Origin of the sequence: Halomonas ramblicola, assembly GCF_030409215.1 — a bacterium.
Classification (GTDB): Bacteria; Pseudomonadota; Gammaproteobacteria; order Pseudomonadales; family Halomonadaceae; genus Halomonas; species Halomonas ramblicola.
This window is the reverse complement of record NZ_JAUFPL010000034.1, coordinates 316,879-485,047: the sequence shown is the minus strand read 5'-3', so window position 1 is coordinate 485,047 and position 168,169 is coordinate 316,879. Positions and strand designations below refer to the sequence as shown.

The window sequence follows — 168,169 nt, the reverse complement described above, 5'->3', positions numbered from 1 at the left end:
GGGTCAGCAACGACAATCCGTACTCGGAGTCGCTGTTCCGTACCTGCAAGTACCGGCCCTGTTATCCGGCAGACGGCTTCGGCAGCCTCGATGCTGCCAGGCAGAGGGTGCATGGTTTCGTCCAATGGTACAACCACGAGCATCGGCACAGCGGCATTCGCCTGGTGACGCCGGCACAGCGCCATGCCGGCGACGACGCCGAGGTGCTGGCCAAGCGCCACGCCATCAATCAGGCGGCGCGTGAGGCCAACCCCGCCCGCTGGAGCGGCAAGACCCGCAACTGGAGGCCCATCGGTGCTGTCTCGCTCAACCCGGAGCGGGAACTGCATGTCACCACGCCCGAACCAGAAAAACGGGCGGCGTGAATGAACTCAGAGACGACAACTTGCTTGACAACTACCGATGGCCAAGCTGGCGGCGTTGCCGGGGCGCGGTGTGGCGGTCTCGGCGCCGGGGCGGGAATTCGACTTCGTCTCGCGCTGGTTCGGGCCCAAGGCCGGCGTCGAGGAGGACCCGGTGACGGGCTCGGCCCATACCTCGCTGGCGCCGTACTGGGCCGGGCGGCTGGGCAAGACGAAAATGACGGCCCGGCAGGGGGGCGCCCGCCAGGGGCAATTGACATGTGAATGTCTGGGCGACCGGGTCATCCTCACCGGACAGGTGGCCCCCTACCTGCGAGGGACGATCTGGCTCTGAGGAAAGCGCCCCATGACGACACCGCCTCTCACCTCCGCCCCGAAACGCCCGGCGAGGTCGATGCCATCGAGGCGGCCACCGTGGCGGCCTTCGCGGCCACGGCCTGAGCATGTGGGCTGACCGGTGAACCGCCTTGCTCTTCCGGCAACGGATGCCCTATACGAGTGGGAGCCACCACACGAGGTTTGCATGACACACCCCGACCGCACCGCCTGCCCCTGCGGCAGCGGCCGGCCGCCCGCCGCCTGCTGCGGGCGCTATCACGCCGGCGCGCCGGCGCCGACCCCCGAGGCGCTGATGCGCTCGCGCTACAGCGCCTTCGTGCTCGACCTCGCCGACTACCTGCTGGCGACCTGGCACCCGAGCACCCGGCCGTCGCGCCTGGAAGCGGACCCCGCGACCACCTGGAAGCGTCTCGAGGTGCTCGAGGGCGGCGAGGAGGGCGAGCGGGGCTGGGTGCATTTCCGCGCCACCTTCCGCGAGGGGCGGCACTGGGCGGTGCTGGAGGAGTCGTCGCGCTTCGTGCGCGAGGCGGGGCGTTGGTTCTATCTCGATGGCAACCCCGCCGTCCACCGACTCAAGCCCGGCCGCAACGCGCCCTGCCCGTGCGGCAGCGGGCGCAAGTTCAAGGCCTGCTGCGGCTAGGAGGCTGTCGGGCTTAACGCTGATCTACTGCGGAATCCGGATTTTCGGCCAATTTCATTCGATCTGATTCGTTAAAGAGCCCGCTATTCGCCTCATCAGATCGATAAACTTGTCTCGAAACCCGAATCCCTCGCTACGATCGGTCAAATCCGGCAGCCTCCTTGGCATGAAGGATCGGGACTGCGTCGACCTGCTCCAGTGGGCCCTGCCCCGCCTCCACAGGCGCTGGCGGGGCTTTCGCAAGGTCCGGCGCCAGGTGTGTCGGAAGGTGCAGCGGCGCATGGACGCGCTCGGTATCGAGGACGTCGGCCAGTATCGACTGTACCTGGATGCCCAGCCTCAGGAGTGGCAGGTGCTCGATGGCTGCCTGCCCATCACCATCTCGCGCTTCTGGCGCGACAGACGGGTCTTCGAACTGCTCGAGTGTCGCTTCCTCCCGGAGCTGGCCCGGCGGGCCCGGGAGGAGGGCGTCGCTGCCCTGACGGTGTGGAGCCTGGGGTGCGGCGCCGGGGAGGAGCCCTATACCTTCTCCATCCTCTGGCGCGAGCGCCTCCAGCCTCACTTCCCCGGACTCGACCTGGCGATCCTGGCCTCGGACGTGGACGCGCACCAGCTCGCCCGTGCCGAGCAGGCCTGCTACCCCGCCAGCGCCCTCAAGGACCTTCCTGCGCCGCTGAAAGGCGCCGCCTTCGAGCGCCGTGACGCGCACGACTGCCTCAAGCGCGAGTATCGCCGGGCCGTCGAGCTGGAGCGTCGCGACGTTCGCGGGAAGTTCCCGGCTCGGCGCTTCCACCTGATTGCCTGTCGCTACCTGGCGTTCACCTACTTCGATCGGGAGCTGCAGCGCGACATCGCCCGTCGTCTCCACCGTGCCCTGCATCCCGGGGGCCTGCTCGTGTTGGGAAACGGGGAGGCGCTGCCGGAGGAGGAGATGGAGGGGTTCGAGCTCGCCGATGAACAGATCCCGGTCTACCGGCGCCGGGAAGGCGAGGATTGACGCCGGCTTCGGCGGCTGGCCGTGTCTTGGTCTACGCGATAGAGCGTAGATCGGGCGTGATCAGAGTGGCGAACGCCTTGGCCGTGTCACTGTCGTCATCGGCCAGATAGATGTGGGTCCGGCCCAGCGGCGGCAGGCCCCAATGCTCCGGGACTTCGACGAGATCGCGGTCGGCAAGCGATCCGGGCAGGGCCGCCACTGCGAGGTCCGCGCTCAGGGCCGCTACCTGGCCCATCGAGGTGTCGCTGGAATAGGCAACCCGGTAGGACCGCCCGGCTCCCTCCAGTGCGCGGAGGGCGGCGTCGCGCCAGGCACAGCCCATCTGGGCCACGGCAAGCGGCAGAGGGTCTTGCTCTACGGCACGGCCGCCGTCCCGCATCAACCAGCGGAGTTCTTCGGAAAAGAGATCCCGCGCCGGGATCTGCGGCGTGCTTGCCTCGTTGAACAGGGCGAGATTGGCATCGCCCTCCACGAAGAGACGTTGCACCGTTTCACTGGAGTCGAGCCGGACGTCCACGCGAATCCGCGGATGCGTTTCGGCCAGGCGTCGGAGCAGCCCCGGCACAAGAGAAACACCGAGGTCATGGGGAGCGGCGAGGCGCAAGCTCCCGGACAACGGTGAGCCGTGGAACACCGCCATCGCCTCGTCGCTGATCCCGACGAGACGCCGCGCGAAGCCGAGCAGCACTTCTCCCTGGTCGGTCAGGCGGACGCGGCGCGCATCGCGATGCAGCAGCCGGACGCCGAGCTGCTCTTCCAGCTTGCCGACTTGCAGACTGACCGCCGAGGGCGAGCGGTTCACGCGCGCCGCGGCGCGCCGAAAACTCCCCGTTTCGCAAATCGCAACGAAGGTTCGGGCGGCGTCTAGATTGAGCGTCCGGGTGGCGGGATGCGGATCGCCGCTCGGCCGGTTGGTTGAGATTTCCTGATCCATTGAATGAGAACATATCGTTTTCCTCAACATTGGTCAAAGCCTAAGCTCCTACCGGAAACGAAGCCGAGAGGAGTGGCAATGTCACCGTTACCGAAAGCGCGCGTGCTCGGTCTTGTCTGGGCCGCGACTGCCATCGCCATCTGGTCCGGGTCACTGGTCATGCTGCGGCTCGGCGTGACGACGAGCCTGAATGCCTACGACCTGACCGCGCTTCGCGTCGGTGTCGCTGCGTTGGTCCTGGCGCCTGTCATCTGCCGGCGCGGCTTTGCCCTGGACCGGCTGGGCGCAAGGGGGCTCCTGGCCATGGTGGCCGGCTTCGGGGCGCCGTATATCCTGCTCATCTCGCTCGGCCTGGGGACCGCGCCGGCATCGGCAGCCGGCTCCCTCAATCCCGGGGTGATGGCGGTCGTCTCCGTGCTGCTGGGCTGGAGGCTCTTCGGCGACAGGATCGGGCCTGCACGGATCGTCGGGGTCGTGGCGATCCTGGTCGGTGCGTCTTTCTTCGCGGGTGTGCCAGGGGCTGAGACGGCGTCGATCGGGCACTTGATCCTGATCTTCACCGGCATGATGTGGGCGGGGTACGCGCTGGTCGTCCGCAGGGCCGGCATCCCGGCCCTTCACGCGACCGCCATCGTCGCCGTGGGCTCCGCCATCCTCTACCTGCCGGTCTACGTCGCGGCCCTTCCCACGCAACTGCCCGTCGCCCCGGTTCCCGATATCGTGATGCAGGCGCTATTCCAGGGCGTGCTCGTCAGCGTCGTCGCGGTTTTCGCCTTCAATCGCTCCAGCGAGTTGCTCGGGCCAGTCGTGGGCGCGACTCTCCCGGCCCTGATTCCGCTGGTGACCCTAGGCCTCGGTGTGGTCACCCTGGATGAGGCGGCGGGCGCTCGAGACCTCGCCTCGGCGACGCTGATTGGCGTGGGCGTCGCACTGACCCTCGCCGGCCACGCGCCTGGCCGTTGGCCCGGGGTGGCCCTCCTCAAGAGAGTCTTCCGTGACGCCTGATGCGGTGGCGGAGTGGCGTTCGGCTACGCTTAGGCCAGTGGAAATCGGGAGTCTTTCAGGGAGAGACCCTCATGGCCTGAGGGAATGGGACACCTGCCGGTAAGGAGGCCTATCTCGTGACGACAACACCGCATCCCACCCTCCGCCTCGAAACGCCCGGCGACGCCGAGGCCATCGAGGCCGTCACCGAGGTGGCCTTTCGCGAGGCGCCGCATAGCAGCCATACCGAACAGCATATCGTGCGGGCGCTGCGCGCGGCGGGGGCGCTGAGCGTGTCGCTGGTGGCGGAGTGCGACGCCGAGCTGGTGGGCCATGTGGCGGCCTCAAAGGTCACGCTGTCGGACGGCACACCGGACTGGTTCGGGCTGGGGCCGGTATCGGTGCTGCCGGCGTGGCAGGGCCGGGGCATCGGCTCGGCGCTGGTAATGGAATGCCTGGCCCGATTGCGGGCGCGTGGCGCCCGGGGGTGCGTGGTGCTGGGCGAGCCGGGCTACTACGCCCGCTTCGGCTTCCGGGTGGTGCCGGGGCTGATCCTGCCGGGCGTGCCGCCGGCGTATTTCATGGCCCTCGATTGGGGCGATGATCGGCCCCGGGGCGAGGTGGCCTTCCATCCGGCCTTTGCGGCCACGGCCTGAGCGTCGGAGTCGACCGTTGCGGTGCGCCCCCTCCCGGGCTTTGGCTATCTCCCGCTGCTATGGTGATGCTACCGATACCGGCACAGCTTGGGAGGTGGCCGTATGGATCAGCGCATGAGTCTGATCACCCTGGGGGTGGAGGACCTGGCGCGGGCGCGCCGCTTCTACGCGGAGGGGCTGGGCTGGCAGGTGGGCATGGCCGTGGAGAACGAGGTGGTCTTCTTCCAGCTCAATGGGATGATCCTGTCGCTCTATTCCCGCGCCGACCTGGCGAAGGATGCCGGCGTGCCCGATGCGGGCAGCGGTTTCGCCGGCGTCAGCCTGGCCCACAATGTGGGCTCGGAGGCCGAGGTCGACGCGGTGCTGGACGAGGCGCAGCGTGCCGGCGGGCGAATCGTCAAGCCGGCGGCCAAGGCGGAGTGGGGCGGCTATTCTGGCTATTTCGCCGACCCCGATGGCCATCTCTGGGAAGTGGCGCACAACCCCTATTTCCCCATCGATGACCAGGGCAACACCTGGCTCGCTTGAGCGGGGGTAACGGCAGGAAGGCCGCATGCTCGCCTTCGGCATTGGCGAATCGTTCTGCCTGGGGCCCGGCGGTACGCTCATCGCTCACGGCGGGGGCGATCACTCCCCGCCGGCGCCGGCGCTCTGGAAGCCGCGTACCAGGTAGTCGAACAGCAGGCCGTAGGCGATGCCCAGGGGGATCGCCACCACCGTGGTGGCGGCCATCAGCGACGGCCAGAAGTAGACGTCGCCGCGGATCAGCTCGGTGGGCACGCCGGCGCTGATGTTGCGCGCCGCCGATTCGCTGACGAAGGTCACCGCGTAGATGTAGTTGGACAGCGACAGCGAGAAGGCGAACACGATGCAGGCGCCGATGCCGGGCAGGGCCTGGGGCAGTACCACCTTCCAGAACGCCTCGAGGCGGGTGCAGCCATCCAGCAGCGCGGCCTCGTCCAGCTGCGGCGGTACCGAGCGGAAGAACCCCAGCAGCAGCCAGGTACAGAAGGGGATGGTGATGGTCGGCAGCACCAGCACCAGCGACCAGATGGTGTGGGCCAGCCCCAGGGCCACCACGATGCGGAACAGCGGGATGAACAGCAGGGCAAGCGGAAATGGGGGAGCGGCGCTCCTGACTTACAGGTCCGCCAGTCGACCATAATAGGGTCTGTCGCTTGCAAGGAGCCCAAGCCGTGATGACGCCACCGCACCCCACCATCCGCCCCGAAACGCCCGACGACGTCGACGCCATCGAGGCCGTCACCGTGGCGGCCTTCCGCGAGGCGCCGCAGCAGCCATACCGAGCAGCATATCGTGCGGGCGTTGCGCGAAGCGGGCGCGCTGAGTGTGTCGCTGGTGGCCGAGAGTGACGGCGAGGTGGTGGGGCATGTGGCGGCCTCGAAGGTGACGCTGTCGGACGGCACGCCGGACTGGTTCGGGCTGGGGCCGGTGTCGGTGCTGCCGGCGTGGCAGGGCAGGGGGATCGGCTCGGCGCTGGTGCAAGAGTGCCTGGCGAGGCTGCGGGAGCGTGGCGCCCGGGGCTGCGTGGTGCTGGGCGAGCCGGACTACTACCAGCGCTTCGGCTTCCGGGCGGTGCCGGGGCTGATCCTGCCGGGCGTGCCACTGGCGTACTTCATGGCCCTCGATTGGGGAGACGACCGGCCCCGGGCCGAGGTGGCCTTCCATCCGGCCTTCACCGCCACGGCCTGACCGCCTGGCTGCTGGCGCGGCGTTTGCCATCCTGGGCGGCGTGAGGTCGGAGGTGAGCGGATATTTGACCTCGAGTCAGGTTGAGGTCCTAGGTTCAGGATGACGCTGATCGATTCACCCCCGGAGGTGGCCATGCGACGCGTACAGCCCGACGTCTGGGAAACCGAGGTCGAGCATCCCTTCCCGGGGCTCTCCACCCATGCCTACCTGCTCGTGCGGGAGGCGGGCAACGTGCTCTTCTACAACACCGGCCATCGCCACGAGCTCGAGCGGATGGCGACACTGGGTGGGGTGGCCTACCAGTTCCTGAGCCATCGCGACGAGCTGGGCGAGAGCCTGAACGCCATCCACGAACGCTTCGGCGCGACCCTGGGCGGCCACCGGGCCGAGCGCGACGACTTCGCTCGGGTGCGCGAGCCGGAGCTGCTCTTCGAGCGACGCGGAGCGCTGCTCGAGGGCATCGAGGCGATTCCGGTGCCGGGCCACAGCCCCGGCAGCACCTGCTTCCAGGTGTCCTCGCCCCACGGCAAGCGCTATCTGTTCACCGGCGACACCCTCTATCGCGGCAAGGCAGGCGTCTGGCACGCCGGCTTCATCCCGGGCCACAACACACCCGAGGATCGCCGGCAGCTGATCGAGAGCCTCGGCCTGCTCGAGACCCTGGACCCGGATGTCATCTTCTCCAGCGCCTTCACCGGCGAGAGCGGCTATCAGGAACTCGCGCCGGGAGCCTGGCCCGAGCTGGTCGAGCGGGCCCTCGCCGAGCTGCGCGGTTCCTGAGTCGGCCTCCTCCCCAGGGCCGCCTGCCGGCCATAACGCTCCTCCCGCAGCTCGGCCAGCATCATGTCCAGTAGCCATCGCCACGGGCGCGGTAATGTCCCTTGGACCATCCAAAGGTTCGGACCTTCCGACCAACGGTCCGGAGCTCACCGACAAAGGACCGGAGTTTGCCGCCAAAGGGGTTGTGGTGGCGCCGCCACGACGAGTACGACGCGCGCCCGGGTTGGGCGCGAGACCGTCGAGTGGCAGGTGGCGACCGGCCGGATAGCGATGCGCTAAGCTACCTGGGCCCGTTGCCTCGGCGAACCAAGGGCGTGTCGCCTATCTCACACCGGAACCCATGATAGATCACAGAGGATGCTGCTCCCCATGAAGCTCGATCTCTACCATCTCGACGCCTTCGCCCGGCGTCCTTTCGAGGGCAATCCCGCCGCCGTGTGTCCGCTCGCCGAGTGGCCGGACGATGCCCTGTTGCAGGCCATTGCGACGGAGAACAATCTGTCCGAAACGGCCTTCTTCGTGCGAGAGGGGGAGGGGTATCGACTGCGCTGGTTCACGCCGAGCGTAGAGGTCGAGCTGTGTGGGCATGCCACCCTGGCCAGTGCCTGGGTGCTCTTCAACGCGCTGGGGGAACCGCGCGAGACGCTGCGTTTCTTCACGCGCAGCGGTGAGTTGCGGGTCAGCCGGGCGGGCGAGGCATTGGCGATGGACTTCCCGGCCAAGCATCCCGAGCCGGTGGCGGAGCCCGACGCCGTCCTGGCGGCCCTGGGGCTGGCGAGCGCGGACGTCCAGATGACAGACGATATCCTGGTGGCCGTGGATGACGAGGCCAGCGTCGTGGCGCTGGCGCCCGACCTGCGGGCGCTCGCGGCCTTGCCGGGACGTGGTGTCGTGGTCACCGCCCCCGGCCGCGAGTTCGATATCGTATCGCGGTGGTTCGGTCCCAAGGTGGGGGTCGACGAGGACCCGGTGACCGGCTCGGCCCATACCTCCCTGGCCCCCTATTGGAGCCGGCGCCTGGGCAAGCGGCGCCTCACGTCCCGCCAGGGCGGTCGCCGTCAGGGCGAGCTAGTCTGCGAGGTCGACGGGGAGCGCGTCGTCCTGACGGGCCAGGTGGTGCCTTACCTCACGGGCACGATCCACGTCTGAAAGCGCCGGGCATCCCTGCGGCGTCAAACCGCCCACCCTGGTGATGGCAGGGGCAGGACTGTCTCCTGCCCCAACCCCGCTGACGTCATGCTATTCACATGGCAGCCAGGAACTCATCCCACGGCGTCGCCAGTAGCGTTTCCGTGCTGCCGTGGCCATAGGAGCGAATGATCATGGCCGCCCGCTCCACCTCCTTGGGGTCATCGCCTTCCACTATATCGATGACGTCGAATTGTCCCAAGGTCGCGTAGCTATCCTTCCAGTGGACTCCTGGGCAGCGCTCCTTGATCTTGGCCTTCACGGTGGCCGCGATCGTCTTCAGTTCGCTGGGGTCCGATACTGCTGTGGGTTCCAGACGGGTGAGAATCAGGTACGTGGACATGGTGGGTATCTCCCCTTCCCCGATGAATGCGTCTGACAGTATAGACGCCTCGACTCCTCGCCCCTCACTCCCCGCCGGCGCCGGCGCTCTGGAAGCCGCGTACCAGGTAGTCGAACAGCAGGCCGTAGGCGATGCCGAGCGGGATCGCCACCACCGTGGTGGCGGCCATCAGCGACGGCCAGAAGTAGACGTCGCCGCGGATCAGCTCGGTGGGCACGCCGGCGCTGATGTTGCGCGCCGCCGATTCGCTGACGAAGGTCACCGCGTAGATGTAGTTGGACAGCGACAGCGAGAAGGCGAACACGATGCAGGCGCCGATGCCGGGCAGGGCCTGGGGCAGTACCACCTTCCAGAACGCCTCGAGGCGGGTGCAGCCATCCAGCAGCGCGGCCTCGTCCAGCTGCGGCGGTACCGAGCGGAAGAACCCCAGCAGCAGCCAGGTACAGAAGGGGATGGTGATGGTCGGCAGCACCAGCACCAGCGACCAGATGGTGTTGGCCAGCCCCAGGGCCACCACGATGCGGAACAGCGGGATGAACAGCAGCGTGGGGGGAATCAGGTAGACCAGGAAGATCGCCATGCCGGAGCGCTCGCCCCAGTTGCCGGTCAGCCGCGCCAGGGCGTAGGCCGCCGGCACGGCCAGCACCACGGTGATGGCCACCACCAGCAGCCCGATGATGATGGAGTTGAGGGCGAAGGTGGGAAAGGCCGTGTCGGTGAACAGGTAGATCAGGTGCTCCAGGGTCGGCGAGGTCTCGTAGATGAAGGGGTTGGAGCCGAAGCGGTAGAGCTCGCTCTCGCGCTTGAAGATGGTGAGCACCGCATAGAGCACCGGCAGGGTGGTGAACAGCACCAGCAGGGTGATGGCGGCGTAGAAGAGCGGCTTGCGTGTTGCGGTTCGCATGACGCTCCCTCCTAGTCCCTGCCCGCACGATAGGCGAAGCGCAGCGCCACGATCGCCGCCGCCAGCAGCACCGGGAACAGGAACAGGGCGATGGCCGCGCCCTGGCCCAGGTCGCCGCTGTTGATGCCCTTGAGGTAGGCCCAGAACGGCAGGATCTGGGTGCTGTGACCGGGGCCGCCGCGGGTCAGCAGGGCGATGGTCGACATCTCGCCGATCACCAGCAGGGCGGTGAACAGGATCGCCACGGTCAGCACCGGGGCCAGCGCGGGGATGATGATGCGGAACAGGATGCGGAAGAAGCCGGCGCCGTCGAGCTGCGCCTGTTCGAGGCGCTCGCGGGGAATCGACAGGCGCCCGGCCAGCACGATGATGGTCGCCAGCGGCAGGGTCCGCCACACGTCGACCAGTACGATCGAGGCGATCGCTAGGCCCTCCCGGCCTAGGTAGAAGAGGTTCCAGGAGGGGCCGAAGGTGCCGCCCGGGCCGAGCAGCCCGATCTGCACCAGCACCCAGTCGATGGGGCTGTACTGGGAATCCAGCACCCACAGCCAGGTGATCGCCGACAGCGACACCGGCATTGCCCAGGGGATCATGAACAGCACCTGGACCAGCCGCTTGCCGCGGAAGTCGCGGGCCAGCAGCTCGACGGCGGTGGTCGCCAGCACCAGCAGGATCAGCACCGTCAGGGTGGTGATCAGCAGGCTGTTGCGCAGCGCCAGGCGAAAGCCCGACTGGCTGACCACGGCGATGAAGTTGTCCAGGCCGACGAAGGTGTCGATCTGCGGGTCGCCGACCGTGGCATCGCTCATGCTCAGGGCGATGGCGATGAAGAAGGGTACGGCCACGAAGGCCACCACATAGAGCACCGCCGGGGCGAGCATCAGCGCGCCCAGCACCCGGGGGCGCTCGAGGGCCAGCGCCAGGCGGGCCAGGGCGCCATCGGGCCGGGTGGGGGCGGCCCGGTCGGAACCAGTGGGCCCGGCGTTCATGCCACCGCCACCTTGGCCTGCGAGAGCCGCTGGCCCGTCTCGGGGTCGAAGAAGCAGGCATCGCGGCGGGTCACCACGAAGTGATGGGTCTCGCCGGTGGAAAGCGTCGGCACGGCGGCCTGGCGCAGGCGGCCGATGACCCGCGGCGGGCGCCGCTGCTCGGTCACCCCGCGGCGTACCACGCCGTAGATCAACCACTCCGCCCCCAGGAACTCGAGGTGCTCGACCTCGATGTCGAGTTCCAGGGCGATCTCCTCGCCCGGCGCCTCGGCGGCGAGATGGAAGTGCTCCGGGCGCACGCCGATGATGCGCCCGTCGAGGGGCAGCAGGTTCATCGGCGGGTCGCCGATGAAGCCGGCGACGAAGGTGTCGGCGGGGTCGTAGTAGAGCTGCTGGGGCGTGCCGATCTGGTGGACGGTTCCCTTCTCCATGACCATGATGCGATCGGCCAGCCCCAGCGCCTCGGTCTGGTCGTGGGTCACGTAGAGGGTGGTGATACCGGTACGGTCGTGGAGTTCGCGCAGCTCGCCACGGGCCTGGCTACGGATCTGCGCGTCCAGCGAGCTCAGCGGCTCGTCGAACAGGAAGAGGTCGGGGGTGCGCACCATGGCCCGGGCCAGCGCCACGCGCTGGCTCTGGCCGCCCGACAGCCGGGTGGGGCGGCGGTCGAGCAGGTCGGTGATCTCGAGGATGCCGGCCACCCAGTCCAGCTGGCGGCGCTGCTCGTCCGGCGGCATCTTGCGCGCGCGCAGCGGAAACAGGATGTTGTCGCGCACCGTCATGTTGGGGTAGAGCGCGTAGTTCTGGAACACCATGGCGATGTTGCGGCTGCGCGGCGGGACGCCGACGATGGAGCGCCCGTCGATGAACAGCTCGCCGGCGCTGGGCTCCTCCAGGCCGGCGACCAGCCGCATCAGGGTGGTCTTGCCCGAGCCGGAGGGGCCGAGCACGGCGAGCAGCTCGCCGTCGCGGGTCTCCATGTCGACCCCGTCGACGGCGATGATGCGGCCGTAGTGCTTCTTGAGTGCCCGCGTCGTCAGTATCGCCATAAGGGTTCGTCAGTCGCCACCGCTACCGATCATCCCGCGGTCACGCCACTTGGCGAAGATCTCCTCGATCTCGGCGTTGGTGTCGGCGATCGCCTCTTCCGGCGTCTTCTCGCCGCGGGCGACGTCGGCCATCATGCTGGACAGCAGGTGGGACTCGTACACCTCGCTGATCGCCGGGTTGGCGTAGCCGGGGTAGCCGAGCCAGGCGGTCCACTCCTCGGCGGTCCTGAGCAGGCCCAGCTTGTCCGGCGGCTCGGCGCCCCAGGGGTCGTCGCTCAGCCAGCCGTCCTCGGCGAACAGCTGCTCGCTGCGCGACGGGAAGGCCGGGAAGTTGTAGAACTTCGAGTAGTAGGAGGCGCTGGCGTAGTTGTTCTCCAGGTCGAGCATGAACTTCTTGGCCGCGGCCAGCTCGTCGGGGTCCGTCACGTAGCTGGGGATCACGTCGATGAACCACACGTGGGAGGGCATCTTCACCTCGCCGCCGGGGCCTTGCAGGCCGGGGCGGAATCCGGTGTCCGCGGCGATCTCCGGGGCCGACTCCTGGGCGCTGCGATAGAAGGAGATGGAGTTCTGGATATAGGAGGCGCGGCCGCCGATGAAGGTCTGGTTATTGGAGGCCGCGTTCCAGGAAAAGACCTCCGGCGTCATGGCGTTCTCGAACAGCTCCTTCTGGAAGCGCACCGCCTCGAGCACCTCGGGCGAGTCGAAGGTCACGTTGCCGTCCTCGTCCTGGATCGAGCCGCCGTAGGACCAGATCAGCGCACGGGCATAGAACTCGGAGTCGATCTCCGGCGACATGCCTACCGCCACCGGGAGGCCGTTGTCCTCGAAGATCTTCGCGCCACCCTCGAGCAGGTCCTGGTAGGTTACGGGGCCCTCGGGGAAGCCGGCGTCGTCCCACAGCGAGCGACGATAGTCGCCGGGGTCCGGCACCCAGCCGTGGCAGAAGCCGTACCAGGTGTCGGTGGCGGGCAGGTAGCTGGAGCGCTCGCAGGTGCCGGAGCGCTCGCCGAAGGCTTCCGCCGCGGCCTGGTTGACGTCCGCCAGCGATTGCAGGCCATCGATGAACGCCGTGGGTGGGGCGACCATCTCGAACACCGTCGCCCCCTCCTCGGCGGCGATGGAGGCCGAGAGCGTTGACGTCAGGTCGGCCAGGTTGATCATGTTCACCGTGACCTCGACGTTGTGCGCCTCGCCCCACTGCTGGGCGTACTCCTGGAACCACTCGTCGTAGCGTGGCACGAAGTGGCTCCATTGGGTGAGGCTGATGGCGGTGCCGTCGGGGAACTGCTCGGGGAAGGTCATCTCCCCGTAGCTGGTGCGGAATTCGGGATCGGGGGGCTCGTTCTGTGCGAGGGCGGTCGTGGGCGCAAGGACCAGAACGAACGCGGCCCCTAGGCCAAGGCTCGCCCCGCGCAGGACAAGGAGACGGTCCCGTATGCTGTGGTACAACATACTGACACCTCTCGATGAGTTGTTTCCCTATGCAGTCTAGGTGGTGGCGGGGGGCTGTCAAAGCGACCTTCAGGATGCCTCTATCGCCGGCGCGGGGCAGCGGTGGGCGTCGCCGCCCGCATCTCCCTACCGGGGGCGGCGCACGGCTCGCAGCGTCCCACTGTTGCCGCCGCCGCAGAAGAAGCGATCGCCGCCATCGGACTCGAGCCCCGACACGCCCATCCCCGCCGGCATCTCGAGACACGCCAGGACTTCGCCCGTGCGCGGATCGATGCGCCGCAAGTCGCTGGCGTCCTCTTCCCAGGTGCCGTGCCAGAGCTCGCCGTCGACCCAGGTGACCCCGGTGACGAAGCGGGTGGCCTCGATGGTGCGAAGCACCGCCCCGGTCTGCGGATCGACCTGCTGGATCCGGCGGTCCCGGTACTGCCCTACCCAGAGCGAGCCCTCGGCCCAGGCGAGCCCCGAGTTGCCGCCGCCGGGGGGCGCCGGGATCGAGGCGAGCACGCGGCCGGTCTGCGGGTCGAGCTTCTGGATGCGGTCCTCGGTGATCTGGAACAGGTGCTCCCCGTCGAAGGCCGTGCCCGCATGGGCGGCGACGTCGAGCGAGCGCAGCGTCTCGCCGCTGGCCGGATCGAGGGCGGTCAGGGTATCGCCGGTGGCGAGCCAGACGCGCCGGCCGTCATAGGAAACCCCATGCACGGCGTCGACGCCGGGAAAGGGGCCATACTCGTGGAGGATGTCGGTGGTTGAGCGATTCATTGTCTTTCCCTCATCATTTGGACTTCAGGCTTCCAGCCTAGTCACCGGGGAATGGGCCGGGGAGTAACAAGGTTGTCGTGAATCCCGGCACGGGCGGGGTCATCCAGCGGCGCGCTCGCCCGCGGCCGAGGGACTGCACCTGGCCCGCCGCCGCCAGCGAATCGAGGGCGCGCTGCACGGTGCGCTGGCTGGTGCCGAGCGCCAGTGCCAGGGCCGAGCTCGCCCACGGCTCGCCGTCGGCCAGCAGGGCGAGCACCGCGGCATGCCTCTCCTCGATCGGCCGCGCCAGCACCACGACCTCGTCGGCACCGTGCGGCACCAGCTGGAAGCCGCGCCGCGTCGCGCGCACGTCGGCCAACGGCCCCAGCGCCGTGCGCAGTCGTCCGACCTCGACACGCAGTCGCGCGCGATGCGAGTCGTCGGCGAACTTCGTCCGGAAGGCGCGGGCGATGAGCGTGTCCCGCGGCACATCGCCGGGCCAGGCCTCGCCCAGCAAGCGGGCGAGCGCGAACAGCACCGGGCGCCGGGCGAGCGAGATCACCGTGCGGGCGTCACGCACGACATGGCGGCAGGCGTCCACGATAAGCGCTGGCGACGCCAGTAGCGCCTCGACCTCCTCGAGCCGCAGCAGCCGTTCTTCGCCTTGCGCTATCCGACGCGCCGCGGGGGTGTCCAGGACGCGGACGGCGCCTTCGACCTCCGCCGTCAGCGCCGGGATCCCGGCCTGGTGCGCGGTGAGCTCGGCCCGTGCGAGCGCCGCGCGGGCCGCCTCGGTGCGCAGGCGGCGCATGGCGATCCCCGCCGCCACCAGGGCGTGGACCGTCCGCAAGGCGGGCGGGAAGGGCGCGGGATCGAGCCCGGCGAGGGCATGCTCCGCCTCGTCCAGGCGGCCGATCAGCAGCAGGCGCCGGGCCCCGAGATAGCGCGCATGGGCGGCGTTCGCCCGGTCGCCGTGCGCCTCGAGGGTCGCCCGCGCCGTGTCGAGTGCCTTCGCGGGCCAGCCGAGATCGCGCGAGGCGAGGGCGATCTCGGCCTCGGCGACGACGCACCGGGCCCGGGCCATGGCCTCTCGTGGGCCGAAGGCACGCGCCGCACGTTGCAGGAGCCCCCTCGCCCGTTCGAGATCGCCGAGCTGCGCCATCGCGATCCCGCGCAGTGCGAGCGCCGGGGCATCGTCGCGCAGGGCGACCCGGTTCAGGGCGTCGAGGGGATCACCCGCGGTGAGCGCACGGCCTGCGGCCGTGATCAGTGAGTCCATGGGAATCCCGCCACACTTGTTACTCCCAGCGTTCGATCATCCGGCACACACTATATCCCATGACCACGCAGCCCCGGTGCCACAGGGCGCGGGACGAATCGGAACGGCCGACGACGGGAGGGCAGGACGATGACGACACACCAGACCGGAACACGCGAAGAGTGGCTGGCGGCACGGCTCGAGCTGCTCGAGGCCGAGAAGGAACTCACGCGGCGCAGCGACGAGCTGGCGCGGCGGCGCCAGGCGCTGCCGTGGGTGCGGGTCGACAAGACATACCGGTTCGAGACCGGGGACGGCAGCGCCTCGCTGGCGGACCTCTTCCAGGGACGCTCGCAGCTCCTCGTCTATCATTTCATGTTCGGCTACGGATACCGGCTCACCGACGAGCGCCGGGGCTGCACCGGATGCTCCTTGATTGCCGATCACTTCGACGGTGTCATCCCCCACTTGAATGGCCGCGACGTTACCCTCGTTTGTGAGTCGATCGCCCCTTTGACGGAGCTCCAGGACTACAAGCGGCAGATGCGCTGGCAATTTCCCTGGGTTTCGTCGCTGGGGAGCGATTTCAGGTACGACTTCGGCGCCGCCTTCACCGAGGAGCAGCAGAGACATGGCACCGACTACAACTACCAGCATGTCGACCAGCCCGAGCCGCAGAAGGAAGGCATGAGCGTGTTCGCGCTCCAGGACGGTGCGGTCTACCACGCGTACTCCACCTACGCCCGTGGCACCGAGGCCTTGATGGGCGTTTACCGTTTCTTCGACCTCGCCCCATGGGGCAGGAACGAGGACGGGCTCGAAGAACCATGGTGGCGCCGCCACGACGAGTACGACGCGCGCTGAAGCCAGTCGTGGGGGCGCTCTCCCATCGGCATCCCGATAGCGGCTGCGGGGTCGTCAGCGGCGCGCTTCGAGAATCAGGTTGAAGGGCGTTTCGGCTGCGCGCCGGAAGTGGGCGAAGCCCGCCTTGCGGAACACCTCGCCCAGGCGGGCTTCGCCGGCCTGGGCGCCGAGGACGAGTTGGCCGCCTTCCGAGATGGCGTGGGCGCAGCAGATGGTGGTGGAGGCGGCGTAGTACAGGCGCGAGACGGTCGAGAGGTTGTTCTCGACCTGGTCCTGGGCGTAGGGCTCGACCAGCATCACCGTGCCGTTGGGGGCCAGTACCCGATCGGCGTAGCGGGCGGCGGCGACGGGGTCGCCCAAGTCGTGCAGGCAGTCGAAGAAGCAGATGAGCCCGTACTGCTTGTCGGGGTAGTTCACCGCCTGGGCGAGTTCGAAGCTTACGCGGTCGGCAACGCCTGCCGCCGCTGCGTTGCGCCTGGCCGCGTCGATCGAGGCCGCATGGGCATCGAAGCCGTGGAAACGCGAGCGGGGAAACGCCTGGGCCATCAACACGGTGGAGTGGCCGTGGCCGCAACCCACATCGGCGACGTCGATGCCGGCCTCGAGCTGCTCGACGACGCCCTCCAGGGCGGGCAGCCATTCCGGCACCAGGCTGGCGCGATAGCCGTTGCGGTAGAACGCCGCCACGCCACACTGCAGGCGGCTGTCGTGGTCGCCCCAGGCCACGCCCTTGCCGGTGCGAAACGCCTCGAGGGTGCGCTCCTCGTCGAACCACATCGATGCCGGCACCTGCCAGGCGTGGGGGATGAACACCGGGCTCTCCTCGTCGGCCAGCACCATCGCCTGCTCTGGGGACAGCTCGTAGGTGTCGCTGACGGCGTGGTAGCCCACGTAGCCACCCGCGGCTTGGGCGTTCAGCCATTCGCGCACATAGCGCTCGGCGCAACTCGTGCGGGCGGCGAGCTCCCCCGCGCTGAGCGGGCCGGCGCCCGCCATGGCCTGGTACAGCCCCAGCTTGCTGCCCAGGCTGACCATCACCCCGCCGTAGGCGGAGGAGAGGTCGCCAACGGCCTGGGCGACAAAGGCTTCAAGCTTGGTCTGATCGATCGCGGCAGTATTCATGGTGTGCGGCTCCGTTCTTGTAATGTTGGGGGATTCCAACGTCCCGCTCATCATCACCGCGCGGCTCGTCCCGCTGAAGAGCTTGAATCACCCGCAATCGGTCCGTTCGTGCCACACTGAATCTTCCTCACCTGCGAAGAGTCAGGCGTCCATGACCGGACCTGCCATCCTTGCCGGGGCGCGCCCCCGACACGTCAGCCTCGTGGCGCTGCCCGACGTCGTGGTCTCCACCCTCGCCGGTATCTTCGACGTGATGAACGGGGTGGCCCTCATGGGCCTGGTGGCGCCAAACGCTCCGGCCCCCTTTCATATCGAGATCGTGGGGGAGGCGGTGGGGGCACTGAAGCTGGCAAGCGGCGTGCCGATCGATGTGCAACGGGCCATCGACACCATCGAGACGAGCGACATCGTCATCGTCCCGTCGGTGCTGCTGCGCCCCCAGGGCTGGGAGAAGGGCCGCTATCCCCACCTGGTCGAATGGCTGCACGCCATGCATGAGCGAGGCGCCGTGCTGTGCTCGGCGTGCTCGGGTGTCTTCCTGCTGGCCGAAACCGGGCTGTTCGACGACAAGGAGGCAACGGTTCACTTCGGCTATGCGCAAGCGTTCATGGCCAGCTACCCAGCCGTGTCGACTCACCCGGAACGCGTGCTGGTGATTGCCGGTCAGCGCGAGGACCTGGTGAGCTCCGGCGCCTCGATGAGCTGGCACGACTTGGCGCTCTATCTCATCGCGCGCTATGCCGGGGCGACCACGGCGCAGGAAATCGCCCGACTGTTCGCGCTGCAGTGGCATCAGGATGGCCTCACGCCTTACCTGGTGTTCGAGGGTAAGTTCGATCATGGCGATGGGGAGATCCAGAGCGCGCAGCAGTGGTTGAACGAGCACTTTGCGCTCGCCCACCCGGTGGAGGCGATGATCGAACGTTCGGCGCTGGCCGAGCGTACCTTCAAGCGGCGCTTCGTGAACGCCACCGGCCTGAACCCGATCGCCTATGTTCAGCGCCTGCGCATCGAAGACGCCAAGCGTCGGCTCGAACGCACCGAGGCTTCGATCGAAGAGATCAGCTGGCGGGTCGGCTACGAGGACTCGGCGTTCTTCCGGCGGCTGTTCAAGCGCACCACCGGTCTCAACCCGAGCGCCTATCGCCGGCGCTTTCGCATCCCCGACTTCGCTCGGTCGTCGCACTGAACAGGAGCGTGCTGGCGCCGTGGGGCAGCCATACAACGCAACAGGGCCCGCCGAGGCGGGCCCTGTTTCACGAACCGGGAGGTTCGTGAGCGCTCGTGATCCTGGGGATCAGGCGAGCGGCTTGATGTTCGAAGCCTGGAGGCCTTTCTTGCCCTGGGTCACGTCGAAGGAGACGCTTTGACCTTCCTGCAGGGATTTGAAGCCTTCGGCCTGAATTTCGGAGAAGTGGGCAAAGACATCATCGCTGCCATCGGCAGGAGAAATGAAGCCGAAACCCTTGGAATCGTTGAACCACTTGACGGTACCAGTAGTCATGAAAAATCCTCTCGCGCTTAGCGCCTTGCAAAGTTCCTGGTGTCACCCAGATGAGTAGCGGGTAAAACAAGAATTATAATTTACAGGCGGTCGAAAGAATTCGAATGCTACTGAAACCATGCTGCTTGCCAACCAACTGGCGCCACAGTGTCACGTCCGGCGGCCTGGGTCAAAGGCTTTCGTCGTTTATTTTTCCCGACGCCCCCGGCCGATAGGGGCCGGGAGCGGGCGGTGCCGGGGCTCAGGCGGTGCGTCTTTTCTCTAGGGCGGTGGTGGTGGCCCGCCGCAGGAAGTCCCGGTTGAGGGGGCTGTGTGGCTTGAGCGCCAGGCGCTCGTGGGCCAGGGCTTCGGCCAGGTCGCGATGGCCGCCGTGCAGGGCGGCCTCGGTCAGCGTCCAGTCGATGATGTCGCGCTGGGCATGGCTGCCGCCGAAGCCGTTGGCGATGAAGCGCGCCGGATGCAGGCGCTCGACCGCGGTGGCATGGTCGCCGCGCCAGAAGGCCACGAAGCCTTCCACCAGGGGCAGGCCGATGCGCCGGGCCCAGGCCGCGGTTTCCGCGCTGCCGTCGGTGTCGCGCAGCGCCGCCAGCAGTGCCTCCACCCGGTCGTCGCGTCCGGCGCCCAGGTAGGCCATGACCGCGTGCCAGTCGTTGAAGGGGTAGAGCCGGCCGTCGGCATGCTGGTCCCAGGCGTCCGCCAGCTCCTGCCAACGCGCGCCGACGTCCTGGCCGACGAGAGTCAGCCGCCACAGCAGGGCCGAGGCGTCGATCATGTCCAGCGCCACGCCGCTGCGGTCCTGGCGGATCGGCCCGTCGTAGAGGGCCAGGGCGTCGCGGGTCTGGCCGAGGTCGAGATGACAGAGGGCGCGGTGCCACCAGTTGTGCACCTTGAACAGGTTGTCGTCGCCGGACCAGTAGGGCTCGCGCGCCGTCATCCAGCCGATGCCGTCCTCGGCGCGGCCCTGCATCTCCATGACGTGGGCCACGGCGTGATGCGCCCAGCAGTCCAGGGGCTGGAGGTCCAGCGCCTGCCGCCCGGCCGCCTCGGCGCGGGCGTAGTCGGCGGTCTCCTCCAGGCCGAAGGCGTACATGCCCAGCGCGATCGAATAGGCCGGCATGTCGGGCGACCAGCGGGGCAGCACGCGGGCGAGGCGGTCGCGCAGGTTGCGGGCGTTGGCCCGGTAGAAGTCGATCAGGTGGCCGGCCTGCAGGGCCAGCAGGTCGTGGGGGTAGCGCATGTTGTGGCGATCCAGGGCGACGCCGGCCGCGCTCCATTCCCCGGCCAGCAGGCGGTCGAGGGCGGCGAGGTGCGAGGCCTCCCGGTCGTTCGGGCGTGAGGCCTTGGCGGTGAGCACGTCGGCCCGGGCCGCCTCGGCGGCAGCGGGCTCGGTGGCCAGCGCGAACAGGGTGGCCCTGGCGATGCGCGCCATGGTGAAGTCGGGGGCCGCCTCGATGGCCCGATCCAGTGGCGTGACGGGGTCGCCACGGTAGATGTTGAAGGCGTCGATGGCGCGGTTGTACAGCGCCAGGGTTTCCGGCGTGGCGCCGGGCAGGGCGTTGCCTTGGCGGTCGGTCAGCATGGCAGGGCTCCAGGTCATCGTTGGGGTGGTTGGCGGCGACGGGGTGTCGTCCGCCCGGCGGCGGCCGGGCCGCTCACCATGCTGCTAGACTACTCGGAGGCGCGGGGGGCAATAATGGCCGAGGCGCCGGCGTTGTTGTTCGATCCGCCGCGAGGGAGGCCGCGACCGATGGATGCTGCGCTCGAGGTGCTGCGCACTATCCGTTTTACCGGGGGCATCTTTCTCGATGCCGAGTTCTCTGCGCCCTGGTGTGTGGCGGCACAGGTCACGCCGGAGGATTGTCGGCCGTTCACGCCGGTGCCCCGGGGCATCCTGGCCTACCACTACGTCAGCGCCGGCCGGCTGCTGCTGCAGGTGGGCCAGGGGGAACCGGTGGCGGTCGCGGCGGGGCACATCGTGCTCCTGCCGCGTAACGATCCGCATGTCCTCGGCAGCGAGCTGGGCTGCCCGCCGGTCAGCGTCGAGCATCTGATGCAGCCCATGATCGAGGGGGGACCGGCGCGGATCGTCTACGGTGGCGGCGGCGACACCACGCGGCTGCTGTGCGGCTTCCTGCATAGCGAGATGCCCTGCGATGCCCTGATCGGCATCCTGCCGGGGGTGATGACGCTGGACGTGGCGGAGGGCGCGGCCGGGTCGTGGATCGAGAGCTCCTTCCGCTTCGCCGCCAGCGAACTGGCCGCCGGGACGGTGCGCTCGCCGGAGCTTCTTGCCCGACTCGCCGAACTGCTGTTCATCGAGGCCGTGCAGCGCTATCTCGCCGGCCTGCCGCCCGAGCAGCGTGCCTGGCTGGGCGGCCTGCGCGATGCGTTCGTCAGCCGTGCGCTGGCCCAACTGCACGACCAGCCGCAGCGCCACTGGACGACGGAGGCGCTGGCGCGCCGGGTCGGCCTGTCCCGCTCGGCCTTCGCCGAGCGTTTCACCGAGCTGGTGGGCGTGCCGCCGATGCGCTACCTGGGTCGGCTGCGCATGCAGATCGCCGCACGTCGCCTGCGCGACTCGCCGACCCCCATCTCGCGCATTGCGCTGGAGGCGGGGTACGAGTCGGAAGCCTCCTTCAACAAGGCCTTCAAGCGCGAGTTCGGCGCGCCGCCGGCGACATGGCGCCGGGAGCAGCGTAACCCCCCGCAACCCGCCGCGGCCGACTGAGGCACGTCGTCCCGTCACCCTTTGCCACGCGTCGAAGGGGCTGGCCGCCGACGCACGATCCAGACTCGCAGGCGTTCGGCGACCAGGCCGGCGAGCAGCCCCGCCAGCGCCCCCCAGAACAGCGTGGCCACGGCCGCGGCAGCGATCACTGGCCGGCAGTCGGGGCGGGCGTCGAACAGCCGCCGGCTGAGCATCAGTTCCACGGCGGCGTAGGCGAGCAGGGAGCCCACCACCGGGGCGGGAATGGCCGCCAGCCAGGCGATTACCGCCGGGCCCTGCAGGGCGGCCAGGGCGCAGGCGCCGGCCATCACCAGCGGCGCCGCCGGGCCGCGGGCGCCGAAGCGGTAGTGGGCGGCGACGCCGCCGGCCCCGTGGCACATGGGCATGGCGCCCAGCGGGGCCAGGGCCAGGTTGAGCAGCCCGCTGGAGGCGGCCAGTCGACGTTCCCCGACCCGGCCGGCCGCCTCGGGGAAGAGCGAGCGGGCCACGGCGGCGGTGACCACCACGGCATTGAGCAGGGTGAGCGGCAACTGGGCCACCACGCCGGTGACGACGGCCCGGGCCGAGAGGCCCTCGCCATCCGCGGGGGGCGCCTGGGCGAGCGGCTCGGCCACCGGGCCGAGCAGCAGGGCGAGGGCGACCACCAGCAGGGCCCAGGGCCCGCGCGGCCAGGCCCAGGAGAGCCCCAGCACAGCCAGCGCCGGCAGGGCGAGGGCCCAGCCCTCGGCCATCATGCCCAGCGCCAGGACGCCGAGCATCAGCCCCAGGCCGGCCTGCAGGCCGGTGACCACGGACTGCGGCAGGGCGCGGGCAGCCCGGGACAGGCGTGGGGTGGCGGCCAGTACCAGCAGCACCAGGCCGATGATCGTACCCGCCCAGGCCGTCTCGGCGGCGGTGAGGCCGCCGGTGAGGATCACCGCCCCCAGCGCCTTCATCGGCTGGACGGCGATCGGCAACCGGTAGAGCAGGGCGACCAGCAGGTAGCCGGCGGCGAAGCCCAGGAACACCGGCGTGGGGGCGAGCACGCCCAGGGTGACCGCCGCGATCACATAGGGCAGCAGGGTGCCGAGGTCGCCGAACGCCCCGGAGGCCTCGCCAGTCAGGTCCGTCAGCCGGTTCACGGGAGTCGCGCTCCGCCGCTGGTCTCATTGCTACTCTAGACGCCGGTGCACGGGGCGTCGCTTGGCGATTGGTCGGTGGCGGTGTGCCCGGGGGAGATCGGGGCGGCCGGCGGCCAGACACGAGAAACCGCCCATCAGGGGGCCTGATGGGCGGAGCGCAGTGGCTGGGGGAGGGCGTGTCGTCAGTTCATCTCGCCGGAGACGGCGGCGGAGCCTTCGGCCTCGGCGCCGCCTTCCACGGCGCTGGTGCCTTCCTCGACCCACTCCTCGCCGGTCTCCTGGCCGGATTCGAGGGTGTCGCTCACGCCATCCAGGGTCGACTGGGCGCGTTCGCTGGCCTCGGCCGAGGTCTCGTTACCGGCAGCGGTCACCGAGTCCTGGGCCGTGTCGACGCCGGCCTGCCCTTCCTGGTCGATGCGGATTCCGGCCTCCGCCTGGTCGTCGCCCCGGGCCTCGGCACCGAGTTCGCCTTGCTGGCCGGCCGCGCCGGCGGTATCGGCCTGGGCGGAGCCGCTGACTCCGGCTTCCACGCCTGCTCCGGCACTGGTGCCTGCGCCGGCTTCCGCTCCGGTGCCGGCGCCCACGCCGGCCTCTGCGCCGGTGTCGAGGGCCAGCAGGCTGCCGTCGGCCCGGGCATCGGTCGATACGTCGGCGCTGAGATCGGCATGGACGGGGGAGATGGCGAGTCCTGCGATGGCCAGCGTCATGCCGGCGGCGAATGTCCTGAATGTCATGGTGCCTCCTTTCTCGCTCGCCCCGATGGGTCGGGGCCGGCTGGATTCGGGTGACTCATCCTTGAGTCGCTCGTCGTAACGAGTGGCTTCCCGTCTGGCTAGTTGCCAAAGGCGTGCCACCTCATCACATATGCATTGTCGATCAGTGAGTTATGGGTGTCCGGTGTTTTCCGGCGGTGCTCGCTGCCCGGCCGGGGGCACGAAAACCGTCGCCAGGAGCCAACGCGATGGAGGCGGCCTCCGGGAGGCCCGCTTCTAGAGGGGGAGGCGAGCGTCTCTCTTTGGCGACGGTGGCCGGATGCGGCGGCCTCCTGGGCGGGAGCGGGTCGCGGATGAAAACTTAACAGGCTATCTTTTGTCGCACTGTGTACGAGGCCGATCCGTCTCCCTCTGGGACGGGACGCCAAGTCATCATCCGGTCAGGAGAATTCATGAGCCAAGATACCGCCTACACCCCGCCGAGGGTCTGGACCTGGGAGAAACCGAGTGGCGGCACCTTCGCCAGCATCAACCGGCCGGTGGCCGGCGCCACCCACGAGAAGGCGTTGCCGGTGGGCAAGCATCCCTTCCAGCTCTACTCGATGGGCACGCCCAACGGCGTGAAGGTCACGGTGATGTTCGAGGAGCTGCTGGCGCTGGGCTACAGGGACGCCGAGTACGACGCCTGGCTGATTCGCATCGGCGAGGGCGACCAGTTCGGCAGCGGCTTCGTCGAGATCAACCCCAACTCCAAGATCCCGGCGCTGATGGACCACGGCACCAAGCCGCCCACCCGGGTGTTCGAGTCCGGCGCCATCCTGCTCTATCTGGCCGAGCGCTTCGGCGAGTTCCTGCCAGGCAGCCTGGCCGGGCGCACCGAGACCCTGAACTGGCTGTTCTGGCAGATGGGCAGCGCGCCCTTCCTGGGCGGCGGCTTCGGCCACTTCTACGCCTACGCGCCCGAGAAGCTGGAGTACCCGATCGACCGCTACGCCATGGAGGCCAAGCGCCAACTCGACGTGCTCGACCGGCGCCTGGCCGAGACCCGCTTCCTGGCCGGTGACGCCTACACCATCGCCGACATCGCTAACTGGCCCTGGTACGGCCAGCTGGCGCTGGGGCGGCTCTACGACGCTGGCGAGTTCCTGCAGGTGCAGGAGTACGCGAACGTGCAGCGCTGGGCCCGCGAGATCGACGCCCGCCCGGCGGTGAGGCGCGGGCGCATGGTCAACCGCACCTTCGGGGATCCGGCGATGCAGCTCCACGAGCGCCACGACGCCAGCGACTTCGAGACGCAGACCCAGGACCGGCTCGAGGCTTAGTGGATGCCTTTTGACCTCGACAGGGTAGCGTGCTATCCAGAAAGGTCCACGGCTGCTGTCAATGTATCGCGGATCCTGCATTTAAATAGATGCTAATGGAATGCCTCTTAAGGTGAGCAGGGTGGCGATCTGCGAGCAGCACTCGCGAGACAAGGGAAGCGCCCGATATGCACGTCGCCACGCCATCGCCATGCCAGCTCCATGACCATGTCGCGCAGTTCTACGAGGACGAGGCCGCCCTGGCGGATCGGGTGACCGCCTTCCTCACCGCCGGGATCACGGCCGGCGAGCGGCTGTTGATGCTGTTGACGCCGGCGCGTCGCCGCGACGTCCTGGACCGGCTCGAGGCCTGGGGGCTGGACACGGCGGCGGCGGAGGCCAGCGGGCAGCTCGTGGTGCACGACGCCGAGACGCTGCTCGAGGCGATCATGGATGGCGACATGCCGGACGAGGCGCGCTTCAACCGCCACGTGCTTGCCGAGGTCGAGGCGGCCACGCCACGGCCCACCCGGGCCTTTGGCGAGCTGGTCGATGTGCTGTGCGCACGCGGGCAGTCGCGGGCGGCCGTGCGCCTGGAGGCCCTGTGGCATGCGGCCTGTGGGCGCCTGCCGCTGACGCTGCTGTGTGGCTATGCGCTGCACCACTTCCGCAAACCCGGCGGCAGCGAGGCCTTCGCCGCCGTCTGCGAGCTCCACTCATGGGTGGTGCCTGTGGGGGAGTTCAGCGCCCTGCCCCCCGCCTGCCAGCTGCGCGAGGTCGCTCGCCTGCAGCAGGAGGTGGTGCACCTGCGCCAGGAGCGCGAGCGCACCGAGCAGACCCTGGAGGCAGTACAGTCGCTGTGTAGCGAGGTGCTGGCGGAACTGGTCGACCGGACCCAGCACGACGGCCCGACCAATCACCGGTACGCCCAGCAGCGGCTGGTCGAGCAGCTCGACGATGAACCCGATCGCCTGGCGCTGCGGGCGGCCCTCTGCGAGGCGCTCCCGCGCGGCGAGTTCGAGCTCTACTTCCGGCCACGGATCTGTGCGGTCCGCGGTCAGGTGGTGGCGGTCTCGGCCCAGCCGCGCTGGTATTCGGCGTGCTTCGGGGTGATGGAGCCGTCACACTGGATGGCGGCCGTCGAGGCGGCCGGCCAGGTCGGGGCGATCAGCCGGTGGGTGCTCGATGGCGCCTGCGAGCACGCCCAGGCGTGGCTCGAGGCGGGAGTCGAGCTGCGTGTGGCGGTGCAGGTCGTCACCGCCGACCTGCTGGATGGCGAGTTCGCCGAGCGTGTCGCCGCCGCCCTGACGACGGGCGGCCTGCCCGGCGAGATGCTCGAACTCGAGCTGACCGAGGACGTGCTGATGCATGCTCCGGCGCGAGCGGAAACGACGCTCGCGCGGCTCAAGACGCTGGGCGTGCACCTGAGTGTCGCCGAGTTCGGCCGTGGCCACTCGATCCTCGGTCACCTCGACCGCTTCCCGGTGGATGCCATCAAGCTCCCCGCGTCCTTCGTCGAGGGCTGCCTCGACAGCCCCCACCACCAGGCGATCATCCGCTCGGTGGTGATGTTGGCCCACAGACTGGGCATCCGCGTCATCGCCAGCGGTGTGGCGACGCGCGGGCAGGCCGACTACCTGCGCGAGCAGGGCTGCGACTGCCTGGAGGGCCCACTGTGGTCGCGCATGGAGTACCGCGGGACCGCCGCCGACGAGGCGCGTGGTTCGCCGCCATGACGACACCCGATCCCCGGCAGTCATCCTCTGCATCTCGCCGACGGGGTGAGACGCCCGCACCGGAGAAGTGGCGGAAACCCTTCGGTGAACCGCCGCATCGGCAGTTCCTGATGTTCCTGTGGTTCGCGGTGGGCATCCTGCTGATCTTCCATTACCTCGATGCCACCGACCGCGAGGTGCAGGCCGATCTCACCTACTCCGAGTTCCTGGAGGCCGTGGACGCCGACCAGGTCGCGTCGGTCACACTGCGCGGCCAGTCGGTGGAGGGGCGCTTCAGCGAGGCGGGGCGCGAGGCCCGTGACGACAGCGAGGCCGAGACCTTTACGACCACGCGCCCCGACGTCGAGGGTGAGCGGCTGCTGGAGCGCCTGGAGGGCCAGGGCATCGAGATCATCGCCGAGCCGGTGGACCCGCCCTGGTGGCAGCGTGTGCTGATCGGGGCCCTGCCGTGGATCCTCATCCTCGGCCTGCTGTTCTGGTTCTGGAACCGCATGCAGCAGCGCATGATGTCGGGCGGCGGGCCGCTGGGCATGGGCAAGTCCCAGGCGCGCCAGATCACCAGCGAGCAGAGCCGGACGCGCCTCACCGACGTGGCCGGCTCCGAGAACGCCAAGCGCGAGGTCACCGAGGTGGTCGAGTTCCTCAAGGAGCCGGAACGCTTCCGCGCCCTGGGGGCGAAGATCCCCCGCGGCGTGCTGATGATGGGCCCGCCCGGCACCGGCAAGACGCTGATGGCCAGGGCGGTGGCCGGCGAGGCCGAGGTGCCCTTCTTCAGCATCAGCGGCTCGGAGTTCATCGAGATGTTCGTCGGGGTCGGTGCCTCGCGGGTGCGGGACCTCTTCAAGCAGGCCAAGGAGCAGGCGCCGGCGGTAATCTTCATCGACGAGGTCGACTCCATCGGCCGCGCCCGCGGCGCCGGCATGGGCGGCGGCCACGACGAGCGCGAGCAGACGCTCAACCAGATCCTCGCCGAACTGGATGGCTTCGAGGAGCACGAGTCGGTGGTGGTGCTGGCCGCCACCAACCGCCCCGACGTGCTCGACCCGGCGCTGCTGCGTCCGGGGCGCTTCGACCGCAAGGTGACCCTGGAGAACCCCCATCGCCAGGCGCGGTGCGACATCCTCGGGGTGCACACCCGCGAGATGCCGCTGGCCGACGACGTCGACCTGATGCGCCTGGCCGAGATCACCACCGGCTTCTCCGGCGCCGATCTCGCCAACCTCGCCAACGAGGCGGCGCTGCTGGCCGGGCGGCGCAGCCAGGAGCGCGTCGACTGGGCCTGCTTCTCCGATGCCCGTGATCGGCTGCTGCTCGGCGAGGCCAAGGACGTGGGGCTCTCGGAGAGCGAGCGCCACATCGTCGCCTACCACGAGTCGGGCCATGCGCTGCTCGCCTACCTGCTGCCCCACGCCGATCCGTTGGAGAAGGTGACGGTGCTGCCGCGCGGCCGTGCCCTGGGAGTGACCGCCCAGGTGCCGGACGAGGATCGCGTCAACTACGGCGAGTCCTACCTGCGCGATCGCATCACCGTGATGTATGGCGGCCGGCTGGCCGAGTCCCTGGTCTTCGGCGAGGTGTCGAGCGGCGCCGAGAACGACCTGGAACAGGCCACCAAGCTGGCGCGGCGCATGGTGGGGCGCTGGGGCATGAACCGCCGCATCGGCCCGGTGATGGCCTCCCACAGCCAGGAGCATGTCTTCCTCGGCCGCGAGATGGCCCAGCCGCGTGACTACAGTGAGAGCCTGGCCAGCCTCGTCGACGAGGAGGTCCGCCAGCTGCTCACCGACCTGGAGAGCCGCGGCCGCGAGCTGCTCGAACAACACCGCGAGGCGCTCGACGCCCTGGCCGCGGCGCTCGAGGCGCACGAGACGCTGGAGATCGAGGAGATCCGCGAGCTGCTCGACGGCCACGTCTCGACGCCGGCCTCCTCCCCATCGCGCCAATGACCTGGGCTGAATGCATGGTCTTGCCGTGTCGTCACCGCGGATTCCGCCTGCCCGGAAGCGACCGCGCCGGTCCCGCCTGCGGGTGATCTGCCTATACTGGGGGCACAGCGATAGCAACCGGGAGGTGTGCTATGGGCACTCGCCTGGCAAGAGGGATGTTGGCCGGCTTCGTGGCCACCCTGGTCATCTCGATGATCCTGATTCTGCGCCTGTCGGCGGGGATCATGCCTTGGTACAACCCCATCGAGATCATGAACCTGGCCGCCCAGGACCTGCTCGGCACGCCGGATGCCCGGCTGCTCGGCTGGGCGATCCATTTCGTGGTGGGTACCCTCGTCTGGGGGCTGCTCTTCGCGCTGCTGGTCGACCACCTGCCGGGTAGCAGTGACATGCGGCGTGGGCTGCTGTTCGGCCTGGTCGCCTGGCTGGTGGTGATGGTCACGGTCTTTCCCATGGCCGGCTCCGGCATGTTCGGCATGGGCTTCGGTCTGGTGGCGCCCCTGTCCACCCTGCTCGCGCACGTCGTGTTCGGGCTGGTGATCGGCGCCATGTACGGCCGGCTGCGACGCGTGTTCTAGCCGGAGGGACCAGCCGATGCACCTGGCAGCAACTCGCAGCGTCTGCGGCGCCATCGTGCTGCTGGTGGCCCTGGTCGTCGGGACCTCGGCCGCGGCGCAGGACGCCAGGGTACTGCTGGAGGGTGAGCGCGGGGACGCCACGCCGCCGCGCCCGGCCTTCGACGACGCCGAACATGCCGAGCGCCGTGCGAGGATGGTGCATGAGCAGATCGCCGACCGCGGGGTGAGCGACGAGGCGGTGCTCGAGGCCATGCGGCGGGTGCCGCGCCACCGCTTCGTGCCCGGGGTGTCGCCGGCGCGTGCCTATCGCGACTCGCCCCAGCCCATCGGCCACGGCCAGACGATCTCCCAGCCCTACATCGTCGCCTACATGACCGAGCGGTTGGCCCTGGAGGCCGACGATCGCGTGCTGGAGGTGGGCACCGGCTCCGCCTACCAGGCCGCCATCCTCGCCCAACTGGTCGACGAGGTGGTGAGCGTCGAGATCATCGAGGCGCTGGCGGAGAGTGCCGCCGGGCGCCTCGAGGCCTTGGGCTACCGCAACGTCAGCGTGCTGCACGGCGACGGCTACTATGGCCACGAGGCACGCGCCCCCTATGACGCCATCATCGTCACCGCCGCGGCGGGGCATGTGCCGCCGCCGCTGGTGGCGCAGCTGCGGTCCGGCGGCCGCATGGTGATCCCGGTGGGGCGCAGCGGCTGGACCCAGAACCTGCTGCTGGTGGAGAAGGACGCCGAGGGCGAGGTGAGCAGCCGCAACCTCGCCTCGGTGCGCTTCGTGCCGCTCACCGGGGACCACGGCACGCCATGAGGGCGGCGCCGGACCGGCTCGACCTGCTGGCCCTGGGCGGGGTGGCCGCGGCCCTGCTGGCGATGGAGGTGCTGCTGCTGCGGCTCTTCGAGTTCAGCCACTGGTACCACTTCGCGGGCCTGGCCATCTCGCTGGCGCTGCTTGGCCTGGGGGCGGCCGGCACCACCCTGGCGCTCGCCGGCCGCTACCGCTGCAGTCGCGGCGACGGCTGGTTCCTGGCGGGCCTGGGCATCACCGCCGCGGGCTTCCTGCTGGTGCTCGCCGTGCAGTCGCGCATCGCGCTGCGCCCACTGTTCGCCGGCTGGGACGGCGGCGAGCTGGCGCGCCTGCTGCTGGTGGACTTCGTCGCCTTCGTGCCCTTCTACGGCGCCGGCCTGGCGATCGGCCAGGTGTTCCTGCGCTGGCCCACGCAGACCCGGGCGCTGTATGCCGCCAACCTGCTGGGCAGCGGCGCGGGCAGCCTCGCCGCCGCGGCCCTGCTGGCGGTGGCACCGGCCACCACGGCCCTGGCGCTGGTCGCCGCCCTGCTCTTCGCCCTGGGCGGCGGGCTGGGGCTGGCCCGCCGCCGGCGAGGCGCGGCCGTCCTGAGCCTGGCGGGGCTGCTGCTGGCGCTGGGCACGGCCGTGCGCCCCCCCGAGCTGGCCGTGTCGGACTTCAAGGCGCTGGCCGAACTGCGCGAGCGCCCCGGGGTCGAGACCCTGGTCGTCGAGGCCGGCCTGGCCGGGCGGCTCACCCTGCTGCGCGCCGACAGCCTGCGCTTCGCCCCGGGGCTGAGCCTGGGCTGGACCGGGGCGGTGCCGGCGGTGGATGCGGCGGTGGTCGGCAGCGACCGGGTGGTGCCCCTGGCGCGCCGCTGGCCGGCCGGGGGGGAGCATGCCGAGGCCTCCCTGGCCGGATTGCCCCTGCGGCTGCGTCCCCAGGGCCGGGTGCTGGTGCTGGGCAGCGGCGCCTGGCAGACCCCGTCGCTCGCCGGGACGCGCCCGCTCACCTGGGTGGAGCCCGATGGCCGGCTCCTCGACCTCGCCCGGGCGCGCGGCGCCGGCGAGGAGGACATGACCCTGGTCGAGGAGGGCGCCTGGCGCTACCTGGTGCGGGCCCCGGACGCCCCCTATGCGCTGATCGCCGTCGACCTGGCCTGGGAGCCGGGCGATGCCGCCAGCGAGGCCTATGCGCTCACTGTGGAGGGGCTGGAGCTGGCCCTGTCGCGCCTGGAGAGCGACGGCCTACTGGCCCTGCCGCTGCCGCTCGACTATCCGCCGCGGCACTATCCGCGGCTGATGGCCACCCTGGAGCGCGCCCTGGCGCGGCAGGGCGAGGCGGCGCCGGGCGAGCGGGTGGCCGTGCTGCGTGGCCTTCAGGCGCTGCTGATCCTGGCCTCGCCGCAACCGCTGGGCGAGGCGGAGCGTGCCGCACTGCGCGACTTCGCCGGGCAGTGGCGCTTCGACCTCGCCTGGCTGCCGGGCCTCGAGCGCGCGGAGACCAATCGCTATCACCGCCTCGAGACGCCACTCTTCCACGACATCGCCCGGGCGCGCTTCGCCGGGGAGCCGCCGCCTCCGGCGGCACGCCTCTTCCACGCCGCTCCCGCCACCCTCGACCGTCCCTATGTGTGGCGCTCGCTGGCCTGGGGCGAGGCGCCGGGGCTGGTCCGCGAGCTGGGCGCGCGCGGCTGGAGCTACCTCGACTGGACGCTGCTCCTCGCCGCGGTGACCAGCATCGCCGTCGCCGTGCTGGCGTTCGTGCTGATCCTGCTGCCGCTGGGGCGGCTGCCGGCCATCGGTCGGCCCTTCGGCCGGCTCTCGGTGGCCGGCTACTTCACCGCCCTGGGCCTGGGCTACATCATCGTGGAGCTGGTGTTCTTCCAGCGCCTGATCCTCTACCTGGGCGAGCCGGTGAGCGCCGCGGCGCTGGTCTTCGCCACCTTCCTGGTCGGCTCCGGCCTGGGCAGCGCCATGACCCCGACCACCGCCAGCCGGGCGAGCCTGGTGCGGGTCTATGCCGCCGTGGCCGTCGGGCTGGCGCTGGCCCTGGTGCCCTTCCTGGCCGTGCGTTCGCTGAGCCTGCCCGATGCCGCGCCGCGTGCGGCGCTGCTGGTGGCGCTGCTGTTGCCGCTGGCCTGGGCCATGGGGCGCCCCTTCCCCTGGGCGTTGCGCCAGCTCGCCGGCGAGGATCGCTGGATCCCCTGGGCCTGGGGCATCAACGGCTTCGCCTCGGTGCTGGGCGCTTCGCTGGCGCCGCTGCTCGCCGTCCACCTGGGCCAGGGCGCCACCCTGGCGGCGGGCGCGCTCTGCTATACCGTGGCCTTCACCATCGCCGCTCACTGGCTGGCGCGTCGGGGGTGAGCTGCGCCTCCATCCGGTCGATGATGTCGCGGCTCAGCCGCTGCAGCAGAGGCCCGGCGGCCTGGCGCACCGTCTTCTCGGCCAAGCGGTTGGCCAGGTGGTACTCCAACCAGAGGTGGATGCGGGTGCCACCGGGGATGGGCGTCAGCCGGTACTCGCCGCGATTGGGCACGCCGCCGACCGAGCGCCAGGCGAAGCGCTCGGGTGGCTCGAACGCGGTGATCGCGATGTCGAACGTCAGCCGCAGGCCGGCGACGCGCACCCGCCAGCGGTAGCGACCGTCGTCCAGGCGTTCTATGGTGTCTATGACCTCGCTGTAGTCGGCGAACCTTTCGACCCGGCTCACCAGGGCGAACACCGCGTCGCGGCGGGCCGCGATCTCGGCCTCGTGTTCGATGACAGGCATGTGGGCCTCGCTTGCGCCGACACCTTCGACGACAGGGTTCAGGATGCACGCCATCTGGGGTGACGCTTCATACACTGGCCGCAGGCCGGGCGATGCAGCCGCGGTGCGGCCTCCCTTGACCCTAGCATCTCCCCCTGCCGCTCGGCAGGGGAGGGCCGGCGGGGACCGCGCCCCGTGAAGGTGCTGGTGATCCTCGGCCATCCCCGTGCCGACAGCCTGTGCGGCGCCCTGGCGGACGCCTTCGCCGAGGGGGCCCGCGCGGCCGGTGTGCAGCTGCGCCGACTCGACCTCGCGAGCCTCGATTTCGACCCGCACGTGCACCTGCCCTCGCCCAACGACCAACCGCTCGAGGCGGACCTGTGCCGCGCACGGGAGCTGATCCTGTGGGCGGATCACCTGGTGTTCGTCTATCCCACCTGGTGGGGCACGACGCCCGCGCTGCTCAAGGGGTTCCTCGATCGTCTCCTGGCGCCGGGCTTCGCGTTCCGTACCTGCGAGGGTGGCATCGGCTATGAGGGGCTGCTGGGCGGTCGCTCGGCCCAGCTCATCACCACCATGGACACCCCGCCGCTGATCCATCGGCTGCTCTACCGCCAGCCGGGTCGCAACGCCATGGCCCGGGCGACCCTGGGCTTCTGTGGCATTCGCCCGGTGCGCGCCCTGGCGTTCGGTTCGGTCAGGTCGGCCGATGCCCCTCGCCGCGAGACCTGGCTGGCACGCGCCCGCCGCCAGGGGCGGCAATTGGCGCGTGGCCGGGTCACCCCGGCGGAGCGTCTCTCGGACAAGGCCGGGGCCTGGCTGCGTGCGCTGCGCCTGCAGTTCTACCCCATGACCTGGGTAGCCTATGCGGTCGGGGCGCTTGCCGCCGCGGCGGACGGCCGCGTGTTCGGCAACCCGGTGTTCTGGATCGGTTATCTCGGCCTGTTCCTGCTGGAAGTGGCCACGGTGCTGGTCAACGAGGTGGTCGACCAGGGCAGCGACCGCCGCAACCGCTTCTTCAGTACCTTCACCGGCGGTTCGCGGGTGCTGGTGGAGGGCCGGCTCGGTCGGCGCGAGGTCGAGGCGGGGATCGTCCTGGTCCTGCTGGGCTTCTGCGCCACCACGGCCTGGTTGCTGGGCATGGTGCCGGCGGCGCTGCCGGCATTCGCCGTGCTCGTGGTGCTGGCGATCCTCGCCCTCGGCTACACCTCCCCGCCCCTGATGCTCAGCTATCGCGGCCTGGGCGAAGTCGACGTTGCCCTCACCCACAGCATCGGGGTAATGCTCTGTGGCTTCGTGTTCCTCGGCGGCAGCTGGCGCGACCCGTTGCCCTGGGCGCTGAGCCTGCCGCTGCTGCTGGCGATCCTGCCGTCCATCACGCTGTCGGGCATTCCCGACCGCGAGGCCGACGCCGCCGTGGGCAAGCGCACCCTGGCGGTGCGCCTGGGCACGCGGGGAGCACTCGGGGTGGCGCTGCTCTTCACGCTGTTGTCCGCCGCCACCGCGGTGGCCTGGGGACTCGCGGGGCTGGCGGTGGGGGCCTTCGCCGGCATCGGCTGGGTGGTCGTGCCCCATGCGGCGTGGCTGGCGTGGCGGTTGATCGGCCGACTGCGCGCGGATCACTCGCCTGCACGCATCGATGGCCTGATGGCGGTGTCGCTCGGCTATGTGCTGTGGTTCGGGCTGTGGCCGCTCTTCCGCCTGGCCGCCAGTTAGCGACGTGGCCATAGTCGCGCCGCCACGGCGACCGTGACGGCGAGCAGCGGCGGCCAGGCGGCCGGGCTGTCGAGCAGGTAGAGCGTGGCGGCACTGACCAGGCACCACAGGGCGGGGAGCGCCAGCAGCGCCCAGCCGAGCCGCGCCGGACGCAGCAGCGTCGCCACGCCCAGGGTGGCGATGGCCAGCGGATCGGGCGTCAGGCCGACCACCTCGGCGCCGGCCAGGCCGCGGCCGTGCAGCAGGGCGGTGAGGGGATGCAGCAGGACGGCATAGGCGACGAGCGCCAGGCCCGGCAGGTGCCGTGCACGCCGGCGCGACGCCAGCACGGGCGCGCCCCGCCACAGGCCCAGGGCGAGCAGCCCCAGCGCCTGGAGGGCGAACGGCGGCACCAGGTAGCGGATGCCCCAGTTGATGGGCGCGTAGCGTTGCCACAGGAAGGCCCAGGCGACGCAGGCCCAGCCCGCGGCGAGCAGCACCAGCACGCCGCGCAGCCGTGCCGGCCGCGGCCACAGCAGCGCCACCAGGGCGGCGGCACCCAGCGCCAGGGCGAGCAGTTGGGCCGGCCACAGCGCCTGGTTGTGCAGCACGAACAGCCGCTCGTAGACGCGCAGCGAGAACATCAGGAAGTCCTCGGGCCGGTAGCTCCACCACTCGCTCATCGCTCGTCCCGCTAGAGGTTGCGTACGTAATCGGCCATGCGCCGGCGCAGCTCGGCGTCGGGCAGCGGCTCGCGGGCCGCGGCCAGGTTCTCGCGCACGTGCTCGACCCGGGTGGTGGCGGGGATGGCGCAGCTCACGTCCGGGTGGGAGATGATGAACTTGAGGATGAACTGCGCCCAGTTGCCGGCACCGATCTCGGCGGCCCAGTCGGGCAGCGGCTCGCCCTCCAGGCGTCGGATCAGGCGCTTCTGCTGGAAGGGGCGGTTGGCGATCACCCCGATGCCGCGCTCCCGGGCCAGCGGCAGCAGGCGCGCCTCGGCCTCGCGGTCGACGATGTTGTAGGTGAGCTGCACGAAGTCGATGTTGGCCTCGCGCATGATGCGTTCGATGGCGTCGTGGCGCCGGCCGTGGGAGGTGGTGATGCCGACGTGGCGCACCTCGCCGGCGGCCTTCATCGCCTGCAGGGTTTCCAGGTTCTCCTCCCAGGCCACCAGGTTGTGCACCTGCAGCAGGTCGAAGCGTGGCAGGCCCCAGTCGCGTCGCGAGGCCGCGGCCTGTGCCGGGCCCTCGGCGGGGCTCGAGGTCCAGATCTTGTCCGCGGCGTAGACTTGCTCGGCGGCGTCCAGCTCGGCGAGCCCGTGGCCGATGGTCGCCTGGGAGGAGCCGTACATCGGCGAGGAGTCGATCATCCGCCCGCCGCCGGCGAAGAAGGCTTCCATTACCGCCGTGCACTCCTCGAGCAGCACGGGGTCATCGCCGACATTGAAGGTGATCCAGCTGCCCAGCCCCACCAGCGGCAGGGTTTCGCTGGTGGCGGGCACCATGCGGGTCAGGATGCCGTCGGCCGCGCCGCGCGCGGCGAACGGCGGCAGGGTGGCGCCGGCGGCCAGGGCCAGCAGGCCGCCGAGCAGGCTGCGGCGCGACAGGGGACGGGGTTGCGGGAACATGGGCGCTCCTGAGCGGCTTGCTGTGAGCAGTGTAGACGCCCCGCGCCACGCCCATGGCGTCGTACCGGGCGGGTGGCGATGTCCGCGGAAGGCCGTACCCGGCTGGCGGCCGGATCAGCGCAGCGTCACTTCGGCCAGCGCGGCGGTGAGGCGCTCGAGCAGCTGGCCGCTGTGGCGCCAGAAGTGCCAGTAGAGCGGCACCTCCAGGGCCTGACCGGGGGCGATGCTGGCCAGCTCACCGGCCGCCACCCGCTCGCTGACCTGCATCAACGGCAGCATGCCGTAGCCCATGCCGGCGACGGCCAGGCGCACGAAGCCCTCGGAGGCGGGGCACAGGTGGTAGGGAAAGGGGCCGCGGTAGCCGCACTGGGCGAGGAAACGGTGCTGCAGCTGGTCGTGGGGGCCGTAGACGATGGCCGGCGCCCGGTGGAAGGCCGCGTGGCTCGGGCCGTGCGGGAAGTGGCGCTCGCGGTAGGCCGGGGTGGCCAGCGCGTGATAGGTCATGCGACCCAGCGGCAGGCAACGCGCGCCGGCGATCGGCTGGGGGCTGGCGCACAGGCAGGCGGCCACGTCACCGTCGCGCAGGCGTCTCAGGCCCACGTCCTGGTCCTCCACCACCAGGTCGAGCAGCAGGCCCTCCTCCCGACACAGCGCCCCCACGGTGTCGGCCCACCAGGTCACCAGGCTGTCGGCGTTGAGCGCGATGCGCAGCCGCGGCGAGGCGCTGTCCAGGGTGGGCAGCGCCTGGCGCAGGTCGCGTTCCAGCAGCCGCACCTGCTGGGCGTGGTTGAGCAGGCGCTGTCCGGCGGGCGTGGGGGCGAGCGTCGGGGTGCGCACCAGCACCGGCTGGCCCAGGCGGATCTCCAGGGCCTTGATGCGCTGGGAGATCGCCGACTGGGAGAGCCCCAGCGCTGCGCCGGCCCGCTCGAAGCCGCCGCACTCGATCACCGCGGCCAGCGCCTCGAGCAGCTTGTAGTCCAGCATGGCACCGGCCTCCTGCGGGAATCCGCCCCTAGGATAAGCAAAACTGATCTGACATTAACAGGATGATTTTCCTGCATGGCTGCCGCACCGCTACGCTGGCCGCCATTCCATTCAGTTTTCACAGATCGGCGTGAAACCGCTTTGTAGGAGGCCAATTCATTGGGCGATGGAGGCCGAAGGCCTTCCGGGGATGAACAGCCAAGTGGCGATATCTCTACCGGGGCGCCTGACGGCGCCAATCGCGCAGCATAGCTGCCCTCCTACCGACAAGCGTGACGCCAGAATGCGATGAACCTTCCATCCATGGCAGGAGAACGGGGACATGCTGGAGAGCTACCTGACGGGGTTGGTGGTGTGCGGGGGCATCATCGTGGCGATCGGGGCGCAGAACGCCTACGTGCTGGGCCAGGCGACGCGGCGCGAGCACCACTGGTGGTCCGCCGGGCTGTGCATGCTCGGCGACCTGCTGCTGATCGGCGCCGGGATGTTCGGCATCAGTGCGCTGCTGCTGGCCGTGCCGGCCATGCTCGAGGCGCTGCGCTGGGCAGGGGTGGCCTTCCTCGGCTGGCTGGCGCTGCAGGGGCTGCGGCGTGCGTTGACGGGGCAGGGCGGGCTGGACGTTGTTGCCGGCGAGGGCCGTGGCCTCGGGCGGGTGCTGCTGGCCACCCTGGCGGTGACCCTGCTCAACCCCCAGGTCTATCTGGATACCCTGCTGCTGATTCCCTCGGTGGGGGCCCAGCAGCAGAGCGCCTCCGCCTTCGTGGCGGGGGCGGTGACGGCGTCGGTGCTGTGGTTCAGCCTGCTGGCCTGGGGCGGTGCGGCCCTGTCGCCCTGGCTGTCGCGGCCGGGCGCCTGGCGGCTGATCGACGGGGCCATCGGGGTGATGATGGCCGTCATCGCGCTGCAACTGGCCACCGGCGGCATGACCGCCGAGGCCGTGGCCGGGGTCAGTTGACCTGGGTGACCATCACCGGGGCCACGCCGCGGTGGAGCATGCCCAGGTGGCGGGCGGCGCGCTTGGAGAGATCGATGATGCGGCCCTTGACGAAGGGGCCGCGGTCGTTGATCACCACCTCCACCTCCTGGCCGGTGTCGGGGCGGGTGACCAGCACGGTGGTGCCCAGTGGCAGGTGACGATGGGCGGCGGTCAGACGGTTCTGGTCGAAGGGCTGGCCACTGGCGGTGGTGCGGCCCTGGAACTTGTCGCTGTAGAAGGAGGCCATGCCCTCCTGAGTCTCGGCGCTGGTGTCGTGGGCCTGGACGCTGGCCACAGTGCCGAGGGTCAGGAAGCCTGCCATCAGGCAGGTCAGGAACAGTCGCGATCGGGTTCCCATCGGAGGTACCTCACGGTTCTCGCTGCAGCGGTTGGCGCGTGCATCGATGCAATGCGGGCCGGGGCCCAGGGGGTGGTCGGCATAGTAACCGGCTCCGCGCACGCGGGCAACCCTTCGCGAAGATCGGCGACGTTGCCTGCATGATCGTGACATTCTTATGTAAGGCCGCCCTTCAGGGGCCGATGGTGAGCCGGTTGCCCTCGATCCGTCCGGTCGCGCCGTAGCGCCAGGGGCGGTTGTGCAGGCCGTGGCCGACGGGCAGGCCGGCGTACAGCGGCAGTCCCAGCGGTGCCAGGGTCTCGGCGACGATCGCCTCCAGCGGGGTGTCGCCGTAGGGGGTACAGCCCTCGAAGGTGCCCAGGCAGACCGCGGCGGCGCGCGCCAGGGCACCGGCGTGCACCAGCTGCCAGAGGGCGCGCTCCAGGCGATAGTAGGGGTCGCCGACGTCCTCCAGGATCACCAGGGCGCCGGGCGGCGCCGTGAAGGCCGCGGGGGTGCCGACCAGACTGGCCAGGGTGGCGAGGTTGCCGCCCACCACCGGCCCCTGCAGGCGGGTCGGCGCCTCGCCGTGGGGCTCGAGGGGGTAGTCCAGCGGCGTCGGCCCCTCGATCAGCGCCAGGGTTTCCTTCAACTGGCGGCGGAGGATCGCCTGCGCCGCCGCGTCGCCGTCCAGCAGGCCGCCGGCGGCCTTGACCACCGGGCCGTGGATGGCCGGCAGGCCGTGGCGGTGGCACTGGTGGAGCAGGGCGGTGACGTCGGAGTAGCCGATCAAGGGCTTGGGGTGCCGACCCAGCCGTGCCCAGTCGATGGCGTCCACCAGCTGGGCGGCGCCGTAGCCGCCGCGTACCGCCCAGACCGCCCGGGTCTCGGGATCTGCGTAGGCGGCATGGAGCTGGGCCAGGCGCCAGTCGCGGGAGCCGGCCAGGTAGCGGTCCGGTCGCTGCAACGGCTGGGGTTGGCGCACCGTCACGCCGAGGGCTTCCAGGCCGCGGATGCCGCGCTCCACGGCATCCGGGGCGGTGAAGGAGGAAGGCGCGATCAGGCTGATGGCGAGTGGCATGCGTCACGACCCTGTGGCGAGCGGGAGCCACAAGGATGCCATGGTCGTGGGCGTGCGTCAGTCGCCGGAGACGTCCAGGCCGCGGGCGATGAGGTCGTCGGCCACGGCACGCGAAGCCTGGGTGAACTCGATGCGGGCGGCGCCCAGGGCGGCGAGGTCCCGGGAGCCGGTATCGCGCTCGAGGCGGTCGAGCCGCGCCTTGGCCCGGGCCAGGCGACGCGCGAGGCTACCGTCGAAGCCGAGACAGGCGGCGGGGAGGTGGGGAGCGGTGAGATGCTGGTCTACCAGGTCGGGGGAGGGAACAGAGCAGTCAGGCATGGCGTCCATGAGGGCAGTCTTCTCGGGCGTGGCGCTCCGACGAAATCGGGAGCAAGGCGAGACCTTCAATCATATCAATAGAACCGTATTGCCTGATGTGTCAAAGGCGATCTCGGGTAGGCCGTTGCCTTCGGCCTTTGCGGGTTATCGGCCATGTGCCGTCGGGCGGCCGGAAACGAAAACGCCCCCTGCGACGCAGTCGCAGGGGGCGTGGGCAGGGCGGATGGCGTCTCGCCCTCAGTACTTCGCGTTACCTTCTTCCTCGAACAGCTCCGCCTTGGCGTCGCGCATGATGTCCTCGCAGGCGGCCTGGTGGGCGAGTTGGGTGAGCAGGTTCTGGGTCACGGCGAAACCCTTGCCGAGACAGGTGTCCATGTCCTCCTGGCTCACCTCCGGGGTCACGTCACAGTCGATCTTCAGCGTCCTGCCGTTGCCCTCCAGCCGGTCGGCGAATTCCCGTAATCGCCAGGCGATCCGCTCCTTCCAGCCGGCCGATTCATCCGCGCCTTCGTTTACGCTAAACGTGCACCGCCATTCAGGTTTGTAGACCTTCATGCGAACCTCCGTGCTGGCTTGGATTGGATGATCGATCGTGTATTCTGCTCCTTGGTCATCGGTACCGCGCCATCAGCATACCGGATCCGCGCCGCGGCTGCAGGCGCCGCGATGGTCGTCCATTCCCCCTACCGCCAGGAGAGCCACCCATGGCAAGCATCTTCACCCGCATCATGCAGGGCGAGATCCCCGGCCACTTCGTCCACGAGGACGACCGGTGCGTCGTCATCATGACCATCCAGCCGATGAAGCCCGGCCATGTGCTGGTGATCCCCCGCGAGGAGGTCGACCACTGGGACGACCTGCCCGAGGCGCTGTGCAACCACCTGATGGCGGTCTCGCGCCGGGTGGCCAAGGCGATCAAGCGCGCCTTCCCCTGCGAGCGGGTGGGGATGCTGATCGTGGGCCTGGAGGTGCCCCACGTGCATATCCACCTGACGCCGCTGGACGCGATGCGCGACATCCAGTTGGAGAACCTGCCCATGGCCGACCCGGACGACCTGGCCGCGGCGGCGGAGTCGCTGCGCGCGGCCCTGGGCTGAGGACGCCGCCCGGGGCTTCAGGGCCTATAGTGGGGGGAGACGACGACGCCATCCGAGGAGGGATCATGCGCCTGCAGCACCTGACCTGGCCGGAGGTCGAGGCCTACCTGAACCGCTCGACGGGCATCATCCTGCCCATTGGTTCGACCGAGCAGCACGGCCCCAACGGCCTGGTCGGCACCGATGCCATCTGCCCCGAGACCATCGCCTGGACCCTGGGGGAGCGCCATGAGGTGCTGGTGGGGCCGACCCAGAACCTCGGCATGGCCCAGCACCACCTGGCGTTTCCCGGCACCATCACCCTGCGGCCCAGCACCCTGTTGGCGGTGGTGCGCGACACCGTGCTGTCGCTGGCCCGCCACGGTTTCACCCATGTGCTCTTCCTCAATGGCCATGGCGGCAACATCGCCACCGTCAACGCCGCCTTCGCCGAGCTCCAGGCCGAGCACGGCCTGGCCGTGTGGGCGGCGGGTGGCGAGGTGCCGTCGCTCGGCCTGTACAACTGGTTCGCGGGGCCGAGGGTGCGCGAGCTGGCTGGCGAGCTCTACGGCGATGCGGAGGGTGGCCACGCCACGCCCTCGGAGGTGTCGCTCTCCTGGTTCGCCACCGACACGGAGAAGCAGGCCAGCCTGTCGCCCCGGGTGGCCCCCTCGGGCAGTGCCCAGTGCACGGCCGAGGAGTTCCGGCGCCGCTTCCCCGACGGGCGCATGGGCTCGGATCCGTCGCTGGCCGGCCGCGAGCATGGCGCCCGCTTCCTGGAGGCGGGGGTGGAGGACGCCTGGGAGGCCTGGCGGGCCTTCGTCGGCGCGCGCTGAGGCCGCATGCTGCGTCTCGTCGCGCTCCTGCTGGGCGCCTATGCCCTGGTGGTGCTGCTGGCCTGGGTCTTCCAGGACCGGCTGCTCTACCTGCCCCATGTGGGGCGTGAAGTCATCGGCAGCCCGGCGGACCGGGGGCTCGCCTGGGAGGCGGTGGCGCTGGAGACCGAGGACGGCCTGACCCTGGACGCCTGGTGGGTGCCCGCCGAGGCGCCGCGCGCGGCCCTGCTGTTCCTCCATGGCAATGCCGGCAACATCTCCCATCGGCTCGATTCCATCGCCCAGTTCCATGCCCTGGACCTCTCGGTGCTGATCCTCGACTATCGCGGCTATGGCGAGAGCGAGGGACGGCCCTCGGAGGCGGGCACGGCCCTGGATGCCCGCGCCGGCTGGCATTGGTTGGTCGAGCAGCGACGGCTGGCGCCGGAGGAGGTGGTGCTGTTCGGGCGCTCGCTGGGCGCCGGCGTGGCGGCGGAACTGGCCGCCGCCCTGAGCGCGGGCGGTACCCCACCGGCGGCGGTGATCCTGGAGTCGTCCTTCCGCTCGGTGCCCAAGCTGGCCCAGCGGCTCTATCCGTTCCTGCCGGCGCGCTGGCTGGCACGCTTCGCCTACGACACCGAGCGCCGGGTCGCGGCGATCGCGGCGCCGCTGCTGGTGATCCACAGCCGCGACGACGAGATCATTCCCTTCGACGAGGGCGAGGCGGTGCATGCCGCCGCCCGCGAGCCCAAGGCACTGCTGGCCATCCGGGGTGGCCACAACACCGGCTTCCGCGACAGCGAACCGGAGTATTCGGCGGGCATCGAGGCCTTCCTGAGCGAGGAGGCAGGGCTGACGCGCCCCTGAGCGGTTACCACTGCACCGGGACGGCGGGGATCACTCGGGCAGCTCGGCGTTGTGGAAGACGCGCTGCACGTCGTCGAGGTCCTCGAGGGTGTCGATGAGCTTCTCGAACATGGCCACGTCGTCGCCTTCCACCGGGGTGGTGGTCTGGGGCACGAACTGGATCTCGTCAACCTCGAAGTCGAGCTCGCCGAAGGCGTCGAGCAGCGCTTGCTTGGCCTTGGCATACTCGGTATGCGGGGCGAAGACGGTGATCCGGCCCGCCTCGTTCTCGATGTCGGTGACGTCGACGTCGGCCTCCATCAACGCCTCCAGGGCGGCCTCCTCATCGTCGCCCGGGTAGGCGAGGATGGCGCAGTGGTCGAACATGTGGCTGACGCTGCCGGGGGTGCCGAGCTTACTCTTGGCCTTATTGAAGCAGGCGCGCACGTCGCCGAAGGTGCGGTTGGGGTTGTCGGTCAGGCAGTCGACGATGACCATGCAGTTGCCGGGACCGAAGCCCTCGTAGCGGGCCGGGGAGAAGTCCTCGCCACCCGCGCCGCTGGCCTTGTCCAGCGCCTTGTCGATCACGTGGCTGGGCACCTGGTCCTTCTTGGCGCGCTCGATCAGGCCGCGCAGGCTCAGGTTGCCGGCGGGATCGGTGCCGCCCTGCTTGGCGACCACATAGATCTCGCGACCGTACTTGCTGTACACCTTGGTCTTGGCGGCGGCCGTCTTGGCCATGGATTCCTTGCGGTTCTGGAAGGCCCTACCCATATCGTCATCCTGTTGCGTCTAACACGAGGCTGGATTCTACGAAACCGGACGGGGGGCGAACAGGCCTATTTTCCGCCGGGCATGACTACACTGCCGGGAGTCATTCCCCTGCCCGGAGGTCGCATGGATCACCTCGCCTATCGTCACGCCCTGGCCGAGCGTCTGGCCGGCAACGAGCTGCCGTTTCCCCCCGCCGAGTTCGAGGCGCGCCTGGCGCGGGTATACGCGGCCATGCAGGCGGCCGGGCTCGATGCCCTGCTGCTCACCGATCCGGCGGACATCTTCTACCTCACCGGCTACCACACCTTCGAGGTGTCGGTGCACACCGCCCTGGTAGTCTCGGCCGGGCGCCGGGTGCTGCAGGTGCCTTCCATCGAGACCGGCCCCGCCGTGGTCACCGCGGCGGTGGACGAGATCCTCGGCTATCGCTGGGAGGGCATCGACGAGGTGATCGCGCCCCTGGCCGAGACGCTCGCCCCGTACTCGGCCATCGGCCTGGACGTGTACGGGGCCGGGCTGCGCCACGGGGTGATCCGTGCGCTGCAGGCGCGGCTGGGGGCCGGGCGCTTCCGCGACGATGGCGGGGCGCTGCTCGACGCCATCCGCCTGGTCAAGACGCCCGCCGAGCTGGAGTGCCTGCGCGAGAGCGCGCGTATCACCGCGGCCGGCCTGAAGGCGGCGGAGGCGGTGGTGGCACCCGGGATCAACGACAACGCGGTGGCCGCGGAGGGCGCCCGGGCCATGCTCGCCGCGGGTAGCGAGTTCATGAGCCTGCAGCCCATCGTCACCAGCGGACACCGCTCGAGCATCATCCACGTCAACCACAAGCGCCGGGTGATCGAGGCGGGCGACCCGGTGTTCCTGGAGTTCGGCGCGGCCTTCCAGCGCTACACCGCCCCGATGATGCGCACCGTCGTGGCCGGTCGCGCCACGCCGGAGATGCGCGAGGTCCGCGACCTGTGCCGGGCGATCTGCGAGGCGCTGCTCGCCGAGATGCGGCCCGGCAATAGCTTTGATGCCGCCGCCCGCGCCGCCGAGGCGGTGCTGGCGCCCCACGCCGCGCGGCTGTTCTTCTCCGGGGTGTTCGGCTATGCGGTGGGCGCCCAGTTCCCGCCCAGCTGGGTGGAGGGCAGTGGCTACATCGCCCGCGGACAGCCGCGGGAGTTCGCGGCGGACATGGTCTTCCACCTGCCGCTCTGCCTGCGCCTGCCGGGGGAGTGGGGCATCGGGCTGAGCGATACCGTGCGGGTCACCCCGGAGGGCGGCGAGCCGCTCACCGACAACGACTGGCGGCTGGGCGAGTCGCCCGGCTGAGACTTTGGTCTACATTTTATGTATTTTTAGTATACAAGAGTTGTGTACATATTGTGCCTTGACTAGTCTGGCTCGTCGCGACCCAAGCGACGACAACAAACGCGACGAGCCTTTCGATGAGCACACCCCAACGCAACGCCTCCGTTTTCGACTTCTCTGGCCGCCCGCCGCTGACCAGGGCCCTGCCGCTCTCCCTGCAGCACATCCTGGCGATGATCATGGGCACGGTCACCGTGCCGATCATCGTGGTGGGCGCCGCCGGCGGCAGCCTGGCCGACCAGATGCTGCTGATCCAGGTCTCGCTGATCGCCTCGGCGCTGGCCACCCTGCTCCAGCTCTACGGCGTGGGGCGCTGCGGCGCCCGCCTGCCGACCATCTTCGGCGTGGGCTTCGCCTACGTGCCCACCCTGGTGGCCGTGGGCGGCCAGTACGGCCTCGGCGGCATCCTCGGCGCCCAGGTGGTGGGCGGGGTCGCCATGATCCTGGTGGGGCTCTTCATCACCCGCATCCGCCACCTCTTTCCGCCCATCGTGGCGGGCGTGGTGGTGCTGGTGATCGGCCTGTCGCTCTACGACATCGCCATCCACTACATGGCCGGCGGGGTGGGCGCCGACGACTACGGCGACCCGCGCCACTGGCTGGTGGCGCTGGTCACCCTGACGGTGGTGCTGGGCGTCTCCCAGTTCGCCCGCGGCTTCATGAAGCTGGCGGCGATCATCTGCGGTATCGCCGTGGGCTACGTGCTGGCCCTGGCGCTGGGCATGGTGGACTTCTCGCCGGTGCGCGAGGCGAGCTGGTTCAGCGCGCCGCGCCTGCTGCCCTACTCGCTGGAGTTCCATCCCGCCGCCATCCTCTCGGTGGTGATCATCTGCGTGGTCAACTCGGTGCAGACCATCGGCGACCTCTCGGCCACCTCGGTGGGCGGCATGAACCGCGAGCCCAGCACCCGCGAGCTGTTCGGCGGCCTGCTGGGCAACGGCGCCACCACGGCGCTCGGCTCCTTCTTCGGCGCCATGCCCACCTCCTCCTACAGCCAGAACGTCGGCATCGTGGCCATGACCAAGGTGATCAACCGCTTCGTGCTGGCCCTGGCGGCGATCTTCCTGCTGGTGGCGGGCCTGGTGCCCAAGTTCGGCGCGGTCATGACCACCATTCCCTACCCGGTGCTGGGCGGGGCCACCATCACGGTGTTCGGCATGATCACCATGACCGGCATCCAGCTGATCACCAAGGCCGAGCTCTCCTCACGCAACATGACCATCGCCAGCCTGGCGGTGGCGCTGAGCATGGGCGTCTACGCCGCGCCCGAGGCCATCGAGGCCTTCCCGGAGATGCTGCAGCTGGTGCTGGGCGGCTCGCCGATCGTGATCGCCGCCGCGGTGGCCTTCACCCTCAACCTGGTGCTGCCGAGCCGCAGCCTGGCCGAGGCCCCGGCCGATGCCGAGTCGCTGGAGGCGCGTACCTCCTGAGGGGATGGTGATCTGCTATCCTGACCGGCCAAGGGGTATTAGAAAACTCATACGGCGACCGCCTCCTGTGTCGCCACCCATGCGCAGGGAAGGACACTCGATGTGAGGGATGCCTCTCCCCAGGACGGTCGCGTAGAACTGGATCGCGACGGCCTGAAGCGTCACCGGCAGCGCCTCGGCCTCAGCCAGGAGGCCCTGGCGCAGCACTGTTTCGATCGCCGCCTGTGCGTCTCCATCGCCTCCATCAAGCGGGCCGAGAGCGGGCGACCGGTGCTCTATCGCACCGCCCGGCATCTCGCCGAGGTCTACGGGGTGCCGGTGGCCGAGCTGGCCGCCCCCGACGCCCCGGCACCCGATCAGGGCCAGGCGGGCGGGTCGCCCGCCGCGGCGGATCTCGACGCCCTGGCCCTGGATGACGAGTCGCCCCGCTCGCTGATCCGCCTGGTGGCGGATGGAGATGCCGCGTCGTTGCGCCGCTGGGTGACCTCTTTCGGCGGTACGCCCGCCACAGGGAGGGGCGGGCGTCGGCCTGTTCGGCCTGCCCCGTGCCTATCGCAGCGACGCCGAGCGCAGCCTGCGCTGCGGCCTGGCCCTGCTGGAGCAGGGCCACTGCCGAGGCGTACGACTCGAGGCCTTCCACTGGCCCGCCGAGACCCCGGCCGTGCCGGAACCGCCGCACTCCCCGGGGCTCTGGGTCGAGCGGGGGCTCGCCGTGCAGCTGGCCGAGCATTACGCCTTCGCCGGTGACGAGGGCGCCTTCCTGCGCTACCTGCATCCGCTGGCGGACGATCAGGGCGCGCGCTTCGACCTGGTCGGGCGCTACGTGGAGGTCGGTCAGCTGCTGTCCGTGCTGGAGAGCACCTGTGCCTACCAGGGCGGGCACCTGGTGTATGTGCGCGGCGTGGCCGGCATCGGCAAGACCCGTCTCAGCGCCGAGTTCGTCGAGATGGCTAGGCGGTGTGATCGATGCGCTGGAGGATAACCTGGTCGACCGGCGCGACCCGCAGCGTGTCCGTCATTCGCTGGCTAGCCAGCTGCGTACCGTGGTGCTGCAACGTGCCATGGGCTGGATCGACCTGAGCGATACCGACACGCTGCGCCGCGACCCGCTCTGGCAACTGGCCTGCAGCGGCGCGCGGGGCACGACGCCATTGGCCCAGGACCGACCGTCTCAAGCCACGCTGTCGCGGCTGCCGTCGTGCCTGGGCCACCACGACAATATCGATACCGTGCATGAGGGCCTGCTGCGCTGACTGACCTCGCTGAACGGCGGTGAGCGCCCCAAGCATCTGACGCTGGACATCGACGGGCTGCCGATCGAGGTCCATGGCCATCAGGGGGGCTCGGATTACCACGGCCATGTCGGCGCGCGGATCTACTCGCCGTTGATTGCCTCGCTGGCCGAGACCGGCGACATGCTGGGCGGCCTGCTGCGTGAGGGCAACGCCGGTCCGGCCGAGTGAACGCCGACACCTGGATCCCGCACTTGGTGCGGCGGCTCAACGAGAGCACCGGGGGCAAGGTTCGGGTGCGCATCGATGCCGGTTTCACCGGCAACGACACACTGGAGGCCCTGGAGGATCGCGGCATCGAGTACCTGGGCCGACTGCGCAGTCACTCGGGGCTCCAGACGTTGGCGGCGCCGTACCTGCGCCGCCCGCGGGGCCGCCCTCCCGAGCAGCCTCGGGAGTGGTGCCGCGACCTGACCCACCAGGCGGGCTCCTGGCCGTCGCCGTGTCGCGTGGTGTTGGTAGTGCAGGAACGTCCTGACGATCTGCTGCTGCACAGCTTTTTCCTGGTCACCAACCTCAGCAAGTTCGACTGGCTGCCGGAGAAGATCCTGGCGCTGTACCGCAAGCGTGGCAGCGCCGAGGCTCACATGGGCGAGGTAAAGTCGGCGCTCGACGTGCACCTTTCCTCGACGGATCGCGGCAGCTCCACGGTCCAGGACGTGATGGACCGCAACGAGATGAGTCTGCTGCTGAGCCTCTACGCCTACCAGGTGCTGCATGGCCTGGGTTGCCTGTTGGAGCGTCAAACCCAGCGCGGCTGGAGCCTGATACGGATGCGCGAGCAGGTGCTCAAGGTCGCGGCCACGCTGACAGTGCACGCCCGGCGGATCACGGTCCACCTCGGCGATGCGGCCGACAAATGGTGGCCCACCTTGCTGAAGGGGCTGCCCCGGTTGACGGCCCTGGTCTGATCCCTGGCGTCACCACGATTCACACAGAAAGCAAGGCGGCCGCCACTGAGGTCGACGGCCACGGCTGCGCCGACGGCTGATATCAATTCCTGAAAGTTATGAAAAAACAAGGATAAAGCCGATTTGGATATAGATCAACCAGCTACCAAGCAGACGGATGATGTTGACGTGGGCCGCTACCGGCAACCACTGGGTCAAAAGGCTCGCTCGGCACCCTGATGAATGAGGCGGGTAGAGCCGAGTAGGACAGCACCCCCATGCGAGTGGGTCATGACATAAGACTAAGGTCTAGTGGCATCCTGTATGTGGTATACCTAGGGTATGTGGTATACCAGAGAACATAGAAAGCTACAGGATACCGTCATGGCTACCGTGCGCTCCGTAAGTGAGCAGGTCTACGAAGAGATGGTTAGAAGAATCATCGATGGGTCACTACCGCCGAACGAGCTACTCAGCGACCGGGCCTTAGCCGATCAGTTCGGGGTAAGCCGAACTCCAATCAGGGAAGCCTTCCATCAATTAGAATCCGTAGGGCTAATCAAGCGGCGTTCCCGCATTGGTTGGGTCGTCACTGACTTCAACCGACGAGATGTCGTGGAGCTTATCGAACTTAGGGCCATCCTGGAAACGGCAGGCGTACGATGTTTGATAAATGGGAGTGATGAGGAACGGGGGCGTGTAGGCGCGCTGTTCGATGGCTTTGAATTGCCCTTCAATGCTGAATCGACAGCGGAATATTTGCGGCGCGACCACGATTTCCATAGCACCATCATCAAAGCTACGCGTAACAGCCGAATCATTGAAGTTTATCGGCGTGTTAATCTACAGATTGATCGCGTGCGTCACTTCATCTCGTACCGTGCGCAGAGTCGCGTGGAAGAGAGTCTTGAGGAGCACCGGCGGATTACGCGCGCGATAGCAGCGAAGGATGTGGGTTCCGCCATCGCCGAGCTAAATACGCATCTGCTCAACGTTCAGTACAAGTTCGTTAACCTGCTGGATACTGTTACTGTTTCCAGTGCCTATAGAGAGAAGGAGGAGCTTGATTCCATAAATGAAAGAATAAGTTAAAATCTCAATAATCGCTGAGAGAGTAGGCTAAAACAAATCCCAGAATTGTCAATTCTGAGAATAGAAAAAATAACACTCAGATTTTCTAATCCTTAAGGAGAAAAGAATGACATCATTAGTAGCAAAGTCAGGGTTCGCTGGCATTCTAGCAATCTCTATGTTCGGGTCAGTCGCTCATGGTCAGGAGGCGGTGAGACTGGCGGTTGGTGACCCGCTGGGTTCTGCTGTCGGCCTCGCTGCCCAAGACTTCGCCGAACGTGTCGACAAGGCCACGAATGGTCAAGTAGAGGTTGAAGTCTTTCCAGACGGCGTGCTCTTTGGGGGAGACCAAAATGCCGCCGTTAACATGGTGGAAAACGGCTCGCTAGATGCCACGATCTTGTCGACATCCGTGTACGCGTCTTTCAAGTCCTGTATGAACGCTATTAGCCTCCCCTATCTGTTTAGTGACTATGACGAGTTTGCGGACTATCTCGAGGGAGAGCCCGGCCAGCGGCTTCTGGCGTCTCTCGGAGACATGAATACGGAAGGCTTGGCGCTCATGATCCGTACCTTTCGGCATGTGACAAACAATGAGCGGCCCATCCAAACGCCGGACGATCTAAATGGCTTGAAACTGCGGGTGCCGAACAACGAGCTGTGGGTTGAGTTTTTCGGTCCGCTTGGTGCAGAACCCACTCCTATGAATTTCACGGAAGTTTATACGGCGCTGCAACTCGGGACCATCGACGGTCAGGAAAATCCCGTGGAGGTCCCCCTCGCCAATAATTTCTACGAAGTCCAGGACTACCTCTCACTCACCGGCCACCTTGCAGACGGCTATGTTCTTGCCTTCAATCAAGACTTGTGGGGTGAGTTTGATAAGGACACACAGGCGGCATTACGTAACGCTGCCCAGGAAGCCGCGCGCTTCAAGCTTGAAAACGATACCGCTGAAGAAGAGCGGATGGTCGCCGAGCTGGAAGAGCTGGGCATGAAGGTAAATCGTCTGAGCGAGGAACAGCGGACCGCATTCCAGAAAGAGGCTCAAGAGCTTTATCCACGCTTTGAATCCTTGGTTGGCGAGCAATGTATGGACCAGACCATGGAATACCTCGGACGGGGTTAGATATGGTTAAGATGAATGTCATGCATGATAAACCTACGTGTCGTGAAGCGCCAAGGATTGGCGCTTCCATCGAAGCCAAGGGTAATGTGGGCCCAAAAAACAGTGAAGCTGTACACTCAGAGACAGGAGGCTGCACCGGAATCCACAAGGGACCTTTGTGGCGAGGAGTAGAAATACTGCTGTTCTGCGGGGTGGTCGGCATGCTGGTAGTGGTCACCCTTCAGGTAGTGGCACGCCTCACTCCGATGTCACTACCCTGGACCGAGGAGCTCACTCGCTACCTTTTCATCTGGACGACGTTCCTTGGGCTTGCCGTGGGAACACGCTCGGTAAGTCACGCACGCATTTCGCTCGTGATCGGGCGCTTGCCACGTTTATTACAGCGAGGGGCGCTACATATGTATTTTGTTGCTAGTTGCACGTTCTTCATGGTACTGGCCTATACGGGTTGGAGGTTGGTCATGCAACAATTTCACAACGGAGAGACGTCGCCTGCTCTTGGCATCGGGATGTACTTGATTACCACATCGGTGGTGGTCAGCGCCCTACTCGCACTGTGGGCTCTCGTGGAGTCAGTTTATCTGGATCGCCGTACCCGTAGTTATCTGGAAACTGGGGAGACCATAGGATGAGTTGGGTGCTACTCGGAAGCTTCTTTGCATTGAGCCTAGTCGGCGTGCCCTTGGCAATATCGTTGGGGCTGGCAACTACACTGACATTTTTACTGTTCGACCTGCCGTTGTCACTACTCGCTCAGCGCATGTACAGCTCGATGAACAGCTTTCTTTTGGTGGCGGTGCCACTGTTCATCCTCGCCGGTAATGTCATGGGAGGAGGAGGCATCTCAGATCGCATTTTCTTCGCCGCCAATTCAGTCGTTGGCCGTTGGCGGGGCGGCCTTGGCCAAGTAAATATCATCGCCAGCATGATTTTTGGTGGTATCTCGGGCTCTTCGGTTGCCGATGTCAGCGGGCTGGGGCCCTTGGAAATCAAGGCCATGGAGGAGCGTCGTTACCCCAAGCCCTATGCCGCGGCACTGACCATGGTGACCTCAACGCTCGCTTCAGTGGTACCCCCGAGTATCCTGATGATCATCGCGGCCACTGCTGCCGGCCAGTCGGTGGGCGCCACGCTGGCGGGAGGCTTGGGCCCTGCCGTCCTGGTCGCAACGCTCTTCATGATTCTGAACTATTACCTGGCGGTACGTCGCCAGTATGGCGAGGTGCTCGCAATGGGGCTTCGCGATGCTGTTCGGAACCTGCTCGTCGCCGTACCGGCACTAGGTGCGCCGGTGATCATTATGGGGGGGATTTTCGCAGGAATCATGACACCCACCGAAGCAGCCGGCATGGCGGTGCTCTATGCGCTCGCGGTCGGAGCGCTTATTTACCGGCAGGTAAAATGGAGAGGGCTCCCGAGGATGATCATTGACACAGGCATCACTACCGGCACCATCCTGTTTATAGCCATGTGTGCTTCGGTGGCCACCTATGTCTTTACAGTCGATGGCCTGCCAATCAAGGTGTCAAACATTATCCTCTCACTCTCTGAGGACCCCTTCACAGTGATTCTTCTGATGGGAGTCGTGTTTGTGGTCATCGGCATGTTCATGGACATTATTGCCGCAATCCTGATCCTTACACCGGTGTTGATGCCGACGGCCCTTACCGTTGGTATCAATCCCATTCACTTCGTCGTTTTCATGGTGACGGCACTTGCCGTGGGGCTATCCACGCCGCCTGTCGGCATATGTTTGTTCGCTACTTCGCAGGTTTCAAACCTCAGTGTTGAGCGAATTGTACAGGCGGCAGTGCCATTCTACCTCGCCATGATTGCCGCACTCGGACTGCTAGCATTCTTCCCCGACATCATCCTGTTCCCGGTGCAGCTATTCATGTAATGGCTGGTCATCGAACATTCTTCGAAGCAAAAAGGAGCACAAACAAGTGCACAACACTCAGCAAGATAGGGCAGCCCTAATGAGCGAGACAGCTGATTTAATCTGGGCGAGTTATGTCAATGGCCGGTGGCTCCACGAGGGTGAGACGATCTCACTCGCTGATCCGGGTGACACCGGCCGTATCGCCCGGCAATACTACTTGGCATCGGCCGGGAATGTTGATGAGGCCGTTCGGGCCGCTGCGGCGGTATTTCCTGAGTGGGCGGAGACCCCCCCTGCCTCACGTGCGGCTTATGTCTACGATCTCATCGACCTGTGGCGTGATCGCGTGGATGAAATTGCTAAAGTGGTCACGCAGGAGATGGGTAAGCCATTCGGTGAAGCTCGCTCCGAAGCCGTTCGCGCAATCGACGAGATGCGCTTCTGGGCCGGGCAGGCCCTGCGCCTTGGCGATCGCACGTTTGAGAGTGCACGTCGCCATACTGAGGCCTACACTATCCGGCAGCCAATCGGGCCGGTGGCGGCTATTTCGCCCTGGAACTTCCCCATCCTTTCGCCGATCCGCAAGCTTATTCCTGGGTTGATCTGTGGCTGCCCCGTGGTGCTAAAGCCAGCGCTTCAGGCGCCCGGAGCCTCCGTGATTCTGTTCAGGCTCCTAGAGGAAGTTGGGTTGCCAGCCGGGGTTGCGAATCTACTGATCGGCTCCGGACGCGATGTGGGCGACCGGCTCGTCCGCGACCCTGGAATCGCAGGGATCACCTTCACAGGGTCCACCGACATTGGCATCCGTCTTGGCACACTGGCTGCAGAGCGTAATGTCCGCACACAACTCGAGATGGGTGGGAAGAATGCCGCTGTGGTGGCTGGCTACGCCGACATCGAACATGCTGCGAAGGAGATCGCTAACGCGGCCTTCGGTGTCTCCGGTCAACGCTGCACGGCCATCAGTCGCGTAATCGTGCCTGAGGCGGAGCGAGCCGAGCTCGAGGCGGCGCTGGTCGCACGAGTTGAGGCGCTTCGGGTGGGTTACGGCCTTGACGAAGCGACCGATATGGGACCGCTCGCCAGCAACGAGCAGGTCGAGAAAGTCCGCCACTATGTCGGCCTAGCCGAGCGGGGAGAGGGCCGAGTCCTGACCGGTGGCCACGATATCAACGGCGACGGCTACTACTATGCGCCGACGGTAATCACCGACGTGGCGCCTGGCTCGGCGCTGGCTACTGAGGAGGTCTTCGGTCCGCTCCTCGTCGTCATTCCTGTTGCTGATCGAGAGCAGGCTATCCAGGTGAACAACGAAGTGCGTTACGGACTGGCCTCGGCAGTGTTCACTGACGACATGAATTTCGCCCACGCCTTCACTCGCTCCTCCCAAGCGGGAATGGTACATGTCAACCACGGTACGAGCAGTGAAGGGCACCTTCCGTTCGGGGGGTGGAAGCAGTCTGGGCAGGGTGCATTTGGCATCGGGGACACGTCTGCGGAGTTCTATACGGCGCTTAAGGCCGTATATCGCATGCATAGTAGCTAATCCATCTACAAATACCTTTGGAGTGAACCAATGAACTATCACCGTCCTTTCAGCTTCGAGATGCCCACGAAGATCGAGTTCGGCATTGGGTTGACACGCAGGCTCGGAGAATTCGTAGAGTCGCTCGGCGGTAGCAAGGCCCTTGTGATCACAGACCCTGGCCTGATTGCGGCCGGAGTCGTCGAGCGGGTAACCAGCGCACTGTCGCAGCGCGGCATTGAGCATGTCGTGTTTTCGGAAGTAGAGTCTGAACCCGACGCCCGTGGCGTCGAGGCGAGCGTCGAGCTTTTTCGAGAGAGTAAATGCGACGTCATCGTGGCCGTTGGCGGGGGGAGTGCTCTCGATACAGGAAAAGCAGTTTCGGCGATGCTCACCAACCCCGGCCACATCCGCGACTATGCTGGACTTGGGGTAGTGAAAAAGCACGGTGCGCCATTCGTGGCTATCCCCACCACCGCCGGAACTGGCAGCGAGTCGACCATCTGGTCTGTCATCTCTGAGAAAGATAAGGGTCTGAAGTACGGGGTGGGTAGCCCTCTCATCGTTCCCGATGTAGCCCTCTGCGATCCCGAATTGACGGTTTCGTTGCCGCCAAGGATCACTGCGGTGACCGGTATCGACGCCTTGGCGCACGCGCTTGAATCCTACGTCAATAAGGCGACTCAGCCCGTCTCAGAGGCGCTCTCCGAGAAGGCCATCATGCTCATCGGTCGCTCCTTGCGCACAGCGGTATTTGCCGGCGACACGGTGACCGCGCGTGCCGATATGCTTCTCGCCTCGAGTCTGGCGGCGATGGCATTCAACCCCACCCGTCTCGGTCTGGCTCATGCGCTCGCGATGCCCGTGGGCTCTCAGGCAAAGATCCCGCATGCAGACGTCATCTCCATCCTGCTACCACCAGTGATGCGATTTAATGTGGTAGCTAACCAAGAAAAATTCGCACGCATCGCCGAACTCTTCGGGGAGCAGGTGAATCATCTTTCGCTTCATGATGCCGCCGAGATCGGTGTGCGTAGTGTCGAGCGGTTAATTCGTGACGTGGGTGCTCCTGAATCACTGAGCGATTATGGCGTCCGCGAAGAGGATCTAGAGGCACTGGCAGAAGAGGGCCTTCAATCGGGCAATGTGCCGGTTAACCCCCGAGTTACGACGGCGAAGGATCTGGTTGCCATCATGCGAGAGTGCCTGTGATGAGAAAGTTGCACTGTGCAGACGTCCTAGGCAGTCAAGGAGGATCCTGCAGATGACGGAACTTCTTATAGCACCAGACGCATTGCAGTCGCACTGCAGCATAATCCTGCAACATCACGGTCTACCGGTGGCGGATGCCGACGTGGTGTCGACATCCCTTGTCGACGCCAACCTTCGAGGCGTGGACTCCCACGGCGTAAGCCGGATGCCGATTTATATTGAGCGTCTGCGGCGAGGGCTCGTAACGACCAATCCGCAGATTCGCATCATCAGTGACCGGGGCGCCTCATTGCTGGTGGACGGAGATAATGGCATGGGCGCAGTGGTAACCACCAAAGCCTTGGAACTGGCTCAGGAGCGCCTCGGCCAGTACGGCTCGGTGAGTGTCGGGATCAGGAATAGCAGCCACTACGGCTCCGGAGCCTATTACGCAGAACAGGCAGCAGCACGCGGTGCCGCGTCATTTCTCTACTCCAACGCGCCTTCGACCATGGCCCCATGGGGCGGTGTCGATCCATACCTTGGCACGAACCCATACACTTTTGGTGTCCCAGCAGGAAAGCACGCGCCAATCATTCTTGACATGGCAACCAGCGTGGTGGCCAGAGGCAAGATTATCTTAGCGGCCGACGCTGGAAAGGAAATCCCCGAAGGGTGGGCCATCGACAGTGAAGGACGGCCCACCACCAATGCCCCAGCGGCACTCGATGGTAGTGTACTCCCATTCGGTGGTCCGAAAGGCTACGGCATTGCACTGATGATTGACATCATGGCCGGCGTCTTGACCGGCGCGGGTTTTGGTCCACGGATCGGCGATCTCTACCGGGATTTCGAGAAGCCCCAGAATGTCGGTGCCTTCCTACAGCTGACCGATGTGAGCACATTTCTTCCCATGGAGGAGTTTCGAGCAAGAATGGCGTGCATGATCGACGAGATCAAGTCGGCTCGTCGTGCAGCAGGCGTGGAGGAAATCTTCCTCCCTGGCGAGATCGAGCGACGCAAAGCCGAACAGCGTCGCGAACGTGGTATCCCTCTGCCCGAGGAAACTATCGATAATTTGAACTCCTTAGGCATGCCTGATCCTGGTTCTGTCTTGACAGGCAGCGAGATTAACTGAACATAGAATGGAGAATTGATGTGAATCGATTGACCCTTTTCAATGCAGCAGTGCGCCCTGATCAAGCACTAATAGAGCGGTTCGGGCGTCTCAATACGCCGTCTATCTCCGACAATCTGGAGCGAAACCATGGTTGTGTCGGGGTCCATGCTGTGGGTGCCTGCTTAACGGCCTTGGGGATCACGACAATCGCTGGCCCAGCGCTGACCGTTCGAACTCGACCTGGGGACAATTTGGTGGTCCATAAGGCCATGGATCTTGCACAGCCGGGAGATATACTCGTCATCGATGCTCACGGCGAAGTCACCAATGCCATACTCGGAGAAATCATGTGTCGTTATGCCCGCTCTCGAGGTATCGCAGGGATTATCGTCGATGGGGCTGTCCGCGATTGTGAAGCGATTGGGTCAGGTATTCTACCCGTCTTTGCCAGGGGCGTATCGCATCTCGGCCCTTACAAGAGCGGCCCAGGCGAGATTCACGGAGCTGTCAATATTGGTGGTATGACGGTCAACGACGGAGACATTGTGGTGGGCGACGCCGATGGTGTGGTTGTTGTGCCAGCTTGGCGGGCCGAGGAGGCGGTCCATGCCGCAGAAGCTGTGGTAGAGATGGAGCGTCAGCAAGTCAGTGACATCGATAACGGAACCCTCGATCGCATCTGGATTGACGAAGTGCTTGAGGTGAAGACCGTAGATGAAATCCAACGGTACCGCACGGCTTAAATATATAGATCGGGATTGTTAAACAGTAAAGTTGTCAGCACAACTTATTCATAAGAGGATTAAATATGTTCTTGGGCAAGCAGATTCGTATGAACCGTCTTCTCAATCCGAAATCTGGGCGCATGCTCGGCATCACAGTGGACCACCCGATCACTCGTGGCGTGTTGCCCGGCATCGAGAATATCTCTGGGGTGCTCGATCAGGTCGTCGCTGGACGTCCGGAGGCGGTAACCATGCATAAGGGCATCGCCGAGAAGGTTTTTCCGCCGCATGCGGGGAAGGTCTCCATGATCTTCAAGGCAAGCGCCTACTCCACTCAGTATCACCCCTACGACGAGGCGATCGTCGCGGAGGTGGATGAGGCTGTACGCTTCGGTGCCGATGCCATCTCGGTAGGGATGATCGTGGGTGGGCCCGAGCAGACCGCGCAACTTACCAACCTCGGACGTATATCCCGGGAGGCTGCGCTGGCCGGTATGCCACTGGTAGCTCACATTTACCCGAAGGGTTCCAAGATCAGTACACCTACGGAGTCCGATGCAGTCGCTTATGCCGTTCGCGCAGGAGCTGAGCTAGGCGTGGATCTTATTAAGACGGTGTGGACGGGCTCCGGAGATAGTTTCCTTAAAGTGGTAGAGTCCTGCCCGTCTCGAGTGGCACTCGCCGGCGGTGAGATGGGAGATAATCTCGAAGACTATCTGAAGATGACTCGAGAAGCGCTGGACGTAGGCTTAGCAGGAGTTACCTACGGACGATTTGTGTGGCAACACGAGCATCCAGCAGCAGTGATCCGCTCCATCTCAGCATTGATGCACGATGACGCCAGTGTTGAACAGGCACTCGGCATTTTCGATGAAACAGTTGCCTGTGGGCAGGAGGTAGGCTAATGCACGCTGCAATATTCCATGCTCCGAATGATATCCGCTTTGCCGAAGTCGAGACCCCCAAAGCTGACGATGGAGAATTACTACTACGTGTGCGCGCGGCCACCATTTGTGGGACGGACATGCGGATCTACAACGGTCGGAAAACCAAGGGCGTTCGCACGCCTTCCATCATTGGCCATGAGTTTGCGGGTGAAGTGGTGGATGTTGGGCGCGGGGTGAGGGGCTTCGCGGTCGGTGACGGAGTCTCGATGGATCCGGTAATCCCGTGCCTGAAATGTGAGTACTGCAAGCAAGGCCGGGAGAACGTCTGTGCCAACCGTACCGCGATGGGCTATGAGTTCGATGGTGCCTTCGCTGAATTCATCCGTATCCCGGCTACCGGCATAGCCTCAGGCAATGTCTACAAGCTGCACCCTGACACCTCCTGGGAACAGGCAGCATTAGCTGAACCCTTGGCCTGCTGTATCAATGGCCAGGAAAATGCCGAAGTGGGAATGGGAGACAGCGTTGTGGTGCTCGGTGCCGGCCCCATCGGGTTGATGCACCTTCAGCTTGCGCGTGTGGCAGGCGCTAGACAGGTGATCGTCAGCGAGCCCAATGCTAAGCGGAGAGAGATGGCTGCTTCTCTCGGTGCTGATTTGGTCGTTGACCCTACGACGGAAGATCTCTCTGCTTGCGTAAAGGCCCGGTGTGACGGGATTGGCGCAGATGTGGTCATCGTTGCCATCGGCCTACCAGCACTAGTGAATCCAGCGCTGCAACTGGTGCGCAAGAATGGCCGGGTTAACCTTTTCGCTGGCTTTACGGCAGGGGATACAGCCGTGGTGGACCCTAATCTCATCCATTACAACGAGATTAAGGTTAGCGGAGCCAGTGCCCTGACACGACGCCAGTACGAGAAGTCGCTGCGTCTGATTGAAGCAGGAGTGATCGCCGCCGGTGATCTCATTACCCACCGCCTGGCACTTGCAGATATCAATGAAGCAATGCAAATCGCGGCAAGTGGTGAAGGCGTTAAGGTGTCGGTCGTACATGAGTAAGGTGTTGCTCGGTATTGATGCGGGGACTAGCGCCGTAAAAGTCTGCGCCTTTACGCCCGAAGGACGGTTACGTGCCAAGGCGCAGCGTGCTGTGTCGTTGGTCACGAACCAACCTCGCTGGGTTGAGCTTGATCTGGAGCGGTACTGGCAGCTGGTCATCGAGGCAGTGAAAGAGGTGGCGAACCAGGTCGCTGAAGTTTCTGGTATAGGCTTTGCGACCACCTGTCCGACCTTGGTGCTGCTTGATAAGGCGCTGAACCCTGTGCGCCTAGGCGTGAGCTACTTGGACAACCGGGCATGTGACACATTGCAAGGCCTCGCCGAGCGCCTCGGCGGTGAAGATGCTGCCTTCGGGGCCACCGGTAACCGAATGAGCTCCTCCACCTTTTCTGCGGCGACTCTGAACTGGGTGATGGAGCACGAACCGGAAACTTGGGCGCGAGTGCACCATGTGGGCTTCCTGAACAGCTTCCTTGCCGCACGGCTCACCGGCGAACTTGCGACGGACCCGACCCAAGCCTCCTACTCCGGTCTCTTCTGTGCGCGTGAGCCAGGCACAAACTGGGATGCCGAGCTTATGGATGCGGCCGGGATTAGGGCCGAAAAAATGGTGCCGATTCGTCCACCGGAGGAGGCCGTCGGGGGGGTCAGCCCGGCTACCGCGCGACTCACCGAGTTGCGTGCAGGGACGCCGGTGGCCACGGGCGCAGCGGATACTGCGGCAGCGGCTTTCGCCCTCGGTATCAACCAGAGTCGGACCGCTTTTGAGTCTGCTGGCACCTCAGGCGTGGTGACGTTCTGTCTCGACGAACCTGAGTTTGATAAGGCCTTCCTTAATCGCCGTCACATCATTCCCGGGCTTTGGCTTGCTCATGGTGCCATGTCCACGGTGGGCGGTGCCTTCGGCTGGATTCTCAAGGAAGTATGGCCGGAGCTGCACAGCCTTGACAAGCTGGAGGAACTCGCCGCGGAGTCGCCGCCGGGGTCGAACGGTGTGGTTTTCCTACCCTACTTGGCGGGCGAGCGAAGCCCGCTATGGGACCCCAATGCCTCTGGAGCGTGGATCGGGTTGTGTTTGGGTAGCAGACGTGCCGACATGATACGTGCGGTGTTTGAGGGTACCGCTTACGGTTTGCTCCAAAACGTGAGGCGGGCAGAGCAGCAATGGAACTGGCGACCCCACCGCATGCTCAGTGTGGGGGGTGGGGCCAGAAGTCGGTTCTGGCTACAGATCAAGGCGGATATCCTGGGCATCGAATTCTCTCAGTCACATACCAAGGACGCTGCGGCACTTGGTGCTGCCCTACTTGGGGGAGTTGCAGGAGGAGTTTTCAATGGCGTCGAAGATCCCAGGCTCCCCACGGCTCACTCGGAATGTGGTGCGATATTGCCGAGCAGGGATGAGCGTTGCCTTGAAACCTACCGGCGAATGGCTACAATCTATGATGGGTTATATCCTGCACTCGCGGATTCGATGGGTTCGCTAGCTGGCTTTAAGTAGCTGGAGGTTATCAAATGCCACTATTGATATTTTAATTCTCATTGAAGTTGTTGGGTTGGAACACTTGGCACTTGGTTCGGCGCATGTAGCGATTAAGTGGCTGGTGAGTTTATGGACAAAAAATATCAACAACGCTTCCTTAGGATGACGATAAGGGTGATAACGGATACGAAATTATGAGTACTGTAAAAATTGTATTCCTTGACCGAGATACTCTCTCTCCAGAAGTGGTGTTGCGTGATCTAAGCTTCCCTCACCAGATGGTGGTTTACAGAAGAACTGAGCCAGATCAAGTTGGTGAGAGGATATCAGATGCTGATGTTGTCATAACAAATAAGGTGCCGATTAAAGAGGCCGATATCAGTCAGGCAAGTCAGCTAAAACTGATTGCGGTGGCCGCGACGGGTTACGATGCAATTGCCTTGGAGGCTTGCAAGGCGGCGGACGTTACCGTTTGCAATATACGTAATTATGCTATCAATTCTGTTCCGGAGCATACCTTCTCTTTGATTCTCGCGCTTCGACGTAGCCTCTTGCAATATCGACAGTCGGTTCTTGACGGGCGATGGGAAGATTCCGGTCAATTTTGCTATTTTGATTATCCAGTCGGTAATCTTTCAGGTGCAACGATAGGTGTTGTGGGAGATGGTGTCCTAGGTAAGGCCGTGGCAAAGCTGGGCGAAGCCTTCGGCATGAAAGTTCTGTTTTCATCACATAAAGGCGTTTCAGGTATGGGGTCTCTCTATACTCCATTTGAAGACGTTATAAGAAGTAGTGATGTGATAACTCTTCATTGCCCCCTCACGCCGTCCACAAGAAATATGATTTCATTTCAAGAGTTTTCTAATATGGAGCGACGGCCGTTGATTATAAATACCGCTCGCGGAGGGTTGGTTGACGAAGAGGCATTGGAGTATGCGCTCGATACCAAACAGATTAGTGGCGCTGGTTTCGATGTTGTAACAAAAGAGCCGCCGGGGAAGTCGCATATCATGAGAAGTGTGGCCAATCGGCCGAATGTTATCGTCACTCCGCACGTTGCGTGGGCGAGTCTCGAAGCAGTGCAAGGGTTAGCGGATCAACTTATTGGAAACATTGAAGAGTACTGGAAAGGATGTGCTAGGAATGTAGTTGTTTGATCCCGGCTTGTTCATCGGGTAGGTGAATTGGCCCAATTAGCGGTGTTGACCTTCCCTCGGCAGATTACGGTCAAGACGAAATCGCTTCGTCGCTCACCGATATAAATCTGAAATGTGACATTTTCTGAGTTTTTGATAACCACATAGCATTAAAGGTCGTGCTTTGGCTAAGGAGTATCTTCGACGGGGACTCATCGATGGGGCTGAGGCATCTTGTCTGCGATGCTCGCCCGTGAAGCGAGGGTGGTTAGCCGGGGGAGTCCGTGTAGCAGAGTGGGCCGCCAATAGCCAATACGCGCCACCGCTCGCCGACCTTTTTCTATAATCTCGTCGGCATACTGGGCCAGGAAGGTGGCCAGCTCGGCCTCCACGGGCTTGGCGATTAGGTCTCAAGCTCCTTAGTGCAGCAACTCGTGCAACGGGTCAGTGACCTCGGTTTCTGACTGTGAAAGAGTTCGGGGGTAGAATCGGTCATGGCGTATCCGCTTGTGTTGGTTGAGATCTTGGTCGTGATCAATCAACAGGATACGCCACCTTTCCTACCTCCTCCCGTACACCAGAAATCACTATAGCTCTTTCCGGTGTCCTTCAACTGTAGGGCACCGCAACCAGGAGGCACCCTGCTCTGGTGGGTGAAGTTCCCTCATCGCAGCGTGCATGCGCCTTATGACGGAATGTTATAATAGTTGGGCATATGGCTAGTTATGTTAGGGGCTGGTGATGCTTCCCGCACAACACATTTCACACAATATTGTGATAATAATATTCCAAATATAAGGAAGAATGAATGAGAGTTGTACTGGCGCCAGATAGCTACAAGGATGCGGTTTCAGCAGAGGAAGCGGTGCGTGCGCTGCGCCGGGGCGTGCTCAAGGCTTGCCCGGAAGCGGTGGTAGACAATTGCCCCCTTGGGGATGGGGGTGAAGGCACCTTGGATGCTCTGCTGGTCTCAATGGGGGCCGAGGAGTGCATGTCTACTGTGACCGGCCCTATGGGGAAGTCACGTATCGCGCGCTGGGGCTGGGTCGCGGATCAGAAGCTCGCAATTGTAGAGTTGGCCGAGTCCAGTGGTATTCAACTGGTTCCTTTGGCACATCGAGATGCCATGAAGGCTTCAACCTATGGGCTTGGGGAAGTCATCTTGGATGCCCTGGATCACGGGGCGGAGCGCATCATTCTGACCCTAGGAGGTAGTGCCACGAATGACGGTGGGGCGGGGATGCTGCAGGCGCTCGGAGTTCGTCTTCAAGATGATGCTGGCGCGGCCATCCAGCCCGGAGGGGAAGGCCTGACTTTTCTGGCGGAGCTTGATGTCGTTGGCATGGATAGTCGTCTTGCCGACGTCCAATTCGAGGTCGCAGTAGATGTATCCAACCCGTTGTGCGGTGAGAACGGCGCCAGCGCCATTTTCGGGCCTCAGAAAGGCGCGAATTCTGATCAGGTGGCCTTTCTGGACAAGGCGCTCTACGGGTTTGCCGAGATGGTGGAGGCCGCTCTCGGAACGAATTTTGCTGGGGCGCCTGGAGCTGGGGCTGCTGGCGGTGTCGGCTTTGCGGCAATGACGTTTCTGCAGGCCACACCTCGGCCGGGCATCGAGATCGTCATGGAGCTGGTGGGCTTCGAGGAGAAGCTTGCAGGAGCTGATCTGGTGATCACGGGAGAAGGCAGCGTTGACCGCCAAAGCCTGTCAGGCAAGACCCCGGTGGGAGTGGCAAGGGCTGCGGCTCGTACAGCGGTCCCGGTAGTGCTGCTGGCAGGACGTTTCGGTGAGGGCTGGCGCGAGGTGCATCAGAAAGGCGTCACGGCAGCCTTCCCGCTGGCGGATCAAGCCATGGGCTTGGAGGAGGCCATGGCCCGGACGTCAGAGCTCCTGGAGGACCGAGCGGAAGCCGTCATTCGGCTTTACGGGGCTTCTCGCCCATGACATTAGCCAGCCTTATTCATGAGGCAGGCTTGAAAACGGAGAAAGCTGAAGTGGTCCAATTGGACCACTTCAACCGATGCCTTAACAAGCTGCTGAAGATGGCTGAGCCATATGCGTAATCAGGTAGTGAAGTTGACCCGGTTGAACGCGGGGATCTGCACTGGCACGACCACCGCCGGTGATGAGGCGTCCTCGGGGTCGCGCACCTCGATGTTGTAGGTGCGCCCCAGGTTGCGGTCGGGCGGCAGCCGGGCCGAGGCGGTGTGGCAGACGCTGAAGCTGCGGGTATAGCGCACCTTGCCGAGGATGTGCTGCAGGCGCTGGCGGATACCGGCCTGCCCCTCGTCGAAGGCCAGCATCGGCAGGGCGTCCTCGGCGTGGGTGGCCATGACCAGCAGGTCGGCCTCGAAGCACCGGCGATCGCCGCCGCGCTCGCGCAGGGTTACCCCGCTCCAGCCGATCTTGGCCTCCACCTCGATGTCGCGCAGGATGCGTACCCGCGGGCCATGGCGGTCGGGGTCGGTGAGGTAGTCGGCCAGGGCCTCCAGCCAGTGCTGGGCGCCATGCTCGAAGTAGCGCCGGTCGGGGGGCGACCGCCCTCCTGGATGCGGTAGTACTCGAAGGGCGCCTGCAGGGGCATGCCGGCGGGACCGCGATCGTCGGCGAAGTACATGGCCGAGATGCGCGGGTAGTACAGGGTGTGCCGGATGCGCTCCAGTCGTGCCGGCAGCTCCGGGTCCTGCCAGTCGATGTCGATGCCCAGCCGCTCGGCCGCGGCGGCCAGCATCTCGGCGGGTTCGGCGACGCAGCCGTCGAAGAAGTCGCCCACCGTGTAGCGGGGCGTGACCCGCTGCGCCTCGATCAGGTCCAGGGCGCTGCGGTGCACGACCCTGGCCAGCGGGGCGAGCTGGCCGCCATCGGCCCGGCTCAGTTCATGGGCCGGGTCGGAGACGCCACGGGTCAGGTCGGCGTCGTTGGTCATGGCGATGCGGCCGTCCCGGGAGAAGTAGCTCTCGGTGTTCTGCAGCGGTTTCATGCGCTCCAGCTCGCCGATCTCGGTGAGGATCGCCTTGAGCCGGTGGTAGGTGGCGAGGTTGACGTCGTTGACCCCCAGGTCGGCCCAGCGCCGATAGGGCTCGTCGGGGCGGTCGGGCCGGCGGCGCAGGCCCAGGTCGACCCACACCGTCTCGGCATTGCCGCCCAGGGTCGCCTTGCGCTCGAAGAGGGTGACCTCGAGCTCCTGGGCCGTCTCGATGCCTTGCTGCTGCAGGTAGTAGGCGAGCGACAGGCCGGAAACGCCGCCGCCGATGATGGCGATGCGCATTGATGAATGCTCCATGGTGATAGCCCTGCGTGTGATGGTCCGGTTTCAGGGTCGGGCAAGGGCCGGGCCCTGGCAAAGGGGGAGGGGCAGCTGATACCGAACTGATCCGCTGGGGGCCGTGACGTCGGCACGACGGCGAGGAGTGATACCGAGCTGATGCTGACGGCCCCGGGGCCAGGGACTGCAATGAAGGGGCCGGCGAGCGGTCTTCAGCCGACGGCCGGCGCCATGTCCAGGACCCACCAGGAGGTAACCACCATGAATGCCCCCCAGACCATCGACAAGCAATTGATCGCCCATGACTTCCGCGTCGCCATGCACGGCAAGCTCGAACCCGGCCAGATCGAGGAGGCCTCCCAGGCGCTGATCGCCTCCCAGACGGCCTATCCCGCCAACGGCAGCGTGGCCAGCCTGATCTTCTACCTCAAGTTCCAGGTCAATATCACCGACGGTAAGACCTTCGACGGCAATGCCGGTGGCGCCTCCTCGCCCGGCGGCGGCGCCCTCTTCGGGCACGTCTATACCGACGACCTCGAGCGTCTCTATCGCGACACCGTGAGCTTCGAGTTCCAGTCCACGCCGGTCTACCTGAGCATCCTGTTCTTCGACAGCCACAGCAAGCTGCTGGGCCATTTCCAGTCGGGGGCCGTTTCCATCGTCACCGGCGTCGGTGGCGGCAAGGGAAGCTGGCACTGAGCCGAGAGCCTGCCGTCCTACCTGCCGGGGGCGCCATCGGGGTCCTCGGCATCGCCACGTCCATCGTCTCTTCCGAACGCCACTCCGTCTCCCGCCCCACCGCCCGAAACCCGAATGGCTCATGACGCTCGGTCAGGCCCGACAGGCTGCCAGCCGCCTCGAGGCGTGCTAGCGTGACGACGATCGCGTGTTCCAGACAGAGGAGGTGGCCATGAAGGTCGTGACCCTGAAGAGCCCGAGTGGGCTTGACAAGCTGCAGCTGGTCGAGCGTGAGGCGCCGGGCGAGCCCGGTCCCGGCGAGGACCGCGTGCGGCTGCACGCCAGCCCGCGGGCTACTCCCACGCCGAGGCGGCGACCCTGACCACCGCGGGCCTGACCGCCTGGCGGGCGCTGGTGGTGGACGGCGGTCTCAAGGCCGGCGATACGGTACTGGTGCTGGGCACCGGTGGGGTGTCGATCTTCGCCCTGCAGTTCGCCCGCCTGATGGGCGCCCGGGTGATCGCCACCTCCTCCTCGGAGGAGAAGCTGGCCCGCCTGCGCGAACTGGGCGCCGAGCAGGTGATCAACTACCGCGAGGATCCCCAGTGGGGCCGCACGGTGAAGTCGCTGACCGGTGGGGCCGGTGTCGACCAGGTGATCGAGGTGGGCGGCCCGGGCACCCTGCCGCAGTCCATCGAGGTGGGCGGCCTCAAACCGATCATCGATACCACCTTCCCCCTGGAGGGGATCGCCGACGCCTTCCGCCACCAGGAGGCCGGGCATCACTTCGGCAAGATCTGCCTGGAAATCTCGTGAAGGCAGCGAACTTTCCCGAGCCGGGATGTCTTATCGGTGTCTTGATTCGAATGTAAGGGAGTTGACGATGAAAAGGACCTTCGCTGCGGCCGCGCCCTCCCTGGCGGCCGTCATGCTGGCGGGATGTGCCGCCCTGGAGCCGCCAGCGGCGAGCGACGAGCCCCTGGAGAACACCTACTGGAAGCTGACCCGACTGGGTGACGGCGACGTCACGGCGGTGGCCAACCAGCGCGAGGCGCACCTGGTGCTGCATGCGGAAGAGCGGCGCGTGGCGGGCTCCGGTGGCTGCAACCGCCTGATGGGGAGCTATGACCTCGAGGGCGAGGCCCTGCGCTTCGGTCGCCTGGCCACCACCATGATGGCCTGTCCGGCCGGCATGCAGACCGAGCGCGCCTTCCTCGATGCCCTGGAGGAGGTGGCCGTCTGGGAGGTCGAGGGCATGCACCTGACCCTCTCGGATGCCGACGGCGAGCCCCTGGCCGACTTCGAGGCAGTGCATCTGTACTGATTCCCGGGGCTGGACAGCGAAGTCGGGCGGCGTCAGGGTAGGCAGACCACGGTTTCAGGAGGTGTGCCATGCGAGCCTTCATGACGCTCCTGGCCGGCCTGGCACTCTCGCTGGCGGGCCTGGCCTCGGCCGACGAGACCCAGCGCTATCCCGATGTGGTCGGGGTCGAGGTCACCGCGGCCGGGGAGAACCGTTTTCACTTCGATGCGACCCTGTCGTCGCCCTACGATTCGCCGTCGCGCTACGCGGATGCCTTCCGCGTGCTCGGGCCCGACGACGAGGAACTCGGCGTGCGCGAGCTGTTGCATGACCACGCCAACGAGCAGCCCTTTACCCGCCGGCTCTCCGACGTGGCGATTCCCGACGGGATCGAGCGGGTGACCGTGCAGGGACGCGACCGGGAGTACGGTTACGGCGGCGAGACCCGTACGGTGACACTGCCCGGGCGCTGACCTCGGCGCCCTCTCCGGGGCGATCAGCGCTCCTCCACCACTTCCTTGATGTGCCGGATGAACGGCCAGGTGGTGAAGGTGAAGTCCTGATCGGCGACCTGGCGATGGCAGGCGAAGCAGGCGTCCATGTCCTCGTCCCGGCGGCTGCCGTCGGGCTGGAACCAGGCGTATTCCCACTCGCCGTTGCGCTTCTCCTCGGCATATTCCTCGCCCCAGCCGGGCTGCTTCTCCTGCACGAAGACATTGGTGATCTCGTCCGTGGGGAGGAAGCGCCCGTCGGCGTCGAGGACTGGCTCGCCGTCATCGGTGAGGCGGGCCGCGTGATCCTCCATGACCACGACGCTGCCGTGCGGCAGCGGCTCATCCGGCCGTGCTTCCGCCAGGGCGTCGGTATTGATGTACATGAAACGCACGATGGGCGGATCACGGTCCGGCTTGTCCACCGTCGTGTAGCGCACGAAGGTACTGGCATAGTTTTCCGGGAAGTCGACGTTCTCCGGTCCCGCCACGACGCCGCCGGCCAGGAGCAGCGTGAGCGTCGCCGCGAGGACCGGCCGGGGGCGCTGCCATGGGCGTGGCATGCTGGTTCTCTCCGAAATGGGGGCAGGGGAAGAGGGGGCGCCAGGCCCCATCGGCATAGGATAGGCTTAGGTCAGGGCCTCCGAGGTGTCAATCGCCGGTCCGCATAGAGGGGGAGTCCATGCCGCTCACCGCTTTCCATCCCGCCGTCGAGGCCTGGTTCCGACACGACCTGGGGACGCCCACCGAGGTCCAGGCCCGCGCCTGGCCGGCGATCGCCGCCGGCGGCCATGTGCTGATCGCCGCGCCCACCGGCTCCGGCAAGACCCTGGCGGCCTTCCTCGCCGCCATCGACGCCCTGGTCCACCGCGGCCTGGAGGGGGCGCTGCCCGACGCGACCAGGGTACTCTACGTGTCGCCGCTGCGGGCGCTCTCCCACGACATCCAGCGCAACCTCCAGGCGCCGCTGGCCGGTATCGCCGAGGCGTTGGCGGCGCGCGATCTGCCGACGCCGGAAATCCGCGCCTGGGTGCGCACCGGCGATACCCCGGCCGCGGAACGCGAGCGGATGCGCAAGCGACCGCCGCATATCGTGGTCACCACCCCGGAATCGCTCTACCTGCTGCTGACCTCGGCCTCGGGCCGGCGGATGCTGGCCGGCGTGCGCACGGTGATCGTCGACGAGATCCATGCCGTCGCCGCCACCAAGCGCGGCGCCCACCTGGCGCTGTCGCTGGAGCGGCTGGCCGGCCTGACCGCGGCGCCGCCCCAGCGTATCGGGCTCTCGGCCACCCAGAAACCGCTGGCGGCGGTCGCCGACTTCCTCACCGGCGGGGGCACCTGCCAGGTGATCGATATCGGCCATGGGCGCGAGCGCGACCTGGCGATCCGGGTGCCCGGTTCGCCGCTGGCCGCGGTGATGGCCAATGAGGTGTGGGAGGAGATCTACGATCGCCTGGCGACGCTGGTGGCGGCCCACCGCACCACCCTGATCTTCGCCAACACCCGGCGCGTCTGCGAGCGGGTCGCACGACACCTGGCGGAGCGCCTGGGCCGGGATGCCGTCACCTCGCACCACGGCAGCCTGGCCCGCGAGCACCGGCTGGACGCCGAGCGGCGCCTCAAGGGCGGCGAGCTGCGTGCCCTGGTCGCCACCGCTTCGCTGGAGCTGGGTATCGACATCGGCGACATCGACCTGGTCTGCCAGCTCGGCTCGCCGCGCTCCCTGGGCGCCTTCCTGCAGCGGGTAGGGCGCTCCGGCCATGGCGTCGACCGCCTGCCCAAGGGCCGGCTGTTCCCGCTGACCCGCGACGACCTGCTGGAGTGCACGGCGTTGCTCGCGGCGGTGCGCGCCGGCGAGCTGGATCGCCTGCAGATCCCCGAGGGGGCGCTGGACGTGCTGGCCCAGCAGCTGGTGGCCGAGGTCGCCGGCGCCGGGGAGGTCGAGGAGGACGCGCTCTACCGGCAAATGACCGCGGCCTGGCCCTATCGGGCCCTGCCGCGGGAGCGCTTCGACGCGGTGCTGCAGATGCTCGCCGACGGCTACACCACGCGCCGCGGGCGACGCGGCGCCTACCTGCACCGCGACCGGGTCAACGGCTGGCTGCGACCGCGGCGCTCGGCCCGGCTGGTGGCGCTGACCAACGGCGGGGCCATTCCCGACCACTTCGACTACGACGTCATCCTGCAGCCGCAGGAGCTCAAGGTCGGCACGGTCAACGAGGACTTCGCCTTCGAGAGCATGCCGGGAGACGTCTTCCAGCTCGGCAACCAGGGCTACCGCATCCTCAAGGTGGCCACCGGCCGGGTGTTCGTCGAGGACGCCGGGGGCGCGCCGCCGACCCTGCCCTTCTGGTTCGGCGAGGCGCCGGGGCGCAGCGCGGAGCTCTCCGCGTCGGTGTCGCGGCTGCGCGCCGGCGCTGACGCCCGCCTGGCGGAGGGCGGGCAGGCGGCCACGCGCGACTGGCTGGCAACGGCCTATGGCCTGCCCGATGAGGCCGCCGAGCAGCTGGCGGCCTATCTCGGCGTGGCCCGGGTGGCACTGGGCGTGGTGCCGAGCCAGGACCACCTGGCGCTCGAGCGTTTCTTCGACGAGGCCGGCGACATGCACCTGGTGCTGCATGCCCCCTTCGGCTCGCGGCTCAATCGCGCCTGGGGGCTGGCGCTGCGCAAGCGCTTCTGTCGCAAGTTCAACTTCGAGCTGCAGGCGGCGGCCCTGGAGGACAGCATCGTGCTGTCGCTGGGTCCCACCCACAGTTTTCCCCTCGACGAGGTGTGGCGCTACCTGAACGCGGCGACGCTGCGCGACGTCCTCACCCAGGCGCTGCTCGACGCCCCCATGTTCGGCCTGCGCTGGCGCTGGAACGCCTCCGTCGCCCTGGCCGTGCCGCGCACCCGCAACGGCCGGCGCCGCCCGCCCCAGCTGCAGCGCCAGGACGCCGAGGACCTGCTGTCGCTGGTCTTTCCCGACCAGTTGGCCTGCGCCGAGAACCTGGCCGGGGCCCGCGAGATTCCCGACCATCCTCTGGTCGGCCAGACCCTGCACGACTGCCTGTCCGAGGCCATGGACCTGGCCGGCCTGGAGCGCCTGCTCGCGCGGCTGGCGCGCGGCGAGATCGCCGTGAGCGAACGGGAGCTCGCCGCGCCCTCGCCGCTGGCGGAGGAGGTGGTCAATGCGCGGCCCTATGCCTTCCTCGACGACGGTGCCCAGGAGGAGCGACGCACCCTCAGCGTGCGTACCGGCGGGGCGTTGGACGTGGCCGAGGCGGCGGCCACGGCGCGCTACGCCCCCGAGGTCATTCGCCGCGTGCGCGACGAGGCCTGGCCGACGCCGCGGGATGCCGACGAGCTCCACGAGGCGCTGGTGCTGTGCGGCTTCCTGACCGAGGGCGAGGGAGCCGAGTGGCGGGCCTGGTTCGCCGAGCTGACGAAGGCGCGCCGCGCCGCTGCCCTGTCTTGCCCCGGTGGCGAGACCCTGTGGGTCGCCGCCGAGCGGCTGGCCGAGGTCCTCGCGGTGCGGCCCGAGGCCGACTTGGCGCCCGCCATCGAGGCCCTGGATCCCCCCCCCGACGATGCCGACGAGGCCCTGGTGGAGCTGCTGCGCTCGCGGCTGGAGGCGCTCGGCCCGATGACCGCGGGGGGCCTGGTCGCGCCGCTGGGCCTGCCGCCGGCGCGGGGCACGGCGGCGCTGGCCCGGCTCGAGGGCGAGGGCTTCGTGCTCCAGGGCCGTTATACCGATACTGGGGACGAGGTCGAATGGTGCGCAAGGCGGCTGGTGGCGCGCCTGCATCGCTATGCAATCGAGCGCAAGCGCGCCGAGATCGCCCCGGTCAGCGTCCAGACCTACCTGCGCTTCCTGCTCGACTGGCATGGCCTCACCGAGCGGCCGCAGGGACCGGAGGCCCTGGCCGGGGCGGTGGAACGCCTGGAGGGCTTCCCGGTGGCGGCAGGGGCCTGGGAGGAGGAGGTCCTGCCGGCCCGGCTGGCGGACTATGCGCCCCACGGGCTCGACCAGCTGCTCGCCAGCGGCCGGGTAGTCTGGCTGCGCCTGGTGTCGCCGCGTGGGGCGACGGACGAGAAGCGCCAGCGCCCGGGCCCGCTGCGCAATACGCCGATCGCCCTGGTGACCCGGGAGGCGTTGGGCGACTGGCGCGCCGTGGCGCCGGCCCCGGACCCTCGGGAACTGCCGCTGTCGGGCGGTGCGCGTCGGGTCCTGGAGGCGCTGCAGGCGGGTGGAGCGATGTTCTTCGCCGACCTGCTCGGGCCCACGCGGATGCTGCGCACCCAGGTGGAGGAGGCGCTGGGCGAGCTGGCCGCCTGGGGGCTGATCACCTCGGACAGTTTCACCGGGCTGCGCGCGCTGATCGCCCCGGCCCACAAGCGGCCGCCGATCGACGCGGGTCGACGGCGGCGTCGCCGCCAGGCCCCGGGCGTGGACGCCGCCGGGCGCTGGTCCTGGCTGCCGGCAGCACCCGCCGCCGAGGCGACCGACGAGCGCCGTATCGCCACCGACCTGGCGAGTCTGGAGCATATCGCCCGGGTACTGCTCGACCGCTACGGCGTGGTGTTCCGGCAGCTCCTGGTGCGCGAGGCGGCGCTGCCGCCGTGGCGGGAGCTGCTCTACGCCTATCGGCGCCTGGAGGCGCGTGGCGAGATCCGCGGCGGACGCTTCGTGGAGCAGTTCGCCGGCGAGCAGTTCGCCCTGCCGGAGGCGGTGGGGGCGATCAAGCAGATGCGCCGGCGCGAACCGGACGGCACCCGGGTGGTGGTGGCCGCCGCCGACCCGCTCAACCTGCTGGGCGTGCTCACCCCCGGCAAGCGCCTGCCGGCGCTGACCGGCAACCGCCTGCTCTACCGCGACGGGGTGCCGGAGGCGATCCGGCTCAATGGCGAGGTGCATGCCCTGGCGGCGCTCTCCGAAACGGCGCGCTGGCAGGCCCAGGACCTGCTGCGGCGTGGCCCGGGCCAGCGTCCGGCCACCGTCGCCGAGCCCGCCGTCAGCCTCCCGCACGGCGAGTGAGAGGGGCGGTCCGGAACAGGATCTCCCTCCTGCCTGCCGACCCACGAAACATGGCCTCAGTAGAGTTGAGCGACTATGGTCAAAGAAGTACCAAGTCGCTAGGAGTTTTGTACCAGAACACGTCGGCTGGCCGATCACGGCGCGTCAGGGAGATCAAGGAGAGAGACGATGTCCTCGATGACGGATCACCCCACCTGGGACGACGAGATAGCGGCGCTATTCGCCGCACCTTACTGGTTGCCCAAAGCGGAACGTACCCCCATTGCCACGCAATGGCAGGGCTGCATGAGTGGCTACGGGATACAACTGAACGATCCTGCCAGCGTCGCGGCATGGAGCGTCACCATCTTCAACCATCTGGCCTCGCGCAGCATGCCGTTGACCGCCGACTCGCGCCAGTATTGGCCGGAGCCGGCGCTGCGGCTGCTGGCGGCGTGGATCAATGACGGCTGCCGTCGCTCGTCCAGCGATCCCATCGACTACCAGGAGCGTATTCCGCCCTGGGAGCCGCTGCCGGTGTCGCTGCGCGTCCGCCGCGACATCGTGACGCTCTCCCGGGACGAGCTCGACCGTTACCGGATGGCGCTCGACGACATCCTGCAGGTCGCGAACCCGGCGGCGGAGGCCCCCTGGCAACGACTCGCCTATCTGCACACCAACTGGTGCCTGCACTACCAGGAGGCCTTCGCCTTCTGGCACCGTGCCTACCTGATGTGGTTCGAGCGCCAGATCGGCATGCCGGTGCCGTACTGGAACTTCATGGCCGCCGGCACCAGCGTCGACGGGGAGCCCGCGGCGGGCATCCCCCAGGCCTTCAAGGACGAGACCTATATCCGTCCCGACAGTGGGGAAGAGCGACCCAATCCGCTACGCTACGCTGCCGCCCGGGATGGGCGCAGCAAGGCCTGTCAGGGGGATCGCACCGGCGGTGCCGAGGGGGGCGACTGTACCTGGGTGCACCGCGATCCGCTGCTGTACACGGTCGGCGACGATCGGCGTCAGGCGCGTATCAAGAAGTTGAAGCTGGTGCGCCTCTATCAGCAGCAGATCATGGATGCCTTGAAGTTCGATGCCTTCAGCCATCCCCAGGGCTGGCCGGGCTATCCCTGGGCGAACATTCCGTCCTTCGACCCGCCGCCTCCCAACTCCGACTACCCCTATCGCAATTGCAACTTCGACGGTCTCTACGAGCAGCCCCACGATAACTTCCACGGCTGGCTGGGACCGGACATGGCGGACAACGCCTATACCGCTTTCGACCCCATCTTCTGGTCCTATCACGCCAATATCGATCGCATGCTCGAGGTCTGGTTGCGCGCGCATCCGTCGGCTATCTACACGGCGGGTTATCCGCTTCGGCCGTTCATCGGCTCGACGGTCACCGAGATCTCGCTGACCGATCCCCACCCCTGGCGCTATACCACCATCGGCGATCTGGCGACGGATTCGCGCCGCCTGGGCTACGACTATGGCCCACCCTGCTATCCCGACTCCCGCGGGGAAACGGCGCATGCCGTGGCCGCCGCGCAGGGCGGTGCCGACGCCAAGGCCCTCTATATCCTCTTCGAAGGTGTGTCTTGCACCCAGGACAGTTACCAGATCGATGTCTTCATCGACCAGTCCGATTCCGGACCGGACGCAGCGGATCCGGACAATCCCCATTATGTCGGGCGTCTGACCCGCATCGGCATGGGGATTCGCGACGACAAGGGACGCTGCGTCAGACAGGGCGTGACCCGTGTGCTGAATGCCACCCGAGCCGCGCAGCGGCTCGGGCTGACAGCCGGCACCGAGGTCTCTATCAGCCTGGTGGTCACCGACCCCACCACCGGGGCCCTGGTGCCGGCCGAGCACTATGAGGCGCTACCGGGATTCACGCCCGAGGCGCGCTGGGGAGCGCCCTGGCCATCGCCCCAGGCCCTCCGGTCGACAGGATCTGGGTGCCCGGCCTGCCATTGAGGCTCGGACACCCGGTGGGGAGCCGCGCGGTCTCTCATCCCGAGCGGTTCCTTTCTCATCGCAAGCACACGCATCGCAATGCGCAAGGATGACCGACATGAACCAGTACGTTTTCAGCACCCCTGCCGGGCAAGGGCCCAAGGACTTCGCCGCCATCGGCCGCGAAGGCGACCTGCCGACCTTCCTGGCCGCCTGGGATGCCCACGTGACCGGCTGGACGCGGATGGGCCGCATCGGCAACCCCTGGTCCAATCAATACGATGCCCCCCGCGACTGGTATTTCGATCCGACACAGACCGGCTGGCCCACCACCCCGGCGGTCGGCATCGACTGGACCCCCTTTCCCAATCGCCTGCCGACCTTCTTCGAGAACGACCAGGTGGTGAAGGGGGGACAATTGCCCCAGGCGCTCGACGACACCCAGTTACTCGAGCTGGCCGATCATGGGCGTATCACCCTGGACGGCAAGACCTGGCGGCTCTGGGACCCCGACCCCAAGGCGCCCGATATCCTCAAGATTCCGGACACCAAGTGTCCGGCGATCGACTGGCAGGGTTCCTGGAGCGCCTTTTCGCCGCCGGGGCCGCGTGGCTGGCTGGATGAATACTGCGAATGGGCGATCACCTACGACGACCGAGAGCCGACGCAGATTCGTTCGGTGACGTTCACCTGCGAGAACCCGGCCTACTGGCTCAGCCTGTGGCGACTCGATCCCAGGATCGTCCAGGCCCTGTACCGGCGCTACATCGACCCGGCCGTGGCGCTGGAGGATCTCTATCTGCGCTATACCGCGGATACTCCCACCGGCAAGAAGGGCGACCCCGTCGTCGATCCCACCACCGGGCAGCCCGCCTACGACCCGACCAACAAGTGGAATCGCGGCACTCACCGCATTCCGGGGCGGCAGGGCGGCGCCATGCACCTGACCAGCCCGCCCAATACCCTGAGCGCGGAGATCTACCTGGCGGCGGCATCGACCATCCTGCGCCAGTCCGCGACGCCGGCCAATCCCCAGGCGCTGATCTGCTGCAGCCGCTACGGCCAGAACTTCCGTAACAGCGACCCCCATATCGGCGCCCAGGGCAATGCGGTGGTGGGGGGCCAGAAGCAGCGTATCTCGCTGGCCGACCCGGTCGGGCTCTATATCCAGACACCCAACTGGGAGCTGTTCGAGACCCCCGACGGCACCCCGGCCTCGGCCTTCTGGACGGTCACCCGGGGCACCACGGGACAGGGCGGCAGCACTCAGGACAAGGACTCGATCCTGCAGGCCGTCTTCGAGGTCCCGAAGGAGAAGGGCTATGGCATCCACGACATCAAGATCAACGGCGAGCCGATCCGCTATGCCGGCCAGATCGCCCGCACCTTCAAGATCGCCCTGCGGGTCTGCACCCTGGCGCCCGATGCCGAGACGCCGCCCAACCGGCCCCAGACCTGCGTGGTGCCCCAGACCGAGTCCCGACTGCAACCCTGGCCGGTGCAACTGGTGCCCGAGGCGCTGTTCTACGGCCTGAGCCCCTCCGACCTACCGGCCTTGCTGCGGCCAGGAACCTCGCACCGGTTCATGCTGGTGGCGCAGGGCGCGAGCCAGGATACCTGTACCGACAACGCACGGATCCAGTTCGACCGGCCGGGAGTCAGTGCCCGGGTCGTCAAATACCTGCCCGATGCCAGTGCCATTCCCGGCCAGACCGATGGAGGGGGCACCCAGGGCTACCTGCTGGAGGTGCGCGTCGAGGCCGACGCCGCACTCGGCCCGATCGGGATCCGGGCGCTCAACCCCCGGGAGGATGGCGGGGTCTCGCCCGCCGAGCACCCCTATGAGACCGGCCTCGGGATGGTGGTCGCCACGGACAGCCAATAAGGAGTGGCAGATGAAGACCTTTACGCCTGTCCGGCGCGGCCTGCTGGCGACGGTCGTGCTGGGTGCCCTGGCACCCTCGGCGGGGGCGGCCACGCCCCCCAGTGACACCCAGGCGGGCGTCACGCCCGCCTGGGGCTGTCCGGACACTGAGCGACCGGTGCTGGATCCGACCAGCCCCCGCTTTCTGGCCGGTGACCTGGGAGCCTACACCTCCAGCAGCCAGACCACGGTGAACTGCTTCGCCTGGCAGACCTTCGTGGCCCTGCAGTGGCCGGTGGACAGCCGCTGGCCACAGGACCCGGATCGAGCCGGCGAGCCCGATCGTCAGTTCCAGGCGGCCGGCTGGGGCGTTCCCGTGGATCCCCGCAGCGACGACAGCCGCCCGCGGGTATGGGAAACCTTCAAACCGGCACAGGCGATCTTTCTCCCGGGGGGCGAGACGCCCAGTGCCTGGGGGGTATTGCCGGACCCGTCGGCCGCCTGCCGCGGCGGGGCCGCGACGGCTTCCGGTCGCCGCCTGGACAGTCACGCCAAGCTGCCGGGGGCCGCCACCCTGGCACGGCTCGACGCCGCGGTGCTCAACCCCGACGAGACCGATGAGGTGGTGGGCGGCTGGCTGACCGATCAGGCCGGCGAGCTGGTGTGGTACGAGCGCCTGGTCAGTCGTGCCGAGTTTGCCTATATCGTCGACGACGACAACCGCCTCTATCGGTCGGCCCGCCAGGCCGCGGTCGCCAATAACACCGACGGCCAACACCCCCAGGGCCTGTCGTTGCCGGCGGGCCAGGCCCCGGGCGACGAGGTCCAGCCCTGGCAGCAGCGCGGGGCCATGGAGATCAAGGCCGCCTGGCGCAACCTCGACGACCATCCCGAGCTCTGGCCACGCTATCGCGTCGCCCAGGCCTGGCTCACCGACCCCGAGACGGGTGAGTGCGAGCAGGCGGTGATGGGCCTGGTGGGCTTCCACTTCATCCTCAAGAGCGAGCACTTCCCCAACTTCCTGTGGGCGACCTTCGAGCATATCGACAACGTCCCGACCCCGGGCGCCGGCTATGCCCACCCCCACGGCTACTCCTTCCATGATCCGCAGTGCGAAGCGGCCGAGCCGGCCCGCGATTGCACCCCCAACCAGCCGCGGGTGAAGTGCGATCAGTCGGGTCACTGCACGCCGCAATACCCGGAGTCGGAGCCGGTGCAGGTCACGCGTCAGTACCCGATCCCAACCAGCGATACGGCGCCGACGCTGCAGCTCAACCTCGCCATGCAGGAGATGATCGCCGAGGCGACCGGGGGACGCTCGGTGTTCCAGTACTACCAACTGGTCAATACCCTGTGGGCGCAGAGTCCGGTGCCGCCCTACACCGAACCCGGCGGTACCGTGCCGCTGAAGGTCACCAGCCTGACCAGCGGCGGCAATCAGCCGGTGGCGAACGCGACCCTGGAGACCTATGTGCAGGACAAGACCTGCACCGAGTGTCATGCCGGCGCCACCATCGCCCCAGGGAAGGGGCTGGCGTCCGACTTCAGCTTCCTCTTTTCGCTTGCCGAGGACGACTGAGGGAAGGGCGGCGACGGCGGGTGGCCATCGCCCGACCTCCCTCGTCGAGCCGCTATGCTAGGGGGGTGGGGCGCCGAGCCTCGTCAGTGCGGAACCACCGCCGGGAGGGTGTCATGAGCCAGACCGTCACCGCCGCCTACGACAGCATCCACAAGGCCAACAACGCCTTCGACGAACTGGTCGCCGAGGGCTTTCCCCGCGAGACGCTCTTCCTCGACCGGGAGGCCCGGCAGGTCAAGGTGATCGTGCCGGACCCGGTGCAGCGGGAGGTGGAATCGATCCTGCAACGCCACGAGCCGGACGAGCTCTGGGCGCGGGACTTTCCGCCGCAACCGCCGGAGCCGGGGGCCTAGAGGGTGCCCAGTTGCCGGAAGCGCCGGATCGCCTCGCCGTCCTCGAAGTCCTCCAGTTCGAACAGCTGGCGCACCTCGATCTCGGCGTCGCACCCGGGCCCGACCGGGTTGGGGAAGCGCCGGGTCCACGCCAGGGCCTCCTCCCGGGAGGCCGCACGGATCAGGGTGTAGCCGGCGAGCAGCTCCTTGCTCTCGGCGAAGGGGCCGTCGATGACCAGGCGTTCGTCGCCGCGATAGCGGACCCGCCACCCCCTGGCGCTGGGCTGCAGGCCCGAGGCGTCGATCAGGGCGCCGGCCGCGGCGATTTGCTCGTGGTAGTCAACCATGGCGGCGACCATGCTCTCTTGCGGCATGGCGCCGGCCTCGGTGTCGGCGGTGGCCTTGACGATGATCATGAAACGCATGGTGAGTGCTCTTGTAGTGAGGGTGCCTCCTGGTATCGAACCGACGTCATCCAGATCGACATCCCCGGGAGCCAGGGGCCATGAGCACGCTCTTCATCAGCCACAGCAGCACCGATAGCGAGGCGGCAAACGAGCTGGCCGGCTGGCTGCAACGGCAGGGGCATCATTCGCTGTTCCTGGACTTCGACCCCGAGTACGGCATTCCACCCGGGCGCGACTGGGAGGAGGAACTCTATCGCCAACTGAAGGCCTGCCAGGCCTTCGTCGCGCTGTGCAGTGAAGCTGCCATGGCGTCGTGCTGGTGCCTGGCGGAATTGAGTCATGCCCGTGCCCTCGGCAAGCTGATCGTCCCCGTGCGCATCGCCCCCTGCACCCTGCGTCCCCAACTGGCGGAGCTGCAGATCATCGATCTGATCAAGGAACCGGAGCTGGGCTACGAGCGATTGCGCGAGGCCCTGACCGGGGTATTCGACTGGGACCGACGCCGGCCGCCCTATCCTGGGATGATGGCCTTCGAGGAGGTGGACGCCGCCATCTTCTTCGGTCGCGATGCCGAGATCCAGCAGGCCCTGGATCGGCTTCAGCAGGTGCGGAACTTCGGTGGGCCTCGCCTGCAGCTGTTCCTGGGAGCCTCGGGAAGCGGCAAGTCATCGCTGGTGCGTGCCGGCATCATGCCGCGGTTGCGCGCTGCGCCCGACGCCTGGTCGCTGATCGGTCCCGTACGCACTCGCGACCGCCCCCTGGATGAGCTGCTGGCCCAATTGGGGCGAGAACTGCCCGCCGAGGGGGGAGTCGCCGAGGAGGTGTTGGCGCTGGCCTCCCGGGCGGAGACGGCCCCTCAACTGCTGCCCAGGGCACAGCAGGTGCTGCGGCGGCGCCCCGACCGTGCGCATGCCACCCTGGTGCTGGTCATCGACCAGCTCGAGGAGTTGCTGCTGCCCTTGGCCCAGGCCGAGGAGCTGATGCGGATCCTGCGCCCGGCCTTGCAGGATCCCGACGCCTCCGTGCTGGTCATTGCCACCTTGCGCTCCGACTTCCTCGGCTCTCTCCAGGCACACCCCGACTGGCGGGATCTCCGACCCGAGATGGTCACCGTGGCGCCCTTGTCTGTGGAGGGTTTCTCGGCGGTCATCGAGGGCCCGGCGGAGCTCGCCGGGCTCGAGCTCGAGCCCAGCATGGTGAGAGCCATGGTCGCGGATACCGCGACCCCGGATGCCTTGCCGCTGCTGGCCTTCACCCTGCGTGAGTTGTGGGAGATGGCCGGCGAGGATGGGCGTCTCACCCTGGCCGAGTATGAACGCCTCGGTGGCTTGCACGGCTCGGTGGCCAAGGCCGCCGAGGCGGTACTCGGCGCCGTCGCGCCTGGCCGGGAGCAGCGGCGGGTCTTGCGTTCCGCCCTGTTCGCCCTGGTGCGCCTCGACGAGGAGGGACGCTACACGCGCCAGGTCGTCCGCTGGGAGGACCTGCCCGCCGCCAGCCACCCCCTGCTCGAGGCGTTCATCCAGGCGCGCCTGTTGATCGTCGGCAGCCACGACGGGATACGGACCCTGGAGGTGGCCCACGAATCGCTGTTCCGGGTCTGGCAACGGCTCAATCGCTGGCTGGAGGCCAATCGCGAGGCGCTGCGGGTTCACGATGGGCTGCGGCGTGCCGCCCAGGAGTGGCAGGGCGGCGGGCGTCCCGCCGAGCTGCTGAACCATCGTGGCAGGCGCCTGAAAGCCGCCCTGTCACTGGCACGCAAGGGTCCTTTCCCGCTCGGCGACACGGAGTGGGCCTATCTAAAGGCCTGTCGCAGGCGGGACCTGAGGAAACGTCTTGGGATTATCGCCGGTGCGTTGTCCGTGGTGGCCGTGGTCATTGGTTTATTCTGGCAGGAGTTGTCGCGGCGCCAGCAGGTGCGGGATGCACAGCAGAGCGAGGCTGAGTTGCACTGGGCCAGTGGGATAAGTGCCCGCGACCGTGATGCCGATTTCCTCAAAGCAAGCCACCATTTCGTCCATGCCGCGGAGCTGGAGCTGAAACTCGACCCGGCGCGCGCGGCGAGCGCCTATTGGGCCGCGGTATGGCTGGGGAGCGGCCCGAAGGTAATGGCCGCGGCGGACCTCGACCCGGCGCCGATATCGACTGCCTTCGATACCACCGGCGATGCCGTGCGACTGTGGGATGGCGATGGCGCCAGCCAAGTCTGGCGCTGGGAAGAAGGGACCGCCCTGCCGCCCCTTGCCTCGGGAAGCCACCGCGGGCAGATCACTTCCGCGGACGGCCGGCCCTTGGCCCGGTGGATTGTGCTGCGTGATGACGATGGCGTCGTCGAGCTTCGTGACCGTCGCAGCGGTGCCCCGGGGATCACGACCCCGCCGGGGGCCATCGGTGTATGGATCGGCGATACCGACGAGGCCACGGCGGTGAGCGCGCATGTCAACGGTGACATCCGGGTCTGGGACCTGGCGAGGGGCGAGTCGCGGGGGGGATGGCATCAGGCGACCGGGGTGGCCGGCGTGGCGATTTCGCCGAACGGGAACCGGCTGCTGTTCTGGACGCCCGATGGTGCGGCGATACTCCGCGACGATAATGGCCCCAGGGAAGTGGTGCCTCCTGTTGATGACAGGGCCAACCGGATCAGGGGGGGCGCACTGGGCCGGCAGGCGGACAAGATAATGTTATGGGGGAGTGACGGCCGGATATGGTTTCCCGAGCGGCCGGGTTTCGAGCCGGCACCGGTGGCAGGGGGATTCTGTGGTCCCGGGGCCATCGGTGCTCGCTTCCTCGATGCCTTGCCCGACAGCGACCCGCTTGAAAACCAGGGTCGCCTGCTGATCTGGAACCATGGTGCCTGCGGGACCGCACGGCTGTGGGACCTCGCGACGCAGCGCCCCGTCGGCACCGTGATGCGTCATGGCCCGGAGATCACCGGTCTTGCGGTTCACAAGGAGCGCCTCCTTACCTGGAGCCAACTGGGCGGACCGGCCCGGCTCTGGCATCTTGCAACCGGCGAGGCGGTGGCGACCCTCGATACCGTGACGGAAGCCCGTTTCACGGCGGGCGACCTGTTGTTGACCTGGGACGATAGTAAAGCCCGGCTATGGTCGAGCCAAAGCGGCGAGCCGCTGGGACTACCACTGCACCATGGCGGTCCGATCCGGGAGGTGATAGCCAGCGAGGATGGCCGACACCTGCTCAGTTGGGCGGACGATGGCAGCCTGAGGCTGTGGCAGGCGCCACCCTCACCCGTTGCGATGACGCTGCGATTGCCGGCTGCAGTGCTCGATGCCGTGCTGGTGACTGGGGAGGAAACGGTCCGCGTCGTCTCGCCCGGCGGTGAGGTCTATGTCTGGTCGACGAGCGGAGATGCACCGCTGAAGTGTGACTCTGCACCGCTGACATGTGATTCGCTGGACTCTGATGCCAGGTTCGCTTCCTTCGCGCCCGGTGGTGACCGTCTGCTGACCGCGAACGTGGAAGGTGATGTCCGCCTGTGGAGCTGGGAGGCAGGTAGATTCGAGCCATTGGCCTTTCCCGGCGGCACCATCGGCAATGATCCCGTAGCCGGTGTGGCCTGGGGAGCCGGAGCAGACAGCCTGCTGTTCTGGGGCCTACAGGAGTGTACCGCCTGGCTCTGGCGAGTCGGAAAGTCTCGCGCGGTGCCACTCGAGCATGGTGACGATGGACAGGAGACATGTCGCCTGCATGGCGCGGTCCTGGCCAGCGATGGTAGTGGGCGTGCCCTGACATGGGGGGAGGATCGACGCCTGCGGCTATGGGACCTGGAGGGAGGCGATCCGGTATTGGTGGGGACAATCGCCAAGGACGTACTGGTGCGTACCGCCGAGCTCGACGGTGACCGATTGCTGGTCGCCATCGATGAGGGGGGCGTCTCCCTGTCCCAGTTGAATAACAGCGATGTCGATATGCACCTGTCGCATGCGGCGGTTCGCGGCGCACGATGGGATAGCGAGGGCGAGCGAGTCCTGAGCTGGGGCGGTGGCAGCACACGAATCTGGGAGGACGGTACTCTTCAGGCTTTCCTGGCCTCCGAGGCTGATCTTGAAGAAGCGGCCTTCATGGCGGGCGGGGAGCGTGTGCTCAGCTGGGAGAACGATGGTGGGGTGCAGGTCTGGGATGCGTTGGAGGGTCATCCCCTGACGCCTGTTTTGCGCGGGCCGGGGCCTGATGCCACGGCGCTCGACAGCGATGTCGGGGCAGGGCAGATGCGGTTACTGATCGCCGCGAGGGACAGCGTCACCCTGTGGCGCCTGCCGGCGTTTGCCACACCGCCGCCTCGGCCGACACTCCGCCAGGAGCTACTGACCGGGACCCGCCTGACGATACCCGGCGAAGTGGAAGTGCTCTCGGCCGAGGCCTGGCAGGAAATCGCCAGTTCGCTCGCCGGGACCGGAAAGTAGCGGAGTGCTCAGGGCGAGACATCGACGCGGGAGTCCGACCAGGCGGTGAGCCAGCCTGCCGTCGGAGACCAGGCGCGTACCTTGAGGCGATGCGTCCCCGTGGAGATGCGCTCGGTCGTATCGCGCCCGTCCCACTGCTGCGTATCGATGCTGCGTCCGGCGGCTACGCCACCGGCGATGGACGCCTCGTTGACGAAGAAGTGACGCTCGCCGTCATTGGCCGGTTCCACGCGCATGAATTCGGCCACGGCACTGGGAAAGTCGGAGTGCGAGAAGAAGCGGTAGGAGGCCTGTTCGCGAGCCTGGGCGCGAATCAGTCGGGGCAGGAAGGAGACCTCCTCGATGGCCACCGAGCCGATGGCGCGAGGGCCGCAGCCCAGGGCGGTGATCCGGAACGAGGGCTCCGGTCGGTCACCGCCCATTGCGGTGGCGGTCACGGCAATCGCCGCCGGGCGTTCGCTGTTACCGAACTCCGGCGGCAGCCAGAATTGCAGGCGATGCGACCCCGTCTCGTCCGCACCGAAGGGAACCTGCAATGTATAGATCTCCGGGAGTCCCCGGGCACTGAGGCGTATCCTGACCATCACCGGCCGGTCATGAGTGAAATCCAGCACGAAAGGCCAACCGCCGCGCACCATGCCGACGGCGGCGAAGGCACTGGTGTTGTATGCGGGGGCGAAGGTTGGCCCCTCTTGCTGCAACCGCTCGAGCATGTCCCGCTCCTCCGCCATGGAGTCGGTCGTAGGCTCGCGGTTGGGTGCGTGACGGTTGCGCAGCCAGTTGACCACCATCGCGGTGGCCGCGGCGCCGGCCACGATGGCTGGTACCGTCCAGTCGCTGCCGCCATTCCCTGCCGGTTCCCCAGTGGTGCCGGTGTCGTCCTGGCTGCCGTCGTAGTAGTCGACGTCGTCGTGGCTGCTGGCGTGTGTCGATGCCAGGGGAGCGGCCGTCAGCGCACCGATCAGCAGGCAGACGAGAAACCAGCTCCAGCGGTGATGTCCTGCGTCGACCCTGTTCATGAGTGCTCACCTAGACCGTGGTCCACGCCTGCTCGTCCGGCCGACGGCAGGCCGTGCCAGTCGTGTTGCGGGGGTCGCCGTCGACCAGGACCACCATCTCGAATTCCCGGCATTGCTGCTCGCCGCGTTCGTAGGTCCTCTGAGGTGTCAACGTGAAATCGTGCCCGGTCTCGGGATTGCGCCAGCGTTCTGACTCGCCGTCGGGTGTCCGGTCGAGTGCGTTGCTCATGGCCCGTTGATCGTCACGGGTCAACCGGACACCGATCTCCCTGCCGAGCCAGGCGCCCAACCCCGCACCGAGCAAGATGGCGGCGGTCCGCCCGGAACCGCTACCTACCTGAGAACCCAGCCCGGCACCGATGAGGGCACCCAGGCCAGTGCCGACTCCCTCTCCGGTGCTGGTGGTCTGACAGCCACCCAGCGTGAACAGGCTCACCAGCACGATGCATAGCAGGCGTGAGGATGATACTAACGACCTCGCCATAGTCGCCTCCTCGGTATGGCGGGGCCGTCCGTGACGCACCGCCACCAATGTTGAGGAAAGGGCAGGGAGGTCCTGCCCAAGGCAAACTTCGTTTCCCTTGGGACAGTATTGCAGGGGGGGCGCATTCTCACCATGGCGTCGGTGGGTGGCTGCTATCTTTAGCCGAACGGGGCCTCTGCCTCGGGGTGAACGCAGAGGCGATTGCCGTCGGAGGCTTGGCCATGGACGATACCGACCCCACCGCTCCCCTCGGGGCATCGGTTCACGACGAACTCTTGCCGGACGATGCCTTGCGCCAGCGTGCCGAGTGGTGCCGCCTGGAAGATCAGCTCACCTGGTATGGGGAGCGCAGCCGACACTGTCAGCGCTGGCACAAGGGCCTGCGCCTGGTCCAGGTGATCTTCGCTGCCGCCATTCCGGTGCTGTCGCTGGCAGATGCTCCACTGGCGCGTTGGATGACGGCCATCCTCGGTGCCACCATCGCGGTGCTCGAAGCCGTCGAGCAGATTAACCAGTTCGGTCCACTGTGGGTGCAGTACCGCGCCACTGCCGAGCAGTTGAAGCATGAGAAATATCTCCTGCTCGCCGCGGCCGGCCCTTATCGTGACCTGGATCGTGAAGAGGCGCTGCGGCAGCTCGCCGAGCGGGTAGAGGAGCAAGTTTCTCGTGAGCATGCCCGCTGGGTCCGTACGGCGGAGAAGAGCCTCCCCCGTCAGGAGAACCAGAAAGCGAGATGAAGGGAGAGGACCGAAACGGACCGGTGGTGTCGAAAGGCGTGAGGCTGTCACGACACGGGAGAGCGAGGGCTACTCCGGTTCCAGCAACCGGGCACCGCAGCCCTGCTCGCCCAGTTCGTCGCCGGGGTTGCGCAGCGGGCACTCCGCGAGCGACAGGCAGCCGCAGCCGATACAGTGGTCGAGCTGGTCGCGCAGCTGGCTGAGGCAGCGGATGCGCTCGTCCAGGGTCTCCCGCCAGCCGGCCGAGAGGCGCCGCCAGTCGGCGGCATTGGGGGCCCGGTGCTCGGGGAGGGTGGCGAAGGCCTCACGGAGCTCGCCGAGCGAGATGCCGGTACGCTGGGCGACCTTGATGATCGCCAGGCGGCGCAGCACCTCGCGCGCGAAGCGGCGCTGGTTGCCGGCGTTGCGGCGGCTCACGATCAGCCCCTTGGCCTCGTAGAAGTGGATGGCCGACACCGCCAGGCCGCTGCGCTGGGCGACCTCGCCGACACTGAGTTCACGCTGCAGGGGAGCGGACATGACATTCTCCTTGACCTCGACTTAACTTGAGGTTTTAACCTGCCAGCCAATCCCGGGCAAGTCGAGCCCGGGTCCACTCGACGCAACCGGACTGCCGCCATGTTTCGCTACTTCGAGACCCTGGTGGATCCCTATCCGGCGGACAACAGAGGCACGCCGCCCAAGGGGCTCTTCGCCTTCATCCTGCACTTCTCGCGGCCGGTGCTGCCGCTGCTGATCGTCATGTCGCTGCTCACCGCCCTGGTGTCGGCGGCGGAGGTGGTGTTCTTCGGCTACATGGGCGAGCTGGTGGACTGGCTGGGCGACGCCGAGCGGGAGGGCTTCCTCGCCGAGCATGGCTGGCGCCTGGTCGGCATGGCGGCGCTGGTGGTGGTCGGCCTGCCGCTGGTGACCCTGCTGCAGTCGCTGGTGACCCACCAGAGCATCTTCGGCAACTACCCGATGATCGGCCGCTGGCTGGCGCACCGCCACATGCTGGGCCAGAGCCTGGCCTTCTACCAGGACGAGTTCGCCGGCCGGGTCTCCCAGAAGGTGATGCAGACGGCCCTGGCGATCCGCGAGACGGTAATGAAGCTGATGGACCTGCTGGTCTACGTGCTCGTCTACTTCGCCGGCGCCATGCTGCTGATGGGCCAGGCCGAACCCTGGCTGATGCTGCCGCTGGTGGTATGGCTGGCCGGCTATGTGGCGATCATGTGGTATTTCGTGCCGCGCCTGCGGGCGGTGTCCATGGCCCAGGCCGACGCCCGGGCGGTGATGACCGGGCGCATCGTCGACAGCTACAGCAACATCCAGACCATCAAGCTGTTCGCCGACACCCGCCGCGAACAGGCCTACGCCCGCGACGCCATGGAGGGCTTCATGGCCACCGTGCATCGCCAGATGCGCCTGGCCACCGGCCTCACCGTGAGCCTGACCCTGCTCAATTCGCTGCTGCTGGCCGGGGTGGCGGCCATGGCCATCGGCGCCTGGTACCTGGAGGCGGTGTCGCTGGGCGTCATCGCCGTGGCCATCGCCCTGGTGATGCGCATCCGCTTCATGTCCAACTGGATCCTCTGGGAGGTGGCCGGGCTGTTCGAGAACATCGGCACGGTGCAGGACGGCATCAACACCATCGCCCGGGAGCCGGCGGTGCGGGATGCCCCCGATGCCACGGCACTGACGGTGCCGCGCGGCGAGATCCGCTTCGAGGCGCTGCGCTTCGGCTATGCGCGGCCCGACGGCGAGGCGAACCGTGTCTTCGACGGCCTGGACCTGACCATCGCCCCCGGCGAGAAGGTGGGGCTGATCGGGCGCTCCGGGGCCGGCAAGTCGACGCTCGCCAACCTGCTGCTGCGCTTCTACGACCTGGAGGGTGGGCGCATCCGGATCGACGGCCAGGACATCGCCGGGGTGACCCAGGAGTCGCTGCGCCGCAATATCGGCATGGTCACCCAGGACACCTCGCTGCTGCACCGCTCGGTGCGCGACAACATCCGCTACGGCAGCCCCGAGGCCAGCGAGGCGGCGATCGAGGAGGCGGTGCGCCGCGCCCATGCCGACGCCTTCATCGACGAGTTGGTGGACCTCAAGGGGCGCCGCGGCCTGGACGCCCATGTGGGCGAGCGGGGCGTCAAGCTCTCCGGCGGCCAGCGCCAGCGCATCGCCATCGCCCGGGTGCTGCTCAAGAACGCGCCCATCCTGGTGCTCGACGAGGCCACCTCGGCGCTCGACTCCGAGGTGGAGGCGGCGATCCAGGAGCAGCTCTATGCGCTGATGGAGGGCAAGACGGTGATCGCCATCGCCCACCGCCTCTCCACCATCGCCATGCTCGACCGCTTGGTGGTGGTCGACGAGGGGCGCATCGTCGAGAGCGGCACCCACCGCGAGCTGCTGGCCCGGGACGGCCTCTACGCCGCCCTGTGGCGCCGCCAGTCCGGCGGCTTCATCGGCGTCGATATCAACGGCGAGGCGGCCGAGCGCGAGGCCGCCGCCCGGGTCGACTAGGGACGCCGCGCCAGCAGGGTGATCTCCACCCGGCTGCCGCCGCAGAGGCGCGGCGACTCGGTACAGGTCCGCGCGGGATAGCGGTCCGCGGTGAAGAACTCGGCGTAGGCGGCGTCCATGTCCTCGATCTCCTCCAGGTCGGCCAGGTGCACGTCGGCCCGCACCACGTCGCCGAAGCCGCAGTCGACGCTGGCCAGCATGTGCCCCAACCGGCGCATCACCCAACGGGTTTCCTCGGCGATGTCGCCGAGCACCGTGTCGCCACCCTGGATGTCCGCCGCCGTCAGGCCCGAGACGAACACATAGGCGTCGTCCAGCACCAGATGGCTGCCGGGAAAGGTCGGCACGGGCAGGGTGGGATCATTGCGGTAGTCCGGCATCGTGGTGTACCCCTTGCAGGCGCACTGTCAGCCTAGCCAGGACGGTTCGAAGCCGCCAACGACCTTCGGCGGGATACGGAAGGGACGCCGCCGTTCGGTGCCGCCTGGACAAACTGCTAGTCTGTACCGCGATTCCCCGAATCCCGAAAAAGGAGAGCCGCGATGAAGGTCGTTACCCTGTGCAGCCCAGGCGGACTGGATCGGCTGGCTATCGGCGAGCAGGAGGCGCCCGGCGAGCCGGGGCCGGGCGAGGTGCGCGTCCGGGTGCATGCCAGCTCGCTCAACTTCCACGACTATGGCGTGGTATCCGGCCGCAAGCCGGTCGAGGATGGCCGCATTCCCCTGTCCGACGGTGCCGGCGTGGTCGAGGCGGTCGGCGACGGCGTCGAGGAGTTCGCGGTGGGCGATGCGGTGGTGTCCACCTTCTTCCCCTACTGGCTCGACGGGCCGGCCCGGGTCGGCGACTTCGCGACCACCCCCGGCGATGGCGTCGACGGCTACGCCCGCGAGTGGGTAATCCGCCCCGCGACCTGGTTCACCCAGGCGCCGACGGGCTACAGCCATGCCGAGGCCGCCACCCTGACCACGGCCGGGCTCACCGCCTGGCGGGCGCTGGTGGTCGACGGCAAACTCAAGGCCGGCGACACCGTGCTGACGCTAGGCACCGGCGGGGTGTCGATCTTCGCCCTCCAGTTCGCCAAGGCCATGGGCGCGCGGGTGATCGCCACTTCCTCCTCCGACGGGAAGATCGAGCAGTTGAAGCGCCTCGGTGCCGACCATACCCTCAATTACCGGGCCGAGCCGGAATGGGGCACACGGGTGAAGGCCCTGACCGACGGACGCGGGGTGGACCAGGTGATCGAGGTCGGCGGCCCCGGGACCCTGCCGCAGTCCATCGAGGCCGTGCGCATCGGAGGCCATATCTCGCTGATCGGAGTGCTGACCGGGCGTGGCGGCGAGATCCCCACCGCCAAGCTGATGGCCAAGCAGGCGCGCCTCCAGGGCTTGATCGTCGGCAGCCGCGCTCACCAGCAGGAGATGGTGCGGGGTATCGAGGCCTGCGGCATCCGGCCGGTCATCGACAGCGCCTTCCCGCTCGACGAGATCGCCGACGCCTTCCGGCACGAGGAGGCGGGCCGCCACTTCGGCAAGATCTGCCTGGCGTTCTGAATGCGCGGCCGCGAGCAACCTGAAGCCCTATTCAGAGCACCGCTTCCGGATACTCGTCGCCATCCAGGATGAACTCCCGGCCCCGCGTCTCAACGCTTAGCCCAGTATGATCGCTGTGCATCCACCAGCGCTGCCAATTGGGTGAAAAGCGTGGAATGACCCCGGCACTGGGTAGCGTCTGGCCAAGCCCCGGCAGTGCGAGCGGGGAGAGGCCAGATAGAGCAAATTATAGGGATCGACCCGGCGGACGTGGGGTGGCAATCCTGATCGGGCTCGAGCCGCGACTGCTGCCAGCTTTCCTGGGGGTGCTGCCTCATGGCCTCGGCTCCTGGTTGCTCTCGAGCCTCAGGATTACCTGAAGCCGGTCTTCGTTGGCCATAAACAAGGCTGCATTGTGCCGACTGGCTGCATCCCGCGGAGGGGCGTTCATCGCCTGGCTAAATGCGGCTTGTTTGAGTTGTGAGCGAACCCACTGGTACTCGGCCCAGTTGGCGCCTTCCTCGGAAACGGCGTCGATCTTGGCCAGCTGCATGGCGTTGGCATGCTTGGCATAGCGCGCTTCCAGGCGAGCTGCCCGTTCACTGACGCGGATGAAATCGTCGACCTGGCGTTGAGTGATACTGCCATCGGGAGGTGGCGTATATTCATGGACGGAGACGTCCCGGATGCGCTCAAGCATCGCGTCATCCAGGACGTCGCCCGCGATTGATGAAGCAGTGGAGAAGGTCAGCGAGAAAAGCAGTGATGCCAGCATCGCCACCCCTTTCAGCAAGCTGTCCCTTCGGCTCGTGATCGTGCTTGTCATGGTCATGGCTCTTGGTGGCGATGGAGGTCATGAAAGAGAAACCGATCTCCCGCCGGCTCCTCGTCTGTGCATCATGGCTCGTAGTCGGTATAGCGCTGTGGCGGTTTTATCTCTACCGTCATGAAGTGCGCCATGCCGTGGCCAAGGTTTTTGAGCACCTGATGGCCTGCCGGTATCCAGGCGATCCTCTTGTCGCCCAGGCGCAGGGTGCGAGAGCGGTCATCGCCATCGGTACGCAGGAGATCGACCCGATCGAATGCGATCAGGACCTGATTGGCTGCCAGGTGTTCGGGCAGTGAGGACTGACGTTCGAGCCGGTACTCCGTCACGCGGAAATGCGCGTTGTCCAGCCGGAGCTCGGCCCTGTCGGAAGCCAGCTCGGAGATACCGGGAGCCCGGGAGAGTTCGTGAGCAGAGGGGCCTGGTGGGTCGGGAGCGAGGGAGGTGACCCGGGAACGGACTTCGAGGAAACGGGCCACCGTGTCACCGATATTGTCAATGCGGGCAGTGCCGGCCCTCAACCACCGCAGATCCCCCGGCATGAGGTCATGCTCCCCGGCACTGCCGTCGTCTCGCGCATGGCGTGCCAAGTGACGGGACAGCGCGACAATGACACGATGCCGGCCATTCGGTTCCTCCAGCGCTGCCCCAGGAGGCAAGCGGAATTCGACGACCTCGGCATGATCATTGTACAAGTGAACGTGCACATCGCTTTCGGGTTTCATGGTGCTCCCGGCGGATGTGCTACCGATAACAGCCGTGCACAGAAGAGCGGTTAACAATGATACGCAGATGGCTTGCTGCCATCCTGTCCAGAGTGTGTCGTTCATGGAGGCGCCGTTCTTTTACTCTGTTGCAGGACTTGATCTTTCCGTTCATGGTGAATGGTGAAAACACCGCATGCAGTCCTGGTGGGCTGCATGCGGCTATTCCTTTCGATTGTGACCCGGTTTTCTACCCCGTTTCTATCGAATTATCACGGGTTTTTCCCGGCCAGGACTTCTATGAGTGGATTGCCATCGGCCCCGGATGGCGTCCGGACGTTCATGTAGTTGGTGACGGTAATTGCCAGATCGCTGACTGCCACACTCCTGTTCACGACCTGATGCGGGATATCCGGACCGGCCATCAGGATGGGGACATGCGTATCATAGGCGTAAGGGCTTCCATGCATGGCCGAGAACTGATCGGCATTGGGATACAGGTACCAGAACTGGTCCTGGATGAAGAGGACATTGCCCGACCGCTGCGGATGAAAGGCCCGTGTCAGTTTCTGCATGATGGGTGTATCCGGCACTTTGCCGTTTTCCAGGTCCGTGCGGGCGATTGCATAGCTCACTCCATCCTGGTTGAGCATGGCTTCGGCCAATGCCCGTTCGACCTCGGGATAAGCCAGATCATGACGCTCCATGACCTCGGGATTGAGGTAGAGGCTGGGATTCCAGAACGCCATGATGAGGTCGTCGTCTATGTCGAAGCGGTTACGCAAGGCGTCATTGGCGGCCTTGATGAAGGCTTCCGGGTAGTGCCGATCGGCATCAAGTCCTTGCTGGTGCTGGTATTCGGGCGTGTCATCGGCGCCATGATCGGCGGCAATGATGAGAAGCGTGCTGTCCAGTCCGACGCGGTCATCGACGAAGTCGAAGAAGTCGGCGAGCAGGGTGTCGACCTGAAGGAACATGTCCTCATATTCCAGGCTGTGTGTGCCCCAGGCATGGCCCACGTAGTCCAGGCCTGAGAGACTGATGGACAGCACGTCCGTGGCTTCCCCTTGTCCAATCGCTTCTTGCTCCATCAGTTCCCTGGCAAAGTCCAGTGTCAGCTCATCGCCCGCGGGTGAAAAGCGCAGTCCACCATAGTAGTCGTCATCGTTCGGGTTGTCGTAATCCTTGGGAAGGGTCGGGCCGAGTGCATAGTAGCCCTTTTCATGGTCGCGATCGTCATTGTGGGCAAAGGTATAGGTCTCTTCGGGATGAAGCAGCGTCCACTGTTCGTCGCGGAATCTGTCCTTGTGCCCGGCTTCGTTGAACTCGGTGACCCATTCTGGCATGTCGTCGTAATAGTAGGAGGTGGTGTAGAAGTCGCCCGATCCCGATTCATACCAGAAGGCCTTGCCCAAGCGACCTGCGGGGATGATCGCGCCACGGTCCTTGACGCTGACACCAAAGGTGCGCGACTTGCCACCGGAAGAAAGTACGATTTCATCGGAGAAGGTCGTGGCGGTCAGGTTGCGTGGTGAAGTGCCGAGCATGTCCGTGTCGACGAAAGGCTCGCTATCGGGGTCGGCCACACAGTAGATGCGCTCCCCGGTCTGCCTGTCGGCCCAGTCATTGCCCGCGAGTCCGTGCTGTGCAGCAGGAGCTCCGGTCCCGAGCACCGCATGTCCCACGGCCGTGAACGTGGTTGCATGTTGATAGTGCGCATTGGTATAGGACACGCCGTTATCCATGGCGTACCTGAGGCCACCTTCCGAGAGGCGGTCATAGTGAGCGAATGGCATTTCTCCCTTGAGCATGTCGATGGTTACGAGCAGCACCAGGTCAACGTGGCGGCTGTCTGCCATGCCTGGGGATATCAATCCCAGGGAGGCCGCGGGGGCGACCAGGAAGAGTATGGCGGCTGTCTTGATGAAACAGGGTGTTATCATGAGTCACCCCCATTCGGCGTGGAAAGCCAGCGCTGGGAAAGACTCCCGAGGTGCTTGCTTTCCGGTGTTGTGTGGGTGTCGTGGGGTTGTCCTGAGAGGACTTCTCAATTCTTGTTCTTTGGCATAGTCAGAAAAGAATAGAATCCCGGTGAGGGTGTGGCAACTAACCTTTACTATTAAAGCGCTGTCTAATAATATTTTTTGGTTGCAGGAGGGCCCGCTGGCAGTACCTGTTAATATTCGCATTCTTTTGCTTTCCGATTCTCCTGCTATGCTTTTCCATCGTGGACAGATCATCTTGAAGAGGGGAGAATCCCAGCTCGACCGATCCCCTGAGTGCATTCGCAATGCGGTGGCGCCCTGCTGATCCGACCGCCGCTGCGTCGGCTCGACGGCGATACCCTTCCGCCGCTGGGCGACTACCAGGTCGCCCTGGTGCGTCGGGATGGGCTGGGTGGCGCCGGTGAAGCCTTGGCGGAACGGGTGATCGAGGCCTTTCGCGACCTGCGCGGCTAGGTCACCATGACCCTCGACCAGCCAGCTGGAACGCGACCATGATTCGACTCCACCACTGCGTCAGCGCTCGCTCCTTCCGCCCCCTGTGGCTGTTCGAGGAGCTGGGCCTTGCCTATGAGCTGGTGATGCACCCCTTCCCGCCGCGGGTGCATGACGAGACCTTCCTCGAAATCAACCCCTTGGGCACGGTGCCCGCGCTGTTCGACGGTGAGGTGGCCATGACCGAATCCGCGGCCATCTGCCAGTACCTCGCCTCGCGTCGCCCCGAGGCGGGCCTGGAGGTGGGGGCGGACGAGCCGGCCTACGCCGACTACCTCAACTTCCTGCACTTCGGCGAGGCGACCCTGACCTTTCCCCAGACCCTGGTGCTGCGCTACGGCCATTTCGAGCCGCCCGAGCGGCGCCAGCCCCAGGTGGTGGAGGACTATGCCCGCTGGTGTCTCTCCCGGCTGCGCACCCTGGAGCCGCGCCTGGAGCGCGAGCCCTTCCTCTGCGCCGGGCGCTTCACCGCCGCCGACATCTCGGTGGGCTATGCGCTGCTGCTGGCCAGCCATATCGGACTGGACGAGCGTTTCAAGCCTGCCGTGGCCGCCTACTGGGAACGCCTGCAGCAGCGCGACGCCTTCCGACGCGCCCTCGCCGCTGAGCGCGAGGCGGCCCTGGCCCAGGGCGTCTCGCCCGAGTCGGCGATGGCGATGGGCAAGGCCCAGTAGGGGGAGCCGCAACGCTGATCGATACCCGCAATCGGCCGAGGCTGTGTGAAACCATGAATACCCGCCTCTGCTACCTGCTCTCGACGATGAAGCCACTCTCAGCAGCCAGTAAGACGCTTTTGAGCACTGCTACCATCCCCAGGTTCGCGGTTATTCAAATGAAACTTCGTCCCTAGAGACGCTCATAGGCCGCTTTCGAAGCGACAAAAATAACAGGCGCAATAAGCCCGCATCGCTTGTATCAAGCGCGAAGTGGAGGCGCTGCCTTAGAAGCGTGTTACATAGCCGACCTGCTGGCAGGCTTCCCGTGGGCGGTGCACTGCCAGGGCCCGTGGCGACACTTGGCGCCATTGCCATTCGAGACCAAACACCGAGAGGCTGATCATGCCGGTCTCGCAGTTGACCAGCACATCGATCACATGGCCGCGCTTGTCGAAGCCCTCCGGGCCGCGATCGAGCCGTCGCTAGTCGATGGGCTCCCCGGTGAAGCCGGTATATGGCGGCTCGTAGCCGCCCCGCGTCTCGTCGAAGCTGCGAATGTCAGCAATCACCCCCAGCATCAGCGCGCCGAACAGCGCCAGGACCTTGAGCGTCAGAACTTTCATGCGCTTGCCCTCCCGATCGACGGGATGTCGCCATCGACCAGCGTCGGGCCGTCACGGTGTCTCTCTCCTCCCGCCACTCGTGTCAGTTCGCTTCAACCGGTACGGCACGCCCTGCGAATGGCAGAAGTGAAGGCTCGTCTGCCGGGCCCATGACGCGACGGGTCCACCGGCGAGCGCGCTCAGGGCTCGTACTCGTCGTGGCGGCGGTTCCAGGCGTAGGGTGGCGTCTGGGGCCAGCCGGGTGGCGACTCCTCCCAGGTCTCCTGGCGGCCGTAGGGCGTCAGGTCCAGATAGCTCCACAGGCTGCCCAGGTACTCGACGCCGCGCTTGCCGGTGAAGTAGGTGCGGTAGATCCGCTCGCCGTCGCGCAGGAAGACGCTGACCCCGTGGCGCTCGCCGCGGTCGGTGTCCGGAGCGCAGCAGTCCTGGCTCGTCACGCCCATATCGCGGTTGAAGTCGCTGCCCAGGGAGGAGACCCAGGGCGGATGTTGCCAGCCCATGCGTTGCCGGTAGCGCTCGAGCTTCGCCAAGGGCGCGCGGGAGACCAGCACCAGGCTGGTGTCCCGGGCGTGCAGGTGGGCGGGGTGGGTCATGGCATCCACCACCCAGGAGCAGCCGTCGCAGCCCGCCTCCCAGTCGGGCCCGAACATGAAGTGGTAGACGATCAGCTGGCAGCGCCCCGCGAACAGGTCGAGCAGGCTCGCCGGGCCCGACGGGCCCTCGAAGCCGTAGTCGCCGCGTACCTCGACCATGGGCAGCCGGCGGCGGGCGGCGCTCAACCGGTCGCGCTCCCGGGTATGGGCCTTCTCCCTGGCGATCTGGTCCTCGAGGGCGGCTTGCCACTCCGCCTGGGAGACGACGGGGGGCAGGGGAGCGGTCATGGCGAATTCTCCTCTCGGGCCTGGCGTGGTGGGGGATCACCCTTCTAGGTAGACGCTTGGTGGCCGCTTGTCGACTTCAAGCCTTGGGTCGCGGCGCGGGCCCCACGCTGGAACAGCAGGCTGCCGACGATGACCAGCAGCGCGGCCAGGCCCAGGTTGGGCGGCGGCGCTTCGCCGAGGGCCAGCACCGCGATCAGGGTACCGACCACGGCCGCCACCGCGCCGATCTGGCTCAAGTAGACGGGGCCGGCGAGCTTCTGCAGCACGAAGTAGAAGAGGTAGAGCACTGAGAACACCGTGATCTCCACCGCGAGCAGGCGCAGCACGGCGTCGCGGGTGAACAGGATGGGCAGCTGGCCGGGTTCGAGGGCCAGTGCCAGGGGCAGCAGGGTCGCGGCCCCGCCGAACATCATCAGCGCCGCCAGGAAGACCGGCGAGCTGGCCTCGGGCCAACGCAGGGTGCGATAGAGATTGCCCAGGGCGATCACCAGCGGCATGGCCAGCACCAGCAGGGCCCAGCCCGGTGAGCCGTCGATGCCGCCGGCCTTGGCCGTGGCCAGCACCAGGCCCCCGGAGAGCCCCAGCAGCACGCCGAGCAGGCGCAGCATCCGTAAGCGTTCCAGGCTCAGCAGGACGGCCAGCAGCCAGGTGATCAGGATCGGGAAGGCGAAACTGAGCGAGATGAAGCCGGCGCCGACGTGACGTACCGCCACGAAGGCCAGGGCATTGGGCAGGGCGAACAGGGCCCCGGCCACGGCGGCATACTCCAGGGTGCGACGGTCGAAGGTCAGCGGCCGGTGGCGGGCCGCGGCGATGCCCAGCAGCACCAGGCCGGCCCCGGCCATGGCCGCCATCAGAAAGGTCAAGCGTGGGGCGCCGGCCTCGTCGGCCAACTTGCCGATCGTCAGCGACAGGGCGAGGAAGGTGCCGACCAGCAGCAGGCAACCGATCGCCTGGAGGCCGGGGCGCTTGTGCGTGGGCGTGACGTTGGTCATCATAGGCTCCTGTAGCTTGAGATTAAGTATCTCTTCGAAGAGTGACTTTCTGGGAAGTATCTTAATATCGAGATTTATATTTGGCAAGGAAGAGCGGCAATGAACCGAGTGAAACTGGCGGTGAGCCAATGGCGGCGTGAGCTGCCCGACCTCGACCTGCTGCCCATGGAGGTGGTCGGTTACCTGAAGACGAGTCAACTGATCACCAAGGGGCGGCTGGATGCCTTCTTCAAGCAGCACGGCCTGCAGGCGGGGGAGTTCGATGTGCTGGCCTCGCTGCGCCGCGCCGGTACGCCCTATGCGCTGACGCCGACCCAGTTGTTCGAGGCACTGATGATTTCCTCGGGGGGCATGACCAATCGGCTGGATCGCCTGGAGCGGGCCGGGTTGATCCGGCGCTCGCCCAATCCCGAGGACCGCCGCGGCACCCTGGTCTCGCTCACCGACCAGGGACGCGAGCTGATGGACCGGCTCATTCCGCAGCACGTGGAGAACGAGGCGCGACTACTCGAGCCCCTGAGTCGCGAGGAGCAGGAGACGCTGAGCCGGCTGCTCGGCAAGCTGCTGGATGGACTGGAAACCGCGGCGGAGGAATGACGGCCGGCACGCTACGCTCATGATGGGCGGTGGTCATGGAGCGCGTCTGCCTCGCGCTCCTGCAGGGCGTGCAGGGCGTCTACCTCGAGCGGCATTAAGATTTATTGAAAGGGTATGGCCATGACCCAGATGCCCTCCACCGGGCGCGCGCCGCTGCGTCGGCTCGATGGCGATACCCTGCCGCCGCTGGGCGACTACCAGGTCGCCCTGGTGCGTCGGGATGGGCTGGGTGGCGCCGGTGAAGCGTTGGCGGAACGGGTGATCGAGGCCTTTCGCGACCTGCGCAGCTAGTCTCTTGCCGGTGATCGGCACCGGATCAGGCCGCCGGCCCAGGTCAGCGCCTCGGGATAGTCATCGCACTCCAGGATGAACTCCTGGCCGCGCGCCGCCGCACTCAGCGCGGTGTGGTCGGCATGGCGTTGCCAGCGTCGCCGGTCGGTGTGGTAGCTCAGCGGCCGGCGCTCGCCCTGCGGATAGCACCAGGCGGGCAGCCGCCAGTCGGAGACCCGCTCCGCACCGGGTGTCGTCAGCTGTCGATTCGGCGAAAAATGCGGAAAGACGCCGGCGCCCGGCAACGCCTCATTCAGCCCATCGAGGCGTAGCCGCCGGTTCGCCAGGTAGAGCACGTTGCGGGGATCGGCCGCACGCCGGAAGTGGGGGTGATAGGCCGCCCACGCATAGTCCCCCGAGCGCGCCTCGTCCACCGGCACCATCGCCGCCACCTGCAGCCAGCCCCAGATCACATGGTGGGGACGCGAGCCGGGCGCCCAGCGCCAGGCGCCGTCGTGGGGCTCGACACGGCGGAAGAGGCCGAAGAACAGGAAGAGGTCCCCCGGGCCGACCCCGTGGTTGCGCAGATGCCCCTGGGCCTGGCCGGACTGCCCGAAGATCGGCCGCCAGCCGGCCTGGCGGGGCAGCATCCCGGCGATCAGGTCGGGATCGAGATGGGCGCCGTCGTCGGGTGCGACCTTGCCCCGGGTCAGCGGGGTGACCAGGGTGTCCAGCGAGACGCCATCATGGGCGATATCGTGGTAGCGAATCGTCGAGGTCGCGTCCGGAATGGGCAGGGCCAGCAGCCGGCCATCCGGGAAGAGGGGGCTCGGCACGCCCCCGGCGGAGGAGTCGAAGCCCTTGCGGCTGAGGATCAGTTTCATCCGGTCTCCTGGGGCCGTGAGTCGATAGGGGGAAGCCCGACATTGTCGGTGGCTATCCGGCCGATAGCGAACCCCGTGCTTTACCTGAAGCGAACTTGAGGTCGTAGCCTGCGACACGACGGTCGCCCTCGGGTGGCCAGCTCGTTCACCGCGGCAGGGCATCGCCCGACACAGGAGGGTTCGTCATGCAGGCTTCCACTATCTCTTGCCCGTCTCATGAGTCGGCCCGGTGGGAAGCGTCACCGCTCGATCTCGAGGCCTATCTGGAGCGTATCGGTTACCGAGGACCGCTGACGCCGACCCTGGGGACGCTGCGCGCCCTGCAGCGGGCGCACCTCGCCGCGGTGCCCTTCGAGAACCTCGAGATCGTCACCGGCGGCGAGATCCGCCTGGACCTGGCGAGCCTGGAGGACAAGCTGATAAGGCGCCGCCGAGGCGGCTACTGCCACGAGCAGAACCTGCTGTTCGGTACGGTACTGGACCGGCTCGGCTTCCGGGTGGCGGCCCGGGGCGCGCGGATGCTGGTGGGCGAGGAGTCCCGCCGGCTCACGGCCATGAACCATACCATGCTGGTGGCGACCGTCGAGGAGCGCGATTGGCTGGTCGATGTCGGGGTCGGCCATGTGGGGCCGCGCGAGCCGGTGCCGATCGAAGCGGGCGTCGAGGTGCGCCACGGCCGCTGGGAGTACCGCCTCGAGCGCTCCCCGGTGGGGCTCTGGCTGCTGCGGCACCGGCGCCACGACGGCTGGTTCAATATCTACCAGTTCGGCGACGCGCCCTACTACCGTGCCGATGCCGAGATCCACAACTACCATGTCTCCCATCACCCGGACTCGCCCTTCGTGCGACGCATAGTGGCCCAGCACAACGGGGCGGAGGAGCGCCTGGGCCTCGCCGACCTGGAGCTGACGGTGGTGCGTCCCGGGGCCGAGCCGGAGCGGCACGAGCTCGAGGCCGCCGAGCTGGTCGACGTGCTGCGCGAGCGCTTCGGGCTGTTGCTCGAGCCCGAGCAGGAGCGGATTTTGCGGCGGCGGGCCGAGTCGCTCGCCGCGGCAGCCGCGGACGAGCGACCCGGCAACTGAGGGCGATCAGTCGGGCCGGTAGCTGCCGACCTCGGCCGCGAAGCCGATCGCCATGCGGTTCCAGGCGTTGATGGCGCAGATCGCCAGGGTCAGGTCGACCAGCGCGGGCTCCGAGAAGTGGGCGCGGGTGGCATCGAACAACGCTTGGTCGATGCCGCGGTCGGCGATCAGGGTATGGGCCTCCGCCCAGGCCAGGGCGGCCCGCTCGCGGGGAGTGAAGAAGGGCGTCTCGCGCCAGGCGCTCAGGGCGTAGAGTCGCTGTTCGCTTTCGCCGGCCTGGCGAGCATCCTTGGTGTGCATGTCGAGGCAGTAGGCGCAGCCGTTGATCTGGGAGACGCGGGTATAGAGAAGGCCCAGCAGGCCGCCGCCGAGCTCGTCGCGGCGCCGGGCCGCCCTGGCCAGGTAGCGTTCGATGTCGACCAGGGGCTGGAGGGCGTCCGGGCTGGCGGCGAAGTAGTCCATGCGCATGATAGGGGCTCCGATGGTGAATGACAGGCATCAACCTAGCGCGGCGGGGACGGGCGAGATTGTAGATTTGCGACGCCCGGCCACCGGGCTGACGCTGCGACGGGTCGCGCCGCGCGGGCCGCTACGCGCCGTCGTGCAGTGCTACTGGTGGGCCCGGGGCGGTGCGGGGGCCGTGACGTCCCCGGTCGAGCTGCTGCATCCCGACGGCGGCATGGGGCTGATGTTCAACGTCGGCGCGCCCCTGTGGCGCGATGGGGTGCGGCACGTCGGTCCCGGTTGGGTCGATGGCCCCTCGCTGCGCAGCGCGCGGTTAGGAGTCGAGGCCGGGCTGGATCTGCTGGGCGTGCGCTTCCTGCCGGGGATGGGCGGGGCAGTGCTGGGCGAGGCGCCGGAGGCCCTGGCCGAGGCCGGGTTGATGCCGGCCGAGGCGCTGCGGCGTCGCTCCCTGGTCGAACTGCATGAGCGGCTGGCGGCGGTCGTCGGCTTCGAGGCGCGTATCGCCCTGCTGGAGCGGCATCTCCTCGCCGGGCTGAACGAGGTCGAGGCGCCGCCGCCGCTGCTGGGAGGGGCGCTGGCATGGCTGCAGCAGCGCCAGGGCCAGGGCAGCATCGCCGAGCTGGCGGAGGCGCTCTCCGTGAGCCAGCGCCGGCTGCAGCGGCTGTTCCGGGGCCACCTGGGGCTGTCGCCCAAGCAGTACGCCCGGGCGCTTCGCGTCGCCCACGGTCGGGCGCTGATCAAGCGGGCGGCGGGGCCCGGGACGCTCGTCGAGGTGGCCCATGACGCGGGCTACTTCGACCAGGCGCACTTCGTCCACGACTTCACGGCGATGACCGGCCTCACCCCCAGTGAGTACCGACGCCATGTGCAATGGCGTGAGGGGGAGCGGGGCACCGTGGCCCCGCTCGGTAGCACTCAGCCATAGGTGGGCCGCTGGGGCCAGCCCGGCGGCGAGTCCTCGAAGTCCTCCTGGCGTCCGTAGGGCGTACGGTCGAGCAGGGCATAGGCGTCGGTGAGGCTCTCGCAGCCACGGGCATAGGTGGAGTAAGTGTGGAAGACCTCCTCGCCCAGGCGGAAGAAGACGCTCAGACCGTGGCACTCCCCGCCCAGGAAGTGGGGCTCGTCGCGGCGTGCCTCGAGTTCCGCCTGGCGGCGGTAGTTGTACTCGGGCGGGGCGACCGTCGCGTCGAGGGTGACGTGGAAGTCGTAGTTGAAGTCGCTCCCGAACGATGACGCCCAGGGCCAGTGCCAGCCGCGCTCGGCCCGGTAGGCCTGGAGCCTGCCCAGTGGCGCCCGGGAGACCAGGGCGAAGCCGGTGTCGCGTTCATGCAGCAGCGAGAGATCGCCCAGGGCATCGACGAAGCCGGTGCAGCCGCTGCAGCCTTTCTCCCACTCCGGATCGAACATGAAGTGGTAGACGATCAACTGGCGTCGCCCTTCGAAGAGATCGAGCAGGCGGGTCTCGCCGTCCGGACCGTCGAAGACATAGGTCTTGTCGAGCTTCACCATCGGCAGCCGGCGGCGTTCGGCGTTCACCGCATCGTACAGGTGGGTGAGCGCTTTCTCGTGCTCGAGCAGCCGCTGGCGGGCGTCGAGCCAGGCGTCGCGCTCGACGATGGGCGGATGGGGCACCTCGCTCATGTCGGCATCTCCTTCTCGCAGTTGATCATCCAGGCCACGCCGAAGCGGTCGACCAGCATGCCGAAGGACCTGGCCCAGAAGGTCTCCTCCAGGGGCATCCGGACGGTGCCGTTGTCGGCCAGGGCCTGGAAGAGTCGCTCGGCCTCCTCGGGGGTGTCGACGCCGAGCGTGAGGGAGACGCCCTTGATGCCCTCGTAGGGGACCGGGCACTCGGAGGTGTTGTCGGAGCCCATCAGCACCTGGCCGTCCACGACCAGGCGGGCGTGCATGATCCTGTCGTGGACCGTGGCGGGCATCTCCGCTTCCGCCGGGGCCTCGCCGTAGGTGTGCATGGCGACGATCTCGCCGCCGAGGCAGCGCTGGTAGAACTCGAAGGCGGCGCGGCAGTCGCCGTCGAAGATCAGGTAGGCATTGAGCAGCATGGGGCTTCCTCCTCGGGTGAGTGATATGGGCTGACACCCTGCAGTCGAACGAGGAGGAGGTGGATCGACAGGCACCCGCAGAATAAGGGCACCTCGATCATCGAGGCGTATGGCCATGAAGCAGCGCTGTGTCGTCGTCCTCGTGGTTGTCGATAGCGCGGCTCACCGGACGATACCCGGGGGAGAGGCGGAGCCCTGGGCTCCGCCGCGTGATGACAGCGACAGGAGAAGACGCGACATGATTGCCATCGATGACGCCTGGATCGCCCGCAGGGTCGTCTCGCGCGAGGAGTGGCTGGCCGCGCGCAAGGCCCATCTACGCAACGAGAAGGCGCTGACGCGGCTGCGCGACCTGGTGGCCGCCGAGCGGCGCGAGTTGCCCTGGGTGAAGCTCGACAAGACCTATGTCTTCGACACCCTGGAGGGAAAGCGGACCCTCGCCGAGTTGTTCGGCGGCAACAGCCAGTTGATCGTCCATCACTTCATGTTCGGCCCCGACTGGGAGGCGGGCTGCCCGAGCTGCTCGATGGAGGCCGATCACGCCGAGGGGGCGGTCGTGCACCTCGAGCACCATGACGTCAGCTACGTGCGGGTGTCGCGGGCGCCGCTCGACCGGATCGAGGCCTACCGCCGACGCATGGGATGGCGGGCCCGGTGGGTGTCGTCCTGCGGCAGCGACTTCAACTACGACTTCCACGTCTCCTTCACCCCGGCGCAGCTGGCCGAGGGCAGGGTCCTCTACAACTATGCCTGGACCGAGGGGTACGAGGAGTTGCCCGGCCTCAGCGTCTTCTACCAGGACGAGCATGGCGAGGTCTATCATACCTACTCCAGCTATGCGCGGGGCAACGAGGAGGTGAACGGCGCCTTCATCTATCTCGATATCACTCCCAAGGGGCGCAACGAGACGCGGATCATGGACTGGGTCAGGCGGCATGACGAGTACGAAGGCATGCCGGCGGATGGTGGTCCTTGACCTCGACAATGCTGGAGGTCTTGTGACCACTCCTTCCATGCCGAGTGACAGGCCAAGCCGGTGGCCTGAGCGCGGTTCCTCGTCCCGATGCAGGAGGCAAGGGGCAGGGGGCGGCGTCAGCGGTCGGCGATGGCGTCGTAGCCCTCACCGAGGAACTGCACCAGGCAGAAGCCGTGGCCGAAGGGGTCGTGCAGCAGCGCCAGCCGCCCCCAGGCCTGGGTAGCGATCGGGCGTTCGAGTACGGCACCGGCGGCGGTGGCGCGTGTCACCGCCGCCTCGATGTCGTCGACCACGAAGTCGAGGTGCAGCGGTGTCCAGTGGCGCCGGTAGTCGCGGTGGCGGGTATCGCCGTCGAAGGCCTCGGTGCCCGCGGCCTTGGCCAGCAGGTAGAGCGGCGCCGGGCCACCGAGCAGTTCTACTACCGCGCTGCCGAAGCGGCGGCCGAGGGTGAAGCCGAAGGCCTCGCGATAGAAGACGACGGCGCGTTCGAGATCGTCCACATCCAGGTTGACGAGAAAGTCCATGCGCAGACTCCGGGGGCGTCCAGGGCCGCGGCCCGAGGGCGTGACCCTTGCAGCCTAGCCGATGCCGCCAGCGATCACCCGCGGTCGGGTGCCGATCCCGGTTCCTCGCGGGTGAGCCGGCACGGATATTGCGATGCAACACGCAGGGCGCCGGGAGCGTCTAGGCTAGATAGGGGAACCTTCGTGGAGGCGTGACGATGCTCAAGGCGGTTTTTCTCGATATCAGTGGCGTGCTGACCGAGGACGGCGTGGCCCTGCCCGGTGCCGTGGCGGCGGTGGCACGGTTGCAGGCCGAGGGACTGACGCTGCGTTTCGTCACCAACACCTCGCGCAAGACCACTGCCGCGGTCTGCGATGAGCTCCAGGCGTTGGGTTTCGAGGCGGCGCCGGAGCAGGTCTTCACCGCGCCGGCGGCGATCCGCAACCACCTGGTGAGTCACCGACTGCGTCCCTACCTGTTGATCCACGAGGCGCTCGAGCCCGAGTTTGCCGACCTGGACCGCGACGATCCCAACGCCGTGGTACTCGGCGATGCCGAGCGGCGCCTGGACTATGCCCACCTGAACGAGGCCTTCCAGTTGCTGCAGCGGGGCGCACCGCTGCTCGCCGTGGGCACCAACCGCTACTTCCGCCGGGCCGGGGCCCTGCACCTGGATGCGGGGCCCTTCGTGCGCGCCCTGGAGTATGCCGCCGCCGTCGAGGCGACGGTGCTCGGCAAGCCGTCGGGCGACTTCTTCCGCGCCGTGCTCGGCGATGCGGGGGTGGCGCCCGGGGAGACGTTGATGGTCGGCGACGACGTGGAGTGCGACGTCGCCGCCGCCCGGAAGGTCGGACTGCAGGCCTGCCTGGTACGCTCCGGCAAGTACCGCCCGGGGGACGAGGCCAAGGCGCCCGGTGCCCGCTGCACGGCCGACCTCGTCGAGCTGGTCGAGGAGCTGCTCGGCGGCTGACGGCGGGGGCGGCGCTCGTGACGTCGATTCGCCCGGGGCTCGATCGATGGGAGAGTGAGGCACGGCTCTGGCGGGCCGGCTACCCTTCGAGATGATTCGGGAGAGGCGACCATGCAATACATGCTGATGTGCTGTATCGAGGAGGCGCTCTGGGAGGCGTTGCCGGCGCCGGAGCGCGAGTCGGTGATGGACGACTACCACGCATTGATTCAGGAGATGGTCACCAGCGGTGCCTACCGTGGCGGGGCTCGGCTGCAGTCGACGGACACTGCCACCACCCTGCGCCGGCATGGCGACGAGCTGGTGACCCTGGACGGCCCCTTCGCCGAGAGCCGCGAGCAACTGGGCGGCTTCCATGTGGTGGAGTGCCAGGACCTGGACGAGGCGCTGGCCCTGGCGCGGCGCATCCCGCCGCTGCGGGTGGGCGGCACGGTGGAAGTGCGGCCGGTGGATCCGGCCTATCGGCTGTGAACCTCGACGCCCTCTATCGGCGCGAATACGGGCGCCTGCTCGCCGGCCTGATCCGCCGCTTCGGTGACTTCTCGCTGGCCGAGGACGCCCTGCAGGCGGCCTTCGAGGCGGCCATGCTGCAGTGGCCGGCGGAGGGAATGCCGGCGAGTCCGATCTCCTGGCTGTCGGCCACGGCGCGCCACAAGGCCCTGGATCAGTTGCGTCATCACCGGATGCGCGAGCGCAAGGCCGATGAGCTGGCGGTACACCTGGAGCTGACCCGGGCGGTGGATCCCGACGACCCCGAGCCCCTGGACAGCCTGCGGCTGATCTTCACCTGCTGCCACCCGGCGCTCTCGCGCGCCGCCCAGGTGGCGCTGACCCTGCGCACCCTGGGCGGGCTCACCACCGAGGAGATCGCCCGCGCCTTCATGGTGCCGGTGCCCACCCTGGCCCAGCGGCTGGTGCGGGCCAAGGCCAAGATCCGCGATGCCGGCATTCCCTTCGAGGTGCCCACCGACGCGGCCCTGGGCGAGCGCCTGGAGGCGGTGATGGCGGTGCTCTACCTGATCTTCAACGAGGGCTATGCGGCCAGCCAGGGAGAGCGCCTGGTGCGCGACGACCTGTGTCAGGAGGCGATCCGCCTGGGACGCCGGCTGGTGGGCTGGCTGCCCGCCGAGCGCGAGACCCGCGGATTGCTGGCACTGATGCTGCTGCACCATTCCCGCCGCGAGACGCGCACCGACGCGGCGGGGGACCTGGTGCTGCTGGAGGAGCAGGACCGCTCGCGCTGGGACCGCGAGGCCATCGAGGAGGGGATCGCCCAGGCCGCGATCGCCCTGCGTGGCGGCCCACCGGCACCCTATGCGGTGCAGGCGGCCATCGCCGCCCTGCATGCCGAGGCGCCCAGCGCGGATGCCACCGACTGGCGGCGCATCGCCTCCCTCTACAGCCTGCTCTATCGCCTGCAGCCCAGCCCGGTGGTGGCGCTCAATCGCGCCGTGGCCGTGGCCATGGCCGATGGCCTGGAGCAGGGGCTGGCGCTGCTCGAGGAGATCCACCTGCCCGGCTACCATCTGCTGCCGGCGGCCCGGGCCGACCTGTTGCGCCGGCTGGGGCGTCGCGAGGAAGCCGTCGGGTACTACCGCGAGGCGCTCGCCCTGGTGTCCCAGGCGCCGGAGCGGCGCTTCCTCGAGCGACGCCTGGCCGAGGTGGAGCGCTCCTGACCCCCGTCATCCCGCCAGCAGCATCGCCTGGGCGACCGCCGCCAGCCCGACCACCAGCGACGCCAGCATCGGCAGGGCGACCCGCCAGCCGGTATGGCGGGTGCCGAGGGCACCGGCCAGGCCCGCCTTGACCAGGTTGTTGGTGGCCGCGGCGAGGATGATGCCCAGCACGGCGGTCTGGGCCTCAATGGCGTTCAGCGACATGCGGGTCAAGGACAGGGTGATGGCACCCACGTCGGCCATGCCCGAGCTGATGGCCAGCAGATAGATGCCCGCCTCGCCGAACAGGCCGCGCAGCCATTCCCCGAGCAGCATGATCAGTGCCAGCAGGGCGCCGAAGAACAGCGCCGTGCGCAACTCCAGCGGGTTCTGTACCAGGCCGGCATTTTCCACCAGGCCGTTGCGGCGATGGCGGCGCCAGATCCATAGCGCCGGCAGATAGAGGGTCAGGGCCATCAGGCTGACGGGCAGCAGCAGCGATGGCAGCAGGCCGGGGTTGACCACTGCGGTATAGAGCAGGATGCGCGGGAACATGGTGCCGCAGGCCAGCAGGATGCCGGCCGCCAGCAGCGGCGAGAGGCTCGGGGCCAGGCGCGACTGGCGGGCGAAGTGCAGGGTCAGGGCGGTGGAGGAACTGAGGCCGGCGAACAGGCTGGTGAAGAGGATCCCCTTCTCGGGGCCGCCGACGCGCACCGCGAAGTAGCCGACGAAGGAGACCACGGCGATCAGCACCACCATCCACCACAGCTCGTAGGGGTTGAGGACGTTGCCGGGACCCATTGCGCGGTCGGGCAGCAGCGGCAGCATCACCACGCTGATCACCAGCAGCTTGAGGCCGGCATCCAGCTCGCGGGCCTGGAGGCGATTGAGCAGGCCGTGGATCTCGCGCTTGTTGTCGAGGATCACCGCGGTGGCGACCGTGCAGGCGGTCGCCACGGCCAGGTCCACGCCCACCGCCACGGCACCGAAGCAGAAGGTGAGCAGCAGCCCGATCAACCCGGTGATGCTGTAGTCGGGCGGGTCGCCGAGACGCGCCCTCCAGGCCACCAGGGCGGTGGCCGCCACCGCCACGAAGATCAGCGGGAACGCCCAGTCGCTGACCGATGCCGAGAGCAGGGCGGCGATGCCGCCGAGCAGTCCCACCAGGGCGTGGGTGCGCACCCCGGCGATGCGTTCGCCGGGACGCTGCTGGCGGGCGACCCAGCCGCGCTCGATGCCGATCAGTGCGCCCAGCAGCAGCGCCACCGCCAGACGGATCAGCGGCTGGTTGGCGTCGAGGAACTGTCGGGTGACCTCTTCCATGGCGGGGTTCTCCGTCAGGACCTGTCATCAGATTGGCCCGGCCGTCGCACGATGGCCAGGCTGGGCGGTACGGCACATCGTCGTTCATGTGGTTACACTGCGGGGAGGAATCCTCCACCGTGCAAGGAACGCCGTCTCGTGAGACGCCATGCAGACTCTTCCTTCCTGACGACTTCGAACCATCGCCGCGAATGGCGTCGCGCCATCGGGATCTACCTGGTCGCCGTGCTGCTGATCCTGGCGACCCTGGCGGCCTTGCTGGTCGAGCAGTACCGGCGCGACGTCCAGGCCGCCGACGAGCGGACCGCGGTGCGGGCCGACCTGGTGGCGGAGTGGGTAGCGAGTACCTTTGCCTCCAGCGAGGCGCTGTTGCAAGGCCTGGCGACCCTGCTCGAGCAGGACGCGCTGGCGGGGATGGCAGACTCCCCGGAACACCTGGGGGCCTGGCTGGTCTCGCTGCGCGATGGCCTGTCGTTCATCGACGAGCTGTGCCTGGTGGGGCCGGAGGGACGCATCCTGGCCTCTACCGACCCCGCCTATTCCCCCGGCCAGCAGGTCGGGGAACTGCTCGACTACCATGCCGCGCTCGGGGGAGGGGCCTCCGAGGAGCTCGTGACGCCCCTGTTTCGGCCCTCCGGTGATCGGTTCCGGGTCGTGCACGCCCGGCGCCTGTCGGGGGGCGGTATCATCAGTGCCCAGTTGGACCTCGCGTCCTTCGCCGGCGACCTGGAACGGCTGAGCATGGCCCGCGGGCAGAGCACCGCCCTCATCGATACCGACATGCGGCTGATCGCCCGCCGTCCGGCCTTCTCGGAAGAGGGCCCCCTGGAGCGCCTCGGCAAACGCATCGAGGAACCGCTGACCCGCGATTTCATCGACAGCGGGGCGGATGAGGTGCAGTTCCGTACCGCTTCGCCGCTGGATGGAGAGGAGCGCCTCTACACCCTGCAGCGGATCGGTGAGCTGCCCTTCGTGGCCGTGGTCGGCGAGGCGGTCGAGATCGTGCTGGCGGACTGGCTCCACGGCCTCTGGGGACGTTCGGCCATCGCCCTGGTCGTGATCCTGCTGGGGGGCGTGGTGTTGCGGCACTACCTCAACCGCCTGAGCCTGGAAGCCGAGGTGCGCCGGAGCGTGGTCGAGCGCGAGCAGGCCCGCCGCGAGGCCCAGTCGCGGGAGGCGCGGCTCGAGGCGCTGGTGGGGTCGATCCAGGACACGATCCTGGTGTTCGATGAACGCCGGCGTTTCGTCTACGCCCACGCCACGGATCCGGGCGAGCTGGTGGTCGACGCGGAGTCGCTGCGCGATCGGCATTACCGTGAGGTGTTGCCGGTGACGCTGGCCGACCGGCTCGATGCCGCCTTCGATGAGATGGAACGCACGGGACAGCCGGTCGAGTACGACTATCGGATGTCGTCGCAGGGCCAGCATCGCGAATACCATGCGGTGCTCAGCCCGCTGGTGAATCTCGGCCAGGACATCGGCGGGGCCCTGGCCGTGGTGCGCGACGTGACCGAAGAGCGGGCCACCGAGGCCCAGCTGCGCATCGCCGCCACCGCCTTCGAGACCCACCTGGGCATGCTGATCACCGACGCCGAGGGCAACATCCTGCGCATCAACGACACCTTCAGCCGCATCACCGGCTATCGCGAGGAGGATGTCCTGGGCAAGAACCCGCGCCTGCTGAGTTCGGGGATGCACGACGCAACCTTCTACCGCGGGTTGTGGGCCAGCGTGCTCGAGAAGGGCAACTGGCAGGGCGAGATCTGGAACCGACGCAAGAACGGCGAGGTATATCCGGAGTGGCTGACCATCAGCGCTGTGCACAACGCCGCCGGCGAGCTCACCCACTATGTGGCCACCTTCAGCGATCTCACCGAGCGCAAGGCCGCCGAGCAGGAGATCCACCAGCTGGCCTTCTACGATCCGCTCACCGGCCTGCCCAACCGGCGCCTGATGCTCGACCGGCTGGAGGGCGTGCTGCGCGACAGCTATCGCACGCGGCAGTACGGGGCGCTGGTGTACCTCGACCTGGACAATTTCAAGCAGGTCAACGACACCCAGGGCCATCATCGCGGTGACCAGCTGCTGCAGACGATCGCCGAACGGCTGGGGCGGGTGGTGCGGGAGGCCGATACCCTGGCGCGCCTGGGAGGCGACGAGTTCGCGCTGCTGTTCCATGACCTGGGCCGCGAGGTGGAAGCCGCCGGGATCGTGGTCGAACGGATTGCGCGCAAGCTGCTGGGGGTGCTGCAGCACCCCATCCTCCTGGGGGACGAGTCGGTCGCGGTGACCGGCAGCCTGGGCATCACCCTGATTCGTGACCAGGGCACCGGCGTCGACGAGATCCTCCAGCAGGCCGACATGGCCCTGTTCCAGGCCAAGGCCACGGGGCGCAACACCCTGAGCTTCTTCGATCCCGATATGCAGGTACGGCTCCAGGCCCGCGCCCGTCTCGAGGCCGACCTGCGCCAGGCCCTGCCGCGTCGGGAGTTCCGGCTCCACTACCAGCCCCAGGTGGCGGCCGGTGGAGCGGTGGTCGGCGTCGAGGCGGTGCTGCGCTGGGAGCACCCCGAACGGGGGCTGGTGTCACCCGGGGAGTTCATTCCCCTGGCCGAGGAGAACCGGCTGATCGTGGTCATCGGCTACTGGGCGCTGGATGCGGCCTGTCGCCAGCTGGCGGCCTGGGCGACGGACCCGCAGCGACGCGACCTGTCGATCTCGGTGAACGTCAGTCCCCGCCAGTTCCGGGAACTCGACTTCGTCGAGCAGGTGCTGGCGGTCCTGGCGGCGACTCGTGCCCCTGCCGAGCGTCTGAAGCTCGAGGTCACCGAGACCCTGTTCATGGAGGAACGTGACGATGCCCGGGCCAAGATGCTGCGGCTGCGCGAGCGCGGCGTGAGTTTCTCGCTGGACGACTTCGGCACCGGCTATTCCTCGCTGGCCTACCTCAAGCAGCTACCGCTGGATCAGCTGAAGATCGACCAATCCTTCGTGCGCGACCTGCTGGAGGAGGATGCCACGGCGGCCATCGTGGCCAGCACCATCGCGTTGGCCCGCAGCCTGGGCCTGGAGGTGGTGGCCGAGGGGGTGGAGACCCGGGCCCAGCACGACTGGCTGGTCGAGCATGGCTGCCGGCGCTTCCAGGGCTATCTGTTCGGCCGGCCCCTGCCACTCGAGTCGTTGAGACTCGACCCCGAGGCGAGGTAAGCGGGGCCAGGACAGGCCTCGTGGACGTACCTCCGGGAATATCGCTTTGGAGTGCTCATGGCGCCATCCTCTCAAGGTTCGGAGCCGCCGGGAATTTCGGTGCGGCATGGAGGAGGTGCCGGGGCGGTGCCATGCTTAGGGAACAGTCAAGCGACCGGTGATCGGTCCGGTAGGTGTATCATGACAGCGCTGCAACGCGGATTCCTGCTCCTCTGGCTCGTGGGTGGCCTGGCGTTCGGGATGCCAGTGCAGGGACGCGAACTCGCCGTGGAGCCCGAGGCCATGGTCGAGGTGGAGGTCGCCACCGTGGGGATCGCCGGGCTGACCAGGGTGCCGGTGGTGCTGTTGCGCGAGCCTGGGGCACGAGAGGTGATCCCGATTTTCATCGGTCCGGTGGAGGCCGGGGCCATCCTGCGTGGCCTGAGCGGCGACCGGCCGCGACGTCCGCTGACCCACGAACTGCTCGGCGACGTGCTCGACGGTGTCGAGGTGCGTCTCGAGCGCATCTACATCGATGCCTTGGTCGACGGCACCTTCCTTGGCATGCTCGAGTTGAGGGTGGCGGGGCGCGACGAGCCGATCCACATCGACAGCCGACCCAGCGACGCCATCGCCCTGGCGCTCACCGCCGGTGCCAGCATCCATGTCGCCCCGGCGGTGATGGAGGCGGCGCGGGAGATCGAGTACGAGGGCTTCCACGATCAGGTCGTGGTGGCACTGGGTATCTCGGTCACCCCGGTCGACGATGACCTGCGCGAGGCACTGGAGCTGCCGGACGAGCCGGGCGTGCTGGTCAGCGACGTGCGGGGCAAGGCGAGTGACGCCGGCATGATGCCGGGGGCGCTGCTGCTCGAGGTGAACGGCGAGGTGCCGCGCACGCCCCTGCAGTTCCTCGAGCGCGTGAGGGACACCCCGAAAGGCGAGGATGCCCAACTGCGCTACTGGCAGGAGGGCGAGGAGCACGAACTGGAGCTCTCTACCGACGTTCCCGACCCCCGGTCGCGCCGCCGTACCCCCGAGCGTCCGAGCATCGAGACCTGAACTCCGGAAACGCAAGCCGCCGCCCGGCCTCGACCGGACGGCGGCGTGGTCTGGTGCCGCAAAGTGGACTCGAACCACCGACCTACGCATTACGAGTGCGTTGCTCTACCAACTGAGCTATTGCGGCTCGGCACGCATGGTAGCGCCGCGCACCGTGGGTTGCCAGTACCCCGTCACCGGTTCCGTCCGGCTCGACGCGGGCCATGAGTCGGCTAACCTTGCAGTAGCCGGGTAATAATGAGCGCCACCAAGAGCGCCCTGGACGCTCGCGCCGACCCCTCGATACCAGAAGGGGGCGGGCGTCACGAAGCCCAACGTGGGGAAGCTGCAGGAGTCGACATGGATGTTTGGCGTTTCGATACTACCGATCCCGCCCTGGGCGCCCTGCTGGAGGGGCGGCATGATCCCGGGCTGGTCGTGCTCTCGATCTTCATCGCCTGCTTCGCCGGCCTGACCGCCCTGACGCTTTCCGACCGCATGCTGGCCTCCTTCCCTCTTCGGGCGAGGGTCGGCTGGCACCTCGGCGGGGCCGTGGCCATGGGCTGTGGCATCTGGGCCATGCATTTCACCGGCATGCTGGCGTTCTCCGTGGGTGGCCATGAGGCGATGGAACACGCCCTGGGGCTGACGGTGCTGTCGCTGCTGCCGGCCATCCTGGGCAGTGGGGCCGCGCTGCATTGCATGGGGCAGCCCAGGGTCGGCCCCCGGGAGCTGCTGCAAGGCGGCCTGCTGCTCGCGCTGGGCATCGGCGGCATGCATTACCTCGGCATGGAGGCGATGCAGATGCCGGGATTGCGCTACGATCCATGGCTCTTCCTGCTCTCCCTGTTGGTTGCCTTCCTGCTGGCGTTGGCCGCGCTCTCCATGCATTTCCGGGTGCGCCAGCCGATGGCGTCTCCGGCGTCGGGACTGGCGCTGCGGCTTCTGGCGGGCGTTTTCATGGGCTTCGCCGTCGCCGGCATGCACTACACCGCCATGGCGGCGGCACGCTTCTACGAGGTCGAGGTCCCCGGAATGCACGGCGGTCCTCGGCTCTCCCGCCTGGCGCTGGCCATGGCCGTGGCGTCCTTCGCCGGCCTGGTGCTGGGGCTGGGCCTGCTGGCGGCCTGGGTCGATCGACAGAAGTCCGTGCAGCGCATGCTGGAAGGGCTCGCCAATACCGATACCCTCACCGGGCTGCCGAACCGTCTGCACCTGCGCCGGCACCTCGAGCGGGCCCTCGCCGAGTCGCGTCACCAGGACACCCGGCTGGCGGTGTTCTTCCTCGACCTCAATGATTTCAAGGTGATCAATGACAGCATGGGGCATGCGGAGGGCGACAGGGTCCTGCGAGCCTTCGCCGATCGCCTGATGAGCGCGGTGCGTCAGGACGACACGGTGGCCCGCTTCGGTGGCGACGAGTTCGTCATCATCGTGCGCGGCCTGGCCTCGGTGGAGGCGGCGGCACATGCCGCCGAGCGGCTGCTGCACGCCATGGAGCCGCCGTTCGAATTCGGCGACTGGAAGCTGTGTGCCAGGGCCAGCATCGGCATCAGCCTCTTCCCCGATGACGGTTTCGTGTCCGATGAGCTCATTCAGCAGGCCGACGCCGCCATGTACCGGGCCAAGCAGGAGGCCCTGGGGTATCACTTCTATGACCGGACCCTGACCGACCACGCCATGCAGCGGGTGCGGCTGGGCAGCGACCTGCGCGAGGCGCTGCAGCGGGAGGGGCTGTTCCTGCACTACCAACTCCAGGTCAGCCTGAGCAGCGGGCACTGCACGGGCGTGGAGGCGCTGGTGCGCTGGGAGCACCCCCGGGAGGGCTACGTCTCGCCCGCCGTCTTCGTGCCCCTGGCGGAACGTACCGGCCTCATCCAGACCTTCGGCGAATGGGTGCTGAGGAGCGCCTGCCGCCAGGGACGGTGCTGGCTGGACGATGGCCTGGAGTTCGGCCGCATCGCGGTGAATATCGCTGCCCCTCATCTGTCCCGGGCCGACTTCGTGGTGCGCCTGCGGCAGATCCTCGACGAGACCGGCCTGCCGACCCGCTGCCTGGAGCTGGAACTCACCGAGTCCTCGTTGATGCCGCTGGAGCCCGAGACCCTCGGTCGGTTGCAGGAGATCCGGGCGCTCGGGGTCTCCCTGGCGGTGGACGATTTCGGCACCGGCTATTCCTCGCTGCGCTATCTCAAGGAGCTGCCGGTCGACAAGCTGAAGCTCGATCGGGCCTTCGTGCGGGATGCGGTCAGGGACTCGCGCGACCGGGCCATCATCCGGGCGGTGATCGCGCTGGGGGAGGAGCTGGGCTTCGACGTGCTGGTCGAGGGGCTGGAGAGTGCCGACCAGGTGGACTGCATCAGGGCCCAGGGTGGCCGGCTGGGGCAGGGCTTCCATTTCGCCCGACCCGCGGCAGCGGCCGACATCGTCGGGCACCTGAGGGGCGTGGCAGAGGCGGGCGTGGTGCGCCGTCAGTGACCCTCCTGCCGCCTAGTCGCGCAGCCGGGTGAGGCCTTCCTGGACAGTGGAGGCCACCAGGCGACCCTGGCGGTCGTAGAGGCTGCCGCGGGCGAAGCCCCGGGCGCCGCCGGCCCAGGGACTGTCCATGTCATAGAGCAGCCAGTCGTTGACCCTGACGTCGTGGTGGAACCAGAGGGCGTGGTCGAGGCTGGCGATCTGCAGTTTCGGGTCGCGGAAGTGCAGGCCGTGGGGCACCAGCGAGGTGGTCAGCAGGTTGAAGTCGGAGCTGTAGGCGAGCAGGTAGCGGTGCAGCACCGGGTCGTCGGGCAGCTCGCCGGCCAGCCGGAACCAGATCCGCTTGCGGGCGGGCTGGCCCGGTTCGGCCTCATCGCCCACGTGCAGGAACTCGATGGGATGGCTGTCGAAGCGCACCAGCTTCGCCTCGGTGTCGGCCAGTGATTCGGGGCTCGGTGCCTCGGGCATGGCGGCCTGGTGGGCAATGCCCGCCTCCTCGCCGTGGAAGGAGGCGCTGCAGAAGAAGATCGGTCGCCCCTTCTGGATGGCGGTGACCCGGCGGGTGGTGAAGCTGCCGCCGTCGCGCACGGCATCGACCTGATAGACTACCGGGCGTTCGGCGTCGCCGGGGCGCAGGAAGTAGCCGTGGAGAGAATGGGCGCGCCGCTCGGCGGGTACGGTCTGGCTGGCGGCCGACAGCGCCTGGCCCAGCACCTGGCCGCCGAACAGCTGGGGCAGGCCGAGGTCCTGGCTGCGGCCGCGGAACAGGTTTTCCTCGAGGGTTTCCAGGGCCAGCAGGCCCACCAGGTCGTTCAGGGCATCGGACATGGGAGTGGCTCTCCGGTTCGTCGGTCGCGGCCTCGGCGGCCCGTCATACGGTCGTTTCATGCCAGTCTACATGGAGTCGATGGCGTTGCGCAGCGATGAATTCTACATGCACCGGGCGCTGGACCAGGCCCGTGAGGGGCTGGCCGCCGGTGAGGTGCCGGTCGGGGCGGTGGTGGTGGACGCCGCCGGCGAGATCGTCGGTAGCGGCTACAACGCCCCGGTGGCGGGGCATGACCCCAGCGCCCACGCCGAGATCCGTGCACTGCGCGATGCCGGCGTGCGCCTGGGTAACTACCGCCTCGACGGCTGCACCCTCTACGTGACCCTGGAGCCCTGCCTGATGTGCACCGGCGCCATCATCCATGCGCGGCTGGCGCGGCTGGTCTATGGCGCCGCCGAGCCGCGCACCGGCATGGCCGAGTCGAAGGCCAACCTCTTCGCCCAGCCCTGGTACAACCACCGTGTCGAGGTGCAGGGAGGGGTGCTGGCCGCCCGCGCCACCCGGCTGCTGAAGGAATTCTTCGCCGCCCGTCGCGGGGAGGGGACCTCAGACCGTTGATTCCGCCGACCTGACCCGGTTGCGCCCCGCCGACTTGGCGGCGTAGAGGGCCTTGTCGGCGGCGCGCAGCAAGGCGTCCAGTTGCAGCGGTCCCGAGGTCAGGGTCGCGGTGCCGATGCTGATGGTGAGCGGTGAGCCGTCGGCGTGCACGAGCTCCAGGGCCTCGATGCCCCGGCGCAGCGCTGCGGCCACCCGCAGGATCCACTGGGCCTCACTGGGCACCCCCGCGGTCAGCCGCCAGAGATTGGCGAAGCGGCGCATGGCGGCGAGGTGGTCGGCTATCTCCCGGGACAGGCCGTCGGCCATCTGCCGGCCCTCCAGGCGGGCCCGGGTCTCCAGGTTCCACTCGGCGAGCGTCTTCTGCTGGTGCCAGAACAGCACGGCCAGCAGCGCGAGCAGCAGCGAAGGCCAGAGCGCACGATGCAGGCTCGTCGCGGATGCGCGCCAGCCGCCGACGACGCCCATGAGCTGGGCCAGCAGCAGGGCGGCCAGGGTCGCCTGTTCGATCGCAGCCCCTCCCAGCGGCAGCAGGCTTGCGGGATGCAGGTCTTCGAGCCGTTGGGTGGCGAGCAGCAGGCCGGCCATCGCCAGCAACAGGGCGAGCAGGCTCGTCCGTGTGGCCCAGGCGATCATGCCGGGGCCCTAGTCGTCGGTCGAGGGGGCCAGGAAGGGATCATCGTGCTCACCCGGGTCGCCGAGTCGCACGTTGAGCAGGGGGAACTGCTGCTGACTGCGATCCACGTAGCTGAGAATCTCATGATAGCGTCGGATGTTGCGCACATAGATCACCGGCTCGCCGCCGCGGGCGTAGCCGTGGCGGGTCCGGCTGTGCCATTCGCGTTCCTGCAGCAGGGGCAGGGATTCGCGCACGTCGGCCCAGCGGTCCGGGTCGTCGCCGCGTGCCTCGGTGATCTTGCGGGCGTCGTAGAGATGGCCGAGCCCCACGTTGTAGGCCGCCATGGCCATGTAGAGGCGGTCCTCGCCGGTGATCGACTCCGGCAACCGCTCCTCGAGGCTCCTCAGGTAGCGGGCGCCGCCGGCGATGCTCTGGGCCGGATCCAGGCGGTCCTCGACCTCCAGGTCCCCCGCCGTGGCCTGGGTCAGCATCATCAGGCCGCGCACCCCAGTGGGCGAGGTGGCCTGCGGGTCCCAGTGCGACTCCTGGTAGCCCAGGGCTGCCAGCAGCTTCCAGTCGAAACCGCTCTCCCGGGCGGCCTCGCGGAACAACTCGGTGTAGTCGGGGAGGCTGTGGTCGACGTGCTGCAGGAAGGTGCGTGCCCCGACGTACTCCAGGTAGTCGTCGTGACCGAAGTAGCGGGCCACCAGGGCGTCCAGCTCGCCCATTTCGCGCAGCCTGTCCAGGAAGCGGTTGGCGGCCTCCACCAACGCCAGGCCGCGGTCGGCGGGGAAGGCCCAGGCCATGGCGAGCGGCTCGCCCAGCGGGAAGCCGCGTTCCACGCCCGGAAAGAACAGGCGGTTGAGACGGAACTGGTGCTCGAAGAGCACCGCGGCGTCGAGCGTGCCGTCCTCGATCCGCCTCAGCAGCTCGGCGGTTTCCACCTCCGGCGACGCCTCCCAGCGCAGCGCGGGATACTCGGCCTGCAGTTCGCGCAGCACTCGGCCGGTGCCGGAACCCCCGATGGTCCCGATCCTCAGGCCCTCGAGGTCCGCCATCTCCGCTACCGGGGGCAGGCCCCGGCGGTAGACCAGCACCGGTTGCAGCTCGAGGATCGGCCGGCTGAAGAGCACCCCCTCGAGGTCGGGCTCCAGGGGCAGGGCGGCGGCGCCCAGGTCGCCCTCCTGGCGCACCGCGTCCAGCACGCTGGCGATGTGGTGGTCGGCCTGGATGGTCAGGCTGACGCCGAGGTGGCCGGCGAAGCGCCGCACCAGCTCGTACTCGAAGCCGGTCGGCCCCTCGCGCCCCTCGTAGTAGGTGGTGGGCGTATTGCGGGTGTGGACGCTCAAGAACTCGCGCTCCAGGATCTCCGCCAGGTGACGCCCCGCGCCGTCCCGCGGGCGCTCGGGCAGCAGGGTCAGGCACAGGGCCACCAGCAGGGCCGTGTAGCCCCGCCAGGCGTGCTTGAGGTGATCGCTGACGGCTCGAGGCATGCGGTGACGGCTTGCGAGGGCGGCCCACCACGATAACCAGCCGGGGCCGGGCTGTCATCCGCACGATTTCTCGCCACCCCCGCTTTCCAGTATCATGTGCGCTCATTGCCGCAGGCTCGCGGCCCCGATCGTGAAGATTCTCAGAGGCTCCAGGATATGCTCGAACTGCGCGGCGCGCCCGCCCTCTCCGCCTTCCGTCATGCCAAGCTGCTGGCCGCCCTGCGCGACGGCGTGGCCGACGTCGAGTCGCTGCAGGCGGAGTACGTGCACTTCGTCGACCATGACGGCGACCTGGCCGACGAGGAGCTGAGCGTCTTGGAGCGACTCCTCGACTACGGGACTCGCGAGATCGAGCCCCGCGGCACCGGCGAAGGCCATCTCTTCCTGGTGGTGCCGCGCATCGGCACCCAGTCGCCCTGGTCCTCCAAGGCCACCGACATCGCCCACAGCTGCGGCCTGGTCAGGGTGAACCGCATCGAGCGCGGCATCGCCTACCGGGTCAGGCTCAAGGGCATGCTCTCCGAGAAGGCCTACACGCGGATCCGCGAGGCACTCCACGACCGCATGACCGAGACGGTGCTCACCGACGCCAGCGATGCGGCGAAGCTCTTCGCCCACCATGAGCCGGCCCCGCTGGGCAGCGTGGACCTCCTCGAGGGCGGGCGTGCGGCGCTGGAGGCGGCCAACGGCGAGCTGGGCCTGGCGCTGGCCGAGGACGAGATCGACTACCTGCACGACGCCTTCCGCAACCTGGGACGCAACCCCACGGACGTCGAGCTGATGATGTTCGCCCAGGCCAACTCCGAGCACTGCCGCCACAAGATCTTCAACGCCGACTGGGTGATCGACGGCGAGGCACAGAGCCACTCGCTGTTCAAGATGATCAAGAACACCTACCAGGAGTCGCCGGAGAACATCCTCTCCGCCTACAGCGACAACGCCGCGGTGATCCGGGGCAGCGAGGCGCCGCGCTTCTTCCCGGCGCCGCTCACCGGCCAGGCCGGCGAGCGCGCCGCCTACACCGGCCAGCATGAGCCGATCCAGATCCTGATGAAGGTGGAGACCCACAACCACCCCACCGCCATCGCCCCGCACCCCGGCGCGGCCACCGGTGCCGGCGGCGAGATCCGCGACGAGGGGGCCACCGGCATCGGCGGCAAGCCCAAGGCGGGGCTCACCGGCTTCACCGTCTCCAACCTGCGCATCCCCGAGTTCGTGCAACCCTGGGAGGCCTTCGACTACGGCAAGCCGGAGCGCATCGTCTCGGCCCTTTCGATCATGCTGGAGGGGCCCATCGGCGGTGCCGCCTTCAACAACGAATTCGGACGCCCCAACCTCGCCGGCTACTTCCGCACCTACGAGCAGGACGTCCTGGGCGCCAACGGCATCGAGTGTCGCGGCTACCACAAGCCGATCATGCTGGCCGGCGGCTACGGCAATATCCGCGACGGGCATGTCGAGAAGGGCGAGATCCCGGTAGGCGGCAAGCTGATCGTGATGGGCGGCCCGGCCATGCTGATCGGCCTGGGCGGCGGGGCGGCCTCCTCCATGGCCTCCGGCACCTCCAGCGCCGACCTGGACTTCGCCTCGGTGCAGCGCGACAACCCCGAGATCGAGCGCCGCGTCCAGGAGGTGATCGACCGCTGCTGGGCACTGGGCGAGGGCAACCCCATCCGTTTCATCCACGACGTGGGCGCCGGCGGCCTCTCCAACGCCCTGCCCGAGCTGGTCAAGGACGGCGAGCGGGGCGGCCTCTTCGACCTGCGCGCCGTGCCCAATGCCGAGCCGGGCATGAGCCCGCTGGAGATCTGGTGCAACGAGGCCCAGGAGCGCTACGTGCTGGCGGTGGCGCCCGAGGACCTCGACACCTTCGACGCCCTGTGCCGGCGCGAGCGCTGCCCCTACGCCGTGGTGGGCGAGGCCATCGAGGCCCACCACCTGGAGGTGCGCGACGGCCACTTCGAGACCCAGCCGGTCGATCTCCCCATGAGCGTGCTGTTCGGCAAGCCTCCGAAGATGACCCGGGAGTTCAGCCGCGAAGCGAACGAACTGCCCGGGGTGATGCTCGACAACCTCGACCTGCGCGAGGCCATGGACCGCGTGCTGCGCCTGCCCACCGTGGCCTCCAAGAGCTTTCTGATCACCATCGGCGACCGCTCCATCACCGGCCAGGTGGCCCGCGACCAGATGGTCGGTCCCTGGCAGGTACCGGTGGCCGACGTCGCCGTGACCACGGCCAGCTTCGACACCCACGCCGGCGAGGCCATGGCCCTGGGCGAGCGGCCCCCGGTGGCGCTGATCGACCCGGCGGCCAGTGCCCGCCTGGCGGTGGCAGAAGCCATCACCAACCTGGCCGCCGCGCCCATCGACCGGCTCTCCGATATCAAGCTCTCCGCCAACTGGATGAGTGCCGCCGACCACCCCGGCGAGAACCAGGCGCTGTATGACGCCGTGCACGCCGTGGGCATGGAGCTGTGCCCGGCACTGGGCATCGCCATCCCGGTGGGCAAGGACTCCATGTCCATGCGCACCGCCTGGCAGGCCGAGAACGACAAGGGCGGGGTCGAGGAGAAGAGCGTCACCTCGCCGCTGTCGCTGGTGGTCACCGGCTTCGCCCCGGTGCGTGACGCCATGGCCACCCTGACCCCGCAGATCAACCTGGAGCAGGACGAGTCCGACCTGCTCCTGATCGACCTGGGCGGCGGCCGGAATCGCCTGGGTGGCTCGGCCCTGGCCCAGGTCTACGGCCAGGTGGGCGACGCGTGTCCCGACCTGGACGACCCGGAGGACCTCCAGGCGTTCTTCGCGGTGATCCAGGGCCTCAACGCCGAGGGCAAGCTGCTTGCCTACCACGACCGCAGCGACGGCGGCCTGCTGGTGACCCTGCTGGAGATGGCCTTCGCCGCCCACTCCGGCCTGGAGATCAAGCTCGACTGGCTGGTCGACGAGCCGGTGGAGGCCTTCAACGCCCTGTTCGCCGAGGAGCTGGGCGCGGTGATCCAGGTCAACCGCGAGCATACCGAGGAGGTGCTGACCCAGTTCGCCGCGGCCGGCATCGAGACCTGCGGGGTCATCGCCCGGCCGCGCTACGACGACCAGGTCCGCGTGACGCTGTTCGAGGAGCCGCTGCTCGAGACCACCCGACTGCGCGCCCAGCGCACCTGGACCGAGACCAGCTATCGGATGCAGGCGCTGCGCGACAACCCGGACTGCGCCAAGAACGAGTTCGACAACCTGCTCGACGACCGCGACCCGGGCCTCTCGGCTCAGCCGAGCTTCGATGTCGAGGAGGACATCGCCGCGCCCTTCGTGAATGTGGCGAGGCCGCCGGTGGCGGTGCTGCGCGAGCAGGGCGTCAATGGCCAGGTGGAGATGGCCTGGGCCTTCGACCGCGCCGGCTTCGAGGCCGTCGACGTGCACATGAGCGACATCCTCGAGGGGCGCGTGTCGCTGGAGGCGTTCAAGGGCCTGGTGGCCTGCGGCGGCTTCTCCTACGGCGACGTCCTGGGCGCCGGCGGCGGCTGGGCGAAATCGGTGCTCTTCAACCCCCGTGCCCGCGATCAGTTCGCGGCCTTCTTCGACCGCGACGACAGCTTCACCCTGGGGGTGTGCAACGGCTGCCAGATGCTCGCCCAGCTGCGCGAACTGATCCCCGGCGCCGAGGCCTGGCCGCGCTTCGTGCGCAACGAGTCCGAGCAGTTCGAGGCGCGCGTGGCCATGGTCCAGGTGGAGAAGAGCCCGTCGATCCTGCTGGCCGGCATGGAGGGCTCGCGGCTGCCGATCGCCGTGGCCCACGGCGAGGGACGCAGCGAGTTCCGCGACAGCGCCCACCTGCGCAGGATGCAGGGCAGCGGCCAGGTGGCCCTGCGCTACGTGGACAACTACGGTCAGGTGACCACCCGCTACCCGGCCAACCCCAATGGCTCGCCCTCCGGCATCACCGGCCTGACCACCCCCGACGGCCGGGTCACCGTGATGATGCCGCACCCCGAGCGGGTGGTCCGCGCCGTGACCAACTCCTGGCGCCCGGCGGAGTGGACCCGGGACGGCGCCTGGCTGCGGCTGTTCCGCAACGCTCGGGTGTGGGCCGGCTGAGGCGCCCATGCCGACCCGGCAACCCGCAGCGAAGGCGGCCTCCGGGCCGCCTTCGGTGTCTTCACCCCCGGCCCTGCGTCCCTACCAGCGGGAGGCCGTGCGCCGGGTCGTCGAGCACTTCCGCGCCAGCAGCGAGCCGGCGGTGGTGGTGCTGCCCACCGGCAGCGGCAAGTCGCTGGTGATCGCCGAGCTGGCGCGCCTGGCCCGGGGGCGGGTGCTGGTGCTGGCCCATGTGCGCGAGCTGGTCGAGCAGAACCACGCCAAGTACCAGGCCTATGGCCTCGCGGCGGACATCTTCAGCGCCGGGCTGGGGCGCAAGGAGAGCGGCCGCCAGGTGGTGTTCGGCTCGGTGCAGTCGGTGGTGCGCCGCCTCGAGAGTTTCGACGACGGCGATTTCACCCTGCTGGTGATCGACGAGTGCCACCGGGTCTCGCCCGACGAGGACGCCAGCTACCGCAAGGTGATCGACCGCCTGCGCACCGCCAACCCGAGGCTCAAGGTGCTGGGATTGACGGCGACCCCCTATCGGCTGGGGCAGGGCTTCATCTATCACCGCCACCATCACGGCATGGTGCGCGGCGAGGAGAGCTGCTTCTTCCGCGACTGCGTCTTCGAGCAGCCGCTGCGGCTGATGGTCCGGCAGGGCTACCTGGCCGAGCCCAAGCGGGTGGACGCGGCCATCGAAGGCTACGACTTCTCGCGACTCGCGCCATCGGCAAGCGGGCTGTTCCGCGAGGCGGAGCTGGACCGGGTGGTGGCGGGCCATCGCGCCACCCCGGGCATCGTCGCCGAGGTGGTCGAGCGTGCCGCCGACCGCCGGGGCGTGATGCTGTTCGCCGCCAGCGTGGCCCACGCCGAGGAGGTCCTCGGCTACCTGCCGGTCGGCCAGGCCGCCCTGGTCACCGGCGAGACGCCGTCCGCCGAGCGCGAGCGGTTCATCGCCGCCTTCAAGGCCCGCGAACTCAAGTACCTGGTCAATGTGGCGGTGCTCACCACCGGCTTCGATGCGCCCCACGTGGACCTGATCGCCATCCTCAGGCCCACCGAGTCGGTGAGCCTCTACCAGCAGATCATCGGCCGCGGCCTGCGCCTCTCGCCCGGCAAGGCGGACTGCCTGGTGCTCGACTATGCCGGCAACCCCTGGGACCTCTACGCCCCCGAGGTAGGCGCGCCCCGACCGGCCTCCGATACCCAGCCGGTGCAGGTCGAGTGCCCTGCCTGCGGCCACGCCAACCTGTTCTGGGGGCGGCACGACGGCGAGCTGGTGATCGAACACTTCGGCCGTCGTTGCCAGGGGCTGGTGGACGCCGCAAGCGGCGAGCCCGCACTGCCCGAGGAGGGGCGGCGGACGCGCCAGTGCGACTTCCGCTACCGCTTCAAGACCTGCGACGAGTGCGGCGCCGAGAACGATATCGCCGCGCGGCGCTGCCACGGGTGCCAGCGGCTGCTGGTGGACGCCGATGACAAGCTCCGGGAGGCGCTGCGCCTGCGTGACGCCCGGGTGCTGCGGGTCAGCGGCATGCGGCTCGAAGTCACCGTCAACGGTCGTGGACTGCCGCGGCTCAGGGTGACCTATCACGACGAGGACGGTGCCACGCTCGCGGAGTGGTTCGCCCTGGAGACCCCGGCCCAGCGGGCCGCCTTCGCCGCGGCCTTCCTGCGCGACCACCTGCGTGCCCCCGGCATGCCCTTTCGGCCCACCACCCCCGAGGAGGTGATCGCCGAGCGACGGCGCCTGCGCCACCCCGACTTCGTGGTGGGCCGCAAGGTGGGGCGCCACTGGCAGGTGCGCGAGAAGCTCTTCGATTACACCGGGCGCTATCGCCGCGCCGAGGCGGCGGAGTAGGGTGCGATGCTGTCTCCCGCGGCACCATCTTGCTAGACTGGCGCGTTGATCCCGCGTCCCCGGAGAGGCACGCCGCGTGAGCGCCACCCCCGATACCGCCAGCCCCGAGCAGACAGCCGTCGCGGCCCAGCAGGCCGAGGTGCTGGGGCGGCTGTTCGACGAGCCGATCACCGAGCTGCCGGAGGACCTCTACATTCCACCGGAGGCGCTGCGGGTGTTCCTCGAGGCCTTCGAGGGGCCGCTCGATCTGCTGCTCTACCTGATCCGGCGCCAGAACCTGGATATCCTGGCCATCGACGTGGCCGCCATCACCCGCCAGTACATCGAGTACGTGGAACTGATGAAGGCGATGGAGATCGAGCTGGCCGGGGAGTACCTGCTGATGGCGGCGATGCTCGCCGAGATCAAGTCGCGGACCCTGTTGCCGCGGCCGCCGAAGGAGGGCGGCGGCGACGAGGAGGAGGACCCGCGGGCCGAGCTGATCCGTCGCCTGCAGGAGTACGAGCGGCTCAAGAACGCCGCCGAGGAACTCGCCGAGCTGCCGCGCCTGGGTCGCGACTGGTTCCCGGCCAAGGCGGCGCTGCCGCCGCTGGAGTCGCGGGTGATCCACCCCGACGTGGGACTGGACGAGCTGCTCGGCGCCCTGGCCGGCATCCTGCGTCGCGCCGAGCTCAACCAGACCCACCAGATCAGCCGCGAGGTGCTCTCCACCCGAGAGCGCATGCTGTCGATCATGGAGCGACTCGGCGGCGGGCACTTCACGCCCTTCGAGGCGCTGTTCACCCTCGAGGAGGGGCGGCCCGGGGTGGTGGTGACCTTCATGGCGATCCTCGAGCTCGCCAAGGAAGCGATGATCGAGATCGTGCAGAACGCGCCGCTCTCGCCGATCCATGTGCGGGCCCGGGCGGCGCTGGCCGAGGGCGAGGACGGCGAGCTGGACGACCTGGAGGTCGAGGGCGAGAGTGCCTTCGAGGAGGACGACGGCGAAGGGGAGGAGCGGCCATGACCGCCATGGAGTTTCCCGAGGCCCTGGACGAGATCCTGGAGGCGGCGTTGCTGGCCGCCGGCGAGCCGCTCTCCCTGGAGCGGCTGGCGGGGCTGTTCGACGACCACGAGCGTCCGCCCCGGCGCGCCCTGAGCGAGGCGCTGGAGCGCCTGGCACTGCGCCACGAGCGCGGCGCCATGGAGCTGCTCGAGACCGCCTCGGGCTACCAGCTGCGCATCCGGCCGCGCCTCTCGCCCTGGGTGTCGCGGCTGTGGGACGAGCGTCCCCAGCGCTACTCCCGGGCGCTGCTCGAGACCCTGGCGCTGATCGCCTACCGCCAGCCGGTAACCCGCAGCGACATCGAGGAGGTGCGCGGCGTCACGGTGAGCGGCTCGATCATGCGTACCCTGCTCGAGCGCGGCTGGATCCGCGTGGTGGGCCATCGCGACGTGCCGGGGCGGCCGGCGGTCTATGCCACCACCCGCAGCTTCCTCGACGACTTCGGCCTCAAGACCCTCGACGAGCTGCCGCCCATGCACGAGCTCAAGGAGTTCGAGGCGCCGCGCTTCGAGGAGGACGCGCCACCGCCGGCCCAGGCCGAGATCCTCGCCCAGGCCGATGCCCCCGAGGGCGCCGCCGCCGGGGCGCCGCAAGATTCCGAACACCCGGAGGCGGCGGCCGAAGCCGCCGGCACCTCCGACACGACGGCCGGGACGGCCGACGACGACCACGCCGGGACGGCGTCCGAGCGGACCGGGCTGAGCTTCGCCGACCTCGAGGCCCGCCTGTCCGAACGCGCCCTGGGCCGCGTCGACGATGACGCTGCCCCGGGGGCGGAATCCACATCCAGTGAGAACGACGACTCATGAGCAACACCAGCGAAAAACTGCAGAAGGTCCTGGCCCGTGCCGGGCTGGGTTCGCGCCGCGAGATGGAGGCCGCCATCGCCGACGGTCGGGTCAGGGTCAACGGCCAGGTGGCGACCCTGGGCGACCGCATCGAGACGCGCGACAAGGTGCTACTCGACAACCGCCCGGTGACCCTGCGCGGTGCCGAGGAGGTGCCGCGGCGGGTGATCATGTACAACAAGCCGGAGGGCGAGCTGTGCACCCGCAAGGACCCGGAGGGGCGGCGCACCGTCTTCGACCGCCTGCCGCGCCTCAAGGGCGAGCGCTGGATCGCCATCGGCCGCCTCGACATCAACACCAGCGGCCTGCTGCTCTTCACCACCGACGGCGAGCTGGCCAACCGCCTGATGCATCCCTCCACCCAGGTGGAGCGCGAGTACGCCGTGCGGGTCATGGGCGAGGTCAAGAAGGAGCAGGTGGTGGCCATGGTCGAGGGGGTGATGCTCGACGACGGCCCGGCGCGCTTCACCGACGTCCAGGAGTTCGGCGGGGAGGGCATCAACACCTGGTTCCACGTGGTGATCATGGAGGGACGCAACCGCGAGGTGCGCCGCCTGTGGGAGTCCCAGGGGCTCACCGTCAGCCGCCTCAAGCGGGTTCGCTACGGCAACATCTTCCTCGACAAGCGGGCCAAGGCCAGCGAGTGGGTGGAGCTTAGCCAGGAGGAGATCGACGACCTGGCCGAGACCGCCGGACTGCCGCCGCGCAAGGTGCCGGAACTCACCCCGGACGAGCGCAACCGCTGGAGTCGCGACAAGCACAAGCGCAAGCCGGTGCAGGCGATGCGCAAGCCGCGGAGCCGCTGAGGCAGGAGCCCCGCGACGCCACGGCGTATAAGACAAAAGGCAAAAAATCCTTGCCAGTGGCGGGGTGGATCAGTATTATCTGCCCCCGTTCGGACGGGTCGTTAGCTCAGTTGGTAGAGCAGTTGGCTTTTAACCAATTGGTCGTAGGTTCGAATCCTACACGACCCACCATCCGAGCCTGTATGCTTGTTCGCAAGCACCGGGTCGTTAGCTCAGTTGGTAGAGCAGTTGGCTTTTAACCAATTGGTCGTAGGTTCGAATCCTACACGACCCACCAGTCATAGGTTTCATAGCTTCTCACGAAGTATCTGAAACCGCACAAGAAAGCGCCTCCGGGCGCTTTTTTGTTGTCTGCGCATATCGCACCTTCTCTTGACTTATCAGCTTACGAGGGGGCATCTATGGGGGCAGAATCATGCCCCTGCCAGGAGGTGCCCCCATGGCGACGACCAACAAGCTGACGGCGACCGCCGTTCGCAATGCCCAGCCCAGAGACAAGACCTACCGCCTGTCCGATGGTGGGGGCATGTACCTGGAAGTCACGCCAAGTGGGGGCATGTACTGGCGGTTGAAGTACCGGCACCACGGCAAGGAGAAGCGCCTGGCCATCGGTGTCTATGGTGAGGGCGCCGGCAAGGTGTCGCTCGCCCAGGCCCGCAAGGCCCGCGACGAGGCCAAGGAGATGCTGGCGCAGGGGCTGGACCCCAGCACCGCCAAGCGGCTTGCCAAGGAGCAGGGCAGGGCGGCCGCCGACAACACCTTCAAGGCCGTGGCCACCGAGTGGCTGGAGCACATCCACAAGCACGAGGTGGTTCCGGCTCACTTTGAGCGCAACAAGCGCCGCCTCGAGCGCGACATCTTCCCCACCCTGGGCCACCGGCCGGTCGGCGAGATCTCTCCTCCCGAGCTGCTGGACTGCCTGCGCAAGGTCGAGAAGCGGGGGCATCTGGAGACCGCCTCGAGGATCAAGACTGTGTGCGGCCAGGTCTTCCGCTACGCCATTTCAACCGGCAAGGGCCGCCGAGATCCGACAGCCGACCTCCGGGGCAGCCTGCGCCGGGCGAAGACCAAGCACTTTGCGGCCATCACCGATCCCAAGGAGATTCCCGCGCTGCTGCGAGCCTTGGATGGCTACGGGGGGACGCCGGTCGTCGTGGCCGCCATCAACCTGGCCCCGCTGGTATTCGTGCGCCCTGGTGAGCTGCGCACCGCGCAGTGGTCGGACTTCGACCTCGAGGCCGCTACCTGGTCATTCCAGCCCAGCAAGAACGCTGATCCGCTGATCGTCCCGCTGCCGCGTCAGGCGGTGCAGATCCTGCGAGACCTGTATGGCCTCACCGGCCCCGATGGCTATGTCTTCCCCAACGCCCGCAGCCGCACCCGCCCGATGAGTGACAGCACCATCGGCGCCGCCCTGGACTATCTCGGCTTCAAAAACAGGATGACCGCCCACGGCTTCCGCGCCATGGCCCGTACCATCCTGGCTGAGCGTCTGAACTACTCACCCGAGCACATCGAGCAGCAGCTTGCCCACAAGGTCCGCGATGCCAATGGCCGCGCCTACAACCGGACGCAGTTCCTCGAGCAGCGCCGGGAGATGTTGCAGAGCTGGGCTGACTACTTGGACGCATTGCGTGCTGGCGCCGGCAACGTCGTGCCGATCAGGGGGCAAGTATGAGCGATTACGGAATGTTGGCGCCGGCGATCGCCCAACTGGAAAGCTGGACGTTAGAGGATGCCATCCATGCTTACTCAGAGTGGGCCGCGACTGGCGGAGACACTGACGCCGCTCTTGCTAGCCCACTCATACAGTGGCAGTCGTGGCATCAAGATCTACCAAGGTTTCACCAAAGGTATGAACAAGGCGACTCTGCTGCCCTGCTAAAGGCGGTAGAACGGTGTGCCTTGGTCGGGCTACCTTTACCGACCTGGTGCCGACAGGCCTATGTGAAATCATGGCGGAAGGCATCGCATTACGAATGCCGGACATTGGATGAGGCATTTGATTACGACGACTTGAAGGGCATCAATCTTGCGAGAGCAAGAGAGCGTTTCCTTAACTCTGTGCACGTCGTCAGTGAAGTGAAGCGAATGATCCACGCAGGCATTACAGTGGAGAAGGCATTCCAGCTTGCAGCTGAGAGACACGGCGTTTCATTTTCACGAGCTCGAGACTGGTATTACGAACTTCGTTATGACCCGAGCACTGCTCGCTTTCTTCCAGAAAAATAAAAATCTCCCGGAAAGACTAGCCGCCCTCCATCTTCCATCCTAGCCATGTCGAACGATCAAGAGGAATCACGGCATGGCTGTACTTCTCAGACTACCCGAAGTTCGCAAGCGCGTTGGTCTAAGCACCCCTACCATCTATCGCCTGATGAAGAAAGGCGAGTTCCCCAGATCAGTGAAGCTCACACCCAACGGCAGAGCGGTAGCCTGGAAAGAATCCGACGTTGACGCCTGGTCCGAGAGCCGCCCAGGGCGCGGGGAGGTGGCCTGATGTTGACGACCACCACTGCGACCGCTACTGTTACGTCAGTTGCAGTAAATCCTGCAACCGACCTTGGCGGGTCGAAACCCGAATGGCGCACAAGCGCCGCATTCGTGTCAGGCGCTATTTTTGTGTCTGCCACGAGCTATGGCGGCTGTGCGTGGAAGCCCTCCGGGGCTGCCGGTGTCCATTCGGGCCGGTCCGCCAATCCGCGTACAGTCGCCCCCATCCGTTGCTTGGCGGCAGCCGGGGGTGACTCCAAACCGAATGGAGTCCTACCTATGGCTAAGCTGCGCCTATTCCCCTCCCGCAATCCGTCTGCACGCGCCGCCGCGCATCGTGCAATGGCAAGAGCCGCCCTGTTCAGCGATAGCAGCGCCAGCACCCGCCTTCGCAGATACAATCACCACATCAACAAGGCCCGCGCCTTTGAAGAGCAGGCCGGCCTGCCCGTGTTCGAGGTCTACCTGGCCCGCAGTGGCGCCCGCCTGGAGATCCGGGCATCGAGCTGGGGCGAGGCCCTGCGCCGTACCGGTCGCCACGACGCCTGCATCGTCGAGCGCCTCGGTGATCGCCACTTCGAAGCGACCTTCAAGCCCGACGCCCCAGTCTCCATCGATGTTCGACTGCACTACGGCACCGATGCCGATGCCCTACGCGGGACGCTAGCGAACGTCGCCCACCAGGTAGCCCGTGCCAGCGAGCAAGGGGGTGAAGCATGAGCCCCATCCCCCACATCAACAGCAAGGCCGAGGACGTCCAGGAAATCGCCGAGGCCATCAATACCATCGCTCGCCTGGTGAATGACGACCTGGTGCGGAAAGCGTCCGAGGGCATTGATCCATTCCTGAGTGATGCCGAGCTCGGCGGGCTGATGCTCGCGGTCGAACACCTTTCCACCAGGGCAGGGGACCTCGCCGAGGATCTCTATGATGACGAGCAGCGCCTGGCTAAGCTCGCAACCCAGCACAATGACGGGGAGGGCAAGTCATGACCCCGACCGACATCGTGATGGACATTGGCGCCACCGGCCTGGTGGATGCCATCGAGCGCACCCGCTACGCCCTGGCCAAGCAGGCGTTCAGTGCCGATGAGGTGACCACCAACTACGGGCCGCTGGTGCTCACTGACCGAGAGAGGGCCGAGCTTCGTGCGTACCTGGCTAGGATACTCGTCCGCCGACTGGAGATCCTGGAGGCGCAGCTATGACGACCGACATGAAACGGCCCGACCTTGAGGGAGGCCGGGCCGATAGGAGTGCAGATTCCCCGTGCTGCAAGATCAATCCTAGCACCCAGTGCGGCATGGTGCTATCGGCGCTCCGGCGCCGGCCTATGAGCGCCGCCGAACTGCAATGGGAGCTGCCCATCGCCGACGCCCGCGCGGTGGTGCGCGACCTGATCGCCAAGGGCTACCGCATCGAGAAGCACGACCACCCGAACCCTGACCTGACTGCGAGGTGCCGCAAGATCCGGCGCTATCACCTGGTTGAGTCGAAGTGATCGCCGGGGGTGGGGCGAAACGCCCCGCCCCTCTCGGGAGGACGCCATGGCGAAGAAGAAACCCAAGGTCGATTGGGGGCCAATGGGTGCCTTTTCGATACCCAAGCGAGTGATGGACCTCGAAGACTTCCGCACTCTCTCTCCGTCAGCAAAGACGGTGCTGCTGGCGCTTGGCTTCCAGTACAACGGCAAGAACAACGGCAACTTGTCGGCGACCCACAATACCATGCAGGAATGGGGCGGGATGGCGAAGGCCACGCTCGCCAAGTCGCTCCGCGAGCTCCAGGACCGCAACTTGATCATGAAGACGCGGCAGAACCAGCATGGTCGAGAAGGGGCGCGCTGTGCCCTGTATGCGTTCACTTGGGCGCCGATAGACGACTGCCCAGGAAAGATGCTCGACGTCACTCCGACCATAACGGCACCGCGCAAGTTGTCCGGCTGATCTCGATTTTTACCGCGTTCAATTTTTGAACTCGAAGGGTTCAGAAAATGAACCCTTAACCAGGAATCTCTCAGCTGCGCACAAATAAGGGTTCAATATTTGAACCCTTATGGAGGGTTTCGGCGAGTTTCTGAGTTCAAAAATTGGACTCCCTTATAATTTACCACCCCATACCGGCTTTATGAGACTTGTCGAAGTTGTTTCTTCCAACAGTATCGGCTATGCTGTCCGTAAGTACAGCATGTACATAAAGCCAGTCCCAAGCCCCCTTCCCACGAGTGCAGACCAATGGCCGAACCCCAGCCCCTGAACATCCGACTCGACGCCGGCACCGTTCGTCGCCTCGAGCAGCTACAGCGCCAGATCAACGCCGAGTTGCCCGAGGGAGTAATGCCCCCTTTCAGCCTGGCCGCGCTGGCGCGTCATTCCATCCGCAAGTGGTGCGACCAGCAGTTCAAGCCCATGCCGAATCCCTGTCTGACCGAGGAGCAGCAGCGTGAAGAGGAGCGGAAGCTGGCGCAGGAACGCGAAGAGCTCAAGAAGGGGGGGCGGTGATATGGATCTGCACGTTTACGACGTGATCGATGCCCTGCTCGCCCAGCAGGTGCGCAGCGGCCTGAGCGGTGGCAAGCCGGTGACCGTTCACATCAACAGCCCGGGTGGCTCAGTGACCGATGCGCTGGCGATCTATGACGCACTGCGCAGCCACAAGGGCAACGTGACCGCCCGAGTGGATGGGCTGGCAGCGAGCGCGGCGACGCTGATCATGCTGGCCGCGGACGAGGTGGTCATGGCGAAGCACTCGCTGGTGATGGTGCACAACCCCTGGACTGCTGCCTTGGGCGATGCCGGCGAGATGCGCAAGGTCGCGGAGAGCCTGGACAAGCACGCCGCCGAGATGGTTGAGCTCTACAGCGAGCGCACCGGGAAGGAGTCGGCCGAGATCGAGGCGATCATGGCCCAGGAGACCTGGTTCAATGCGGAGGAGGCGGTGGCCGCTGGCTTCGCGCACCGCATCGATGACACCGACGACAGCAAGCCACGACTGAGCGCTGCGGCGATGGCCTACCTGACGGACATCACCGAGCGGGCCGAGGCCCTGGAGGCACGGCGAGAGGCCCAGGTCGCCGCCCTGTTCGAGCACCTGCCCGACACCCACGAGATCCGGGCCCTGAAAGAGGATTCCACCATCATGAGTCAGTCACTCGAGAAGGTCCGCGAGGAGGCGCTGGCCGCTCTGGGCCGTAACACCACCCCGTCCGCCGCCCCGCGGCGTGATGCTGGCGCCTTCGCCGACAACGGCAACCTGGTCGGCGACTGTATGCGTGACGCCTTGCAGGCCCGCCTCGGGCTCGCCCAACTGCAAGAGGCGCTGAACCCTTACCGGCATCACTCGCTCTTCGAGATGGCCCGTGCGGCCCTCGTCGACCGCGGCGAGAGCGTGGCCACGATGGGCACCAAGCTTCAGGTGGTCGGCGCCGCCTTCACGCACACGACCAGCGACTTCGGTAACCTGCTGGCGGACACGGCAAGCAAGTCGATGCTCCGGGGCTGGGAGTACAGCGGCGAGAGCTTCCAGCGGTGGTGCAAGCGCGGCTCGCTGACCAATTTCCACACCGCGCATCGGGTCGGGATGGGCGGTTTCGCTCCGCTGCCCGAGGTGAAGGAGGGCGCCGAGTACAAGTACGTCAGCACCGACGACCGCGGCGCCCCGATCGCGCTGGCGACCTACGGTGGCCTGTTCAGCATCACCCGGCAGGCAATCATCAACGACGACCTGAGCGCCTTCGATGAGCTCCCGGCCCGCCTGGGCAAGGCGGCCTCGCGGACCATCGGCGACCTGGTCTACTCGACCCTGACCACGAACCCCACCTTCCAGGGTATGGCCCTCTTCCACGCTAACCGCAACAACATCGGCACCACCGGAGCACTGTCACCGGGGATGCTGAGCGAGGCACGCCACGCGATGCGGACCCAGAAGGATACCCAGGGCAACCCGCTGAACATCTCGCCTGCCTTCGTGATCGTGCCGGCCCAGCTGGAGGGCGCCATGATGCAGGTTCTGCGCTCCACCAGCGTGCCGGGCGCTGAGACCAACAGCGGCATCATGAACCCGGTTGCCAACATGGGCGAACTGGTGGTCGAGTCCCGCCTGGATCAGTCCAACCCCGATCAGTGGTTCGTGGCCGCCTCCCAAGGCAGCGACACGATCGAAGTCGCCTACCTGGATGGGCAGGAGCAGCCGTACCTCGAGCAGCAGGAGGGCTGGACGGTCGATGGGGTGAGCTTCAAGGTCCGCATCGATGCGGGCGTGGCGCCGCTGGACCATCGCGGGCTCTTCCGCGGGCAGGTCAACGAGTAACCGAGCGTAGTGGCCAGTCGCGTATTGCGGGCGCGACTGTTCGGGCGAGGTGGCGTAATGCAGTTCCACGGCATGGCTGCAGACTCCTTCACCACCAAGCCCACGCGGTGCCGCGAACTTCAGGGCGCGGCATCACTCTGGCGGGTCTCGCCGGCTGTGTCTCTTGCTTGGGCACGCAGTTGGCGGTGACCCGCCTTTTTTGTAGGAGCTGACCATGGCAGACCTGGAGAAGACCGTCGCCATCATCTTCGAGGGCGTCGACCAGATGGGGACGGGCGTCACCTCGGCGACCCGCCAGCTCGACAGCTTGTCGGGGGCGGTCCAGCAGGCCGCCCAGCCCCTGGCCGATCTTACCGTGGGTGTGCTCAAGTTCGAGACGGCCCTCCTGGCGGCCGGGGCGGCCGTTACCGGCGTGGCGGTGAAGGTAGCCGGTGATTTCGATGCTGGCTTCCGTGAGATCACCACCCTGGTGGATATGCCGGCCGAAGCGCTGGAGCAGTTCCGCGGCGACATCCTCGACTATGCCTCGACCTCGACCCAGGCGATCGGGACCGTGAACAGCGGGCTCTATTCTCTGATCTCGGCTGGCGCGGACACGGAGGAGTCGCTGCGGCTGCTGGCAGCAGCCGAGCAGCTCGCCGTCGGCGGCAAGACGGACTTGTCGACTGCGTCGAAAGGCCTCTCGGGGGTGCTGAACGCCTACGGGGCGGAGGCAGACCAGGCAACGCAGTACACCGATACCTACTTCGTGGCCATGAAGAACGGCATGACCACGGTGGATGAGCTGGCCAGCAGCCTGCCGCAGATCACCAGCCTGGCGGCCCAACTGGGTGTCGACTTTGACACCGCGGCCTCGGCGGTCTCCGCACTGACCACCACCGGCCTCTCGACCAGCCAGGCGGTAACGCAGCTGGGCGCCGCCTTCACCTCGGTGCTGGGCCCCTCGCAGCAGGCCAAGGATCTCGCCGACGAGCTGGGCGTGGAGTTCAACACCACTGCGCTACGCACCAAGGGCCTCGAGGGCTTCCTGGGTGACCTGGCGGAGGCGACCGGCGGCAGCGAAGAGCAGATGCGTACCCTGTTCGGCTCCACCGAGGCCACCCGAGCGGTGCTGGCGCTGGTGGGGCCCGTCGCCGACCAGTTCGCCACCAACCTGGAGGACATGGACGCAAAGGCCGGCGCCACCGCCGAGGCCTTCGACAAGATGTCGGGCACCGTCGAACAGGGAACGCAGAAGATCAAGAACGCGATCGAGACCACCCTGATCGGTATCGGCGCCCCGGTCCTCGACGAGTTCTCGGGGATTCAGGAGGCGATCGCCGCCATCTTCAACGCCATCGGCGCCTCGCTCGACGACGGCCAGCTGAGCCAATTCACCGCCCAGTTGGAGAGCGTCTTCCAGGACGTGGAGGCCACCCTGCAGGAGGTCGCCCGGAATCTGCCCGAGGCGCTGGAGATGGCCGATTGGTCGGGCTTCCTCAACGGTATCGAGGCGATCCGCGGGGCCGTCTCGGAGCTGTTCGACGGCGCCGACCTGACCACCGCCGAGGGGCTGGCGCAGGTGATCACCAAGCTGGGCACCGGCTTCGAGCTGCTCAGCGAGTACACCGCCGGGGCGATCACCGCCATCGGGCCCTTCATCGAGCAACTGGCGGACCTGGCCGGTTGGATCATGGAGATCGACCCGGCCTGGGTCGAGATGATCGGCAAGATCGGCGGCAGCGCGCTGGTGCTGACCACGGTGCTCTCCGCCTTCAGCTCCTTCCTGAGCATCGCCAATAGTCTGGCGGGCAAAAAGGGGGCCATCCCGGCGATGACCGCCGCTGCCGGCAAGCTGACCGGGGCGTTGGGCACCTCCAGCACTGCGGGGCTGTGGGGGGCCGGCCTGGGCGCCGCCTTCGCCATCAAGCAGTTGTATGACCGGGTCCAGGAGTTCAATGAATTCAAGCTGACCTTCTCCGACGAGCTCGAGGAGGAGTTGGACAAGACCGAGGGCGCCCAGCGCAAGGCGACCGAGTTCTCGCTGTTCGCCACGCAGAAGATCGCCGAGGCCTACGTCGGGTTGAGCGATCATTTCGGCTGGGGCGATGCGGCCGCCGCCGACCTCGAGACGGTGAGCCAGGAGGCGGTCAACGCGGCGATCGCGGTGGCCACCGCCGCCGAGGGCATGGGCACCGACGGCGAGGCCGCGGCCAAGCAGCTCAGCCAGGCCGCCATCGATGCCGCCCTGGAGGTGGCCAATGTCGGCGAGGCGCTGGGCGAGGCCGGCGGCCAGGCCGAGGGCACCGGGCAGACGTTCGACGAGGCCTTCCGCGACATGGCCAAGGACGCCCTGGAGGCCACCACCTCCTGGGAGAACCTGGGGGATGGCGTCTACGGGGCCCGGCAGAACTTCGAGGCGGTCGATCAGGCCCTGGAGAGCCTGCGCGCCGGCTTCCGTGACGGCCTGATCAGCGAGGACGTGTTCAAGCAGCTGGAGGGTAAGCTGCTGGACGTGAAGAACGGCGGCGAAGGCGCGGCGGGGGCCATCGAGATCCTGGGCGGCTCGGCCAAGGAGACCAGCGGCGAGTTCGAGGAGGGGTCCAAGGAACTCGAGAAGTTCCAGAAGACCGCCATGGAGCTGGCCTCCAACGAGACGATCAAGGCCATGGAGTTCTCCGCCGACATCCGCGTGGCCGAGATCGAGGCGGAGGCGAAGAAAGTCGAGGCGGTGATGTCGTCGCTGGCCACCACGGTCGACAGCACCGGGCAGGTGTTGGGCGGCCTGTTCGATGACCGCTTCGGCAATGATGACCTGAGCCGCTGGAATGAGGTCAGCCTCGACAGCGCCATCCGCAAGGAGCAGGAGAGCCGCGAAGCCGCGATCAAGACCCAGAACGAATACGTCAAGGCACAGACCGAGAACCTCAAGGCCCGCACCGAGGCCCTGCGCAACGGCGAGGGGCTGATCAAGATCGACTCCACCGGCCTGGAGCCGGCGCTGGAGATGATCCTGTGGGAGATCCTCGAGAAGATCCAGCTACGCGCCAATGCCGAGGGCGCGGAATTCCTGCTCGGCCTCAACAGCGGAGGAGCATGACATGCCTGACAAAATGAACCCCCCGGGGGGTAGCCAGGGCGGCGCCGACCTGGATCTTGCCCAGCAGTACGCTGAGCAGGTGATTCGCCTGGCTGGCGCTCAACGGATGCAGAAGAGAGTTCACGACGACCGGGTGAAGACATGGAACACCCTCACTTCGATGCTGGCCAACCTGAAAGGGCTGTCCTGCCCTCACGTGAAGGCAGCTGCGTTGGCGTTTTCAGAAGCCCCCCGGGGGGAGGGTGTCAGGGCATATGACAGGCTCACGCAGGCGCTGATCGAGTATAGGGACGAAGCGCTTCGCAAAGGCGAGGGGCAGATGTTGGTCAACCTCGAAAAGGCCCTGGCCCTTCTGATCGAGGCGCACGCCTCGTTGGTGAAGCAGGAGCTAGCGCTGCAGAAAGAGGCGGAGCAGCACCAGGCCGAGGCCTTGCGGCTGAAGACCCTGCAGCAGCGCGGACCCAGGGGGATTCAGTGAGTGCACGGCAAGGGGTACGCAAATTGCTCACGCCTCGGCCGTTGGCGCGCAGACCAAAGTGAGCCAGCCTCACTTCGGTCTTGTGGTCGCCATGCGCGGCTGAAAGGCGGCGCCCCTGTGGTCAATATCATAGGGTCCTCCTGGCCATCCCCCGGGCCTGCGGGGACGCAGAGTCCCGGGATTTCGCTATTTGTCAGACATTTTCAGGCCTCCGGTTCCGGTTCCTACCCCTCTGAAACCCGCATTCTAGAGCGGTTTGGCCTTGTCGGGATGCGGAACTGGTGCGACGAAGGGGGCAAAATACCGTCGGAATCGCAATTCCGGACCCCTGTTTTGAACAAAAACGCTGGCGCTGGGTGGTCATTTTATTAACCGCCGATTAGCACCGTGCCACTCGGTTGACTGAGGGGGCATGTATGGGGGCACAGGCAGGCGGTAAAGGTGTAAGAATACCGCTATAGCAAGGATGGGCGGTTCATTCTGGTGGATACACGACCCACCAGATTGCCAAACAAAGCGCCCTCGCTTCCAGAAAGCGAGGGCGCTTTGTCGATATGGGGCCCTCTCGGCCCTAATGCTCCAGCCGTACCCGGCGGAGGTTGTAATCGCCGCCATGATTCACCAGCGTGAAGCCCTGGAAGCCTTGGCGCAGGCGCCGATCCTGTGCCTGCAGCACACGCCGGCCATCCACCCCGACTTGCATGTTCCCGCTCTCGTCGCGGGTCCAGCTCAGCGTATGGAAGCGGCCATCCTCGAGGTCGAGCGTGCCCTCACTGCTGGCGATCACCTCGCCCCCATCGGCCGTCAGCCGTACCAGGCTGAGTCCCGGCCGTGAGCCGGGATTGTAGACCAGGCGGTAGCCGCCACCGGGCTGGTTGCCCTGGAACAACCCCGCTTCCAGGCTGCCCGGGCGCTGGTAGGAGGCCAGTTCCAACTCCAGTCTGAAGGCGTTGTCGACCGGTGCATGGACGAAGATCCGGGCGGCTTCCTCGAACTCGACTTCCGCCGCCACCGGCGGTGCCGCCTCTGGCGCCCGCCCACCCGCCTGTTCGAGGATCAACTGGAGCATCGCCAGGCCGATCTCCTCCGGTCGCTCCGGGCGGAGCGTCGGTGAGGCAGGCGTGACCACCTGCGGTTTCTCGACGATGCTGCGTAATCCACCATCATCGATGTCGAAGCGTCCGCTGAGCACGGTCCAGGGTGGGTTGCGCCGGAAATCGCCGTCACCGAAGGCATCGTCCAGGACGACCCGTCTTGCCGGTGTCGGCTCCGGCTCGGATGGCGCCGTGGCCGCCGGCTCTTGGCCCGTCTGCCGTAATCGCGCCAGCAGTGCCGTCGTCGGTTGACCGTCCTGGGCCAGGCCCACCGTGCCCTGGTAATCGCGAATCGCATTACGGCTGCGAGTTCCCATGAGACCGTCCACCGGGCCGGCCTCGTAGCCGAGCCGGTTGAGTTCACGCTGGATTTCGGCCACCAGCTGTTGGCCGGACAGGCTCTCGACGGGAGGCAAGGAGTCGGGCGCTATGCGTGACGGTGTCGCCCTTGGCTGCCAGGCGCGGGCTGTCTGCTGGGCCTCGCTGATCTGTTGCGTGGTCATCCGCGCCGCCACTGCATCGCGCGCTGCAGCGGCATGGCGGTGGCCGCGAGCCGCGGCCAGGTTGTACCACTTGTGTGCCTCCACGAAGTCCTGGGCGTCCCTTGGCCGGCCTCGTGCATTTGCCCCAGCATGTACTGGGCCTCGGCGTCGCCAGTGGTGGCAAGCCGGTCGAACATCTGCAATGCCTGGTGGTACTCCTGACGCTCGTAGGTCCTCAGGGCGTCGGTGTAGCCGTCATCGGCACTGGCCAGCGCGATGTGGCCGAACAGAACGAGCAGGACCACGAATCCCTTGATGATGGTCACGGGGTGTCTCCAGTGAGAGGGGGCTCGGCTTGCAGCTTCCCGGCTTCACCGAGCTGTCTTGCCACTCGATTCGCTCTTCGCCTGTCTCAACGAAGACCGAGAACGGAGAGAATCACCATCACGATGACGACTGCGCCGACGATATAGACGATGTTGTTCATGAAGCTTTCCTCTGCGGGGCATTTTCCTGTTTCAGGATGCTGCGGGATGGTTCGTGTCATGATGGCGTCGCAGTCCGTGCGACGCGTGGCGCAACTCCCTGTACAGGCTGTTCCCTTGCCACACCCATGTTGAGGGTATGGCATGGGTGGCCTCCCATCTGTGCGCTGGCGTACATGGCGCCTCACTTCCTGAGGAGGCCTGGTGGAACGATCTTCGGCTAGAAGTCGAAAACGAATTGCGACGGCTGGCGGGGCCGGTGCAGACTCGGGTCGATCCGCCTTCGTTGGATGGGCAGGGTATTCATCTCGGCCGTGAAGCACTGATGCCCATTTCGGCCATTTCGCTTGGTGTGGTACATGGCCATGTCGGCGTTGTGCATGAGGGTATCGACATCGTCGGCATCATCCGGGTAGAGGCTGATGCCGATGCTGAGCGTGATGAGGAGTGCATGACCATGGATACGGTATGGCCTGCTCAGGACGGCGAGCAGTTTCTCCGCGACCCTGGTGGCATCTTCGGGTTGCCTGATCTCGGCAAGCAGGATCACGAATTCGTCGCCCCCCTGACGGCAGACGGTATCGATGTCGCGCATGCAGTCCTGAAGGCGGCCCGCAACCGCCTTTAGCAGGCTGTCGCCCAAGGCATGGCCGAGCGAGTCATTGATGGGCTTGAAGGCATCAAGGTCAAGATAGAGCAGGGCGACCAGGTGTCGGTGTCGTCGGGCCAGGCCAATGGCTCGGGAGAGCCGTTCCGTCAGCAGGGCACGATTGGGCAGGCCGGTGAGCGCATCATGCTGCGCCAGGTAGGCCATCCTCTCCCACATGACCTGTGACCGAGTGGCGTCGTGGAACACGATCACGGCGCCGGTGACTCGACCTTCCCGGTCATGGATGGGCGCCGCTGAATCCTCGATCTCGAGCTTGCTGCCATCCTGGCGGACCAGCACGCAATCCAGGGCGAGGCCTACCGTGTTGTTCTCCTCGATGGCGCGTTGCCCAGGGGGGGGTAGTCGTTTGATGTGTCTTGCCATCGACACGGTGGAACACGCGGGAAAGTGGCTTGCCGATCGCCTCCGGCTCCGACCAGCCTGTCAGGGTTTCAGCCACTCGGTTCATGTAGGTGACCGTGCCGTGAAGGTCGATGGTCAGGACGGCATCGCCAATGGCGTCGAGGGCCACCCGAGTCCATGCCATCTCGGCATCCAGGGCGGCCGCGACGTCCCGTCTCGAGGCGTGGATCTGGGGGTGATCTTGCCGCACCGGCTCCTCGCTGCCTAAGGAGGCGGAAGGAAGCGGCGTCCAGGCGCTGCCCTGAAGCATCGGGTCGTCTTTCATGCACTCGGCCCGGGAAGGCGCATGAGCCATGGGCCGCGCGCCCAGAGGTGAGACAAGAGCGGCGTGGCCCGGTACGACGCTCGAGGCTGTGAGACCGGAGACATGACCATCAGAAACATTGGGACTACCATGAGCCGGTTTCCTGTTCTGCCTGTGGGACGGCATCGCCTGACCCGAGCCCTGGAGCGCTTGGCTGGTATCCAGCGAGCGTAGTGGCGTGACGGCGTCGCTTCCGTGCGCTAGCGTACACAGCATGTGCTTCGGTCCTGCGCCTGTGTCGGTGGGTGGGGGCGTGCAGCGAGAACCCCCGGATGAGTCCGCTCTTCGTACCCTGTGGTCGGGGGTGGCTTGCTCGATACGGGAGTGTCAGTCATGGCCCTGCAACATGATCCTCGTCAGAATCACTTGCTGGCGGCCCTGTCGAGGGATGAATACCAGCGCTTGGCGCCCCACCTCGAGTGGGCCGAGCTGACGCTGGGGGAGTCGCTGGGCGAGTCGGGAAAGGTGATGCACCATGTCTATTTCCCGACGGATTCCATCGTATCGCTACTGTGCGTCATGGAGGATGGCGACTCGACGGAAATTGCCGTCGTCGGTGCCGAGGGTATCGTCGGCATCTCGCTGTTCATGGGCGGTGAAACCACGCCGAGCCGTGCCGTCGTGCAGAGCGCTGGCAGCGCCTATCGCCTCAAGGGGCAACTGCTGAGGGACGAATTCGATCGCGCGGGAGCGCTTCAGCATCTGCTATTGCGTTACACCCAGGCCCTGATCACCCAGATGGCTCAGACGGCGGTATGCAACCGCCATCACAGCCTGGATCAGCAGCTGTGTCGCTGGCTGTTGCTGAGCCTCGACCGCTTGCCGACCAACGAGCTGGTCATGACCCAGGAACTGATCGCCAATATGCTTGGCGTTCGTCGAGAGGGCGTCACCGAGTCGGCCGGCAAGCTGCAGAGGGCCGGGCTGATTTCCTACCATCGCGGGCATATCAGCATCCTGGACAGGCCTGGCCTGGAAGCGCGAGTCTGTGAATGTTATGCGGTCGTCAAGAAGGAGTATGATCGCCTGCTGCGCTATCATCGCCCCGGGTGAAGGGACCATTCCCTCGCGGACCGGTAGGGTGCTCGAGCTGGGCGTGTCCTGCGTGTGTATCCTGGCGCACCGACGGCACGAGGATGGACATGCCAGTGTTCGCTCAGCGGCTTGTCGATGATGGCTTGATCACACCCTGGCTGCTGTCGGCGTCGGAGCCTAGTGATTTCTTGCCATGTGCCGATTGCCGGTTATTCAACCAGGAGCGTGCACATGCAGCCTTCGACTCTCAGTCCGGTGACCAACCACCTTATCGACAGCTTGCCGCGTCAGGTCAGGGGATCTTTCCTCGCCGACTGCGAAGCCATCGACCTGGCGTTCGGTGAGGTGCTCGCCGAGCCCGGCGAGCGGATCTCGCATGTCTATTTTCCCCTCAACAGCTTCATTTCCCTGATCGCCAGCCTGAGTGACGGGGACCGGCTGGAAGTGGCTATGATCGGCAGTGAAGGCATGTTCGGGATGCCCTTGATCCTGGGGGTCGAGGAGTCGCCCTGGCACGCCCTGGTGCAGGGCGCCGGGCCGGCACTGCGCATACCGGCGGCTGTCTTTGGCCGTCACCTGGCGCGGAGCCCCGCGCTTCAGGCGCTGTTGAAGCGCTATTTCTATGTGCTGATGGACCAGCTGTCCCGGGTGGCAGCATGTACCCACTTTCATCAGGTCGAGGGCCGCCTGGCTCGCTGGTTGTTGATGACACAGGATCGTGCGCACTCGGATCAGCTGCATCTCACCCACGAGTTCCTGGCCATGATGCTGGGGGTGCGTCGTGCCGGCATCACCCTGGCCGCCACGGTGCTTCAGACGCGCCGATTGATCCGCTATCACCGTGGGGCCATCACGGTGCTGGACCGGGCGGGTCTGATCGAGGCCTCTTGTGGCTGCTATGCCGCCGATCGACGCATCTACCGCCAGGTCATCATCGAAGCGTAGGTACCATGAAATCGGCTGGTGCACCCTGGGAAGGCCGCGCCAGCCGGGATGTCATGATGGCACCTCGGGGACGATCACGTTGATATCCTGGCTCATCAGGTCATCGTCACCTTCCGCGGCGTGCCTGGCAGGCTCATCGAGCCCCTCGTCGGGAAGTGTCGCAAGTGGTGCTCCGGGCAAGCGTTGCGGCTTGAAGGGGGGGCCGTATTGCTGTTCGCCTGGCTCGCGGTCGGGCAGGCGCGTGAAGTTCTTGAATGCCGTCGTGGAAGGGGTGGTGTGCTGGATGGGGGATGGCATGGCGACCTCGTGTCACTGTCCGGCCTTCACGATGTCGTGAAGCATCGGTAGCACGATTATGGCGGACCGGTAGGTCGCCGTCGGTGCGCTAACACACCGACGCCCTCGAGTGCCCCTCGATCCCGCCGGGCGGCCCCGATGCCATTCGCATGACGCTTTTCTGGCCGAGGGTGGTCAATACCCCAGTGTTCTGGTCTAGAATAAGGGTCCGGGTCGACCGTCGCGAAAGACGCAAGCGGCGGCCCTCTGGCGTATCGCCCCGTGCGGAGCGCGCGAGCGGCGGTACCTGGTAAACCGCAGGGGGAGCCCCTGCCAGTCACAGTGGTAGACACGATGACGATCATGACTTCCCGTGCCGAGGTGCGCGAGCACCTGGCCCGTACCTACTGCCCCACCCGCATCCCCGCCGAGGACGAGGCGCGCATCGTGGAGATCAAGCGACTCCTCGAGGCCCGCAACGCCGTCCTGGTGGCCCACTACTACACCGACGATGCCATCCAGCAGCTGGCCGAGGAGACCGGGGGCTGCGTGGCCGACTCCCTGGAGATGGCTCGCTTCGGCGCCCGTCATCCGGCCGATACCCTGGTGGTGGCCGGCGTGCGCTTCATGGGCGAGACCGCCAAGATCCTCTCGCCGGAGAAACGCGTGCTGATGCCCACCCTGGAGGCGACCTGCTCGCTGGACCTGGGCTGTCCGGCCGACGCGTTCGGTGCCTTCTGCGACCAGCACCCCGACCGCACCGTGGTGGTCTATGCCAATACCTCGGCGGCGGTGAAGGCGCGTGCCGACTGGGTGGTGACCTCGTCCATCGCCGTGGACGTGATCGAGCACCTCCAGGCCCGCGGCGAGAAGATCCTCTGGGCCCCGGACAAGCACCTGGGTGGCTACATCCAGAAGCAGACCGGCGCCGACATGCTGCTGTGGGACGGTGCCTGCATCGTCCACGAGGAGTTCAAGGCCAAGGGCGTCGAGGATCTCAAGGCGCTCTACCCGGAGGCGGCGGTGCTGGTGCATCCGGAGTCGCCGGCCCCGGTGGTGGAACTGGCCGACGTGGCGGGCTCCACCTCGCAGCTGATCAAGGCGGCCAAGGAGCTGCCCAACGACAAGCTGATCGTGGCCACCGACCGTGGCATCTTCTTCAAGATGCAGCAGGCGGTCCCGGACAAGACGCTGTTCGAGGCGCCCACCGCCGGCAACGGCGCCACCTGCAAGAGCTGCGCCCACTGCCCCTGGATGGCCATGAACGCCCTGGACAACCTGGCCGGGGCCCTGCGCCACGGCTCCGGCGAGATTCACGTCGACGCCGAACTGCGCCAGGCCGCCCTCAAGCCGCTGGAGCGGATGCTGAACTTCCAGAAATAAGCGGCTGGCGCCGGGCGCCCGGCGCTAGAACTTCTCCAGCGTCTCCCGATAACCGATGAAGGCCTCGCGGCGCTGCTCGATGCGGGCGGCGGCCGCGGTGTCGCCCTCGCGCTCGGCCACCTGGCGTGCCACCCCGAGCTGGCGGATCGCCTCGGTGATCCGGCCGTTGAGCTGCAGCTGCTCGGCGCGGGCCAGGTGCCCCCAGGCCTCGCGGCCGCTGTGTCCGGCGGCCTCGGCCAGCAGGGTGAAGACCTGCGGGTCCTCGGGGCGGCGTTCGGCGAGGTCGCGCAACACCCGCCACGCCTCGTCGGGATCGCGTTGCAACAGCGCCTCGCCCAGCACCAGGGAGGAGGGCAGGTGGCCCGGCACCAGCCGCAGCACGCGCCGGCTGCGCGCGATGGCGTCGTCGTAGCGACCGGCATCGAAGGCTACCTGGGCCGCCGAGGCGGGTAGCAGGGTGAGGTCGGGGGATTCGCGGGCCAGGGCGTCGAGGCGCTGCAGGGCCGTATCGACCTCGCCCCGTCGGGCCTCGATCAGGGCGTCGAGGTAGCGGCGCGCCTGGGCCGGCGGCTGGTCCTGGGCCAGCCGGGTCACCGCCTGGCTGGGGTCGCGGTCGTGGATGCTGAGCAGTGCCCGGGCGCGGATCAGGTGGTACTGCAGGTCTTCCTCGCGGGGCGAGGGCACCGTGACCTGGCCGGCGCGGCTCTGGATGTCGCTGAGGCGCGATTCGGTGAGCGGGTGGGTGAGCAGGAACTCCGGCGGGCTGCCGCCCTGCAGGCTGGCCATGCGCTGCATGGCGCGGAACATCCGCACCATGGCGTCGGGGTCGTAGCCGGCCTGGGCCATCGCCCTCAGGCCCAGGCGGTCGGCCTCCTGCTCGTAGCGTCGCGAGTAGGCCAACTGATCCTGGATGAAGGCGGCCTGGGAGCCCATCGCCACCCCGATGCCGGCGTCGCCACCGCCGGCGGCGGCGATCAGCATGCCGGCCAGCATGGCCGCCATGGTGGGCAACTGGGTCTGCTCGGCCCGGGCCTGGCCGCGGGCGTAGTGACGCTGGGCGAGGTGGCCCAGCTCGTGGGCCAGCACCGAGACCAGTCCGGCCTCCTCACCGGCGAAGGCGAACAGCCCGGCGTTGATGCCCACCACCCCGCCGGGTACCGCGAAGGCATTGAGCCGCTGGCTGTCGACCAGGGTCACGATGAGGTCACGGCCGCCGAGGCCGCTGTGCGGCTGCAGGCGGGCGAGCAGCGATTCCACGTAGGCCTGGGCGATGGGGTCCTGCCACTGGGGCGCGCGAGCGCGGAACTGGCGCAGCCAGGCACGCCCCAGGCGGAACTCCTCGCCGGCGGCGGCACGGCTGTCATGGCTGGACAGGCTGGGCAGTCCGGCATCGCTCTCCCAACCGGGTTCGGTCCACTGGCCGGCGGCGGGCAGGACCAGGGCGAGGCTCAGGGCGCCGGCGGCCAGTCGGGAGGTGATGCGACGCGGCATGCTCGAGTTCTCCTTGGTGCGGGGCGATGGCCTTGCTGTGACATTGATTCGCCCCGCAAAGTGCCTTTAAATCCCAAGGGGCTTCCATCGCCAGGCGGCTGTCGCCGGCGATGCCCCTCTGCATTCTTCCGGGAGACATCATGGCTCTGCAACCCGACGACGTGCTCGACGCCCGCGGCCTGCCCTGCCCGCTGCCGCTGCTCAAGGCGAAACAGGCGCTGGCGCGGCTGGAGGCCGGCCAGCTGCTCGAGGTGCTGGCCACCGACGCCGGCTCCTGGCAGGACTTCGCCACCTTCATCGAGCAGAGCGTCCACGAGATGCCGGCCAGGGAAGAGCGCGGCGACGTCTACCATTACTGGATCCGCAAGGGTGGAGAGCTCACCTCATGACACTGCGCGCGGTACTGAGGCGCTGGGTCGATCGCTACCTCTCCGATGAGGAAGCGGTGATCCTGCTGGTGGTGCTGGTGCTGGGCTTCGCCGTGGTGATCTTCTTCGGGCGGATGCTGGCCCCCTTCCTCTTCGCCCTGGTGATCGCCTTCCTGCTGCAGGGGCCGGTGGGCTGGCTCGAGCGCCATCGGGTGCCGCATCTGCTGGCGGTGATCCTGGTGACCCTGGGCTTCGTCGGCATCATGCTGGCGCTGGCCTTCATCCTGATGCCGATGATCTGGAACCAGTTGGTGGGGCTGGTCCAGGAGGCCCCGCGCATGTTCGCCAGCGGCCAGCAGCTGCTCGACGTGCTGCAGGAGCGCTATCCGCAACTGGTCACCCCCGACCAGATACAGAACTGGATCGACGTGGCCGGCCGCGAGATGACCCAGATGGGCCAGCGGGCCCTGACCCTCTCGCTGGCCTCGCTGGGCAACGTGCTGACGCTGATCGTCTACCTGATCCTGGTGCCGATCCTGGTATTCTTCATGCTCAAGGATCGCGACAGGCTGGTCGACTTCACCCTCTCGCTGCTGCCCCAGAAGCGCACCCTGATGACCCGGATCTGGCAGGAGATGGACGACCAGATCGCCAACTACGTGCGCGGGAAGTCCCTCGAGATCATCATCGTCGGCACCGTGGCCTTCTTCACCTTCGCCTACTTCGGCCTGCCCTACTCGGCGCTGCTGTCGGTGGTGGTCGGGCTGTCGGTGCTGGTGCCCTACATCGGCGCGGCGGTGACCACCCTGCCGGTGGCGGCGGTGGCCGGCTTCCACTTCGGCATGACCGACGAGTTCCTCTACGTGCTGGTCGCCTACGGCGTGCTGCAGGCCCTGGACGGTAACGTCCTGTCGCCGATCCTGTTCTCCGAGGCGGTCAATATCCACCCGGTGTCGATCATCCTGGCGATCCTCTTCTTCGGCGGGATCTGGGGCTTCTGGGGGGTGTTCTTCGCCATTCCCCTGGCGACCCTGCTCAAGGCGCTGGTCTATGCCTGGCCGCGGGGCATCAGGCGCCATCGCCTGGACGAGGCCGGCGAGGCGGTGGCCGAGGAGTGAGGGCCGCCGCGGCGGCCCGGTCGATGATCTCAGTCGGCATGCAGGGCCTGGGCGGCCTCGAGGACCTCGTCCACGTGGCCCTTGACCTTGACGCCGCGCCATTCGCGGGCCGGCCTGCCCTCGGCGTCGATCAGGAAGGTGCTGCGCTCGATGCCGAGATGCTCCTTGCCGTACAGTTTCTTGAGCTTGATGACGTCGAACAGGCGGCACACCGCCTCGTCCTTGTCGGAGACGAGGTCGAAGTTGAAGTCCTGCTTGGCCTTGAAGTTCTCCTGGGCGCGGATGCCGTCCCGGGAAACGCCGAGGATCACGGTGTTGGCGGCATCGAAGGCCGCCTTGCGATCGCGGAAGTCGCCGCCCTCGGTGGTACAGCCCGGGGTGCTGGCCTTGGGATAGAAGTAGATGACCACCTGCTTGCCCTTCAACGCGGAAAGGGTCACGGAGTTGTCGCCGGTGGCGGTGGCCGTGAAGTCGGGGACGGGTTGGCCGACGCTGATGCTCATGGGTCCTCCTTGAGTGGGGTATGGCCGGGCGGTCGATTACACGCAACCGCCGCCTGGCTGTCAAAGGGAGGAGAGGGGGAAAGTGGCACCGCTGCTGTACAGGTCCTGGCCGCCTGAGTACCATTTGGCCTTTGCGGGCCAGCGTCCTGCCACCGTTCGTTCCGGCGCGCCGGGGCGAGGCGCAGCAGTCGAACCGAGAGGATAGAGAGGATGATCACTGGAAGCATCGTCGCCCTGGCGACGCCGATGAAGGTCAATGGCGACATCGATTGGGAGGCGCTGCGTCGCCTGGTGAACTTCCACCTCGACAATGGCACCGACGGCATCGTGGCCGCCGGCACCACGGGCGAGCCCACCACCATGTCCTTCGCCGAGCACTTCGACGTGATCCGGGCGGTGGTGGAGGAGGTCGACGGCCGCATCCCGGTGATCGCCGGTACCGGCGCCAACGCCACCTCCGAGGCGGTGGAGCTGGCGCGCTACGCCAGCGAGGTGGGGGCCGACTACTGCCTGTCGGTCTGCCCCTACTACAACAAGCCCACCCAGGAGGGGCTCTACCGCCACTTCAAGGCGGTGGCCGAGGGCAGCAAGCTGCCGGTGATCCTCTACAACGTGCCGGGGCGCACCTGCTCCGACCTCTACAACGAGACGGTGCTGCGGTTGGCCGAGGTGGACAACATCGTCGGCCTCAAGGACGCCACCGGTAACCTGGAACGCGCCGAGGACCTGGTCGCGCGGCTCGCGGGCAGCGGTTTCATGCTCTACTCCGGCGACGACGGCACCGCCTGCGATTTCATGCTGATGGGCGGCCACGGCGATATCTCGGTGACCGCCAACGTGGCGCCCCGGGCCATGCACGACCTGTGTGCCGCCGCCGTGGCGGGCGACGCCGACCGCGCCCACCAGATCAACACCCGCCTGATGCCGCTGCACACCAACCTCGGCATCGAGGCCAACCCGATTCCCGTCAAGTGGGCACTCCACCGCATGGGCCTGATCGAGCCGGGCATTCGCCTGCCGCTCACCTGGCTCTCGGAGAAGTACCACTCCACCATCAGCGAGGCCCTGCAGCTGGCCGGACTGATCGACGACTGATCGGCGCCGCGCCGGAACCTGGAGAACTGGATGCAAGGTGGACGCATGAACTCTGCGCTGAAATGGCTTCCGCTGGTGGCGGCTGTCGCCCTGGCGGGCTGTGCCCGCGACGACGGCTACTACCACGATCGCAACATCGACTACGCCGAGGCCCGCACGGCGCCCCCGCTGGTGCTGCCCGAGACGCGGAACCCGCAGCGCTACGAGGATGCCATGCCGGTGCCCGAGGTGGCCGACGACTTCCAGGCCGCGGACGACGGCTTCGAGGCGCCGGCGCCTCAGCCGCTGGCCGCCGGCCGCGTCGAGCGCGACTATGTCGAGCGTCGCGCCGTCGACGAGGACGCCTGGCTGGTGGTCGCGGCCGCGCCGGACAGCGTCTGGCCCCAGTTGGAGGCCTTCGCCCGCACCCGCGGCCTGGGCGTGGTGGCCAGCGACTCCTCCCGCGGGGTGATCGAGACGCAGCGGGCCCGACTCAGCATCAGCCAGGGACTGCGCGCCGGCGACAGCGAGGTGCGCTGCGACCAGGGGGGCGTGCCCGTGGGCGCCTGCCTGGACGCCCTGGAGGAGTACTTCGGCGCACGCAGTGCCTCGGCTTCCAGCGCCTCCTCCCTGCAGGCCCAGCGTCTGGCCGGCGAGGAGCGCCTGAGCCTGACCCAGCAGGGCGAGGAGTGGGTCGTCGAGGTGCCCCTGGACATCGACCGCACCTGGGCCGAGCTGGACCACCAGCTGGAGCGGGACTTTACCGTCGAGGATCAACGCGAGCTGCTGGAGAGCGACCCCCAAGGCCATGAGTTCCTGATCAGCTACATGACCGAGAGCGAGCGCAATCGCAATCCGCTGCAGGTCGTGTTCAGCGCCGACGTGCGCCAGATGCACCAGCAGATCCGCCTGGTGCTGGAGTCCACCGGCCCCGAGCAGACCCTGCTGCGGGCGGTGAACGCCAGCGATCGCGGCTTCAGCCCCGAGGACCAGCGCGAGCTGCTGGAGCGGGTGGCGAGCCTGCTGCGCTGATGGCGGTGCCGCCTGACGCCGCGGCGCCTCGCCCGGGGCGGCTGCAGTTCGCCTCCCTGGGCAGCGGCAGCAAGGGCAATGCCACCCTGGTCAGCGACGGCGAGACCCACCTGCTGGTGGATTGCGGCTTCGCCCTGCGCGACGCCGAGCGCCGCCTGGCCCGGCTCGGGTTGCATCCCCGCCAGCTCGACGCCGTGCTGGTTTCCCACGAGCACGGCGATCATATCCGTGGCGTGGGGCCCCTGGCGCGCCGCCACGGCGTGCCGGTCTACCTGACCCCCGGCACTTGGGCCAGCGGTCGGCTGGGCGAGCTGCCCGAGCGCCACTGGATCACCCCCCAGGCGCGCTTCGCCGTGAGGGGGCTCGCCGTCGACCCGGTGACCGTGCCCCACGACGCCCGCGAGCCGGTGCAGTTCCGTTTCCAGGGCGGCGGCGAGCGCCACCTCGGCGTGCTCACCGACCTCGGCCACCCCACCGACCATGTGGCCGAGGCCTTCGCCGGCTGCGACGCCCTGGTGCTGGAGTGCAACCACGATGTGCGGATGCTCGCCGAGGGGCCTTACCCGCCGCGCCTCAAGCGCCGGGTGGGCGGCGACTGGGGCCACCTGGCCAATGCCCAGGCGGCGACCCTGCTGGCGCGGCTCGGCCTCGATCGGTTGCAGCGCATCGTCTGCTCGCACCTCTCCGAACACAACAACCGTCCCGAGCTGGCCCTGGCGGCCCTGGTGCCGCTGCTCGACGGCGACGAATCGCGGCTGATGGTGGCCTGTCAGGATGCTGGCCTGGCGTGGCAGGCCATCGGTTGAGCCTGCATACTTTCACCTGATCGCAGCCCCTGGAGGCTCCCATGGAAAAGCGTCAAGAACTCTACGCCGGCAAGGCCAAGTCGGTCTTCGCCACCGACGATCCGGATTACCTGGTCCTGCACTTCCGCGACGACACCAGTGCCTTCGATGGCGAGCGCATGGAGTCGCTGGCGCGCAAGGGCATGGTCAACAACCGCTTCAACGCCTTCATCATGGAGAAGCTGGCCGAGGCGGGCATTCCCACCCACTTCGAGAAGCGCCTCTCCGACACCGAGAGCCTGGTCAAGCGGCTCGAGATGATCCCGGTGGAGTGCGTGGTGCGCAACGTCGCCGCCGGGAGCCTGGTCAAGCGCCTGGGCGTCACCGAGGGTCAGTCGCTCACGCCGCCCACCTTCGAGCTGTTCCTCAAGAACGACGCCCAGCACGACCCGATGATCAACGAGTCCCTGGCCGAGACCTTCGGCTGGGCCACCCCCGAGCAGCTCGCCGAGATGAAGACGCTGACCTTCAGGGTCAACGAGGTCCTCAAGCGGCTGTTCGCCGAGGGTGGCCTGCTGCTGGTCGACTACAAGCTGGAGTTCGGCCTGTTCAAGGGCGAGATCGTGCTGGGCGACGAGTTCTCCCCGGACGGTTGCCGGCTGTGGGACGCCGAGACCCGCGAGAAGCTCGACAAGGACCGCTTCCGCCAGGGCCTGGGCGGCGTCATCGAGGCCTACGAGGAAGTCGGCCGGCGCATCGGCATCGGCTTCGATTAAATTCGCGAGTTCGCGAAGCGGTAACAGGAAGGCGGCCCGAGGGCCGCCTTCCTGCGTTCTAACGGCGTCTGCGCGGCCGGCTTCAGCCTCTTATCCTTTGGTCGCAAATCGGACTCTCGGGTAAATAATCCGATCCCCGGGCCAAACTCCATCCCCTGGGACAAGGTCGGCCTCCTCCTGCCTCCTTAGACTCCTTCCCAGATGGCACGCCATTTCCCATGGCCATCGTGGAGGAGTAAATGAACAGGTTAGAGCCAGTCCGGCAGCCAGGGCAGGGGGGGATGATCGGCCGACGGCAGCCGCGCAGCGAGGACGACGCCCTGCTGCGGGGTCGTGGCCGCTATGCAGACGATCTCGCGATCCCGCCGGGCACCCTGCATGCCGCCGTGCTGCGCTCGTCCCATGCCCATGCCCGGCTGGTCGGCCTGGACGCCTCGCCGGCGCTTGCCATGGCCGGCGTGCATGCCGTCCTCACCGGCGAGGACGTCCGGCGCTGGGCGCAGCCCTTCCCGGTCGGTGTGCGCCAGCCCATGGAGCACTGGTGCCTGGCGGTCGACAAGGTCCGCTATGTCGGCGAACCGCTCGCCGTGGTGATGGCCGAGAGCCGCTACCTCGCCGAGGACGCCCTCGACGCCATCCGCGTCGACTACGAGACGCTGCCCGTCGCCGTGGATACCGAGGCGGCCATCGCAGCCGACTCCCCGCTGCTTCATGAGGCAGTCGGTAGCAACGTGGTCAGCGAGCGCCACTTTCGCTATGGCGACCCCGAGCAGGCCTTCGCCGAGGCCGAGCGTCGCGTCGCACTCAAGGTACGCGTGCCGCGCAGCTCCTGTACGCCGATGGAGTGCTATGTGGTCATCGCCGACTACGACGCCTCCAGCGACAGCTACGACGTGCTTTCCAACTTCCAGGGGCCCTATGCGCTGCACTCGGTGATGACTCGCGCCTTGAAGGTCCCCGGCAACCGCCTGCGCCTGCGTACCCCGCCGGAATCCGGTGGCAGCTTCGGCATCAAGCAGGGGGTGTTTCCCTATGTGGTGATGATGGGGCTGGCCGCGCGCAAGGCCGGCGCCCCGGTCAAGTGGGTGGAGGATCGCCTCGAGCACTTGCAGGGGGCCTCTTCGGCCACCAATCGGGTGACCGAGATCGAGGCCGCGGTGACCCATGACGGCCGTGTCACCGCGCTCCGCTGGGACCAGGTCGATGACTGCGGCGCCTACCTGCGTGCCCCCGAACCGGCCACCTTCTACCGCATGCACGGCAACCTCACCGGCGCCTACGCCATCGAGCATCTCGCCGTGCGCAACCGTGTCGCGCTGACCAACAAGACGCCCACGGGGCTCAACCGTGGCTTCGGCGGCCCCCAGGTGTATTTCGCCCTCGAACGGCTGATGCAGCGCATCGCCGTGGAGCTCGAGCTGGACCCTCTCGAGGTGATCCGCCGCAACCTGGTGCCGTCCGGGAGCTTCCCCTACCGTGCCGCGGCCGGGGCGTTGCTCGACTCAGGCGACTATCCCGCCTCGGTAGAGCAAGGGGTTCGTGACGGCGGACTGGACGAGCTGCTGGCGCGCCGCGCGGCGGCACGCCGCGAGGGGCGGCTGTATGGCATCGGCTACACCGTGGCGGTGGAGCCGTCGATCTCCAACATGGGCTACATCACCACTGCCATGACCCCGGAGGAGCGGCGCAAGGCCGGTCCCAAGAACGGGGCGGTGAGCACCGCCACGATCAGCGTCGGTCCGCTGGGTGACGTCAGCGCCCATGTCTCCTCGACACCCCAGGGGCAGGGGCATCGCACGGTGGTCGCCCAGGTGATCGCCGAGGTGCTCGGGGTGCCGCTGGCGTCGATCAGCGTCAATGTCGAGCTCGATACCGGCAAGGACGCCTGGTCGATCGCCTCGGGCAACTACTCCAGCCGTTTCTCCGGCGCCGTGGCCGGGGCGGTCTACCTGGCGGCAGAGAAGGTGCGCGATCGCCTGACCGGCATCGCCGCCGCCCAGTGGCAGGTGGAGGCCGCCCGCATCCGCTTCGCCGAGGGGCAGGTGAGGGTGGACGGTAGCGAGCTCACGATGCCCTTTGGCCGCCTGGCCGGCGCCACGCACTGGGCGCCGGGCACTCTGCCCGACGGGGAGCCTGGCGGGTTGCGCGAGACGGCTTTCTGGTCGCCGCCCCAGCTCGAGGCACCGGACGACGACGATCGTATCAACAGCTCGCTCTGCTACGGCTTCATCTTCGATTACTGCGGCGTGGAGGTCGACCGCATCACCGGCAAGGTGAGACTCGACCGCTATGTCACCCTGCATGACGCCGGTCGCCTGCTCAATCCGGACCTGGTCGATGGCCAGGTGCGCGGGGCCTTCGCTCAGGGGCTTGGGGCGGCGCTGATGGAGGAGTTTGCCTACGGCGACGATGGCAGCTTCCAGTCCGGCACCTTCGCCGACTACCTGGTCCCGACCAGCGTCGAGGCGCCTGAACCACTGATCCTGCACAGGGAGACGCCGTCGCCGTTCACCCCGCTGGGTGCCAAGGGGGTCGGTGAGGGTAACAACATGAGCACCCCGGTGTGCATCGCCAATGCCGTAGCCGACGCGCTGGGCATCGCGGACATCGAGCTGCCGCTGACGCCGTCCAAGGTGCGCACCCTGATCGGCATCGAGGAGCCTCCGCGGCCCCAGGGAGTGGGCGAGGATCAGACGGCTCCCGCAGCCGGTGGCGGCTCGCGGCTCACCGCCAGCGACTCGGTGACGCTGCCGGGCAGCCCTCAGGCGGTCTTCGACACCCTGCTCGATCCCGAGACCCTGCAGGCGATCATTCCTGGCTGCCATGCCCTGGAACTCACCGGCGAGAACGCCTACCGCGCCGATGTCACCGTCGGCGTGGGGATGATCCGAGCGCGCTTCGATGCGCGGGTGGCGCTCTCCGACCTCGACCCTCCGCACGGTCTGCGGCTCTCCGGGGCCGGCACCAGCGCCATGGGCTCGGCGGAGGGCAGTGCGCGGATTCGGCTGACCGAGATCGAGGGCGGCCAGACGCGACTCGACTACGACTACGACGCCGCCGTGGGCGGCAAGGTCGCCTCGGTGGGCGGGCGCATGCTGCAAAGCGCCTCGAGGATGATCATCGGCCAGATCTTCGCGCGCCTGGCCCAGCGCATGGGCGGCGCCGCACCACGGCTGTCGCTGTGGCAGCGCCTCAAGACCCTGTTCACCGGCCGGGGAGGTCGCTCATGAAACCCGCTGCTTTCGATTATCTGCGCCCGTCGAGCCGCCGCGAGGCCTGCGAACGACTGCATGAGGCCGGCGATGATGCTCGGCTGATCGCCGGGGGGCAGTCGCTGATGGCGGTGCTCAACATGCGCCTGGCCCAGCCCAAGTGGCTGATCGATATCGCGGGTATCGAGGACCTGCACTATGTCGAGTGTCGCGAAGACCATCTGGCGGTGGGTGCCGGGGTGACCCAGGCCGAACTGCTCGAGTACCCCGGTCTCGCCGAAGCGGTCCCGTTGCTGGCGCAGGCGATGCCCTGGATCGGCCATTGGCAGACCCGTAACCGCGGCACGGTATGCGGCTCGATCGCCCACGCCGATCCCAGCGCCGAGCTGCCGCTGTGTCTGGCCACCCTGGGTGGGGAGGTGGTGCTCGAGAACCGACGCGGCAAGTCGCGCCGGGTCCTGGCGAAAGACTTCTTCCAGGGGGTACTGACCACCGACCGCCACCCCGACGAGCTGATCACCGAGGTGCGCTTCCCCCTGGCGAGGCCGGGCGCGGAGTACCGCTTCCATGAAGTGGCCATGCGCCATGGCGACTTCGCCATTGTCGCGCTGGCGGCGGTGATCGACAACGATCGAGTCACTCTCGGCGTGGGCGGCGTCGCCGACCGCCCAGTGAGTCGCGAATTCGCCCTCCAGGATGACCCGAGCGAGGCCCTCAACACCCTCGCCTGGTCCTTGGGCGCCGAGGACGACGCCCATGCCACGGCGGCCTATCGCCGCCAGTTGATCCGTGAGCTCGGCCGGCAGTTGATCGCCGGTGGGCCAAGTGACGAGGAGATCACCCATGCACGCCAAGGCTGATCAGCGCATACGCGTGACCCTGACCCTCAATGGCCGCGAGCGCAGCGGCTACGCCGAGCCCCGTACCCAGCTGTGTGACTTCCTGCGCCACGAACTGGGGGCCACCGGCACGCACGTGGGTTGCGAGCACGGCGTGTGCGGGGCCTGCACGGTGCGTGTCGACGGTCGTGCCAGCCGCAGCTGCCTGATGCTCGCGGTACAGGCCGCGGGTCGGCGGCTCGACACCGTCGAGTCGCTGGCAGGAGAGGAGGGCCTTTCCGATCTGCAACAGGCCTTCCGGCGTCATCACGCCCTGCAGTGCGGCTTCTGCACCGCAGGCATTCTGATGTCCTGCGAGGAGTTCCTGGACCGTGTGGCCGACCCCAGCGAGGCCCAGGTGCGCGACATGCTGTCGGGTCATCTGTGCCGTTGCACCGGCTATACCGGCATGGTCCAGGCGGTACTCGAAGTGGCTCGGACGCGCCGCGAGGCGGCCGTGCCTGACAGTCAACTGGAGAACAACGATGTTTGATCTGGGTCGCAGTTTTCTTGCCTCGGTGGAGCGTCGCCCCCGGGCGATCGCCATTTCCGATGGCGAGCTACGCAAGTCCTATGCCGAGTGGTTCGCCGATATCCAGAGCGTGGCCAGGAGCCTCGAGGCGCTGGGCCTGGCCAAGGGGGATCGTCTGCTGGTGGTGATGCAGAATCGCTGGCAGATGGCGACCCTGCACTGGGCCTGCCAATTCGCCGGGATCGTGGTCACTCCCCTCAACTGGCGATCCACGGCCCGGGATCTGAGTTACTGCATCGAGGATGCCGAGGTCAAGGCAGTCGCCTATGACGCTTCGGTGGCCGAAGCGGTGAACGGCTGTCCCGAGGCGCAGCGGCTGCCGCGCATCACTGCCGGAGAGGTCGAGGACACCGGTGCCCATGACTTCGACGCCCTGCTCGGTGTGGATGGTGAGCTGGTGCTACGTGCCGGCGCCGAGGATGTCTCGCTGATGCTCTACACCTCGGGCACCAGCGGCAAGCCCAAGGGCGTGCCACGCCTGCATCGCGCCGAGCGGACCGCAGCGCTGGCTCATGTGGCCCAGAACCTCTATCGCCATGACGAGTGCACCCTCGGCGTGATGCCGCTCTATCACACCATGGGCGTGCGCTCGCTGCTGTCGATGGCACTGATCGACGGCCACTTCGTCTGCGTGCCGAAGTTCGACCCTGCGGCGACGCTGGATTCCATCGAGCGTCAAGGCGTGACCAACCTCTACCTGGTGCCGACCCTCTACCACATGCTCATCGAGCACCCCGAGTTCTCACCGTCACGGGTGGCCAGCGTCGACAAGCTGGGCTTCGCCGGCGCGCCGATGAGTGCGGGGCTGATGGCCCGGGTTCAGGGGGCCTTCCAGCCCAGCCTGTTCGTCAACCACTACGGCAGTTCCGAGATCTATACCTTCACCATCGATCAGCGAGCCTGTGACAAGCCGGGCTCATCGGGTCGGCCTGCGCTCAACCAGCGCATCCGGGTGGTCAGGGTGGGCGCCGAGTCGCCGGACGAGATCCTGGGCGTGGGAGAAGAGGGCGAGATCATCGCCGACATGGCCGGCGACGAGGCCTTCCAGGGGTATTGGCATCGCCCCGATGCCGATCACAAGGCGCTCAAGGAAGGCTGGTACTTCACCAGCGACACCGGCTACTTCGACGCCGACGGCGACCTGTTCGTCACCGGCCGGGTCGACGACCTGATCATCACCGGCGGCGAGAACGTCAGCCCGGTGGAGATCGAGAATGTGCTCTCGGTGCACCCCCAGGTGGAAGAGGTGGTGGTGGTGGGGTTGGCCGACGAGCAGTGGGGGGAAGTGGTCACCGCCTTCGTCAAGGCCCGACAGACCATCGACGAAAGCGAACTCGACCGGCATTGCGTGGATTCCGGCCTGGCCCGCTTCAAGCGCCCGCGGCGCTACGTCTTCGTCGACGAGATTCCCAAGTCCCCCGTGGGCAAGATCCTGCGCCGCGTGCTGCGTGATCATGATGCCCCCACTCCATAACCGCACTGATCAACTGATAACTGACAAGGAACCAAGACATGACTCCCAATGACGTGAACACCTTTCTGGCCAGCGACTTCGACGGCTTCAGGGTCCAGGTCGACGTCGAGGCCGAGCGCGCCGACATCATCCTCGGCCGTCCACCGCTCAACGTGATCTCGATGCCCCAGCGCGATGAGTTGCGCCGCGTGTTCGAGGCACTGGATGCCCATGAGGATGTGCGCGTGATCGTGCTGCGCGCCGAGGGCGAACATTTCTCCAGTGGTGGCGACATCAAGGGGTTCCTCGAGGCCTCTCCCGAACATGTCTCGAAACTCGCCGACAACGTGGCCGCCCCGGCGCGCTGCTCGAAGCCGGTGATCGCCGCCAACCGTGGCTACACCTTCGGCGTCGGCCTCGAGCTGTCGCTGGCCTGCGATTTCCGCATCGCCTCCGAGACGACCCTCTATGCCCTGCCGGAGCAGAAACTGGGGCAGATTCCAGGTTCCGGAGGCTCTGCCCGCCTGCAGAAAACGATCGGCATCACCCGGACCAAGCACATGGTAATGCGCGCCAAGCGGGTGTCCGGCGAGCAGGCCCTGGACTGGGGCTTCGTGACCGAGTGCGTGCCCGACGCCGAGCTGGAAAGTGCCACCGACGCCCTGGTGGAGGAACTGCGCAATTTCTCGCCGCTCGCCCAGCGCACCGCCAAGCGCCTGATCAACGACAACGAGGATGCGACGCTGTCGGTGGCGATCGAGATGGAAGGCCACTGCTACAGCCGGCTGCGCTCCTCCCGCGACTTCCGCGAGGGTGTCGAGGCCTTCCATGGCAAGCGCCGGGCCATCTTCACCGGTGAATGATCGGTATTCCACCACACAACAACAAAGCCAGGAGAACCCCATGCAAGCACACGACCACAAGGGGGCGAGCCCCACACCGAGCGCAGACGTGGACGCCAAGCGTTCGCTGCTCAAGGACCTGCCCCGGGTCTTCACGGCCAAGTCGATCAGTGCCGGCATCGTCGCGGCGCTGTTCGGTTGCTCGGGGCCGGCGCTGATCGTGATCAGTGCCGCCGAGGCCGGCAACCTGAGCAATGGCCAGACCGTGGCCTGGCTGTTCGCCATCTACTTCCTGGGTGGCCTGATCAGCCTGATCATGGCCTCGCGCTATCGTCAGCCGATCACCGGCGCCTACTCGATTCCCGGGGCGGCGATCATGATCACCGCCCTGGCGACGATTCCCTTCAACGAGGCGGTCGGCGCCTTCATCATGAGCGGGGCGATCGTGCTGGCGCTGGGGGTCAGCGGGGTGGTCGGGCGCATCATGCGCTGGCTGCCGATGCCCATCGTCATGGCGATGATCGGCGGCGCCTTGATCCGCTTCGGTATCGGCGCGGTCGATTCGGTGGGCGCCGCCCCCTGGATCGCCGGCACGGCGGTGGTGGCCTTCTTCCTCAGCTCGCGCTTCATCAAGGCGGTGCCACCGGTGCTGGTGGCGGCGGTGGTCGGCCTCGGCGTCGCTCTGGCGATGGGCGCCGTCCAGCCCGCCGACGTGGATATCGCCTTCGTCGCGCCGCAGTTCACCGCACCGAGCTTCACCCTGGGGGCCTTCCTGGCCATCTCCGTGCCGCTCGCGGCACTGGTGATCGGGGCCGAGAACGCCCAGGCCACCGGGGTGCTGCTGGCCGAGGAGTACCGTCCCCCGGTCAATGCCATGACCATCATCAGCGGCATCGGTGGCATGCTCGCCGGTCTCCTCGGCGGCCATAACGCCAATATCGCCGGGCCGATGACCGCCATCTGCTCCTCGGAGCAGGCCGGTGACGACAAGAGCACCCGCTATGGTGCCACCCTGGTGAACGGCGTGCTGTTCTGCGCCTTCGGCCTGTTCGCCGGTGCGGCGGTGCCCTTCATCCTGGCGTTGCCCAGCGCCCTGATCGGCAGCGTGGCCGGCCTGGCGATGATCGGGGTGCTGCTGGCCGCCTTCCAGCATGCCTTCTCCCGGCATCGCGGCCATCAGATCGGTGCCTTCGTGGCGCTGGTGGTGGCGATGAGCAACATCAGCCTGTTGGGGATCAGTGCCCCCTTCTGGGCGCTGGTCTGCGGTATTGCGGTCTCCTTGCTGCTGGGCGAGAAGACGCTCGATCCCGAGGCAGAGAAGACTCAGGTCGAAGGCTGAGCGCGGCGGAGCAGGAGGGGAGAGTGATGCACGACCTCGATCATCAGGTGATCACCCAGGCACTCGCCTGGGTCCGCGACGGCCACCCCATCTGGCTGTGCACCGTGCTGGCGACCTACGGCTCGTCGCCCCGGGCGCCGGGCGCCATGCTCGTCGCTCGGCGCGATGGTCACCATGTCGGCTCGCTATCCGGCGGCTGTGTCGAGGAGGCCTTCCTCGAGGAACTCATCGCCGGCGACTTCGACCGGATGGTGACCCTGCGTCGCTACGGCGAAAGTCGCGAGGAGAGCCGACGCCTCGCCCTGCCCTGTGGCGGCGTGCTCGAGGTACTGATCGAGCACCGTGGCCCCGACGCCACCTGGCTGGCGCACCTCGAGGCGCTGTACCAGGCCCTGCAGGGGCAGCGCCGACTGGTGCGGCGTGTCGATATCGAGGCCGGCGCCTTTCAGGCTCGCGATGATGACGTTGCCGAGGGGCCATGCGTGGTGCGCCGGTTCGCGTCCGTCGACATCCGTATCGGGCCCGTGCTGCGCCTGCTGCTGGCCGGTCTCTCGCCGGTGGCCGAGGCCTGTGCTCGCTTCGCCAAGACGTTGGGTCAGGAGGTCATCGTCTGCGACCCCCGCCCGGAGGCCCGCCAGGGGTTCCACGTCGAGGGCGTGACGGTTGTACCGCAATTGCCTTCGGCCTACATCGCGGCGGGGGGATGCCATGCTGCGACGGCCGTGGTGGCCTTGACCCATGACCCGCGCATCGACGATCTGGCGATGATCGAGGCGGTACATACCGAAGCGTTCTATATCGGCGTGATGGGCTCGCGGCGGACCTCGGATGCCCGCGCCACACGGTTATTGCGTTCCGGAGGGCTGTCCCAGGCCGAGATCGAGCGCATCCATATGCCGATCGGCCTCGATATCGGCAGCAAGACCCCGGCCGAGATCGCCCTGGCCGTGGTGGCCGATATCGTGCGGGTTTACCACGGAAGAGCGCGAGATGCCCTCTAACGACGTCATCGCCTTGGTACTGGCGGCAGGACGAGGCCGTCGATTCGGCAATGACAAGCGACTGGCCGGTCTGCCTGGCCGTGGGACGCTGCTGGCTGCTACGTTAGCCACCCTCCGTCCGCATTTTGCCGATATTCGAGTGGTGCTGAGAAATGAAGACGATCCCGCCCATCTTGGCATTGCCACGAGTATCACAACCCTTGCTGCCAAGCGGGCAGATCAAGGTATGGGGGAAAGCCTCGCCGCTGGTATCCGTGCGCTGAGTGCTGATAGTCAGGCCCATTCAGTGGCGGTGATGCTGGGTGATATGCCCTGGTTGAGTGAACATCTCTTCTCTTTGCTGTGCTCAAGGGCTAGTGATAGGACGATTGTGCGCCCCCTCTATCGGGGGAAGGGAGGGCACCCGGTGTTGTTCGGGCGACGTTTCTGGGGATCGCTCGAGCAGTTGACCGGCGACGAGGGAGCTCGCAGTGTGGTGCGGCAGTACCGGGATGCCTGTATCGAGATCGAGGTGCAGGACCCTGGCGTCGTGCGGGATGTGGACCGGCCAGCGGATCTGGTCTGGGCAGGGTGTAGTGGTCGCTGAGTGACTCGCCATGCGACTTTGGTCTGGCTGTAGCCCGGTGCGCGTATGAGAGGTGGTACGCTCTGCACCAGCATACCCTTACAATTCCACTGACGAGGACGTCATGTCGAGTGCCCACCGCATCTTGCATGGCGGGTTTGGTCGCGTTGCCCTGCTGGACATGGACGAGTCGCTGGTGCCCCACGCCCATTCCGAATGCCATGTGCTGCTCAAGGTCTCCGGGGAGGATACCTACTTCTCGGTCCGCGATCGTCGGTTGCCGCTGACCGATCGGACGGCGGTGCTCATCAACGCCTGGGAGCCGCACTTCTACGACCATCAGCATGGTGCCGCCGATACCCTGATCCTGGCGCTCTATATCGAGCCGAGTTGGCTTGCGGCATTGCAGAACAGTCTGGCACTTAGCGGCCGGCCTGACTTCTTCTCCAACCCTTGCATCGAGCTCACTCCTCGCCTTCGGCACCTCGTCGATCAATTGATCGCGGCCCTGCTCTCCTTCGGACTGGTGCCCCAAGACAAGCTCGAGGCGTTATTGTTCGACCTGTTGATCGAGATTACCGAGAAGCATTCCGACCTGCACCATCTGTCCAGGCTGCGGGTGGGAGTGGCCAGTGATTTCTACGACGCGCGTGTTCGCCGTGCGAGTCAACTCATCCTGGAGCATCCTCAGGGGGAGGTGGACATGGCGGCCATCGCCCAGCAGTGCGGCCTGTCGAGGGCGCACTTCTTCTCACTGTTCAAGAAGAACACCGGGATGACCCCGCAGATGTATGCGAACATCGGGAAGATGCAGATGGCGTTCCGCCGCCTTTCAGACAATCGCTATGGCACCCTGGGCAACTTGTCGGAATCCCTGGGGTTCTCAGAGCAGGGCCACTTCACGCGCTTCTTCCGCCGCCATATCGGGGCCTCGCCCAGTCAGTACCAGAAGGCGATCGATGACTATTCTGCCCGTGCATCATGAAGCGAGCGCGAGTGGTAGAAAATGACGACGCCCTGGGGCCTTATACGCAGGGGGCCACCATGAGCACTCGCAGCTGCACGACGCCACTTTCTTCGGCCACGGCGCAGAAGCGCACGTCCACGTCGCGCAGCCTGACGCCGTAGATCCGCGCCTCGGCGCCGTTGCGATAGGCGGGGCGCGGATCCTGTCCCAGCACCTGGCGGATCAGCGCGCGTAGCGAGTCGGCATCGGTGCGCGCCGCCAGGACGCTCTCCGCCTCCGGGGCGAAGCTCACCGGCAGGCGGGGCGGTGGCTCGGGGGCGAAGCCGGCGCGGGCCTCGGGTTTCGCCTCGGCCCAGGGCAGGTAGGGCTTGATGTCCAGCACCGGGGTACCGTCCACCAGGTCGCTGCCCGCCAGGATCAGACGCACGCCGCGGCGCGTCTCGATCCCCACCAGTTCCACCAGCGACAGCCCCAGGCGGTTGGGGCGGTGGGTGCTGCGGCTGGCGAAGACGCCGATCCTGCGGTTGCCGCCGAGCCGCGGCGGGCGTACCAGCGGCGTCCAGCGCTCGGGACTGCGGTGGAAGAGGAAGGTCAGCCAGAGGTGGCTGAAGGCGTCCAGTCCGCGCACCGCCAGCGGATCGTCGTAGGGCGGGCGCAGCACCAGGGTGGCGCGGGCCGCGTCGGCCAGGCCCGGCTGGCGCGGGACGCCGAACTTGTCGGGATAGTCGCTCTCGATGACACCGATGGGCGACAGGCTGACGTCGGAGTGGGAGGCGGATGTGTGCATGGGGCGATTATGCCCGCCCCGTGCCGCCCGGGCGAGGGGATTGGCCGGACGCGCGGGCTTGTGTAGGCTTCCGGCAACATTCACCCAGCCACGGGATCGCCATGAACCAGACCGTCGAGGCAGCGGGCGAGGGCAAGCGTCGCCCCGCGGGGCCGCGGATCCTCTACCGCCAGGCACGCGCCAGGGACGCCGCCGACCAGGCCGAGGTCTTCCATCACGCGGTGATGCAGGGCGCCATGACCCACTACACCCCGGCCCAGCGCGAGGCCTGGGACACCGCCCTGCCGCGGGACGCCAGCGCCTGGGCGGCGCGCCAGACGCTCTACACGACCCTGGTGGCCAGCTGCGACGGGCGCTGCGTGGGTTTCCTGGAGCTCGACCTGGAGAGGGGGCGCATCGTGACCCTCTACGTCTGGCCGTCGCTGGCCCGGCGCGGCATCGGCTCGACCCTGCTGATCCACGCCGAGCGGTTGCTGACCGAACACGGCCATGCCCGGGCCAGCATCGAGGCGAGCCTGACGCTCACCGAGGGCCTGATCCGCCGGGGCTGGCGGGACCTGGGGGAGGAGTGGGTGGAGCGCGGTGGCGAGCGCCTGTGTCGCCATCGCCTGGAGAAGCGCCTGGGCGCGGTGGAGACCTGAATACCGTGGGGGCACGGCGTCTTTCCCGGGGCCTGCCCAGCTACCCAGACATCCGGAGGTCGACGGCGATGGACCGGTTCAGTCCACCAGGCGCATCGACAGGTCGATCGCCTTGAGATCCTTGGTCAGGGCACCGCTGGAGATGCAGTCGACGCCGGTCTCGGCGATGGCGCGCAGGGTGGACTCGTCGACATTGCCCGAGGCCTCGAGCGTCGCCCGGCCGGCGGTGCGGCGTACCGCCTCGCGCATGTCGGCGAGCGAGAAGTTGTCCAGCATGACCACGTCGGCGCCCGCCGCCAGCGCCTGATCCAGCTCGGCGAAGGTCTCCACCTCCACCTCCACCGACAGGTCGCGAGCGATGCTGCGGGCCTCCTTCACCGCGGCCGCGATGCCGCCGCAGGCGGTGATGTGGTTCTCCTTGATCAGGAAGGCGTCGTAGAGGCCGATGCGGTGGTTGTGGCCGCCGCCGCAGGTCACCGCATACTTCTGGGCCAGGCGCAGGCCGGGCAGGGTCTTGCGGGTGTCCAGCAGGCGCACCCCGGTATCGGCGATCAGGTCCACGTAGTGGCGGGTGCGGGTGGCGGTGGCCGAGAGGGTCTGCAGCAGGTTGAGGGCGGGACGCTCCCCGGTGAGCAGGCTGCGCGCCGAGCCCTCCAGTTCCAGGAACGTCTGGCCGGCCTCCAGGCGGTCGCCGTCGGCGGCGTGCCAGTGCAGCGCCACCGTGGCATCCAGGCGGCGGAATACCTCGTCGACCCAGGCCATGCCGCACAGCACGCAGGCCTCGCGGGTGATGACCCGGGCCCGGGCGCGCTGCTCGGCGGGTATCAGCCGGGCGGTGATGTCGCCGGGGCCGATGTCCTCGGCCAGCAGGCGGGCGGTGGCTTCGCGGATCTCTTCGACAAGGGCGTCCTGATAGTCCATGCGGGTCACTCTCGAGGTTGCAGCCGGCGCCGATGAGCCGGGGTGGTCGGGGGCGTCAGGGGCGTCCATTATAGGCAATCCAGCGAGGCGACGTCAGGGTGAGCGCATGCCGATCGAACAGGGGTGGTTGTCCGGGGCGCGGCGGGTGCCGTCGCCCAACTGCGATGCGCGGCCGGCCGGCGAGGTGTCGCTGCTGGTGTTGCATTCCATCAGCCTGCCGCCCGGGATCTTCGGCGGCGAGCATATCGAGCGGCTGTTCACCAATCGACTGGATCCCGTGGCACACCCCTTCTTCGCCGCCATCGCGGGCCTGCGCGTCTCGGCCCACCTGCTGATCCGCCGCGACGGCGAGCTCGTGCAGTTCGTCCCCTTTCACCGCCGCGCCTGGCACGCCGGGCGCTCGTGCTGGCGGGACGGCCCGCGGTGGCGTACGGCGCTCAACGACTTCTCGGTGGGCATCGAACTGGAGGGCGACGAGGTCGGCCCCTACACCGGGGCCCAGTACGAGGCGCTGTCGGTGGCCTGCCGCGAGTTGCTGGCGACCTATCCGGCACTCGGCGTGGCGCGTATCACCGGCCATGCCCATGTGGCTCCGTTGCGCAAGACGGACCCCGGGCCGGCCTTCGACTGGGCCTACTTCCGGCAGCGGGTGGCGGCGTTACGGCGCGGTGCGTAGAAAAATCACTCACAGATGATCTTAATCGATTAAGTCTATCGTTCGATAGCTTCATACGGTAGTTTACTTACAACTCCTTGACCTTGGTCGCATTATGCTTAGGGGGAGGGGCATAATCCCTTGTGCTGCGGCGCAATATCTATAATTTGGAAAATATTTTCATATTCTCTTGAATTGGCAGGGAGGGGCGTATACGGTATCTTGCCACGCAGTTGCGGCAGAGCGATCCTGCCGCCATGTAAAAAAACTACATACCCCGACATGCGGCATGCATGCCTCCATGAGAGGGCCCCATGCTTCCCGCTCAACGGGGCACGATAGACCCCATCGTCATTCGGAGAGACGTCTATGAGTCTGGATGCAAGAGAAGATCACGATCCGATCGAGACCACGGAGTGGCTGGAATCCCTCGAGTCGGTCCTGGATCGCGAGGGCGAGGAACGCGCCCGGTACCTGCTGACCCGCCTGGCGGATCGCCTGCGCCGCGACGGGACCCAGGCTCCCTTCTCGGCGACGACCCCGCACCGCAATACCATTCCGGTGCACCGCGAGGCCCCGATGCCGGGGGATCTCTTCATGGAGCGCCGCATCCGCTCCCTGATTCGTTACAACGCCATCGCCCAGGTCATCCGCAACAATCGCGCGAAGCCGGGACTGGGCGGCCACATCGCCAGCTTCATGTCGTCGGCGACCCTCTATGACGTAGGCTTCAACCACTTCTTCCGCGCCCCCAACGGCGATTTCGAGGGCGACCTCGTCTACATCCAGGGTCACGTGGCCCCGGGCGTCTACGCCCGTGCCTTCCTGGAGGGGCGTCTCTCCGATGAGCAGATGGACAAGTTCCGCCAGGAGGCCGACGGCGGTGGCCTGTCGTCCTACCCGCACCCCTGGCTGATGCCCGACTTCTGGCAGTTCCCCACCGTCTCCATGGGTCTCGGCCCCATCCAGGCCATCTACCAGGCCCACGTGATGAAGTATCTCGACTCCCGCGAGATGCGCGACATGCACGACCGCAAGGTCTGGTGCTTCATGGGCGACGGCGAGTGCGACGAGCCCGAATCCCTGGGCGCCATCCACCTGGCCAGCCGCGAGAAGCTCGACAACCTGATCTTCGTCATCAACTGCAACCTGCAGCGTCTCGACGGGCCGGTGCGCGGCAACTCGCGCATCATGGACGAGCTCGAGGGCGTGTTCCACGGCGCCGGCTGGAACGTCCTCAAGGTGGTCTGGGGTCGGCTATGGGACCCGCTGTTCGAGAAGGACAAGAAGGGCATCCTGCAAAAGCGCATGGACGAGGCGGTCGACGGCGAGTACCAGAACTACAAGGCCAACGGCGGTGCCTATACCCGCGAGCACTTCTTCGGCAAGTACCCGGAGACCGCCGAGCTGGTCAAGGACATGTCCGACGAGGACATCTGGAAGCTCAACCGCGGTGGCCATGACCCGTTCAAGGTCTATGCGGCCTACCACGAGGCGGTGAACAACTCTAACGGCCGTCCCACCGTGATCCTGGCGCATACCGTCAAGGGCTACGGCATGGGCAGCGGCGACGGCGAGGCCGCCAACGAGGCCCACCAGGTCAAGAGCATGGAGTACGAGGCGCTGCGCACCTTCCGCGATCGCTTCGGTATCCCGATCAGCGACGATCAGCTCAAGGACGTGCCCTACTACAAGCCCGAGGACGACTCCCCGGAGATGAAGTACATGCATCTCCAGCGCGAGCGCCTGGGCGGCTATCTGCCGGCGCGCCGCCACGACTTCGAGGCGCTGCCGATCCCGGCCCTCGAGGACAAGACCTTCGCCTCCCAGATGGGCGGCTCCAAGGGTCGCGAGATCTCCAGCACCATGGCCTTCGTGCGGATCCTCAACGGCCTGGTCAAGGACAAGCAGATCGGCAAGCAGGTGGTACCGATCATCCCCGACGAGGCACGCACCTTCGGCATGGAGGGGATGTTCCGCCAGCTCGGCATCTACACCTCCGAGGGGCAGAAGTACGAGCCCGTCGACAAGGGCCAGATCATGTTCTACCGCGAGGATCAGAAGGGCCAGATCCTCGAGGAAGGCATCACCGAGGCCGGCGCCATGTCGGCGTGGATCGCCGCCGCCACCTCCTACAGCAACCACAACCTGCCGCTGCTGCCGTTCTACGTCTACTATTCGATGTTCGGCTTCCAGCGTATCGGCGACCTGGCCTGGGCCGCCGGCGACCTGCAGGCGCGTGGCTTCCTGATCGGCGGCACTGCCGGGCGTACCACCCTCAACGGCGAGGGCCTGCAGCACCAGGATGGCCACAGCCACCTGCAGGCGGCCATGATCCCCAATTGCCGCACCTACGATCCGACCTACGCCCACGAGGTGGCGGTGATCGTCCAGGACGGCCTGAAGCGCATGTTCTCCGACAAGGAAAGCTGCTTCTACTACCTGACGGTGATGAACGAGAACTACGAGCATCCCGAGCTCGAGGACGTTCCCGCCGAGGACATTGTCAAGGGCATGTACCTGCTGCGCGAGACCCAGGGCGACAAGGGGCACGTGCAGTTGCTGGGCTCCGGCACCATCCTGCGCGAGGTCGAGGCGGCCGCCGAGCTGCTCAAGGACGACTGGGGCGTGGGCGCCGACACCTGGAGCGTCACCAGCTTCAGCGAGTTGCGCCGCGAGGCGCTGGGCCTGGAGCGCGAGACCTTCCTGAACCCGGATGCCGAGCCGGCCAAGCCGCACGTCACCCGCTGCCTGGAGGGTCGCGAGGGCCCGGCCATCGCCTCCACCGACTACATGCGGCTGTTCGCCGACCAGGTGCGTGCCTGGGTGCCCACCGACTACAGCGTGCTGGGGACCGACGGTTTCGGGCGCTCCGACACCCGCGAGAAGCTGCGCTACTTCTTCGAGGTCGACCGCTACTTCGTCACCGTGGCGGCGCTCAAGGCGCTGGCCGAACGGGGTGAGCTGGATCGCAAGGTGGTCGGCGAGGCCCTGAAGAAGTACGGCATCGACCCGTCCAAGCCCAATCCGCTGACCGACTGATCCGGCGACCGGCGAGCCTGGCGGCTCGCCGGTTTCAGGCACGAGTTTGAAGGAGCGCGACCTTGAGTAGCGAAATCATCAAAGTTCCCGACATCGGTGGTGATACCGATGTGGAAATCATCGAGATCGCGGTGTCCGAAGGCGACGTCATCGAGGCCGAGGACACCCTGATCACGCTGGAATCCGACAAGGCCAGCATGGACGTGCCGTCGCCCAAGGGCGGCAAGGTGGTCAAGGTGCTGGTGAAGGAGGGCGACACCGTCTCCGAGGGCGACGACATCGTCGAACTGGAGATGGAAGGCGGCGGCGAGGCCGAGTCCGCCGGAGAGCCGGCCGCGCCGGCGCCCGAGAAAGCCCCCGAGCCCGAGAAGCCCGCGGCCAAGCCCGCCGGCGGTGGCGGCAAGCGCACCGTCGAGGTCAAGGTGCCGGACCTGGGTGGCTCCAGCGACGTGGAGATCATCGAGGTGGCCGTCGCCGAGGGCGATTCGGTCGACGAAGAGGCGACCCTGATCACCCTGGAGTCCGACAAGGCCTCCATGGACGTGCCCAGCCCCCATGCCGGCAAGCTCGTCAGCCTGGCGGTCAAGGAGGGCGATACCGTTTCCGAGGGCGACGTCATCGGCACCATGGAGATCGCCGGGGATGGCGACGACGCGGCCCCGGCCGAGGCGCCGGCCGCTGCCGAGCCCGAGGCGGCCGAGCCCGCGCCCCGGGAGGAGGCCGCGGCCTCCGGTGAGCCCGAGCGCAAGGAGGTCCGCGTGCCCGACCTCTCCGGCTCCAGCGACGTGCCGATCATCGAGATCGCCGTGGCCGCCGGCGACGAGGTCGACGAGGAAGACCCGCTGATCACCCTGGAGTCCGACAAGGCCTCCATGGACGTGCCCAGCCCCTTCAAGGGCAAGCTGGTCGAGCTCACCGTCAAGGAAGGCGACACCGTCTCCGAGGGCGACCTGATCGGCTATATCGAAGTGGCGGGTGCCAAGCCGGCACCGAAGCCGGCCGAGCGCAAGGCCGAGGCGCCGAAGACCGACAAGCCGGCCCCGACCCCGCCCGGCACGCCGAGTCCCGAGGCGCAGATGGCCACCCACAAGCCGCGCGACGGCAAGCTGGTCCATGCCGGCCCGGCGGTGCGCATGCTGGCCCGCGAGCTGGGCGTCGACCTGGGCCTGGTCAAGCCCAGCGGCCCC

Annotated in this window: 162 protein-coding genes, 3 tRNA genes and 4 pseudogenes; 111 read left to right on the top strand and 58 right to left on the bottom strand. The window is 67.3% G+C overall.

Annotated elements, in window-relative coordinates; translation table 11 throughout:
• From QWY80_RS19360 to QWY80_RS19345, 4 genes are all read left to right on the top strand, one after another.
• Nucleotides 1-365, top strand: a 365-nt coding sequence (locus QWY80_RS19360) for an integrase core domain-containing protein (RefSeq protein ID WP_290235480.1), incomplete at its 5' end; no start/stop codon positions are given.
• Nucleotides 366-402: 37 nt separating this feature from the next.
• On the top strand, nucleotides 403-696 hold the full coding sequence (locus QWY80_RS19355; RefSeq protein WP_290235478.1) for a PhzF family phenazine biosynthesis protein: 294 nt from the start codon (nucleotides 403-405) through the stop codon (nucleotides 694-696).
• 189 nt (nucleotides 697-885) lie between these two features.
• Entirely contained in the window at nucleotides 886-1,341 is a 456-nt protein-coding gene (locus QWY80_RS19350) for a YchJ family protein (protein WP_290235475.1), read from the top strand.
• Between the two features lie 166 nt (nucleotides 1,342-1,507).
• On the top strand, nucleotides 1,508-2,338 hold the full coding sequence (locus QWY80_RS19345; RefSeq protein WP_290235472.1) for a CheR family methyltransferase: 831 nt from the start codon (nucleotides 1,508-1,510) through the stop codon (nucleotides 2,336-2,338).
• A gap of 31 nt (nucleotides 2,339-2,369) precedes the next feature.
• On the opposite strand, the gene QWY80_RS19340 is transcribed toward QWY80_RS19345, so the two are convergent.
• A complete protein-coding gene (locus QWY80_RS19340; protein ID WP_290235469.1) occupies nucleotides 2,370-3,272 on the bottom strand; it encodes a LysR family transcriptional regulator in 903 nt (300 codons plus the stop codon).
• Nucleotides 3,273-3,350: 78 nt separating this feature from the next.
• Between QWY80_RS19340 and QWY80_RS19335 the strand changes: the two genes are divergently transcribed.
• From QWY80_RS19335 to QWY80_RS19325, 3 genes are all read left to right on the top strand, one after another.
• Nucleotides 3,351-4,277: a DMT family transporter gene (locus QWY80_RS19335; protein WP_290235466.1), complete on the top strand. Its 927-nt coding sequence runs from the start codon at nucleotides 3,351-3,353 to the stop codon at nucleotides 4,275-4,277.
• Between the two features lie 116 nt (nucleotides 4,278-4,393).
• Nucleotides 4,394-4,912: a GNAT family N-acetyltransferase gene (locus QWY80_RS19330; RefSeq protein ID WP_290235463.1), complete on the top strand. Its 519-nt coding sequence runs from the start codon at nucleotides 4,394-4,396 to the stop codon at nucleotides 4,910-4,912.
• 114 nt (nucleotides 4,913-5,026) lie between these two features.
• Nucleotides 5,027-5,440 (top strand): VOC family protein, encoded by a 414-nt coding sequence (locus QWY80_RS19325; protein ID WP_290235459.1) that lies wholly within the window; start codon nucleotides 5,027-5,029, stop codon nucleotides 5,438-5,440.
• A 99-nt stretch (nucleotides 5,441-5,539) separates the two neighbouring features.
• On the opposite strand, the pseudogene QWY80_RS19320 reads toward QWY80_RS19325, so the two are convergent.
• Nucleotides 5,540-6,031 (bottom strand): annotated as a pseudogene (locus QWY80_RS19320) (carbohydrate ABC transporter permease); the annotation flags it as partial.
• Between the two features lie 198 nt (nucleotides 6,032-6,229).
• Between QWY80_RS19320 and QWY80_RS19315 the strand changes: the two are divergent.
• The 3 genes from QWY80_RS19315 (at nucleotide 6,230) to QWY80_RS19305 (ending at nucleotide 8,554) form a co-directional block, all read left to right on the top strand.
• A complete protein-coding gene (locus tag QWY80_RS19315) occupies nucleotides 6,230-6,625 on the top strand; it encodes a GNAT family N-acetyltransferase (RefSeq protein ID WP_290235457.1) in 396 nt (131 codons plus the stop codon).
• A 132-nt stretch (nucleotides 6,626-6,757) separates the two neighbouring features.
• A complete protein-coding gene (locus QWY80_RS19310; RefSeq protein ID WP_290235454.1) occupies nucleotides 6,758-7,405 on the top strand; it encodes an MBL fold metallo-hydrolase in 648 nt (215 codons plus the stop codon).
• Between the two features lie 369 nt (nucleotides 7,406-7,774).
• Nucleotides 7,775-8,554: a PhzF family phenazine biosynthesis protein gene (locus tag QWY80_RS19305; protein ID WP_290235453.1), complete on the top strand. Its 780-nt coding sequence runs from the start codon at nucleotides 7,775-7,777 to the stop codon at nucleotides 8,552-8,554.
• A 94-nt stretch (nucleotides 8,555-8,648) separates the two neighbouring features.
• Here QWY80_RS19305 and QWY80_RS19300 read toward each other — a convergent pair whose 3' ends face one another.
• The 7 genes from QWY80_RS19300 to QWY80_RS19270 all read right to left on the bottom strand — a co-directional run bounded on the left by QWY80_RS19300 (nucleotide 8,649) and on the right by QWY80_RS19270 (nucleotide 15,350).
• Complete coding sequence (locus QWY80_RS19300; RefSeq protein WP_290235450.1) at nucleotides 8,649-8,936, bottom strand: GYD domain-containing protein; 288 nt, start codon at nucleotides 8,934-8,936, stop codon at nucleotides 8,649-8,651.
• A 64-nt stretch (nucleotides 8,937-9,000) separates the two neighbouring features.
• Nucleotides 9,001-9,840 carry a carbohydrate ABC transporter permease gene (locus QWY80_RS19295; protein ID WP_290235447.1) on the bottom strand — a complete coding sequence of 280 codons (840 nt, stop codon included), beginning with the start codon at nucleotides 9,838-9,840 and terminating at the stop codon, nucleotides 9,001-9,003.
• Between the two features lie 11 nt (nucleotides 9,841-9,851).
• Nucleotides 9,852-10,829 (bottom strand): carbohydrate ABC transporter permease, encoded by a 978-nt coding sequence (locus QWY80_RS19290; RefSeq protein WP_290235444.1) that lies wholly within the window; start codon nucleotides 10,827-10,829, stop codon nucleotides 9,852-9,854.
• Complete coding sequence (locus QWY80_RS19285; RefSeq protein ID WP_290235441.1) at nucleotides 10,826-11,878, bottom strand: ABC transporter ATP-binding protein; 1,053 nt, start codon at nucleotides 11,876-11,878, stop codon at nucleotides 10,826-10,828. Before QWY80_RS19285 ends, QWY80_RS19290 begins: the two co-directional genes overlap by 4 nt.
• A 9-nt stretch (nucleotides 11,879-11,887) precedes the next feature.
• Nucleotides 11,888-13,183: an ABC transporter substrate-binding protein gene (locus QWY80_RS19280; RefSeq protein WP_290235438.1), complete on the bottom strand. Its 1,296-nt coding sequence runs from the start codon at nucleotides 13,181-13,183 to the stop codon at nucleotides 11,888-11,890.
• A 276-nt stretch (nucleotides 13,184-13,459) separates the two neighbouring features.
• Nucleotides 13,460-14,092, bottom strand: coding sequence for a Vgb family protein (locus QWY80_RS19275; RefSeq protein WP_290235435.1), 633 nt, complete (start codon nucleotides 14,090-14,092; stop codon nucleotides 13,460-13,462).
• A gap of 37 nt (nucleotides 14,093-14,129) precedes the next feature.
• A complete protein-coding gene (locus QWY80_RS19270) occupies nucleotides 14,130-15,350 on the bottom strand; it encodes a helix-turn-helix domain-containing protein (protein ID WP_290235433.1) in 1,221 nt (406 codons plus the stop codon).
• A 129-nt stretch (nucleotides 15,351-15,479) separates the two neighbouring features.
• Between QWY80_RS19270 and QWY80_RS19265 the strand changes: the two genes are divergently transcribed.
• Nucleotides 15,480-16,193 (top strand): DUF899 domain-containing protein, encoded by a 714-nt coding sequence (locus QWY80_RS19265; protein WP_290235432.1) that lies wholly within the window; start codon nucleotides 15,480-15,482, stop codon nucleotides 16,191-16,193.
• 54 nt (nucleotides 16,194-16,247) lie between these two features.
• On the opposite strand, the gene QWY80_RS19260 is transcribed toward QWY80_RS19265, so the two are convergent.
• Nucleotides 16,248-17,315 carry a class I SAM-dependent methyltransferase gene (locus QWY80_RS19260; protein ID WP_290235430.1) on the bottom strand — a complete coding sequence of 356 codons (1,068 nt, stop codon included), beginning with the start codon at nucleotides 17,313-17,315 and terminating at the stop codon, nucleotides 16,248-16,250.
• Between the two features lie 151 nt (nucleotides 17,316-17,466).
• On the opposite strand from QWY80_RS19260, the gene QWY80_RS19255 reads away from it, so the two are divergent.
• On the top strand, nucleotides 17,467-18,504 hold the full coding sequence (locus tag QWY80_RS19255) for a GlxA family transcriptional regulator (protein WP_290235427.1): 1,038 nt from the start codon (nucleotides 17,467-17,469) through the stop codon (nucleotides 18,502-18,504).
• Between the two features lie 108 nt (nucleotides 18,505-18,612).
• Here the strand turns inward: QWY80_RS19255 and QWY80_RS19250 are convergent, their stop codons facing one another.
• Together QWY80_RS19250 and QWY80_RS19245 are read right to left on the bottom strand one after the other, a co-directional pair.
• A complete protein-coding gene (locus QWY80_RS19250) occupies nucleotides 18,613-18,819 on the bottom strand; it encodes a cold-shock protein (RefSeq protein ID WP_290235425.1) in 207 nt (68 codons plus the stop codon).
• 241 nt (nucleotides 18,820-19,060) lie between these two features.
• A complete protein-coding gene (locus tag QWY80_RS19245) occupies nucleotides 19,061-20,398 on the bottom strand; it encodes a tetratricopeptide repeat protein (RefSeq protein ID WP_290235423.1) in 1,338 nt (445 codons plus the stop codon).
• A 168-nt stretch (nucleotides 20,399-20,566) separates the two neighbouring features.
• Here QWY80_RS19245 and QWY80_RS19240 point away from each other — a divergent pair, with 168 nt between their 5' ends.
• Nucleotides 20,567-21,547: an AraC family transcriptional regulator gene (locus tag QWY80_RS19240; RefSeq protein WP_290235419.1), complete on the top strand. Its 981-nt coding sequence runs from the start codon at nucleotides 20,567-20,569 to the stop codon at nucleotides 21,545-21,547.
• Between the two features lie 14 nt (nucleotides 21,548-21,561).
• Here the strand turns inward: QWY80_RS19240 and QWY80_RS19235 are convergent, their stop codons facing one another.
• A complete protein-coding gene (locus QWY80_RS19235; RefSeq protein WP_290235416.1) occupies nucleotides 21,562-22,668 on the bottom strand; it encodes a putative sulfate/molybdate transporter in 1,107 nt (368 codons plus the stop codon).
• 182 nt (nucleotides 22,669-22,850) lie between these two features.
• Nucleotides 22,851-23,402 (bottom strand): hypothetical protein, encoded by a 552-nt coding sequence (locus QWY80_RS19230; RefSeq protein WP_290235413.1) that lies wholly within the window; start codon nucleotides 23,400-23,402, stop codon nucleotides 22,851-22,853.
• A 431-nt stretch (nucleotides 23,403-23,833) separates the two neighbouring features.
• Between QWY80_RS19230 and yghU the strand changes: the two genes are divergently transcribed.
• The 6 genes from yghU (at nucleotide 23,834) to QWY80_RS19200 (ending at nucleotide 32,095) form a co-directional block, all read left to right on the top strand.
• Nucleotides 23,834-24,703 (top strand): glutathione-dependent disulfide-bond oxidoreductase, encoded by an 870-nt coding sequence (gene yghU, locus QWY80_RS19225; protein ID WP_290235411.1) that lies wholly within the window; start codon nucleotides 23,834-23,836, stop codon nucleotides 24,701-24,703.
• A 167-nt stretch (nucleotides 24,704-24,870) separates the two neighbouring features.
• Nucleotides 24,871-26,418, top strand: coding sequence for an EAL domain-containing protein (locus QWY80_RS19220; protein ID WP_290235408.1), 1,548 nt, complete (start codon nucleotides 24,871-24,873; stop codon nucleotides 26,416-26,418).
• Between the two features lie 110 nt (nucleotides 26,419-26,528).
• The gene (gene ftsH / locus QWY80_RS19215) at nucleotides 26,529-28,364 is read left to right on the top strand and encodes an ATP-dependent zinc metalloprotease FtsH (RefSeq protein ID WP_290235405.1); all 1,836 of its coding nucleotides are present in this window, start codon (nucleotides 26,529-26,531) and stop codon (nucleotides 28,362-28,364) included.
• A 131-nt stretch (nucleotides 28,365-28,495) separates the two neighbouring features.
• Nucleotides 28,496-28,942 carry a DUF6789 family protein gene (locus QWY80_RS19210; RefSeq protein WP_290235401.1) on the top strand — a complete coding sequence of 149 codons (447 nt, stop codon included), beginning with the start codon at nucleotides 28,496-28,498 and terminating at the stop codon, nucleotides 28,940-28,942.
• A 16-nt stretch (nucleotides 28,943-28,958) separates the two neighbouring features.
• On the top strand, nucleotides 28,959-29,753 hold the full coding sequence (locus QWY80_RS19205) for a protein-L-isoaspartate(D-aspartate) O-methyltransferase (protein ID WP_290235398.1): 795 nt from the start codon (nucleotides 28,959-28,961) through the stop codon (nucleotides 29,751-29,753).
• Entirely contained in the window at nucleotides 29,750-32,095 is a 2,346-nt protein-coding gene (locus QWY80_RS19200; protein WP_290235396.1) for a hypothetical protein, read from the top strand. The genes QWY80_RS19205 and QWY80_RS19200 overlap by 4 nt, the downstream gene beginning before the upstream one ends.
• Here the strand turns inward: QWY80_RS19200 and QWY80_RS19195 are convergent.
• A complete protein-coding gene (locus QWY80_RS19195) occupies nucleotides 32,058-32,501 on the bottom strand; it encodes an SRPBCC family protein (RefSeq protein ID WP_290235392.1) in 444 nt (147 codons plus the stop codon). The genes QWY80_RS19200 and QWY80_RS19195 overlap by 38 nt on opposite strands.
• A 174-nt stretch (nucleotides 32,502-32,675) precedes the next feature.
• Between QWY80_RS19195 and QWY80_RS19190 the strand changes: the two genes are divergently transcribed.
• Nucleotides 32,676-34,196, top strand: coding sequence for an NAD(P)H-dependent oxidoreductase (locus QWY80_RS19190; RefSeq protein ID WP_290235389.1), 1,521 nt, complete (start codon nucleotides 32,676-32,678; stop codon nucleotides 34,194-34,196).
• Here QWY80_RS19190 and QWY80_RS19185 read toward each other — a convergent pair.
• The 3 genes from QWY80_RS19185 to QWY80_RS19175 all read right to left on the bottom strand — a co-directional run bounded on the left by QWY80_RS19185 (nucleotide 34,193) and on the right by QWY80_RS19175 (nucleotide 36,789).
• On the bottom strand, nucleotides 34,193-34,858 hold the full coding sequence (locus tag QWY80_RS19185) for a DUF6064 family protein (RefSeq protein ID WP_290235386.1): 666 nt from the start codon (nucleotides 34,856-34,858) through the stop codon (nucleotides 34,193-34,195). The genes QWY80_RS19190 and QWY80_RS19185 overlap by 4 nt on opposite strands.
• 11 nt (nucleotides 34,859-34,869) lie before the next feature.
• The gene (locus tag QWY80_RS19180) at nucleotides 34,870-35,805 is read right to left on the bottom strand and encodes an aldo/keto reductase (protein ID WP_290235382.1); all 936 of its coding nucleotides are present in this window, start codon (nucleotides 35,803-35,805) and stop codon (nucleotides 34,870-34,872) included.
• 114 nt (nucleotides 35,806-35,919) lie between these two features.
• Nucleotides 35,920-36,789, bottom strand: a complete 870-nt coding sequence (locus QWY80_RS19175) for a LysR family transcriptional regulator ArgP (RefSeq protein WP_290235379.1) — start codon at nucleotides 36,787-36,789, stop codon at nucleotides 35,920-35,922.
• A gap of 322 nt (nucleotides 36,790-37,111) precedes the next feature.
• Between QWY80_RS19175 and QWY80_RS19170 the strand changes: the two genes are divergently transcribed.
• Nucleotides 37,112-37,744, top strand: a complete 633-nt coding sequence (locus QWY80_RS19170) for a LysE/ArgO family amino acid transporter (RefSeq protein WP_290235377.1) — start codon at nucleotides 37,112-37,114, stop codon at nucleotides 37,742-37,744.
• On the opposite strand, the gene QWY80_RS19165 is transcribed toward QWY80_RS19170, so the two are convergent.
• The 4 genes from QWY80_RS19165 to QWY80_RS19150 form a co-directional block, all read right to left on the bottom strand.
• Nucleotides 37,737-38,123: a septal ring lytic transglycosylase RlpA family protein gene (locus tag QWY80_RS19165; protein WP_435389392.1), complete on the bottom strand. Its 387-nt coding sequence runs from the start codon at nucleotides 38,121-38,123 to the stop codon at nucleotides 37,737-37,739. The two genes, QWY80_RS19170 and QWY80_RS19165, sit on opposite strands and share 8 nt — an antisense overlap.
• 172 nt (nucleotides 38,124-38,295) lie before the next feature.
• The gene (locus tag QWY80_RS19160; protein WP_290235374.1) at nucleotides 38,296-39,183 is read right to left on the bottom strand and encodes an LD-carboxypeptidase; all 888 of its coding nucleotides are present in this window, start codon (nucleotides 39,181-39,183) and stop codon (nucleotides 38,296-38,298) included.
• 57 nt (nucleotides 39,184-39,240) lie between these two features.
• A complete protein-coding gene (locus QWY80_RS19155; RefSeq protein WP_290235371.1) occupies nucleotides 39,241-39,501 on the bottom strand; it encodes a hypothetical protein in 261 nt (86 codons plus the stop codon).
• A 237-nt stretch (nucleotides 39,502-39,738) separates the two neighbouring features.
• On the bottom strand, nucleotides 39,739-40,056 hold the full coding sequence (locus QWY80_RS19150) for a hypothetical protein (RefSeq protein WP_290235368.1): 318 nt from the start codon (nucleotides 40,054-40,056) through the stop codon (nucleotides 39,739-39,741).
• Nucleotides 40,057-40,205: 149 nt separating this feature from the next.
• On the opposite strand from QWY80_RS19150, the gene QWY80_RS19145 reads away from it, so the two are divergent.
• From QWY80_RS19145 to QWY80_RS19135, 3 genes are all read left to right on the top strand, one after another.
• The gene (locus QWY80_RS19145) at nucleotides 40,206-40,598 is read left to right on the top strand and encodes an HIT family protein (protein ID WP_290235365.1); all 393 of its coding nucleotides are present in this window, start codon (nucleotides 40,206-40,208) and stop codon (nucleotides 40,596-40,598) included.
• 65 nt (nucleotides 40,599-40,663) lie between these two features.
• A complete protein-coding gene (locus QWY80_RS19140; protein ID WP_290235363.1) occupies nucleotides 40,664-41,413 on the top strand; it encodes a creatininase family protein in 750 nt (249 codons plus the stop codon).
• Nucleotides 41,414-41,419: 6 nt separating this feature from the next.
• Entirely contained in the window at nucleotides 41,420-42,259 is an 840-nt protein-coding gene (locus tag QWY80_RS19135) for an alpha/beta hydrolase (protein WP_290235360.1), read from the top strand.
• Nucleotides 42,260-42,289: 30 nt separating this feature from the next.
• Here QWY80_RS19135 and QWY80_RS19130 read toward each other — a convergent pair whose 3' ends face one another.
• Nucleotides 42,290-43,012, bottom strand: a complete 723-nt coding sequence (locus QWY80_RS19130) for a YebC/PmpR family DNA-binding transcriptional regulator (protein WP_290235358.1) — start codon at nucleotides 43,010-43,012, stop codon at nucleotides 42,290-42,292.
• A gap of 123 nt (nucleotides 43,013-43,135) precedes the next feature.
• Between QWY80_RS19130 and QWY80_RS19125 the strand changes: the two genes are divergently transcribed.
• The 18 genes and pseudogenes from QWY80_RS19125 (at nucleotide 43,136) to QWY80_RS19035 (ending at nucleotide 63,129) form a co-directional block, all read left to right on the top strand.
• Complete coding sequence (locus QWY80_RS19125; RefSeq protein ID WP_290235356.1) at nucleotides 43,136-44,326, top strand: M24 family metallopeptidase; 1,191 nt, start codon at nucleotides 43,136-43,138, stop codon at nucleotides 44,324-44,326.
• Between the two features lie 116 nt (nucleotides 44,327-44,442).
• The gene (locus QWY80_RS19120) at nucleotides 44,443-45,795 is read left to right on the top strand and encodes a uracil-xanthine permease family protein (protein ID WP_290235351.1); all 1,353 of its coding nucleotides are present in this window, start codon (nucleotides 44,443-44,445) and stop codon (nucleotides 45,793-45,795) included.
• A gap of 102 nt (nucleotides 45,796-45,897) precedes the next feature.
• Nucleotides 45,898-46,542, top strand: coding sequence for a helix-turn-helix transcriptional regulator (locus QWY80_RS19115; protein ID WP_290235348.1), 645 nt, complete (start codon nucleotides 45,898-45,900; stop codon nucleotides 46,540-46,542).
• Entirely contained in the window at nucleotides 46,457-46,777 is a 321-nt protein-coding gene (locus QWY80_RS19110; RefSeq protein WP_290235506.1) for a P-loop NTPase family protein, read from the top strand. Before QWY80_RS19115 ends, QWY80_RS19110 begins: the two co-directional genes overlap by 86 nt.
• A pseudogene (locus QWY80_RS19105) lies at nucleotides 46,752-47,998 on the top strand (IS1380 family transposase); the annotation flags it as partial. The gene QWY80_RS19110 and the pseudogene QWY80_RS19105, both read left to right, overlap by 26 nt.
• 363 nt (nucleotides 47,999-48,361) lie before the next feature.
• Nucleotides 48,362-49,069, top strand: a complete 708-nt coding sequence (locus QWY80_RS19100; protein WP_290235345.1) for a GntR family transcriptional regulator — start codon at nucleotides 48,362-48,364, stop codon at nucleotides 49,067-49,069.
• A gap of 106 nt (nucleotides 49,070-49,175) precedes the next feature.
• Entirely contained in the window at nucleotides 49,176-50,177 is a 1,002-nt protein-coding gene (locus QWY80_RS19095) for a DctP family TRAP transporter solute-binding subunit (RefSeq protein ID WP_290235342.1), read from the top strand.
• Nucleotides 50,178-50,377: 200 nt separating this feature from the next.
• The gene (locus QWY80_RS19090; RefSeq protein ID WP_290235338.1) at nucleotides 50,378-50,809 is read left to right on the top strand and encodes a TRAP transporter small permease; all 432 of its coding nucleotides are present in this window, start codon (nucleotides 50,378-50,380) and stop codon (nucleotides 50,807-50,809) included.
• Nucleotides 50,806-52,077: a TRAP transporter large permease gene (locus tag QWY80_RS19085; RefSeq protein WP_290235335.1), complete on the top strand. Its 1,272-nt coding sequence runs from the start codon at nucleotides 50,806-50,808 to the stop codon at nucleotides 52,075-52,077. Before QWY80_RS19090 ends, QWY80_RS19085 begins: the two co-directional genes overlap by 4 nt.
• A 79-nt stretch (nucleotides 52,078-52,156) precedes the next feature.
• On the top strand, nucleotides 52,157-53,605 hold the full coding sequence (locus QWY80_RS19080; protein ID WP_290235333.1) for an aldehyde dehydrogenase family protein: 1,449 nt from the start codon (nucleotides 52,157-52,159) through the stop codon (nucleotides 53,603-53,605).
• A 30-nt stretch (nucleotides 53,606-53,635) separates the two neighbouring features.
• The gene (locus QWY80_RS19075; RefSeq protein ID WP_290235330.1) at nucleotides 53,636-54,796 is read left to right on the top strand and encodes an iron-containing alcohol dehydrogenase; all 1,161 of its coding nucleotides are present in this window, start codon (nucleotides 53,636-53,638) and stop codon (nucleotides 54,794-54,796) included.
• A gap of 52 nt (nucleotides 54,797-54,848) precedes the next feature.
• A complete protein-coding gene (locus QWY80_RS19070) occupies nucleotides 54,849-55,913 on the top strand; it encodes an Ldh family oxidoreductase (RefSeq protein ID WP_290235327.1) in 1,065 nt (354 codons plus the stop codon).
• A gap of 20 nt (nucleotides 55,914-55,933) precedes the next feature.
• On the top strand, nucleotides 55,934-56,638 hold the full coding sequence (locus tag QWY80_RS19065) for an RraA family protein (RefSeq protein ID WP_290235325.1): 705 nt from the start codon (nucleotides 55,934-55,936) through the stop codon (nucleotides 56,636-56,638).
• A 65-nt stretch (nucleotides 56,639-56,703) separates the two neighbouring features.
• Complete coding sequence (locus QWY80_RS19060) at nucleotides 56,704-57,525, top strand: class I fructose-bisphosphate aldolase (protein ID WP_290235322.1); 822 nt, start codon at nucleotides 56,704-56,706, stop codon at nucleotides 57,523-57,525.
• The gene (locus tag QWY80_RS19055; RefSeq protein WP_290235281.1) at nucleotides 57,525-58,565 is read left to right on the top strand and encodes a zinc-dependent dehydrogenase; all 1,041 of its coding nucleotides are present in this window, start codon (nucleotides 57,525-57,527) and stop codon (nucleotides 58,563-58,565) included. Before QWY80_RS19060 ends, QWY80_RS19055 begins: the two co-directional genes overlap by 1 nt.
• Nucleotides 58,558-60,066, top strand: coding sequence for a xylulokinase (locus tag QWY80_RS19050; protein WP_290235277.1), 1,509 nt, complete (start codon nucleotides 58,558-58,560; stop codon nucleotides 60,064-60,066). Before QWY80_RS19055 ends, QWY80_RS19050 begins: the two co-directional genes overlap by 8 nt.
• A gap of 176 nt (nucleotides 60,067-60,242) precedes the next feature.
• Nucleotides 60,243-61,205, top strand: coding sequence for a D-2-hydroxyacid dehydrogenase (locus QWY80_RS19045; RefSeq protein WP_290235274.1), 963 nt, complete (start codon nucleotides 60,243-60,245; stop codon nucleotides 61,203-61,205).
• Nucleotides 61,206-61,992: 787 nt separating this feature from the next.
• Nucleotides 61,993-63,129 (top strand): glycerate kinase, encoded by a 1,137-nt coding sequence (locus QWY80_RS19035; RefSeq protein WP_290235272.1) that lies wholly within the window; start codon nucleotides 61,993-61,995, stop codon nucleotides 63,127-63,129.
• Nucleotides 63,130-63,248: 119 nt separating this feature from the next.
• Here the strand turns inward: QWY80_RS19035 and QWY80_RS19030 are convergent, their stop codons facing one another.
• Together QWY80_RS19030 and QWY80_RS19025 are read right to left on the bottom strand one after the other, a co-directional pair.
• Entirely contained in the window at nucleotides 63,249-63,602 is a 354-nt protein-coding gene (locus tag QWY80_RS19030; protein ID WP_290235271.1) for a hypothetical protein, read from the bottom strand.
• Entirely contained in the window at nucleotides 63,572-64,453 is an 882-nt protein-coding gene (locus QWY80_RS19025) for an FAD-dependent oxidoreductase (RefSeq protein WP_290235268.1), read from the bottom strand. The genes QWY80_RS19030 and QWY80_RS19025 overlap by 31 nt, the downstream gene beginning before the upstream one ends.
• 258 nt (nucleotides 64,454-64,711) lie before the next feature.
• Here QWY80_RS19025 and QWY80_RS19020 point away from each other — a divergent pair, with 258 nt between their 5' ends.
• The 5 genes from QWY80_RS19020 (at nucleotide 64,712) to QWY80_RS19005 (ending at nucleotide 66,904) form a co-directional block, all read left to right on the top strand.
• Nucleotides 64,712-65,149, top strand: coding sequence for a VapA/VapB family virulence-associated protein (locus QWY80_RS19020; RefSeq protein ID WP_290235265.1), 438 nt, complete (start codon nucleotides 64,712-64,714; stop codon nucleotides 65,147-65,149).
• A 211-nt stretch (nucleotides 65,150-65,360) separates the two neighbouring features.
• Nucleotides 65,361-65,510 (top strand): hypothetical protein, encoded by a 150-nt coding sequence (locus tag QWY80_RS19475; protein WP_435389390.1) that lies wholly within the window; start codon nucleotides 65,361-65,363, stop codon nucleotides 65,508-65,510.
• Nucleotides 65,511-65,542: 32 nt separating this feature from the next.
• On the top strand, nucleotides 65,543-65,944 hold the full coding sequence (locus QWY80_RS19015) for a zinc-binding dehydrogenase (RefSeq protein WP_435389389.1): 402 nt from the start codon (nucleotides 65,543-65,545) through the stop codon (nucleotides 65,942-65,944).
• Between the two features lie 67 nt (nucleotides 65,945-66,011).
• The gene (locus QWY80_RS19010) at nucleotides 66,012-66,452 is read left to right on the top strand and encodes an META domain-containing protein (RefSeq protein WP_290235263.1); all 441 of its coding nucleotides are present in this window, start codon (nucleotides 66,012-66,014) and stop codon (nucleotides 66,450-66,452) included.
• A 68-nt stretch (nucleotides 66,453-66,520) separates the two neighbouring features.
• Nucleotides 66,521-66,904 (top strand): hypothetical protein, encoded by a 384-nt coding sequence (locus tag QWY80_RS19005; RefSeq protein WP_290235261.1) that lies wholly within the window; start codon nucleotides 66,521-66,523, stop codon nucleotides 66,902-66,904.
• A gap of 23 nt (nucleotides 66,905-66,927) precedes the next feature.
• On the opposite strand, the gene QWY80_RS19000 is transcribed toward QWY80_RS19005, so the two are convergent.
• Nucleotides 66,928-67,485: a cytochrome P460 family protein gene (locus QWY80_RS19000; protein ID WP_290235259.1), complete on the bottom strand. Its 558-nt coding sequence runs from the start codon at nucleotides 67,483-67,485 to the stop codon at nucleotides 66,928-66,930.
• A 119-nt stretch (nucleotides 67,486-67,604) separates the two neighbouring features.
• Here QWY80_RS19000 and QWY80_RS18995 point away from each other — a divergent pair, with 119 nt between their 5' ends.
• The 5 genes from QWY80_RS18995 to QWY80_RS18975 all read left to right on the top strand — a co-directional run bounded on the left by QWY80_RS18995 (nucleotide 67,605) and on the right by QWY80_RS18975 (nucleotide 77,676).
• Nucleotides 67,605-71,942, top strand: coding sequence for a DEAD/DEAH box helicase (locus QWY80_RS18995; protein ID WP_290235258.1), 4,338 nt, complete (start codon nucleotides 67,605-67,607; stop codon nucleotides 71,940-71,942).
• A 168-nt stretch (nucleotides 71,943-72,110) separates the two neighbouring features.
• Nucleotides 72,111-73,901 (top strand): tyrosinase family protein, encoded by a 1,791-nt coding sequence (locus tag QWY80_RS18990; protein WP_290235254.1) that lies wholly within the window; start codon nucleotides 72,111-72,113, stop codon nucleotides 73,899-73,901.
• Nucleotides 73,902-73,998: 97 nt separating this feature from the next.
• The gene (locus QWY80_RS18985) at nucleotides 73,999-75,765 is read left to right on the top strand and encodes a DUF8225 domain-containing protein (protein ID WP_290235250.1); all 1,767 of its coding nucleotides are present in this window, start codon (nucleotides 73,999-74,001) and stop codon (nucleotides 75,763-75,765) included.
• 10 nt (nucleotides 75,766-75,775) lie between these two features.
• Nucleotides 75,776-77,323, top strand: coding sequence for a hypothetical protein (locus QWY80_RS18980; RefSeq protein ID WP_290235247.1), 1,548 nt, complete (start codon nucleotides 75,776-75,778; stop codon nucleotides 77,321-77,323).
• A 113-nt stretch (nucleotides 77,324-77,436) separates the two neighbouring features.
• Entirely contained in the window at nucleotides 77,437-77,676 is a 240-nt protein-coding gene (locus QWY80_RS18975) for a hypothetical protein (protein WP_290235243.1), read from the top strand.
• Here QWY80_RS18975 and QWY80_RS18970 read toward each other — a convergent pair.
• Nucleotides 77,673-78,080 carry a YciI family protein gene (locus QWY80_RS18970; RefSeq protein WP_290235239.1) on the bottom strand — a complete coding sequence of 136 codons (408 nt, stop codon included), beginning with the start codon at nucleotides 78,078-78,080 and terminating at the stop codon, nucleotides 77,673-77,675. The two genes, QWY80_RS18975 and QWY80_RS18970, sit on opposite strands and share 4 nt — an antisense overlap.
• A gap of 80 nt (nucleotides 78,081-78,160) precedes the next feature.
• Here QWY80_RS18970 and QWY80_RS18965 point away from each other — a divergent pair, with 80 nt between their 5' ends.
• Nucleotides 78,161-82,483 carry an nSTAND1 domain-containing NTPase gene (locus tag QWY80_RS18965; protein WP_290235236.1) on the top strand — a complete coding sequence of 1,441 codons (4,323 nt, stop codon included), beginning with the start codon at nucleotides 78,161-78,163 and terminating at the stop codon, nucleotides 82,481-82,483.
• Nucleotides 82,484-82,491: 8 nt separating this feature from the next.
• On the opposite strand, the gene QWY80_RS18960 is transcribed toward QWY80_RS18965, so the two are convergent.
• The 3 genes and pseudogenes from QWY80_RS18960 to QWY80_RS18950 form a co-directional block, all read right to left on the bottom strand.
• Nucleotides 82,492-83,502 (bottom strand): hypothetical protein, encoded by a 1,011-nt coding sequence (locus tag QWY80_RS18960; RefSeq protein ID WP_290235234.1) that lies wholly within the window; start codon nucleotides 83,500-83,502, stop codon nucleotides 82,492-82,494.
• A 10-nt stretch (nucleotides 83,503-83,512) separates the two neighbouring features.
• On the bottom strand, nucleotides 83,513-83,731 hold the full coding sequence (locus QWY80_RS18955) for an RT0821/Lpp0805 family surface protein (protein WP_290235503.1): 219 nt from the start codon (nucleotides 83,729-83,731) through the stop codon (nucleotides 83,513-83,515).
• A 39-nt stretch (nucleotides 83,732-83,770) separates the two neighbouring features.
• A pseudogene (locus QWY80_RS18950) lies at nucleotides 83,771-83,986 on the bottom strand (YMGG-like glycine zipper-containing protein); the annotation flags it as partial.
• A gap of 221 nt (nucleotides 83,987-84,207) precedes the next feature.
• On the opposite strand from QWY80_RS18950, the gene QWY80_RS18945 reads away from it, so the two are divergent.
• Complete coding sequence (locus QWY80_RS18945) at nucleotides 84,208-84,723, top strand: DUF4231 domain-containing protein (RefSeq protein ID WP_290235230.1); 516 nt, start codon at nucleotides 84,208-84,210, stop codon at nucleotides 84,721-84,723.
• Between the two features lie 69 nt (nucleotides 84,724-84,792).
• Here the strand turns inward: QWY80_RS18945 and soxR are convergent, their stop codons facing one another.
• Complete coding sequence (soxR, locus tag QWY80_RS18940; protein ID WP_290235227.1) at nucleotides 84,793-85,242, bottom strand: redox-sensitive transcriptional activator SoxR; 450 nt, start codon at nucleotides 85,240-85,242, stop codon at nucleotides 84,793-84,795.
• Nucleotides 85,243-85,341: 99 nt separating this feature from the next.
• Between soxR and QWY80_RS18935 the strand changes: the two genes are divergently transcribed.
• Nucleotides 85,342-87,228, top strand: a complete 1,887-nt coding sequence (locus QWY80_RS18935) for an ABC transporter ATP-binding protein (RefSeq protein ID WP_290235225.1) — start codon at nucleotides 85,342-85,344, stop codon at nucleotides 87,226-87,228.
• Here the strand turns inward: QWY80_RS18935 and QWY80_RS18930 are convergent.
• Nucleotides 87,225-87,608 carry a RidA family protein gene (locus tag QWY80_RS18930; RefSeq protein WP_290235223.1) on the bottom strand — a complete coding sequence of 128 codons (384 nt, stop codon included), beginning with the start codon at nucleotides 87,606-87,608 and terminating at the stop codon, nucleotides 87,225-87,227. The two genes, QWY80_RS18935 and QWY80_RS18930, sit on opposite strands and share 4 nt — an antisense overlap.
• A 162-nt stretch (nucleotides 87,609-87,770) precedes the next feature.
• Between QWY80_RS18930 and QWY80_RS18925 the strand changes: the two genes are divergently transcribed.
• Entirely contained in the window at nucleotides 87,771-88,778 is a 1,008-nt protein-coding gene (locus QWY80_RS18925) for a zinc-dependent alcohol dehydrogenase family protein (protein WP_290235219.1), read from the top strand.
• A gap of 313 nt (nucleotides 88,779-89,091) precedes the next feature.
• Here the strand turns inward: QWY80_RS18925 and QWY80_RS18920 are convergent, their stop codons facing one another.
• The 3 genes from QWY80_RS18920 to QWY80_RS18910 form a co-directional block, all read right to left on the bottom strand.
• Nucleotides 89,092-89,583, bottom strand: a complete 492-nt coding sequence (locus QWY80_RS18920; RefSeq protein WP_290235216.1) for a hypothetical protein — start codon at nucleotides 89,581-89,583, stop codon at nucleotides 89,092-89,094.
• A 71-nt stretch (nucleotides 89,584-89,654) separates the two neighbouring features.
• Nucleotides 89,655-90,413 carry a hypothetical protein gene (locus QWY80_RS18915; RefSeq protein ID WP_290235213.1) on the bottom strand — a complete coding sequence of 253 codons (759 nt, stop codon included), beginning with the start codon at nucleotides 90,411-90,413 and terminating at the stop codon, nucleotides 89,655-89,657.
• 146 nt (nucleotides 90,414-90,559) lie between these two features.
• Entirely contained in the window at nucleotides 90,560-92,146 is a 1,587-nt protein-coding gene (locus QWY80_RS18910; RefSeq protein ID WP_290235209.1) for an alkaline phosphatase family protein, read from the bottom strand.
• 420 nt (nucleotides 92,147-92,566) lie between these two features.
• Between QWY80_RS18910 and QWY80_RS18905 the strand changes: the two genes are divergently transcribed.
• Both QWY80_RS18905 and QWY80_RS18900 read left to right on the top strand, forming a co-directional pair.
• Entirely contained in the window at nucleotides 92,567-92,746 is a 180-nt protein-coding gene (locus QWY80_RS18905; RefSeq protein ID WP_290235206.1) for a hypothetical protein, read from the top strand.
• A gap of 38 nt (nucleotides 92,747-92,784) precedes the next feature.
• Entirely contained in the window at nucleotides 92,785-93,459 is a 675-nt protein-coding gene (locus QWY80_RS18900; RefSeq protein WP_290235203.1) for a glutathione S-transferase family protein, read from the top strand.
• Between the two features lie 464 nt (nucleotides 93,460-93,923).
• Here QWY80_RS18900 and QWY80_RS18895 read toward each other — a convergent pair whose 3' ends face one another.
• The 3 genes from QWY80_RS18895 to QWY80_RS18885 form a co-directional block, all read right to left on the bottom strand.
• Complete coding sequence (locus QWY80_RS18895) at nucleotides 93,924-94,064, bottom strand: hypothetical protein (protein ID WP_290235198.1); 141 nt, start codon at nucleotides 94,062-94,064, stop codon at nucleotides 93,924-93,926.
• Nucleotides 94,065-94,243: 179 nt separating this feature from the next.
• Nucleotides 94,244-94,945: a DUF899 domain-containing protein gene (locus QWY80_RS18890; protein ID WP_290235196.1), complete on the bottom strand. Its 702-nt coding sequence runs from the start codon at nucleotides 94,943-94,945 to the stop codon at nucleotides 94,244-94,246.
• Between the two features lie 44 nt (nucleotides 94,946-94,989).
• Complete coding sequence (locus tag QWY80_RS18885) at nucleotides 94,990-95,943, bottom strand: EamA family transporter (RefSeq protein WP_290235192.1); 954 nt, start codon at nucleotides 95,941-95,943, stop codon at nucleotides 94,990-94,992.
• Nucleotides 95,944-96,039: 96 nt separating this feature from the next.
• On the opposite strand from QWY80_RS18885, the gene QWY80_RS18880 reads away from it, so the two are divergent.
• On the top strand, nucleotides 96,040-96,537 hold the full coding sequence (locus QWY80_RS18880) for a MarR family winged helix-turn-helix transcriptional regulator (protein ID WP_290235189.1): 498 nt from the start codon (nucleotides 96,040-96,042) through the stop codon (nucleotides 96,535-96,537).
• Between the two features lie 120 nt (nucleotides 96,538-96,657).
• The gene (locus tag QWY80_RS18875; RefSeq protein ID WP_290235186.1) at nucleotides 96,658-96,828 is read left to right on the top strand and encodes a hypothetical protein; all 171 of its coding nucleotides are present in this window, start codon (nucleotides 96,658-96,660) and stop codon (nucleotides 96,826-96,828) included.
• On the opposite strand, the gene QWY80_RS18870 is transcribed toward QWY80_RS18875, so the two are convergent.
• Nucleotides 96,825-97,691, bottom strand: a complete 867-nt coding sequence (locus QWY80_RS18870) for an Nmad3 family putative nucleotide modification protein (protein ID WP_290235184.1) — start codon at nucleotides 97,689-97,691, stop codon at nucleotides 96,825-96,827. The two genes, QWY80_RS18875 and QWY80_RS18870, sit on opposite strands and share 4 nt — an antisense overlap.
• Before the next feature lie 185 nt (nucleotides 97,692-97,876).
• On the opposite strand from QWY80_RS18870, the gene QWY80_RS18865 reads away from it, so the two are divergent.
• Nucleotides 97,877-98,773, top strand: a complete 897-nt coding sequence (locus QWY80_RS18865) for an arylamine N-acetyltransferase family protein (protein ID WP_290235180.1) — start codon at nucleotides 97,877-97,879, stop codon at nucleotides 98,771-98,773.
• Nucleotides 98,774-98,779: 6 nt separating this feature from the next.
• Here QWY80_RS18865 and QWY80_RS18860 read toward each other — a convergent pair whose 3' ends face one another.
• Entirely contained in the window at nucleotides 98,780-99,241 is a 462-nt protein-coding gene (locus tag QWY80_RS18860; RefSeq protein ID WP_290235177.1) for a carboxymuconolactone decarboxylase family protein, read from the bottom strand.
• Here QWY80_RS18860 and QWY80_RS18855 point away from each other — a divergent pair.
• Complete coding sequence (locus QWY80_RS18855) at nucleotides 99,234-100,163, top strand: AraC family transcriptional regulator (protein ID WP_353960466.1); 930 nt, start codon at nucleotides 99,234-99,236, stop codon at nucleotides 100,161-100,163. The two genes, QWY80_RS18860 and QWY80_RS18855, sit on opposite strands and share 8 nt — an antisense overlap.
• Here the strand turns inward: QWY80_RS18855 and QWY80_RS18850 are convergent.
• Together QWY80_RS18850 and QWY80_RS18845 are read right to left on the bottom strand one after the other, a co-directional pair.
• Entirely contained in the window at nucleotides 100,154-100,879 is a 726-nt protein-coding gene (locus QWY80_RS18850) for a DUF899 domain-containing protein (RefSeq protein ID WP_290235171.1), read from the bottom strand. The two genes, QWY80_RS18855 and QWY80_RS18850, sit on opposite strands and share 10 nt — an antisense overlap.
• Nucleotides 100,876-101,301 (bottom strand): VOC family protein, encoded by a 426-nt coding sequence (locus tag QWY80_RS18845; RefSeq protein WP_290235168.1) that lies wholly within the window; start codon nucleotides 101,299-101,301, stop codon nucleotides 100,876-100,878. The genes QWY80_RS18850 and QWY80_RS18845 overlap by 4 nt, the downstream gene beginning before the upstream one ends.
• A 238-nt stretch (nucleotides 101,302-101,539) precedes the next feature.
• Between QWY80_RS18845 and QWY80_RS18840 the strand changes: the two genes are divergently transcribed.
• On the top strand, nucleotides 101,540-102,277 hold the full coding sequence (locus QWY80_RS18840) for a DUF899 domain-containing protein (protein WP_290235165.1): 738 nt from the start codon (nucleotides 101,540-101,542) through the stop codon (nucleotides 102,275-102,277).
• A 116-nt stretch (nucleotides 102,278-102,393) separates the two neighbouring features.
• Here the strand turns inward: QWY80_RS18840 and QWY80_RS18835 are convergent, their stop codons facing one another.
• Nucleotides 102,394-102,801, bottom strand: coding sequence for a VOC family protein (locus QWY80_RS18835; protein ID WP_290235163.1), 408 nt, complete (start codon nucleotides 102,799-102,801; stop codon nucleotides 102,394-102,396).
• A 197-nt stretch (nucleotides 102,802-102,998) separates the two neighbouring features.
• On the opposite strand from QWY80_RS18835, the gene QWY80_RS18830 reads away from it, so the two are divergent.
• The 3 genes from QWY80_RS18830 (at nucleotide 102,999) to QWY80_RS18820 (ending at nucleotide 105,427) form a co-directional block, all read left to right on the top strand.
• Nucleotides 102,999-103,751, top strand: a complete 753-nt coding sequence (locus QWY80_RS18830; protein WP_290235160.1) for a TIGR01458 family HAD-type hydrolase — start codon at nucleotides 102,999-103,001, stop codon at nucleotides 103,749-103,751.
• A 111-nt stretch (nucleotides 103,752-103,862) separates the two neighbouring features.
• Complete coding sequence (locus QWY80_RS18825) at nucleotides 103,863-104,222, top strand: YciI family protein (protein WP_290235156.1); 360 nt, start codon at nucleotides 103,863-103,865, stop codon at nucleotides 104,220-104,222.
• Nucleotides 104,219-105,427 carry an RNA polymerase sigma factor gene (locus tag QWY80_RS18820; RefSeq protein ID WP_290235154.1) on the top strand — a complete coding sequence of 403 codons (1,209 nt, stop codon included), beginning with the start codon at nucleotides 104,219-104,221 and terminating at the stop codon, nucleotides 105,425-105,427. The genes QWY80_RS18825 and QWY80_RS18820 overlap by 4 nt, the downstream gene beginning before the upstream one ends.
• A gap of 6 nt (nucleotides 105,428-105,433) precedes the next feature.
• Here the strand turns inward: QWY80_RS18820 and QWY80_RS18815 are convergent, their stop codons facing one another.
• Nucleotides 105,434-106,729, bottom strand: a complete 1,296-nt coding sequence (locus QWY80_RS18815; protein WP_290235152.1) for an MgtC/SapB family protein — start codon at nucleotides 106,727-106,729, stop codon at nucleotides 105,434-105,436.
• 138 nt (nucleotides 106,730-106,867) lie between these two features.
• Between QWY80_RS18815 and QWY80_RS18810 the strand changes: the two genes are divergently transcribed.
• Both QWY80_RS18810 and QWY80_RS18805 read left to right on the top strand, forming a co-directional pair.
• Nucleotides 106,868-109,936 (top strand): bifunctional diguanylate cyclase/phosphodiesterase, encoded by a 3,069-nt coding sequence (locus QWY80_RS18810; protein ID WP_290235150.1) that lies wholly within the window; start codon nucleotides 106,868-106,870, stop codon nucleotides 109,934-109,936.
• A 240-nt stretch (nucleotides 109,937-110,176) separates the two neighbouring features.
• Nucleotides 110,177-110,977: a bifunctional nuclease domain-containing protein gene (locus tag QWY80_RS18805; RefSeq protein ID WP_290235147.1), complete on the top strand. Its 801-nt coding sequence runs from the start codon at nucleotides 110,177-110,179 to the stop codon at nucleotides 110,975-110,977.
• Nucleotides 110,978-111,028: 51 nt separating this feature from the next.
• Here the strand turns inward: QWY80_RS18805 and QWY80_RS18800 are convergent.
• Nucleotides 111,029-111,104 (bottom strand) — tRNA-Thr (locus QWY80_RS18800).
• A gap of 212 nt (nucleotides 111,105-111,316) precedes the next feature.
• Between QWY80_RS18800 and QWY80_RS18795 the strand changes: the two genes are divergently transcribed.
• Complete coding sequence (locus QWY80_RS18795; RefSeq protein ID WP_290235144.1) at nucleotides 111,317-113,434, top strand: putative bifunctional diguanylate cyclase/phosphodiesterase; 2,118 nt, start codon at nucleotides 111,317-111,319, stop codon at nucleotides 113,432-113,434.
• A 12-nt stretch (nucleotides 113,435-113,446) separates the two neighbouring features.
• Here QWY80_RS18795 and QWY80_RS18790 read toward each other — a convergent pair whose 3' ends face one another.
• Nucleotides 113,447-114,259 carry an acyl-CoA thioesterase gene (locus tag QWY80_RS18790; RefSeq protein ID WP_290235141.1) on the bottom strand — a complete coding sequence of 271 codons (813 nt, stop codon included), beginning with the start codon at nucleotides 114,257-114,259 and terminating at the stop codon, nucleotides 113,447-113,449.
• A gap of 85 nt (nucleotides 114,260-114,344) precedes the next feature.
• Between QWY80_RS18790 and tadA the strand changes: the two genes are divergently transcribed.
• Nucleotides 114,345-114,818: a tRNA adenosine(34) deaminase TadA gene (gene tadA, locus QWY80_RS18785; RefSeq protein WP_290235496.1), complete on the top strand. Its 474-nt coding sequence runs from the start codon at nucleotides 114,345-114,347 to the stop codon at nucleotides 114,816-114,818.
• Here the strand turns inward: tadA and QWY80_RS18780 are convergent.
• Nucleotides 114,807-115,451 carry a diguanylate cyclase domain-containing protein gene (locus QWY80_RS18780; RefSeq protein ID WP_290235139.1) on the bottom strand — a complete coding sequence of 215 codons (645 nt, stop codon included), beginning with the start codon at nucleotides 115,449-115,451 and terminating at the stop codon, nucleotides 114,807-114,809. The two genes, tadA and QWY80_RS18780, sit on opposite strands and share 12 nt — an antisense overlap.
• Before the next feature lie 9 nt (nucleotides 115,452-115,460).
• Nucleotides 115,461-116,927 (bottom strand): membrane-bound lytic murein transglycosylase MltF, encoded by a 1,467-nt coding sequence (gene mltF, locus QWY80_RS18775; RefSeq protein ID WP_290235135.1) that lies wholly within the window; start codon nucleotides 116,925-116,927, stop codon nucleotides 115,461-115,463.
• A gap of 156 nt (nucleotides 116,928-117,083) precedes the next feature.
• On the opposite strand from mltF, the gene purL reads away from it, so the two are divergent.
• From purL to QWY80_RS18680, 19 genes are all read left to right on the top strand, one after another.
• Nucleotides 117,084-121,022: a phosphoribosylformylglycinamidine synthase gene (gene purL, locus QWY80_RS18770; RefSeq protein ID WP_290235132.1), complete on the top strand. Its 3,939-nt coding sequence runs from the start codon at nucleotides 117,084-117,086 to the stop codon at nucleotides 121,020-121,022.
• Between the two features lie 7 nt (nucleotides 121,023-121,029).
• Entirely contained in the window at nucleotides 121,030-122,868 is a 1,839-nt protein-coding gene (gene radD / locus QWY80_RS18765; protein WP_290235129.1) for a DNA repair helicase RadD, read from the top strand.
• Between the two features lie 76 nt (nucleotides 122,869-122,944).
• Nucleotides 122,945-123,874, top strand: coding sequence for a segregation and condensation protein A (locus QWY80_RS18760; RefSeq protein WP_435389386.1), 930 nt, complete (start codon nucleotides 122,945-122,947; stop codon nucleotides 123,872-123,874).
• Nucleotides 123,871-124,722: an SMC-Scp complex subunit ScpB gene (gene scpB, locus QWY80_RS18755; protein WP_290235126.1), complete on the top strand. Its 852-nt coding sequence runs from the start codon at nucleotides 123,871-123,873 to the stop codon at nucleotides 124,720-124,722. The genes QWY80_RS18760 and scpB overlap by 4 nt, the downstream gene beginning before the upstream one ends.
• The gene (gene rluB / locus QWY80_RS18750) at nucleotides 124,719-125,567 is read left to right on the top strand and encodes a 23S rRNA pseudouridine(2605) synthase RluB (RefSeq protein WP_290235124.1); all 849 of its coding nucleotides are present in this window, start codon (nucleotides 124,719-124,721) and stop codon (nucleotides 125,565-125,567) included. Before scpB ends, rluB begins: the two co-directional genes overlap by 4 nt.
• Before the next feature lie 95 nt (nucleotides 125,568-125,662).
• Nucleotides 125,663-125,738: transfer RNA gene (locus tag QWY80_RS18745), tRNA-Lys, on the top strand.
• Nucleotides 125,739-125,768: 30 nt separating this feature from the next.
• A tRNA-Lys gene (locus tag QWY80_RS18740) sits at nucleotides 125,769-125,844 on the top strand.
• A 162-nt stretch (nucleotides 125,845-126,006) separates the two neighbouring features.
• Entirely contained in the window at nucleotides 126,007-127,245 is a 1,239-nt protein-coding gene (locus tag QWY80_RS18735; protein ID WP_290235121.1) for a tyrosine-type recombinase/integrase, read from the top strand.
• A complete protein-coding gene (locus QWY80_RS18730; protein ID WP_290235119.1) occupies nucleotides 127,242-127,799 on the top strand; it encodes a hypothetical protein in 558 nt (185 codons plus the stop codon). The genes QWY80_RS18735 and QWY80_RS18730 overlap by 4 nt, the downstream gene beginning before the upstream one ends.
• Before the next feature lie 73 nt (nucleotides 127,800-127,872).
• Nucleotides 127,873-128,067: a helix-turn-helix transcriptional regulator gene (locus QWY80_RS18725; RefSeq protein WP_290235116.1), complete on the top strand. Its 195-nt coding sequence runs from the start codon at nucleotides 127,873-127,875 to the stop codon at nucleotides 128,065-128,067.
• A 272-nt stretch (nucleotides 128,068-128,339) separates the two neighbouring features.
• Nucleotides 128,340-128,780, top strand: a complete 441-nt coding sequence (locus QWY80_RS18720; RefSeq protein WP_290235113.1) for a hypothetical protein — start codon at nucleotides 128,340-128,342, stop codon at nucleotides 128,778-128,780.
• On the top strand, nucleotides 128,777-129,052 hold the full coding sequence (locus QWY80_RS18715; RefSeq protein ID WP_290235110.1) for a hypothetical protein: 276 nt from the start codon (nucleotides 128,777-128,779) through the stop codon (nucleotides 129,050-129,052). The genes QWY80_RS18720 and QWY80_RS18715 overlap by 4 nt, the downstream gene beginning before the upstream one ends.
• A complete protein-coding gene (locus QWY80_RS18710) occupies nucleotides 129,049-129,267 on the top strand; it encodes a hypothetical protein (protein WP_290235107.1) in 219 nt (72 codons plus the stop codon). Before QWY80_RS18715 ends, QWY80_RS18710 begins: the two co-directional genes overlap by 4 nt.
• Nucleotides 129,264-129,560, top strand: a complete 297-nt coding sequence (locus tag QWY80_RS18705; RefSeq protein WP_353960465.1) for a helix-turn-helix domain-containing protein — start codon at nucleotides 129,264-129,266, stop codon at nucleotides 129,558-129,560. Before QWY80_RS18710 ends, QWY80_RS18705 begins: the two co-directional genes overlap by 4 nt.
• Nucleotides 129,561-129,606: 46 nt before the next feature.
• Complete coding sequence (locus QWY80_RS18700; RefSeq protein WP_290235105.1) at nucleotides 129,607-130,005, top strand: hypothetical protein; 399 nt, start codon at nucleotides 129,607-129,609, stop codon at nucleotides 130,003-130,005.
• Nucleotides 130,006-130,293: 288 nt separating this feature from the next.
• Nucleotides 130,294-130,560: a hypothetical protein gene (locus QWY80_RS18695; protein WP_290235101.1), complete on the top strand. Its 267-nt coding sequence runs from the start codon at nucleotides 130,294-130,296 to the stop codon at nucleotides 130,558-130,560.
• Nucleotide 130,561: 1 nt separating this feature from the next.
• Complete coding sequence (locus QWY80_RS18690) at nucleotides 130,562-132,367, top strand: ClpP-like prohead protease/major capsid protein fusion protein (RefSeq protein WP_290235097.1); 1,806 nt, start codon at nucleotides 130,562-130,564, stop codon at nucleotides 132,365-132,367.
• Nucleotides 132,368-132,581: 214 nt separating this feature from the next.
• Complete coding sequence (locus QWY80_RS18685; protein ID WP_290235094.1) at nucleotides 132,582-135,446, top strand: phage tail tape measure protein; 2,865 nt, start codon at nucleotides 132,582-132,584, stop codon at nucleotides 135,444-135,446.
• Nucleotide 135,447: 1 nt separating this feature from the next.
• Nucleotides 135,448-135,924: a hypothetical protein gene (locus tag QWY80_RS18680; protein WP_290235092.1), complete on the top strand. Its 477-nt coding sequence runs from the start codon at nucleotides 135,448-135,450 to the stop codon at nucleotides 135,922-135,924.
• A gap of 571 nt (nucleotides 135,925-136,495) precedes the next feature.
• Here QWY80_RS18680 and QWY80_RS18675 read toward each other — a convergent pair.
• The 5 genes and pseudogenes from QWY80_RS18675 to QWY80_RS19445 all read right to left on the bottom strand — a co-directional run.
• Nucleotides 136,496-137,605 carry a peptidoglycan-binding domain-containing protein gene (locus QWY80_RS18675; protein ID WP_290235089.1) on the bottom strand — a complete coding sequence of 370 codons (1,110 nt, stop codon included), beginning with the start codon at nucleotides 137,603-137,605 and terminating at the stop codon, nucleotides 136,496-136,498.
• Nucleotides 137,518-137,826, bottom strand: coding sequence for a hypothetical protein (locus tag QWY80_RS18670; protein ID WP_290235084.1), 309 nt, complete (start codon nucleotides 137,824-137,826; stop codon nucleotides 137,518-137,520). Before QWY80_RS18670 ends, QWY80_RS18675 begins: the two co-directional genes overlap by 88 nt.
• Before the next feature lie 86 nt (nucleotides 137,827-137,912).
• Nucleotides 137,913-138,047 carry a hypothetical protein gene (locus QWY80_RS18665; RefSeq protein WP_290235081.1) on the bottom strand — a complete coding sequence of 45 codons (135 nt, stop codon included), beginning with the start codon at nucleotides 138,045-138,047 and terminating at the stop codon, nucleotides 137,913-137,915.
• 158 nt (nucleotides 138,048-138,205) lie between these two features.
• Complete coding sequence (locus tag QWY80_RS18660) at nucleotides 138,206-139,018, bottom strand: GGDEF domain-containing protein (RefSeq protein ID WP_290235078.1); 813 nt, start codon at nucleotides 139,016-139,018, stop codon at nucleotides 138,206-138,208.
• Nucleotides 139,019-139,031: 13 nt separating this feature from the next.
• A pseudogene (locus tag QWY80_RS19445) lies at nucleotides 139,032-139,181 on the bottom strand (PAS domain-containing protein); the annotation flags it as partial.
• Nucleotides 139,182-139,694: 513 nt separating this feature from the next.
• On the opposite strand from QWY80_RS19445, the gene QWY80_RS18655 reads away from it, so the two are divergent.
• Both QWY80_RS18655 and QWY80_RS18650 read left to right on the top strand, forming a co-directional pair.
• Nucleotides 139,695-140,414 carry a Crp/Fnr family transcriptional regulator gene (locus QWY80_RS18655; RefSeq protein WP_290235075.1) on the top strand — a complete coding sequence of 240 codons (720 nt, stop codon included), beginning with the start codon at nucleotides 139,695-139,697 and terminating at the stop codon, nucleotides 140,412-140,414.
• A gap of 237 nt (nucleotides 140,415-140,651) precedes the next feature.
• Entirely contained in the window at nucleotides 140,652-141,341 is a 690-nt protein-coding gene (locus QWY80_RS18650; RefSeq protein WP_290235073.1) for a Crp/Fnr family transcriptional regulator, read from the top strand.
• 51 nt (nucleotides 141,342-141,392) lie between these two features.
• On the opposite strand, the gene QWY80_RS18645 is transcribed toward QWY80_RS18650, so the two are convergent.
• Nucleotides 141,393-141,638, bottom strand: a complete 246-nt coding sequence (locus QWY80_RS18645) for a hypothetical protein (RefSeq protein ID WP_290235071.1) — start codon at nucleotides 141,636-141,638, stop codon at nucleotides 141,393-141,395.
• Between the two features lie 333 nt (nucleotides 141,639-141,971).
• Between QWY80_RS18645 and nadA the strand changes: the two genes are divergently transcribed.
• Complete coding sequence (gene nadA, locus QWY80_RS18640) at nucleotides 141,972-143,000, top strand: quinolinate synthase NadA (RefSeq protein WP_290235066.1); 1,029 nt, start codon at nucleotides 141,972-141,974, stop codon at nucleotides 142,998-143,000.
• A 24-nt stretch (nucleotides 143,001-143,024) separates the two neighbouring features.
• On the opposite strand, the gene QWY80_RS18635 is transcribed toward nadA, so the two are convergent.
• Complete coding sequence (locus QWY80_RS18635; RefSeq protein WP_290235062.1) at nucleotides 143,025-144,491, bottom strand: M48 family metalloprotease; 1,467 nt, start codon at nucleotides 144,489-144,491, stop codon at nucleotides 143,025-143,027.
• Between the two features lie 140 nt (nucleotides 144,492-144,631).
• Between QWY80_RS18635 and QWY80_RS18630 the strand changes: the two genes are divergently transcribed.
• Both QWY80_RS18630 and QWY80_RS18625 read left to right on the top strand, forming a co-directional pair.
• A complete protein-coding gene (locus QWY80_RS18630) occupies nucleotides 144,632-144,880 on the top strand; it encodes a sulfurtransferase TusA family protein (protein ID WP_290235059.1) in 249 nt (82 codons plus the stop codon).
• Nucleotides 144,877-145,977, top strand: coding sequence for an AI-2E family transporter (locus tag QWY80_RS18625; protein ID WP_290235056.1), 1,101 nt, complete (start codon nucleotides 144,877-144,879; stop codon nucleotides 145,975-145,977). Before QWY80_RS18630 ends, QWY80_RS18625 begins: the two co-directional genes overlap by 4 nt.
• 29 nt (nucleotides 145,978-146,006) lie before the next feature.
• Here QWY80_RS18625 and QWY80_RS18620 read toward each other — a convergent pair whose 3' ends face one another.
• On the bottom strand, nucleotides 146,007-146,480 hold the full coding sequence (locus tag QWY80_RS18620; protein WP_290235052.1) for a peroxiredoxin: 474 nt from the start codon (nucleotides 146,478-146,480) through the stop codon (nucleotides 146,007-146,009).
• A 210-nt stretch (nucleotides 146,481-146,690) separates the two neighbouring features.
• On the opposite strand from QWY80_RS18620, the gene dapA reads away from it, so the two are divergent.
• From dapA to QWY80_RS18555, 13 genes are all read left to right on the top strand, one after another.
• Nucleotides 146,691-147,575, top strand: a complete 885-nt coding sequence (gene dapA, locus QWY80_RS18615; protein WP_290235049.1) for a 4-hydroxy-tetrahydrodipicolinate synthase — start codon at nucleotides 146,691-146,693, stop codon at nucleotides 147,573-147,575.
• 45 nt (nucleotides 147,576-147,620) lie between these two features.
• The gene (locus tag QWY80_RS18610; RefSeq protein WP_290235046.1) at nucleotides 147,621-148,586 is read left to right on the top strand and encodes a lipoprotein, NlpB; all 966 of its coding nucleotides are present in this window, start codon (nucleotides 147,621-147,623) and stop codon (nucleotides 148,584-148,586) included.
• Nucleotides 148,586-149,392, top strand: coding sequence for an MBL fold metallo-hydrolase (locus QWY80_RS18605; protein ID WP_290235041.1), 807 nt, complete (start codon nucleotides 148,586-148,588; stop codon nucleotides 149,390-149,392). Before QWY80_RS18610 ends, QWY80_RS18605 begins: the two co-directional genes overlap by 1 nt.
• Before the next feature lie 41 nt (nucleotides 149,393-149,433).
• Nucleotides 149,434-150,147: a phosphoribosylaminoimidazolesuccinocarboxamide synthase gene (purC, locus tag QWY80_RS18600; RefSeq protein ID WP_290235038.1), complete on the top strand. Its 714-nt coding sequence runs from the start codon at nucleotides 149,434-149,436 to the stop codon at nucleotides 150,145-150,147.
• A 281-nt stretch (nucleotides 150,148-150,428) separates the two neighbouring features.
• Nucleotides 150,429-153,377, top strand: coding sequence for a xanthine dehydrogenase family protein molybdopterin-binding subunit (locus tag QWY80_RS18595; RefSeq protein WP_290235035.1), 2,949 nt, complete (start codon nucleotides 150,429-150,431; stop codon nucleotides 153,375-153,377).
• Nucleotides 153,374-154,219 carry an FAD binding domain-containing protein gene (locus QWY80_RS18590; protein ID WP_290235032.1) on the top strand — a complete coding sequence of 282 codons (846 nt, stop codon included), beginning with the start codon at nucleotides 153,374-153,376 and terminating at the stop codon, nucleotides 154,217-154,219. The genes QWY80_RS18595 and QWY80_RS18590 overlap by 4 nt, the downstream gene beginning before the upstream one ends.
• Complete coding sequence (locus QWY80_RS18585; protein WP_290235030.1) at nucleotides 154,203-154,730, top strand: (2Fe-2S)-binding protein; 528 nt, start codon at nucleotides 154,203-154,205, stop codon at nucleotides 154,728-154,730. The genes QWY80_RS18590 and QWY80_RS18585 overlap by 17 nt, the downstream gene beginning before the upstream one ends.
• Nucleotides 154,723-156,243, top strand: coding sequence for an AMP-binding protein (locus tag QWY80_RS18580; protein ID WP_290235027.1), 1,521 nt, complete (start codon nucleotides 154,723-154,725; stop codon nucleotides 156,241-156,243). The genes QWY80_RS18585 and QWY80_RS18580 overlap by 8 nt, the downstream gene beginning before the upstream one ends.
• 38 nt (nucleotides 156,244-156,281) lie before the next feature.
• Nucleotides 156,282-157,085, top strand: a complete 804-nt coding sequence (locus QWY80_RS18575) for an enoyl-CoA hydratase/isomerase family protein (protein WP_290235023.1) — start codon at nucleotides 156,282-156,284, stop codon at nucleotides 157,083-157,085.
• Nucleotides 157,086-157,125: 40 nt separating this feature from the next.
• Nucleotides 157,126-158,403 carry a benzoate/H(+) symporter BenE family transporter gene (locus tag QWY80_RS18570; protein ID WP_290235020.1) on the top strand — a complete coding sequence of 426 codons (1,278 nt, stop codon included), beginning with the start codon at nucleotides 157,126-157,128 and terminating at the stop codon, nucleotides 158,401-158,403.
• A 26-nt stretch (nucleotides 158,404-158,429) separates the two neighbouring features.
• Nucleotides 158,430-159,404 (top strand): XdhC family protein, encoded by a 975-nt coding sequence (locus QWY80_RS18565; protein ID WP_290235018.1) that lies wholly within the window; start codon nucleotides 158,430-158,432, stop codon nucleotides 159,402-159,404.
• Nucleotides 159,394-159,990, top strand: a complete 597-nt coding sequence (locus QWY80_RS18560) for a nucleotidyltransferase family protein (RefSeq protein WP_290235016.1) — start codon at nucleotides 159,394-159,396, stop codon at nucleotides 159,988-159,990. The genes QWY80_RS18565 and QWY80_RS18560 overlap by 11 nt, the downstream gene beginning before the upstream one ends.
• A 103-nt stretch (nucleotides 159,991-160,093) precedes the next feature.
• Nucleotides 160,094-160,954: a helix-turn-helix transcriptional regulator gene (locus QWY80_RS18555; RefSeq protein WP_290235014.1), complete on the top strand. Its 861-nt coding sequence runs from the start codon at nucleotides 160,094-160,096 to the stop codon at nucleotides 160,952-160,954.
• A 40-nt stretch (nucleotides 160,955-160,994) separates the two neighbouring features.
• Here the strand turns inward: QWY80_RS18555 and tsaA are convergent, their stop codons facing one another.
• Nucleotides 160,995-161,723, bottom strand: coding sequence for a tRNA (N6-threonylcarbamoyladenosine(37)-N6)-methyltransferase TrmO (gene tsaA / locus QWY80_RS18550; RefSeq protein ID WP_290235010.1), 729 nt, complete (start codon nucleotides 161,721-161,723; stop codon nucleotides 160,995-160,997).
• A gap of 101 nt (nucleotides 161,724-161,824) precedes the next feature.
• Here tsaA and QWY80_RS18545 point away from each other — a divergent pair, with 101 nt between their 5' ends.
• Nucleotides 161,825-162,364, top strand: coding sequence for a GNAT family N-acetyltransferase (locus QWY80_RS18545; protein ID WP_290235007.1), 540 nt, complete (start codon nucleotides 161,825-161,827; stop codon nucleotides 162,362-162,364).
• A gap of 78 nt (nucleotides 162,365-162,442) precedes the next feature.
• On the opposite strand, the gene nadC is transcribed toward QWY80_RS18545, so the two are convergent.
• Nucleotides 162,443-163,285, bottom strand: coding sequence for a carboxylating nicotinate-nucleotide diphosphorylase (nadC, locus tag QWY80_RS18540; RefSeq protein WP_290235005.1), 843 nt, complete (start codon nucleotides 163,283-163,285; stop codon nucleotides 162,443-162,445).
• Between the two features lie 106 nt (nucleotides 163,286-163,391).
• On the opposite strand from nadC, the gene ampD reads away from it, so the two are divergent.
• The 3 genes from ampD to QWY80_RS18525 all read left to right on the top strand — a co-directional run.
• Nucleotides 163,392-163,961 carry a 1,6-anhydro-N-acetylmuramyl-L-alanine amidase AmpD gene (gene ampD / locus QWY80_RS18535; RefSeq protein ID WP_290235002.1) on the top strand — a complete coding sequence of 190 codons (570 nt, stop codon included), beginning with the start codon at nucleotides 163,392-163,394 and terminating at the stop codon, nucleotides 163,959-163,961.
• Nucleotides 163,962-164,309: 348 nt separating this feature from the next.
• On the top strand, nucleotides 164,310-166,982 hold the full coding sequence (gene aceE / locus QWY80_RS18530; RefSeq protein WP_290234999.1) for a pyruvate dehydrogenase (acetyl-transferring), homodimeric type: 2,673 nt from the start codon (nucleotides 164,310-164,312) through the stop codon (nucleotides 166,980-166,982).
• A 62-nt stretch (nucleotides 166,983-167,044) separates the two neighbouring features.
• Nucleotides 167,045-168,169: biotin/lipoyl-containing protein (locus QWY80_RS18525; RefSeq protein WP_290234997.1), on the top strand; the 1,125-nt coding region annotated here is incomplete at its 3' end.

Coding starts and splice junctions, on each gene's coding strand:
- QWY80_RS18685 (WP_290235094.1), top strand. CDS start 132,582: ATGGCAGACCTGGAGAAGACCGTCGCCATCATCTTCGAGGGCGTCGAC.
- QWY80_RS18630 (WP_290235059.1), top strand. CDS start 144,632: ATGGCTCTGCAACCCGACGACGTGCTCGACGCCCGCGGCCTGCCCTGC.
- QWY80_RS19475 (WP_435389390.1), top strand. CDS start 65,361: ATGAAGGTCGTGACCCTGAAGAGCCCGAGTGGGCTTGACAAGCTGCAG.
- QWY80_RS19335 (WP_290235466.1), top strand. CDS start 3,351: ATGTCACCGTTACCGAAAGCGCGCGTGCTCGGTCTTGTCTGGGCCGCG.
- QWY80_RS18690 (WP_290235097.1), top strand. CDS start 130,562: ATGGATCTGCACGTTTACGACGTGATCGATGCCCTGCTCGCCCAGCAG.
- ftsH (WP_290235405.1), top strand. CDS start 26,529: ATGTTCCTGTGGTTCGCGGTGGGCATCCTGCTGATCTTCCATTACCTC.
- QWY80_RS18850 (WP_290235171.1), bottom strand. CDS start 100,879: ATGAGCGAGGTGCCCCATCCGCCCATCGTCGAGCGCGACGCCTGGCTC.
- QWY80_RS18835 (WP_290235163.1), bottom strand. CDS start 102,801: ATGGACTTTCTCGTCAACCTGGATGTGGACGATCTCGAACGCGCCGTC.
- QWY80_RS18885 (WP_290235192.1), bottom strand. CDS start 95,943: ATGATGACCAACGTCACGCCCACGCACAAGCGCCCCGGCCTCCAGGCG.
- QWY80_RS18545 (WP_290235007.1), top strand. CDS start 161,825: ATGAACCAGACCGTCGAGGCAGCGGGCGAGGGCAAGCGTCGCCCCGCG.
- yghU (WP_290235411.1), top strand. CDS start 23,834: ATGAGCCAAGATACCGCCTACACCCCGCCGAGGGTCTGGACCTGGGAG.
- QWY80_RS19265 (WP_290235432.1), top strand. CDS start 15,480: ATGACGACACACCAGACCGGAACACGCGAAGAGTGGCTGGCGGCACGG.
- QWY80_RS19355 (WP_290235478.1), top strand. CDS start 403: ATGGCCAAGCTGGCGGCGTTGCCGGGGCGCGGTGTGGCGGTCTCGGCG.
- QWY80_RS19295 (WP_290235447.1), bottom strand. CDS start 9,840: ATGCGAACCGCAACACGCAAGCCGCTCTTCTACGCCGCCATCACCCTG.
- QWY80_RS18570 (WP_290235020.1), top strand. CDS start 157,126: ATGCAAGCACACGACCACAAGGGGGCGAGCCCCACACCGAGCGCAGAC.
- QWY80_RS18920 (WP_290235216.1), bottom strand. CDS start 89,583: ATGACAAGCACGATCACGAGCCGAAGGGACAGCTTGCTGAAAGGGGTG.
- aceE (WP_290234999.1), top strand. CDS start 164,310: ATGAGTCTGGATGCAAGAGAAGATCACGATCCGATCGAGACCACGGAG.
- mltF (WP_290235135.1), bottom strand. CDS start 116,927: ATGCCTCGAGCCGTCAGCGATCACCTCAAGCACGCCTGGCGGGGCTAC.
- QWY80_RS19175 (WP_290235379.1), bottom strand. CDS start 36,789: ATGCTGGACTACAAGCTGCTCGAGGCGCTGGCCGCGGTGATCGAGTGC.
- QWY80_RS18580 (WP_290235027.1), top strand. CDS start 154,723: ATGTTTGATCTGGGTCGCAGTTTTCTTGCCTCGGTGGAGCGTCGCCCC.
- dapA (WP_290235049.1), top strand. CDS start 146,691: ATGATCACTGGAAGCATCGTCGCCCTGGCGACGCCGATGAAGGTCAAT.
- QWY80_RS19140 (WP_290235363.1), top strand. CDS start 40,664: ATGCGCCTGCAGCACCTGACCTGGCCGGAGGTCGAGGCCTACCTGAAC.
- QWY80_RS18645 (WP_290235071.1), bottom strand. CDS start 141,638: ATGCCATCCCCCATCCAGCACACCACCCCTTCCACGACGGCATTCAAG.
- QWY80_RS19155 (WP_290235371.1), bottom strand. CDS start 39,501: ATGCCTGACTGCTCTGTTCCCTCCCCCGACCTGGTAGACCAGCATCTC.
- QWY80_RS19275 (WP_290235435.1), bottom strand. CDS start 14,092: ATGAATCGCTCAACCACCGACATCCTCCACGAGTATGGCCCCTTTCCC.
- QWY80_RS19085 (WP_290235335.1), top strand. CDS start 50,806: ATGAGTTGGGTGCTACTCGGAAGCTTCTTTGCATTGAGCCTAGTCGGC.
- QWY80_RS19270 (WP_290235433.1), bottom strand. CDS start 15,350: ATGGACTCACTGATCACGGCCGCAGGCCGTGCGCTCACCGCGGGTGAT.
- QWY80_RS18865 (WP_290235180.1), top strand. CDS start 97,877: ATGCAGGCTTCCACTATCTCTTGCCCGTCTCATGAGTCGGCCCGGTGG.
- QWY80_RS19300 (WP_290235450.1), bottom strand. CDS start 8,936: ATGTCCACGTACCTGATTCTCACCCGTCTGGAACCCACAGCAGTATCG.
- QWY80_RS19160 (WP_290235374.1), bottom strand. CDS start 39,183: ATGCCACTCGCCATCAGCCTGATCGCGCCTTCCTCCTTCACCGCCCCG.
- soxR (WP_290235227.1), bottom strand. CDS start 85,242: ATGTCCGCTCCCCTGCAGCGTGAACTCAGTGTCGGCGAGGTCGCCCAG.
- QWY80_RS18605 (WP_290235041.1), top strand. CDS start 148,586: ATGGCGGTGCCGCCTGACGCCGCGGCGCCTCGCCCGGGGCGGCTGCAG.
- QWY80_RS18995 (WP_290235258.1), top strand. CDS start 67,605: ATGCCGCTCACCGCTTTCCATCCCGCCGTCGAGGCCTGGTTCCGACAC.
- QWY80_RS18895 (WP_290235198.1), bottom strand. CDS start 94,064: ATGAAAGTTCTGACGCTCAAGGTCCTGGCGCTGTTCGGCGCGCTGATG.
- QWY80_RS19055 (WP_290235281.1), top strand. CDS start 57,525: ATGCACGCTGCAATATTCCATGCTCCGAATGATATCCGCTTTGCCGAA.
- QWY80_RS18840 (WP_290235165.1), top strand. CDS start 101,540: ATGATTGCCATCGATGACGCCTGGATCGCCCGCAGGGTCGTCTCGCGC.
- QWY80_RS19260 (WP_290235430.1), bottom strand. CDS start 17,315: ATGAATACTGCCGCGATCGATCAGACCAAGCTTGAAGCCTTTGTCGCC.
- QWY80_RS18965 (WP_290235236.1), top strand. CDS start 78,161: ATGAGCACGCTCTTCATCAGCCACAGCAGCACCGATAGCGAGGCGGCA.
- QWY80_RS19150 (WP_290235368.1), bottom strand. CDS start 40,056: ATGAAGGTCTACAAACCTGAATGGCGGTGCACGTTTAGCGTAAACGAA.
- rluB (WP_290235124.1), top strand. CDS start 124,719: ATGAGCAACACCAGCGAAAAACTGCAGAAGGTCCTGGCCCGTGCCGGG.
- QWY80_RS18985 (WP_290235250.1), top strand. CDS start 73,999: ATGAACCAGTACGTTTTCAGCACCCCTGCCGGGCAAGGGCCCAAGGAC.
- QWY80_RS19130 (WP_290235358.1), bottom strand. CDS start 43,012: ATGGGTAGGGCCTTCCAGAACCGCAAGGAATCCATGGCCAAGACGGCC.
- purC (WP_290235038.1), top strand. CDS start 149,434: ATGGAAAAGCGTCAAGAACTCTACGCCGGCAAGGCCAAGTCGGTCTTC.
- ampD (WP_290235002.1), top strand. CDS start 163,392: ATGCCGATCGAACAGGGGTGGTTGTCCGGGGCGCGGCGGGTGCCGTCG.
- QWY80_RS18830 (WP_290235160.1), top strand. CDS start 102,999: ATGCTCAAGGCGGTTTTTCTCGATATCAGTGGCGTGCTGACCGAGGAC.
- QWY80_RS18825 (WP_290235156.1), top strand. CDS start 103,863: ATGCAATACATGCTGATGTGCTGTATCGAGGAGGCGCTCTGGGAGGCG.
- QWY80_RS19090 (WP_290235338.1), top strand. CDS start 50,378: ATGCTGGTAGTGGTCACCCTTCAGGTAGTGGCACGCCTCACTCCGATG.
- QWY80_RS18870 (WP_290235184.1), bottom strand. CDS start 97,691: ATGAAACTGATCCTCAGCCGCAAGGGCTTCGACTCCTCCGCCGGGGGC.
- QWY80_RS19185 (WP_290235386.1), bottom strand. CDS start 34,858: ATGAGCGAGTGGTGGAGCTACCGGCCCGAGGACTTCCTGATGTTCTCG.
- QWY80_RS18955 (WP_290235503.1), bottom strand. CDS start 83,731: ATGAGCAACGCACTCGACCGGACACCCGACGGCGAGTCAGAACGCTGG.
- QWY80_RS19165 (WP_435389392.1), bottom strand. CDS start 38,123: ATGGGAACCCGATCGCGACTGTTCCTGACCTGCCTGATGGCAGGCTTC.
- QWY80_RS19070 (WP_290235327.1), top strand. CDS start 54,849: ATGACGGAACTTCTTATAGCACCAGACGCATTGCAGTCGCACTGCAGC.
- QWY80_RS19255 (WP_290235427.1), top strand. CDS start 17,467: ATGACCGGACCTGCCATCCTTGCCGGGGCGCGCCCCCGACACGTCAGC.
- QWY80_RS18980 (WP_290235247.1), top strand. CDS start 75,776: ATGAAGACCTTTACGCCTGTCCGGCGCGGCCTGCTGGCGACGGTCGTG.
- QWY80_RS19240 (WP_290235419.1), top strand. CDS start 20,567: ATGGATGCTGCGCTCGAGGTGCTGCGCACTATCCGTTTTACCGGGGGC.
- QWY80_RS18815 (WP_290235152.1), bottom strand. CDS start 106,729: ATGGAAGAGGTCACCCGACAGTTCCTCGACGCCAACCAGCCGCTGATC.
- QWY80_RS19135 (WP_290235360.1), top strand. CDS start 41,420: ATGCTGCGTCTCGTCGCGCTCCTGCTGGGCGCCTATGCCCTGGTGGTG.
- QWY80_RS19250 (WP_290235425.1), bottom strand. CDS start 18,819: ATGACTACTGGTACCGTCAAGTGGTTCAACGATTCCAAGGGTTTCGGC.
- QWY80_RS18715 (WP_290235110.1), top strand. CDS start 128,777: ATGAGCCCCATCCCCCACATCAACAGCAAGGCCGAGGACGTCCAGGAA.
- QWY80_RS18565 (WP_290235018.1), top strand. CDS start 158,430: ATGCACGACCTCGATCATCAGGTGATCACCCAGGCACTCGCCTGGGTC.
- QWY80_RS19075 (WP_290235330.1), top strand. CDS start 53,636: ATGAACTATCACCGTCCTTTCAGCTTCGAGATGCCCACGAAGATCGAG.
- QWY80_RS19325 (WP_290235459.1), top strand. CDS start 5,027: ATGAGTCTGATCACCCTGGGGGTGGAGGACCTGGCGCGGGCGCGCCGC.
- QWY80_RS18735 (WP_290235121.1), top strand. CDS start 126,007: ATGGCGACGACCAACAAGCTGACGGCGACCGCCGTTCGCAATGCCCAG.
- QWY80_RS18625 (WP_290235056.1), top strand. CDS start 144,877: ATGACACTGCGCGCGGTACTGAGGCGCTGGGTCGATCGCTACCTCTCC.
- QWY80_RS19280 (WP_290235438.1), bottom strand. CDS start 13,183: ATGACCTTCCCCGAGCAGTTCCCCGACGGCACCGCCATCAGCCTCACC.
- QWY80_RS19290 (WP_290235444.1), bottom strand. CDS start 10,829: ATGAACGCCGGGCCCACTGGTTCCGACCGGGCCGCCCCCACCCGGCCC.
- QWY80_RS18665 (WP_290235081.1), bottom strand. CDS start 138,047: ATGACACGAACCATCCCGCAGCATCCTGAAACAGGAAAATGCCCCGCA.
- QWY80_RS19195 (WP_290235392.1), bottom strand. CDS start 32,501: ATGCCTGTCATCGAACACGAGGCCGAGATCGCGGCCCGCCGCGACGCG.
- QWY80_RS18660 (WP_290235078.1), bottom strand. CDS start 139,018: ATGGCAAGACACATCAAACGACTACCCCCCCCTGGGCAACGCGCCATC.
- QWY80_RS18925 (WP_290235219.1), top strand. CDS start 87,771: ATGAAGGTCGTTACCCTGTGCAGCCCAGGCGGACTGGATCGGCTGGCT.
- QWY80_RS19205 (WP_290235398.1), top strand. CDS start 28,959: ATGCACCTGGCAGCAACTCGCAGCGTCTGCGGCGCCATCGTGCTGCTG.
- QWY80_RS19100 (WP_290235345.1), top strand. CDS start 48,362: ATGGCTACCGTGCGCTCCGTAAGTGAGCAGGTCTACGAAGAGATGGTT.
- QWY80_RS18680 (WP_290235092.1), top strand. CDS start 135,448: ATGCCTGACAAAATGAACCCCCCGGGGGGTAGCCAGGGCGGCGCCGAC.
- QWY80_RS18930 (WP_290235223.1), bottom strand. CDS start 87,608: ATGCCGGACTACCGCAATGATCCCACCCTGCCCGTGCCGACCTTTCCC.
- QWY80_RS19010 (WP_290235263.1), top strand. CDS start 66,012: ATGAAAAGGACCTTCGCTGCGGCCGCGCCCTCCCTGGCGGCCGTCATG.
- QWY80_RS19180 (WP_290235382.1), bottom strand. CDS start 35,805: ATGTTCCCGCAACCCCGTCCCCTGTCGCGCCGCAGCCTGCTCGGCGGC.
- QWY80_RS18860 (WP_290235177.1), bottom strand. CDS start 99,241: ATGCGCATGGACTACTTCGCCGCCAGCCCGGACGCCCTCCAGCCCCTG.
- QWY80_RS19170 (WP_290235377.1), top strand. CDS start 37,112: ATGCTGGAGAGCTACCTGACGGGGTTGGTGGTGTGCGGGGGCATCATC.
- QWY80_RS19310 (WP_290235454.1), top strand. CDS start 6,758: ATGCGACGCGTACAGCCCGACGTCTGGGAAACCGAGGTCGAGCATCCC.
- QWY80_RS19120 (WP_290235351.1), top strand. CDS start 44,443: ATGAGCACACCCCAACGCAACGCCTCCGTTTTCGACTTCTCTGGCCGC.
- QWY80_RS18975 (WP_290235243.1), top strand. CDS start 77,437: ATGAGCCAGACCGTCACCGCCGCCTACGACAGCATCCACAAGGCCAAC.
- QWY80_RS18935 (WP_290235225.1), top strand. CDS start 85,342: ATGTTTCGCTACTTCGAGACCCTGGTGGATCCCTATCCGGCGGACAAC.
- QWY80_RS19145 (WP_290235365.1), top strand. CDS start 40,206: ATGGCAAGCATCTTCACCCGCATCATGCAGGGCGAGATCCCCGGCCAC.
- QWY80_RS19200 (WP_290235396.1), top strand. CDS start 29,750: ATGAGGGCGGCGCCGGACCGGCTCGACCTGCTGGCCCTGGGCGGGGTG.
- QWY80_RS18875 (WP_290235186.1), top strand. CDS start 96,658: ATGACCCAGATGCCCTCCACCGGGCGCGCGCCGCTGCGTCGGCTCGAT.
- QWY80_RS18795 (WP_290235144.1), top strand. CDS start 111,317: ATGGATGTTTGGCGTTTCGATACTACCGATCCCGCCCTGGGCGCCCTG.
- QWY80_RS18845 (WP_290235168.1), bottom strand. CDS start 101,301: ATGCTGCTCAATGCCTACCTGATCTTCGACGGCGACTGCCGCGCCGCC.
- QWY80_RS19340 (WP_290235469.1), bottom strand. CDS start 3,272: ATGGATCAGGAAATCTCAACCAACCGGCCGAGCGGCGATCCGCATCCC.
- QWY80_RS19080 (WP_290235333.1), top strand. CDS start 52,157: ATGAGCGAGACAGCTGATTTAATCTGGGCGAGTTATGTCAATGGCCGG.
- purL (WP_290235132.1), top strand. CDS start 117,084: ATGCTCGAACTGCGCGGCGCGCCCGCCCTCTCCGCCTTCCGTCATGCC.
- QWY80_RS19305 (WP_290235453.1), top strand. CDS start 7,775: ATGAAGCTCGATCTCTACCATCTCGACGCCTTCGCCCGGCGTCCTTTC.
- QWY80_RS19005 (WP_290235261.1), top strand. CDS start 66,521: ATGCGAGCCTTCATGACGCTCCTGGCCGGCCTGGCACTCTCGCTGGCG.
- QWY80_RS18990 (WP_290235254.1), top strand. CDS start 72,111: ATGTCCTCGATGACGGATCACCCCACCTGGGACGACGAGATAGCGGCG.
- QWY80_RS19035 (WP_290235272.1), top strand. CDS start 61,993: ATGAGAGTTGTACTGGCGCCAGATAGCTACAAGGATGCGGTTTCAGCA.
- QWY80_RS19045 (WP_290235274.1), top strand. CDS start 60,243: ATGAGTACTGTAAAAATTGTATTCCTTGACCGAGATACTCTCTCTCCA.
- QWY80_RS18805 (WP_290235147.1), top strand. CDS start 110,177: ATGCCAGTGCAGGGACGCGAACTCGCCGTGGAGCCCGAGGCCATGGTC.
- QWY80_RS19230 (WP_290235413.1), bottom strand. CDS start 23,402: ATGACATTCAGGACATTCGCCGCCGGCATGACGCTGGCCATCGCAGGA.
- QWY80_RS18700 (WP_290235105.1), top strand. CDS start 129,607: ATGGCGAAGAAGAAACCCAAGGTCGATTGGGGGCCAATGGGTGCCTTT.
- QWY80_RS18590 (WP_290235032.1), top strand. CDS start 153,374: ATGAAACCCGCTGCTTTCGATTATCTGCGCCCGTCGAGCCGCCGCGAG.
- QWY80_RS18595 (WP_290235035.1), top strand. CDS start 150,429: ATGATCGGCCGACGGCAGCCGCGCAGCGAGGACGACGCCCTGCTGCGG.
- QWY80_RS18705 (WP_353960465.1), top strand. CDS start 129,264: ATGACGACCGACATGAAACGGCCCGACCTTGAGGGAGGCCGGGCCGAT.
- QWY80_RS18560 (WP_290235016.1), top strand. CDS start 159,394: ATGCCCTCTAACGACGTCATCGCCTTGGTACTGGCGGCAGGACGAGGC.
- QWY80_RS18695 (WP_290235101.1), top strand. CDS start 130,294: ATGGCCGAACCCCAGCCCCTGAACATCCGACTCGACGCCGGCACCGTT.
- QWY80_RS18610 (WP_290235046.1), top strand. CDS start 147,621: ATGAACTCTGCGCTGAAATGGCTTCCGCTGGTGGCGGCTGTCGCCCTG.
- QWY80_RS18855 (WP_353960466.1), top strand. CDS start 99,234: ATGCGCATGATAGGGGCTCCGATGGTGAATGACAGGCATCAACCTAGC.
- radD (WP_290235129.1), top strand. CDS start 121,030: ATGCCGACCCGGCAACCCGCAGCGAAGGCGGCCTCCGGGCCGCCTTCG.
- QWY80_RS19050 (WP_290235277.1), top strand. CDS start 58,558: ATGAGTAAGGTGTTGCTCGGTATTGATGCGGGGACTAGCGCCGTAAAA.
- QWY80_RS18970 (WP_290235239.1), bottom strand. CDS start 78,080: ATGCGTTTCATGATCATCGTCAAGGCCACCGCCGACACCGAGGCCGGC.
- QWY80_RS19285 (WP_290235441.1), bottom strand. CDS start 11,878: ATGGCGATACTGACGACGCGGGCACTCAAGAAGCACTACGGCCGCATC.
- QWY80_RS18880 (WP_290235189.1), top strand. CDS start 96,040: ATGAACCGAGTGAAACTGGCGGTGAGCCAATGGCGGCGTGAGCTGCCC.
- QWY80_RS18910 (WP_290235209.1), bottom strand. CDS start 92,146: ATGGCAGACAGCCGCCACGTTGACCTGGTGCTGCTCGTAACCATCGAC.
- QWY80_RS18780 (WP_290235139.1), bottom strand. CDS start 115,451: ATGATCGCCTGGGCCACACGGACGAGCCTGCTCGCCCTGTTGCTGGCG.
- QWY80_RS18555 (WP_290235014.1), top strand. CDS start 160,094: ATGTCGAGTGCCCACCGCATCTTGCATGGCGGGTTTGGTCGCGTTGCC.
- QWY80_RS18900 (WP_290235203.1), top strand. CDS start 92,785: ATGATTCGACTCCACCACTGCGTCAGCGCTCGCTCCTTCCGCCCCCTG.
- QWY80_RS19000 (WP_290235259.1), bottom strand. CDS start 67,485: ATGCCACGCCCATGGCAGCGCCCCCGGCCGGTCCTCGCGGCGACGCTC.
- QWY80_RS19060 (WP_290235322.1), top strand. CDS start 56,704: ATGTTCTTGGGCAAGCAGATTCGTATGAACCGTCTTCTCAATCCGAAA.
- scpB (WP_290235126.1), top strand. CDS start 123,871: ATGACCGCCATGGAGTTTCCCGAGGCCCTGGACGAGATCCTGGAGGCG.
- QWY80_RS19245 (WP_290235423.1), bottom strand. CDS start 20,398: ATGCTGACCGACCGCCAAGGCAACGCCCTGCCCGGCGCCACGCCGGAA.
- QWY80_RS18585 (WP_290235030.1), top strand. CDS start 154,203: ATGCACGCCAAGGCTGATCAGCGCATACGCGTGACCCTGACCCTCAAT.
- QWY80_RS18635 (WP_290235062.1), bottom strand. CDS start 144,491: ATGCCGCGTCGCATCACCTCCCGACTGGCCGCCGGCGCCCTGAGCCTC.
- nadC (WP_290235005.1), bottom strand. CDS start 163,285: ATGGACTATCAGGACGCCCTTGTCGAAGAGATCCGCGAAGCCACCGCC.
- QWY80_RS18575 (WP_290235023.1), top strand. CDS start 156,282: ATGACTCCCAATGACGTGAACACCTTTCTGGCCAGCGACTTCGACGGC.
- QWY80_RS18915 (WP_290235213.1), bottom strand. CDS start 90,413: ATGAACGACACACTCTGGACAGGATGGCAGCAAGCCATCTGCGTATCA.
- QWY80_RS19025 (WP_290235268.1), bottom strand. CDS start 64,453: ATGCGCATCGCCATCATCGGCGGCGGCGTTTCCGGCCTGTCGCTCGCC.
- tsaA (WP_290235010.1), bottom strand. CDS start 161,723: ATGCACACATCCGCCTCCCACTCCGACGTCAGCCTGTCGCCCATCGGT.
- QWY80_RS19210 (WP_290235401.1), top strand. CDS start 28,496: ATGGGCACTCGCCTGGCAAGAGGGATGTTGGCCGGCTTCGTGGCCACC.
- QWY80_RS18720 (WP_290235113.1), top strand. CDS start 128,340: ATGGCTAAGCTGCGCCTATTCCCCTCCCGCAATCCGTCTGCACGCGCC.
- QWY80_RS18890 (WP_290235196.1), bottom strand. CDS start 94,945: ATGACCGCTCCCCTGCCCCCCGTCGTCTCCCAGGCGGAGTGGCAAGCC.
- QWY80_RS18790 (WP_290235141.1), bottom strand. CDS start 114,259: ATGTCCGATGCCCTGAACGACCTGGTGGGCCTGCTGGCCCTGGAAACC.
- QWY80_RS18655 (WP_290235075.1), top strand. CDS start 139,695: ATGGCCCTGCAACATGATCCTCGTCAGAATCACTTGCTGGCGGCCCTG.
- QWY80_RS19350 (WP_290235475.1), top strand. CDS start 886: ATGACACACCCCGACCGCACCGCCTGCCCCTGCGGCAGCGGCCGGCCG.
- QWY80_RS19095 (WP_290235342.1), top strand. CDS start 49,176: ATGACATCATTAGTAGCAAAGTCAGGGTTCGCTGGCATTCTAGCAATC.
- QWY80_RS18730 (WP_290235119.1), top strand. CDS start 127,242: ATGAGCGATTACGGAATGTTGGCGCCGGCGATCGCCCAACTGGAAAGC.
- QWY80_RS19125 (WP_290235356.1), top strand. CDS start 43,136: ATGGATCACCTCGCCTATCGTCACGCCCTGGCCGAGCGTCTGGCCGGC.
- QWY80_RS18710 (WP_290235107.1), top strand. CDS start 129,049: ATGACCCCGACCGACATCGTGATGGACATTGGCGCCACCGGCCTGGTG.
- QWY80_RS19345 (WP_290235472.1), top strand. CDS start 1,508: ATGAAGGATCGGGACTGCGTCGACCTGCTCCAGTGGGCCCTGCCCCGC.
- QWY80_RS19220 (WP_290235408.1), top strand. CDS start 24,871: ATGCACGTCGCCACGCCATCGCCATGCCAGCTCCATGACCATGTCGCG.
- QWY80_RS18945 (WP_290235230.1), top strand. CDS start 84,208: ATGGACGATACCGACCCCACCGCTCCCCTCGGGGCATCGGTTCACGAC.
- QWY80_RS18960 (WP_290235234.1), bottom strand. CDS start 83,502: ATGAACAGGGTCGACGCAGGACATCACCGCTGGAGCTGGTTTCTCGTC.
- QWY80_RS18620 (WP_290235052.1), bottom strand. CDS start 146,480: ATGAGCATCAGCGTCGGCCAACCCGTCCCCGACTTCACGGCCACCGCC.
- nadA (WP_290235066.1), top strand. CDS start 141,972: ATGACGATCATGACTTCCCGTGCCGAGGTGCGCGAGCACCTGGCCCGT.
- QWY80_RS19020 (WP_290235265.1), top strand. CDS start 64,712: ATGAATGCCCCCCAGACCATCGACAAGCAATTGATCGCCCATGACTTC.
- QWY80_RS18725 (WP_290235116.1), top strand. CDS start 127,873: ATGGCTGTACTTCTCAGACTACCCGAAGTTCGCAAGCGCGTTGGTCTA.